General features: G+C 72.6%; 210 protein-coding genes, 2 tRNA genes, 1 CRISPR repeat array and 1 riboswitch (2 of these 214 cut by a window edge). Of the genes, 102 read left to right on the top strand and 110 right to left on the bottom strand.

Going from position 1 to position 220,653, the window contains the following annotated elements; translation table 11 throughout:
* The 5 genes in view from ACIBG7_RS09000 to ACIBG7_RS08980 are tightly spaced (at most 26 nt apart) and all read left to right on the top strand, a layout consistent with a single transcriptional unit that may run on beyond the window.
* Positions 1-563, top strand: the 3' portion of a protein-coding gene (locus ACIBG7_RS09000) for a carbohydrate ABC transporter permease (protein ID WP_357931799.1). Its footprint begins 280 nt before the window's first position; the window shows 563 of its 843 coding nt (coding positions 281-843); the start codon falls outside the window, past its left edge; its stop codon occupies positions 561-563.
* A complete protein-coding gene (locus ACIBG7_RS08995) occupies positions 563-1,573 on the top strand; it encodes an NAD-dependent epimerase/dehydratase family protein (RefSeq protein ID WP_397335712.1) in 1,011 nt (336 codons plus the stop codon). Before ACIBG7_RS09000 ends, ACIBG7_RS08995 begins: the two co-directional genes overlap by 1 nt.
* Positions 1,573-2,634 carry a dihydrodipicolinate synthase family protein gene (locus ACIBG7_RS08990; RefSeq protein ID WP_397335711.1) on the top strand — a complete coding sequence of 354 codons (1,062 nt, stop codon included), beginning with the start codon at positions 1,573-1,575 and terminating at the stop codon, positions 2,632-2,634. The genes ACIBG7_RS08995 and ACIBG7_RS08990 overlap by 1 nt, the downstream gene beginning before the upstream one ends.
* 1 nt (position 2,635) lies before the next feature.
* The gene (locus ACIBG7_RS08985; protein WP_397335710.1) at positions 2,636-3,595 is read left to right on the top strand and encodes a hydroxyacid dehydrogenase; all 960 of its coding nucleotides are present in this window, start codon (positions 2,636-2,638) and stop codon (positions 3,593-3,595) included.
* A gap of 26 nt (positions 3,596-3,621) precedes the next feature.
* Positions 3,622-4,482 (top strand): GNAT family N-acetyltransferase, encoded by an 861-nt coding sequence (locus tag ACIBG7_RS08980; protein WP_397335709.1) that lies wholly within the window; start codon positions 3,622-3,624, stop codon positions 4,480-4,482.
* Positions 4,483-4,512: 30 nt separating this feature from the next.
* Here the strand turns inward: ACIBG7_RS08980 and ACIBG7_RS08975 are convergent, their stop codons facing one another.
* Together ACIBG7_RS08975 and ACIBG7_RS08970 are read right to left on the bottom strand one after the other, a co-directional pair.
* Positions 4,513-8,853, bottom strand: coding sequence for a GH92 family glycosyl hydrolase (locus tag ACIBG7_RS08975; protein WP_397335708.1), 4,341 nt, complete (start codon positions 8,851-8,853; stop codon positions 4,513-4,515).
* 125 nt (positions 8,854-8,978) lie between these two features.
* Positions 8,979-9,545 carry an RDD family protein gene (locus tag ACIBG7_RS08970; protein ID WP_397335707.1) on the bottom strand — a complete coding sequence of 189 codons (567 nt, stop codon included), beginning with the start codon at positions 9,543-9,545 and terminating at the stop codon, positions 8,979-8,981.
* An 89-nt stretch (positions 9,546-9,634) separates the two neighbouring features.
* Between ACIBG7_RS08970 and ACIBG7_RS08965 the strand changes: the two genes are divergently transcribed.
* From ACIBG7_RS08965 to ACIBG7_RS08955, 3 genes are all read left to right on the top strand, one after another.
* Positions 9,635-10,003 (top strand): hypothetical protein, encoded by a 369-nt coding sequence (locus tag ACIBG7_RS08965; RefSeq protein WP_397335706.1) that lies wholly within the window; start codon positions 9,635-9,637, stop codon positions 10,001-10,003.
* Positions 10,004-10,088: 85 nt separating this feature from the next.
* Positions 10,089-11,513, top strand: a complete 1,425-nt coding sequence (gene glnA / locus ACIBG7_RS08960; RefSeq protein ID WP_357931822.1) for a type I glutamate--ammonia ligase — start codon at positions 10,089-10,091, stop codon at positions 11,511-11,513.
* Positions 11,514-11,601: 88 nt separating this feature from the next.
* Positions 11,602-11,751, top strand: coding sequence for a GPGG-motif small membrane protein (locus tag ACIBG7_RS08955; protein WP_357931825.1), 150 nt, complete (start codon positions 11,602-11,604; stop codon positions 11,749-11,751).
* 28 nt (positions 11,752-11,779) lie between these two features.
* Here ACIBG7_RS08955 and ACIBG7_RS08950 read toward each other — a convergent pair whose 3' ends face one another.
* Positions 11,780-12,193 carry an ATP-binding protein gene (locus ACIBG7_RS08950; protein ID WP_357931828.1) on the bottom strand — a complete coding sequence of 138 codons (414 nt, stop codon included), beginning with the start codon at positions 12,191-12,193 and terminating at the stop codon, positions 11,780-11,782.
* Between the two features lie 226 nt (positions 12,194-12,419).
* On the opposite strand from ACIBG7_RS08950, the gene ACIBG7_RS08945 reads away from it, so the two are divergent.
* On the top strand, positions 12,420-13,778 hold the full coding sequence (locus ACIBG7_RS08945) for a glycoside hydrolase family 16 protein (RefSeq protein ID WP_397335705.1): 1,359 nt from the start codon (positions 12,420-12,422) through the stop codon (positions 13,776-13,778).
* Here ACIBG7_RS08945 and ACIBG7_RS08940 read toward each other — a convergent pair.
* The 11 genes from ACIBG7_RS08940 to ACIBG7_RS08890 form a co-directional block, all read right to left on the bottom strand.
* Positions 13,759-14,679, bottom strand: coding sequence for an ABC transporter substrate-binding protein (locus tag ACIBG7_RS08940; protein ID WP_397335704.1), 921 nt, complete (start codon positions 14,677-14,679; stop codon positions 13,759-13,761). The genes ACIBG7_RS08945 and ACIBG7_RS08940 overlap by 20 nt on opposite strands.
* A complete protein-coding gene (locus ACIBG7_RS08935; protein WP_357931836.1) occupies positions 14,676-15,791 on the bottom strand; it encodes an LLM class flavin-dependent oxidoreductase in 1,116 nt (371 codons plus the stop codon). Before ACIBG7_RS08935 ends, ACIBG7_RS08940 begins: the two co-directional genes overlap by 4 nt.
* Positions 15,781-16,674 carry an LLM class flavin-dependent oxidoreductase gene (locus tag ACIBG7_RS08930; RefSeq protein ID WP_397335703.1) on the bottom strand — a complete coding sequence of 298 codons (894 nt, stop codon included), beginning with the start codon at positions 16,672-16,674 and terminating at the stop codon, positions 15,781-15,783. The genes ACIBG7_RS08935 and ACIBG7_RS08930 overlap by 11 nt, the downstream gene beginning before the upstream one ends.
* Positions 16,674-17,648 (bottom strand): ABC transporter substrate-binding protein, encoded by a 975-nt coding sequence (locus tag ACIBG7_RS08925; RefSeq protein WP_397335702.1) that lies wholly within the window; start codon positions 17,646-17,648, stop codon positions 16,674-16,676. The genes ACIBG7_RS08930 and ACIBG7_RS08925 overlap by 1 nt, the downstream gene beginning before the upstream one ends.
* The gene (locus ACIBG7_RS08920; RefSeq protein ID WP_357931842.1) at positions 17,645-18,337 is read right to left on the bottom strand and encodes an ABC transporter ATP-binding protein; all 693 of its coding nucleotides are present in this window, start codon (positions 18,335-18,337) and stop codon (positions 17,645-17,647) included. Before ACIBG7_RS08920 ends, ACIBG7_RS08925 begins: the two co-directional genes overlap by 4 nt.
* Positions 18,334-19,164 carry an ABC transporter permease gene (locus ACIBG7_RS08915; RefSeq protein WP_397335701.1) on the bottom strand — a complete coding sequence of 277 codons (831 nt, stop codon included), beginning with the start codon at positions 19,162-19,164 and terminating at the stop codon, positions 18,334-18,336. Before ACIBG7_RS08915 ends, ACIBG7_RS08920 begins: the two co-directional genes overlap by 4 nt.
* Positions 19,161-20,144 (bottom strand): NrtA/SsuA/CpmA family ABC transporter substrate-binding protein, encoded by a 984-nt coding sequence (locus tag ACIBG7_RS08910; RefSeq protein WP_397335700.1) that lies wholly within the window; start codon positions 20,142-20,144, stop codon positions 19,161-19,163. Before ACIBG7_RS08910 ends, ACIBG7_RS08915 begins: the two co-directional genes overlap by 4 nt.
* 72 nt (positions 20,145-20,216) lie before the next feature.
* Complete coding sequence (locus tag ACIBG7_RS08905; RefSeq protein WP_357931850.1) at positions 20,217-21,254, bottom strand: hypothetical protein; 1,038 nt, start codon at positions 21,252-21,254, stop codon at positions 20,217-20,219.
* A gap of 94 nt (positions 21,255-21,348) precedes the next feature.
* A complete protein-coding gene (locus ACIBG7_RS08900; RefSeq protein WP_397335699.1) occupies positions 21,349-24,318 on the bottom strand; it encodes a bifunctional [glutamine synthetase] adenylyltransferase/[glutamine synthetase]-adenylyl-L-tyrosine phosphorylase in 2,970 nt (989 codons plus the stop codon).
* A gap of 43 nt (positions 24,319-24,361) precedes the next feature.
* Entirely contained in the window at positions 24,362-24,916 is a 555-nt protein-coding gene (locus ACIBG7_RS08895) for a TetR/AcrR family transcriptional regulator (protein ID WP_397335697.1), read from the bottom strand.
* Positions 24,917-24,958: 42 nt separating this feature from the next.
* Positions 24,959-28,432, bottom strand: a complete 3,474-nt coding sequence (locus ACIBG7_RS08890; RefSeq protein WP_397335696.1) for a SpoIIE family protein phosphatase — start codon at positions 28,430-28,432, stop codon at positions 24,959-24,961.
* Positions 28,433-28,512: 80 nt separating this feature from the next.
* On the opposite strand from ACIBG7_RS08890, the gene ACIBG7_RS08885 reads away from it, so the two are divergent.
* Positions 28,513-28,857 carry an STAS domain-containing protein gene (locus ACIBG7_RS08885; RefSeq protein WP_357931859.1) on the top strand — a complete coding sequence of 115 codons (345 nt, stop codon included), beginning with the start codon at positions 28,513-28,515 and terminating at the stop codon, positions 28,855-28,857.
* A gap of 126 nt (positions 28,858-28,983) precedes the next feature.
* Here the strand turns inward: ACIBG7_RS08885 and ACIBG7_RS08880 are convergent, their stop codons facing one another.
* Complete coding sequence (locus ACIBG7_RS08880) at positions 28,984-29,661, bottom strand: ATP-binding protein (protein ID WP_357931862.1); 678 nt, start codon at positions 29,659-29,661, stop codon at positions 28,984-28,986.
* Between ACIBG7_RS08880 and ACIBG7_RS08875 the strand changes: the two genes are divergently transcribed.
* Complete coding sequence (locus ACIBG7_RS08875; protein ID WP_357931864.1) at positions 29,566-30,054, top strand: HXXEE domain-containing protein; 489 nt, start codon at positions 29,566-29,568, stop codon at positions 30,052-30,054. The genes ACIBG7_RS08880 and ACIBG7_RS08875 overlap by 96 nt on opposite strands.
* Positions 30,055-30,072: 18 nt before the next feature.
* Here the strand turns inward: ACIBG7_RS08875 and ACIBG7_RS08870 are convergent, their stop codons facing one another.
* Entirely contained in the window at positions 30,073-30,750 is a 678-nt protein-coding gene (locus tag ACIBG7_RS08870; RefSeq protein ID WP_397335695.1) for a type 1 glutamine amidotransferase, read from the bottom strand.
* 21 nt (positions 30,751-30,771) lie between these two features.
* Between ACIBG7_RS08870 and ACIBG7_RS08865 the strand changes: the two genes are divergently transcribed.
* Positions 30,772-31,617, top strand: coding sequence for an alpha/beta hydrolase (locus tag ACIBG7_RS08865; RefSeq protein WP_397335694.1), 846 nt, complete (start codon positions 30,772-30,774; stop codon positions 31,615-31,617).
* Positions 31,618-31,666: 49 nt separating this feature from the next.
* Here the strand turns inward: ACIBG7_RS08865 and ACIBG7_RS08860 are convergent, their stop codons facing one another.
* Positions 31,667-32,380: a PaaI family thioesterase gene (locus ACIBG7_RS08860; RefSeq protein WP_397335693.1), complete on the bottom strand. Its 714-nt coding sequence runs from the start codon at positions 32,378-32,380 to the stop codon at positions 31,667-31,669.
* Positions 32,381-32,611: 231 nt separating this feature from the next.
* A complete protein-coding gene (locus ACIBG7_RS08855) occupies positions 32,612-35,077 on the bottom strand; it encodes a collagenase (protein ID WP_397335692.1) in 2,466 nt (821 codons plus the stop codon).
* 106 nt (positions 35,078-35,183) lie between these two features.
* Here ACIBG7_RS08855 and ACIBG7_RS08850 point away from each other — a divergent pair, with 106 nt between their 5' ends.
* The gene (locus ACIBG7_RS08850) at positions 35,184-36,167 is read left to right on the top strand and encodes a GNAT family N-acetyltransferase (protein ID WP_397335691.1); all 984 of its coding nucleotides are present in this window, start codon (positions 35,184-35,186) and stop codon (positions 36,165-36,167) included.
* On the opposite strand, the gene ACIBG7_RS08845 is transcribed toward ACIBG7_RS08850, so the two are convergent.
* Together ACIBG7_RS08845 and ACIBG7_RS08840 are read right to left on the bottom strand one after the other, a co-directional pair.
* Positions 36,085-36,687 carry a dihydrofolate reductase family protein gene (locus ACIBG7_RS08845; RefSeq protein WP_397335690.1) on the bottom strand — a complete coding sequence of 201 codons (603 nt, stop codon included), beginning with the start codon at positions 36,685-36,687 and terminating at the stop codon, positions 36,085-36,087. The two genes, ACIBG7_RS08850 and ACIBG7_RS08845, sit on opposite strands and share 83 nt — an antisense overlap.
* A gap of 29 nt (positions 36,688-36,716) precedes the next feature.
* Positions 36,717-37,082 carry a DUF4267 domain-containing protein gene (locus tag ACIBG7_RS08840; RefSeq protein WP_357931882.1) on the bottom strand — a complete coding sequence of 122 codons (366 nt, stop codon included), beginning with the start codon at positions 37,080-37,082 and terminating at the stop codon, positions 36,717-36,719.
* 89 nt (positions 37,083-37,171) lie between these two features.
* Between ACIBG7_RS08840 and ACIBG7_RS08835 the strand changes: the two genes are divergently transcribed.
* The gene (locus tag ACIBG7_RS08835) at positions 37,172-37,774 is read left to right on the top strand and encodes a TetR/AcrR family transcriptional regulator (RefSeq protein WP_357931885.1); all 603 of its coding nucleotides are present in this window, start codon (positions 37,172-37,174) and stop codon (positions 37,772-37,774) included.
* Between the two features lie 114 nt (positions 37,775-37,888).
* Here ACIBG7_RS08835 and ACIBG7_RS08830 read toward each other — a convergent pair whose 3' ends face one another.
* Positions 37,889-39,250 carry a glutamine synthetase family protein gene (locus tag ACIBG7_RS08830; RefSeq protein WP_357931887.1) on the bottom strand — a complete coding sequence of 454 codons (1,362 nt, stop codon included), beginning with the start codon at positions 39,248-39,250 and terminating at the stop codon, positions 37,889-37,891.
* Between the two features lie 135 nt (positions 39,251-39,385).
* On the opposite strand from ACIBG7_RS08830, the gene ACIBG7_RS08825 reads away from it, so the two are divergent.
* Both ACIBG7_RS08825 and ACIBG7_RS08820 read left to right on the top strand, forming a co-directional pair.
* Positions 39,386-39,931, top strand: coding sequence for an EF-hand domain-containing protein (locus ACIBG7_RS08825; RefSeq protein ID WP_357931889.1), 546 nt, complete (start codon positions 39,386-39,388; stop codon positions 39,929-39,931).
* An 8-nt stretch (positions 39,932-39,939) separates the two neighbouring features.
* A complete protein-coding gene (locus ACIBG7_RS08820; RefSeq protein WP_357931892.1) occupies positions 39,940-40,890 on the top strand; it encodes a terpene synthase family protein in 951 nt (316 codons plus the stop codon).
* Here ACIBG7_RS08820 and ACIBG7_RS08815 read toward each other — a convergent pair.
* On the bottom strand, positions 40,887-41,360 hold the full coding sequence (locus ACIBG7_RS08815) for a hypothetical protein (protein ID WP_357931894.1): 474 nt from the start codon (positions 41,358-41,360) through the stop codon (positions 40,887-40,889). The two genes, ACIBG7_RS08820 and ACIBG7_RS08815, sit on opposite strands and share 4 nt — an antisense overlap.
* 69 nt (positions 41,361-41,429) lie before the next feature.
* Positions 41,430-42,377 (bottom strand): DUF5937 family protein, encoded by a 948-nt coding sequence (locus ACIBG7_RS08810; RefSeq protein WP_397335689.1) that lies wholly within the window; start codon positions 42,375-42,377, stop codon positions 41,430-41,432.
* 60 nt (positions 42,378-42,437) lie between these two features.
* On the opposite strand from ACIBG7_RS08810, the gene ACIBG7_RS08805 reads away from it, so the two are divergent.
* The 5 genes from ACIBG7_RS08805 to ACIBG7_RS08785 are packed head-to-tail and all read left to right on the top strand — an operon-like array spanning position 42,438 to position 50,789.
* Positions 42,438-43,631 (top strand): MFS transporter, encoded by a 1,194-nt coding sequence (locus tag ACIBG7_RS08805; protein ID WP_357931900.1) that lies wholly within the window; start codon positions 42,438-42,440, stop codon positions 43,629-43,631.
* 39 nt (positions 43,632-43,670) lie between these two features.
* A complete protein-coding gene (locus ACIBG7_RS08800) occupies positions 43,671-45,536 on the top strand; it encodes a histidine kinase (protein ID WP_397335688.1) in 1,866 nt (621 codons plus the stop codon).
* Between the two features lie 28 nt (positions 45,537-45,564).
* Positions 45,565-47,016 (top strand): BTAD domain-containing putative transcriptional regulator, encoded by a 1,452-nt coding sequence (locus tag ACIBG7_RS08795; protein ID WP_357931906.1) that lies wholly within the window; start codon positions 45,565-45,567, stop codon positions 47,014-47,016.
* Between the two features lie 13 nt (positions 47,017-47,029).
* Positions 47,030-48,997 (top strand): histidine kinase, encoded by a 1,968-nt coding sequence (locus ACIBG7_RS08790; protein WP_357931909.1) that lies wholly within the window; start codon positions 47,030-47,032, stop codon positions 48,995-48,997.
* 22 nt (positions 48,998-49,019) lie between these two features.
* Positions 49,020-50,789: an NAD+ synthase gene (locus ACIBG7_RS08785; RefSeq protein ID WP_357931911.1), complete on the top strand. Its 1,770-nt coding sequence runs from the start codon at positions 49,020-49,022 to the stop codon at positions 50,787-50,789.
* A 28-nt stretch (positions 50,790-50,817) separates the two neighbouring features.
* Here the strand turns inward: ACIBG7_RS08785 and ACIBG7_RS08780 are convergent, their stop codons facing one another.
* The 7 genes from ACIBG7_RS08780 to ACIBG7_RS08750 all read right to left on the bottom strand — a co-directional run bounded on the left by ACIBG7_RS08780 (position 50,818) and on the right by ACIBG7_RS08750 (position 58,202).
* Positions 50,818-51,417, bottom strand: coding sequence for a DinB family protein (locus ACIBG7_RS08780; RefSeq protein WP_397335687.1), 600 nt, complete (start codon positions 51,415-51,417; stop codon positions 50,818-50,820).
* A 69-nt stretch (positions 51,418-51,486) separates the two neighbouring features.
* Positions 51,487-52,035, bottom strand: coding sequence for a TetR/AcrR family transcriptional regulator (locus ACIBG7_RS08775; RefSeq protein ID WP_357931917.1), 549 nt, complete (start codon positions 52,033-52,035; stop codon positions 51,487-51,489).
* Positions 52,032-53,273: a hypothetical protein gene (locus ACIBG7_RS08770; RefSeq protein WP_357931919.1), complete on the bottom strand. Its 1,242-nt coding sequence runs from the start codon at positions 53,271-53,273 to the stop codon at positions 52,032-52,034. Before ACIBG7_RS08770 ends, ACIBG7_RS08775 begins: the two co-directional genes overlap by 4 nt.
* A gap of 88 nt (positions 53,274-53,361) precedes the next feature.
* Entirely contained in the window at positions 53,362-53,793 is a 432-nt protein-coding gene (locus ACIBG7_RS08765; protein WP_397335686.1) for a hypothetical protein, read from the bottom strand.
* 38 nt (positions 53,794-53,831) lie between these two features.
* Entirely contained in the window at positions 53,832-55,847 is a 2,016-nt protein-coding gene (locus ACIBG7_RS08760; RefSeq protein ID WP_397335685.1) for a hypothetical protein, read from the bottom strand.
* A 176-nt stretch (positions 55,848-56,023) separates the two neighbouring features.
* A complete protein-coding gene (locus ACIBG7_RS08755; protein ID WP_357931927.1) occupies positions 56,024-56,629 on the bottom strand; it encodes a TetR/AcrR family transcriptional regulator in 606 nt (201 codons plus the stop codon).
* A gap of 7 nt (positions 56,630-56,636) precedes the next feature.
* A complete protein-coding gene (locus tag ACIBG7_RS08750) occupies positions 56,637-58,202 on the bottom strand; it encodes an MFS transporter (RefSeq protein ID WP_357931929.1) in 1,566 nt (521 codons plus the stop codon).
* Positions 58,203-58,400: 198 nt separating this feature from the next.
* Between ACIBG7_RS08750 and ACIBG7_RS08745 the strand changes: the two genes are divergently transcribed.
* The 3 genes from ACIBG7_RS08745 to ACIBG7_RS08735 are packed head-to-tail and all read left to right on the top strand — an operon-like array spanning position 58,401 to position 60,449.
* Positions 58,401-58,916 (top strand): pyridoxamine 5'-phosphate oxidase family protein, encoded by a 516-nt coding sequence (locus ACIBG7_RS08745; RefSeq protein WP_397335684.1) that lies wholly within the window; start codon positions 58,401-58,403, stop codon positions 58,914-58,916.
* A gap of 56 nt (positions 58,917-58,972) precedes the next feature.
* Entirely contained in the window at positions 58,973-59,608 is a 636-nt protein-coding gene (locus ACIBG7_RS08740) for a PadR family transcriptional regulator (protein ID WP_397335683.1), read from the top strand.
* Positions 59,592-60,449, top strand: a complete 858-nt coding sequence (locus tag ACIBG7_RS08735; protein ID WP_397335682.1) for an alpha/beta fold hydrolase — start codon at positions 59,592-59,594, stop codon at positions 60,447-60,449. Before ACIBG7_RS08740 ends, ACIBG7_RS08735 begins: the two co-directional genes overlap by 17 nt.
* Positions 60,450-60,597: 148 nt before the next feature.
* Here the strand turns inward: ACIBG7_RS08735 and ACIBG7_RS08730 are convergent, their stop codons facing one another.
* A complete protein-coding gene (locus tag ACIBG7_RS08730; protein WP_397335681.1) occupies positions 60,598-61,857 on the bottom strand; it encodes an MFS transporter in 1,260 nt (419 codons plus the stop codon).
* Positions 61,858-62,021: 164 nt separating this feature from the next.
* On the opposite strand from ACIBG7_RS08730, the gene panB reads away from it, so the two are divergent.
* The gene (gene panB, locus ACIBG7_RS08725) at positions 62,022-62,861 is read left to right on the top strand and encodes a 3-methyl-2-oxobutanoate hydroxymethyltransferase (protein WP_357931943.1); all 840 of its coding nucleotides are present in this window, start codon (positions 62,022-62,024) and stop codon (positions 62,859-62,861) included.
* Positions 62,862-62,874: 13 nt separating this feature from the next.
* Here panB and ACIBG7_RS08720 read toward each other — a convergent pair whose 3' ends face one another.
* A complete protein-coding gene (locus ACIBG7_RS08720; protein WP_397335680.1) occupies positions 62,875-63,792 on the bottom strand; it encodes a threonine/serine dehydratase in 918 nt (305 codons plus the stop codon).
* A gap of 12 nt (positions 63,793-63,804) precedes the next feature.
* Positions 63,805-64,968: a trans-sulfuration enzyme family protein gene (locus tag ACIBG7_RS08715; protein WP_397335679.1), complete on the bottom strand. Its 1,164-nt coding sequence runs from the start codon at positions 64,966-64,968 to the stop codon at positions 63,805-63,807.
* Positions 64,969-65,027: 59 nt separating this feature from the next.
* On the opposite strand from ACIBG7_RS08715, the gene ACIBG7_RS08710 reads away from it, so the two are divergent.
* The 8 genes from ACIBG7_RS08710 to ACIBG7_RS08675 all read left to right on the top strand — a co-directional run bounded on the left by ACIBG7_RS08710 (position 65,028) and on the right by ACIBG7_RS08675 (position 71,146).
* A complete protein-coding gene (locus ACIBG7_RS08710) occupies positions 65,028-66,473 on the top strand; it encodes a PLP-dependent aminotransferase family protein (RefSeq protein WP_357931951.1) in 1,446 nt (481 codons plus the stop codon).
* A gap of 56 nt (positions 66,474-66,529) precedes the next feature.
* Positions 66,530-67,180, top strand: coding sequence for an alpha/beta hydrolase (locus ACIBG7_RS08705; protein WP_397335678.1), 651 nt, complete (start codon positions 66,530-66,532; stop codon positions 67,178-67,180).
* A gap of 44 nt (positions 67,181-67,224) precedes the next feature.
* Positions 67,225-68,109 (top strand): ABC transporter ATP-binding protein, encoded by an 885-nt coding sequence (locus ACIBG7_RS08700; protein WP_397335677.1) that lies wholly within the window; start codon positions 67,225-67,227, stop codon positions 68,107-68,109.
* Positions 68,102-68,836 carry an ABC transporter permease gene (locus ACIBG7_RS08695; RefSeq protein ID WP_397335676.1) on the top strand — a complete coding sequence of 245 codons (735 nt, stop codon included), beginning with the start codon at positions 68,102-68,104 and terminating at the stop codon, positions 68,834-68,836. Before ACIBG7_RS08700 ends, ACIBG7_RS08695 begins: the two co-directional genes overlap by 8 nt.
* A gap of 10 nt (positions 68,837-68,846) precedes the next feature.
* Complete coding sequence (locus tag ACIBG7_RS08690) at positions 68,847-69,968, top strand: sensor histidine kinase (RefSeq protein WP_357931961.1); 1,122 nt, start codon at positions 68,847-68,849, stop codon at positions 69,966-69,968.
* Positions 69,965-70,570, top strand: a complete 606-nt coding sequence (locus ACIBG7_RS08685; protein ID WP_357931963.1) for a response regulator transcription factor — start codon at positions 69,965-69,967, stop codon at positions 70,568-70,570. The genes ACIBG7_RS08690 and ACIBG7_RS08685 overlap by 4 nt, the downstream gene beginning before the upstream one ends.
* A gap of 28 nt (positions 70,571-70,598) precedes the next feature.
* Entirely contained in the window at positions 70,599-70,781 is a 183-nt protein-coding gene (locus ACIBG7_RS08680; RefSeq protein ID WP_357931965.1) for a hypothetical protein, read from the top strand.
* Between the two features lie 77 nt (positions 70,782-70,858).
* The gene (locus ACIBG7_RS08675; RefSeq protein WP_357931968.1) at positions 70,859-71,146 is read left to right on the top strand and encodes a helix-turn-helix transcriptional regulator; all 288 of its coding nucleotides are present in this window, start codon (positions 70,859-70,861) and stop codon (positions 71,144-71,146) included.
* Here the strand turns inward: ACIBG7_RS08675 and ACIBG7_RS08670 are convergent.
* Positions 71,128-71,778, bottom strand: coding sequence for a cyclase family protein (locus tag ACIBG7_RS08670; protein ID WP_397335675.1), 651 nt, complete (start codon positions 71,776-71,778; stop codon positions 71,128-71,130). The genes ACIBG7_RS08675 and ACIBG7_RS08670 overlap by 19 nt on opposite strands.
* Positions 71,775-72,026, bottom strand: coding sequence for a hypothetical protein (locus ACIBG7_RS08665; RefSeq protein WP_357931972.1), 252 nt, complete (start codon positions 72,024-72,026; stop codon positions 71,775-71,777). The genes ACIBG7_RS08670 and ACIBG7_RS08665 overlap by 4 nt, the downstream gene beginning before the upstream one ends.
* A gap of 72 nt (positions 72,027-72,098) precedes the next feature.
* Here ACIBG7_RS08665 and ACIBG7_RS08660 point away from each other — a divergent pair, with 72 nt between their 5' ends.
* Positions 72,099-73,058 carry a LysR family transcriptional regulator gene (locus tag ACIBG7_RS08660; RefSeq protein WP_357931974.1) on the top strand — a complete coding sequence of 320 codons (960 nt, stop codon included), beginning with the start codon at positions 72,099-72,101 and terminating at the stop codon, positions 73,056-73,058.
* 79 nt (positions 73,059-73,137) lie between these two features.
* Here the strand turns inward: ACIBG7_RS08660 and ACIBG7_RS08655 are convergent, their stop codons facing one another.
* Positions 73,138-73,716: a hypothetical protein gene (locus tag ACIBG7_RS08655; RefSeq protein ID WP_357931977.1), complete on the bottom strand. Its 579-nt coding sequence runs from the start codon at positions 73,714-73,716 to the stop codon at positions 73,138-73,140.
* 134 nt (positions 73,717-73,850) lie between these two features.
* Between ACIBG7_RS08655 and npdG the strand changes: the two genes are divergently transcribed.
* Positions 73,851-74,504: an NADPH-dependent F420 reductase gene (gene npdG / locus ACIBG7_RS08650; RefSeq protein WP_357931980.1), complete on the top strand. Its 654-nt coding sequence runs from the start codon at positions 73,851-73,853 to the stop codon at positions 74,502-74,504.
* Here the strand turns inward: npdG and ACIBG7_RS08645 are convergent.
* Entirely contained in the window at positions 74,491-74,631 is a 141-nt protein-coding gene (locus ACIBG7_RS08645) for a hypothetical protein (RefSeq protein WP_397335674.1), read from the bottom strand. The two genes, npdG and ACIBG7_RS08645, sit on opposite strands and share 14 nt — an antisense overlap.
* Before the next feature lie 361 nt (positions 74,632-74,992).
* Here ACIBG7_RS08645 and ACIBG7_RS08640 point away from each other — a divergent pair, with 361 nt between their 5' ends.
* Together ACIBG7_RS08640 and map are read left to right on the top strand one after the other, a co-directional pair.
* Entirely contained in the window at positions 74,993-76,237 is a 1,245-nt protein-coding gene (locus tag ACIBG7_RS08640) for an esterase-like activity of phytase family protein (protein WP_397335673.1), read from the top strand.
* Between the two features lie 10 nt (positions 76,238-76,247).
* Positions 76,248-77,096, top strand: a complete 849-nt coding sequence (map, locus tag ACIBG7_RS08635; protein WP_357931985.1) for a type I methionyl aminopeptidase — start codon at positions 76,248-76,250, stop codon at positions 77,094-77,096.
* A 20-nt stretch (positions 77,097-77,116) separates the two neighbouring features.
* Here map and ACIBG7_RS08630 read toward each other — a convergent pair whose 3' ends face one another.
* The 4 genes from ACIBG7_RS08630 to ACIBG7_RS08615 all read right to left on the bottom strand — a co-directional run bounded on the left by ACIBG7_RS08630 (position 77,117) and on the right by ACIBG7_RS08615 (position 81,672).
* Positions 77,117-77,500 (bottom strand): hypothetical protein, encoded by a 384-nt coding sequence (locus ACIBG7_RS08630; protein ID WP_357931988.1) that lies wholly within the window; start codon positions 77,498-77,500, stop codon positions 77,117-77,119.
* Positions 77,501-77,705: 205 nt separating this feature from the next.
* A complete protein-coding gene (locus tag ACIBG7_RS08625) occupies positions 77,706-79,712 on the bottom strand; it encodes a cytochrome c oxidase assembly protein (protein WP_397335672.1) in 2,007 nt (668 codons plus the stop codon).
* A complete protein-coding gene (locus ACIBG7_RS08620) occupies positions 79,709-80,344 on the bottom strand; it encodes a copper resistance CopC family protein (protein WP_357931993.1) in 636 nt (211 codons plus the stop codon). Before ACIBG7_RS08620 ends, ACIBG7_RS08625 begins: the two co-directional genes overlap by 4 nt.
* A gap of 44 nt (positions 80,345-80,388) precedes the next feature.
* On the bottom strand, positions 80,389-81,672 hold the full coding sequence (locus ACIBG7_RS08615; RefSeq protein WP_357931995.1) for a helix-turn-helix domain-containing protein: 1,284 nt from the start codon (positions 81,670-81,672) through the stop codon (positions 80,389-80,391).
* Between the two features lie 413 nt (positions 81,673-82,085).
* Here ACIBG7_RS08615 and ACIBG7_RS08610 point away from each other — a divergent pair, with 413 nt between their 5' ends.
* Complete coding sequence (locus tag ACIBG7_RS08610) at positions 82,086-84,890, top strand: BTAD domain-containing putative transcriptional regulator (RefSeq protein ID WP_397335671.1); 2,805 nt, start codon at positions 82,086-82,088, stop codon at positions 84,888-84,890.
* On the opposite strand, the gene ACIBG7_RS08605 is transcribed toward ACIBG7_RS08610, so the two are convergent.
* Positions 84,866-86,257 (bottom strand): PucR family transcriptional regulator, encoded by a 1,392-nt coding sequence (locus ACIBG7_RS08605; protein WP_397335670.1) that lies wholly within the window; start codon positions 86,255-86,257, stop codon positions 84,866-84,868. The genes ACIBG7_RS08610 and ACIBG7_RS08605 overlap by 25 nt on opposite strands.
* Before the next feature lie 95 nt (positions 86,258-86,352).
* Here ACIBG7_RS08605 and ACIBG7_RS08600 point away from each other — a divergent pair, with 95 nt between their 5' ends.
* From ACIBG7_RS08600 to ACIBG7_RS08590, 3 genes are all read left to right on the top strand, one after another.
* Complete coding sequence (locus tag ACIBG7_RS08600) at positions 86,353-88,506, top strand: molybdopterin cofactor-binding domain-containing protein (RefSeq protein ID WP_357932004.1); 2,154 nt, start codon at positions 86,353-86,355, stop codon at positions 88,504-88,506.
* A gap of 63 nt (positions 88,507-88,569) precedes the next feature.
* Positions 88,570-88,803, top strand: a complete 234-nt coding sequence (locus ACIBG7_RS08595) for an EF-hand domain-containing protein (RefSeq protein ID WP_357932007.1) — start codon at positions 88,570-88,572, stop codon at positions 88,801-88,803.
* Positions 88,804-89,424: 621 nt separating this feature from the next.
* Complete coding sequence (locus tag ACIBG7_RS08590) at positions 89,425-90,789, top strand: NCS2 family permease (RefSeq protein WP_357932010.1); 1,365 nt, start codon at positions 89,425-89,427, stop codon at positions 90,787-90,789.
* Here ACIBG7_RS08590 and ACIBG7_RS08585 read toward each other — a convergent pair.
* Complete coding sequence (locus tag ACIBG7_RS08585) at positions 90,745-91,647, bottom strand: SMI1/KNR4 family protein (RefSeq protein ID WP_397335669.1); 903 nt, start codon at positions 91,645-91,647, stop codon at positions 90,745-90,747. The genes ACIBG7_RS08590 and ACIBG7_RS08585 overlap by 45 nt on opposite strands.
* Positions 91,644-92,513, bottom strand: coding sequence for a SecDF P1 head subdomain-containing protein (locus ACIBG7_RS08580; protein ID WP_397335668.1), 870 nt, complete (start codon positions 92,511-92,513; stop codon positions 91,644-91,646). The genes ACIBG7_RS08585 and ACIBG7_RS08580 overlap by 4 nt, the downstream gene beginning before the upstream one ends.
* Positions 92,514-92,589: 76 nt before the next feature.
* On the opposite strand from ACIBG7_RS08580, the gene ald reads away from it, so the two are divergent.
* Positions 92,590-93,702, top strand: a complete 1,113-nt coding sequence (gene ald / locus ACIBG7_RS08575) for an alanine dehydrogenase (RefSeq protein WP_397335667.1) — start codon at positions 92,590-92,592, stop codon at positions 93,700-93,702.
* A gap of 4 nt (positions 93,703-93,706) precedes the next feature.
* Here the strand turns inward: ald and ACIBG7_RS08570 are convergent, their stop codons facing one another.
* Complete coding sequence (locus tag ACIBG7_RS08570; RefSeq protein WP_357932018.1) at positions 93,707-94,441, bottom strand: DUF3105 domain-containing protein; 735 nt, start codon at positions 94,439-94,441, stop codon at positions 93,707-93,709.
* A 101-nt stretch (positions 94,442-94,542) separates the two neighbouring features.
* On the opposite strand from ACIBG7_RS08570, the gene ACIBG7_RS08565 reads away from it, so the two are divergent.
* The gene (locus tag ACIBG7_RS08565) at positions 94,543-95,205 is read left to right on the top strand and encodes a DUF305 domain-containing protein (protein ID WP_397335666.1); all 663 of its coding nucleotides are present in this window, start codon (positions 94,543-94,545) and stop codon (positions 95,203-95,205) included.
* Between the two features lie 9 nt (positions 95,206-95,214).
* Here ACIBG7_RS08565 and ACIBG7_RS08560 read toward each other — a convergent pair whose 3' ends face one another.
* From ACIBG7_RS08560 to ACIBG7_RS08545, 4 genes are read right to left on the bottom strand one after another with little or no spacing between them, the layout of a single operon-like run.
* Positions 95,215-95,790 (bottom strand): O-methyltransferase, encoded by a 576-nt coding sequence (locus tag ACIBG7_RS08560; protein ID WP_397335665.1) that lies wholly within the window; start codon positions 95,788-95,790, stop codon positions 95,215-95,217.
* Positions 95,787-96,839, bottom strand: coding sequence for a low specificity L-threonine aldolase (locus ACIBG7_RS08555; protein WP_357932023.1), 1,053 nt, complete (start codon positions 96,837-96,839; stop codon positions 95,787-95,789). The genes ACIBG7_RS08560 and ACIBG7_RS08555 overlap by 4 nt, the downstream gene beginning before the upstream one ends.
* Positions 96,836-97,465, bottom strand: a complete 630-nt coding sequence (locus ACIBG7_RS08550; protein WP_397335664.1) for an SDR family NAD(P)-dependent oxidoreductase — start codon at positions 97,463-97,465, stop codon at positions 96,836-96,838. Before ACIBG7_RS08550 ends, ACIBG7_RS08555 begins: the two co-directional genes overlap by 4 nt.
* Positions 97,462-99,507: a DUF6421 family protein gene (locus ACIBG7_RS08545; RefSeq protein ID WP_397335663.1), complete on the bottom strand. Its 2,046-nt coding sequence runs from the start codon at positions 99,505-99,507 to the stop codon at positions 97,462-97,464. Before ACIBG7_RS08545 ends, ACIBG7_RS08550 begins: the two co-directional genes overlap by 4 nt.
* Positions 99,508-99,681: 174 nt before the next feature.
* On the opposite strand from ACIBG7_RS08545, the gene ACIBG7_RS08540 reads away from it, so the two are divergent.
* Positions 99,682-100,377, top strand: coding sequence for a hypothetical protein (locus tag ACIBG7_RS08540; protein WP_397335662.1), 696 nt, complete (start codon positions 99,682-99,684; stop codon positions 100,375-100,377).
* On the opposite strand, the gene ACIBG7_RS08535 is transcribed toward ACIBG7_RS08540, so the two are convergent.
* From ACIBG7_RS08535 to ACIBG7_RS08525, 3 genes are all read right to left on the bottom strand, one after another.
* Positions 100,326-100,979, bottom strand: a complete 654-nt coding sequence (locus tag ACIBG7_RS08535) for a response regulator transcription factor (protein ID WP_357932033.1) — start codon at positions 100,977-100,979, stop codon at positions 100,326-100,328. The genes ACIBG7_RS08540 and ACIBG7_RS08535 overlap by 52 nt on opposite strands.
* Before the next feature lie 116 nt (positions 100,980-101,095).
* Positions 101,096-102,592 carry a serine/threonine-protein kinase gene (locus ACIBG7_RS08530; protein ID WP_357932036.1) on the bottom strand — a complete coding sequence of 499 codons (1,497 nt, stop codon included), beginning with the start codon at positions 102,590-102,592 and terminating at the stop codon, positions 101,096-101,098.
* Positions 102,592-104,097, bottom strand: a complete 1,506-nt coding sequence (locus tag ACIBG7_RS08525) for a zinc ribbon domain-containing protein (protein ID WP_357932039.1) — start codon at positions 104,095-104,097, stop codon at positions 102,592-102,594. Before ACIBG7_RS08525 ends, ACIBG7_RS08530 begins: the two co-directional genes overlap by 1 nt.
* 94 nt (positions 104,098-104,191) lie before the next feature.
* Between ACIBG7_RS08525 and ACIBG7_RS08520 the strand changes: the two genes are divergently transcribed.
* Together ACIBG7_RS08520 and ACIBG7_RS08515 are read left to right on the top strand one after the other, a co-directional pair.
* Positions 104,192-106,174, top strand: coding sequence for a hydantoinase/oxoprolinase family protein (locus ACIBG7_RS08520; RefSeq protein ID WP_397335661.1), 1,983 nt, complete (start codon positions 104,192-104,194; stop codon positions 106,172-106,174).
* Complete coding sequence (locus ACIBG7_RS08515) at positions 106,171-107,757, top strand: hydantoinase B/oxoprolinase family protein (protein ID WP_397335659.1); 1,587 nt, start codon at positions 106,171-106,173, stop codon at positions 107,755-107,757. The genes ACIBG7_RS08520 and ACIBG7_RS08515 overlap by 4 nt, the downstream gene beginning before the upstream one ends.
* Positions 107,758-107,768: 11 nt before the next feature.
* Here the strand turns inward: ACIBG7_RS08515 and ACIBG7_RS08510 are convergent, their stop codons facing one another.
* From ACIBG7_RS08510 to ACIBG7_RS08485, 6 genes are all read right to left on the bottom strand, one after another.
* On the bottom strand, positions 107,769-108,566 hold the full coding sequence (locus ACIBG7_RS08510) for a hypothetical protein (protein ID WP_357932048.1): 798 nt from the start codon (positions 108,564-108,566) through the stop codon (positions 107,769-107,771).
* A 110-nt stretch (positions 108,567-108,676) separates the two neighbouring features.
* Entirely contained in the window at positions 108,677-109,324 is a 648-nt protein-coding gene (locus tag ACIBG7_RS08505; protein ID WP_357932051.1) for an adenosylcobinamide amidohydrolase, read from the bottom strand.
* A complete protein-coding gene (locus tag ACIBG7_RS08500; RefSeq protein ID WP_357932054.1) occupies positions 109,321-110,094 on the bottom strand; it encodes an ABC transporter ATP-binding protein in 774 nt (257 codons plus the stop codon). The genes ACIBG7_RS08505 and ACIBG7_RS08500 overlap by 4 nt, the downstream gene beginning before the upstream one ends.
* Positions 110,094-111,116, bottom strand: coding sequence for an iron ABC transporter permease (locus tag ACIBG7_RS08495; RefSeq protein ID WP_357932058.1), 1,023 nt, complete (start codon positions 111,114-111,116; stop codon positions 110,094-110,096). The genes ACIBG7_RS08500 and ACIBG7_RS08495 overlap by 1 nt, the downstream gene beginning before the upstream one ends.
* Positions 111,117-111,120: 4 nt before the next feature.
* The gene (locus ACIBG7_RS08490; protein ID WP_397335658.1) at positions 111,121-111,927 is read right to left on the bottom strand and encodes an ABC transporter substrate-binding protein; all 807 of its coding nucleotides are present in this window, start codon (positions 111,925-111,927) and stop codon (positions 111,121-111,123) included.
* A 242-nt stretch (positions 111,928-112,169) separates the two neighbouring features.
* A riboswitch (cobalamin riboswitch) is annotated at positions 112,170-112,290 on the bottom strand.
* Positions 112,291-112,292: 2 nt separating this feature from the next.
* The gene (locus tag ACIBG7_RS08485) at positions 112,293-113,147 is read right to left on the bottom strand and encodes a Gfo/Idh/MocA family oxidoreductase (RefSeq protein ID WP_357932063.1); all 855 of its coding nucleotides are present in this window, start codon (positions 113,145-113,147) and stop codon (positions 112,293-112,295) included.
* A 55-nt stretch (positions 113,148-113,202) separates the two neighbouring features.
* Here ACIBG7_RS08485 and ACIBG7_RS08480 point away from each other — a divergent pair, with 55 nt between their 5' ends.
* Entirely contained in the window at positions 113,203-113,865 is a 663-nt protein-coding gene (locus ACIBG7_RS08480; protein WP_397335657.1) for a hypothetical protein, read from the top strand.
* Positions 113,866-113,878: 13 nt separating this feature from the next.
* On the opposite strand, the gene ACIBG7_RS08475 is transcribed toward ACIBG7_RS08480, so the two are convergent.
* From ACIBG7_RS08475 to ACIBG7_RS08465, 3 genes are read right to left on the bottom strand one after another with little or no spacing between them, the layout of a single operon-like run.
* Entirely contained in the window at positions 113,879-115,063 is a 1,185-nt protein-coding gene (locus ACIBG7_RS08475) for a cytochrome P450 (RefSeq protein ID WP_397335656.1), read from the bottom strand.
* Complete coding sequence (locus tag ACIBG7_RS08470) at positions 115,009-115,998, bottom strand: phosphotriesterase (protein WP_397335655.1); 990 nt, start codon at positions 115,996-115,998, stop codon at positions 115,009-115,011. The genes ACIBG7_RS08475 and ACIBG7_RS08470 overlap by 55 nt, the downstream gene beginning before the upstream one ends.
* On the bottom strand, positions 115,983-116,738 hold the full coding sequence (locus ACIBG7_RS08465; protein WP_397335654.1) for a phytanoyl-CoA dioxygenase family protein: 756 nt from the start codon (positions 116,736-116,738) through the stop codon (positions 115,983-115,985). Before ACIBG7_RS08465 ends, ACIBG7_RS08470 begins: the two co-directional genes overlap by 16 nt.
* 44 nt (positions 116,739-116,782) lie before the next feature.
* Here ACIBG7_RS08465 and ACIBG7_RS08460 point away from each other — a divergent pair, with 44 nt between their 5' ends.
* Both ACIBG7_RS08460 and ACIBG7_RS08455 read left to right on the top strand, forming a co-directional pair.
* Entirely contained in the window at positions 116,783-117,682 is a 900-nt protein-coding gene (locus tag ACIBG7_RS08460) for a TIGR03621 family F420-dependent LLM class oxidoreductase (protein WP_397335653.1), read from the top strand.
* Between the two features lie 11 nt (positions 117,683-117,693).
* Positions 117,694-118,269, top strand: a complete 576-nt coding sequence (locus tag ACIBG7_RS08455; RefSeq protein WP_397335652.1) for a histidine phosphatase family protein — start codon at positions 117,694-117,696, stop codon at positions 118,267-118,269.
* Between the two features lie 24 nt (positions 118,270-118,293).
* Here ACIBG7_RS08455 and ACIBG7_RS08450 read toward each other — a convergent pair whose 3' ends face one another.
* The 4 genes from ACIBG7_RS08450 to ACIBG7_RS08435 form a co-directional block, all read right to left on the bottom strand.
* Complete coding sequence (locus tag ACIBG7_RS08450; protein ID WP_357932083.1) at positions 118,294-119,040, bottom strand: hypothetical protein; 747 nt, start codon at positions 119,038-119,040, stop codon at positions 118,294-118,296.
* Between the two features lie 33 nt (positions 119,041-119,073).
* Positions 119,074-119,319 (bottom strand): hypothetical protein, encoded by a 246-nt coding sequence (locus tag ACIBG7_RS08445; protein WP_357932086.1) that lies wholly within the window; start codon positions 119,317-119,319, stop codon positions 119,074-119,076.
* A gap of 111 nt (positions 119,320-119,430) precedes the next feature.
* Positions 119,431-119,667, bottom strand: a complete 237-nt coding sequence (locus tag ACIBG7_RS08440) for a DUF397 domain-containing protein (RefSeq protein ID WP_357932089.1) — start codon at positions 119,665-119,667, stop codon at positions 119,431-119,433.
* Positions 119,668-120,528, bottom strand: coding sequence for a helix-turn-helix transcriptional regulator (locus tag ACIBG7_RS08435; protein WP_357932157.1), 861 nt, complete (start codon positions 120,526-120,528; stop codon positions 119,668-119,670).
* Between the two features lie 156 nt (positions 120,529-120,684).
* On the opposite strand from ACIBG7_RS08435, the gene ACIBG7_RS08430 reads away from it, so the two are divergent.
* From ACIBG7_RS08430 to ACIBG7_RS08410, 5 genes are all read left to right on the top strand, one after another.
* Positions 120,685-121,182, top strand: a complete 498-nt coding sequence (locus ACIBG7_RS08430) for an ATP-binding protein (RefSeq protein WP_357932092.1) — start codon at positions 120,685-120,687, stop codon at positions 121,180-121,182.
* Between the two features lie 77 nt (positions 121,183-121,259).
* The gene (locus ACIBG7_RS08425; protein WP_357932094.1) at positions 121,260-123,659 is read left to right on the top strand and encodes a helicase-associated domain-containing protein; all 2,400 of its coding nucleotides are present in this window, start codon (positions 121,260-121,262) and stop codon (positions 123,657-123,659) included.
* 279 nt (positions 123,660-123,938) lie between these two features.
* On the top strand, positions 123,939-126,131 hold the full coding sequence (locus tag ACIBG7_RS08420; protein WP_397335651.1) for an alpha-L-fucosidase: 2,193 nt from the start codon (positions 123,939-123,941) through the stop codon (positions 126,129-126,131).
* 26 nt (positions 126,132-126,157) lie between these two features.
* On the top strand, positions 126,158-127,153 hold the full coding sequence (locus ACIBG7_RS08415) for a sporulation protein (protein ID WP_397335650.1): 996 nt from the start codon (positions 126,158-126,160) through the stop codon (positions 127,151-127,153).
* A 78-nt stretch (positions 127,154-127,231) separates the two neighbouring features.
* A complete protein-coding gene (locus ACIBG7_RS08410) occupies positions 127,232-128,071 on the top strand; it encodes an alpha/beta fold hydrolase (RefSeq protein ID WP_397335649.1) in 840 nt (279 codons plus the stop codon).
* A 1-nt stretch (position 128,072) separates the two neighbouring features.
* On the opposite strand, the gene ACIBG7_RS08405 is transcribed toward ACIBG7_RS08410, so the two are convergent.
* The 5 genes from ACIBG7_RS08405 to ACIBG7_RS08385 all read right to left on the bottom strand — a co-directional run bounded on the left by ACIBG7_RS08405 (position 128,073) and on the right by ACIBG7_RS08385 (position 132,624).
* Complete coding sequence (locus tag ACIBG7_RS08405) at positions 128,073-128,879, bottom strand: ABC transporter ATP-binding protein (protein WP_397335648.1); 807 nt, start codon at positions 128,877-128,879, stop codon at positions 128,073-128,075.
* Positions 128,858-129,871 (bottom strand): FecCD family ABC transporter permease, encoded by a 1,014-nt coding sequence (locus ACIBG7_RS08400; protein WP_397335646.1) that lies wholly within the window; start codon positions 129,869-129,871, stop codon positions 128,858-128,860. The genes ACIBG7_RS08405 and ACIBG7_RS08400 overlap by 22 nt, the downstream gene beginning before the upstream one ends.
* Entirely contained in the window at positions 129,868-130,869 is a 1,002-nt protein-coding gene (locus tag ACIBG7_RS08395; protein WP_397335645.1) for a FecCD family ABC transporter permease, read from the bottom strand. The genes ACIBG7_RS08400 and ACIBG7_RS08395 overlap by 4 nt, the downstream gene beginning before the upstream one ends.
* A gap of 11 nt (positions 130,870-130,880) precedes the next feature.
* Entirely contained in the window at positions 130,881-131,939 is a 1,059-nt protein-coding gene (locus ACIBG7_RS08390) for an iron-siderophore ABC transporter substrate-binding protein (protein WP_397335644.1), read from the bottom strand.
* A gap of 88 nt (positions 131,940-132,027) precedes the next feature.
* Positions 132,028-132,624 (bottom strand): helix-turn-helix domain-containing protein, encoded by a 597-nt coding sequence (locus ACIBG7_RS08385; RefSeq protein ID WP_357932117.1) that lies wholly within the window; start codon positions 132,622-132,624, stop codon positions 132,028-132,030.
* Between the two features lie 37 nt (positions 132,625-132,661).
* Between ACIBG7_RS08385 and ACIBG7_RS08380 the strand changes: the two genes are divergently transcribed.
* Positions 132,662-133,000, top strand: a complete 339-nt coding sequence (locus ACIBG7_RS08380; RefSeq protein ID WP_397335643.1) for a rhodanese-like domain-containing protein — start codon at positions 132,662-132,664, stop codon at positions 132,998-133,000.
* Here the strand turns inward: ACIBG7_RS08380 and ACIBG7_RS08375 are convergent.
* Positions 132,997-134,250, bottom strand: a complete 1,254-nt coding sequence (locus tag ACIBG7_RS08375) for an ArgE/DapE family deacylase (RefSeq protein ID WP_397335642.1) — start codon at positions 134,248-134,250, stop codon at positions 132,997-132,999. The two genes, ACIBG7_RS08380 and ACIBG7_RS08375, sit on opposite strands and share 4 nt — an antisense overlap.
* Positions 134,251-134,302: 52 nt before the next feature.
* Here ACIBG7_RS08375 and ACIBG7_RS08370 point away from each other — a divergent pair, with 52 nt between their 5' ends.
* On the top strand, positions 134,303-135,241 hold the full coding sequence (locus ACIBG7_RS08370; RefSeq protein WP_397335641.1) for an endonuclease/exonuclease/phosphatase family protein: 939 nt from the start codon (positions 134,303-134,305) through the stop codon (positions 135,239-135,241).
* Here the strand turns inward: ACIBG7_RS08370 and ACIBG7_RS08365 are convergent.
* From ACIBG7_RS08365 to ACIBG7_RS08355, 3 genes are read right to left on the bottom strand one after another with little or no spacing between them, the layout of a single operon-like run.
* Positions 135,207-135,791 (bottom strand): DUF1349 domain-containing protein, encoded by a 585-nt coding sequence (locus tag ACIBG7_RS08365; protein WP_397335640.1) that lies wholly within the window; start codon positions 135,789-135,791, stop codon positions 135,207-135,209. The two genes, ACIBG7_RS08370 and ACIBG7_RS08365, sit on opposite strands and share 35 nt — an antisense overlap.
* A 4-nt stretch (positions 135,792-135,795) precedes the next feature.
* Entirely contained in the window at positions 135,796-136,476 is a 681-nt protein-coding gene (locus ACIBG7_RS08360) for a spherulation-specific family 4 protein (RefSeq protein ID WP_397335639.1), read from the bottom strand.
* Positions 136,469-137,311, bottom strand: coding sequence for an NAD-dependent epimerase/dehydratase family protein (locus ACIBG7_RS08355; RefSeq protein WP_397335637.1), 843 nt, complete (start codon positions 137,309-137,311; stop codon positions 136,469-136,471). Before ACIBG7_RS08355 ends, ACIBG7_RS08360 begins: the two co-directional genes overlap by 8 nt.
* Before the next feature lie 84 nt (positions 137,312-137,395).
* On the opposite strand from ACIBG7_RS08355, the gene ACIBG7_RS08350 reads away from it, so the two are divergent.
* Positions 137,396-137,716: a GroES family chaperonin gene (locus tag ACIBG7_RS08350; protein ID WP_397335636.1), complete on the top strand. Its 321-nt coding sequence runs from the start codon at positions 137,396-137,398 to the stop codon at positions 137,714-137,716.
* Here ACIBG7_RS08350 and ACIBG7_RS08345 read toward each other — a convergent pair.
* Positions 137,707-138,141 (bottom strand): TIGR02611 family protein, encoded by a 435-nt coding sequence (locus ACIBG7_RS08345; RefSeq protein WP_357932138.1) that lies wholly within the window; start codon positions 138,139-138,141, stop codon positions 137,707-137,709. The two genes, ACIBG7_RS08350 and ACIBG7_RS08345, sit on opposite strands and share 10 nt — an antisense overlap.
* 115 nt (positions 138,142-138,256) lie before the next feature.
* Between ACIBG7_RS08345 and ACIBG7_RS08340 the strand changes: the two genes are divergently transcribed.
* Genes ACIBG7_RS08340 through ACIBG7_RS08330 form a run of 3 tightly spaced genes read left to right on the top strand, consistent with a single transcriptional unit; the run spans position 138,257 to position 140,808 of the window.
* The gene (locus ACIBG7_RS08340; protein ID WP_357932141.1) at positions 138,257-139,162 is read left to right on the top strand and encodes an aryldialkylphosphatase; all 906 of its coding nucleotides are present in this window, start codon (positions 138,257-138,259) and stop codon (positions 139,160-139,162) included.
* Positions 139,163-139,207: 45 nt separating this feature from the next.
* Positions 139,208-140,140, top strand: coding sequence for a sensor histidine kinase (locus ACIBG7_RS08335; RefSeq protein WP_397335635.1), 933 nt, complete (start codon positions 139,208-139,210; stop codon positions 140,138-140,140).
* On the top strand, positions 140,137-140,808 hold the full coding sequence (locus ACIBG7_RS08330) for a response regulator (protein WP_397335634.1): 672 nt from the start codon (positions 140,137-140,139) through the stop codon (positions 140,806-140,808). The genes ACIBG7_RS08335 and ACIBG7_RS08330 overlap by 4 nt, the downstream gene beginning before the upstream one ends.
* A 7-nt stretch (positions 140,809-140,815) precedes the next feature.
* Here ACIBG7_RS08330 and secY read toward each other — a convergent pair whose 3' ends face one another.
* Positions 140,816-142,090 carry a preprotein translocase subunit SecY gene (gene secY, locus ACIBG7_RS08325; protein WP_357932149.1) on the bottom strand — a complete coding sequence of 425 codons (1,275 nt, stop codon included), beginning with the start codon at positions 142,088-142,090 and terminating at the stop codon, positions 140,816-140,818.
* A 79-nt stretch (positions 142,091-142,169) separates the two neighbouring features.
* On the opposite strand from secY, the gene ACIBG7_RS08320 reads away from it, so the two are divergent.
* Both ACIBG7_RS08320 and ACIBG7_RS08315 read left to right on the top strand, forming a co-directional pair.
* Positions 142,170-142,751, top strand: coding sequence for an AAA family ATPase (locus ACIBG7_RS08320; RefSeq protein WP_397335633.1), 582 nt, complete (start codon positions 142,170-142,172; stop codon positions 142,749-142,751).
* A gap of 25 nt (positions 142,752-142,776) precedes the next feature.
* On the top strand, positions 142,777-143,406 hold the full coding sequence (locus ACIBG7_RS08315) for a formylglycine-generating enzyme family protein (protein WP_397335946.1): 630 nt from the start codon (positions 142,777-142,779) through the stop codon (positions 143,404-143,406).
* A 21-nt stretch (positions 143,407-143,427) separates the two neighbouring features.
* Here ACIBG7_RS08315 and ACIBG7_RS08310 read toward each other — a convergent pair whose 3' ends face one another.
* Entirely contained in the window at positions 143,428-144,210 is a 783-nt protein-coding gene (locus ACIBG7_RS08310) for a class II aldolase/adducin family protein (RefSeq protein ID WP_397335632.1), read from the bottom strand.
* Positions 144,211-144,318: 108 nt separating this feature from the next.
* Here ACIBG7_RS08310 and ACIBG7_RS08305 point away from each other — a divergent pair, with 108 nt between their 5' ends.
* The 6 genes from ACIBG7_RS08305 to ACIBG7_RS08280 all read left to right on the top strand — a co-directional run bounded on the left by ACIBG7_RS08305 (position 144,319) and on the right by ACIBG7_RS08280 (position 149,461).
* Positions 144,319-144,939 carry a helix-turn-helix domain-containing protein gene (locus ACIBG7_RS08305; protein WP_357927042.1) on the top strand — a complete coding sequence of 207 codons (621 nt, stop codon included), beginning with the start codon at positions 144,319-144,321 and terminating at the stop codon, positions 144,937-144,939.
* Positions 144,936-145,136 carry a ferredoxin gene (locus ACIBG7_RS08300; protein ID WP_357927044.1) on the top strand — a complete coding sequence of 67 codons (201 nt, stop codon included), beginning with the start codon at positions 144,936-144,938 and terminating at the stop codon, positions 145,134-145,136. The genes ACIBG7_RS08305 and ACIBG7_RS08300 overlap by 4 nt, the downstream gene beginning before the upstream one ends.
* 1 nt (position 145,137) lies before the next feature.
* The gene (locus tag ACIBG7_RS08295; RefSeq protein WP_397335631.1) at positions 145,138-146,424 is read left to right on the top strand and encodes a cytochrome P450; all 1,287 of its coding nucleotides are present in this window, start codon (positions 145,138-145,140) and stop codon (positions 146,422-146,424) included.
* 143 nt (positions 146,425-146,567) lie between these two features.
* Positions 146,568-147,617 (top strand): serine hydrolase domain-containing protein, encoded by a 1,050-nt coding sequence (locus ACIBG7_RS08290; protein WP_397335630.1) that lies wholly within the window; start codon positions 146,568-146,570, stop codon positions 147,615-147,617.
* A 42-nt stretch (positions 147,618-147,659) separates the two neighbouring features.
* A complete protein-coding gene (locus tag ACIBG7_RS08285) occupies positions 147,660-149,288 on the top strand; it encodes a sodium:solute symporter family protein (RefSeq protein WP_397335629.1) in 1,629 nt (542 codons plus the stop codon).
* The gene (locus ACIBG7_RS08280; protein ID WP_397335628.1) at positions 149,288-149,461 is read left to right on the top strand and encodes a hypothetical protein; all 174 of its coding nucleotides are present in this window, start codon (positions 149,288-149,290) and stop codon (positions 149,459-149,461) included. Before ACIBG7_RS08285 ends, ACIBG7_RS08280 begins: the two co-directional genes overlap by 1 nt.
* Here the strand turns inward: ACIBG7_RS08280 and ACIBG7_RS08275 are convergent.
* Positions 149,458-149,691, bottom strand: coding sequence for a hypothetical protein (locus ACIBG7_RS08275; protein ID WP_397335627.1), 234 nt, complete (start codon positions 149,689-149,691; stop codon positions 149,458-149,460). The genes ACIBG7_RS08280 and ACIBG7_RS08275 overlap by 4 nt on opposite strands.
* The gene (locus tag ACIBG7_RS08270; protein WP_357927060.1) at positions 149,688-149,912 is read right to left on the bottom strand and encodes a DUF6158 family protein; all 225 of its coding nucleotides are present in this window, start codon (positions 149,910-149,912) and stop codon (positions 149,688-149,690) included. Before ACIBG7_RS08270 ends, ACIBG7_RS08275 begins: the two co-directional genes overlap by 4 nt.
* Positions 149,913-149,984: 72 nt before the next feature.
* Between ACIBG7_RS08270 and ACIBG7_RS08265 the strand changes: the two genes are divergently transcribed.
* From ACIBG7_RS08265 to ACIBG7_RS08240, 6 genes are all read left to right on the top strand, one after another.
* The gene (locus tag ACIBG7_RS08265) at positions 149,985-150,917 is read left to right on the top strand and encodes a LysR family transcriptional regulator (RefSeq protein WP_397335626.1); all 933 of its coding nucleotides are present in this window, start codon (positions 149,985-149,987) and stop codon (positions 150,915-150,917) included.
* Between the two features lie 60 nt (positions 150,918-150,977).
* The gene (locus ACIBG7_RS08260) at positions 150,978-152,423 is read left to right on the top strand and encodes a S1 family peptidase (RefSeq protein ID WP_357927065.1); all 1,446 of its coding nucleotides are present in this window, start codon (positions 150,978-150,980) and stop codon (positions 152,421-152,423) included.
* A gap of 130 nt (positions 152,424-152,553) precedes the next feature.
* Entirely contained in the window at positions 152,554-153,552 is a 999-nt protein-coding gene (locus tag ACIBG7_RS08255; protein ID WP_397335625.1) for an endonuclease domain-containing protein, read from the top strand.
* 4 nt (positions 153,553-153,556) lie between these two features.
* Positions 153,557-154,225: a hypothetical protein gene (locus tag ACIBG7_RS08250; RefSeq protein WP_397335624.1), complete on the top strand. Its 669-nt coding sequence runs from the start codon at positions 153,557-153,559 to the stop codon at positions 154,223-154,225.
* Complete coding sequence (locus ACIBG7_RS08245) at positions 154,225-157,389, top strand: ATP-binding protein (protein WP_397335623.1); 3,165 nt, start codon at positions 154,225-154,227, stop codon at positions 157,387-157,389. Before ACIBG7_RS08250 ends, ACIBG7_RS08245 begins: the two co-directional genes overlap by 1 nt.
* 105 nt (positions 157,390-157,494) lie before the next feature.
* A tRNA-Ile gene (locus ACIBG7_RS08240) sits at positions 157,495-157,571 on the top strand.
* Positions 157,572-158,242: 671 nt separating this feature from the next.
* Here ACIBG7_RS08240 and ACIBG7_RS08235 read toward each other — a convergent pair.
* The gene (locus ACIBG7_RS08235) at positions 158,243-159,139 is read right to left on the bottom strand and encodes an NAD(P)H-binding protein (protein WP_397335622.1); all 897 of its coding nucleotides are present in this window, start codon (positions 159,137-159,139) and stop codon (positions 158,243-158,245) included.
* A gap of 796 nt (positions 159,140-159,935) precedes the next feature.
* Here ACIBG7_RS08235 and ACIBG7_RS08230 point away from each other — a divergent pair.
* From ACIBG7_RS08230 to ACIBG7_RS08220, 3 genes are all read left to right on the top strand, one after another.
* Positions 159,936-161,528 (top strand): serine/threonine-protein kinase, encoded by a 1,593-nt coding sequence (locus ACIBG7_RS08230; protein ID WP_397335621.1) that lies wholly within the window; start codon positions 159,936-159,938, stop codon positions 161,526-161,528.
* 61 nt (positions 161,529-161,589) lie between these two features.
* A complete protein-coding gene (locus ACIBG7_RS08225) occupies positions 161,590-162,165 on the top strand; it encodes a hypothetical protein (RefSeq protein WP_397335620.1) in 576 nt (191 codons plus the stop codon).
* Positions 162,166-162,491: 326 nt separating this feature from the next.
* Entirely contained in the window at positions 162,492-163,655 is a 1,164-nt protein-coding gene (locus ACIBG7_RS08220) for a hypothetical protein (protein WP_397335619.1), read from the top strand.
* Between the two features lie 43 nt (positions 163,656-163,698).
* Here the strand turns inward: ACIBG7_RS08220 and ACIBG7_RS08215 are convergent, their stop codons facing one another.
* The gene (locus tag ACIBG7_RS08215; protein WP_397335618.1) at positions 163,699-164,268 is read right to left on the bottom strand and encodes a hypothetical protein; all 570 of its coding nucleotides are present in this window, start codon (positions 164,266-164,268) and stop codon (positions 163,699-163,701) included.
* Complete coding sequence (locus ACIBG7_RS08210) at positions 164,268-164,780, bottom strand: hypothetical protein (RefSeq protein WP_397335617.1); 513 nt, start codon at positions 164,778-164,780, stop codon at positions 164,268-164,270. Before ACIBG7_RS08210 ends, ACIBG7_RS08215 begins: the two co-directional genes overlap by 1 nt.
* A 135-nt stretch (positions 164,781-164,915) precedes the next feature.
* On the opposite strand from ACIBG7_RS08210, the gene ACIBG7_RS08205 reads away from it, so the two are divergent.
* On the top strand, positions 164,916-166,748 hold the full coding sequence (locus tag ACIBG7_RS08205) for an AMP-dependent synthetase/ligase (protein WP_397335616.1): 1,833 nt from the start codon (positions 164,916-164,918) through the stop codon (positions 166,746-166,748).
* 389 nt (positions 166,749-167,137) lie between these two features.
* Here the strand turns inward: ACIBG7_RS08205 and ACIBG7_RS08200 are convergent, their stop codons facing one another.
* Both ACIBG7_RS08200 and ACIBG7_RS08195 read right to left on the bottom strand, forming a co-directional pair.
* The gene (locus ACIBG7_RS08200; protein ID WP_397335615.1) at positions 167,138-167,275 is read right to left on the bottom strand and encodes a hypothetical protein; all 138 of its coding nucleotides are present in this window, start codon (positions 167,273-167,275) and stop codon (positions 167,138-167,140) included.
* A 123-nt stretch (positions 167,276-167,398) separates the two neighbouring features.
* Positions 167,399-167,995, bottom strand: coding sequence for an ATP-dependent Clp protease proteolytic subunit (locus ACIBG7_RS08195; protein ID WP_357927101.1), 597 nt, complete (start codon positions 167,993-167,995; stop codon positions 167,399-167,401).
* A 142-nt stretch (positions 167,996-168,137) separates the two neighbouring features.
* Between ACIBG7_RS08195 and ACIBG7_RS08190 the strand changes: the two genes are divergently transcribed.
* Both ACIBG7_RS08190 and ACIBG7_RS08185 read left to right on the top strand, forming a co-directional pair.
* Entirely contained in the window at positions 168,138-168,512 is a 375-nt protein-coding gene (locus ACIBG7_RS08190; protein ID WP_357927104.1) for a hypothetical protein, read from the top strand.
* A 79-nt stretch (positions 168,513-168,591) separates the two neighbouring features.
* The gene (locus ACIBG7_RS08185) at positions 168,592-169,260 is read left to right on the top strand and encodes a DUF6766 family protein (RefSeq protein ID WP_357927107.1); all 669 of its coding nucleotides are present in this window, start codon (positions 168,592-168,594) and stop codon (positions 169,258-169,260) included.
* Here the strand turns inward: ACIBG7_RS08185 and ACIBG7_RS08180 are convergent.
* Positions 169,185-170,012, bottom strand: a complete 828-nt coding sequence (locus ACIBG7_RS08180) for a 1-aminocyclopropane-1-carboxylate deaminase/D-cysteine desulfhydrase (protein WP_397335613.1) — start codon at positions 170,010-170,012, stop codon at positions 169,185-169,187. The genes ACIBG7_RS08185 and ACIBG7_RS08180 overlap by 76 nt on opposite strands.
* Before the next feature lie 34 nt (positions 170,013-170,046).
* Between ACIBG7_RS08180 and galK the strand changes: the two genes are divergently transcribed.
* Complete coding sequence (galK, locus tag ACIBG7_RS08175; RefSeq protein ID WP_357927113.1) at positions 170,047-171,162, top strand: galactokinase; 1,116 nt, start codon at positions 170,047-170,049, stop codon at positions 171,160-171,162.
* On the opposite strand, the gene ACIBG7_RS08170 is transcribed toward galK, so the two are convergent.
* The 4 genes from ACIBG7_RS08170 to ACIBG7_RS08155 form a co-directional block, all read right to left on the bottom strand.
* The gene (locus ACIBG7_RS08170; RefSeq protein WP_397335612.1) at positions 171,159-171,932 is read right to left on the bottom strand and encodes an enoyl-CoA hydratase-related protein; all 774 of its coding nucleotides are present in this window, start codon (positions 171,930-171,932) and stop codon (positions 171,159-171,161) included. The two genes, galK and ACIBG7_RS08170, sit on opposite strands and share 4 nt — an antisense overlap.
* Positions 171,933-171,948: 16 nt before the next feature.
* Complete coding sequence (locus ACIBG7_RS08165; RefSeq protein WP_397335611.1) at positions 171,949-173,070, bottom strand: nitric oxide synthase oxygenase; 1,122 nt, start codon at positions 173,068-173,070, stop codon at positions 171,949-171,951.
* A 200-nt stretch (positions 173,071-173,270) separates the two neighbouring features.
* Positions 173,271-174,323 (bottom strand): hypothetical protein, encoded by a 1,053-nt coding sequence (locus tag ACIBG7_RS08160; protein WP_397335610.1) that lies wholly within the window; start codon positions 174,321-174,323, stop codon positions 173,271-173,273.
* A gap of 101 nt (positions 174,324-174,424) precedes the next feature.
* Positions 174,425-174,497: transfer RNA gene (locus tag ACIBG7_RS08155), tRNA-Asn, on the bottom strand.
* Positions 174,498-174,621: 124 nt separating this feature from the next.
* On the opposite strand from ACIBG7_RS08155, the gene ACIBG7_RS08150 reads away from it, so the two are divergent.
* Positions 174,622-174,936 carry a YtxH domain-containing protein gene (locus ACIBG7_RS08150; protein WP_357927124.1) on the top strand — a complete coding sequence of 105 codons (315 nt, stop codon included), beginning with the start codon at positions 174,622-174,624 and terminating at the stop codon, positions 174,934-174,936.
* A gap of 51 nt (positions 174,937-174,987) precedes the next feature.
* On the opposite strand, the gene ACIBG7_RS08145 is transcribed toward ACIBG7_RS08150, so the two are convergent.
* A complete protein-coding gene (locus ACIBG7_RS08145) occupies positions 174,988-175,452 on the bottom strand; it encodes a hypothetical protein (RefSeq protein WP_357927126.1) in 465 nt (154 codons plus the stop codon).
* Positions 175,449-176,726: an amylo-alpha-1,6-glucosidase gene (locus tag ACIBG7_RS08140; RefSeq protein WP_397335609.1), complete on the bottom strand. Its 1,278-nt coding sequence runs from the start codon at positions 176,724-176,726 to the stop codon at positions 175,449-175,451. The genes ACIBG7_RS08145 and ACIBG7_RS08140 overlap by 4 nt, the downstream gene beginning before the upstream one ends.
* Positions 176,727-176,889: 163 nt before the next feature.
* Here ACIBG7_RS08140 and ACIBG7_RS08135 point away from each other — a divergent pair, with 163 nt between their 5' ends.
* Positions 176,890-178,062, top strand: coding sequence for a hypothetical protein (locus ACIBG7_RS08135; protein ID WP_397335608.1), 1,173 nt, complete (start codon positions 176,890-176,892; stop codon positions 178,060-178,062).
* Here the strand turns inward: ACIBG7_RS08135 and ACIBG7_RS08130 are convergent.
* The gene (locus ACIBG7_RS08130; RefSeq protein WP_397335607.1) at positions 178,052-178,291 is read right to left on the bottom strand and encodes a hypothetical protein; all 240 of its coding nucleotides are present in this window, start codon (positions 178,289-178,291) and stop codon (positions 178,052-178,054) included. The genes ACIBG7_RS08135 and ACIBG7_RS08130 overlap by 11 nt on opposite strands.
* Between ACIBG7_RS08130 and ACIBG7_RS08125 the strand changes: the two genes are divergently transcribed.
* From ACIBG7_RS08125 to ACIBG7_RS08100, 6 genes are read left to right on the top strand one after another with little or no spacing between them, the layout of a single operon-like run.
* The gene (locus tag ACIBG7_RS08125; RefSeq protein ID WP_397335606.1) at positions 178,260-180,119 is read left to right on the top strand and encodes a tetratricopeptide repeat protein; all 1,860 of its coding nucleotides are present in this window, start codon (positions 178,260-178,262) and stop codon (positions 180,117-180,119) included. The genes ACIBG7_RS08130 and ACIBG7_RS08125 overlap by 32 nt on opposite strands.
* Positions 180,116-180,958 carry a protein phosphatase 2C domain-containing protein gene (locus tag ACIBG7_RS08120; RefSeq protein ID WP_397335605.1) on the top strand — a complete coding sequence of 281 codons (843 nt, stop codon included), beginning with the start codon at positions 180,116-180,118 and terminating at the stop codon, positions 180,956-180,958. Before ACIBG7_RS08125 ends, ACIBG7_RS08120 begins: the two co-directional genes overlap by 4 nt.
* Complete coding sequence (locus ACIBG7_RS08115; RefSeq protein WP_357927143.1) at positions 180,955-182,223, top strand: VWA domain-containing protein; 1,269 nt, start codon at positions 180,955-180,957, stop codon at positions 182,221-182,223. Before ACIBG7_RS08120 ends, ACIBG7_RS08115 begins: the two co-directional genes overlap by 4 nt.
* Positions 182,223-182,831, top strand: a complete 609-nt coding sequence (locus ACIBG7_RS08110) for an FHA domain-containing protein (RefSeq protein ID WP_397335604.1) — start codon at positions 182,223-182,225, stop codon at positions 182,829-182,831. Before ACIBG7_RS08115 ends, ACIBG7_RS08110 begins: the two co-directional genes overlap by 1 nt.
* A complete protein-coding gene (locus tag ACIBG7_RS08105) occupies positions 182,828-184,195 on the top strand; it encodes a hypothetical protein (RefSeq protein WP_357927147.1) in 1,368 nt (455 codons plus the stop codon). The genes ACIBG7_RS08110 and ACIBG7_RS08105 overlap by 4 nt, the downstream gene beginning before the upstream one ends.
* Positions 184,192-184,992 carry a transporter substrate-binding domain-containing protein gene (locus ACIBG7_RS08100; protein ID WP_397335603.1) on the top strand — a complete coding sequence of 267 codons (801 nt, stop codon included), beginning with the start codon at positions 184,192-184,194 and terminating at the stop codon, positions 184,990-184,992. The genes ACIBG7_RS08105 and ACIBG7_RS08100 overlap by 4 nt, the downstream gene beginning before the upstream one ends.
* Positions 184,993-185,014: 22 nt before the next feature.
* On the opposite strand, the gene ACIBG7_RS08095 is transcribed toward ACIBG7_RS08100, so the two are convergent.
* From ACIBG7_RS08095 to ACIBG7_RS08065, 7 genes are all read right to left on the bottom strand, one after another.
* Positions 185,015-186,025 carry an extracellular solute-binding protein gene (locus ACIBG7_RS08095; RefSeq protein ID WP_397335602.1) on the bottom strand — a complete coding sequence of 337 codons (1,011 nt, stop codon included), beginning with the start codon at positions 186,023-186,025 and terminating at the stop codon, positions 185,015-185,017.
* A 76-nt stretch (positions 186,026-186,101) separates the two neighbouring features.
* Positions 186,102-186,797, bottom strand: a complete 696-nt coding sequence (locus ACIBG7_RS08090; protein WP_397335601.1) for a response regulator transcription factor — start codon at positions 186,795-186,797, stop codon at positions 186,102-186,104.
* The gene (locus ACIBG7_RS08085; protein ID WP_397335600.1) at positions 186,794-187,651 is read right to left on the bottom strand and encodes a sensor histidine kinase; all 858 of its coding nucleotides are present in this window, start codon (positions 187,649-187,651) and stop codon (positions 186,794-186,796) included. The genes ACIBG7_RS08090 and ACIBG7_RS08085 overlap by 4 nt, the downstream gene beginning before the upstream one ends.
* A gap of 105 nt (positions 187,652-187,756) precedes the next feature.
* On the bottom strand, positions 187,757-188,860 hold the full coding sequence (gene rpoD, locus ACIBG7_RS08080) for an RNA polymerase sigma factor RpoD (protein WP_397335599.1): 1,104 nt from the start codon (positions 188,858-188,860) through the stop codon (positions 187,757-187,759).
* Positions 188,861-189,226: 366 nt separating this feature from the next.
* On the bottom strand, positions 189,227-191,605 hold the full coding sequence (locus ACIBG7_RS08075) for an ATP-binding cassette domain-containing protein (RefSeq protein ID WP_397335598.1): 2,379 nt from the start codon (positions 191,603-191,605) through the stop codon (positions 189,227-189,229).
* A 246-nt stretch (positions 191,606-191,851) separates the two neighbouring features.
* Positions 191,852-193,693, bottom strand: a complete 1,842-nt coding sequence (dnaG, locus tag ACIBG7_RS08070; protein WP_357927166.1) for a DNA primase — start codon at positions 193,691-193,693, stop codon at positions 191,852-191,854.
* Between the two features lie 69 nt (positions 193,694-193,762).
* Positions 193,763-195,169 carry a hypothetical protein gene (locus tag ACIBG7_RS08065; RefSeq protein WP_397335597.1) on the bottom strand — a complete coding sequence of 469 codons (1,407 nt, stop codon included), beginning with the start codon at positions 195,167-195,169 and terminating at the stop codon, positions 193,763-193,765.
* An 82-nt stretch (positions 195,170-195,251) separates the two neighbouring features.
* Here ACIBG7_RS08065 and ACIBG7_RS08060 point away from each other — a divergent pair, with 82 nt between their 5' ends.
* From ACIBG7_RS08060 to ACIBG7_RS08050, 3 genes are all read left to right on the top strand, one after another.
* Entirely contained in the window at positions 195,252-195,827 is a 576-nt protein-coding gene (locus ACIBG7_RS08060) for a TetR/AcrR family transcriptional regulator (RefSeq protein ID WP_397335596.1), read from the top strand.
* Positions 195,828-196,126: 299 nt separating this feature from the next.
* Positions 196,127-197,098: an alpha/beta fold hydrolase gene (locus tag ACIBG7_RS08055; RefSeq protein WP_397335595.1), complete on the top strand. Its 972-nt coding sequence runs from the start codon at positions 196,127-196,129 to the stop codon at positions 197,096-197,098.
* Between the two features lie 889 nt (positions 197,099-197,987).
* A CRISPR array of direct repeats spans positions 197,988-199,357; the repeat unit is 29 nt; unit sequence GGGACCATCCCCGCGTGCGCGGGGAGCAC.
* Positions 199,358-199,723: 366 nt separating this feature from the next.
* The gene (locus ACIBG7_RS08050; RefSeq protein WP_397335945.1) at positions 199,724-200,623 is read left to right on the top strand and encodes a M23 family metallopeptidase; all 900 of its coding nucleotides are present in this window, start codon (positions 199,724-199,726) and stop codon (positions 200,621-200,623) included.
* A gap of 16 nt (positions 200,624-200,639) precedes the next feature.
* Here the strand turns inward: ACIBG7_RS08050 and ACIBG7_RS08045 are convergent, their stop codons facing one another.
* The 3 genes from ACIBG7_RS08045 to ppdK are packed head-to-tail and all read right to left on the bottom strand — an operon-like array spanning position 200,640 to position 205,690.
* Entirely contained in the window at positions 200,640-201,776 is a 1,137-nt protein-coding gene (locus ACIBG7_RS08045; RefSeq protein ID WP_397335594.1) for an NAD(P)/FAD-dependent oxidoreductase, read from the bottom strand.
* Positions 201,777-201,790: 14 nt separating this feature from the next.
* The gene (locus ACIBG7_RS08040) at positions 201,791-203,011 is read right to left on the bottom strand and encodes a deoxyguanosinetriphosphate triphosphohydrolase (RefSeq protein WP_357927181.1); all 1,221 of its coding nucleotides are present in this window, start codon (positions 203,009-203,011) and stop codon (positions 201,791-201,793) included.
* 39 nt (positions 203,012-203,050) lie between these two features.
* Positions 203,051-205,690: a pyruvate, phosphate dikinase gene (ppdK, locus tag ACIBG7_RS08035; protein WP_397335593.1), complete on the bottom strand. Its 2,640-nt coding sequence runs from the start codon at positions 205,688-205,690 to the stop codon at positions 203,051-203,053.
* A 233-nt stretch (positions 205,691-205,923) separates the two neighbouring features.
* Between ppdK and ACIBG7_RS08030 the strand changes: the two genes are divergently transcribed.
* Both ACIBG7_RS08030 and ACIBG7_RS08025 read left to right on the top strand, forming a co-directional pair.
* Positions 205,924-207,231, top strand: a complete 1,308-nt coding sequence (locus ACIBG7_RS08030; protein ID WP_397335592.1) for a cytochrome bc complex cytochrome b subunit — start codon at positions 205,924-205,926, stop codon at positions 207,229-207,231.
* On the top strand, positions 207,228-207,818 hold the full coding sequence (locus ACIBG7_RS08025) for a hypothetical protein (RefSeq protein ID WP_397335591.1): 591 nt from the start codon (positions 207,228-207,230) through the stop codon (positions 207,816-207,818). Before ACIBG7_RS08030 ends, ACIBG7_RS08025 begins: the two co-directional genes overlap by 4 nt.
* Here ACIBG7_RS08025 and ACIBG7_RS08020 read toward each other — a convergent pair.
* The 5 genes from ACIBG7_RS08020 to ACIBG7_RS08000 form a co-directional block, all read right to left on the bottom strand.
* Entirely contained in the window at positions 207,812-208,456 is a 645-nt protein-coding gene (locus ACIBG7_RS08020; protein ID WP_397335590.1) for a LysE family translocator, read from the bottom strand. The two genes, ACIBG7_RS08025 and ACIBG7_RS08020, sit on opposite strands and share 7 nt — an antisense overlap.
* Positions 208,457-208,490: 34 nt before the next feature.
* On the bottom strand, positions 208,491-209,045 hold the full coding sequence (locus ACIBG7_RS08015) for an LGFP repeat-containing protein (RefSeq protein WP_397335589.1): 555 nt from the start codon (positions 209,043-209,045) through the stop codon (positions 208,491-208,493).
* Positions 209,046-209,149: 104 nt separating this feature from the next.
* Positions 209,150-210,535 carry a glycine--tRNA ligase gene (locus tag ACIBG7_RS08010; RefSeq protein WP_397335588.1) on the bottom strand — a complete coding sequence of 462 codons (1,386 nt, stop codon included), beginning with the start codon at positions 210,533-210,535 and terminating at the stop codon, positions 209,150-209,152.
* An 88-nt stretch (positions 210,536-210,623) separates the two neighbouring features.
* On the bottom strand, positions 210,624-210,914 hold the full coding sequence (locus ACIBG7_RS08005; protein WP_357927200.1) for an antibiotic biosynthesis monooxygenase family protein: 291 nt from the start codon (positions 210,912-210,914) through the stop codon (positions 210,624-210,626).
* Between the two features lie 12 nt (positions 210,915-210,926).
* Positions 210,927-212,174 (bottom strand): BtrH N-terminal domain-containing protein, encoded by a 1,248-nt coding sequence (locus tag ACIBG7_RS08000; protein ID WP_397335587.1) that lies wholly within the window; start codon positions 212,172-212,174, stop codon positions 210,927-210,929.
* Between the two features lie 288 nt (positions 212,175-212,462).
* Between ACIBG7_RS08000 and ACIBG7_RS07995 the strand changes: the two genes are divergently transcribed.
* The 7 genes from ACIBG7_RS07995 to ACIBG7_RS07965 all read left to right on the top strand — a co-directional run bounded on the left by ACIBG7_RS07995 (position 212,463) and on the right by ACIBG7_RS07965 (position 217,580).
* Positions 212,463-212,837, top strand: a complete 375-nt coding sequence (locus ACIBG7_RS07995; RefSeq protein WP_357927205.1) for a DUF6703 family protein — start codon at positions 212,463-212,465, stop codon at positions 212,835-212,837.
* A gap of 83 nt (positions 212,838-212,920) precedes the next feature.
* Positions 212,921-213,895 carry a metal ABC transporter substrate-binding protein gene (locus ACIBG7_RS07990; protein WP_397335586.1) on the top strand — a complete coding sequence of 325 codons (975 nt, stop codon included), beginning with the start codon at positions 212,921-212,923 and terminating at the stop codon, positions 213,893-213,895.
* On the top strand, positions 213,886-214,671 hold the full coding sequence (locus ACIBG7_RS07985) for a metal ABC transporter ATP-binding protein (protein ID WP_357927209.1): 786 nt from the start codon (positions 213,886-213,888) through the stop codon (positions 214,669-214,671). The genes ACIBG7_RS07990 and ACIBG7_RS07985 overlap by 10 nt, the downstream gene beginning before the upstream one ends.
* 40 nt (positions 214,672-214,711) lie before the next feature.
* Entirely contained in the window at positions 214,712-215,536 is an 825-nt protein-coding gene (locus tag ACIBG7_RS07980; RefSeq protein ID WP_357927212.1) for a metal ABC transporter permease, read from the top strand.
* A complete protein-coding gene (locus ACIBG7_RS07975) occupies positions 215,533-215,919 on the top strand; it encodes a transcriptional repressor (protein WP_357927214.1) in 387 nt (128 codons plus the stop codon). The genes ACIBG7_RS07980 and ACIBG7_RS07975 overlap by 4 nt, the downstream gene beginning before the upstream one ends.
* Before the next feature lie 136 nt (positions 215,920-216,055).
* On the top strand, positions 216,056-216,604 hold the full coding sequence (locus tag ACIBG7_RS07970; protein WP_357927216.1) for a CGNR zinc finger domain-containing protein: 549 nt from the start codon (positions 216,056-216,058) through the stop codon (positions 216,602-216,604).
* A 40-nt stretch (positions 216,605-216,644) separates the two neighbouring features.
* Positions 216,645-217,580, top strand: a complete 936-nt coding sequence (locus ACIBG7_RS07965; RefSeq protein ID WP_397335585.1) for a hypothetical protein — start codon at positions 216,645-216,647, stop codon at positions 217,578-217,580.
* Between the two features lie 9 nt (positions 217,581-217,589).
* Here the strand turns inward: ACIBG7_RS07965 and ACIBG7_RS07960 are convergent, their stop codons facing one another.
* Genes ACIBG7_RS07960 through recO form a run of 3 tightly spaced genes read right to left on the bottom strand, consistent with a single transcriptional unit; the run spans position 217,590 to position 220,050 of the window.
* Positions 217,590-218,537, bottom strand: coding sequence for a S41 family peptidase (locus ACIBG7_RS07960; RefSeq protein ID WP_357927222.1), 948 nt, complete (start codon positions 218,535-218,537; stop codon positions 217,590-217,592).
* Positions 218,534-219,316 (bottom strand): isoprenyl transferase, encoded by a 783-nt coding sequence (locus ACIBG7_RS07955; protein WP_357927225.1) that lies wholly within the window; start codon positions 219,314-219,316, stop codon positions 218,534-218,536. Before ACIBG7_RS07955 ends, ACIBG7_RS07960 begins: the two co-directional genes overlap by 4 nt.
* Positions 219,313-220,050 carry a DNA repair protein RecO gene (recO, locus tag ACIBG7_RS07950; RefSeq protein WP_357927228.1) on the bottom strand — a complete coding sequence of 246 codons (738 nt, stop codon included), beginning with the start codon at positions 220,048-220,050 and terminating at the stop codon, positions 219,313-219,315. The genes ACIBG7_RS07955 and recO overlap by 4 nt, the downstream gene beginning before the upstream one ends.
* A 114-nt stretch (positions 220,051-220,164) precedes the next feature.
* Between recO and ACIBG7_RS07945 the strand changes: the two genes are divergently transcribed.
* Positions 220,165-220,653 carry the start of a CDP-alcohol phosphatidyltransferase family protein gene (locus ACIBG7_RS07945; protein WP_357927232.1) on the top strand. It continues 1,026 nt past the right edge of the window, so 489 of the gene's 1,515 nt are visible here — the first part of the coding sequence; its start codon is at positions 220,165-220,167; its stop codon lies off the right edge, out of view.

Genomic DNA, 220,653 nt, shown 5'->3' with positions numbered 1-220,653 from the left:
TGGCCTCGCTGGCCGGCTACGCCTTCGCCAAGAAGCGCTTCCCCGGCCGCGAGCCGATCTTCTGGTCGTTCCTGGCCATGGTGATGGTCCCCTACCACGTCACGCTGATCCCGACCTTCGTGCTCATCGCCGAGCTGGGCGGCGTCGACACCTACTGGGGCCTGATCCTGCCGACGCTGGCCAACGCCCAGGCGGTCTTCCTGATGCGGCAGTTCATCATGGGCCTGCCGGACGAGCTGTTCGAGGCCGCGCGGCTGGACGGCGCCTCGGAGTGGCGCATCTTCACCCGCATCGTGCTGCCGCTGTGCAAGCCGATCCTGGCCACGCTGGGCGTCTTCGTCTTCCTGTGGCACTGGAACGACCTGCTGTGGCCGCTCATCGTCGGCGGCAGCGCCGACATGCGCACCCTCACCGTCGGCATCGCCTCGCTGCACCAGGAGAACGTGCCGCTCAGCGTGGTGCTGGCCGGGGCGACCGTGGCCTTCGTGCCGATCTTCGCCGCCTACCTGGTCGGCCAGCGCTACTTCACCGAAGGAGTCACCATGTCAGGAATCAAGGGCTGATGTTCGCTTCTGTCGAGGAACTGGAAGAACGCCTGACCCGGCCGTCGGAGGCGCTGGTCGCCTCGCTCGCGACCGGCTCCGGCGACCTGGCCGTGCTGGGCGCGGGCGGCAAGATGGGGCCGACGCTGTGCCGGCTCGCGCGGCGCGGCCTGGACGCCGCCGGGCGCGGCGGGGACCGCGTGCTGGCCGTCTCCCGCTGGTCCGACGCCACCGCCGCCGCCGAGCTGGCCGCGCACGGCGTGGAGATCGTGCCGGCCGACCTGCTCAACGGCGACCTGCGCGAGCTGCCGGAGGCCGCCGACGTGGTCTTCATGGTGGGGGCCAAGTTCGGGACGTCGGCTTCGCCGTACCTGGCGTGGATCGTGAACGCGGCGCTGCCCGCGCGGGTGGCCGAGCGGTACGGCACGGCCCGGATCGCCGCCTTCTCCACCGGCAACGTCTACCCGCTCTCGCGCACCGGCTCGGTGGAGAGCGACCCCGTCGGGCCGGTCGGCGAGTACGCGATGAGCTGCCTCGGCCGCGAGCGCGTCTTCGAGCACGCCGCCGCGCAGGGCGCCCGGGTGTCGATCCTGCGCCTGAACTACGCGGTGGACCTGCGGTACGGCGTGCTGACCGACATCGGGCGGAGCGTGCTGGACGGAGCGCCGGTGGACGTGACGACCGGGCAGGTCAACGTGGTGTGGCAGGGGTATGCCAACGAGGTGGCGTTGCGCTCGCTGGCCGACGCCACCGCGGGGACGCCGTTCGTGCTCAACCTGACCGGCCCGGAGACCGCCTCGGTGCGCCGGCTGGCCGCGGCCTTCGGCGAGCGCTTCGGCGTCGAGGCGGCCTGCGTCGGCGCCGAGGCCGAGACCGCGCTGCTCAACGACGCCACCGAGTGCCACCGGCGCTACGGCTACCCGGACGTGCCGCTCGGCACGCTGCTCGACTGGCAGGCGGCCTGGCTGGCCGCCGGGCTGCCCACCTCGGGCAAGCCGACCAAGTTCGCGGTCAGGGACGGGAGGTTCTGATGCTGGACGTGCTCAGGGCCGGGACGGTCATCCCGGCGCACCCGCTGGCGCTCACCGCCGAGCGGGCCTTCGACGAGCGGCGGCAGGCGGCGCTGACCCGCTACTACCTGGCCGCGGGGGCGGGCGGACTGGCCGTGGGGGTGCACACCACGCAGTTCGAGATCCGCCAGGCCGGGCTGCTGGAGCCGGTGCTCCGGCTCGCCGCCGACGTCGCCCGCGAAACCCGGCCCACCGGCGAGGCCCGGAGCACCGAGGCCGGGCGCGAGGCGCGGCCCGCCGAAGCCGGCGGCGAGGGCCGGTCCGCTGCCGGGCCGGTGCTGATCGCGGGGGCCTGCGGGCCGGTGGCGCAGGCGGTCGCGGAGGCCGAGCTGGCCGCGTCGCTGGGCTACCACGCGGTGCTGCTGTCCCCCGTGGTGCCCGGCGCGTCGGAGGCCGACCTGCTGGCCCGCGCCGCCGCGGTGGGCGAGGTGCTGCCGGTGGTCGGCTTCTACCTGCAGACCGCGATCGGCGGCCCCGAACTGTCCCGCGCGTTCTGGCGGGACCTCGCCGCCCAGCCCTCGACGGTGGCGATCAAGGTGGCCGCCTTCGACCGCTACCGCTCCCTCGACGTGGCCCACGGCGTCGCCGCCTCCGGCCGCGCCGGCCAGGTCGCCCTGTACACCGGCAACGACGACCACATCATCGCCGACCTGCTCGCCGACCTCCCGGGCGGGCTGCGCTTCGCCGGCGGGCTGCTCGGCCAGTGGGCGGTCTGGACCAAGGCGGCCGTGGACCTGGTCGCCGACCTGGAGCGGAACCCCGCGCTGTGGGCCCGCCGGGCGAGCGCCCTGACCGACGCCAACTCGGCCGTCTTCGACACCGCCCACGCCTTCCGCGGCTGCATCGCCGGGGTGCACGAGGTGCTGCGCCGCCAGGGGCTGCTGGCCGGGACCTGGTGCCTCGACCCGGCGGAGGGCCTGTCGCCCGGCCAGGCCGAGGAGCTGACCAGGGTCGCCGCGGCCTACCCGTGGCTGACCGACGACGCGTTCGTGGCCGAGCACCTCGACGAGTGGCTGCGCTGACATGGCCGCCGCGAAAGTGCTGGTCAGCGTCTCCCCCGAGCTGCGGGCGCAGTTCTTCCCCGACCCGGGGGCGCTGCGGGCGCTCGGCGAGGTGACCCTGCTCGACACCCACGCCGGGCTCGCCGAGGCTCTGCCCGGCGCCGAGGTGCTGGTCACCTCGTGGGGCATGCCGCCGCTGGAGGCCGGGCTGCTGGATCTCGCGCCCGGCCTGCGGCTGGTCGCGCACACCGGGGCGACGGTCAAGCCGTTCGTGACCGAGGAGCTGTGGGCGCGCGGCATCCGGGTGACCCAGGCCGGAGCCGGGATGGCCCGCTCGGTGGCGGAGGTGGCGCTCGCCTTCACCCTCGCGCTGCTGCACCAGGTGCACCGCTTCGACCACGCGCTGCGCGGCGGCATGCCCTGGGCCAGGGCCGAGGACGTGCCCGCGCGGCACGAGATCCTCGGCTGCCCGATCGGCGTCATCGGCGCCTCCCGTACCGGCCGCGCCTACCTCGACCTGGTCACCGCGCTCGGCGCGCGGGTCAAGGTGGCCGACCCGTACCACCCCGGAGCCGTCGAGCTCGACGAACTGCTGGCCACCAGCCGCATCGTCGCCGTGCACGCCCCCGCGCTGCCCGAGACGCGGCACCTGCTCGGCCGCCGCGAGCTGGCCCTCATGCCGGACGGCGCCGGGCTGGTCAACACCGCCCGCTCCTGGCTCGTGGACGAGGCGGCGCTGCTGGCGGAGGTGGCTTCGGGGCGCCTGGACGCGGCGCTCGACGTCTTCGACGAGGAGCCGCTGCCGGTCGGGCACCCGTTCCGCGCGCTGCCGAACGTGTTGCTCACCCCGCACCACGCGGCCGGCACGGTCGAGTGCCGTCGCCGGCAGGGGGACGTGGTCACCGCCGAGATCGCCCGGTTCCTGGCCGGGCATGGCCTGGAGCACGAGGTCACCCGCGACCTGCTGGCCAGGATGGGATGACCGGTTCGCGGCCCTTCGATACGGGCGTGCGCCGTGCCACGCCCGCCGACCGGGGCTCGCTGTACGCGCTGTGGGCGGCGTGCTTCCCCGGCTCGGCGCACGTCCGGCCGCTGTACGAGAGCGACCCCGGACGCTACGAGCGCACCTTCGTCGCCGGGGCGCCGGGCGCGGTGGTGGCGAGCGTCTACTACCTGCCGCGAGCCGTGCGCGACGGGCTCGGCGGGGTCCTGCGGGTCGGCGGCGTGGCCAACGTCGCCACCCTGCCGGAAGCCCGCGGGCAGGGGCTGGCCCGGCGGTTGCTGGAGGCGGCCTGCGCGGCGATGACCGCCGACGGGTGCGCCTGGTCGTTGTTGTTCACCGGGACGCCCGAGGTCTACGCCGGCTGGGAGTCGTTCTCGTTGCCCCTGGTCAGCGGGCCGCTCGCCCCGCCGGTGGCCGGTGCGCCGCCGCTGCGGCGGGCGCACGCCGCCGACCGGCCCGAGCTGGCGGCGCTGTACGAGCGGCACAACGCCGGGCGGCCGCTGACCACCGTGCGCGACCAGGCGCACTGGGCGGTGCGGGTCCCGGTCTGGTACGGCGAGCCGGTCGAGGTGCTGGTGCACTCCGGCGGCTACGCGGCGGTGCGGTGGAGCGGGGACGGGCTGGAGGTGCTGGAGGTCGCCGGGGAGACGGCCTCGGTGTTCGCCTCGCTCACCGCCCTGGCCGCGCGGCGCGGGGTCACCCGGGTGCGGGCCCGCGTCTCGTGGGCGGAGTCCGGCCTGCCGTTCCTGCTGGGTGAGGTGCGGCGGGAGAGCGACCGCACCGGGATGGCCCGGCCGCTCCTGGCCGACCCGGCTCCCGTGGTGCGGGCGCCGGGTGCGACACACTGGCCGGCGGACTACTTCTGAGGCGCGGTCACGCCGGCCTGCCGGGACGGGTCAGGCCGGGCGGCACTGGCCGGTGCTCGGGCCGCCGACGGTGTTGGGCAGGCCGTTGTCGGACGGCTTGGGATCGTTGCCGGTGCAGGTCATCGGGCCGCCCACGGTGCTGGCGGCCACGACGGTCGGGCCCCGGTTGCCGGTGAGCGTCACCGGGCCGCGCGAGCGCGACCCTTCGACGGTGAGCTCGCCGGTGGTGCCGGTGGCCGTGATCGGGCCGCCGACGCCGGTGTCCAGCAGCACGACCTGCGCGGCCCCGGTGGCGGTCAGCGGGCCGCCGATGGTCGCGCCCGTCGCCAGCAGCGAGGCGCCCTGCCGTACGGTGACCGGACCGGAGACGGTGGCCCCGGCGGCCAGGCAGGTGACGCCGTCCCCGACGGTCAGCGGCCCGCGATGGGTGCCGGTGACGGTCGTGGTGCACGCCGGGTCGGGCGCGGCCAGCAACTCCAGCTCGGCCAGATTGCCCGAGGCCGCGGTGAGCCGGTAGTGGGCGTAGCGGCCGGGCTGGGCGATGCGGAACGGCCGGGTCTGCCGCCGCCAGTCGAACACCTCGCCCTGGCGCTCGTCGATGACGGTCCAGGTGGTGCCGTCCAGCGAGCCCTCCAGCTTCCACGCCGGCGGATCGGTGGCCTGGGCGCCGGAGGTCAGGGTGTAGTGGGTGACCCGCTGTCGCGCCCCGGCGACCGCGAGCCGGACCGGGCCGCTGAAGACCGCCTCGGTGGCGGAGGTGTCGTCGCTCAGCGCCGCCGGGCCGCCGGTGACCTTGACGTCGGCCAGCGGAGCGGGCAGCCCGGTGCTGATCGACTTCGGGGCGTCCTCGGGGCGGGTGCCCCACGCCGACGGCTCCGTGCCCATGGTGAAGTCGAGCACCGCGCCCTCGGCCAGCACCGAGTGCGGGATCGAGGTCGAGGTCCACGCCTTGCCGTTGACCTTGAGCGACTGGACGTAGACGGTGGCGTCGGTGTTGCCGGGGGCGTTGACGACGAGCTTCTTGCCGTTGGGCAGGTTCACCGTCGCCTTGGTGAACAGCGGCGAGCCGATGGCCCACTCGGCGCTGCCGACCTGGAGCGGGTAGACGCCGAGCGCCGAGAGCAGGTACCACGCCGACATCTCGCCGTTGTCCTCGTCGCCGGGGTAGCCCTGGCCGATCTCGCTGCCCAGGTAGAGCCGGCGGAGCACCTCGCGCACCAGCGCCTGCGTCTTGTACGGCCGGCCGGCATAGGTGTACATGTACGGGATGTGGTGCGAGGGCTGGTTGGAGTGCCCGTACTGCCCCATCCGCACGTCACGCGCCTCGCGCATCTCGTGGATGACGCCGTTGTAGGAGCCGCCGAAGGTGGCCGTCTCCGGGGTGGCGAAGAACTGGTCGAGCTTGGCGGCCAGCTTGTCCCGCCCGCCGTACAGCGCGGCCAGGCCGGCGCCGTCCTGCGGGGCGTGGAAGGCCATGTTCCAGCCGTTGGTCTCGGCGTAGTCGAAGCCCCACACGCGCGGGTCGTACTGCTCCGGCGCCAGCCGGAAGTTCCCCGCGCCGTCGCGGCCCTGGAAGAAGCCGACCCGCGAGTCGAAGAGCTTGACGTAGTTGAGCGCGCGGTTGCGGAAGTACTCCGCCTCGGCCTGGTAGCGCGCCTGCTCGGCCCCGGTCGCCGTCTTGGCCAGCTCGGTGGCCATGTTGGCGATGCCGAAGTCGTTGAGGTAGCCGTCGAGCGCCCAGCTCAGGCCCTCTTTGGCCAGCTCGCTGGTGGAGGTGTAGCCGAGGAAGGGCGCGGTGCGCATGCCCTTGCGGCCGTAGTTGGCCAGGTCGGGCACCACGGTGGCGTTGCGCACCGCCGCCTGGTAGGCGGCCTTGGCGTCAAAGCCGCGCACGCCCTTGACGTAGGCGTCGGCGAAGGCGACGTCGGAGCTGGTGCCGGGCATCAGGTCGGCGTAGCCGGGCGAGGACCAGCGGGCGATCCAGCCGCCGTCTCGGTATTGCTGCACGAAGCCGTCGACCAGTTCGCCGGCGTTGGGCGCGAGGAGCGAGTAGGCGGGCCACGCCGTACGGAAGGTGTCCCAGAAGCCGTTGTTGACGTAGATCTTGCCGTCGACGATCTTCGACCCGGCCCTGGTCGGGGTGTCCTGGCCGGTCTTCGGGGAGACCGGGCTGGCGTAGCGGAAGCCCTCGGGGGTCTTCTCGAAGCCGGAGTTCGGGTAGAGGAAGAGCCGGTAGAGGTTGGAGTACAGGGTGGTGAGCTGGTCCTCGCTGGCGCCCTCGACCTGGATGATGCCGAGCTTGTCCTCCCACGCCCGCTGGGCCTTCGCCTTGACCTCGTCGAACGGGCCGGCCTCCTGCTCCAGGTTGAGCTTGGCCTGGTCGAGCGTGATGAACGAGGTGGCCAGGCGCAGCTCGACCGTGCGGGCGGCGAAGGCGGCGTAGCCGGTGACGTTGTCGCGGCCCGCGCCGGTCAGCTTGCCGCCGGCGGTGGGGGTCTGGTCGAAGACGCCGTAGACGAACATCCGGCCGTCGCCGGCGTTGTAGCCGCTGGGCGAGTCGGTCCAGCCGGTGACCACGTTGCCGGAGACGGTGAGGCCGCCGTCGTTGTTGATGTTGTCGAAGATGACGCTGCCGGAGTCGGCGGGGAAGGTGAAGCGGAAGACCGCCGCGTGGTCGGTCGGCGTCATCTCGGTCTTGATGCCGTTGGCGAAGGTCACGCTGTAGTAGTGCGCCTTGGCCACCTCGTCGGCGTGCGAGAAGCGCAGCGCCCTGGCCTCGCGCACCGCGCTGGGCCTGGCCAGCGGGGAGGGCATGAGCTGGAAGGACTGCCGGTCGCCCATCCACGGGCTGGGCATGTGGCTGGCGGCGAAGGCCTGGATGGTCGGCACGTTGTCCGGGTTGCCGTTGCGGTGGTACTCGTACACCCAGCTCCGCGAGCCGGAGCCGGTCATCGGGGTCCAGAAGTTGAAGCCGTGCGGGACCGCGGTGGCCGGGAAGTTGTTGCCGCGCGAGAAGCCGTTGCTGGAGTGCGTGCCCCGGGTGGTGAGCACGTAGTCGGCCGGGCTGGTGCGCGTCTCCTGGCGGGCCGGGCCGAGGGTGATGTCGTCCACGTAGCCGCTGAAGGACAGCGGCCCGGCGGGGATGTCCACGGCGAGCAGGATGCGCTTGATCCGCTTGCCCAGGGCGAGCTTGCCGAGCGGGACGCGCTTGAGGTTCCACTGGTCGACCGAGAGCGTCTTGGAGACGCCCTGACCGCGCGCGCTCGCCTCGGCGCCGTGCTGGTCCTTCGCCTTCAGGTCGCTGAGGTAGGTGCCGTCGTCGAAGGCGAGGTCGAGGGCGGCGTAGGTGCTGGGGTAGGCCAGGTCGCCGTTGGCGAACTCGGGCGCGATCACGTAGGACAGCTCGGTGTCGGCCTTGACCTCGACGTCGGTCTCGAACACCTTGTTGTGCGCGTGGCCGCCCTGGGCCGACAGGGTGCTGCCGGAGTAGCGCAGCGACTTCAGCCCGGTGAAGCCGGCCTTGAACTTCGCCGTCCACGAAGCGCCCGGGCCGAAGTCGACCAGGGTGCTCATCGGGGTGGGCGGCTGGGAGTTCGGGTCGCCGTCGGACAGTTGCAGCTCGGCGAGCTGAATCAGGCCGCCGGAGCCGTTGGCGGTGATGTTGAGCCGGTAGTGGCTGAAGGCCTGCGGCCTGGCGACGTCGAACAGGCGGGTCTCGAAGCGGGCGCTCCAGCTCTGCCCGGTGCGGGTGTCCACCGGGGTCCAGGTCCGGCCGTCGGCCGAGCCCTCCAGCGCCCAGGCGCGCGGGTCGCGCTCGGGGGCGTCGTTGGCGGAGGCCATCGCGTACTTCTTGACGGCGATCGGCTTGGCGAGCTTGACCGCGACCCAGCCGGTCGGCTGGAAGACCAGCCACTTGGTGTTGGTGTCGCCGTCGAACAGGTTCTGCCGCACCTCGCCCGAGCCGGCGTTCTCGCCGCTGGCGGTGATCTCGGTGATCTGGTCGACGATGGTGCCCGGGATGCCGATCCGGCCGGTCACGCCCTCGGCGGGCTTGCCTTCCTCGGCCGTGCTCGTCCAGGTGGGCTGCGGGTCGGCGGCCTCGACCGAGGTGTGGAAGAGCGCGCCGGGCGGGGCCTGGCTCGCCGCGGCGGCGCTGCGGCTCTGGGCGGGCGTCTCGCCGCCCTGGCCGGCGCCGGGTCCGTGGGAGGGCCGGGCGGAGGGCTGGTCGCTGGGGACGGTCTGCGAGGTGGCGGGGCCGGAGCCAGGCGGGTCGCCGGGTGACGGGTCGGCCAGGGCCAGGCCGGGTAAGGCCAGGACGATCGCCGTGGCGGTGGCCGCCGCGACGAGGCCCAGCCGGTGGGGGCTGCGCATGGGGCTGCTCCTGGGGGGCTGACAACGTTGTCAGCGCGATCTTCAGCCGGAAAAGACAACGTTGTCAACAGGGCACGCGAGAAAGGGCCGCCACCAGCGCGGTGACGGCCCTCCTCCGGCGGGAGCTACATACGCACGACCATCGTGTTGGACACCCGGTCGTGCAGGCCGCGCTGGTCGCGGTCGAAGATCGCCGCCGGGACGACCAGGCAGAGCAGGATCGTGCGGACCAGCACCGGGAACCACCTCGGCCGGCCGCCGTCCATCGCGGCCACCCGGATGCCCATCAGGCGGTGGCCGAACGTCTGGCCGAGCAGGCCGGTGAGCAGCAGGTACTGGGCGGCGAACACCAGGGCGGGCACCCAGGGCGAGCGGCCCGGGTTCACCCCGAGGACGAACTGCGCGATCGCCCAGGTGCAGATCAGCCAGTCGATGACCAGGGCGCCGATGCGCCTGCCGTACCGGGCGATCGACTCGGGACCCTCCTCGGGCAGGCCCAGCCGCTCGCCCGGGTAGCCCAGGTCGATCCCGGCCGAGCGCACGCCGCCGATCCAGGTCTGCGTCCACCTCGGCTCGGGCCGCGCGGCCTCCCGCGCCTCCGCGTCCGGCTTGCGCGCGCCCTCGGCCGCCTTCGTGCTCGTACGGCCGGCCGCCCCGGCCTTCGCGGGCCGCCGGGATCGCTGCTTGCTCATGCCCTCCACGGTATCCGCCGTGGTGCGCGGTCGGGATCGTGACCCAACCGCGCTTCACCCGGTCCTGCCCCACCCGCATCATTGACTGCATGTCTGACGGGGATGACATCGACGCGCGTTTCGACGAGCTGGTCGCACAGTTCGACGAACGCGATGTCAAGCGCCTGCGGCGGGAGGCCGGCCGGGGGGCCAGGAGCGCCCGCCCGCGCGGCAGGAGCGGCGCGCCGAGGCGCTCGCGGGGCGCGGTACGCGAGTACGACCGGGTGGCGGCCGGCCGCAGCCCGCACTCGCGGCGCAAGGTCTGGCTGGCGGTGTGGCTGGTGATCGCCCTGATCGCGGCGGCCGGAACCGTCGTGACCGTCGATCCCGACCTGCTCACGCCCAAGGCCGCGCCGACACGCACGCCCGGGCCGGCCGCGACGGTCACCGCAGCGCCACCCTCGCCTGGCGGAGCGTAACAACCTCGAAACAATCGGGACACTGTCCGGAAACCACGCGGTCCTAGCGTCGGGCTGATAACCGGGTCCCTGGGAGGTTTCGAGAGTGTTCAACTCCGCCGACGACGTCCTGAACTACATCGGGGCCGAGGAGGTGCAGTTCGTCGATGTCAGGTTCACCGACCTGCCCGGGACGACGCACCACTTCACCTTCCCGGTGGAAAACTTCACCGCCAGCGTCTTCACCGACGGGCTGATGTTCGACGGCTCGTCCATCCGTGGCTTCCAGGCCATCCACGAGTCGGACATGCTGCTCCTGCCCGACCCGACGACCGCCGTGCTCGACCCGTTCCGGCAGCACAAGACGCTCAACATCAACTTCTTCGTGCACGACCCGCTGACCGGCGAGGCCTACAGCCGCGACCCGCGCAACGTGGCGCGCAAGGCGGAGGAGTACCTCAAGGGCACCGGGATCGCCGACACCGCCTACTTCGGTCCCGAGGCGGAGTTCTACATCTTCGACGACGTGCGCTTCGAGACCCGGCAGAACGCGGGTTACTACTACATCGACTCCATCGAGGGCGCCTGGAACACCGGCAAGGCCTCCGAGGGCGGCAACCTGGGCTACAAGCCGCGCTACAAGGGCGGCTACTTCCCGGTGCCGCCGATGGACCACTTCACCGACCTGCGTAGCGAGATGGTCCGCAACCTCATCGAGTGCGGCATCGACGTGGAGATGCAGCACCACGAGGTCGGCACCGCGGGCCAGGCGGAGATCGACTTCCGGTTCGGCACGCTGCTCAAGACCGCCGACCAGCTCATGCTCTACAAGTATGTGATCAAGAGCACCGCGCTGGAGTACGGCCACACGGTCACCTTCATGCCGAAGCCGATCTTCGGTGACAACGGCTCGGGCATGCACTGCCACCAGTCGCTCTGGAAGGACGGCGCGCCGCTCTTCTACGACGAGGTGGGCTACGCCGGGCTGTCGGACACCGCGCGGTACTACATCGGCGGCCTGCTCAAGCACGCCCCGTCGCTGCTGGCGTTCACCAACCCGACGGTCAACTCCTACCACCGGCTGGTGCCCGGGTACGAGGCGCCGGTCAACCTGGTCTACTCGCAGCGCAACCGCTCGGCCTGCGTCCGCATCCCGATCACCGGGTCGAACCCGAAGGCCAAGCGCATCGAGTTCCGGGTGCCGGACCCGTCGTGCAACCCGTACTTCGCCTTCGCGGCGATGCTGATGGCCGGCATCGACGGCATCCGCAACAAGATCGAGCCGCCGGAGCCCGTGGACAAGGACCTCTACGAGCTGCCGCCGGAGGAGGCCCGCAGCATTCCGCAGGTGCCGGGTTCGCTGCCCGAGGTGCTGGCCGCGCTGGAGGCCGACCACGACTACCTGCTGGAGGGCGGAGTGTTCACCCCCGACCTGATCGAGACGTGGATCGACTACAAGCGCACCAACGAGGTGGACCCGATCCGGCTGCGGCCGCACCCGCACGAGTTCGAGCTCTATTACGATGTCTGACCGCTGACGTGCGAAGGCCCGGGACGCTACGGCGCTCCCGGGCTTCTCGTTCGGCGTTTGCCCGGCCTGGGCCAGGGAAATGTCCGGTATGGCTACTCTCTTGTGGATCATCGCCGTCGTTCTCGTCATCGCCGGCGTCTACGTGCTCATCGCCCGCCGCGACATCCTGTGGGGTGTCGTGCTCATCGTCGTCGGCCTGCTCGTCGGGCCGGGCGGCGTCAGCATCTTCAACCCGTAACCCGTGACCGGTTCCACCGGCCCGGCCGTCAGGGGAGCGCGAAGGTCATCCTGATCGTGGTCCCCTCGGCCGACCGGCGGATGTCCAGGTCCGTCGCCGCGCGCCGGGCCAGCCACAGTCCACGGCCACCTGGGGCGTCGTCCGGCGGCGCCTCGTGGCCTTCCGCGTAGCCCCCCGCCCCTGGATCCTTCCACCGGCCCGAGTCACGCACCTCCACGACGAGGTGCCCGTCGGCCCGCCACATGAGCAGGTGGGCGGGCATACTGCCGTGCGTGACCGCGTTGGTCGTCACCTCGTTGACCGCGATGACCAGGTCGACGAGGGAATCGCGGGCCAGACCGTGCCGGCGCGCCACGCGGGTGACCACGTCGCGCAGCCCCGGCAGATCGTCCAGGGTCACAGGGGCCGCCACCAGGTCGGGCGCGAGCGTCGCGTGCTCCATCACTGTCGCGTCCCTCCTTCTGCTCGCTTCCGGTTTGCGGGCCCACCCGTCCTCTCCCCAGGCTGACCCGCCTCATTCCTCACCCAGGCATCGACCCGTCCTGACCGAGGCCGGTTGAGGGAGCGCTCTCCATACCGATTGACGCGTGGTCAAAGCTGTGTCAGCTTGTCGAGAGAGCGCTCTCAGACGTTGCGTATTCGCGGTGCCACCCCCCGAAGGAGCAGCAATGCCTCGCAGCCGCCTCGCGGTGCTCTGTGCCGCCTTAGCCACCCTCACCGTCCTGTTCACCCCCGTCGCGCCGGTCGCGCACGCCGCCGTGCCGCCGCCGCCCGCCGGCTGGTCGCTGGTGTGGGCCGACGACTTCACCGGCCCGGCGGGCGCCCTGCCCGACGCGGGCAACTGGATCATCGACACCGGCCACAGCTACCCCGGCGGCCCGGCCAACTGGGGTACCGGGGAGATCCAGAACTACACCGCCGACCCGGCCAACGTCAGCCTCGACGGCTCCGGCAACCTGCGCATCACCCCGATCGGCGGCGGCCGGTCCTGGACCAGCGCCCGCATCGAGACCCGGCGGGCCGACTTCAAGCCCGCCGACGGCCGCATCCTGCGCATCGAGGGCCGGATCCAGATGCCGAACGTCACCGGCGACGCCGCCCTCGGCTACTGGCCGGCCTTCTGGGCGCTCGGCTCGCCCTTCCGCGGCAACTACTGGAACTGGCCGGGCATCGGCGAGTTCGACGTGATGGAGAACGTCAACGGGCTCAACTCCGTCTGGGGCGTGCTGCACTGCGGCGTCGCGCCGGGCGGGCCGTGCAACGAGTTCTCCGGGCTCGGCGCCAGCCGTACCTGCCCGGGGGCCTCGTGCCAGTCGGCCTTCCACACCTACCGGTTCGAGTGGGACCGCAGCGTGACCCCCAACCAGTTGCGCTGGTCGGTGGACGGCCAGCAGTTCCACAGCGTCAGCCAGGCCCAGATGGACGCCACCACCTGGGCCAACATGACCGGGCACGCCGGCTACTTCCTGCTGCTGAACGTGGCGATGGGCGGGGCCTTCCCCGACGGCGTCGCCGGGTTCGCCACGCCCACCGCGGCGACCGTCTCGGGACGGCCGATGGTCGTCGACTACGTGGGCGTCTGGCAGAGCGGCGGCCCCACCCAGCCGGGCGGGGTGGACGCGCGCTCGACCATCCAGGCGGAGAGCCGGCAGGCGCAGTCGGGCACCTTCAACGAGCCCACCACCGACACCGGCGGCGGCCAGAACGTCGGCGGCATCGGCAACGGCGACTGGCTGCGCTTCGACGGGGTGAACTTCGGCTCGGTGCCGGCCGCCCAGTTCAGGGCGCGGGTCGCCTCGGGCGCGGCGGCCGGGGTCAGCGGCCTGGTGCAGGTACGGCTGGGCAGCCCGACCGCCCCGCCGATCGGTGACTTCGCCCTGGCCAGCACCGGCGGCTGGCAGAGCTGGCGGACCGTCCCGGCCAACATCACGCCGGTGGCCGGGACGCACACGGTCTACCTCACCTTCTCCTCCGGCCAGCCGGCCGACTTCGTCAACGTCAACTGGTTCACCTTCTCGACGAACTGACCGGCTGCCTGACCAGCTCGGCCAGCTCGGGCAGCACCGCGTCGGCGACCACGACCGGCCGGTCGATCAGACCGGCCGCGTGGAACAGGTCGGCGGCGCGCTGCTGCTCGGCGACGAACTCCTCGCTCACCGGCTCCAGGCCGAAGGGCCGGTGACGCAGGGCGTGCTCCCAGGCCGCCACGTCACCGCCGTCGTCGGCGGCGAACAGCTCGGCGGCCTCGCGGTAGTTCTCCTTGATCCAGGCGTCCGACTCCTGGAGGGCGTGGACGATCGCGGCGAGCTCGGCGGGGTGCTCGGTGGCGAAGTCGCGGCGGGTGAACCAGAGCGAGCGGTGGCTGAACAGCCCGTCGGTCTCGACCAGCGTGCGGGTGCGGGCCTCGATCGCGCCCAGCGCCGGGTAGGAGCCCACCCAGGCGTCGACCTCGCCGTCGAGCAGGAGCCGGGCGGCGTCCACCCCGGCGTCCACCGGCTCGATGTCGCCCCACGACAGCCCGGCGTCGTCCAGGGCGAACAGCAGCAGCGTGGTCTGCCAGCTCCCGTGGCCGAGCGCGACCTTGCGGCCGCGCAGGTCGGCGACCGAGGTGACCGGCGAGTCGGCCCGCGTCACCAGCCGCCCGTTCTCGTGCCTGGGCCCCGAGACGGCCACGTAGACGATGTCGTGGCCCTTGCCCTGCGCGGTGACCGGCGGCGTCGAGCCGGTGCCGATGAAGTCGTAGCCGCCGTCGAACAGGTGGTCGCCGTGCACCGACGGCAGCCCCTCGCGCGGCGAGGGCCGCTCGCCCGGCGGCAGCTCGCGCAGGTCCACCCACTGCACGGACGGCAGGGACCGCTCCAGGATGCCGCGGTGGCGCAGCACCCACAGCGAGTTGTTGTGCGGGAAGAATCCGACCTTGACGCTCATCTGGTGCTCCTCTGCAACAGGGGCAGGACGTGCTCGCCCACCCGGTAGGCCTCCTCCAGGTGCGGCACACCCGCGAGGATGAAGGACCCGACCCCGAGCTCGATCAGCTCGTCGAGCCGGGCGGCGACCTGCTGGTAGCTGCCGACCAGGCCGAAGGCCGGCCCGCCGCGCAGCAGATGGAAGCCGCCCCAGACGTTGGGCTCGACCTCCAGGTCGCGGTGGCCGGTGACCCGGCCGGTGACGAAGGAGCGGCTGCGCTCCCAGCCGATGGAGTCGCCGGTGGCGTCCTGGAGCACGGCCGGATCGATGTTGTCCCAGCCGCGCCGGATCTCCGCCCAGGCCTCCTCCTCGCTCTCGCGCGCCACCACGTCGATGCGCACGGCGAAGCGCGGGTCGCGGTCGCTGTGCTCGCGCACCTGGCCGAACTTCTCGGCCAGCGGCCCGAACGGCTCCAGCCAGGACAGGTAGTAGTCGGCGTGCCGCCCGGCCGCCTCGATCGCGGCCTTGGACGAGCCGGAGAAGTAGATCTCCGGGAAGGGCTGGGCGGCCAGCTCGTCCGGCAGGTGCGCGCCGTCCACCTGGTAGAAGCGGCCCTTGTGCCGGTACGGCTCGCCGCTCCAGACCCCGCGCAGCACGTCGAGGAACTCCGAGGTGCGCGCGTAGCGGTCGTCGTGGTCGACCTTGTCGCCCCACCAGAGCTGCTGCGGCCCGCCTCCGCCGGAGATGATGTTGTAGACCAGCCGGCCCCCGGTCGCCTGCTGCAACGTCGCCGACATGCGGGCGGCCTGCACCGGATGGAGGAAGCCCGGCTGGTAGGCGACCATGAAGCGGTAGGTGGAGGTCTCGGCGGCCAGGCTCGCCGTCGCCGCCCACGGGTCGTCGGTGAACGGGAAGCTCGGCAGCAGCCCGCCGACGAAGCCGGCGCTCTCGGAGGCACGGGCCACGTCGCCCATGTGCTCCAGGTGGCTGTAGCCGTCCGGCCGGCCCCCGCGCAGGCCGGGGGCCAGGCTGCCGGGACCGAGCGGCGCCCAGCCGCCCCGGCTGGCCACCCGCCGCCGCAGCGACGGCTGGTCGCCGTGGGTCCCGATCCGCCAGTAGACGTCAACGGACACCGGCGTCCTCCTTCGCCAGCAGCGGCAGCAGGTGCTCGCCGATCCGGTAGGTCTCCTCCAGCGCGGGCGCGGCCTCCAGGTGGAAGACGGTGACGCCGCGCCGGGCGAACTCGCGCAGGGCGGCGGCCACGCCCTCGTAGCCGCCGGTCAGGTCCCCGTCCAGGCCCGCGGCCTCGGCCGCGTCCTCGCGGGCGGCGATCCGCAGCCGCACGCCGTACCGCAGGCCGGGCAGGCGCTCGGTGGCGGCCTCGATGTCGTCCCAGGGGTCGAACAGGTGCACGTCGCCGTGCTCGGCCGACAGGTCCAGCTCCTCCGGCGAGGTGCCGGACAGCACCACCCTGGGCAGCGGGTGTCCGGCCAGCGGCGGCTCGCCGAAGCCGCCGTCCAGCACCTCGAAGTGGCGGCCGCGGAAGCTGAAGCCGCCGCCGCTCCACACCCCCTTGGCGATGGTCAGGAACTCGGCGGCACGGCGGAAGCGCTCGGGGCCGTCCACGAAGTCCCCGTGCGCGCGGGCGAGCACGGGGTCGAGGTCGGCCAGCTTCCAGTCGAGCCGGTCGGCCGAGAAGCGGGCCAGCGACAACGAGAGCTTGGCCGCGTAGACCGGGGTGGCCACGGCCGGGTGGAACTCGGCGGTGACCCGCAGGTAGCGGGTACGGCGCAGCACCGCCCCCGCCAGCACGAAGCTCTCCGCCCCGCCCGGGTCGAAGGGGAGCACCGCCCCGCTCAGCCCGGCCAGCTCGGCGGCCCGGGCGACCTGCGCGACGTGGTCGTGGGGGCCGGCGGCCCGGCGCGGGTCGGTCAGGGCGGCGGCGAAGCGCCGTCCCCGCCGCGAGCGCGTGGGCAGGATGATGTGGAACTCCAGCTCCGGCGGCTGGGGGGCCATCACGCCACCGCCCGTTCGGCCAGGATCTCGCGGGCCCGCTCCAGCGGCTCGTGCGCGGCCCAGGCGGCCACGTCCACGTCGGCGGCCAGGAAGCCGTGCTCCAGCAGGAAGTCCTTCTGCAGCCCGAGCAGGTCCAGCCGCTCGGGTGACAGGTCGGGGCGCAGCCGGGTGTGGAAGCCGTCGCGGTAGGCCGCGCGCACCCCGGCCGCCCCGGACCGGGTCTCCCCCGCCAGGATCCGGCGGACCCCGGCCAGGTCGCCCGCCGCCCAGTCGGCGGCGCGCAACGTCTGCACCAGGAAGCGCACAACCAGGTCGGGCCGCTCGGCCAGCAGGTCCTCGTGCACGGTGATCGGCCGCGGGGTGCCGTTGTTGACCCGGGTGGCCGGATCGGGGTGGGCGTCGAGGTCGACGGCGACCACGGCTCCGGCCGCGACCGCCTGCTCGGCGGCCCGCGCGCCCTTGACGTAGACCGCGTCCACCGCCCCCGCGGTCAGCTCGGCGAGGCCGGGCCACGACCACTCGCCCGGCGGCTGCTCGACCTCCACGAACTCCACCGCGTCGAGGGTGAGGCCGCCCTGGCCGAGCGCGCCCTTGGCGCCGTGCAGGGCCATCGCGCGGGGGAAGCTCTCGGCCCTGGTGGCGGCCCAGCGGGACAGGGCGAAGCGCGCTCCCCTGAGCCCGGCCGCGCCGGCGATCCCCGAATCGGGGCGGACCAGGACGGACTGCGCCTCCTCGATCCAGGTGAGGCCGATCAGCCGGGTGCGCGCCCCTTCGGAGCGGGCGGCCAGCGCCGGCACGTTGCCGCCCTCGCGGAACAGGCCGGGCAGGTCGTGGTCGAAGTGGTGCCGGGCGATCTCGGGCGGGGCGTCCTGCAGGACGCCCACCTCCCCGAGTTCGTCGGCCAGCCAGCCGAGCCGGTGGGCCAGGCCGCTGGCCGTGGGGACGGGGCAGCGGGTGTACCAGAGGGTGGTCATGACACTCCCAGGGTCGACAGGAACAGGCGGCGGGCGGCGAGGAAGGCGGGGTCGTCGCGATCTCGCGGGTGGGGCAGGTCGATCGGGCGTTCGACGGCGAAGCGGCCCTCGCGCAGCACCGCGACGCGGTCGGCCAGCCGTACGGCCTCCTCCACGTCGTGGGTGACCAGCACGACGGCCGGGCGGTGGCGCGCGCACAGCTCGGCGACCAGTTCCTGCATCTGCAGGCGGGTCAGCGCGTCCAGCGCGGCGAAGGGCTCGTCGAGCAGGAGCAGTTCGGGCTCGCGGACCAGGGCTCTGGCCAGCGCGACCCGCTGGGCCTCACCGCCGGACAGGGTGGCGGGCCAGGCTCTGCCGTACCCCTCCAGGCCGACCTCGGCCAGCGCCCGCGCGCCGCGGGCGGCGGCCGAGCGCGGCAGCCCGAGCACGACGTTGGGCAGCGTCCGGCGGGCCTGCACCAGCCGCGGCTCCTGGTAGACGGTGGTACGGCGGGGCGGCGCGAGCACGCTGCCGGCGTCCGGCCGTTCGAGGCCGGCCAGGATGCGCAGCAACGTGGTCTTGCCGGTGCCGCTCGGCCCGAGCAGGGCGAAGAACTCGCCGCGCCGGATCTCCAGGTCGATGCCGTCGAGGACGGTCTTGGGCCCGAAGCTCTTGCGCAGCCCGCTGATGAGGACGGCGGTCTCGCTCATCGCGCCGCCAGGTGCTCGCGCCAGGGCATGGCCAGCCGTTCGAGTCCGCGGATGCCCAGGTCGATGAGGAGCCCGAGCACCGCGTAGAGCAGCACGCACAGCAGCATGTAGTCGTTGCGGTAGTACTGCTGGGACAGGGTGACGAGGTAGCCGATGCCCTCGGTGGCGCCGATCTGCTCGGCGGCGATGAGGCCGGTGAGCGAGATGCTGAGGCAGACGCGCAACGCCATCAGGATGTTGGGCAGCGCGCTCGGGATGATCACGCCGAAGGTGAGCCGCGCTCCGCTCAGGCCGAAGCCACGGGCGGCCTCGACCACCTTGCGGTCCACGCCGCGCACCCCGAGGTAGGTGTAGGCGTACATCGGGCCGACGGCGGCGACCGCGATGAGCACGACCTTGAAGGTCTCCTGCACCCCGAACCAGGAGATGAACAGCGGGACCAGCGCCAGGAAGGGCACCGCGCGCTTCATCTGCAGCGTCGGGTCGACCAGGTCCTCGCCCAGCGCCGACAGCCCGGAGACGACGCCGAGCAGCAGGCCGGTCCCGGCGCCGAGCGCCACGCCCAGCCCGGCGCGGCCGGCCGAGGCCAGCAGGTAGTCGCCGAGCTGGCCGGTGGCCAGGAGTTCGCCGAGCGCGCCGGCGACCGCGGGCGGCCCGGCGAGGATGCCGGGGTCGAGCGCGCCGGTGGCCGAGCCGATCCACCAGGCGGCCAGCAGCAGGAGCGGGACGCCGGCCCGCACGGTCAGGGTCAGGGCCGGGTGCCTGCGGCGGGTGCCGAGGTGGCGCGGGGTCTCCAGCGCGAGCGCGCGTTCGGCCAGGACGGTCATGGCCGCGCCTGGTGGATGACCGCGCCGGCGTCGAGCGTCGCGGGGAGCACGCCGTACTTGGCGAACAGGGCCGCCACGTCCTTGACGAAGCCGGCGTCGGCGGGGAGCGCCGGGCGGGGCAGGCCGGCGAAGCGGGCCTTGGCCAGCTCGACCTCCAGGCGGGCTCCGCTGACGGCGGTGGGTCCCTGCTGGAGGAAGACGTTCTGGAAGCGCTCGGGGCTGGTGCGGGCCTCGCTGGTGAGCTCGCGGACCACGTCGAGGTAGACCTTGACCGCCTCCGGGTGCTCGTCGAGGAGTTCGGTGCGGGCGGCGTGGATGCTGAGGTCCTGGTCGGGCAGGGCGGTGCTGTCGACCAGCACGCGGGCGCCCTTGGCGACCACCTCGGGGTAGGCGCGGACGATCGCCCACCAGGCGTCCACCTTGCCGGTGGCGAAGGCGGCGGCGGCCTGGTCGGGGTTGAGGTAGACCCGCTTGACCTGGTCGACCGGGACGCCCTCCTTCTCCAGGGCGAGCAGCAGGAGGTACTCGCCCCGGCCGCCCTTGTTGACCGCCACCTGCCGGCCCGCCAGGTCCTTGACCGTCTTCACCGGGCTGTCCGGGTGCACGACGAGGCCGTCGGTCTTGGGCGCGGCCGGGTCGGTCACCCGGTCGGTCACGGAGAAGATCTTGAGGTCCTTGGCGCCGGACAGGTAGCCGAGGACCGGGGAGATGGCGCCCTGCAGCACGTTGACCGAGCCGGAGCGGACCGCGTCGATGGTGGCGGTGAAGGAGGCGTAGCTGCCGCCCCACTCCACGCGGGCTCCCACCTGGGCCAGGCGCTTCTCCAGGATGCCGTGCTTCTTGGCGTAGGCCAGGGGGCCGGCGTTGCCGGGGTCCTGGAGCTTCAGGACCGCTCCCTCGGCGGCTCCGGCCGAGGAACAGGCGGTGGCGGTCAGGGCGGCGGCGAGCAGGAGGAGCAGGAGGCGATGGGGAATCCGCATATTCCCCATAATTCAGGTAGGTATTTAGGAAGTCAAGCCGTGGGCGAGCCCGGTCTGTGCTCGTTCCAAGGGTCAGCCTCGTTTGAAGCCGGTGATCCGCCGCAGGATGTCCCACCAGAACGGCGCCCCGAACAGCAGCGCCAGGTAGGTGAGCAGGAAGCCCGGCCAGTGGCTCGGCGTGGTGATCCGGTCCCACCACCCGCCGCCGTTCCAGTGCACGCTCGGATCGCCGTCGGCCGGTACGGTCACCTTCACGATCGCGTTGCCGAGCGCCTTGATCAGCGCGGGCGAGCTGAGCGTCTCGGTGATGCAGTCGGCCAGTTCGACCGACTCGCCCGGCTGGCTGCACTTGGCCTTGAGCTGCTCGATCGCCTCCGGGCCCCCGGCGGTCGCGGCGGCGACGGCCGCGCGGTAGGCGTTGTCGCGCAGCACCGACTTGGCGAACTCCACCCCGTCGAGGCTGAACAGCAGCGTGATGACCAGGCCGAGGGCGGAGACCACCCACCTGACGTAGCGCCGGTACAACATCGACAGGCGTTGCATCTCGGAGTCGAACCAGGTCTCCACGCCCTTGCGGAAGCGGTCGAGGTCGCGCTGGGCGCCCTCCCACAGGCCCTTGAGGTGGCTGTGCAGCGGGCTCTTGAGCTCCTGCAGCTTGCCGAGCAGCCCCTCGACGCCGTCGGGCTCGGCGGCGGCCATCTCCATCACCGCCACCGCGAAGCGCTCCGGCGGGATGTTGGCGATGCTGGTGCGGCCGGTCTTGGGGTGGTCGATCTCCCGGACCCGCTCGTACAGGCGCTTGGTCATGTCGTCCTGGGCGGGCGCCTCCTCGGCCTGCTCGGCGGGCGCGGGACGGGCGTCGCTGGGGGCGGGCTGGTCGCTGAAGACGGGGCGGGGGTCGTGGGTGAAGGGCAGGGCGGCGAAGACGTCGCGCACCTTGGCCGGCAACCAGGAGCGGCCCTGCGCGTCGCTGCCGTCCATCGTGTCGCGCAGGTAGGCCCACAGGAACTTGCTGCGGATGGACAGGAGCCGGACGAAGCCCTCGTTGAGGCCGCTGACCAGGAGCGACATCAGGAGGAACAGCATGACCAGGCCGACTGCCAGGTCCACGTAAAGAGACAGCAAAGCGATCACCCCGCGCCTTGATACACCCGAGGGGATCTCCGCGCAACGAACCGCGCCGAACGAGCCGGCCGTGCGGGGGTCAGTCGCCGTAGAAGGCGCGTTCGGTCACCTGGCGGGCGCGGCGGGTGATGCGGCGGTAGTCGTCGAGGAAGTCCTCCGAGCCGTCCGGCGGGTAGCCCAGGGTGCGGGCCAGGCGGCGGCGTTCGCGGGTGTCGGCGGGGACGAGGTCGCCGGGCCGCCCCTTCACCAGCATGATCGCGTCCCGGATCCGCGAGGCGAACCGCCAGGCCTCGGCCAGCACGTCGGCGTCGGCCGCCTCCAGCAGTCCCTCGGCCACCGCCGCCCGCAACGCCTCGACGGTCCGGGTGGTGCGCAGCGCCGGGCGGTCCCCGGCGTGCCTGAGCTGCAGGAGCTGGGCCACCCACTCCACGTCCGACAGCCCGCCGCGCCCGAGCTTGGTGTGCAGGGCCGGGTCCGCGCCGCGCGGCAGCCGCTCGGCCTCCATCCGGGCCTTGAGCCGCCGGATCTCCCGCACCGCCTCCTCGCCGATCCCGCCGGCCGGGTAGCGCAGCTCGTCGGCCAGCGCCAGGAAGCGCTCGCCGAGTTCCCGGTCCCCGGCCGCGAACCGGGCCCGCAGCAGCGCCTGCGCCTCCCACGGCGACGACCACCGCGCGTAGTAGGCGCGGTAGGAGGCCAGGCTCCGCACCAGCGGGCCCTGCCGCCCCTCTGGCCGCAGGTCGGGGTCGATCAGCAGCGGCGGGTCGGGCGCGGGCAGGGCGAGCAGCCGCCGCACCTCGTTGGCCACCGCGAAGGCCGTCTCGGTGGCGTCGCCGTCGCCGTGCACGAACATCACGTCCGCGTCGCTGGCGTAGGAGCACTCCAGGCCGCCGAGCCGGCCCATCGCGATCACCGCCAGCCGTACCGGCGGTTGCCGTTCGAGGCCGACCTTGGCCTGTGCGGCCTGGAGCGCGGCGTGGAGCGTCACGTCGTTGAGCGCCGACAGGCTCTCCCCCACGCCTTCGATGTCGATCGTGCCGGACAGGTCGGCGACCGCCGTACGGAACAGTTCGCGGCGGCGCAGCGAGCGGACGGCGGCGACGGCGGCCTCGGCCTCCTCGTGCCGGGCCAGCGCGGCCTGCGCCTCGGCGAGCAGCGCCTCCGCCGGGCGGGGCGCGACGTCGGCGCCGAGCAGCTCGACCGCCTCGGGGGCGTGCAGCAGCAGGCCGGTGGCGTAGCGGCTGGTGCCCAGCAGCCGGGCCATCCGCCCGGCGACGGCGGTCTCGTCGCGCAGCAGTCGCAGGTACCACGGGGTGGTGCCCAGCTTGTCGCTGACCTGCCGGAACCCGAGCAGCCCTGCGTCGGGGTCGGGGGTGTCGGCGAACCAGCCGAGCAGCACCGGCAGGAGCGTGCGCTGGATCGCCGCGCGCCGCGAGACGCCTGTGGTCAGCGCGGCGATGTGGCGCAGCGCGCCCTCGGGGTCCTCGTAGCCCAGCGCGCGCAGCCGTGCGACGGCGGCGGTCGGCGAGAGCCGGTCCTCCGACTCCGGCAGCCGCGCGACCGCCTGCAGCAGCGGCCGGTAGAACAACTTCTCGTGCAGCCGCCGCGCCTGGCTCGCGTGCTGCCGCCAGCGGGCGAGGAAGGCCGCCGCCGGGTCGGGCTGCAGGCCCAGTGCCCGGCCGAGCCGCCGCAGGTCCGCCTCCGCCTCCGGCACCAGGTGCGTACGGCGGAGCCGATGCAGTTGCAGCAGGTGCTCCACCCGGCGCAGGAAGGTGTACGCCTCGGCCAGCGCCCTGGCGTCCTCGCGCCCGACGTACCCGCCCCGCGACAGCGCCGCCAGCGCGGCCAGCGTGGAGCGCCGGCGCAGCAGCGGGTCGAGCCGGCCGTGCACGAGCTGCAGGAGCTGCACGGCGAACTCGATGTCGCGCAGCCCGCCCGGCCCGAGCTTCAGATGGCGTTCGCCCTCCTTGGCCACGTGCTGCTCGACCCGGCGGCGCATCGCCTGGACGTCCTCGACGAAGTTGTCGCGGGTGGCGGCCGTCCAGACCAGCTCGTCGGCCATCTCGGCGTAGGCCGCGCCCAGCTCGGCGTCACCGGCCACCGGCCGGGCCTTGAGCAGCGCCTGGAACTCCCACGTCTTGGCCCAGCGGCGGTAGTAGGCCTGGTGGCTGGCGAGGGTGCGGACCAGCGGCCCGGCCTTGCCCTCCGGGCGCAGCCCGGCGTCGACCTCCCACAGGGCGCCCTCTGCGGTCACCGTGGAGCAGGCGCGCATGAGGGCCTGGGCCAGCCGGGTCGCCGCGCGGGTGTCGTCCTCGGCGGCGGAGACGAAGATCACGTCCACGTCGCTGATGTAGTTGAGCTCGCGGGCGCCGCACTTGCCCAGGCCGATGACGGCCAGCCGTACCTCGTGCTCGCCGGTCTCGGCGCGGGCGACGGCCAGCGCGGCCTCCAGGGCGGCGGCGGCCAGGTCGGACAGCGCGCCGGTGACCTCCGGCAGGCTCAGCTCGCCGGTCAGGTCGCGTCCGGCCAGGGCCAGGAGCCGGCCGCGGTAGCCGACCCGGAGCGCGTTGAGCGGCTCGGGTGCGCTCGCCACCGGGCGGAGGTGGGCGGGGTCCGCGCCCACGGCTTCCAGCAGGGCGGCGCGCGGGTCGGTGGCCGGTGGGCGCTCCAGCAGGGCCAGGTCGGCGGGGTGCCGGGCCAGGTGGTCGCCCAGCGCGGCGCTCACCCCCAGGACGCTCACCAGGCGCGGGGTCGGCTCGGCCCCGGGCAGCCGGGTGAGCGCCGTCAACGCCAGATCGGGATCGGCGGCGCCGGCCAGCAGGCTCTCGTAGGCCCGGGCGGCGTCCGGCGGGCTCTCCGGCGACCGGGCAGTGTCCGTCGGGCTTCCCTGCGGCACAACGGTGTCCGGCGGGTTTGCCTGCGGCACAACGGTCTCCGGCGGGTTTGCCTGCGGCCGGGTGGCGGTCAGTTCGGTGAGGAGGCGTTCTGCCCGGGCCACGTCGGTGAAGCCCAGCTTGGCCAGCCTGGCTGCGGTCGACTCGATCCGGGGCACCCGGCCATTGTGGCAGGCGCGGGCCCGCCGGTCCCGGACCCGCTCACGGGCGCGGGCACGAGCCGGACAGCACCACCTCGACCGCCCGCTCGGCGAAGCCCGGCTCGGGGACCTGCCGCCGGAGCAGCACCCGGGTCCACACCGCACCGCTGAGCAGGTCGATGACGAGCAGGCGGTCGAGGTCGGCGGCGACCTCCCCGCGCTCGACCGCCCGGTCGAAGATGGCCTGCTCGCGGGCGAAGCGGTCGGCGAAGAAGGTGGCGAACAGCGGCCCGAGCTCGTCGTCCCGTCCGCCGCCGGCGATGGCCGCCACCACGGTCTGCACGCCGGGGTCTGACAGCAGCTCGATGACCCGCTCGACCAGCGCGACCAGGTCGCCGCGCAGGGAGCCGGTGTCGGGCGTGTCCAGCGCGAGGACCTCGCCGTCGGTCAGCGCGGCGCTGAGCAGGGCGGCCTTGGACGGCCACCAGCGGTAGATCGTGGTCTTGTTGACGCCGGCCTCGCGGGCGACGCCTTCGACGGTGAGCCCCTCGTAGCCGTGCTCGCCCAGGAGCCGCAGGGTCGCGGCGAAGATCGCTTCGGCGGAGCGTGGCGGCATGGCGGGCCCTCGGCGGATAGACGCGACGTTGCGTCGCGCAGTCTAGCCGTCCGTCCGGCGGTGCATCGCGAGCAGGGCGATGTCGTCACCCGACCCGGTGCCCGACGCTGTGCCGGAACCGGTGCCGGAACCGGTGCCGGCCGCAGGGAGGTCGTCGCGCGGGTCCGTGCCGGTCATCGAGCGCATGGCCAGCGCGCACAGTCCCTCCGGGTCGCCGCCGTGGCCGCTCAGCGTCCGGCACAGCTCGGCCATGCGCTCGGCCAGCGGCTGGGTCCTGGTCTCGACCAGCCCGTCGGTGTACAGCAGCAGGGTCGCGCCGGGCGGCACCGCGAAGGTCTGGCCGCGGTAGGGGAAGCCGGGATCGACGCCCAGCGCGAGCCCGTGGTGGACCGGCAGCAACCGGGCCGGGCCGTCGCGCGGCACGAGCAGCGGCGGCAGGTGCCCGGCGTTGGCGAGCTGGAGCGCGTGCGTGTCCGGGTCGTAGATCGCGTAGCAGAGGGTGGTGAACTGCCGCTGGCCACCGGCGTGCAGGAACTGGTTGACCCGCTCCAGCAGCGGCGCGGCCGGGAGCCCTTCGAGGCTGTAGGCCTGGATCGCGGTGCGGAGCTGGCCCATCAGCGCCGCCGCGCGCACGCCCCGGCCCATCACGTCGCCGATGGTCAGCGCGATCCGGCCGTCGGGCAGTTCGAGGGCGTCGTACCAGTCGCCGCCGGCCTGCTGGCCCGCGCTGCCCGGGCGGTAGCGGGCGGCCAGCCGTACGGGCGCCATCTCGGGCAGGGCCTGCGGCAGGAGGGAGCGCTGGAGGTGGACGGCGATGCGGTGCTGGCGGTCGTACTGGGCGGCGTTGTCGAGCGCGAGCGCGGCCCGGCCGACCAGCTCGTCCAGGAACGGCCGCCGGGCCGGGTGCGTGGCGGCGGGCGTCGGCCCGGCCAGGACGGCCAGCCCGATCACCCGCCCGCGGTGCCGAAGCTCCACGACCTCGTCCGGGCCGAGCTCACCCGGCGGTCGGTGGAGCGCCTCGGCCGGCAGCGGGTCGGCCGCGCGGGTGGCCTGCAGCACCGGGGCGAGGTGGCCCTCGTTCTCCTCGGCCTCGGTGTGCAGCCAGACCGCGCACCCGGCGGCGAAGGCGGGCACGATCTCCGCGCACAGCACCCGGCTGATCTCGGCCGGGTCGAGGCTGGCGTTGAGCCGGCGGCTCACCTCGGCCAGCGCGGTCAGATGCTCGGCCGCCTCGCGCTGCTGGCGGGCGGTGCTCAGGTGGGTGCGGACGCGGGCGATCAGCTCGGCGGTGGTGAACGGCTTGATCAGGTAGTCGTCGGCGCCCGCGTGCAGGCCCTCGATGGCCGACTCCTGGCCTGCCCTCGCGGAGATCATGATCACCGGGAGGTGCCGGGTGCGCTCGTCCGCCCGGAGCGCCTCCAGCAGGCCGAACCCGTCGACGCCGGGCATCATCACGTCGGTCAGCACCAGCTCGGGCGGGTCGGCCTCGACCGCCGCCAGCGCCGCGCGCCCGTCGGCCACCGCCCGCACCCGCCAGTGCGGGGCCAGCACCCGCTGCAGGTAGGCCCGCATGTCGGCGTTGTCATCCACGACGAGCACCTCCGGCCCGCCCGCCGCGGCCTGCTCGCCCCCGGCCGCCCAGCCCAGCGCCTCCCGCAGATGCGCCCCAGCCGTCCGCGGATCCCTCTCCGCGCGATCCGGCAGGCCGTCCGTCTCCCCGCTCCGGCCCGGCAAGCCGCCCGCCTCGGGCTCCGCCGTACCGTGCGCCAGGCCGCCCACCTCCGCCTCCTCCGTCCGGTACGGCAGGCGCACGGTGAACGTGGAGCCCCGCCCCGGCTCGCTGGCCACCTCGACCGTCCCGCCATGCAGATGGACCAGCTCCCGGACGAGCGACAGCCCGATCCCGCTGCCTTCCTCGCTCCGCCCCCCGCTCCCCGGCACCCGGTGGAAGCGGTCGAACAACCGCGGCAGCTCCTCGGCGGGGATGCCCACCCCGGTGTCGGCCACCTCCAGCCGCACCTCCTCCCCCACCGCCTCCAGCCGCACCCGGATCTCCCCGTCCAGGGTGAACTTGAAGGCGTTCGACAGCAGGTTGAGGATGATCTTCTCCCACATGTCCGGATCGACCGGCACCGGCCGCGGCAGGGGCGGGCAGTCGGTGACCAGCCGGAGCCCGCCCCGCTCGACCGCCACCTCGAACAGGCTGGCCAGCTCGGCGGTGAGCGCGGCCAGGTCGAGCGGCTCCAGGCGCGGCGTCATCCGCCCGGCCTCGGCCCTGGAGAAGTCGAGCAGGGTGTTGACCAGCTTGAGCAGCCGCAACGCGTTGCTGTGGATCAGCTCGGCCCGCTCCCGCCCGCCCTCGCTCAGCGCCTCGCGTTCGGCCAGCAGGTCCTCGACCGGGCCGAGCAGGAGGGTGAGCGGGGTGCGGAACTCGTGGCTGATGTTGGAGAAGAACATGGTCTTGGCCCGGTCGAGGGCGGCCAGTTGCTCGGCGCGGTGCCGCTCGGCCTCGAAGGCCACGGCGTCGGCGACGGCGGCCGAGACGTGGTCGGCGATCAGGGCGGCGAAGCCGCGGGCGCTGTCGTCGGCCGGGCGGGCGCTGTTGATCCCGGCCACCAGGAGCCCGGCGGGCTGCTCGCTGCCGGGCCGGGCGACCGGCAGCACCCAGGCTCGGGCGGGCGGCTCGAAGCCCTCCCGGGCGTGCCCGGCAAGTTCGGGGGCGCCGGGCTGGGCCACCTCGATGATGCCGGTGCGGGCTCGGCCGAGCGACCACACGTCCGCCTCGGCTGCGGCGCCTGCGGCGAGGTCCACCTCGCGGGGGCTCAGCCGGCCGCCCGGCGGGAGGCCTGCCGTACCGGCGAGCCGGGCGCGGTCGCCGTCGAGCAGGTAGAGGAGCGCGAACGGCACGTCGGCGGGGTGGCCGGAGAGCACGCCGGCGGCGCGGGCGCAGGCCTCGGCGGCGGTCGTGGCGCTGCGGGCGCGTTCGCCCAGCTCGCGGATCAGGGCCAGGCGGCGTTCGGTGACCACCCGTTCGGTGGTCTCGGTGACCGCGCAGAAGACGCCGCCGATGCCGCCCGACTCGGCGCGGATCGGGCTGTAGGAGAAGGTGAAGTAGCACTCCTCGGCGAAGCCCGAGCGTTGCAGGATCAGCAGCAGGTCGGTGGAGTAGGTGGCCTTGCCCTGGTAGAGGACCTGCTCCAGCATCGGGCCGATGACCGTCCAGGCCTCATGCCAGCACTCGCGGGCGGCCTGGCCCAGCGAGGCCGGGTGCTTGGCGCCCAGGACGGGCAGGTAGGCGTCGTTGTAGACCTGGGCCAGGTGCGGACCCCAGAAGATGATCATCGGGAACTCGGAGGCCAGGCAGATGCTGAGCGAACTGCGCAGGCTCTGCGGCCAGTCCTCGGCGGGGCCGAACGGGGTGGCGGACCAGTCGAGCTCGCGCATCAGCGCGCCCATCTTGCCGCCGGCGGCGAAGACCGCCTCCAGGCCGGACGTCTGCGCCGCGTGCGGATCCATGCCGGCCCTCCACCGTCAACGGGACTTGTCCCTGACCGGCGGAGCCGCTAAACAGGTCAGGTGCACGCGGGACGGCCGGGATGACGAACCTACAACTTTCCACCCTCACCCGGGGGGAGATCGTGATCATCTGCGTCGGCGGTGAGCTCGACGCGGTCACCAAGGCGCCGCTCGATCGCAGCCTGCGCGGGCGTTTCCAGCGGCCGGGCGAGCGGGTGGTGCTCGACCTGTCGGACGTCACGTTCATGGACTCGGGGTCGCTGGGGCTGATCACCGACCATCATCAGCGGGCCGCGGCGGCCGGGTGTGAGCTGGTGCTCGCGGGGGCTTCGCCGACCCGGATGCAGGTGTTGTGGCTGACCGGGCTGGCCGACTGGCTGCCGCTCTACCCCGACGCCGACGCGGCCTGCGCGGCACTCGGCTGAGCCGTCCCCTGGGCAGCCGTCCCCTCGGTTGAGCCCCCATCCCTCCGTGGCCGCCCCCTCTGCACCCGTCCCCTCGGTGGAGGTCAGGAGAGGCGGTGGGGTGGGAGATCGGGCCGGGTGGGCTGGTCAGGCGGGGCGGCGCATGCGGAGGCGGACGCTGGAGTGGCCCTCGCCGCCCTCGATGGCGACCTCGTCGCAGAGCGAGCCCATCAGCCACAGCCCCCAGCCGCCGGTCGCGCCCTCGCCGGGGCGTTCGCGCGGCACTTCGCGGCCGGTCAGCCGGCCGGCGTTGTCACTGATCTCCACGGTCAGGAAGTCGGCGTCCTGGCTGACCCGCACGCGGCCCTGGCCGCCGGCGTGTTCGAGGACGTTGGCCATGGCCTCGCTGACCGCCAGCACCAGGTCGATCTGACGGTGCTGCGGCAGGCCGGCGGCAATGGCGCACCCACGGACCCGGTCCCGTAATTCGCCCAGGTCGTTATGGATGGCCCAGCTCCGTGACTCTCCCGGATACACCCGCCGCCGCTCCTCGCCGATGGCTCGCCCCCGGGGCGGCCCACAACCGGACACCCCGCCGGAATGCCCGCCAGGATATCTCGTCCCACGCGCGCCGCCCGACCCCCGGGCCAAACACAACGGTGCGTTGCACTTTGCGGAGATATGGGAGTAGGTTCCAACGCAACGTTGTGTTGCACTTTTGGAGGGGTCATGACAGCGGCGCTCACGTGGGGTCTGCTCGGGGCGTGGATGGTGCACGACGCGGAGGAACTGGCGACGATGGCGGGCTGGCTGGAGCGCCACCATCCCGAGCTGGCGGAGCGGTATCCGTGGCTGAACCTGTCGCAGGAGCGGGTGAACACCGCGATCGGGCTCATGGGCGTGGTGGTGGCCGCCGCGGCGGCGGACGGGGCCAGGACGGGTGGGCGGAGCGCGTTCTTCCAGGCGGCGGTGGCCGGGTTCGGGCTGCACGGGCTGACGCACCTGGCTCAGGCGGCGGTCGCCCGCGGGTACACGCCGGGGGTGGTGACCGCGCCCCTGGTGGTGCTGCCGTACTCGGCCTGGGCCTGGCGGCGGCTCAAGCGCGACGGCCTCCTCCGCCCTGGACGGCCGGCAGCCGGGGCGGCCTGGGGCGTCGCCGCCCTGGCCGGGGTGCACGCGCTCGCCCATCTGCTCACCGGCAAGCCCACCCCGTCATAGGGGAAGAGCGGCGGTGGGTTAGCCGACGGTGGCGCGGGTCTTGACGAGGGCGGCGAAGCGTTCGGCGACGGGGCGCCAGGCGGCGATCAGGCCGGGCTCGGCGGCGGCTACCGCCTCGTCGAGTCCCTGGACGCCGGAGGCGGCCGTCCAGGAGGCGAAGATCGCGGGCGTCGCCTCGGGGTGGAACTGGACCGCCCAGGCACTGTCCCCCAGCCGGTAACACTGGTTGGGGTACTGGGTGCCGGTCAGCAACGGCACGGCCCCCTCGGGCAGCCGCGTCATCGCGTCCCGGTGGTACTGGATGGCGACAGCCGTACCGATCCCGTGGAAGAGCACGTCGTGCTCGGCCGCCGGCAGCGCGGTGACCGCGCACGCGCCGACCTCCAGCCCAGCCGCCCCCCGCTCGACCGTTCCGCCACAGGCCAGGGTGAGCAACTGCGCCCCCAGGCAGATGCCCAGCGTCGGCACGCGGTGCTCAACGCTGGCGCGGAGCAGGTCGCGGGTGGCCGGCAGCCAGGGGTGGTCGTCGTCCTCCCAGGCCGCGGCCTCGCCGCCGAGCACGATCAGCCCGTCGGCCGCCCGCTCGGGCACGGGCTCACCCAGGTACGGCCGGACGACGTCGCAGGGCAGGCCGAGCCAGTCGGCCAGGTAGCCGAGGCCCGCGCCGGCCTCGTGCTCGATGACGGTCATTCGCATAGTGGCTCATAGGGTAAGCCCATGGACATCGACTCCGTAAAGGGGCTGCGGATCGCCCGCTTCGGCCAGGGCGAGAAGAAGATCGTCGCCGTGCACGGCATCACCGCCTCGCTGATGGCCTGGGGCGCGGTCGCCGGGAACCTGCCCGCCGGCTGGTCGCTGATCGCGATGGACCTGCGCGGCCGCGGGCACAGCCGCGACCTGCCGGGGCCCTACGGGCTGGAGCGGCACGCCGAGGACGTCCTGGAGATCGTCGAGCACGTGGGCGGGGCCGAGGTGCTGACCGGCCACTCGATGGGCGGCTACGTGGCGGTGCTGGCCGCGGCGCGGCGGCCGTTCGAGCGAGTGGTGCTGGTCGACGGCGGGCTGCCGTTCCCGCCACTGCCGCCGGGCACCGACGTGGACGCGGCGATGGCGGCCACGCTCGGCCCGGCGATCCAGCGCCTGGAGCAGACCTTCGACTCCCCCGAGTCCTATGTCGCCTTCTTCCAGGCCCATCCGGCCTTCGCCGGGGCCTGGAACGCCGACGCCGAGGAGTACGTCCGGTACGACCTGGTCGGCGAGCCCGGCGCGTTGCGCTCGCGGGCGGTGCCGGAGGCGGTGCGGCAGGACGGGCGGGCGCTGCGGCTCGACGGCGACCGGCACGGGGCCGCGCTGGCGTCGATCACCTCGCCGCTGACCTTGTTGCGCGCGCCGCGCGGACTGCTCGACCAGCCGGTCGGGATGCTCCCGGACGAGCTGGCCGCGTTCTGGACGGCGAAGGTGCCGGGGCTGCGGGACGAGGTGGTCGCCGACTGCAACCACTACACGATCCTGCTCGACCCCCGCTGCGCCGCCCTGGTGGCCGAGCGGCTGACCGGGAGCTGACGCCCGTGTTCCGGTACGGCTCGCGCGAGCCGTACCGGATCGAGACCGGCTACTTCGGAGCGATCCAAGTGGCCTTGGCGGCGGCGACGAGCGTGCCGTCCACCTCGTAGACGGCGCTCTCGCCGAAGAGCTTGCGGCCCTCGCGGCCGGTGGCGCGGCCGACGACGGAGTAGGTGCCGCCCGGGTAGACGCGGCGGTGGAGCTGCAGGGTGAGGCGGCCGAGCAGGGCGGACTCGCCGGGGCCGAAGTGCGCCCAGCCGGTGATGCAGTCGAGCACGGCGCCGATGATGGTGGCGGGGACGCCGTCCTCCTCGACCACGGTGTGCGGGACGCGCCAGCCGGCGGCGACCAGCTCGCCGCCGTCGAGGGTGCCGGGGAAGATGCGCAGGCCGTCGCCGGGCTCGCGCAGGCCGCAGACGAAGCACTCGGGGAAGGCGTGGCCCTGGTGTCCGGTGAAGCGGGCCTCGGCGCGGGCGGCCTCGGCGAAGGGCACGAAGGCGGGGGCCTCGAGGTCCTGGGCGACGGGGATGGCCTCGACCAGGAGGCGCTCGCCGTCGGCGAGCTGGACGGCGTGGCCGAGGTGCTCCAGGCGCAGCTCGGTCTCCAGCGGGGTGGGCGCGTGCAGCGTGACCTCGACCGTGGAGTGTTCACCGAGCAGCGTTTCCGCCACGGCGCCGGAGATCCAGCCGCCGTTGGCGATCCCGGCGGGACCGCGGAAGCGCTCGGGAACGGTCAGTACGGTCTGCAGGGCAGCCGTCGTCATGCCACACCCTCCAATATCGCCCCAATGGGCGTTACGTCCGGAAATATGGTTCTAAACAGACCGATTTTACCGGACATCAAGTTTCACCAGCGCATCAGGGGGTGCAGGCACTCGTAACGCTCCTGTTGCGACTGAGCTTCCCTGGGACGCGAGTGATCCGCGCCACATCCCCGGCGCACACACGGAAACCGCCGGCCGGGAGTCGTCCCGGCCGGCGGCTTCGCAGGGGTTTTAGTAGCTGGTGGACACCGTGACGCCGGAGAAGGCGGCGGTGCCGTACAGGCTGATGTAGTTGTAGCCGGACGGCGGGTTGGTGACGGTGAGGGTGTGCGCGTTGCCCGCGCCGGTGGCGCGCTGGTGGTAGGAGCCGGTGGTGGCCCAGGAGGAGCCGTTGTAGTACAGGTCGGCGTTGCCCGAGCCGCCCGTGGTGGTGATGGTCAGGCGGGTCGTGCCGGCCGGGACCAGCAGGTAGAAGTAGGCGTAGCCGCCCTGGCCGGCGGAGATGCCGGTGCGCTGGCAGTTCTTGCCGAGGGCCCGGGTGTCGGAGCCGGAGCAGGTCGGCAGGCTCGGGTTGGTGACGGTGACGTTCTTCGACGCGGTCGCGGTGGCGCCCTTGTCGTCGGTGACGGTCAGCTTGACGGTGTAGGTGCCGGCCGTGCCGTACGTCTTGACCGGGTTGGCCGAGGTGGCGGTGGTGCCGTCACCGAAGTCCCAGCTCCGCGAGGCGATGGTGCCGTCGGAGTCGGTCGAGGTGTCGGCGAGGTTCACGGTCAGGCCGGTGGCCGTGGCGGTGAAGGAGGCCGACGGCGGCTGGTTGGTGGTGCCGCCGCCCCCGCAGGCCCCGGCGGCGCAGGCGGTCAGCCAGGCGTCGAAGTCGGCGTTGTGGTTGAGCGACTTGAGGTGGGTGCGGGCCGCGGCCCAGTTGCCGGTGCGGTAGTGGCCGAGCACGATGTCCAGGTCGGCGCGGCGCTTCTCCACCATGTACCGGGTGGCGAGGTAGCCCCAGCGGTAGATGCGCTGGCTGTCGCCGTTCTCGTAGGTGGTGTCGAACAACTCGCTCAGCGTGTAGGTGTGCTTGGCCGCCTCGGCGATCGCCGCGTCGTAGGTGACGCCGCGGTAGCCGTAGGAGATGAGCTCGGCGAAGCCCTCGATCCACCAGATGGTCGGGGTGGAGACGCCGTCGGTGAAGTCGCCGTGCATGTTGAAGCGGCCGTCGAGGTAGTGCGTGTACTCGTGGTTGAGGTTCCAGATCTGGAAGTCCGGGCGCAGCCACTCGGCCTCGTAGGCGATGAAGCGCGGCTGGTTGCCCGCGGCGCTCGGGTCGCCCTCCAGGTACATGCCGCCGTTGTTGGTGTCGATGCCGAAGATGGCGCCGGCGTAGGTCTGGTAGTCGGTGCTGGAGTCGAAGGCGTTGACCTCCAGCGCGGTGTTGTTGTCCCCGGCCACCGGGCCGTTGTCGCGGGCGACGTTGTGGAAGTAGGCGTCCTGGTTGGCGAGGCTGGCGCAGGTGCTCTGGAGCTGCGCGGCGGTCATCTCCTGGGCGCGGATGCGCAGGCTCGGCGAGCAGGTGTGGTTGATCGGCAGCGCCACGGCGAGCAGGCGCGCGGACAGGTCGCAGGTGCTGTAGTAGGTGCAGTTGCCGGCGTCGTAGTAGTTGACCATCTCGGCCACGCCCACCCACAGCGGCGCGGTGGGGCCGGTGATCTGGCTGCGCTGGAGCAGGTCGCGCAACATCGGCCGGACGGTCGCCCGCAGCGCGGTGTGCTGGGCGAAGCGAGCCAGCTCGCGGCCGGCGTTCGAGGTCAGGTAGCCGTCGTCGGTGCCGAGCAGGTCGAGGTGGCCGGTGGCGAAGTCGCGCAGCGTGGTCAGCAGGCTGGTGTCGGCCTGGACCGCGGTCACGAACTCGGGCACCTGGTGGCCGCGGAAGAGCACGGTGTAGACGTTGTTGACGGCGTTGGTCATGTACCAGCCGTAGCTGGAGGTATAGCCGGTCAGCAGGCGCTTGACGACGTAGAGGTAGCGGGCGTTCTCCTGCGCGCTGTCGATCAGCGTGACCGCCTCGCCCAGGATGGCGCCGTTGGCCTCGCTGACCGTGCTGGAGCGGCTGTTGCCGTAGAAGGCGTCCAGGCCGCCGCGGATCGCGGTGCGCAGGCTGGTGCCGTACTGGCCGACGTCGCCGGAGTTGTACCACTGCACGTAGTAGCCCGCGCGCAGGTACATGACGAGCTGCAGGGTGCTGGTGCTGTTGTCGCCGGGATAGGCCGTGGCGTTGTCGCGCAGCGCGTTGGCGACGGTCACCATCTGCGCCTCGCGGAAGGCGTCGCGGGCGGGCGTGCCGGTGAGCGAGAACAGGGTGCCGATGCAGTCGACGTCGGCGGCCTTGATCTTGGCGACCAGGGCGGCGCCGGTGTTGCCGGTGAAGTCGGTGGTCTCGCAGGGGGCGGCCGCGGCGGCCTGCGAGCGCTGGACCTGGGCGGGGGCCTTCTGCTCGACCGGGGCGATCGGGGGGCGCTCGTCGGGCTTGAGCGGCGTGCGGTTCGCCTCTCCGTGCTCGACGGCGCTGCTCTGCGCCGGCCGGGGCGGCGGCGTGGCGGCGGCTGGGCTGGACTGGTTCTGCGGGGTGGCCGCCGTCGCCGGTACGGCCAGGCCGCCCACGGTGAGGGCGGCGGCGAGCGCGAGGGGTAACGCGATGCGCATCGAGACTCCTGGGGGGTCGGAGCACCTCTGGAATGTGATATGTAAAATTGCATACAAGTTCACCCTCCGGCAAGACCCAATTGCCCCTTTAGCTAGTGTCTGTCGCATGGTGCCTTGGGTACGGCTGGCGCTGGACGTGGCCGCTTTCGACGACTCGCCCTTCCGTGATCACCTGGAACGGGCCCGGGCCGCCGGCGTCACCTTCACCACCTACGCCGACCTCGCCGACGCCCGCGCGCTCTACGAGCTCAACCGGACCTGCTCCGCGGACATCCCGGGGCGGGGCGCGTTCCACTCCTTCGACGAGTACGTCGCGCAGCGGATCGACGTCCCGTCCTTCGACCCGCGCGGCGTCGTCCTGGCCCTGGACCCCGCCGGGCGCTGGATCGGCATGGCCGCGACCTCCGTGCACCCCGGGGGCGCCTTCAGCGAGATGACCGGGGTCGTGCGCGAGTGGCGGGGCCGGGGGCTGTCGCTGGCGCTCAAGCTGCTCGCCGTCCGCTTCGTGCGGGATGCCGGGCTGCCCGTGCTGCGGACCGTCCACCATCCCGCCAACGCCGCCGCCATCGGCATGAACCGCCGGCTCGGCTTCGTCGACGACCCCGGGCCGCGGGTCCGCTCCGCCGTACCCTCCGACGCCCCGGACCTCACCGCCCTCATGCACGCCTCCGCCGCCTACCGCGGCGAGTACGCGGCGATTCTGGACGGCTACGAGGTCACCCCGGACTACCTGGAGCGGCATCCCGCCTTCGTCGCCGTCGACGTGTTCGGCCGGGTGCTGGGCTTCGCCTCGCTGCTCACCGACCCGCCCGAGTTGGACCTGCTGTTCGTCTCCGACGCCGCGCAGGGTGGCGGCGTCGGCCGCCTGCTCGTCGAGCGGACGCTGGAGCGGGCCCGCGAGCTGGGCCTCGCCTCGGTCCGGGTGGTCTCCCACCCGCCGGCCGAGGCGTTCTACCTGCGGCTGGGGGCCGAGCGCACCGGCACCGTCCCGCCCCGGCCGCCCCGGGTCACCTGGGAACGTCCGGACCTGCGCTTCGTCCTGGCGCCTGGCGAATCACTCGGTGCCGCAGGTAGACCACTTTCGAGCTGAACGACCGCGTCTCGACCAGTTCGAGATCCACCCGCCGCCCCTGCCGGGGAAAGAACGGGATGCCGCCCCCGACCAGCACGGGGTACACCATGGCGCGGTACTCGTCGATCAGATCCGCCTCGGCCGCCTCCGCGGCCAGCCCCGCGCCGCCGATCGCGATCTCGCCCTCCCCGGGCTCGGCCCGCAGCCGCTCGATCTCCTCCTTGAGACCACCCGAGCGCAGCCGCGCGTTGCCCTGCACCGCCTCCAGGGTGGTGGAGAACACCACCTTGGGCAGCGCCTTCCAGAGCGCCGCCCATTCGCGCTCGTCCTCGCTCAGGGAGTCCTCCTGCTCGGCGGTCTCCCAGTACACCATCGTCTCGTACAGCCGCCGCCCCAGCAGGTGGACGCCGACGTGGCGGATGTCCTCGAGCCAGAACCGGAAGACGTCCGGCTGGGGCGCCGTCCAGTCGAAGGTGCCGTCCGGGCCGACGATGTAACCGTCGAGGGAAACGCCCATCGAATAGGTCACGCTGCGCATCGCCCCACCCTACGACCGGCGTGGGCGGTTCAGAGGGCGAACAGCAGGGCGGCGGTGATCAGCATGACGACGGCGGTGGCGAAGTGGATGCCGAACGCGGCCGCCTTGGTGCCGCCGTTGCGCAGCACGATCACGGTGTCGCCGAGCGGCAGCAGGGTGGCGATCAGCATGAACCAGGCCTCGGCCTGCGGCCCCACGAAGGCCAGCAGGGCCAGGCCGATCAGTCCGTAGGTGCCGTCGCGCATGCCCTTGATCGTCAGGTAGGCGCGGTCGGTGGTCGCGGGCACGCCGTAACCCTCGGCGGCGGCGTACGGCACGAGCAGGAAGCGGGCGCCGATCAGGAGGCACATCAGGTTGAGGGCGATGGCGAGGCCGTAGGCGACGACGGTAAGCATCAGGGGGCTCCAAAAACTAGCGGTGCTAGGAACAAGTGTGACGCTATCAGAGCATTGGCATTTGCGCTAGCAGTGCTAGATTGAGGAGCATGTCCATCCAGACGCGCAAAGAACGTGAACGGGCCGAGCGGGAGAAGCTCATCATCACCGCGGCCCGCGACCTCGCCGAGGCCGAGGGCTGGGAGGCGGTGACCACCCGCCGGCTCGCCGACCAGGTCGAGTACAGCCAGCCGGTGCTCTACAGCCACTTCAAGGGCAAGGACGCCATCGTGACGGCCGTCGCCCTGGAGGGCATCACCGAGATGGCCGCCGACCTCCGGGCCGCCCGCCTCTCCGCCCCCGGCCCGGACGCCGTCCTGCCCGCCATCTGCGCCGCGTACGTGGCCTTCGCCGAACAGCGGCCGGCCCTGTACGACGCCATGTTCCGGCAGCGCGTCGACCTGCCCTTCGCCACGCCCGAGGCCCCGCCCGCCCTCCAGGAAGCCTTCGGCGAGTTCCTCGAGGCCGTCCGCCCGCACGCCCACGGGACCGACCTCGGCCTGCTCGCCGAGACCCTCTGGGCCGCCCTGCACGGCCTGGCCACCCTGATGCGCGGCGGCCGCATCCCCCGCGAGTTCCACGACCAGCGCCTGGCCATCCTGGTCGCCCGCTTCACCGGGGAGGCCTCCGACGGAACGGCTCGCCCCGCCTGATCAGCCGTGCCTATCCACCTCGTGGCCGCTGCCATAGAGCCGCCGCACACACGGGGGCGAGGGGGTGTGGGGGAGCTGGGCTCCCCCACAGGCACAGCCCGAAGGGCCAAGCGGTCAAAGGACGGGAAGGTACCGGTCGAGCTCGAACTCGGTGACCTGCCGCCGGTAGTCGTTCCACTCCGACCGCTTGTTCCGCAGGAAGAAGTCGAACACGTGCTCCCCCAGCGTCTCCGCCACGAGCTCGCTCTGCTCCATGATCCCGATGGCCTCGTCCAGCGACTGCGGCAGCGGCCGGATCCCCAGGGCTCGGCGCTCGGAGCTGGTCAGCGCCCAGACGTTGTCCTCGGCGGCGGGAGGCATCTCGTACCCCTCCTCGATGCCCTTGAGCCCCGCGGCCAGGATGATGGCGTAGGCGAGGTAGGGGTTGCACGCCGAGTCCAGGGAGCGGAACTCGATCCGGGTGGAGCCGCCCTTGTGCGGCTTGTACATGGGCACCCGCACCAGGGCGGAGCGGTTGTTGTGCCCCCAGCAGATGTAGGAGGGCGCCTCGCCGCCCATGCCGGCGATGGCCTCGGCCCCGCCCCACAGGCGCTTGTAGGAGTTGACCCACTGGTTGGTGATCGCGGTGATCTCGGCGGCGTGCTTGAGCAGCCCGGCGATGAAGGAGCGGCCGATCTTGGAGAGCTGGTACTCGGCGCCCGGCTCGTGGAAGGCGTTGCGGTCGCCCTCGAAGAGCGACATGTGGGTGTGCATGCCGGAGCCGGGGTGCTGGGTGAAGGGCTTGGGCATGAACGAGGCCCAGATGCCCTGCTCCAGCGCGACCTCCTTCATGACCAGGCGGAAGGTCATGATGTTGTCGGCGGTGGTGAGGGCGTCCGCGTAGCGCAGGTCGATCTCCTGCTGGCCGGGCGCGCCCTCGTGGTGGCTGAACTCGACGGAGATGCCCATCGACTCCAGCATCATGATCGCCTGGCGGCGGAAGTCGTGGCCGGCGCTGTGCGGGGTGTGGTCGAAGTAGCCGCCGGCGTCGATCGGCTCGGGGCGGTCGCCCGGGGCGGGCCGGTTCTTCAGCAGGAAGAACTCGATCTCCGGGTGGGTGTAGAAGGTGAAGCCCATGTCGGCGGCCTTGGCCAGCGCGCGCTTGAGCACCCAGCGCGGGTCGGCGTGCGAGGGCGAGCCGTCGGGCATCAGGATGTCGCAGAAGATGCGGGCCGCGCCGGGGGTCTCGCTGCGCCAGGGCAGGATCTGGAAGGTCGCCGGGTCGGGCTTGGCCAGCATGTCGGATTCGTAGACGCGGGCGAAGCCCTCGATCGCCGAGCCGTCGAAGCCGATGCCCTCGGCGAAGGCGCCCTCCAGTTCGGCGGGGGCGATGGCGACCGACTTCAGGAAGCCCAGGACGTCGGTGAACCACAGGCGGATGAACCTGATGTCACGCTCCTCGAGCGTGCGCAACACGAACTCCTGCTGACGGTCCACTTGCGCTCCTACAGTGTGCGGCTACCCCTACAGGATGCCCTGCCCGTGTTTCGCACACGTTACGAGGTGCGCCTCGCTGACAAACCGCCCCGCCGTTGCCTAGTGTGATCACGCAGAGTCTCGGGGGAGGCGAACATGCCTATTGACCTGCGTGATCACAAACTGGATCGCGCCTTCGGGCATCTCGACGTCGACGGTGGCGGCGAGATCGAGCGGGAGGACCTGCTGGGGCTCGGCGCGAGGTTGCTCGTGGGCTTCGGGGAGTCCCCGACCTCGCTGACCGGACGCCGCCTGGTGGACGGGTTCGACGGGATCTGGGCCGCGCTGGCGGCGGCGCTCGACCGCGACGGCGACGGGCGGCTGACCGCGGCGGAGTTCAAGGCGGGCATGACGGTCGCGTTCATCGAGGGGGGCGGGTTCGACCCGGTCTTCCTGCCCGCGGCCGAGGCGGTGGCGGATCTGTGCGACCAGAACCGCGACGGCCAGATCGGCGTGCACGAGTTCAGGATGCTGCTGTCGGCGTTCGGCACGCCGTACGACGACGTGGCTGAGGCCTTCGACCGGCTCGACCGTGACCACGACGGCACCCTGACGGTGTCGGAGCTGGTCACGGCGGTCAGGGAGTACTACACCGGCGACGATCCCCACGCCGCGGGCAACTGGCTGTTCGGTCCGCTCTAGGAGTCGTTGTGAGGTCCGTCCTGAAATCGCTGTCCAGCCTCATCCCACGGTCGCGCGTTCCCGCCCGGACCAGTGCCGAGCTGCTGCTGCCGCTGACCGAGCGGGTGCCGGCGATGGCCGCGCCCTGCCGCATGCACCCGTCGGTCTACGCGGTGGAGGCGGCGCTCATCGACTGGGCCCGGCGCACCGGCCTGCGGGCCGACGCGGGGGCCGGCTACCACCGGCTGGCGGCGCGGGCGTTCGCCGAGTTCGACGCGGCCGCGGCGGCGCTGTTCGCGCAGTGGCTGACCTGGCTGTTCCACCTCGACGACGAGCTGGACGAGGGGCCGTGCCCGCTGGAGGTCTTCCCCGGCCTGCTCAACGGTACGGCGGGGCATCCCCTGGAGGCGGCCTTCGCCGACCTGTGGCGGGTGACCAGCGCGCGGATGAGCGACCACTGGCGGTCGAGGTTCGCCGGGCACCTGAAGACCCAGTACGACGCCTGCCGTACCGAGGCGGAGAACCGGCTCACCGGGCGCACGCCGACGTTGCGCGAGTACCCGGCGCTGCGCCGGGGCACGGTCGGCCCCTACGTCTACGACCTGATCGAGCCGTGCCTGCGGGTGGAGGTCCCGGCGTGGCTGCACGGCGGGCCGCCGTGGCAGGAGCTGGTCGCGGCCTGCTCCGACGTCGTCGCCTGGTGCAACGACGTGGCCAGCCTGCCGAAGGAGCACGGGGATCCGCACAACCTGGTGGTGCTGGCGACGCACGAGTACGGGCTGGACGAGCACGCGGCGGTCGCCTGGGTGCTGGACCGCATCGCCGAGCGGTGCGCGGACATGCACGCGGCGACCATGGCGCTGCCGCTGGGCGACGTGGATCCGAAGACCGCGCGGGACGTGAGCAAGGTGGCGTGCGCGTTGCTGGCCGCGCCGCGGGCGCACCTCGACTGGCTGCTGGAGTCCAGCCGCTACGCCTAGAGCGGCAGCGGCGTGAGCCCGGCCGCGCTCAGCCTTCCGGCCACGTCGCCGGGGCGGCCGGCCGGGTAGACGACGAGAGCGCAGGGGTGGCCAGGCCGGCCGTCGAGCAGGTCGCCGAGCAGGGCGGCCGGGTCGGGGCGCACCAAGACGGCCAGCTCCAGGCGCAGGGTGTACGGCTCCGCCGTACCGAAGCGTGGTGAGGGGATGCGCGGTTCGGCCGCGGCCATGAAGGCTTCGAGGTCGAGGGCGTGGAAGCGTTCGGCGGGGTCGGGCCGGACGTCGAGTTCGACGGCGGCCAGCAGGTCGGCCCCGAGCGCGCCGGCGCGCAGGGCGGTCACCCGCACCGCGGCGATCTCGGCGGCCCGGCCGAGGACGCGCCGGGCGAGGGCGGGCGCGGCCGGGACGAGCGCCTGGGCGAGCATGGCTGGATCGCCCAGCCGCGCGAGCGCGCGGTCGCGGAAGCCGGCCATGCCCCGAGCATCGGCAGCGCCGTGAGCTGGGACAATGGGTAGCAGTACGTAGGGCACCCGGTGATCGGGCTAGGCGCAGGCCAGCGAGTCGCCGACGGAGGTGCGGCGGTACAGGACGCGCTTGCCGTCCCGCAGCCCGACGGTGAGCCCGCTGCCGGTGAGCACGCCGAGGTGCTGGCTGACCGCGCCGGGGGTGAGCGCGATGCGGCGCGCGAGGGCGGAGGTGGTGGCGGGCTCGGCCAGCGCGAGCAGGATCTGCGCGCGTGTACGGCCGATGAGCGCGGCCAGGGCGTCGGGGGCGGGCGGCGGCCCCTGCTCCCACAGCGTGCCGACGCCCTGGACCGGATAGACCAGCATCGACTGGTAGGGCGCGGTCATGACCGCCACCGACGGCCAGTAGAACGCGCTCGGCAGCAGCACCAGGCCGTCGCCGTGCAGCCCTTCGGTGGTGCACCAGGGGCGGTCGATCAGCAGCCGGTCGCCGGTCCAGACGACGGCCGGGTCGAGCGAGGAGAAGAGCGCGTGCGCCCCGCCCTGGGCCAGCAGCCGGGAACGGCGCAGCACGTCGCGTTCGAGCAGGCCGTACACCCGGGGCCAGTACTCGGCGAAGCAGGCCTCCCAGTAGGCCTCCAGCGCGTCGGCCACCCGCCGGACCCCGGCCGCGGGGTCGGCCTTGAACCGGTCGAGCGGCCCGGACAGCAGCCCGGCCTCGTGCCGCGCCCGCTCGGGGTCGGCCCTGCGGACCCGGTCGAGCTCGGCGGCGAAGTCGGGCAGCGGGGTGTCCGGCGGCGGGGTGAGGAAGTCGGCGAGGTAGCCGTCGGCGGGCACCAGGGCGAGCAGCTCGGCCAGGTCGAGCCCGGCCAGCCGGGGCCGCACCGCCTTGATCCACGGCAGGTGGAGCGCCTGCCGGGCCGGGTCCTGGAGGGTGCGCAGGCTGGCGACCAGCTCCCACATCGGGGAGAAGGCGAAGCGGATGCGAGCCATGTCCTCCGGCTTGAGACGCCATTCGATGCCCATGCATTTAGTCTGCACTAAATCGATGGCTCTCTCGACCCGTCCCCGGCCACCATGCTTCGCATGAGCGCGACGACTTTCATGCAGGCCAAGGTCGGTGGCCTGCCCCGCCCCTTCTGGGCCCTGTGGGGCGGCACCCTGGTGAACCGCCTGGGCACGGTGGTGGCTCCCTTCATCGGCGTCTACCTGACGCAGAGCCGCGGCCTGTCGGTCACCGACGCGGGCCTGGTGCTGGGGGTCTACGGAGCCGGGACGGTCGCCTCGCAACTGGTGGCCGGCGCGCTGACCGACCGGATCGGCCGGCGGGCGACGCTCTCGGGCGGCATGCTGGCCACCGCGGCCACGCTGCTCGCGCTCGGCTACAGCACCACCATGCCGACGCTGCTGGCCTCGATGTTCCTGCTCGGGCTGGTGATCGACGTCTACCGGCCGGCCTCCAGCGCGCTGGTGGCCGACCTGATCTCGCCGCAGGACCGGCCACGGGCCTACGGGCTGCTGTTCTGGGCGATCAACCTCGGCTACGCGGTGGGCATGACGGCCGGCGGGCGGCTGGCCGAGATGGGCTTCACGCTGCTGTTCTGGATCGACGCGGTGTCCAGCGTGATCTTCGCGGTGCTGGTGTGGCGGGCCGTACCGGAGACCAGGCCCGAGCGGGTCAGGTCCGGCGGCTTCGGCGAGGTGCTGCGCGACCGGCTGATGGTCGTCTTCACGCTGCTCACGGTGGCGCACGCGCTGGTCTACCTGCAGACGGTGACCATGCTCCCGGTGGCGATGGTCGAGGCCGGGCTCACCAAGAGCGAGTTCGGCCTGGCGATGGCGCTCAACGGGGTGCTGATCGTCATCGTCCAGCCGCTGGTGTCCGACCTGCTCACCCGCTACGACCTGGCCCGCGCCGAGGCGCTCGGGCTGGCGGTGATGGGCGTGGGCTTCGGGCTGACCGCCTTCGCCACCAGCACGCTCGGGCTGGCCGGCACGATCGCCGTCTGGACCTTCGGCGAGATCATCACCGCCGGCGTCGGCGGCACGATCGTCGCCACGCTGGCCCCCGCGCACCTGCGCGGGCGCTACAACGGGCTGTACGGCCTGTCCTGGGCGGTGGCCATGGTGCTGGCGCCCACCCTGGGCGGCGTGCTGCTCGGCGTGAGCAGCCAGGCGTTGTGGTTCACCGTCGCCGGGATCGGCCTGCTGGCGGCGGCGGGGACGCTGGCGATCGGCCCGGCGATCCGGCGGCGGGCGGCCGCGTTGACCGAGCATTGATCCGTCGTTGGCAGATGTCAGCTATGTTCCCCTTCAACCATGGGGAACACGCGGCTGAGCTGGCAGGCGAGCGTGGCGATCGCGATCGCCGCGCTCGCCGTCATGCTGGAGGTCGCCGACATCTGGATCACCGCGCAGCTCCCGCCGGTCCCGGGCAACCCGCTGCCCTTCCAGCCCGAGGACATGGCCGGCACGACCTTCCCGGTCTTCGGCGCGATCCTGGTGCACAGCCGGCCCCGGCTGCCGATCGGCTGGCTGCTGTGCGCGGGCGGGCTGGCCTCGGCGGTCAACATCGTCTGCGGCAACCTCGACAAGCTCTACGGGCCGCACCCGCTGCGCTGGCCGCTGGCGCTGCTGGCCTGGCAGGTCTACGCGCTCGCGGTGGGCGTGCTGCTGCCGCTGCTCTACCCGACCGGCCGGCTGCCGAGCCGGCCCTGGCTCGCGGTAATCGTTGTCAGTGCCCTGCTCGCCGTCGCCGACTGGATCTCCTGGATCTGGTACGCCCCGGCGTTGCCGCAGCTCGGTGAGGTCTACCTGGCCGTGATGGCCGCCGCCGTCTCCTCGCTGGCGTTACGGCTGCGCGGCGCCGGGCCGGTCGAGCGGCGGCAGATCCTCTGGCTCCTGCTCGCCCTGCCCTTCGCGCTCGTGCCCTACCTCGCCGGCTGGCCGGCCTGGTGGCTCGCCTCGCTCACCCTGCCGCTGCTGCCGGCCGCGATGTGGGTGGCCATCCAGCGGCACCGCCTGTTCGGCATCGACACCCTGATCAGCCGGGCGCTGGTCGGCACCGGGCTCGCGGTGGTGATCGCCGGGGCCTACCTGGCCGCCGGCGCCGCCTCCAGCCTCTTCCTGGCCGACGTGGACCAGCTCGCCGGCCTCGCCGCCGCGCTCGGCGCGGGCGTCTTCCTGCAGCCGATCCGCCGCCTCATGCAACGCGGCGTCGACCGGCTGCTGTACGGCAGCACCGGCGACCCGGCCACGCTGGCCGAGGAGAGCAAGCGCCGCCTGCAGCAGGCCGATCCGGCGCAGGGCCTGCTCTCGGTGCTCGAGGTGCTGCGCGAGGGCCTGGCGGTCACCGGCGCGGCGGTGGACGTGGACGGCGTCCGCACGGTCTCCGGCGAGGTCCCGCACACCGCCCGCGCGGTCGCGCTCACCTGGCACGGCGAGCCGGTGGGCACGCTGCTGCTCGGGCCGCCCGGCAAGCGCCGTTTCCCGGCGGCGCACGACGAGCGGGTGCTGGCCACGCTGGTCCCCTTCATCGCCGACGCCACGCATGCCGTACGGCTGACCGCGGACCTGCAGCGCTCGCGTGAGCGCATCCTGTCCGCGCGCGAGGAGGAACGCCGCCGGCTGCGCCGCGACCTGCACGACGGCCTGGGTCAATCGCTCAGCGGCATGGCCATGTCGCTCAACGCCGCCCGGATCACCATGCGCCACTCCCCCGACCAGGCCGAACGGCTACTGGCGCGGCTGCGCGAGGGCATGGACGAGGTGAGCGGCGACATCCGCCGCCTCGTCTACGGCCTGCGCCCGCCCGCACTCGACGAGCTGGGCCTGGCCGGGGCGATCGCCGACCTGCTGGACGAGCCGCCGCCCGGCCTCGCCGAGCAGGCCGAGCTGGGCGAGCTGCCCGCGGCCGTCGAGGTGGCCGCCTACCGGATCGCCCAGGAGGCCATCACCAACGCGCGCAAGCACTCGGGCGCGACGCGTATCGTGGCCACGCTGGAGCGGGAGGGCGGAATGTTGCGGATCACCGTTCAGGACGACGGCTGCGGCCTGCCACGACACCTTCGCGCCGGCATCGGGCTCGGCTCGATGCGCGAGCGCGCGGCCGAACTCGGCGGCGCCTGCACGGTCCGCCCGGCAGAGGGAGGCGGCACGCTTGTCAGCGCCGTGCTACCAGTATGAAAGTGGCGGATCTACGCTTACTGATGCCATGTTGACCTTTCACACGCTCGGACCGTTCCAGGTCTGCATCGACGCGGAACCGCTTGACCTGGGCGGACTCCGCCAGATGGCGGTTCTGGCCCGCCTTCTGGTCGCCCGGGGCCGAGCTGTGCCCGTCACCACGCTCATCGACGAGCTCTGGCCGGGCACCCCGCCCGCCCAGGCCCTGTCGACCATCCAGGGGTACGTCTCCCGGCTGCGCCGCTCGCTGGAGCCGGCCCGTGCCCCCCGAGAGGAGGCCTCGGTCCTGGTGACCGCGCCGCCTGGTTACGGCCTGCGCGCCACGACCGAGCAGGTCGACTCCTGGCGGTTCGAGACCGTCGTGCTCCAGGCCGGGGGCGATCCCGGCCAGGTGTGGGACGAGATCGACGCCGCCCTCCACCTGTGGCGCGGGCCCGCGCTGGCCGAGTTCGCCGACCTGCCGTGGGCCATCACGGAGGCCGGCCGGCTGGAGGAGCTGCGCCTGGTCGCGGTCGAGCGCCGCGCCGACGCCGGGATCCTGCTCGGCAAGGCGACCGCGCTCGTGCCCGACCTGGAGGCGCACGCGTTCGCGCACCCGCTGCGCGAGGAGGCCTGGCGGCTGCTGGCGCTGGCCCTCTACCGCACCGGCCGCCAGGGCGACGCCCTGGCCGCGCTCCGCCGTGCCCGCGCGGCCTGGCGGGACGAGCTGGGCCTCGACCTGTCGGCCGCACTCCAGCGGCTGGAGAGCGACATGCTCGCCCAGCGCCTCGACCCCGAACCGGCCCCCACCGCGCCGGTCGCGGTGAGCACGCCCGGGCCTGCCACCCGGAGCCTGCGGGTGCTGGTCACCGACGACCAGGCGCTAGTGCGCACCGGCATGCGGGTCGTGCTGGACTCCGAGCCGGGCCTGGAGTTCGCCGGCGAGGCCAGCGACGGCGAGCAGGCCATCGCCGCGGTCGCCGAGCTGCGGCCGGACCTGGTGCTGCTCGACATCCAGATGCCGCGGCTCGACGGGCTGACCGCCGCACGGCGCATCCTGGCGCAGCCGGATCCGCCGAAGGTGATCATGATGACCACGTTCGGCACCGACGACAACCTCTACGCCGCGCTGCGGGCCGGGGTCAGCGGGTTCATCCTGAAGACCTCGCCGCCCGAGCAGCTCATCGCCGCCCTGCGGGCCGCCGCGGCGGGCGACGCGCTGATCGACCCCGCGGTCACCACCCGGCTCATCGCCTCCTTCGCCGGGCGGTCCGACCCGGCCGCTCCCCCGGCGCTGGCCGGCGTGACCGACGACCAGCTCGACCTGCTGCGGCTCATCGCGCGGGGGCTGACCAACAAGCAGATCGCGCTCACCCTCCACCTGGACGAGCCCGCGGTGGGCGCGGCCATCTCGGGGCTGCTGGAGCGGCTCGGCCTGATCGACCGGGCGCAGCTCGTCGTGCTCGCCTACGAGTCGGGGCTGGTGAGACCGGCGCGATGACGGGTGCCCTCTGATGGTGCGGACGCCGGTCGCGGCCGGGCTGGCGGTGCTGTCCGCCGTGCTGGCCGTCGGCGGGCTGGTGCTGGGCCTCAGCCTGCCCGAGCCGTGGCAGCCGGCCCGCGCGCAGCAGGGCGTCGTGGTGCTGCCGGACTTCGCCGCCGCCCTCGTCCTGCCGGCCATCGGCGCCTTCATCGTCAGCCGCCAGCCCCGCCACGGGCTGGCGTGGCTGGCCATCGCCGGCGGGCTGGCCTGCGGCCTGCGCGGGGCGGGCGCCTCGGCCATGGCCTTCGCCGCCTCGATGGGCGAGCTGACCGCCGCCGGCTGCCTGCGCTGGGTCTCGCACACCGGCTGGGCCGCGGGCGGCATGCTGCTGGCCGTCATCTTCCCGCTCTACCTGCCCGACGGCCGGCTGCCGTCCAGGCGCTGGCGGCCCGTCGTGGTGATCGCCACCGTGCTGGTGACGCTGGAGATCGTGCGCGGCATCGTCCGCCCGGACCCGCCGCTGGCGGGCTACCCGTGGCCGGTGGTCATCCCCAACCCGCTCGGCTGGGACGCGCTGGCCGGCCTCGGCCCGGCGCTCAACCGCACCTACTACGTGTCCGTCCAGATCCTGCTGCTGGTCAGCCTCCTCGGCATGGCCCTGCGCGCCCGGCGCGGCAACGCCGTGGTGCGGCGGCAGATCGCCTGGCCGCTCACCGGCTTCGCGCTCTACGTGGCCGGCATGCTCGCCGGGCCCGACTTCTCCGTGCCCGCGGTGCTAGGCGTCTTCCTCACCGCGCTCGGCATCTGCTTCTCGGTGCTGCGCTACCGATTGTTCGACCTCGACGTCATCGTCAGCCGCGCGCTGGTCGGCGCGGGCATCGCCGCCGTGGTCGGCACCGTCTACCTCGCCGTCTCCGGCGCGGTCGGCCTGGCCGTCTCCGGCTACGACCGGCAGGCCGGGCTGGCCGCCGCCCTCGTCGCCGGGGCCTTCTTCCATCCGCTGCGCACGCGGCTGCGCCGCCTGGTCGACCAGCACATGTACGGCAGGCACGGCGACCCACGGCACCTGGCCGAGCGCCTGTCGGCCGAGGCGGGCAGCACCGACCCGGCCCGGGCGCTGACCACGATGGCCGAGATCACCATGGACGGCCTCGGCGTCGCCGGCCTCGCCGTCGAGGTGCGCGACACCCGCCGGACCGAGCTGGGCCGGCTCGGGCCCCGACCTCGTGAACTGCCGCTCGTCTGGCACAACGACCTGGCCGGCACCCTCCTGCTGGGGCCGCCCGGCGAACGCCGCTTCTCCCGCGAGCACACCGACCGGCTGATCGCGGCGGCGCTGCCGTACCTCGCGGACGTGGCGCACGCGATCGGCGTCTCGGAGGACCTGCAGCGTACCCGGGAGCAGATCATGGCCGCCCGCGAGGAGGAACGGCGGCGGCTGCGGCGAGACCTCGACCACGGGCTCGGCCAGGCGCTGGCCGGGATGGCCCAGTCGCTGAACCAGGTGCGCACCAGCCTGCACAGCGCGCCCTCCTCCGCCGAGCAGCTCCTCGGCGACCTGCGCGAGGGCATGGACGGGGTGGCCCAGGAGGTGCGGGAGCTGGTGTACGGGCTGCGTCCGCCCACGCTGGAGAGCCTCGGGCTGGAGGGCGCGGTCCGCGCGCTGGCCGGGAGCGAGGCCCGGGTGAGCGTGCGCGGCTCGCTCACCGGGCTGCCGGTCGCGCTGGAGGGCGCGGCCTACCGGATCGTCCGCGAGGCTCTCGCCGACCTGCGCCGCCACGCCCGGGGGCACGACGTGCGGATCCTGCTCGACGCGGGCGCCGAGGCGCTCGTCGTCCGGGTGGAGGACGACGGGCCGTGGGCGGCCGGGTCGCTGGGGAGCGGCCTGGAGGCGATGCGGGAGCGTGCTGCCGAGGTGGGCGGGACGTGTGTCGCGCTTCCCCGTCCGGGCGGCGGGACCAGGGTCGAAGCGGCCCTCCCCTGGTTATCGTCAATGTGACGATAGGTGTTAGGCTTGATCCATGGGACAGCTCCGCATCGCCCTGGCACAGACCAACCCGGTCGTCGGCGACTTCGCCGCGAACACGGCCAAACTGCTCGACTACACGCGTGAGGCCGCCGCGCGCGGCGCGCACCTGGCCGTCTTCACGGAGATGTTCCTCACCGGATACCCCGTCGAGGACCTGGTGCTGCGCACCTCCTTCGTGGAGGCCTCCATCGCCGCCCTCGACTCGGCCGCCGCCGCGCTGGCCGAGGCCGGGCTCGGCGGGCTGCCCGTCCTGGTCGGCTACGTCGACCGCGCCGGGCTCGCGCCCCGGGTCGGCCAGCCCAAGGGGGCGCCGCTCGACGCCGCCGCGCTCCTCTACGAGGGACGGGTCGTCACCCGGACGGCGAAGCACCACCTGCCCAACTACGGGGTCTTCGACGAGTACCGCTACTTCGTGCGCGGGGACCGGCTGCCGATCTTCCGGCTGCACGGGGTGGACGTGGCGGTCGCGGTGTGCGAGGACCTCTGGCAGGAGGGCGGGCCGGTCGCCGTCGTGGGGCAGGCGGGGGCGGGGCTGCTGGTGGTGCCGAACGCCTCGCCGTACGAGCGGGAGAAGGACGACGCGCGCCTGGAGCTGGTGGCCCGGCGCGCCCGCGAGGCCGGGTGCGCCCTGGCCTACGTCAACCAGGTCGGCGGCCAGGACGAGCTGGTCTTCGACGGCGACTCGCTGGTCGTCTCCGCCGAAGGCGAGGTGCTCGCCCGGGGCGCGCAGTTCCAGGAGGACCTGCTCGTCGTCGACCTCGACCTGCCGCTGGCCACCGCGCCCTTCGGGCAGGCCGCCCACGACGCCGGGGACGGCACGACGATCACCGTCGACCGGTTCGAGCTGTCGGCCGAGCCGGTGGCGCCCTACCCGGCCGAGCCGCCGGTCATCGCGCCCCGGCTGGACGACGTGGGCGAGGTCTACGCCGCCCTGGTGCTCGGCGTGCGCGACTACGTCGCCAAGAACGGCTTCGAATCGGTCATCCTGGGGCTGTCCGGTGGCATCGACTCGGCGCTCACCGCGACCATCGCCGCCGACGCCATCGGCCCCTCCCGCGTGGACGTCGTCCTCATGCCCTCGCGCTACTCCTCCGACCACTCCATCGGCGACGCCGAGGAGCTCGTGCGGCGGCAGGGGCTCAACTCGCGGGTCGTGCCGATCGCCGAGATCGTCACCGCCTTCGAGAAGGAGATCGACATCTCCGGCCTGGCGGCGGAGAACCTCCAGGCGCGGGTGCGCGGCATGCTCCTGATGAGCCTGTCCAACCAGCACGGCCACCTGGTGCTGACCACCGGCAACAAGAGCGAGCTGGCCACCGGCTACTCGACCCTCTACGGCGACTCGGCCGGCGGTTACGCGCCGATCAAGGACGTGCCGAAGACGATGGTCTGGGCGTTGTCCCGCTGGCGGAACGAGCACTCCTACCCGTGGTTCCTCCTCGACGCGGCGACGCCGATCCCGGAGAACTCCATCACCAAGGAACCCAGCGCCGAGCTGCGGCCCGACCAGCGCGACACCGACTCCCTGCCGCCCTACGAGGTGCTGGACCGGCTCCTGGACGACTACGTGGAGAAGGACATGGGCTCGGCCGAGCTCGTCGCAGCCGGGCACGACGCCGCGCTGGTCGCGCGGGTGATCCGCCTGGTGGACCTCGCCGAGTACAAGCGGCGGCAGTATCCGCCGGGCCCGAAGATCACGCCCAAGAACTTCGGCCGGGACCGCCGCCTGCCCATCACCAACCGCTGGCGCGAGACGCTCTGACCCGGCCGCGAGGAGTCTGCGCCGCGCCTCAGGCCGGGGGCAGGCCGGCCGCCGTTCTGGCCGCCTGCTCCAGCCTGGCGTGGTAGGCCTGCCACCAGGCCTGGTCGCCCTCGACCAGGTTGTCGTTGCCCTGGACGAGTCCGGCCGACCCGTCGAGGGTCTCGCGCAGGATGTCGGCCTGGCCGGCGTGCCGGTTGAGCTCCGCGACCAGGTGCACCAGGATCTGGTGGAGGCTGACCTCGCGGCGCGCCTCCCCCCACCAGGGCACCGTCCCGCGCGAGTCGAGCTCCAGCGCCTCGACGGTCGCCGCCGCGTGCTCGCGCACCCGCCGGTAGAGGTCGAGGATCTCCTCCCGCGACTCCTCCTCCGTGGCCCACATGTCCGCGTTGGGCTCGGCGTCCCCGAGCATCCACGGCCGGGTGTCGGGGAACGGCCGGTCGAACACCAGCCCCAGGTAGCCGGCTTCCACCGAGGCCACGTGTTTCACCAGGCCCAGCAGGTTCGTGCCGGTCGGGGTCAGCGGGCGGCGGACGTCGTACTCCGGCAGCCCGTCGAGCTTCCAGAGCAGCGCGTCACGGACGCTGTCGAGGTAGCGGAGGAGGGTGGCCTTGGGGTCGGGGAGGGTCATGCGCAGCCTTTCGTCAGGTGCGGGAAGTCTACGAAGGCCCACCGACAGTTCCCTCCGCCCGCCCGGGGGTCAGGCCAGGCGGCGGGCGAGGTAGGAGCGCAACATCTCCTTGGTCTCCTCGACCATCTCCGGGTCGGCGTGATGGGTGCGCAGCAGGGCGTCGGCGGTCTCGACGGCCAGGAGCAGCGCGCGGCGGGCCCGGGGCGCCGGGGTGACGCCGAGCAGCGCGGCGAGCGCGTCGGCGACCTCCGCGTTGGCCCCGAAGTCGAGCACCGCGAAGCCGGGCACGGTGGCCTTCATGTCGAGGTACTCGTCCACGACGAGGTCCACGACCTGCGCCCAGGACAGGCCCGGCGGCTCCCGGCCGGCGAGGCGGGCGGCGAGGCGGGCGGCGATCCGGCCGAGGAAGGAGTCGAGGTTGCGCCGGGCCAGGGCGTCGGCCAGAGCGCGTTTGTCCTGGAAGAAGCGGTAGATGGAGCCGATCGGCAACCCGGTGCGGGCGGCGACGGCCCGGGTGCTGAGCGCGTCGTACCCGCCCTCGTCCAGCAGGGCGGCGGCCACATCGAGCATCTGGTTGACACGCTCGACGCTGCGCTGCTGGAGCGGGGCGCGCCTCATGCGGCGAACAGCAGGGTCAGGCCGCCCAGGGTGTAGCTGAGCATGAGCACGAACAGCGGGATCTGACCGGCGACCGCGCGCTCGGGGCGCAGGAGGCGGACCGAGCGGTCGTGCGCGGCCACGACTCCCAGGACGTGCCCGACGATGATCGCGGAGACCTGGACCGTGGCGATGACCGCCGGAGACACGATCTCCTGGTCCACGGTGGCGCCGTCCAGGCCGAGGGCGAGGATGGCGGCCCGTTGCCCCTCGATGACCAGCAGCGAGAAGTAGTGCGCGACGAGGTAGCCGATGGCGACCGGGACCAGCGAGTGCGCGAAGCGGGCGGGCAGGTCGCGGGCGCCGCCGATGGCCGCGGCCAGCCGCAGGCAGGCGGCGTAGAGCAGCGCGACCAGGACGATCGCGGTGAGGAGGCCCAGGGTGCCGGTGCCGACGCGGCCGAGCGGGGCCGACTGCAGCGTCTGCACCCAGACCGGAGCGGTGGAGAAGCCGTCGTAGCCGGTGCTGCCGAGCAGCACGCAGACGGTGGCGACCAGGCCGGGGGCCGGGGCGAGGGCGTCGAGTCCGTTGAAGGGGCTGCGCAGCACCCATCGGCCGTCGCCGCGCCGGCCCAGCGGGGACAGGTGGCCGATGAGCGTGGAGTAGACCTCGAACGGGTCGCCGCGCTCCAGCCAGGCATGGCCGTGGCGCAGGGTGCCGGCCAGTTGGGCCAGGCCGTACCCCACCAGGAAGACCAGCAGGGTCGGCGGCGCGGCGGGCTCCGGCGCGACCAGTTCCATCCAGGTGAAGGCGAACAGGCCCGCGGCGGCGGGCCAGTAGCCGAGCCGGGCGGGCAGGGGGCGGCGGGCGGTGTCCGGGAGCAGGCGGAAGGGGTTGAGCGTCCGCCAGACCGGGCCGAGGAGCATCGAAGCGGGCACCAGGCCGACCCAGAACACCACGTAGATCAGGTACGGCGCGGCATTGTCCTCGGCCGGACCGGCGATCAGCCAGGCCGCGGTGTAGAGCAGTGCGGCGAGGGTGAGCAGGCGCAGGCCGCGCACCAGCCACGGCAGCGGCCGCACCGGCAGCACACGGCCCGCCAGCTCGCCGCGGAAGCGCGAGTCGGCCCACAGCAGGCCGAGCGCGAGGAAGGAGATCACCAGCGCGGCGAAGGCCCCGGCGTAGGCGTAGAACAGCGGGATCGGCAGGTCGCTGCGGCTGCCGACCCCGTGCGCCAGCACCCCGTCGACGACGCTCACCCGAGCCTCGCCCAGCTCGCGTGCCGGCCAACCGGAGCTCCCCGGCTCATGTGACGGCCACCTGCGTCAGGACCAGGCCGCTCCCGGCTCACTTGACGGCCACCTGGGTCAGGACCAGGCCGCTTCCGTGGGTCTCCACCTCGAAGACCCCCGTCATGTCCGCGGTGAAGCGCAACGTGACCGGCACGCCGGGAGTGACGGCGGCCTCGACGTCGTAGCCGTGCACGTGCACGGTGTCGGCCACGTCGCTGGTGACGGTGAGGCTGACCGAACCGCCCTTGGCCACCTCCAGCCACCCGGGCGGCGGCGACACCCGGCCGCCCTTGATCACGATGTCCGCGTGCCGCTCCCCGGGAGGCACGCCGGCCGCGCCGGTGACCACCTCGTGGCTGGTCCCGGGCCGGTGGTGCGTCTCGGCGAGCGTCCCGCACCCGGCCACCAGCACCGCACCCATCAGCACCGCGCCCTTAAGCACCGCGCCCTTAAGCACCGCGCCCTTAAGCACCGCGCCTATCAGCACCGGGACCCCCGCCGGAACCAGCCCCCGCGCCGCCGGCCTCAAGCGGCCACCTCCCGGACCGGCTCGGCCGGCTCGGCGGTACGGCGAGGCCGCGGCGCGAGAACCACGACCGCCCACAACACCCAGACCCCGGTCAGCAACCCCCGGATCCACCCCGGTCCCAGCGGCAGGAACGGCAGGAGGTGCACGCCACGGTCGAAGGCGTCGGCGAAGCACAGCACCCCGAGCACGACGGTGAACCAGCCGAACACCGGCCGCGCCCGGCGCGACTCCCAGCCGAGCCCGGTCAGCCACATCCCCATCCCCACCAGCGCGACCGCGGTCAGCCAGACCGATCCGGCCGCCGCCGCCCACACGTCGAGCGCCAGCCCGGCCAGCCCGGCGGCCGTGGCCACGCCGAGGAAGAGCCCGTCCACGCCGCGGCGGAGCCGTACCCAGAACAACACCGCGAGCAGCCCCAGCACCACGGAGCCGCCGAGCGCGAGCTGCGCCTCGACCTTGCCGAGCGCCCGGGCGCCGAACCAGTCGCACCCGGCCGGGAGCCGGACGTCCTGGGCGCTGAAGTCGGCGCAGAGATAGAGCTTGAGCACCTTGATCGGCTCGGCGACCAGCCGAGTGGCGCCGCCGGACAGCTCGGGCGCCTTGGCGGCGCAGACCGGGAGCACGGCCGGGTCGGAGCGGCCGGTGTCGCCCTGCCAGCAGTTGCCGGTGCCCTGCCCGTCCCACCAGACGTCCAGGCCGTTGCCCTCGAAGCGGTTGGCCTCGTAGCGGTTGAAGTTGGAGGTGTCGGCCTGTTTGGCCAGCGCCTCCTCGCCGCGGATGAAGGCGGGCACGCCGAAGAGCTGGAAGGCGGCCCGGTCGTGGCCGGTGATCTGGTTGCCGCGGAAGACGTTGTAGTTGCCGCCGGCGACCAGGATGCCGGTGCCGGGCGGGACGCCGACCTGCGGGCAGACCACGCCGTTCTCGTAGCCGCGCTCGGCCGGGGGCTTCTTGCAGGTGCCGTCGCGCAGGTAGCGGTAGTAGTCCTCGTTGTTGTCGTAGATCTTGTTGTTCTCGAACTTGGCGTGGTTCTGCGGCAGGCCGGGGTGGTCGGGCCAGAGCGAGTCCATCGTGGCGCCGACCATGTTGTTGTAGAACTCGTTGTCGTGCACCCACATGCTGTCGCCGGCGGTGCCGGAGTAGCCGAGCGCGTTGTGGTGCGACTTGCAGCGGGTGATCTCGATGGCGTAGCGCGGGACCTCGTGGCCCCGGCCGTCGTTGAGGTTGGAGGCGCTGCCGGGGTAGAGGCCGCCGTCGCCGTTGCCGTAGGCCTCGCAGTCGGTGTAGAGGCCGTGGTCGCTGGCGAAGGTGAGGAAGCCGTACTCGTCGGTCCAGCGGCCGAGCACCCGGTCGATGACGAAGCCGTCGGTCTCCAGGATGTAGACGCCGTTGAAGGTGGTGCGCTGGGCGGTGAAGTTGCGGAAGTAGATGCCGTCGGCCCGGTCCGCGCGGATCGCGTTGAGCTTGCGGTACTCCGCGTCGATGACGACGTCCTTGGGGTCGGCGCCCGTGCCCTCGATCTGCAGGTCCTTCTTGCCGAGGATGGCGACGAGGTTCTGGTTGTGCGGGCACTGCTGCTGTTGCTCGAAGCTGAGGATCTGGTAGCCCCAGCTTGACCAGCGGGCGGGGAGCGCGGCGCAGGCTCCGGTGGGGGCGGCCTGACCGGGTTCTTCACGGTAGAGGCCGGGGAGGATCGCGATGGTCATGCCCGGGCGGTCGACCTTGTCGACGGCTTCCTGGAGGTGCCGGGATCCGGATTGCTGACATTTCTCGAAAAGGCCGATATTTCGGGCTTTGAGGTCGGCGGGGAAGGCGGCGATGCGGCGGTCGAAGTCGGATTTGTCGCTCTTGCAGACGAGGAGGTCGGGTTCGGCGTCCGCCCGGTAGGCCGGGACCTTCCCCGATCCGTCGGGGATGGTGACCTTGCGTTCCTCGTGGGCGAAGGCGGCACCGGCGGGTAACAGCAGGCCTAAGGTGAGCGCGAGGAGGGTCAGTAACCTGCGCGAGGGGGGCATGGCGGCGAGATTAGAGCATTGTTCACCTTCTGCCTAGGCCCAGCGCTCGGGCCTGCCCGAGCCTTGAGCCCGGGCCTGCCCAGGCCCAGCGCGCGGAGCCTGTTCGGGCCCTGTGTCCGGGAATGCGAAAGGCCCGCCGCAGGGTGCGACGGGCCGCTTGCCGTACATGACCTGAGTCAGGGAGCGAGGCCCCGCAGGGCCAGGTCGACCACGCGCTCGGCCAGGTCGTCCGGCAGGACCTCGCCGTGCGCCGCCCACTTGCTGTGGATCACCATGGCCCCGGTGAGCGCGGTCATCGCGAGCTGCACGTCGAGGTCGGCCCGCAGCTCGCCGGTCCGCTTGCCCCGCTCCAGCACCTCGCGGACCGCCCGCTGCCGCGGCTCGATGGCGATCCGCCGGAAGCGCTCGAACAGGTGCGGGTAGCGGTCGGACTCGCCCATCGCGATGTTCATGACGCACCGCGTCCGGGTCGAGCCCGCCTCGCTGCGCATCGTCTCCAGCATCGTGACGAGGTCCTCGCGGACCGAGACCCCGGCCAGCTCGGGGACGGGCGCCTTGAGCGCGGCGAGCGCGTCGACGACCAGGTCCTCCTTGTTGGACCACCGCCGGTAGATGGTGGTCTTGCCCACACCGGCCCGGGCCGCGATCGCCTCGATCGACAGCTCGGAGACGCCGACCCCCTCGCCGATCAGGTCGAGGGTGGCCTCGATGATGGCCTTCTCGGCCTTCTCGCTGCGCGGACGGCCCGCGGGCCGGGCCGCCGTGGTCTCAGTCCTGTTCATCGCGGCCTCACACTACCGCTGGTTCCTTGCTTTCCCGCAGATCCGGTACGGCAGGCGCCTTCCCGGGCATCCAGCGCGCGACCACGACCACGCCCACCAGGGTGATCGCCGCGGAGACCAGGGTGGTGACGTGCATGCCGTGGATGAAGGCGTCGAACGCGGGATCGATCAGCGCCTTGCCCTGCGGGCCCGCCGAGGCGACGACGCCCATGGTGCCGGTCAGGCCCTCACCGGCGGCGTGCCGTGCCGCCTCGGGCAGCCCGGCCAGCGCGGGCTCGATCTCGCCGCGGTAGATCGCCGACAGGACCGAGCCGAGCACGGCCACGCCGAGCGCGCCGGCGACCTGGCGGACGGTGTTGCTCATGGCCGAGCCGACGCCCGCCTTCTCGCGGGGCAGCGCCTCCATGATCGCGGTGGTCGCGGGCGGCATGATGTTGGCCATCGCCGCGCCCTGGATGAAGAAGACGACCTCCATCAGCAGCACGGGCGTGTCCCGGTCGAACAGCGCGTAGGTCAGCAGCGCGCCGGTCACGACCAGCAGGCTGACGGTCGAGGTGAGCTTGGCGCCGAAGCGCTCGTTCACCCGCTGGCTGAGCGGGGCGAAGATGAGCTGCGCGGCGGCGAACGGGATCATCAGCGCGCCCGCCTGGATCGGGCTGAACCCCTTGACGATCTGGATGTAGAACGTCAGGAAGAACATCCCGCCCATCATCGCGAAGAAGACGATGCCCATCATGCCGATGGCGGTGGAGAAGCGGACGTTGCCGAAGTTGCTCACGTCGAACATCGGGTTGGCGACGCGCCGCTCCCACCAGATGAACACGCCCAGGATCACCACGCCGCCCAGCAGCGGCAGGAGCACCTGGACCTCGGCGAGGGTGGCCAGCTCGCCGGCGCGGATGATGCCGTAGGTCAGCGCGACCAGACCCAGGATGGACAGCACCACGCCCACGAGGTCGAGCCGGGCCGGCTTGGGGTCGCGCGACTCGGGCACCAGGGTGGCGATGAGCACCATGCTGATCAGCACGATCGGCACGTTGATCAGGAAGACCGAGCCCCACCAGAAGTGCTCGATCAGGAAACCGCCGGTGATCGGGCCGATGGCGACCGCGAGGCCGACGCCGCCGGCCCAGATGCCGATGGCCTTGCCGCGCTCCTTGGCCGGGAAGACGTTCGAGATGATCGCCAGCGTGGCCGGCATGATCGCCGCACCACCGATGCCCATCGCGGCCCGCGCCAGGATCAGTTGCATCGGGTCCTGGGAGTAGGCGCTGGCCAGCGAGGCCAGGCCGAACAGCAACATGCCGATGAACAACATCCGCTTGCGGCCGGTCCGGTCACCGATCACCCCGAAGGTGAACAGCAGGCCGGCGAAGACCAGCGTGTAGGAGTTGATCGCCCATTCCAGCTCGGCCTGGGTGGCGCCCAGGCCTTCGACAGGATCGGAGATCGTTTTCATCGCGACGTTCAGGATGGTGTTGTCCAGGACGACGGCCAGGAGGCTGAAGACCAGGACGCCAAGGATGGTCCAGCGCTTTGGATGCCCGGCTTCGGCATCTCGGAGATCGGACATGACGGCCCCTTATTTCGATACGATTGAGTTTCGCAACGCCACCGTATCGCGAGCCATTCCGATACGCAACGGTTTCGTTTCGTAAACTCCGCTCTGACTTCCGGTCAGCCGGCTCCGGTCAGATCGGTTCCGGGCAGATCGCTTCCGGTCAGATCGGTTCCGGGGCAGATTGTCGGGGGCGCTGGCTAGCCTGACCCGATGCGCGAAACCACCCACGAACTCGCCGAGCTCCAGACCCTGCTCGACGCCTCCCTCACCGGCTCCACCGCCCACCTTCGCTCGATCATCAACGGGGAGCGCGCCCTCTCCGCCGAGCAGCTCACCCGGGTGCTCACCGGCATGTGCACCCTCGCCCTGTCGACCGTGACCGCGAAGGGCGAGCCGCGCATCAGCGGCGTGGACGGGCACTTCCTGCACGGCAAGTGGATCTTCGGTACGGCCCGCAGCGCCGCCAAGGCCCGCCACCTCGCCGCCCGCCCCGCCGCCAGCGTCGCCCACCTGCGGGGCGAGGACCTCGGCGTCTTCACCCACGGCACCGTCGAGACCCTCAACCCGCAGGACGGCCCGCCGGCCGCCGACTGGCCCGACGTGCTGGCCTACCTCAAGGACTTCTACGGCGGCGACGCCTTCGACTGGGACCAGGACATCGTCTACTACCGGCTCCAGCCGCACTGGATGACCGCCTATGCCCCGGATGTGGCGAAGCTTCTGTAAACGGCGCACTGTCCGGCCTATACTCGCAGCGGAGTATTCCGCTGCGAGGAGATCTCATGCCCGTCCGCCGCAAGGTCGGCAACCTGCTCGGCCTGGCCGTGCTGACCGTCCTCGTCGACCGGCCGATGCACCCCTACGAGATGGCCACCGTGATCCGGGCCCGGGGCAAGGACCAGGACATGGAGATCAAGTGGGGCTCCCTGTACCGGGTGGTGCAGAACCTGGAGCGGCACGGCTTCGTCGAGGCGGCGGGCAGCGAGCGGGCCGGGGCCCGTCCCGAGCGCACCGTCTACCGCCTCACCCCCGCGGGACGGGCCGAGCTGGAGGACTGGGCCCGGGACCTGGTCGCCGTCCCCGAGCCGGAGCATCCCCGTTTCGAGGCTGGGCTGTCGGTGCTCGCCATCCTCGACCCGGACGAGGCCGCCGGCCTGCTGCGGGCCCGGGCCGCCCTGGTCGAGCGGCGGCTCGCCGCCCAGCGGGCCGAACTCGCGCACGACCGGGGAGAGACGCCGCGGCTGTTCCTGCTGGAGCGGGAGTACGACCTCGCCGTCGGGCAGGCCGAGCTCGACTGGACCCGCGCGCTCCTGGCCGAACTCCTCGACGGCACCTTCCCCGACCTGCCCCTGTGGCGCTCCCTCCACCCGCCACCCAGCCCCCCTCATCCAGGAGGACGCGATGGTCGTCACCGGTGAAACCGCCCTCTCCCCCGACGGCACCCCGATCGCTTTCACCCGCATGGGCAAAGGCCCCGGGCTCGTGCTCGTCCACGGCGGGATGGAGCACGCCGCCAGCCACCTCCAGCTCGCCGAGGCGTTGTCCGGCCGGTTCACCGTCACCCTCTACGACCGGCGCGGCCGGGGCACGAGCGGCCCGTACGGCGGGGCGTACACGATGGCCAAGGAGGTGGCCGACCTGGGCGCGCTCCTGGCGGCGACCGAGACGGAGCAGGTGTTCGGCGTCAGCTCCGGAGCGTTGATCGCGCTGGAGGCGGCCCTGGCTCTGCCCGCCGTACGCCGGGTGGTGGCCTACGAGCCGCCGCTGCTCGTCGAGGAGCCCTTCGAGCCCGCGTACATGGACCGATATGAGCGGCTGCTCGCCGCCGGGGACCTGGCCGGGGCGATGGTGACCGGGATGCGGGGCGCCGAGATGGGGCCGCCCCTGCTGAACCGGCTGCCCGGCTGGCTGCTCAGGCCCATGGTGCGGCTGGCCATCCGCCAGGAGGACCGCCGGGCCGGGGCGTACGCCTTCACCATGCGGCAGGCTGCTCCCACCCTGGCGCGGGACTTCCAGCTCGTCCGGGAGGTGGCCGGGCGGGTGGACCGGTATGGGGACGTGGAGGCGGACGTCCTCCTGCTCGGTGGCGACCGTAGCCCGCGCTACCTCAAGGCGGCCTTGGACGCTCTGGAGGCCGTCCTTCCCCGGGTGCGCCGGGTCGTCTTCCCGGGGCTCGGCCATGGCGGCTCCGGCAACACCGACCGCGGCGGCGCCCCCCGCACGGTCGCCGCCACCATGACCTCTTTCCTGCACGCCTAGCTCCCGCCGGCTCACGGTCTCGGTGGCCCACCCCGGGCCCCCTACCTCCCGGCCCGCCCCAGCTCCTCGGGGTCGGTGGGCTGGAACTGGGGGTCCTCCAGGGTTGCCTGGCTCCGGTTCCCGGAGTCCCCCAAGCCGACGGCCGGGGTCAGGTGGTGAGGTTGGCCACCGGCGGCTGGTCGGGTTCCGTCGTTGACGGCTCGGTGGGCTGGTCGGGGGTGGCGAGGGCGTCCTGGGGGCGGCGGCGCCAGAAGGGGAGGGCCAGGGCCACCATGCCGACGCCGACCAGGCCGGCCACCAGGAAGGCCCAAGGAGGTCCGACGCCGTCGATGATGGCGCCGGCGATGGGGGCGGAGGCGGCCCCGCCGATGAGCAGCGCGGTGCCGTGGAAGCCCATGGCCTCACCACGCGCCCCGGCGGGCACCCAGCGGCTGAGGACGTCGACGGTGGAGGACAGGGAGGGCGCGCAGAGAAGGCCGGCGGGCAGCAGGGCGAGGACGAGCAGGCGCCAGTCGCCGGCGAGCAGACCGACGGGCACGGTGAGCAGGCCCATCCCCGCGATGAGCACGAGCGGCGAGAAGCCGCGCGGCAACATGCCGTAGACGAACCCGCCGACCAGCGAGTAGACGCACCAGATGCCGATCGCGAGCCCCACCCAGGCCTCGGCGCCGGCCGTGTTCATCGTGGCGACCAGCGACAGCTCGGTGGCGGTGAGCACGAAGGTGGCCGCCATCGTGGTGCCGAGCAGCGCGAAGAAGCCCGGCGTGAACCAGGTCCTGCGGCTGACCTTGGCCTGCGGCTGGCGCAGTTCCTCGGCCGAGCGGACCGGCGGGTCGAGCAGGAGCAGCCCCACGCCCGCGCCGGTGAGGCCGACGGCGATGAGGGCGAAGGTCCAGGTGCTGCCCAGCGCGATGATGCCGGCGACGGACAGGGCGGGGCCGGTCATGTAGGACAGCTCGACGAACATGGAGTCGATGGAGAAGGCCACCCGCCGCTGCTCGACCGGGACCATCGCGGCCAGGCTCTGCCGTACGGCGCTGAAGACGGGTAGCGCCAGCAGCCCGGCCACAGCGGCGGCGACGGCCAGCAGCCAGTACGGCATCGCCCACGCCGTGCTCCAGAACAGGGCCTGCGCGATGGTGGTCACCAGCAGCACGGGGCGCAGGCCGTACCGGTCGACGAAGCGGCCGGACAGCGGGGAGCCGACGGCCATGCCGATGGTGCTGACCGCGGTCACCAGACCGGCGAGCGCGTAGCCCAAACCCATGCGGCCCATGCCCTGCTCGGCCACGTGCAGCGTGAGCGCCATGCCCGTCGCGGTCGAGGGGATGCGGGCGAGCAGCCCCACGAGCAGCAGGGTGCGGACGCCCGGCAGCCGAAGCAGACGCCGGTAAGGTTCGATAGCCATCTTGATTACTTACCTCCGCCTCTATTGTGGCGTGAGGCACCGACAGTTTCGCCACCGGATTACCTGTTCACCGCCGGGTGTTGAATCCTGTGCAGCGCATGCAATCATCAGAAACGTCCGGGTACGCCACAGGGGCGCCTCGAGACTCATCTGGAGGGATCGCTATGTCCTCTACCAGCCAGCCGACCACTCTCTATGGCGGCCAGGCGGGACGCAGGGTCACCGTACGCGACCTGGCCGCGGCCAAGGACCGCGGCGAGAAGTGGCCGATGGTGACCGCCTACGACGCGATGACGGCGCGGGTCTTCGACGAGGCCGGCATCCCGGTCATGCTCGTCGGCGACTCGGCGGCGATGGTCGTCTACGGCTACGACTCGACCCTGCCGGTCACCGTGGAGGACCTCCTCCCGCTGACCGCGGCGGTGGTGCGTGGCTCCAGCCGGGCGATGGTCGTCGCCGACCTGCCGTTCGGCTCCTACCAGTCCTCTCCCCAGCAGGCGCTCGAGACCGCGGCCCGGTTCATGAAGGAGTCGGGCGCCCACGCGGTCAAGCTCGAAGGCGGCCGGCGCGTGCTTCCCCAGGTGGAGGCGCTGGTCAGCGCGGGCATCCCGGTGATGGCGCACCTCGGGCTCACCCCGCAGTCGGTCAACGTCTTCGGCGGCTACCGCGTCCAGGGGCGCGGCCAGGCCGGTGACGAGCTCATGGCCGACGCCAAGGACCTGCAGCAGGCGGGCGCCTTCGCGGTCGTGCTGGAGTGCGTGCCGTCGGAGCTGGCGGAGAAGGTCACCACGTCGCTGGCGATCCCGACGATCGGCATCGGCGCCGGCCCGTCCACCGACGCGCAGGTGCTGGTGTGGCAGGACCTGATGGGCCTGACCCCGCACCCGGCCAAGTTCGTCAAGCAGTACTTCAACCTGCACGAGGCCATGGACCAGGCGGTGCGCTCCTTCGCCGACGAGGTCGTCGCCGGCGCCTTCCCCGCCCCGGAGCACAGCTACCGCTGACCCCGCCGGACGGTCAGGAGAGGGTGGCGGGGTCGGTGTTCGAGCCGCACACCACGACCGCCACCCGCTCCCCCGGCTCCGGCGTGTACGCGCCGGACAGCAACGCCGCGTAGGCGGTCGCGCCCGAGTGCTCGGCCGCGATCCGCTGCTCGGCCCAGAGGGTACGGCGGGCCGCCACGATGGCGTCGTCCGGCACCAGCACGCTCCGCGCTCCGGCCCGCACCAGCAGGTCGAAGGCGAGCCCGCCCAGCCGTGAGGCGCCCAGCGCGTCCGCCGCGACCCCGCTGACCGGCACCCGCACCGGTTCTCCCGCGGCGAGGGCGGCGTGGAAGGTGGGGATCAGCTCCGGCTCGACCGCCACGACCCGCGGCCCGCCGGCGCCCATGCCGAGGGCGATGCCGCCCGCGAAGCCGCCGCCGCCCACCGCGACCAGCACGGTGTCCACCGCCCCGAGCTGCTCGACGAGTTCGAGTCCCGTGGTCCCCTGCCCCGCGATCACCTCCGGCTGGTCGTAGGCGTGCACGGACAGCGCCCCGGTCTCGGCGGCCCGCTTGGCCGCGGCCTCGGCGGCCTCGGCGTAGACCGCCCCGGTCTGGGTGATCTCCGCCCCGAGCGCCCGCAGCCCGGCGACCTTCACCGGGCTGGTCACCTCGGGCACGAAGATCTCCGCCCGCACCCCGAGCACCCGGGCCGCGTAGGCCACCGCGAGGCCGTGGTTGCCGCCGCTGGCCGCGATCACGCCGGCCGGCGGCAGCTCGCCCGCCGAGATCATCCGGTTGAAGGCCCCGCGCACCTTGAACGAGCCCGACCGCTGCAGCAGCTCCAGCTTGAGGGCGAGGGTGGGCGACAGGTCGAGGACCGGCGTGCGCAGCACGTAGGGGGCGATGCGGGCGGCGGCCGCCCGGACGTCGTCGAGGGTGGGGGTGTTCACGTCATCCATTGTTCAGGACAGCGCCTGCTCGATGTCCGCCCACAGGTCGTCGGGGTGCTCGATGCCGACGGCGAGCCGTACCGTCCCCTCGGTGACGCCGGTGCGGGCCAGCTCGGCGGCGTTGAGGGCCCGGTGCGAGGTGCTCGCCGGGTGCAGGACGAGGGTCTCGACCCCGCCGAGCGAGGGCGCCAGGAGCGCCAGCCGGATGGAGGCCATGAAGGAGTCGGCGGCGGCCCGTCCGCCGGCGATGTCGAAGGCCAGCACGCCGCCGAAGTCGGCCAGCACCTTGCGGGCGACCTCGTGGGAGCGGTGGTTCTCCAGCCCGGCCCAGTGCACGGCGCTGACCGCCGGGTGCGCGGCCAGGCGGGTGGCCAGGTGCCGGGCGTTGGCGCAGTGGCGTTCCATGCGCAGCGCGAGCGTCTGCATGCCGCGCAGGCTGAGCCAGGCGGCGAACGGGTCGGGGGTGGCGCCGAGTTCGATGGCGAAGTGCCAGACCTTGCCGTGCAGTTCCTCGTCGGCGAAGACCGCGATGCCGCCGACGACGTCGGCGTGGCCGGAGAGGTACTTGGTCACCGAGTGCAGCACGATGTCCGCGCCGAGCTCCAGCGGCCGGCACAGCAGCGGCGTGGCGAAGGTGTTGTCGACGACGGAGATCAGGCCGAGGTCGCGGGCGGCCGAGCACATCGCGGGCAGGTCGGCGACCTGGCCGACCGGGTTGGCGATGGTCTCCAGGTAGACCAGCTTGGTGGCCGGGGTGACCGCGGCGCGCAGGGCGGCCGGGTCGTCCTCGGGCACGTAGCTGACGGTGATGCCGAAGCGCGAGACCAGGTCGTTGATCATCGCGGCGGTCCCGCCGTACAGCGCCTCCTGGGCGATGAGGTGGTCGCCGGGCTGGAGCAGGCCGAGCAGCACGCAGTTGATCGCGCCCATGCCTGAGCCGGTGGCGATGGCCGCGGCGCCGCCTTCGAGGCCGGCGACCGCCTCCTCCAGGGCGCGGACGGTGGGGTTGGAGTAGCGCCCGTAGACGTAGGCGCCGCCCGGCCGGCCCATCTCCTCGGCGAAGGCGGCCGGGTCGTCGAAGACGAAGCCGGAGGTCTGGTAGATCGGCATCGAGATGGGGACGCTGCCGGTGACGGAGGGCTTGGGCAGGTGCACGGTCCGAGTCTCAGGTCGCATATCACCAGGATTGTCGGTTTCCGCGTGCGAGATGAGAGCCAATGCGGCAAAATTGGTCCATGAATGGGGCCAATCTTGACGACCTGGTCGAGCTGCTCGGCCGGTGGGGGTCCGGGCGCGGGCCGCTCTACCTGCTGCTCACCACCCGGCTGCGGGCCCTGATCGACGACGGCATGCTCGCGCCCGGCGTGCTGCTGCCGCCTGACCGGGTGCTGGCCGCCCGGCTGGCGGTCGGCCGCGGCACCGTGGTGGCCGCCTACGACCTGCTCCAGCAGGAGGGCCGGGTGATCCGCCGGCAGGGCAGCGGCACCCGGGTCGCCGAGCCGGCCGGCCCGCCGGCGAGCGAGCGGCCGCCGGGCGACGTGGTGCCCAACCCGCTGCTCATGCACATCCTCAACCCGCCGGACGGGGTGCAGTTGCTGACCTGCGCCGCGCCGGACGAGCCGCCGCCGCAGCTCGCCGAGGCCTACCACGCCGCCGCCCGGCGGCTGTCCGGGCTGCGGCACGACCTCGGCTACCAGCCCGCCGGGCACCCGCTGCTGCGCGAGGCGGTCGCCGCCCGCTACCGAGCCCGCGGCCTGCCCACCACGGCCGAGGAGATCATCGTCACCACCGGCGCCCAGCAGGCGCTCACCCTGCTCACCGGGCTGCTGGTCAGCCCCGGCGACACTGTGCTCACCGAGTCGCCGACCTACCCGGGGGCCCTGGAGGTCTTCCGCCACGCCTCGGCCGTGATCCGCCCGGTCGCGACCGACCCGGTCTCCGGCTCCCTGGGCGCCGCCCTGCGCGAGCGGGCCGCCCTGCTCTACGTCGTGCCCACCGCCTCCAACCCGGCCGGCGGCGTGATGGACAACACCACCCGCCGCCACGTCGCCGACCTGGCCGCGCGGCACGGCGTGCCGGTGATCGACGACGAGGTCTGCGCCGAGCTGTGCTTCTCCGGCGAGGTGCCGCCGCCCCTGGCGCTGCACTCCCGGCAGGCGATCACCATCGCCTCGCTCAGCAAGGTCGTCTGGGGCGGCCTGCGCGTCGGCTGGGTGCGGGCGCCCGCTCCCCTGATCTCCCGCCTGGCGCGGCTGCGCGCCATCCACGACCTCGGCGGCGACACCGCCGGTCAGCTCGCCGCCGCCTGGCTGCTCGACCACCACGAGGAGGTACGGCAGGCCCGCATCGCCACCCTGCGCGCCCGGCACGACCACCTGACCGCCGAGCTGCGCACCAGGCTGCCCGGCTGGGAGTTCGAGCCCGCGCTCGGCGGCCAGACGCTGTGGGTGCGGCTGCCCAGGGGCGACGCCGACTCCTTCGCCCAGCTCGCGCTCCGGCACGGGGTGGCGGTCGCGCCGGGCCGCGCCTTCGACCCGCTGGGCGGGTTCGGCGACCGGCTGCGGCTGCACTTCCTGTTCGAGCCCGCCGAGCTCACCCGCGCGGTCGAGGCGCTGGCCGCGGCCTGGGACGCCTACGACGGCAGCCGCACCCGGGTGAGCGGCCACGCGCTCATCGTCTGACCCCGCGCGTCCCGGATCCGGGCCTGAAACCGGGGCCGCCGGGGAAGGACATCGGCATGGCCCCCACCTACGTGCTGCTGCACAGCCCCCTGCTCGGCCCCGCCTCCTGGGCGCCGGTCGCCGAACGCCTGCCGAGCGCCGTGGTGCCCGACCTGCGCGGCCTGGCGGCGCCGCCGTATTGGCGGGAGGCGGTGGAGACGGTCGCCGCGCAGGTCCCGGACGGGCCGCTGGTCCTGGTGCCGCACAGCAACGCCGGGGTGTTCACGCCCCTGCTGTGCCGGGCGCTGGAGGTCAGCCGGTGCGTCTTCGTCGACGCCCTGCTGCCGCCCGCCCACGGCGAGGCCTCGGCGGCGCAGGGCGAGCACCTGTCGTTCCTGCGCAAGCTGGCCGACGTCGACGGGCTGCTGCCGCGCTGGAGCGAGTGGTGGGTCGGCTCCGACGTGGCCGCGCTCTTCCCCGACCGCGAGACCTGCGAGCGGGTGCTCGCCGAGCAGCCGCGGCTGCCGCTGGCCTACTTCGAGGAGAACGTCCCGGTCGAGGCGGGCTGGGACGCCCTGCCGTGCGCCTATCTGTGGTACTGCGAGCCGTACGCGGAGGACGCCAAGCGGGCGGCGGCTCGCGGCTGGGCGGTGGAGCGGCTGCCCGGCAACCACCTGCACCACCTGAGTGAACCGGACGCGGTGGCGGAGAAGTTGCTGAAGATGTGAATTCCTCACTGCCGCCGGAGCGCTGAGCGGCCGACCATCGAGGCATGACAGCGATCACGGTTCGGGACTTGCGCAAGTCCTACGGCGGCTTCGAGGCGGTACGGGGCGTCTCCTTCGACGTCGCCGCCGGGGAGATCTTCGCGCTCCTCGGCCGCAACGGCGCGGGCAAGACCACGACGGTCGAGCTGCTGGCCGGTTTCCAGCGCCCCGACGGCGGCCAGGTGCGCATCCTGGGCCACGACCCGGTGAAGGACCGCCGCCGGGTACGGCAGGCGTGCGGCATCCTCCTGCAGGAGGCCGGGTTCTTCCCCGACCTGACGGCGGCCCAGACCGTCGAGGCGTGGCGCGCCTTCACCCCGGCGGCCCGGCCCGCGGGCGAGGCGCTGGAGCTGGCCGGGCTGGGCGAGAAGGCCGGCACGAAGGTCCGGCAGTTGTCGGGAGGCGAGAAGCGCCGCCTCGACCTGGCGCTCGCCCTGCTGGGCCGGCCCGAGGTGCTCTTCCTCGACGAGCCGACCACCGGCATGGACCCGGCGGCCCGGCAGGCCACCTGGCAGGTCGTGCGCGACCTGGCCGCGGCCGGCACGGCCGTGCTGCTGACCACGCACTACCTGGAGGAGGCCCAGCAGCTCGCGCGCAGCCTGGCCATCCTCGACCGGGGCGAGCTGGTGACCTCGGGCGGCATGGCCGAGACGCTGGCCGGCGGCTCGGGGCGGGTCAGCTTCGAGGCGCCGCCGGGCGTCGGGCCCGAGGACCTGCCGCTGCCGGTGACGCTGGAGGGGGGCCGGATGCTCTGCCGTACGCAGGACCCGGACCTGGCGGCGCAGGAACTGGTGGGCTGGGCCGCGGCGCGCGGCCTGCGGCTGCGCGGGCTCGAGGTCCGCACGGCGTCGCTGGAGGAGCTCTTCCTGGAGGTGGGCGGAGATGCGTGAGACCGTCGCGGTGGCCCGGTTCGGGGCCAGGCTGCTCTGGCGCGACAAGGTGGCGCTGTCCACCTCGGTGGCGCTCTCGCTGGGGCTGGGGATCTTCCTGCCGCTGATGATGCACAAGCTGGGCGTCTCCGGCGGGCTCCGGGTGCACCTGGGCCTGCTGGCGATGATCGCCACGATCAGCGCCTTCCAGCAGACGGTGATCACCCTCACCGCGCGGCGCGACCAGCTCATCCTCAAGCGGATGCGGGCCACCGGGCTCGGCGACGGGGCGATCCTCGCCGGGGAGATCGTGAACGTGGCCGCCCAGGCGCTGGCGGTGATGCTCGCCATCACGGCGACGTTGCTGCTGGCCGGGGTGATCGAGCCGCCCGCGCAGCCGGTGCTCGTGGTGCTGATCCTGGCGCTCGGCGCGCTGGCCCTGGCGGTGCTCGGCGCGGCCTACACCCTCGCGGTGCCGCGCGCGGAGCTGGCGGCCGTGCTGGCGATGCCGTTCTTCCTGCTCGGCGGGGTGGGCGCGGGCGGCTTCGGGCCGTTGACCGAGTTGCTGCCCGGCTGGATCACCCAGGTGCTGCACTGGCTGCCCAACGTGGCCTTCGCCGACCTGCTGGAGCAGGCGCACACCGGGGCAGGCGGCTACCTGCCGCCCCTGGCCAGGCTGGCCGTCTTCGTCGCGGTGGCGGTGCTGGTCATCCGCCTGCGGTTCCGGTGGGAACCACGGCGGACATAATGGACATCTGATGACCCTCTCCGCTCGCAGGCTGGCGATCACCGTGATCGCCGGCCTTTCCCTTCTGTACGTCGCCTGGGCCGCGGTCCTGTACCTCGGCCGCGGCATCCCCTGGCTCACCGCGACGGTCTGCGCCGCCCTGCTCGGCGTCTACCTGCCGCACGTGCTCAACATGCGCGCCGCGCTGGCCGGCCGGCGCCCGCCCCTGCATCCGCTGCCGCTGCTGGTCCAGGTGGCGGCCACCTACGTGCCGGACCTGATGCTGCCCGACGGCTGGTCCGGCGTCACCGCCCCGCTGCTCGGCGGCGCGGTGCTCGCGCTGCTGCCGCTGCGCTGGGCGGGCCCGGTCCTGCTGGCGATGAGCGGCTACCTGTTCCTGCAGCTCCTGCGCTCGGTCGGGCACCTGGCCATGCCCACCGACGTCCTCGTCGTCACCTTCGCCACCCAGGCGTTGCAGATGGCGCTCACCAGCACGGTCATCTACGCCCTGATCCGGCTGGTCCGGGTCACCACCGAACTGGAGCAGGCCCGCGCCGACCTGGCCGAGGCGGCCGTGCTCAAGGAGCGGCTGCGCATCTCCCGCGACCTGCACGACGGCCTGGGCCGCAGCCTGACCGCGATCGCGCTCAAGGGCGACCTGGCCGCCCGGCTGCTGGATCGCGACCCGGCCGCGGCCCGCACCGAGGTGGGCGAGCTGGTCAGCGTCGCGCGGGAGGCGGCCCAGGACGTCCGGCAGGTCGTGCGCGGCTACCGCGAGCTGTCGCTGGCAGGCGAGGTGCACCGGGGCCAGGCCCTGCTGGAGGCCTCGGGGATCGCCTGCCTGGTCAACCTGGCCGAGGTACGGCTGCCGCAGCCCGCCGAGGCGGCCCTGGCCTGGGGCGTGCGCGAGGCGGTCACCAACGTGCTGCGGCACAGCCGGGCGACGACCTGCTCGATCAGCACCGCGCTCGACGCCGGGCGGGCCCGGCTGGAAGTGGTCAACGACGGGGTGGCGGGCTCCGCCGTACCGGACGGGCACGGTCGCGGGCACGGGCTGACCGGGATGCGGGAACGGGCCGAGCAGGCAGGCGGGCGGCTGGAGGCCCGCGCCGACGGGGAGGCCTTCCGGCTGACGATGGAGGTGCCGGTGTGATCCGCGTGCTGCTGGCCGAGGACATGCACATGATCAGGGCCGCGCTCACCGCGCTGCTGCGGCTGGAGCGCGACATCGAGGTGGTCGCCGAGGTGACCAGGGGCGACGAGATCGTGCCCGCCGCGCTGGAGGTCCGGCCCGACGTCGCGGTGCTCGACATCGACCTGCCGGTGCTCGACGGCATCACCGCGGCGGCCACGCTGCGCGAGCGCCTGCCCGGCTGCCGGATCCTGATCCTGACCGCGATGGGCCAGCCGGGGCAGGTGCGCCGCGCGCTGGCCGGCGGCATCGAGGCCTTCCTGGTGAAGGACGCGCCCGGCGACCGGCTGGCCGACGCCATCCGCCGCACCGCGCAGGGGCTGCGCGTGCTCGACCCGGAGCTGGTCGCCGCCGCGATGGAGTACGGCGAGAGCCCGCTCACCCAGCGGGAGGCCACCGTGCTCAGGGAGGCGGCGCACGGCTCGTCGGCCGAGGAGATCGCCCAGCGGCTGCACCTGTCCACCGGCACCGTGCGCAACTACCTGACCGGCGCGATCACCAAGACCGGCGCCCGGAACAAGATCGACGCCATCCGCATCGCCGAGGACGCGGGCTGGTTGTGATCGCCGGGCGCGGGGCAGAATCAGCTCCATGAGCGAAGCAGAGGACGGCGGACCCTGGTGGTTCTGCCTGACCCACCAGCGGGTCGAGCCGGACCGGGGCTGCCCGAACAAGGACCGCATGGGCCCCTACGACTCGCGCGAGGAGGCGGCCGGAGCCCTGCGCCGCGCCAGGGAGCGCAACGAGTCCTGGGACAAGGCAGACGAAGACTGAGTAACGGGGTACTCATGCCGACGACGCCGCCCGCGCCGCAGACTCTGAGAGGTTCCGCCTCTCGGAAAGGTCCGGCCATGTCGCGGTTGACAGAGCTGTTGCAGTCCCTCCCCGACGGCCTGGTGGTCACGGCCGTGTCCCCGCACGCGATCCTGATCACCGAGGCGGGCCCCGACGACGCCCTCACCAAACGCGAGAGCGCCGTGCTCGGCCTGGTCGCCCGCGGGCTCACCAACGGGCAGATCGCCAGGAGGCTGGAGATCAGCCCGCGCACCGTCGAGAAGCACGTGGAGAACGCCCGCGGCAAGCTCGGCGCGGCCAACCGCACCGAGGCCGCGCTCCTGGCCTACGGGATGACCGCGTAGGCCCGCACCGGGAAGGTGCCCATGCCGGCGATCATGGGCGGGGCGGCGTGGAAGCGGAACCCCTCGGCGGGCAGCGCGCCGAGCCCGGTCAGGTGCTCCACCACCGGGATCTCCTTCCCCAGCAACAGCGTGTGGGCGGGCCGCTCGCCGCGCGGCGGGGTGTCGTCGATGTTGAGCGAGTCGATCCCGACCAGCGCGGCCCCCTGCTCGGCCAGCCAGGCCGCCGCCTCCGGCGCCAGGTAGGGATGGCCGGAGAAGTACCGGTCGGTGGCGAAGTGCCGGTCCCAGCCGGTGTGCAGCAGCACCGCCCGGCCCCGCACGTCCAGGCCGGCGAACCGGTCCAGGCCGACCTCGCGGCCCTCGCCCGCCCGCACGACCAGGCCGGGCAGGTCGGCCAGCTTCTGGATCGGCACCCCGGACAGGTCCGCGCCCCCGGCGTAGCGGTGGAAGGGCGTGTCGAGGTAGGTGCCGGTGTTGGCGGCCAGGGTGATCGTCCCGATGTGGAAGGTCGTGCCCGGCGCGTAGACGTCCTTCGACGCCTCCCGGCTCAGGTGCTCGCCCAGCACCGGCGCGGGCACGCCCGGGTAGGTGATCATGCCTTCGACGATGCGGTGGCTCAGTTCGACGATCACTGCGCCACCTTCGGCCGGGCCAGCTTCACCAGGGCGGCCACGCCGATCCCGGTCCACACCACGTTGAGGATCGCCGACGGCCAGGCGCCCTGATAGGCCGAGTTCAGCATCAGCGTGAGCGCGCCGACCAGGTTCACGAGCTGGTACGGCAGGCCGTCCCCGGTCATCCGCCCGGCGGAGACCATCGCGTACCCGAAGACCAGGAGGGCGGCGCCGAGCCAGCCGATCACTGTCAGGAGGATGTCCATCCCCGAATTCTGGGGAGCGGCGCAGGTAAAGGACAAATAAAGGTCTCTAAAGCACAGCGTAAGCTGGGCTGCATGGACATCGACCCCCGGCGGCTGCGGGTGCTCCACGAGGTGGCGCGCCGCGGCGGGGTCACCCGGGCGGCCGAGGCCCTGCACCTGACCCCCTCGGCCGTCTCCCAGCAGCTCGCCCAGCTCGAACGCGAGGTCGGCCTGGCGCTGATCGACCGCTCCCAGCGCACCGTCTCGCTCACCCCCGCCGGCCGCGTGCTGGCCGGGTACGCCGAGCGGGTCGAGGAGGAGCTCACCGAGGCGCGGCGCGAGCTGACCCGGTTCACCGAGCGGCTGTCCGGGCCGGTGACCATCGCCGCCTTCCCCACGGTGATCCGGCACATGCTCGTGCCCGCCATGCGGGAGCTGGCCGTACGGCACCCGCGCATCACCCCGGTCATCCACGAGGTGTACGGCGCGCCCGCCCTGCAGGAGTTGCGGCTCGGCGCGGTGGACGTGCTCATCACCGAGCAGGACATGAGCCTGCCCGCGCTCTCCCAGCCGTCGCTGACCACGCGCACGCTCTACATCGACGAGTACCGCATCGTGGTCCCGCCGCACTGGACCGCCTCCTACCGCACCGTCGCCGAGCTGGCCGAGGTGCCGTGGGTGGCCGGCGAGCCGTCCCAGGCCTGCGGCCAGGCGCTCGAACGGCTGGCCGCCCGGCACGCCTTCGAGCCGCGCCGGGTGCACGTCATCACCGAGTTCGGGCCGACGCTGGCGCTGGTCGCGGCGGGGCACGGGGTGGCGATCGTGCCCACGCTGGCCCTGCTGGACGTGCGCGAGGGCGAGGTGCGGGTGAGCGAGATCACCGACGTCGGCGCGCGGCGGCTCGACGTGGTCACCCGGGTCAGCCGGACGCGCTCCGGCGAGCCCGACCCGGTGCAGGCCGTGGTGATCGGCGCCATCGAGGAGGCCACCCAGTCCATCGGCGCCGGCCTGGCCGACCGCCTGCCCACCTCGACGGAACCCGCCCTCGACTGAGCCGGAGGGCCGGGGGGTGGGCGCACCGGGGTGCCCGAAGCCTGGCGCTGGTTCGCCGAGGTTGTTGGTGCGGGGCGTGTCAGTCGGTGAGCTGGGGGCCGCTGACCTTGTCCAGCAGGCGGGCCAGCCGATCACGCAGGCTCTGGCGCCGCCGTACCTCACCTGCCGCCGAGCTGACCAGATGCTGCGCCCCGTCGAAACTCACCGGACCCTGAAGCGGCACCGCGATCGCGTCATGCGCCAGCCCCGCCAGCTCGGCGTCCCCGTTCTCCAGCGCCAGGATGGTCGCCCCGGTCCGCCGCGCGTCGTCCACCCGCTCCAGCAACGGCACCGGCGCGGCGCTCTCGGCCACCACCAGCAACGTCTCCCCCCGCCGCGCCGCCTCCAGCCGGTCGAGCCCCACCCGCAGATGCGGCGGCGCGTCCACCGGAGGCCGCCAGCGCACCAGCGTCGGAGCGAGCTGAGGCAGTTCCGCCAGCCGCGCCTCGTCCCCGAGATGCGCGGTCAGATGCCAGGGCTCCTCCTCGGGCGTGCCCACCAGCAGCAGCCCGCCGGGCGAGCGGGTGGCCCGCAGGGCCAGGCCGAACTCCCTGGTGCGCTCGATCCACCCCGAGCCCTCCAGCAGCTCGCGCAGGAAGGCCACCGACCCAGAGTCCATCCGACCATGGTGCCCGACACCACGCCGCGGCGCGGGCGATTCCGGACTGATCGCCGGACGCCGGACCCACCCGCTGGATCCGCCAGCCGGAACCGGGCCGCGGCCGCTCCGGCGGCACCTGGCATGATCTCGGTATGACTGACGTGAGCGGACTTTCCATCGGCATCCTGGGCGGCACCGGCGACCAGGGCAAGGGCCTGGCGCGCCGGTTCGCCCTGGCGGGCCACCAGGTCATCATCGGATCCAGGAACGCCGGCCGGGCCGAGGAGGCCGCGGCGGAGATCGGGCACGGCGCCACCGGCGCGGAGAACGCCGCCGTCGCCGCCGAGGCGGACCTGATCATCGTCGCGGTGCCGTGGGACGGGCACAAGGCACTGCTGGAGTCCCTGCGCGAGCCCCTCGCCGGGAAGATCGTCATCGACTGCGTGAACCCGCTGGGCTTCGACAAGCAGGGCGCCTACGCGCTGCCGGTCGAGGAGGGCAGCGCCGCCCAGCAGGCCGCCGCCGTCCTCCCGGACAGCCGGGTCGTGGGGGCCTTCCACCACGTCTCGGCCGTGCTGCTGCTCGACCCGGCGGTGGAGAAGGTGGACCTCGACGTGCTCGTGCTCGGGGACGACCGGGAGGCTACCGACCTGGTGCGGGAGCTGGCTGCGGTCATTCCCGGGGTGCGGGGGGTTTATGGGGGGCGGTTGCGGAACGCTCACCAGGTTGAGGCGTTCACGGCCAACCTCATCTCGATCAATCGGCGGTACAAGGCTCATGCTGGGCTTCGGATCACTGATGTGTGAGCTGGTCGGCGGCGCCGTACAGGATCACCGCCCGCCGCACGGGGTTCTCGCCGCATAGATGCCCGGGACCGGCGGCCGCCTCCCAGCGCGCCGCCACCCCGCCCCCCATCCCCGTCCCTCCCGCCACGCCGGCTCCCAGCCCCGCCCGCCCCTCTGGCCTGCCCATTCGTCCCGCCCTCTCCCGCCCCGCTCCGGCCGCCTCCTCCACCCCCTCCCCCGTCTTCGGCCCACTCCTGACCGGCCCTCAGAGCCCGGCCCGCACCTCTGACCGGCCCTCTCCAAGCCCAGCCCAGACCAGCCCTCTAGCTCCCCCTTCCGCTCAGCCCCTCCCCCTTCCTCCCAGCACCCCTCCTCCCGAGCACCCCGTCCCCCGCGGCGAGTGTTCATCGGCGGGTGGCCCCCGTTCATCCTGCGGCCACCCCGCAGACCACCGCCGCCGCTACCTTTCGTGCCATATGTCCCCTTTGGTGCACGAGAGGTCCCTGAACGTGTCTCGCCTCCTGGCCTCGGCCGCCGCGCTCGCCGCGGGTGCCGCGCTGGCCGCAACCGTCCTCACCCCCGCCGCCGCCACGGCCGCCCCGCCGGTCAAGGCGCCGAAGGTGGTCTCCGACGTCGAGCTCCCCGCCCCGGCGCTGGCCGACTTCCAGCCGGTCGCCGACGACCGCGGCGTCAAGCTGGGCGGGCTGGGCAGCGGCCTGTTCCCGGCCAACCGCAAGGGTGACTTCTGGATGGTCACCGACCGCGGCCCGAACGGCGAGCTGGGCGACAAGCGCACCTTCCCGGTGCCGGACTTCGCGCCCGCCATCGTCCGGGTCGAGGTGCGCAAGGGCAAGGCGGAGATCACCCGCGCCCTGACGCTCAAGAAAAGCGACGGCACCCCCATCACCGGCCTGTCCAACCAGGAGGGCCAGGAGAAGCCGTACTCGTGGGACGGCTCGGAGGTGCTGCCCTTCGACCCGAACGGCCTGGACGCCGAGGACATCGTCCGCGACCGCGACGGCACCTTCTGGCTGGTCGACGAGTACGCCCCGTCGCTGGTCAAGGTGGGTGGCGACGGCCGCATCCTGGCGCGGTACGTCCCGCAGGGCCTCGGACTGAAGGGCGCCGGCTACCCGGTGCACGAGACGCTGCCCGCGATCCTCGCCAAGCGCCAGGACAACCGCGGCTTCGAGGGCCTGGCCATCCGCGGCGGCAAGCTCTTCCTCGCCGTGCAGAGCCCGCTGGCCAACCCGGACAAGAAGGCCGGCAAGGCCAGCCGGATCGGCCGCCTGCTGGTCGTCGACCTGAAGACCGGCAAGCCGACCGCCGAGTACGCCTACCGGTTCGAGGAGGGCAAGGCCTTCGGCGCCGAGCAGAAGGACCTGAAGATCTCCGGCCTGGTCGCGCTCAGCGACACCCGCCTGCTGGTCGAGGAGCGCACCGACGAGGTCGCCCGCCTGTACACCGTGGACCTGCGCAAGGCCACCGACCTGCTCGGCGGGCAGTACGACAAGACCCTGGAGTCCGGCGCCAGCGGCGCGGTCCCGGTGAGCAAGGAGCTCGCGGTGGACCTGGAGGCCATCCCCGGCGTCCCGGACAAGATCGAGGGCATCGCGCTGCTCGACCCCCGCACGCTGGTCATCGCCAACGACAACGACTTCGGCGTGGGCGAGTTCGGCGAGGACGGCCGGCTCAAGGACTCCGGCGTCAAGGGACGGATCCTGACGATCCGCCTGCCCAAGCCGCTCCACTAGACTCGGCTCCATGACGACTGTGCTCCAGCCAGGGCGGATCTCGCCCCTGCGAAAGGTTCCGGCCCACATCGCGAGGCCGGAGTACGTCGGCAAGGCCCGCCCCAAGGTCGGCGAGGACGACGTCAAGACGCCCGAGATCATCGAGCGCATGCGGGTGGCCGGCCGGATCGCCGCACAGGCGCTCGACGAGGTCGGCCGCAACGTCCGGCCGGGCATCACGACCGACGAGCTCGACCGGATCGGCCACGAGTTCCTCCTCGACCACGGGGCCTACCCCAGCACGCTCGGCTACCGCGGCTACCCCAAGTCGCTGTGCACCTCGATCAACGAGGTGATCTGCCACGGCATCCCGGACGACACCGTCCTCAACGAGGGCGACATCGTCAACGTGGACATCACCGCCTTCATCGGCGGCGTGCACGGCGACACCGACGCGACCTACCTGGTCGGCGAGGTGGACGAGGAGTCGCGGCTGCTGGTCGAGCGCACCCGCGAGGCGATGATGCGCGCCATCAAGGCGGTCGCCCCCGGCCGGCAGCTCAACGTGGTCGGCCGGGTCATCGAGGCCTACGCCAAGCGCTTCGGCTACGGCGTGGTGCGCGACTTCACCGGGCACGGCATCGGCACCACCTTCCACTCCGGGCTGATGGTGCCGCACTACGAGGACCCGAAGCTGCAGGTCGAGCTGAAGCCGGGCATGACCTTCACCATCGAGCCGATGCTGACGCTCGGCACGATCGACTACGAGATCTGGCCCGACGGCTGGACGGCCGTCACCCGCGACCGCAAGCGGACCGCCCAGTTCGAGCACACCATCCTGGTGACCGACTCCGGCAGCGAGATCCTCACCCTCGCCTGACCGGAGACGGGACCGCAGGCCTAACCCGCGACCGCCGTCATGGTGGTGCCCTCGCCGGGCACGTGGTTGACGGTCACCTTGCCGCCGAGCTCCGCGAAGATCGCGCGGAGCCGGGTCTCCTCCCAGGGCGTGCCCCCGCCGTCGTCGCTGACGGTCATCCGAAGGCCGCGCCGCGACCGGGTGACCGCCACCGACACCGTGCGGGCGCCGCTGAAGCGTTCCACGTTGGCCAGCGCCTCCCGCAGCGCCGCCTCGGCCCCCTTGGCCAGCGGCGCGGACACCCCTCCGTCGGGAAGCGCCCAGATCTCCACCGCGACCCCCGTGCGGGCGGACCACTCGCGGAGCACGTCCGTGAGCGTCTCCGCCAGATCGCGGCCCCCGAGCATGCGCGTCTCTTCCACCATTCACTCGCCTTCCAGAGCACCGACAACACCGGTCCCCGTCCGGCGCGTGACGATCCCGGAGCCGCTAGGCGCGAGCCGTCGTCATCCTGATGCCCGATCTCCCCCACCATCAAGGCTACCCGCGGGTCGGGAAAGCTGGAGGAAGTAGTACGCAGAACCTAGCCCCGGGGCTACTGGACTGCCAGCCACCTTGCAGGAACGGGTGTCATTCGCCCCGGTCCGCCTTGTTCAGCTTGGCGAGGTAGGCGTTGTAGGAGTCGAGCTCGGTGTCGCCCTTCTCCGCCCGGCGATCGGAGCGGCGGGCCTTGCGCTCCTCGTCGTGGTACCACTGGTAGGCCAGCGCGATCAGCACGATCAGCGTCGGGATCTCGCCGAAGCCCCAGGCGATGGCGCCGCCGTCGCTCTGGTCCTCCAGCAGCGGCGCCCCCCACAACCGGCCGAGCTGGTCGTACCAGTCCTGGGCGATGACCGTCCCGTACATCATCAGCGCGATGCCGAAGAAGGCGTGGAAGGGCATGGTGACGAAGAGCGTCAGCAACCTCCCCACGTACGGCAGGCGATACGGCGACGGATCGACCCCGATGATCACCCAGAAGAACAGCGACCCGCTCAGCAGGAAGTGCGTGGTCATCACGATGTGCCCCAGGTGCTCCTGCATGGCCTCCTGGAACAGCGGCGTGAAGTAGAGCGCGTAGGTCGAGGCCACGAAGATCGCGGTGGCGATGGCCGGGTGCCCGATGACCTTGATGAACCGGCTGTGCAGGATCGTGGTCAGCCACTCGCGCGGCCCCCGGTCGCCGCGCCGGGCGGCGGGCTTGAGCGCGCGCAGCGCCAGCGTGATCGGGGCGCCGAGGACGAGGAAGATCGGCACGACCATGGTGAGCGTCATGTGCTCGACCATGTGGGCGCTGAACATCACCATCGCGTAGCGGGCCAGGCCGCTCTGCGTGGCGACGACCAGCACCGCGATGCCGACGAACCAGGCCGCGGTGCGGCCCCACGGCCACTTGTCGCCGCGCCGGGCCAGCCGGAGGACGGCTGCGCCGTACAGGCCGGCCAGGACGGCGGCGATGGTCGCGGTGAACAGGTCGAAGCGCCACAGGGTGGCCAGGTTGGCCAGCGAGATCTCCGGCGGCATGGTGTAGCCGAGCAGCTCGTAGGCGCGGTCGGCGGGCTGGACCACCGGCGGCGGCGGGGTGCGCGACAGCGCCACGGCCAGGCCGACGGTGGCCGCCATGACCAGCACCTCGCCCACGGCCAGCCGCAGGAACGCGCCGGGCGTGCCGGCGGCCAGGCCGGCGAGGGTGCGCTGGCGGTGCCACCAGCCGGCGTAGCCGAGCAGGACGAACGCGACGGTCTTGGCGACCAGCAGCACGCCGTAGGAGGAGGTCCAGAGCGCCTCGACCGACTCCAGCCGGGCCAGCACGCTGAACAGGCCGGACAGGCCGACCACGACGTAGCACCACAGCGCCATCCGGGAGAACCGGTCGGCGGCGAGCTCCAGCTTGGGGCCCCGGCGCAGCGCGTGCGCGACCACGACGGTCAGGCCGCCCACCCAGAGCGCGACGCCGATCACGTGCAGCGCCAGGCCGGAGATGGCCATGTCGTGGTTGGGCGAGCTGGCGGAGTGGCCGGTCAGCGCGGGCGGCAGCAGCGTGGCCACGGCCAGCACCAGCAGCCCGCCCGCCGCGCCGACGGTGATCGCCCCGCGCGCGAACAGCGCGAGGGCCAGCGCGAACAGCACCACGAGGGTGAGCGCGATGCCCTGGCTGGTCTGGCTGGCGAAGCTCGGCAGGTAGTCGGCCGCCACCACGTCCAGCGGCTCGGGGAAGTTGTCGGCGGCGGTGAACAGCATCAGCGCCGCCGCCGCGCCCGCCCACACCACGGCCGACCACGAGGCCGCCTTGACGTAGCCGGTCGCGGCCGGGCCCAGCATGCCCTTGTCGCTCACGAAGAAGGTGGCCGCCGCGACCAGCAGGCCGACGGTCAGCATCCCGCCGAGGTCCATCGTCAGCTTCGACAGCGGCAGCGCCCAGCGCACGAACGCGCCGGCGTTGGGCAGGCCCGCGATGATCCGCGGGAAGGCGGCGCCGCCCGCCACCATCGCCAGGGCCAGCCCGGCGACCGCCGCCGCCGCGGCGGCGAATCCGAACCGCGCGACCCGGCCGCCGGTGAGGGCCGGGGTCGCGGACCCGCTCGCCGCCGTCGTCATGGCTTGGGGCCCGCCTTCTTCGCGCTGATCAGGAATCCGATGCCGATGCCGACCACCGCGCCGACCACGATGATCAGCCAGATCGGGAAGCCGCCGCCCTCTTCCTGAGGCTGCTCGGCGGCGGCCGGCGAGGCGGCCTCAGGCGAGGCGGCGGGCGAGTCCGTCTCGGGCAGCTTGGTGGCGCTCCAGGTCGCGGCGCCCGCGGACTCCGTGGGCGCCGGGGTCGCCTGGGTCGCGGGGGCGCTGGTCTCGGGGGCCTCGGCTCCCTCGACCTTGAACGGGATCTCGCCCTCGATCGGGTGCCCGTCGGAGGAGATGACGCGGTAGGCCATCGTGTACGCGCCGTCCGGCAGCGTCTTGACCGCCTGCGTCACCACCTTCCCCTCGACCTCCGCGTCGCCGTCCTCGAACTGCTTGCCGCCGGAGTCGCGCACGATGACGTACGGCATGCGCACCGACGCGCTGAACTCGAGCCTGACCTGCTCCAAGGCCTTGACCGTGGAGCCCTTCTTCGGGTCGCTGCCCTTGAGCACGTCGTGCGCCAGGGCGGGGCCGGCCGTACCGGCGACCAGGACGGCGGCGAACAGGGCGGCGAGGAGCGCGGTGAGGGCCGCGAGTGGGGATCTCTTCATGGCATCACCAAGGCTACCCACGCCACCGCCCGGTCCGGACGCCGCTACAGCCCCGCGGCGGCCAGGGCCCGCTGGTAGGCGTCCACGGAGTTGTCGGAGTCGCCGAGCAGCTCGTAGGACTCGGCCACCGCGTACCACGAGGCAAGCCCGTAGGTGCCGCCGCTGAGCTCGTCGATGCGCTCGCGGGCGGCGCGCAGCTCGGCGCCGGCCTGCTCGCCCTCGCTGCGCAGGGTGAGGATGCGGCTGCGCAGCAGGTGCATCTCCACCACCGAGCGCGAGGCCATCTCGGGCAGGTGGCGCTCGACGTCGGTGACGAACTGCAGCGCCCGGTCGAGGTCGCCGCCGATGATCTCGGCGCGGGCCTGCTCCAGGCGGGCGTTGGTCTGCTCGAAGGAGCTCGCCGAGGTCTCGGCCATCGTCTGCGCCGCGCGGGCCAGCAGCTCGCGGGCCCGGCCGATCTCGCCGGGACGGACGCCGAGGTAGAGGTGGGCCAGCGTGACCTGCATGCGCGCGGTGTTGCGCGCGGCGCCGTTCTCCTCCTGCACCGCGATCGCCCGCTCGGCGAAGGTCAGGGCGTCCTCGCCGTGCTGGGTCCAGAGGGCGGCGTAGGCGGCGTTCCAGTTGGCGGCGACGATGGCGCGCGGGGTGCCCAGCGCGTCGGCGGCGTCGAGCAGCTCGGCGGCGAACTGGCGCGAGCGCAGCAGGTCGCCGCGCTCCAGGTAGGCGGCCAGCAGGGTGGCGCCCAGCTCGACCAGGCCGTCGGTCCAGGCCGGGCGGCTGGCGGAGGTGAGCATGCCCTCGGCGACCTCGACCGCCTCGGACAGCCGGCCGCCGACGCGGTAGACCCGCGACAGCGCGATGGCGACCTCGATGCGCCGCTCGGCGGGCAGGTCGTCCTCGCGCAGCCGGCGCAGCACCGCCACCGCCTGCTCAAGGTCGCCGCAGGCCTCGTGTGCGCGCGCAAGTCCGAATTCCACCGCTTGACGTAGTGTGGCGAGCCCTGTCAGGTTGTTGTCCGCCATCAGTTCAAGGAACCTGGTGCGGGCCTCCCGTGCCTCTCCGTTCTCGAGCGCGAGCTGCGCGTACCCGAGAGCGAGCTCCAGATCCTCCATCTGCTCGGCGGTCACGCCGTTGAGCAGGTAGGACAGCGAGCAGTCCAGTTTCTGGGCGAGAAGTTCCAGGACTGCGGGCGTGGGAGTCCGCTTACCGCTTTCGATCAGGGAGATGTAGCTGTCCGACAACTCCGGGTGCGCGAGTTGCGCCTGCGAGAGCCCCCGCTGGCGGCGGACCGTCTTGATACGCAGCCCGACCAAGTCCGTTGTGGTCATAGCCACCACTCCCTGAGAAGATATGTCCGAGCACACTCACCTGGCGAGGGAGATCCCCCATGCGCACGCGCCTTGCCCTGTCCGTACTCGTTGCCACTATCGCGGCCTTTGTAGCTATCGGGGCCAATAGTACGACCGCTACCGCCGCTACGTCCCCCCGAGTTTCCTTCCAAGGGGACCTCTGCTGCTGAGGACCCTGGCGCATTCCGCACCGCACGCGGAATGCGCCAGGCACTCACCTGGCGGTGATCGGCCGTTGCGACCGGCCGCCCGCCTCCTCCGGCCCTGGCATCGCCGGAGCGGCCCTCACGCTAACCGTCGCTTCTACATTCCATCTACACGGGCCTTTACGTGATCCCCGATTTGGTTAGGCTGCTTTACTGACCCCATCCTCGTCGGCCGGGAAGACCGTGTTGACTGACAGCGTGTTCGTGCGCCTGCTGGGTCCCGTCGCCGCATCGCGCGGATCCGAGGAGATCCCGCTGGGCCCCCCGCGGCAACAGGCCGTGCTGGCGATGCTGGCCTGCGGAGCCGGGCAGCCCTTCTCGCTCGACCAGCTCGTGGACGGCCTGTGGGGCGAACGCCCGCCGCGAAGCGCCCGGCAGAGCATCTACACCTACGTCGCCGGACTGCGCCGCGCGCTCGACCCGCGCCGGGGCCGGCGCGCCCCCTCGGGCCTGCTGCACGGCGTCGCGAACGGCTACCTGCTCGATCTCGGGCCCGACGGGGTCGACTGCCTCCTGCTCGCCCGCCGCCTCGACGAGGCCCGCACCTCCCCGTCCGCGCACGCCCTCGACCTGGTGGAACAGGCGCTGGAGCTGTGGCGCGGGCCGGCCCTGATCGGCGTGCCGGGCCCCTTCGCCGAGAGCGAGCGGCTGCGGCTGGACGACCTGCGGCTGCGCGCGGAGGAGGAGCGCGGCCGGCTCCTGCTGACGCTCGGCCGTCCCCGCGAGGCGGTGGCCGGGCTCACGGCGCTGACCAGGTCGCACCCGCTGCACGAGCCGGCCCGCGAACTGCTCATGATCGCCCTGGATCGCGCCGGGCGCGGGCCCGAGGCCGTGGAGGTCTTCGAGGAGGGCACCCGGGTGCTGCGTGAGGAGCTGGACACCGCGCCCGGCGACCGGCTGGTCCGCTGCCGCGAGCTGGTCTCGCTGGGCCGGCTCGCCCCCTCCGTCCCGCGCCAGCTCCCGCGCGACCTGACCGGCTTCGTGGGCCGGGAGGCGGTCAGCACGCTGGTCCGGGCCCGGCTCGCCCCGGCCGACGGCTCCGGGCCGACGCCGGTGGTGGCGATCTCCGGCGCGCCCGGCGCGGGCAAGTCCGCCCTCGCGCTGCACGTGGCCCACCGGGTGCGAGACCGCTTCCCTGACGGGCAGCTCTACGTCAACCTGCACGGTGCGACGCCGGGGGTGAGCCCGCTGGCGCCGCTCGACGTCCTCGGGCGCTTCCTGCGCGCGCTGGGCGTGCCAGGGGCGCAGGTCCCGCCGAGCCTGGACGAGGCCTCCGCCCTGTGGCGCAGCACGCTGGACCAGCGGCGGCTGCTCGTGGTCCTCGACAACGCCGCCGGTGCGGCCCAGCTCCGGCCGCTGCTGTCGCTGCCGGCCGGCTGCGCCGTCCTGGTGACGAGCCGGGAGTCGCTCTCGCATCTGGACGACTGCGCGCAGACGACGCTGGAGCGGATGGGCGACACCGAGGCCTTCACCATGCTCTCCCGGCTGATCGGGCCCGAGCGGTGCGCCGCCGAGCGCGAGGAGGCCGAGCGCATCGCCCGGCTGTGCGACTGGCTGCCGCTCGCGCTGCGCATCGCCAGCGCCCGGCTCGCCGACCAGCCCGGCTGGAGCCTGGCCGCCTTCGCCGCCCGTCTGGACGACGAGCAGCGCCGGCTCCAGGAGCTGGAGACGGGCGACCTCGCGGTCCGGGCCAGCTTCACCACGAGCTGGCGGGTCCTGCGCGACAGCGGCAGCCGGCTCGACCGGCAGGCCGCGCGGGCGCTGGCGCTGTTAGGCCACCTGCACGTCCCCGACGTCACCGTGGAGGCCGCCGCCGCGCTGCTCGGTTCCGGCACGGCCCAGGCCGAGGCCGCCCTGGAGCGGCTGGCGGCCGGCCACCTCCTCGACCGCGGCGGGCCCGGCCGCTACCACATGCACGATCTCGTGCGGCTCTTCTCGGCGGGGCTGACGCCGGCCAAGCACCGCGCGGTCCTGCTGCGCGCCCTGGGCCACTACGCGGCGACCGCGCGGGTGGCCGCCCGCCTCACCGACCCGCACCGGGTGCAGCCGGTCGGGCCGCCGGTCCGTGCCCGGCCGATGTTCCTGGCCGACGCCGAGCAGGCCCGCGACTGGCTGGGCACCGAGCAGGCCAACCTCGTCGCCGCCGCGAGCCAGGCGCTGGCCGAGCCGGACGACGACGTCGCCAGGCTCGGGGTGGCGGTCACCTTCGCCCTCTACTGGTTCCAGCACGTGAGCTGCCAGGCCCACGACCAGCTCAGGCTGAACGAGCGGGTGCTGGCGGTCAGCGAGCGGCTCGGCGACGACCGCATGGCGCTGGAGGCCCACAACCACGTCGCCGCCGCCCAGAACATGATGGGCCGCGTCACCGAGGCGCTGGCCCACCACACCACCCATCTGGGCCTGGCCCGGCGGATCGGCGACCGCTTCTGCGAGCAGCGCGCGCACGCCAACATGGCGGCCACCCTGCACACCGCCGAGCGGTACGAGGAGTCCCTGCACCACGCCGAGTGCCAGCTCCGGATCGCCACCGAGATCGGCTCCGAGGTCGGGCAGCGCTACGCGCTGATGATGGCGGCCTCCTCGCTGCTCGGCCTGGGCCGGCCGGCCGCCGCCCGCAGCCGGTTGGAGCGGGCGTGGCGGATGGCGCTGGAGTCGGGCGACCGCTGGCATCTCGGAGTGGTGCTGTGCAAGCTGGCGGCGGTCTGCCTGGAGCAGGGCGAGCTGGCCGCCGCCCTGCGGCACTACAGCGAGGCCAAGGTGGTGATCGTCTCCGGTGCGCGGATCACCGAGATCGAGTGCGCGCTCGGCCTGTCACGGACCCACCGGCTGCTCGGCGACCTGAAGACCGCGCACCGGCACTGGGCGGAGGCCGAGCGGCTGGCCGGCAGCAGGGCCGGTAGCTGGGACAAGCCCCTGCACGAGGAGAGCCTGCTGCTCCAGCAGGCGCGCGACGCGAGCGCGTGGTCTCACCTGGCGCGCAACGCCAGGTAGAAGTCCACCCGGTCGGCCATCGCCGACAGGTCTCGCCCGGTCAGCTCCTCCACCCGCCTGATCCGGTAGCGCACCGTGTTGACGTGGACGTGCATGCGCTCGCCGCACAGGTGCCACGATCCGGCGCAGTCGAGGAAGACCTCCAGCGTGCGCAGGAGCTCCGACTGGTGGCGGCGGTCGTAGTCGAGCAGCGGGCCCAGCAGCCGGCGGGTGAAGGAGGCGCGCACGTCGGCCGGGGCGGTGGCGATGAGCAGGGCGTGGGTGTAGATCTCGGCGCTGGTGACCACGCCGCCGGAGCGCGACTCGGCCAGGTGCCGGGCGTGGCCGGCCTCCTCCAGGCCGCCGCGCAGGGCGTCGGCTCCGGTGAGGGTGCCGCTGAGGCCCAGGGCGAGGGCGGGGTCGCCGAGCACCTCGACGCCGCGGCGGAGCCGTACGGACAGGTCGCCGGGGTGGGCGACGAGGCAGACGGCCGCGCCGGCGAAGGGCGCGGCCACGGCGGTGCGGCCGACGAGCTGCTCCAGGATCTCGGGCTCCGTGCCGGCGCTGACCACGGCGTAGGGGTCGCCGGGGCCGATGCCGCAGGTCTGCAGGCGCGGGCCCAGGTCGGTGCGGGCGGCCAGCAGCTCGGCCAGCAGGCGCCGCTCGACGCGCCGGCCCTCGTCCAGGCGGCGGCGTTCCAGGGCGACGCAGGCGGCCAGTTCGTAGCCGACGTCGGCGCGCTCGGTCAGGTCGCCGTCCACGACCAGCGCCCACCCCGCGGCGCGGGGCATCCGCCCCACGCCGAAGACGGTCCTGCCCTCCACCAGGTACGGCAGGCGGGGCGCGGTGAGGTAGGCGCGCGCCAGCCGTACCGGATCCTCGGCCGTGCCCACGATGAGCTCGCCGGTCGCGGAGACGACCGCGCCGGTGACGCCGAGCTCGGCCGCGGTGAGCGCGAACAGCTCGGGCAGGTCGGCCCCCTCGGCGACGGCGGCGACGATGCGGCGGTGCCGGCCGAGCGCCTCGCGCACGTCACCGGCGAGCCGCCCGACGGTGACGTCGACGATCTCGCGGAAGGAGACCTCGGCCGGGATCTCGATCAGCGGCAGCCCGGCGGCCTCGCAGGCCCGCACCAGGTCCTCGGGGATGCGGCCGAGCCACGCCTGGCCGGCGCCGAGCGCGGCCACCCGCGAGCGGACGAGCGCGGCGACGAAGGCGGCCGAGTCCTCCTCGCCGTGCCACCACATCAGGCCGCTGAGCACCAGCTCGCCGCCGGACAGGTAGCGGCCCGGATCGGGCAGGTCGGTGACGTAGACCGCGCTGAACTCCCGCTCGGCGTCGCCGGTGAGCAGCCGGACGCCGAGGCGCTCCAGGTCTCTGATCCGCACTTGGAGGAATATACAAGCCAAGCCTTACCGCGATCTGCCGTGATTTCACGCGCGGGGCATAGGACCGCTCCGCACGCCGGTGCTGTACTCGGAGGATGAGTCACACCGCGATCTCCCAGGGCGTCGGCGCGAGCACGCTGCGGCCCGACGCCACGCTCAAGGTGACCGGCGAGTTCGCCTACGCCTCCGATCTGTGGCTGGAGGGCATGGTCTGGGGGGTGACGCTGCGCAGCCCGCACCCGTCGGCGTGGATCCGCTCAATCGACATCGGGCCGGCGCTGGCGGTGCCGGGCGTGCTGGCGGTGCTGACGCACGAGGACGTGCCCGGTGAGAAGTTCTACGGCCTGGAGCACAAGGACCAGCCGGTGCTCGCCATCGACCAGGTGCGCTACCAGGGCGAGGCGGTCGCGCTGGTGGCCGCCGAGCACCCGGAGACCGCGCGGCGGGCGGCGGCGGCGATCGTGGTGGACTACGAGGTGCGCGAACCGGTCACCGATCCGCGCCTGGCCACCGAGGTGCTGCGCCGCCAGCCGGTGACGGTCGGATCCGTCTTCGAGGCCGAGGTCGTGGTGCGCGGCGAGTACGAGGTCGGCATGCAGGACCAGGCCCCGCTCGGGCCCGAGTCGGGGCTGGCCGTACCGGCCGAGGACGGCGGCGTCGACCTCTACATCGCCACCCAGTGGCTGCACGTCGACCGCGACCAGCTCGCGCCCTGCCTGGGCCTGCCGCCGGAGAAGGTACGGCTGACGCTGGCCGGGGTGGGCGGCGCGTTCGGCGCCCGCGAGGACCTGTCGATGCAGGTCCACGCCTGCCTGCTGGCGCTGCGGCTGAACCGGCCGGTCAAGATGTCCTACAGCCGCGAGGAGTCCTTTTTCGGCCACGTCCACCGCCACCCCGCCTGGATGCGTTACGAGCACGGCGCCACGCGCGACGGCCGGCTCGTCTACGTGCGCGGCGAGATCCTCCTGGACGGCGGCGCCTACTGCTCCTCCTCCCCCGCCGTCGTCGGCAACGCCGCCTCGCTCGGCGTCGGCCCCTACGAGGTGCCGAACGTGGACCTGGTCGCGACCGGCGTCTACACCAACAACCCGCCCTGCGGCGCGATGCGCGGCTTCGGCGCGGTGCAGGCGTGCTTCGCCTATGAGTCGCAGATGGACAAGCTCGCCGAGGCCTGCGGCCTGTCGCCGCTGGAGGTGCGCCGGATCAACGCCGTCTCCCAGGGCTCGCGGCTGGCGACCGGCCAGCTCGTCGACTCCCCCGCGCCGCTGGCCGAGATGCTGGTACGGCTGGCCGAACTGCCCGAGCCCGCGCCGCTGGAACCCTCCGACCTGCGCTCCCTGCCCGGCGGCGTCTCCCAGACCACCCACGGCGAGTCGGTACGGCGGGGCATCGGGTACGGCGTGGGCATCAAGAACATCTGCTTCTCCGAAGGCTTCGACGACTACTCCACCGCGCGGGTGCGGGTCGAGCTGGTCGACGGGGAGCCGCACGCCACCGTGCACACCGCCGCCGCCGAGGTCGGCCAGGGCCTGGTCACCGTCCAGGCGCAGATCGCCCGGACCGAGCTCGGCGTGGAAAGGGTCACTGTGGCCACGGCCGACACCACGGTCGGCTCCGCCGGCTCCTCCTCGGCCTCGCGGCAGTCCTACGTCACCGGCGGCGCGGTGCGCGAGGCGTGCCTGGCCGTCCGCGAACGCTTCAAGGGGCTGCCGGTACGGGAGGCGCTGGAGCGGTTCGGGCCGGTCGAGGAGACCCGCGAGTACCGGCACCGGCCCACCGTCGCGCTCGACCCGGTCACCGGGCAGGGCGACTCGCACACCCAGCTCGCGCTCTGCGTGCACCGGGCGGTCGTGGACGTCGACGTGGAACTCGGGCTGGTGAAGGTGGTCGCGCTCGACGCCGTTCAGGACGTCGGCAAGGCGCTCAACCCCTTGGCGCTCGAAGGGCAGATCCACGGGGGGTCGGCGCAGGGGCTGGGGCTGGCGTTGATGGAGGAGATCCAGGTCAAGGACGGGATCGTGCGGAACCCGTCGTTCACCGACTACCTGATCCCCACCGTGCTCGACATGCCGCCCATGACCGTACAGATCCTGGAATTTCCGGATCCGCATGCCCCCTACGGGCTTCGCGGCGCCGGTGAGCCGCCCACCCTCTCCTCCACCCCGGCCATCGTCGCCGCCGTCCGCGCCGCCACCGGCAAACCCCTCGCCCGCGTGCCCGTCCGGCCCGAGGACATCGTCTTCGGCTGACCTCCGACGCGCGGCCCGGCTTGGAGTCGGTAGATTGGCCGCCAACTAACGGGAGGTATTGCGATGTCTGACGTGCGTGACGCGGCCCGCGCCGAGTTCGAGCGGTTCGACGTGGACGGCAACGGGCGGATCTCGGCCGCCGAGATCCGCCAGGTGAACGAGGCCCTCGGCGCCGACGGGCTGTCCGACGGCGAGATCGAGGCGGCCATCGCCGCGGCCGACGCCGACGGGGACGGGCTCATCGGGCTGGACGAGTTCGTGGCCTTGGTGGGCGGCGGCAAACACGAGAAGCACTGACCCTTACGGCCGGCCGGTCACGGGGGCGTAAGCGGGGGCCCCACGGCCCCCGCCCAACCGGCCCCCCCATCATGGTCCGGCCCGGCCCGAACCACCCTGGCCCGGGCCGGCCCCCGCCCTTGGCCTCCCCCACCGTCCCAGCCCCACCCCCCGGCACCGCCCAACACCCCAGCCCCACCCCTCGGCACCGCCCAACACCCCGGCTTTGCCCATCGGTAACAGCCCAGCACCCCCGCCTCGCCGCGCCCCTGAAGCGGGTCGGCCCCCTACCGCCGGTCCGCCTCCTCGTGCTGGCTGCCGGCCCAGCCCCCAAGGGTGTGGGCCTGCGCCCTCGGTTCCGCCGCGTCTTCTCCGAGGGTCGCCGCACCGGCTGCTTCGCCGTACAGGATCATCTCCCGCCGCACCCTCATCCCGCCGCATCGATTCGCGGGGGCGGAGGGCAGGCGGGGGTCGGGCACGTGGCGGGCGGCGTGTAGCGGGCGGGCGTGTGGCGGGCGGGCGTGTGGCGGGCGGCCATGTGGCAGGCGGGCGTGTGGTGGGGAGCCCGGAACCGGAGGGATTTTGCTCCACCCCCCGCGGGTAAGGACACCGGCATCCCCCGTGATCGTGAAGGGGGCTGTCATGGACCGGTTCTTCGAGCTGTCCGCGCGCGGGACCACGCCCGGGCGTGAAGTGCGCGGCGGGATCACCACGTTCATGGCGATGGCCTACATCATCCTCCTGAACCCGATCATCCTCGGCGGAGCCACCGACGTCACCGGCGCCAAGCTCTCGATCGCCCAGCTCACCACCTCAACCGCCCTGGCCGCCGCGCTGTGCACGCTGCTGATGGCGTTCGTGGGCAACGCGCCCTTCGGGCTGGCAGCCGGGCTGGGGCTGAACGCGGTGGTGGCCTACCAGGCGGCGCCGTACATGACGTGGGCCCAGGCGATGGGCCTGGTGGTCCTGGAGGGCCTGGTCATCATCCTGCTGGCCGTCTCCGGCCTGCGCACCCTGATCATGAACTCCATCCCGCTGGCCCTGAAGCACGCGATCGGCGTCGGCATCGGCCTGTTCATCGCGCTGATCGGCCTGGTCGACGCCGGGTTCGTCGCCAAGGGCGCGGGCACGCCGGTCCAGCTCGGCGCCACCGGGCACCTGACCGGCTGGCCGGTGGCGGTGTTCTGCTTCGGCCTGCTGCTGATGATCGTGCTGTACGTCCGCCGCACCCCCGGCGCGATCCTGATCAGCATCGTGCTCACCACGGTGGTCGCGGTGGTGGTCAACTCGGTCGGCGTCATCGACCCGAAGAGCTGGGGCGTGGTGGTGCCGCGAATGCCCGAGTCCCTGGTCGCGTTGCCCGACTTCGGGCTGGTCGGACAGTTCGACGTGTTCGGCGGTTTCGCCCGGGCCGGGGTGCTCACCGCCTCCGTCGTGCTGTTCACGCTGGTGTTGTCCGGGTTCTTCGACGCGATGGGCACCATCATCGGCGTCAGCGACGAGGCCGGGCTGGTGGACGAACGGGGGCGGGTGCCGCGGCTGGGCCGCATCCTGACCGTGGACGGCATCGCCGGCGTGGTCGGCGGCACGATGAGCGCCTCGGCCAACACCGTCTTCGTCGAGTCGGCCGCCGGCGTCGGCGAGGGCGCCCGTACCGGCCTGGCCAGCGTCGCGACCGGCGCGCTGCTGGGGCTGACCCTGCTGTTCACCCCGCTGGCCGCCGTCGTCCCGGCCGCCGCGGCGGCCCCGGCGCTGGTGCTGGTCGGGGCGCTGATGATGACGCAGAGCCGGAGCGTCCCGTGGGACGACCTCGACCTGGCCATCCCGGCCTTCCTGACCATCGCCCTGATGCCGTTCACCTACAGCATCACCAACGGCGTCGGCGCCGGCGTCATCGCCTACACCGTCATCAAGGCCGCCCGCGGCCGCTTCCACGAGATCCCCTGGCTGCTGTGGATCGTCTCAGCGATCTTCGTGCTCTACTTCGCCGTCGGCCAGTTCGGCTGACCCGCCGGGCAGTTCGTCCAGCCAGCGGGCCAGCGTCAGGTCCTGCTCGACGAGGCCCGCGCCCAGGGGGTCCCAGAGCCAGATCGGCCCGGCGGGATCGCGGCGGTCCACCAGGGACCAGGTCGAGTCACCCCAGTCGCGCAGCCACAGCAGATGGGCCGGGACGTAGGCGTCCGGCCCCGAGCTGAACAGCCGGTGCCGCTCGACGACCTCCGCCAGCCCGGCCAGCTCGACACCGGCGCCTCGTTCGAGGTAGCGGCGACGCAGCAGCGGCGGCAGCGGAGCGCCGATGACCCGCTCCGCCTCGGCGAGATCGTCCGAGGACACAGGCCCGCCGCCGGTCACCAGGCTCGACGTTGCGCCGGGCTGGAAGCGGTTGGCGATCGCGGTCAGGCCGGAGGTCTCGAAGGCCCGCTCCAGGCGGCCGTCGAAGGCCGCGCCGAGCCACTGCGCGAGCGTCATGTGCTGCGTTGTCAGCCAGGGCCGCTCACCGCCGGCGTCCCAGATCCACAAAGGCCCGGCCGGGTCGCGGCAGTCCAGGACGGTCCAGATGCCGCACCCCCAGTCGAACCACCACACCAGTCCGGGGGCGGCGCCGAAGGCCCGGCGGGCGTCGAGGAGGTCGGCGAACTCGGGGTGGTGCGCGTAGTCGCTGCCCGCCACCCCGAGCACCCCGTCACGAGGGCCGAAGCCGCCGTTGGCCACCTCCAGGTAGAGCCGCCGGAGCAGGGGCGGCAGCGGGGCGCCGATGGCCTCCTCGGCGTCGGCCACCGCCTCGGCCGAGGCGGGTGGCAGCAGGTCCGGCCGCAGCCGGGCGGACGCCACGAGGTCGTCGTCGGCCGGGACCGGAGGGGTCACAGGTCGCCGGAGTTGCAGGCGACGCCGTTCCTGTCCTTGTCGACGTAGTAGTCGTACTCGGGGCGGCCCTTGTGGTACGGCCCGCCGTACCCGTTCTCGAAGGCTTCGGCGCAGGTGGCGAACTTGGGGTCGACGCCGCCGTCGCCGGCGCGCGGGGAGGCGGTGGCCGGGGCGGTCTGGGGGGTCGGGGTGGTGGGCGGTGGCGTCGCCGGGGTGCCGGGGGGCGGGGTGAAGGTGCCGGGGGGCGAAGCGGGTTCAGGGGCGGTGGTGGGGGCGGTCTCGGGGCCGCGGAGGCGGGCGGCGAGTTCCTCGGCGGCCTCCTGGGTGAAGCCGGAGATCATCAGGCTGTCCCCGGTCATCTCCTGGGTGACGGCGGGGGCGGCGACGACGGTGAGGTTGTGGACGACGGCGAGCTGACGCTGGTCGGTGTAGAGCTCGTTGACCAGGTCGGCCATGCGCGGCAGGAAGGCGGGCGCGAAGGCGATGCGGACGGCGTAGCCGCTCTTGAGCTTGAGCGCCTCGATCTCCTGGACGGCGGTGACGGTGACGCCCTCCTCCAGGATGTAGCAGGTCATCTTGGCGTCGAGGAAGCCCTTCTCCCCCGGGCAGGCCGGCTTGGCCTCCTTGACCGGGGCGAAGTGGATGCTGAGCGCGAGTTGCTTCGGCGGCCGTCCGCCGAGGAGGGGGCTGTCGGGGTTCTTGGTCATCAGCACCGCGACCGTGCCGAGCACGCCGGCCGTCAGGACGACGAGCACCAGGGAGGTGAGCAGCACGATGGTGGTCAGCCTGCTCGCCCTGGCCGCCTCCGCCTCCGGTGCGGGCGGGGGCGGGGTCTCGGCGGGCGGCTGCTTGTCCGTCGACGACACGGGGCGAGCCTATCGAGGAGGAGCGGCGGCCGGGTAATCGCAGATTCCTCCCGCTTTGTGGGGGAAGTGGGTTGGTATGAAGGTCGGAGTTCCACGCGAGGTCAAAAACCACGAGTACCGGGTCGCCCTCACCCCAGCCGGCGCCCACGAGCTCATCCGGCAAGGCCACCAGGTCTACGTCGAACACGACGCGGGCGCGGGCTCGGCGATCCCGGACGAGTACTTCACGGCCGCGGGAGCGGTCATCCTGGGCAGCGCCGACGAGGTGTGGGCCGAGGGCGACCTGATCCTGAAGGTCAAGGAGCCGGTGGCCGAGGAGTACCACCGGCTGCGCAAGTCCCAGATCCTCTTCACCTACCTGCACCTGGCCGCCTCGGCCGAGTGCACGCGGGCGCTGCTGGAGGCGGGCACGACCGCGATCGCCTACGAGACGGTGCAGACTCCGGACGGCCGGCTGCCGCTGCTGGCGCCGATGTCCGAGGTGGCCGGACGGCTGGCGCCGCAGGTGGGCGCCTACCACCTGATGCGGCCGGAAGGCGGCCGGGGCGTGCTGATGGGCGGCGTCTCGGGCGTGCGCGCGGCGCACGTGGTGGTCATCGGGGCGGGCGTCTCGGGCATGAACGCCGCGGCGATCGCGCTCGGCATGCAGGCCGAGGTGGTCCTGCTGGACCGCAACATCGACAAGCTGCGCCAGGCGGACGTCATCTACCAGGGCCACTGCCAGACGATCGCCTCCAACGCCCTGGAGATCGAGAAGGCGGTGCTGGAGGCCGACCTGGTCATCGGGGCGGTGCTGGTGCCGGGCGCGAAGGCGCCGACGCTGATCAGCAACGAGCTGGTCAGCGCGATGAAGACCGGGTCGGTGTTGGTGGACATCTCCATCGACCAGGGCGGCTGCTTCGAGGACTCGCGGCCCACGACGCACGCCGAGCCGACGTACCCGGTGCACAACTCGCTGTTCTACTGCGTGGCGAACATGCCGGGCGCGGTGCCGCACACCTCGACCTACGCGCTGACCAACATGACGCTGCCCTACGCGCTGGCCCTGGCCGAGCGCGGGCTGAGCGCGCTGCGCGAGGACCCGGCGCTCGCGCTGGGCCTCAGCACGCACGAAGGGCACCTGGTCAGCGAGCCCGTGGCGCAGGCGCACGGGCTGGACTGGGTGCCCTTCGAGGAACTGCTGACGTGACCGGCTAGCTCTTGGTCGCCGAGGGGACGGCCGACGGCGTGGCCGAGGGAGCGCCCGAGGGGGCGGTCGACGGCACGGTCGCCGGGTCGGCCTTGGGCTCCGGCGGCAGCGGCTGCTCTGCGGTGGTGGTGATGGCGTTCTCCCCACCGCAGGTGGCGCCGGGCTCAGGGGTGTCCGGGCCGTTCTGGTACTTCTTGATGAAGGCCCGCAGGCGCGGCTCCTCCAGCGTCTGGAACTTCAGCTGGTGGCCCCACGAGCTGGCGACGATCGGCGCGGGCAGGCCCTCGTACGGGCTGACCAGCATGTACTCGCTGTTGCCCGTGCTGCCGGCGATCTCCTTGATCTTGTCCACCTGGTCCTTGGGCAGGTCGGGGCGGTAGGTGATCCAGACCGCGCCGTGCTCCAGCGAGTGCACCGCGTGCTCGTTGTGGATCGGCTTGTCGTAGACGTCGCACTGCTGCCAGTAGTTGTTGTGCTCACCGCCCATGGGCGGGGTCTGCGGGTACTTGACGGTGTTCCAGACGTGGTTGCCGCCCTCGAACTTGGCCGAGATGGCGCCGTCCAGCGAGGTCTCGCGGCCCTGCTTGACCAGGTAGAAGCCGACCAGCCCGACGAGGAGCAGGATGACGGCACCGCCGGCGCCCCACATGATCAGTGCGGCGCGTCGTTCCTTGCGCTGCTGCTGGGCACGGGCCTTCGCCAGCTGCTCGCGCCTGGCGACGGCCTTCTCCTTCGTCATCGTTCCTCCATCGGGATGGCAATCAGGGGTCACCTTATGCCCTACGGGCGTATATGGAGAATAAGCTGCCTTTATCTGCTGGTCGGTACGCTGGACGTGCCATGCAAAAGCCCAGAATGATCATCGCCGGCGCCCTCACCCTGCTCCTGGTGGCGGCCGCCTTCCTCTTCCTGCGGGACGGCACGCCGTCCGACGCCTCGGCCGAGGCCGGGTTCGCCCGTGACATGGGGACCCATCACGGCCAGGCGGTCGAGATGTCGTTCCTCGTCTACAACCGCACCCAGGACGCCGACGTGCGCAACCTGGCCTTCGACATCATCAACACCCAGGCCACCCAGCGGGGCCGGTTCACCGGCTGGCTGGAGCAGTGGGGGCTGCCTGAGGTCGGCGAGCGGCCGTCGATGGCGTGGATGGCCGGGCACGCCGGGCACGGCGCCGCACCGTCGGCGGGAGCACAGTCGGCAGGAGCACCGTCGCCAGGAGCATCGGAAGCGGGAATGCCGGGGATGGCCTCCAAGGAGGAGCTGGCCAAGCTCAAGAGCCTGACCGGCAAGGAGGCCGAGGTCCTGTTCCTGCAGCTCATGATCCGCCACCACGAGGGCGGGGTGCAGATGGCCGAGGCGCTCATCGAGCGCTCCGACCGGGACGAGGTGGTGCGCATGGCGCAGAAGATCGTCGGCGGGCAGAGCGGGGAGATCAAGCTGATGACCGACCTGCTCCGGCACCGGGGCGGCCGGCCGTACCCCTCGATCCTCACCCGCTGAGGCGGGGCGTCAGCGGCGGCGGGTGGCCAGGATGAGGCCCGGGGCGTGCGGGAGCTCGGCCGCGACGAGGCCGGGGTCGCCGAGCAGGCGCTCGCGGACCGCCCGCTGCCGCGCGCGGAAGTCCTCGGGCCAGGTCGAGCCCGGGTACTCGGTCATGTCGTCCACGATCAGCGTCCCGCCGGGCGCCAGGGCGGCCACCGACAGGTCGAGCCCGTGCTGCTTGCCCGCCGCCGCGTCGGCGAACAGCAGGTCGCAGCGGCCTCGCACGGCCTGAAGCAGTTCGAGGGCGTCGCCCTGCTGGAGGTCCACGAAGTCGGGCCACGGCAGCCGGGCGGCCGCGGCGGCGCGCTCGGGGTCGTTCTCGATGGTGGTCACCGTGACGTCGGTGCGCGGCAGCAGGCCGGAGACCAGCCAGGCCGCGCCCGCGCCGGTCCCGGTGCCGATCTCGATCACCCGGCCGCCGGCGCGGACGCCCGCGGCCAGCGTGGCCAGCAGGCGTCCGGTGCCGGGGTCGCAGGAGTGGGGGAAGGCCGCCGCGTCCGCCGCGGCGAGCGCGGCCCGCACCAGCCCCGGAAGGGCGGTCACGCGGAGGCCATCTCCTCGCGCAGGGCCGCGGCGAAGGCGTCGATGTCGGCCTCGGTGGTGTCCCAGGCGCACATCCAGCGCACCTCGCCGCTGACCTCGTCCCAGGTGTAGAAGTGGAAGCGCTTCTGCAGCCGCTCGGTGACCTCCTTGGGGAGGATCGCGAAGACGCCGTTGGCCTCGACCGCGCGCGGGATCCGCACGCCGGGGATGTCGCGCACGGCCGTGACCAGCCGCTGCGCCATCGCGTTGGCGTGGCGGGCGTTGCGCAGCCACAGGTCGCCGGACAGGAGCGCCTCGAACTGCACAGAAAGGAAGCGCATCTTCGAGGCGAGCTGCATCAGCGACTTGCGGATGTACTCGATGCCCTTGGCCGCCTCCGGGTTGAGCACGACGACCGCCTCGCCGTACAGCAGCCCGATCTTGGCCCCGCCGAAGGAGAGCACGTCCACCCCGGCGTCGGTGCTCAGCGCGCTGAGCGGGACGTCGAGCGCGGCGGCGGCGTTGCACAGCCGCGAGCCGTCGAGGTGGACGAGCATGCCCAGCGAGTGGGCGTGCTCGGTGATCGCGCGGATCTCCTCGGGCGTGTAGACGGTGCCCTGCTCGGTGGTGTTGGAGATGGACACCACGCGCGGCTGGGCGCGGTGCACGTCGCCGAAGCCCCAGGCCTGCAGGTCGATCAGGTCGGGGGTGAGCTTGCCGTCCGGGGTGGGGACCGTGCGGAGCTTGATGCCGCCGGCCACCTCGGGGGCGCCGCCCTCGTCGGTGTTGATGTGCGCGCTCTCCGCGCAGACGACCGCCTCCCAGGGGGCGGTCATCGCGCGGAGCGAGACGACGTTGGCGGCCGTGCCGTTGAAGACCGGCCAGACGGTGGCCCTGGGGCCGAAGTGCCGCCGGAAGACCTCCTGGAGCGCCTCGGTGTAGACGTCGTCGCCGTAGGGGCTCTGGTGGCCGCCGTTGGCCTCGACGATCGCCTGGAGGATCTCGGGGTGCACGCCGGCGTAGTTGTCGCTGGCGAGTCCCTTGCTGGAGGGGTCGTGCCTGGGTGTCACTGGGTGAGGTCCAATCGCGTGCCGTTGATCTGCTCGGCGGGCCGCTCGTACAGGGCGGCGGCCGCCTCGGCGAGGGTATCGACGTGCGTGAAGCCGGCGAACTTGGCCTCCGGCTTGGCGGCGATCATCGCGTCGTTGAGCAGGGCCTTGACCACCAGGACGGTCGCCGCCGAGCCGGTGTCGCGCAGGCCGTCGGCCAGGGACATGACCCACGCCTCCGAGGCGGCCTTGGCCGCGGCGTAGGCCGCGCCGCCCGCGGTCGGGCGCTCCGCGGCCTTGGCCGAGACGATGGCGAAGCGGCCGTTGCCGCTCTTGCGCAGCAGCGGCTCGAAGGCCAGCGAGACGTGCTGGAGGGTGCGGACCAGCAGGTCGTGCAGCAGGTCCCAGTCGGCCAGGTCGGTCTCGGCGAAGGTCTTGCCGCCGCGCCAGCCGCCGACCAGGTGGAAGACGCCGTCCACCCGGCCGTGCTCGGCCTCGACCGAGCGGGCCAGTTCCTGTACGGCGGCGCGGTCCAGGAGGTCGACGTCGTCCTTGTCGACCGCGATCACGGTGTGGCCGTGCTTGGCGAAGTGCGCGGAAAGGGCCTGGCCGGTCGGCCCGCCGCCCCCGGTGATGAGGATGATCATCCCTTGATCCCCTTCGTGGACTCGACGACGTCGGTGAGCTTACGCCGCAGGGCCTCGTAGAACATGCTCAGGGGGAACTCGTCGGACAGCACCGCGTCCACCATGGCCTTGTTCTCCTCGGGCAGCTCGCGCCGCTTCCAGTTCGAGGAGGGGTGCGGCTCGACGTAGGCCGAGACCAGGTCGTAGGCGGCCAGCCAGTGCGCGGCCTTGGAGCGGTCGATGCCGTCGCGGTAGAGCTTCTCCACCTCGCCGCGCAGGTCCGCGACGCCGTCGGCGACGCGCGCCCAGTCGACCAGGAGCCGGTTGTCGGTCCACCGGACGATGTCGTTGCGGTGCAGGTAGGCGAAGAGCAACTGGCCGCCGAGCCCGTCGTAGTTGCGCACCCGGTCCCCGGTGATCGGGAAGCGGAAGAGCCGGTCGAACAGGATCGCGATCTGCACGTAGCGCGCCTGCGGCACGCCCTCGGCCTCCAGCTTGACCGCCTCGCCGAAGGCGGTCAGGTCGCAGCGCAGCTCCTCCAGGGAGTACATCCAGTACGGCATGCGCTGCTTGATCATGAAGGGGTCGAAGGGCAGGTCGCCGTGGCTGTGGGTGCGGTCGTGGATGAGGTCCCACATGACGAAGGTGTCCTGGGCGAGCCGCTGGGAGGCCAGCAGCCGCTCGGCGTCCGGCGGCAGGTCGAGCTTGAGCGTCCGGGCCGCGGCCTCGGAGACGCGGCGGAAGCGGGCCGCCTCACGGTCGGCGAAGATACCGCCCCAGGAGAACTTCTCCGGCTTCTCGCGCACCGCGACGGTCTCGGGGAACAGCACCGCGGAGTGGGTGTCGTAGCCGGCGGTGAAGTCCTCGAAGGCGATCGGCACGAACATCGGGTTGTCGTAGCCGGAGGACTCCAGCTTGGCCAGCCACTCGGGCCAGATCGTGCGCAGCCAGACCGCTTCGAGGTTGCGGGCGGGGTTGCCGTTCTGGGTGTACATCGGGAAGACCACGAGGTGCTCCAGGCCGTCCACCCGCTGGGTGTCGGGGTGGAACAGGTCGAGCGAGTCGAGGAAGTCGGGCACGCCGAGGTCCCACTTGGCCAGGTCGGCCCGGACCTGGGTGAGGTAGGCGGCGTCGTGCGGGAAGAAGGGCGCCAGCTCGCCGATCTTGGCGGAGATCGCGGCGATCAGGGCGCGCGCCTCGTCCTGGCGCTCGGGGACGGAGCCGTCCTTGACCTGGAGCGGGCGCAGCTCCTCGACCAGGGCCTTGAGCTCGCCGAAGAGGGCGGCCTTGCGCTCGTCGCGGGCGGCGGCCGAGCCGGCGTCGGCGGGCACGCGGGCGGCCCAGGTGACGACGTTGCCCCACAGGGTCAGGTGGTCGTAGTCGGCGATGGAGTCGTCGCCGAACAGGTCGGAGTCGGCGAAGACGACCACGCGGCCGTTGCCGTGGATGAGGGCGACGGCCAGCGGGGCTCCGGCGGGCACGGCCTCGGCGGAGCTGGCGAAGAGCACGGTGGCGTCCTCGGGGGCGGTCAGCGCCCCGGCACGGTAGAAGCAGGCCTGCTCGACGCCGGCCAGCAGGCCGCCGCGGCCCGGCACGCCCAGCACCCAGGTGGCCACGTCGCGGTGCGCGTGGCGCACGTCCCGCACGGTGGTGTGGGTCACGCCGACGCCGAAGCGGCCGAGCAGGGCGGCCAGGTTGTTGCCGTACTTGTCCTGCTCCTCCTCGGCCAGCACGACCAGGCCGCCGCCGCCGCGGACGAACTCCTCGATCGCCGCCAGCTCGGCCTCGCCGTACACCGGGCTGCCCTGGCCGGTGGTGCGCTCCCAGCGCTCCTCGGCGGGGTGGGCGATCACCAGGACGTCGGCGCCGGCCAGCACCTCGGCGGTGAGCTCGCCGCTCTCGTGCGCGCTCACCGTGTGCCCGAGGTGGCGCAGCCGCTCGGCCGCGCGGGCATAGCTGCTGTCGTCGGGATGGCCGGGGTTGCGGGTCACGGCCAGTTCGCGGCGGATGGTCCACGCCTGGCTGTGGGCCTCGTCGACCAGCACACGGGGGAACGCGCTCATAGAAAATCTCCTGCCGAAGACGCTATCTGACGAAAAATATACACATAGTCGGCGGAAACTCCACCAGAGTGTCCACCTGGCGGACGACGAGGAGTAGGCCCCCGGAGGGACGACCGCGCCCTGGACGCGCGATTAACGTCCCGTTCGACAACCCCTCTGACGTCAGGAACCACCGTGCTCACCGACCATGTGCGATTCCGCCGGATCACCTCCGGCCTCCTGCTGATCGCCGGCCCGCTCCTGCAGGGCCTGGCGGTCGTCGTCGACCCCGGCACCTGGGGCGACGACCGCGAAGCCGTCAGCTTCGGCGACAACCCCGCGCTGGCCCAGCTCCAGTCGGCCTTCTACCACTGGAGCTGGATCCTGACCGCGCTGGCCGCGCTCGGCCTGATGCACCTGATCCGGCGCAGCCACCCGCGCTCCGGCGCGATCATCGGCTCGATCACGGTGCTCGGCTACATCAGCGCCTCGGCGCTGCTCATGACCGACCCGGTCGAGTGGTGGCTCGGGCAGCACCACACGCCGGAGCAGGCCCAGAAGATCCTGGACGAGATGATGAACCTGCCCGGCATGCTCGTCGCCTTCCAGATCCCGGGACTGGTCGCCATGTTCGGCGCGCTGCCGCTGCTGCTGGCCCTGGTCTGGCGCTCCGGCTTCGTCGGCTGGTGGGTGCCCCTGGTCACCGCGGCCGGGTACGTCGGCAGCATGTTCGTGCCCTACGGCCCGGCGATGGTGCCCATGTGGTGGCTGCCGGTCGTCGCCGTGGGCTACGTCGGGATGAAGATCCTCCGCATGTCGGACGAGGACTGGGCGGGCTTCTACGCCCCCGGCCGGACCACCCCGGCCTCGTACGCGAAGACGACCGCCTGAGCGCGGTCGCGCAGCCGCAGCTTCATGAGCACCCGGGCGACGTGGGTCTTGACGGTGGCGTCGCCCACGAACAGCTCCCTGGCGATCTCGGCGTTGGTCAGGCCCCTGGCCAGCAGGCGCAGGACCTCCAGCTCGCGCGGGGTGAGCTCGTCGAGCTGCGGCGGCGGCGCCGGGTCGTAGCGCCCGGCGAAGGAGGCGATGACGCGGCCGGTGACCGCCGGGTCGAGCAGCGCCTCGCCGGTGTGCACGACCCGGATGGACTCGATGAGCTGCTCGGGCGGCGAGACCTTCAGCAGGAAGCCGCTGATGCCCGCCCGGAGGGCGGCGTAGAGATTCTCGTCGGTGTCGAAGGTGGTCAGGATGATGACCCTGGGGGCGAGGGAGGCCTCCAGGATCTGCTTGGCCGCCGCGATCCCGTCGAGGCGCGGCATGGTGATGTCCATGAGGACGATGTCCGGACTTGTCCGGCGGACGACCGAGACGGCCTCGAGCCCGTCGGAGGCCTCTCCGACGACCTCCATGTCCGGCTCGTTGTCCACGACCATGCGAAGGCCCACCCGGACCATCGCCTGGTCGTCGGCGATGACGACGCGAATACCCACAGCGGGAGGGTAATCCCCCGAGGTCAATCGGCGACAGCCCGGCCAAGCCGTCCGCAAGTGAGCCGCAAGTACCGCCGCCCGCCGTACAAGATCGACGCCGGGCGGGCGGCGTCCGGTCAGGTCAGCCTGGCACTGCCCCGCATGCGCTCCTCGGTCGCCGGCCGGCACGCGGTCGGCGCGCAGTAGTAGAGCAGCAGCAGCCGCTTGCCCGCGCGCTCGACGACGTACCCGGTGAAGGCCAGCCGGGCCGCCCGGCCCTGCCGGTCCACCATGACGCCCTCGAACTTGCGCGCCGGGGTCGTGCCCAGGGCGTCGTCCACCGGCTTGCCGGTGATCTCCACCTCGCCCGGCAGCATCGTGTCCAGGGTGGCCTTGAGCTGCGCCGCGTCGGCCTTGGTGTCGATGGTGTCGGCGAGCTGCGCGTAGAAGCCCGCCGCCGCCTCGGGATCGGCGGAGATGACCGGCCCGACCTCCGACCAGTCGGCGGTCGCGCCCGCGACGAAGAGCCGCTCGAACTCCGTCACCCGCGGCGAGACCACCGCGAACAGGTCGGAGTGCGTCTTGGCCGTCCACTCGGCCGGGTACTCGAAGGTCACCGGCGCGGCCGGCGAGCCCGGGTAGACCGTCCACTCCGGCTCGTCCGCCCCGCCCAGCACCAGCAGCGCGACCAGCGTGATCGCCGCCACGGCCGCCACCAGCGAGGCGAGGATGAGCGGCAGCCGCCCGCCGCCCGGCTTCCGGCCGATCGCCGGCACCGGCCGGGTGGGCGGCGCCTGCCCGCTGATCGCGTCGCGCAACGCGGCCACGAACTCGCCGCAGGAGTCGAAGCGCTGCTCGGGCGACTTGGCCAGCGCCCGCATCATGACCGCGTCCACCGCGGGCGGCAGCTCGGGCCTGAGCTGCGACAGCGGCGCGGGCGACTCGGCCAGGTGCGCCCACAGCAGCGCGATGTCGTTGTCGCGCTCGAACGGCAGGCGCCCGGTCAGCGCCTCGTAGACCACGCACGCCAGCGCGTACTGGTCGCACCGCCCGTCGATGACCTCCTTGTTGATCTGCTCCGGCGCCATGTACCGGGGCGTGCCGATGAACTGGTCGGTCTGCGTCAGCCCCGAGATCGAGGTGCGGTGCTTGGTGATGCCGAAGTCGGTCAGGTAGACGTGGTCACCGGCGACAAGGATGTTGGCCGGCTTGACGTCGCGGTGGATCAGGTCGTGGTTGTGCGCGGTGTCGAGCGCGGCGGCGACCTGGGCGAAGAGCTGGTTGGCCTGGCCGAGTGGCAGCGGCCCGCGGTCGATGATCAGGCGGCGCAGGTCGAGGCCCTCGACGTAGCGCATGGCGATGTACAGCACGCCGCCCGGATCGGCGCTGGCCTCGTAGATCGGGATGATGTTCGGGTGCTCGATGCTGGCGACGGTGCGCGACTCCAGGATGAAGCGCTGGCGGAAGCGGTCGTCCACGCTGAGCACCGGGTTGAGGATCTTCAGCGCCACCCGGCGGGACAGCCGGGGGTCGAGCGCCAGGTAGACGACGGCCATGCCGCCCTTGCCGATGATGTCCTCGATGTAGTAGCCAGCCACCTCCTGGCCGATGAGGGAACGCTCGTTCAAGTGCATCACGTCTCGCTGGGATGTCCGCAGAAGCCGCAGAACCGGTGGCCCCGGCCCAGTTTCATGCCGCAGGCCGTACAGAACTTGACCTCCTGCGCGGTCAGCACCGGCTGCGGCTGGGAGTGGGATTGGGAGTGCTGCTGCAGGGCGTCCTGGATCTGCGAGCGGCGGACCACGACCGTCTGGTGGGCGCCCTCGTCGACGGGCGTCCTGGCGGCCGCCACCGGTGGCGGCACCGGCCCGGGCGGCGGGGCCGCCGGTTCGGGTGCGGCGGCGCGGCGGCGGCGCCACAGCAGGAAGATCCCGGCCAGCGCCGCCACCAGCAGCACGGCCGCGGCGGCGATGAACGGCCACAGCGGCAGCGCGGACTTGACCGGCTTCTTGGCCGCCTGCCGGGCGGTGCCCTGGTCCTCGGCGGTGCCCCGCTTGGCCAGCGAGGTCTTCAGGTGCTCGGCGGCGACCGTGTGGCCCGGGTAGAGGTCGAGCACCCGCTGGAAGCCGGGCGTGGCCTCGGTGTAGTACTTCGTGTGGAAGCGGGTCAGGGCGTGCTCGAAGGCGGCGTCGACCGCGCCGCGCCGCGGCGGGATGCCGGCCTTGTTCAGGGCCGCGGTGATCTCGCGCACGCCGATCATCCTGGCGTCCTTGCCCCCGCCGATCAGGAGGCCGATCACGTGCCCGTCCTTGTCGCCGATCACCGGCGCGCCGAGCATGCCCTTGTCGACCAGGGCGCCCAGCTTCACCGGCTCGTCGACCTTCTTGTACGGGTCGGAGAAGGGCCGGCCGCCCTCGCCGGCGCCGCCCTTGCCCAGGTGGGCGATCTCGGTGGTGAGCTTGAGGGTGGGCGAGGGCCGGCCGAGGAAGCCGGCGATCGAGGTGGGCGAGCCCTCCTGGTCGGGCACCTTCTGCGCCAGCGGGGCGGTGGGCAGGCCCACGCTGCCGTCGGCGCGGCCGGAGGGCACCAGCACCGCCGGGCTGTCCGGCTTGTCGCCGGTCGAGGCGACCTCGGCGGCGAAGCCCTTGGCGTCCGGGGGGTTGATGTTGGGGAAGACGGTGACCGTGGTGGTCACCTTGGCGATGCAGGTGGCGGTGCTGCGCTTGGGCGGGTAGCAGGCCTGCAGGTGCCGGTTGAGCAGCGGGTCCTTGAGCTCGTGCTTGGCGAAGTCGCCCGGCACCTTGACCTTGTGGTGCTCGGCGAAGATCTTGTTGGCGGCGTAGATCGCAGCGTCCTGTTCGGACTTGACCACCCGGGTGAGGGTGACCACCGCGCCTTCCGGGTTGACCACGATGCCGGTGCCGCTGCCGAGCGGCACCTCGTAGCTGCGCTCGATGTGCACGAGGTCGCCGATGTGGTCTAAGAGGGTGATGTCGACGCGCTGACTCGCCTCGACTCGTACGACCGACGGGGTCACCAGATCGGTGATGCCGCTGGGATGCTCGTGCGCCAGGGCGGGCAGTGCGCACACGAGGAGCGCAGCGGCCGCGCCCGCGGCGAGAGCGGTGACTCGGGCCATCTCTGTCTCCCCTGCAGAGCCTAGGACCAGGGTCCCAACCGATGGGCGGAAGTCAAGGGCGACAAGCGCTTGGTACGTGATTTACCGTACTGCCGTGACCTTCGGTTCGGCCGGCCTCGCCATCGACGTCGGCGGCACGTTCACCGACGTGGTCCTGCGTGACGAGACGGGCTCGTCGTCGGTCGCGAAGGTCCTGACCACCCCCGACGATCCCATCGCCGCGATCGTCTCCGGCGTTACTCGCCTCGTCGCCGAACCGGCCCGGATCGGCCGCGTCGTGCACGCCACGACCCTGGCCACCAACGCCGTCCTGGAGGGCGGCGGCGCCCGCGTCGCCTTCGTCACCACGCGCGGCTTCCGATCGATGATCCCGCTGGGCCGCTACGCCCGGGTCGAGGAGGACCGCTACGACCTGCGCTTCACTCCCCCGGTGCTCGACGCCGAGTGCTTCGAGGTCACCGAGCGCACCGGCAGCCGCGGCGAGGTGCTCCTGCCCCTCGACCCCGAGTCGGTACGGCAGGCCGCCCGGGAGATCACCGCGCGCGGCCTCACCTCGGCGGCGGTCTGCCTGCTGCACTCCTACGCCAACCCCGCCCACGAGGAGCGCGTCGCGGCCATCCTGCGCGAGTCGGTCCCGCACGTGGTGACCTCGGCCGAGGTCTGGCCCGAGATCCGCGAGTACGAGCGCGCTACCACCACCCTCGTCTCGGCCCGGGTCGGCCCGCTCATGGCCGCCTACCTCACCCGCCTGGGCGAGGCCCTGCGCGCGCTCGGCATCACCGCGCCGGTCTACGTCATGGACTCCGGCGGCGGGGTCGTCTCCGCGCCGCTGGCCGCCCGGCGGGCCGTGGTCACCATCGAGTCCGGCCCGGCCGCCGGCGCGCTCATGGCCGCCCGGTACGGCGAGGCCGTCTCGTTCGACATGGGCGGCACCACCGCCAAGGCCTGCGTCATCCGCGCCGGCCGGCCCGCGATCACCCGCGAGTTCCACGTCGGCGGCAAGGGCAGCTTCGGCGGCCGGCGGGCCGGGACCGGCATCCCGATCCGCACGCCCGCCATCGACCTGGCCGAGGTCGGGGCGGGCGGCGGCAGCATCGCCTGGCTGGACCCGGCCGGGTCGTTGCGCGTCGGCCCCGTCTCGGCGGGCTCCTCGCCCGGACCGGCCTGCTACGGGCTGGGCGGCCTGGAGCCCACGGTCACCGACGCCGACCTCGTGCTCGGCTACCTCGGGGCGGCCTCGCTGCCGCTGGATCCGCTCCTGGCGGCCAAGGCGCTCGACCGGCTGGCCGCCCCGCTGGGCGTCGGCCGCGCCGCCGCCGCGCACGCCGTGCACGAGATCGTCAACGCCGCCATGGCCTCGGCCGTGCACGTGGTCACCGTGCAGCGGGGCATCGACCCGAGGGGGTTCGCGCTGGTCGCCTTCGGCGGGGCCGGGCCGGTGCACGCCTGCCGGATCGCCCAGCGGTTCGGCATCAGGCACGTGATCGTGCCGCCGCTGTGCGGCGTGGCCTCCGCCGCCGGGCTGCTCGCCGGGCCGCTGGCCACCTCCCGGGTCCGCACCCGGCTCGGCGCGGCCGACCCCGAAGCGATCTTCGCCGAGCTCGCCCGTTCGGCCGCCGACGATCTCGAGGTCGGCCTGGACGATCCGGGCGTGAGCGTCTCGCGGGCCGTGGACGTGCGCTTCCACGGCCAGTCACACGATCTCACGGTGGACTGGAGCGAGTCGCGCGCCGAGCTGGCCGCCCGCTTCCGCGCGCGCTACCGCGAGGTCTACGGCATCGACCAGGAGGGCGAGATCGAGGTGGTCTCCTACCGTGTCCGGCTCGCCCGCGACTTCCCCGCCGCCCCGGTCGTGGCGGCCGAGCCCCAGCCGCCGCCCGCCGCGCGGCGCCGGGACGCCTACTTCCCCGAGCTCGGCGGGTACGTGGCCACCCCGGTGCTGACCCGCGCCGAAGCCGACGGCGTGCGCGGCCCCGCGATCGTCGAGGACCCCGGCTCCACCCTCGTCATCCCTCCCGGCTGGCAGGCCCGCCTGGCCGCCGACTCCAGCCTCCGCCTGCACCGGCGGCCCGCGTGACCGCCCCCGACCCGCTGACCGCCGAAGTACTGCGGCACGCCTTGGTGGTGGCGGCGGAGGAGGCGAGCATCGTGGTGGTGCGCTCGGCCTACTCCACCTTCATCGTCGAGGGCTCCGACGCCTCGGCCGCAGTCCTGGACGCCCAGGGCCGCCTGGTGGCCCAGTCGGTGGCCACCACGCTGATGAACAGCATGGCCCTGCGCACCGCGCTGCCCGAGCTGCTGCGCGACATCCCCGCCGAGCGGATGCGCGAGGGCGAGGTCTACGCCATGAACGACGCCTACCGGGGCGGCGTGCACACCAACGACCTGCTGGTCTTCCGCCCGGTCTGGGCCTCGGGCCGCCCGTGCTACTTCGCCGCCACGATGATCCACGTCTCCGACCTGGGCGGCCTGTCGGCGGGCGGGATGGCGCCGCTGGCCACCGACATCTTCCTGGAGGGCCTCCAGCTCCCCCCGGTACGGCTGGCCACCCGCGACGGCCTGGACCCGGCGATCGAGGCGGTCCTGCGCGCCAACAGCCGCACCCCCGACAAGGTGATCGGCGACGTCCGCGCCCTGGTCGCCGGCACCGCGGTGGCCGCGGCCCGGCTCGACCGGCTGCTGGCCGAGTACGGCGAGGCGGGCCTGGCCGCGGGCGTCGAGGCCTACCTCGACCACGCCGAGTCCCGCACCCGGGCCGCCGTCGCCGAGCTGCCGGAAGGCCGCTTCGAGGCGGCTTATCCGATCGACGACGACGGCTTCGACCTGGACCGCTCGCACACCGTCCGGGTCGCGGTGGAGATCTCCGGCGGCGCGGTGCGGCTCGACTTCGCCGGCACCGGCCCCCAGGTCCCCGCCGCGATCAACGCCTCGGCCTCGCAGTCGCTGGCCGCGGCCGTCTTCGCGGTGCGCTGCTTCCTCGACCCCACGATCCCGATGAACGAGGGCTGCCTGCGGGCGCTGGACATCCGGCTGCCGGAGGGCTCGCTGCTGAACGCCCGGCCGCCGCACCCGTGCGGGGGGCGGTTCGTGCCGATCTACGCGGCGATGGAGGCGGTCTTCCAGGCGCTGTCCACCGCGCTCCCGGAGCGGGCCATCGCACCCAGCGGGATCCTGCAGCCGTTCTCCGTCGCGGCGGTCGGCCCGCCGTACTGGATCCACCTGTCCTACGACTTCGGCGGGGTGGGCGCGCGGCGCGGCCTGGACGGGCCGGACGCGACCGGGGTGCACTTCGGTGTCGGCCGCAACTCGGTGCCGCAGGTGGAGCCGGTGGAGAGCCGGTGCCCGCTGGTGGTGGAGTCGGTCGAGACCATCGACGGCTCCGGCGGCGCCGGGCGCGACCGCGGCGGGCGGGGCACCAGGACGGTCTTCCGCTTCCTGGCCGACTGCCACGTCAGCACCCGCGGCGACCGGCTCCGGCTGCCCCCGCCGGGCCGCGAGGGCGGGCTGCCGGGCCGGGCCGGCGGCTTCTTCAAGCGGCACCTGGACGGGCGGCTGGAACGCCTGCCGTCCAAGGCGGGCAACGTGCGCTTCGCCGCCGGCGAGGCCTTCGTGGTGGAGACCAGCGGCGGCGGCGGGCTGGGGCCGCCGGCCGCCGGGTGAGGCACGCGGTCCTACTGCGGGAAGCGGTTCTCGCAGTTCAGGAAGGGCTCTTCCTTGCCCGAGTCGAACGCGACCCGGTCCGGCCCGTCGCCGCAGTCGAGGACCAGGTCGCGCAGCCCGTCGGCGGCGCGCAGCAGGTCGTCGCCGCCGAAGCCGCGCAGGGTGTCGGCGCCGCCGTTGCCGGTGAGCTGGTTGGGCAGCGCGTTGCCGCTCAGGGTGTCGCCGAAGCGGCTGCCGATGAGGTGCTCGACCTCGGCGTTGTCGGTGTCGGCCGCGCGGCCGTCGACGGCGGGGCGGCCGTCGTTGGCGGCGTTGTCGAGGGTGGCCACCACGCGGTCGGTGGCCTGCTCGAAGCTGACGGTGTCACCGCCGTTGCCGCCGACGTACCGGATCGAGCTGGCGGCGCCGGCGGCGCGGCCGGCGTGGAAGGTGTCGAAGCCCTCGCCGCCGCTGACCGTGCCGGTCAGGCCGATCAGGCTGGTGAACTGGTCGCTGGCACTGCCGAGGTCGGCGACGACGCGGGTGACGCCGGCGCTGCACCGCACCACGGTGGCGTCGGCGCCGGGCTGGCAGCCGGGGCCCGGGGTGATGGCCACCGAGTCGTCCACCACGGTGGCGCCCGAGGCGTCACGGGAGACGGTCACGGCGTTGACCAGGGCGGTCCCGGTGTACACGAGTTCCAGGCGGCCGTTGCTCTGCTGGACGCGGGCCTGGGAGGTGTCCATCGCGGCCTGGCCGGGCGTGGCCAGCGTGCCGAGCGCGGCGAGCGAGGCGGCGGTGAGAACGGCCAGCCGGAGGTGCTTCTTCATGGGTCTCTCCTTCGGAAACGGCGCGCGGGACGGCCTCTCCGCCCCCGCGACGTCTCCCAGGATTGCCCTGTAAACGTTTTCCGTCTGCGCACAAATGCGCACAGCGCCGATCAGGCGAACCGGGACGCGACCGCCTCCCACTCGGTGGCGCCCTGCCGTACCGCGCGGTGGACGGCGCGGGCCAGCCGCGCGCCCCACACCGAGCGCGGCCCGCCGAAGAGCTCCTCCTCCCCCGCCGAGGGCACCACGACGCAGACCGCGTCGGACGCGGTGCCGGTGCCGGCGAAACCGGTCTCGGCCAGCGCCTGCGACTTGGCCTCGGTGACCGTCATGACCGCGTTGACCAGCGCCGCGTCGGTCATCGCCACCGGCAGCACGGCGACGATGTTGATCGTCCCGACCCGCATCGGACGCAGCTCGGGATCGGCCGCGCCGGGCGGGGCGGCGGCCCAGGTCGGCACGCGCAGCCCGACCGTGGCCACGGCGGTGACGCCCTCGTCCTCGGCCTCGACGAAGGCCGGGACGTGCGCGGCGGTCATCATGCCGACGCCGGGCCCCTCGGCCGGGCCGAGCGAGCGCAGGTGCTCGACCGGGTCCATGCGCGAGTAGCCCGCGATCACCTGGGCGTTCAGCACCCAGGAGACCGGGCCGATGCCGCCGCCCAGCATGGCCGAGGAGATCGCCCGGTGGCCCGGCCCGAACTCCCACAGCAGCGCGCCCAGCCGCGCGCCCTCCTCCTCGCGGTAGCTCAGCCTCATGGCCCGCCTCTCACCAGATGCACGACGGGCCGCCCGTCGGGGCCCGGCTCGATCTTCACATGCGCGCCGAAGTGCCGGCTGACCAAGGCCTCGGTCAGCACCTGGGCCGGGCGGCCCGTGGCCGCCGCGCGCCCGTCGGCGACCAGCAGGAGGGAGTCGGCGTACTGCGCGGCCAGGCTGAGGTCGTGCAGCGTGGTGAGCACGGTCAGCCCGTCGGCCCGGCGCAGCCGGTCGACCAGCTCCAGCACCTGCTGCTGGTGCCCGAGGTCGAGCGCGGTCGTCGGCTCGTCCAGGAGCAGCACCGGCGCCTGCTGCGCCAGCGCCCGGGCCAGCACCGCGCGCTGCCGCTCGCCGCCGGACAGCCGCTCGAGCTGGCGTCCGGCCAGGCCGGTGAGGTCGAGCCGCTCCAGCACCGAGGCGGTCACCTCCCGGTCGTGCCGGCTCTCCCGCCCCAGGTAGGGGATGTACGGCGTGCGCCCCAGCAGCGCGTAGTCGAACACCGTCATGTCCGGCGGCAGCGAGGGCGACTGCGGCGCGTAGGCCACGAGCCGGGCCAGCGCCCGCGGCTTGAGCGGCCCCGCCCCCGCACCGGCGAGCGTGACGCTGCCCTCGTGCTTGATCAGGCCCATCAGGGCGCGCAGCAGCGTGGACTTGCCCGCGCCGTTGGGCCCGATGACCGCGAGCCACTCGCCGCGCTCGACGCGGAGCTGGACGTCGTGCAGGACGCGCCGCTCCCCGAGCGTCACCGACAGCCCGTCGACGGAGATCATCACACCGTGACCTTCCTGGTCATGCGGAGAACCGCGACGAAGAACGGCGCGCCGACGAACATGGTCACGACCCCGATGGGCAGCTCGGCCGGGGCCAGCACGGTGCGGGCGACCAGGTCGGCGACCACCAGGAAGGCGGCCCCGGCCAGCAGCGAGAGCGGCAGCACCACGCGGTAGCTGCCGCCGAACAGCCGCCGCACCACGTGCGGCACGACGATGCCGACGAAGCCGATCAGCCCGCTCACCGCGACCGCGGCGGCGGTGGCCAGCGAGGCCGCGAGCAGCACCATCAGGCGCACCCGGGCGGCGTTCAGCCCCAGGCTGGTCGCCTCCTCCTCGCCCACCGAGAGCACGTCGAGGGTGCGGCCGTGCAGGAGCAGCACCACCGCCGAGAGCGCGGCGTAGGGCAGCACCAGCGTGAGCTGGTCCCAGCCGCCCCCGACGTCGCCGAGGATCCAGGAGTAGATGCGCTGCAACTGCTCGACCTTGAGCTGCTGGAGGAAGGTCTGGATCGCGGTCAGGAAGGAGGTGACCGCCACCCCGGCCAGGACCAGGGTGGCGGTGCCGCCGGCGCGGCCCGCGGTGTTGCCCAGCGCGTAGGCGAGCAGCACCCCGCCCAGCGCGCCGAGGAAGGCGGCCAGCGGGATGCCGAACGACGGGTCCGGCACCATCACGATGACCAGCGTCACCGTCAGTCCCGCGCCGGCCGCCGCGCCCAGCAGGTACGGGTCGGCCAGCGGGTTGCGGAAGACGCCCTGGTAGCCGGCGCCCGCGATGGCCAGCAGCCCGCCCACCACGGCCGCGATCAGCACCCTGGGCAACCGCAGCTCGTACAGCAGCCCCTGCTCGACCGGGCTGAGCCCGGAGTCGAGGTCCACGAGGGGCAGCCAGTCGAGCGCCTGGACGACGACCTGCCCGGGCGAGATGTCCGCCGCGCCGCCCAGCAGCCCGGCGACCATGGTCGCCAGGAGCAGGACGGACGTCGCCGCGACCGGGACGAACCGGGCTCTCGTCGCCTTCATCGGCTCAGGCGGCCTTGCCCACCGCGGCGGAGATGGCCTTGGCCAGGTCCACGACGCGCGGGCCCCAGCGGGAGGCGATGTCGTCGTCGAGCTGGATCACCTGGTCGTTCTTGATCGCCGACAGGTTCTTCCAGCCCGGCCGCTTGGCCAGGGTGTCCTTGCTCTGCTGGCAGCACTTGACGTCGGCGAGGAAGATCAGCGCCGGGTCGGCCTGGGCCACGAACTCGGCCGAGAGCTTCGGGTAGCCGCCGGCCGCGTCGGGCGCCTTGTCGGCGATGTTCTCCAGCCCGAACAGGCTGTAGACCTGGCCGATGAAGGTGGTGGAGGTGGCGGCGTAGGGCGTCTGGTCGAGCTCGTGGTAGTAGCTGAGCTTCTTGTCCTTGGGCGCCTCGGCGGCCAGGCGCTCCAGCTCGGTCTTCATCGTGGTGACGGTCTGCTGGGCCTTGTCCGGGTTGCCGGTCGCGGCGCCGAGGTCGGCGATCTCGTCGTAGGCCTCCTCCAGCTTGGTGGCGGCCGGCTCCAGCAGGACCGGGATGCTGAGCTTGGTCAGCTCGGCGACGACCTTGTCGGTGTCGTTGGCGACGACGACCAGGTCGGGCTTGTGCGCGACGATCGCCTCGACGTTCGGCTTGAAGCCGGACAGCTCGGTCTTCGGCGCCTCGGCGGGGAAGTTCGACTGGTCGTCGACCGCGACGACCTGCGGGCCCGCGCCGATGGCGAAGAGGGTCTCGGTCGCGGTGGGCGAGAGCGAGACGATGCGCTCGGGGCGCTTGGCGATGGTGACCTGGCCGTTGCCGGCCTCGACGGTCACCGGGAAGGCGGCCTCGGCCTGCGGGGAGGCGGAGCCGGATGCCGCCGGTGCGGAAGCGGAGGGTGCGGAGGCGGGGGTACTGGACGCCGGTGCGCCCGTGCTCTGACCGCAACCGGCCAGAGCGAGAACACCCAGCATCGCACCCGCGAAAGCCTTTCCTACGGGCCTCACGAGTAGTCCTTTCACTGCTGGAACCGAGAGACCCGCGTCGATGTCGACGGATCACCCTTTTCCACGAGGGTTGATGACGTCAGCGCGGAGGCAGGCGACCTGGCTATGACAGTTGCGGGACAGCGCCGGATTCCCACCGGACTTCGCTGCAACTCTGCGCGTCGGACAAACGCTATCAATTCTCCGGAATGCTCTTACGTCAAGAGCTGCTTCTCGGCGTCGTCGATGATCCGCTGCAGGTGGAGGCCGTGCTGGGCGTCGAGGGGGTGGCCGCCGCCCCGCCGTACGGTCTCGGCGAACTCGGCGGCGATCACGTCGAGCGGGTCGTCGCCGTCGTAGCCGCCGAACTCGGCGCTGCCCTCGGCGCCGAAGACGGCGTAGCGGGAGGTCCAGGTGCCGGCGGCCATGGTGAGGGACATCTCGCTGAGCGCGCCGCCCTCGTGCTCCAGCAGCAGGCCGGTCCAGCCCAGCGTGTTGCCGCGGGCGCGCACGCCGGTGATCGTGCCCAGGGCGGCGTCCATGAGGTCGAGCGAGTGCGGGGCGACGTCGAGCAGGACGCCGCGCTGCAGCCGCCACGGGGTGGCGTAGGCGCCGCCGTGCCGCAGCAGGCCGCCGACGACCAGGGCGTTGCCGCCGAAGGGGCGCACGGCGCCGGCCTGCTTGAGGAACTCGCGCGTGGGCGCGGCGTAGCGCAGCGTCAGCATCATCTGCGAGGGCACACCGGTCTCACCGATCACCTCGGCCAGCCGTACCGCGTTGTCCAGAGTGTCGGCGAGCGGCTTCTCCAGCAGCAGCGCCTTGCCCGCGCGGGCGGCGCGGACGGCCAGCTCCGCCTGGACGCCGGGCGGCACGCAGAAGGCCACCGCCTCGCAGTGCTCGAACAGCTCGTCGAGCCGCTCGAAGACGGGCGCGCCGAGCCGGGCGGCCGCCTCTGGCCGCCGGGCCCAGACGCCGGCCAGCCTGGTGTGCGGCCCCGCCTTCAGCATCGGCGCGTGCGCGTCCTCGGCCCAGGGCCCCGCCCCGATCAGTCCCACCGAAATCGGTTCCACAGAATGAGTATGGCCTACTCATGCAGGCCGGCTCCGGGCGGCCGACGCTCGTACCATGACTGGTCTCGCCACCACTCCCCGCTCGGGCGCCGACACCTTCGCCCGGTACGCGATGATCGCCTGCGCCTTCGTCTCGCCGCTCACCATCCTGGCCGGGCTGCTGCTGAGCCCCATCCAGGCCACCGCGGAAGGGCAGGCCTACGTGCAGGCCCTGGTCGACCACGCCGGCAGCTACCCAACCGCCGCCTGGCTGGCCGCGCTCGGCGCGCTGACCATCATCCCGGCGCTGCTGGCCGTCTCCAAGGTCGCCCGCGCCGGCCGGCCGGTGCTCGGCCTGGTCGGCACGATCCTGGCCTTCAGCCTCGCCGTCCCGATCTCCACCGACAGCGACGACCTCATCTACGCCGCGCACAAGGCGGGCCTCGACGTGCCCACGATCACCAGGATCGAGCAGGTCTACGTCGACGGGTTGCCCACCTCGCCGCTCGGCCTGCTCTGGTTCGCCGCGATGCTCGGGCTGCTCCTGCTCGGCCTGGCGGCCCTGCTCGGCCGCACCGCGCCGGCCTGGGCGGCGATCGCGCTGGTGGTCGCGCCGGTGCTGGTGCCGCTGCCCTGGATCCTGGGCCTGTCCACGCTGCTGGCCGCGGTGCCGTGGGCGATCATGGTCGTCGGGATGGGCGGCGTGGCCCTGAGCCTGCTCAAGCAGCCGGTCCGCTGAGGCCGGGGGCGGCTCAGGTCCTGGTCCAGGCGACCGGGAGCGAGGTCAGCCCGCGTCCCACCAGCGACCTGCGGTAGCTGGGGGCTCCCCCGGTCAGCCGCAGGTACGGCAGGCGCCGCCCCAGCACCTCCAGGGCGGTGCGAAGCTGCAACCGGCCCAGCGCGGCCCCCACGCAGAAGTGGATGCCGTAGCCGAAGACCAGGTGGGCGTCGGCGTTGGGCCGGTCCGGCACGAAACGTTCCGGGTCGGGGAAGACGCTCTCGTCGTGCCCGGCCGAGTCGCTCGACAACAGCACCAGCGCGCCGCGCGGGATGGTGACCCCGTGCAGCTCGACGTCGGCGGCGGCGTAGCGGAAGGAGCCGAGCGAGGCCCCGTCGATGCGCATGCACTCCTCGACCGCCCCCGCCAGCAGCTCGTCCGGCACCGGCCACAGCCCCTCGCGCAGCAGCCGGTGGACGCTGTTGCCGAGCTGGTTGGGCACGGTGTCGTTGCCGCCGAGCAGGATGGTGGAGATCAGCTCCACCACCTCGCGGTGGGCCAGCCCGCTGCGGGTCATCAGGGTCACGAAGTCCTCGCGCGGCTCGTCGCGGCGCCGCGCCACCAGCCGGTCCACGTAGTCCAGGTAGGTCAGGAAGCTCCCGGCCAGCTCCAGTTGCCGCTCCGGCGGCTGGGGCGACAGGAAGAGCTGGAACCAGTCCTTCACCCTGGCCTGGACGAACGCCTCGTCGGCCGCGGGGACGCCGATGAAGCCGGCGGTCAGCCGGACCGACGGCTCGTGACCCAGGTCGGTGACGAAGTCGGCCTCGCCGCGCGGCTCGACGCGGTCCAGGAGCTCCTCGTTGAGCCGGCGGAACTCCCGCTCCAGCGCCGCCACCGCGCGCGGGGTGAAGGCGCGCGAGACCGAGCGGCGCAGCCGGGTGTGGTCGGGCGGGTCCACGTTGGCCACGAAGCTGGACAGGAACGAGCCGTGCTCACCCAGCTTGGCCCGGGTCTCCTCGGTCAGGCTGCGGGAGATGGTCAGCGAGCCGCGCGAGGAGAACCGGCGGGGGTCGCCGTAGGCCGCCCGCACGTCGGCGTAGCGCGTCAGCACGTACGCGCCCAGGTGCTCGCTGCGGAAGACCGGCTGCTCGCGGCGCAGCCGGCTCAGGAAGGCGTACGGCGAGGCGACGTGCCAGGCGGCGGTGACGTCGAAGTCCATCCGAGGATCCTTCGCGGGTTGGCGACGAGCATCTGGTCGATCTGCTCCGCGGTGACGCCCCGCCGGCGCAGCTCGGGCAGCACGTCGCGGGTGAGGTGCAGCAGGTGGTAGTTCGGGTGGCGCCGCCGTACCACCTCGGCGTCGAAGCGGTCGTTGAAGCAGTAGGAGTCGTGGCCCAGCACCAGCCGGCCGGCGTGGCCGCGCTCGCACAGCGCGGCGACGGTGGCCACGCGCTGCTCGAAGGGCGTGATCGCGTCCAGGCCGAAGCGGTCCATGCCCAGGTAGGAGCCCGCGGCCAGCAGTTCCTCCAGGTAGGCCAGGTCGGTGGAGTCACCGGCGTGGCCGATGATCACGCGGCTCAGGTCCACGCCGCAGGCGGCCAGCAGCCGTTGCTGCTCCAGGCCGCCGGGCTCGTGGCTGTGCGTGCTGATCGGCGCGCCGGTCGCCAGGTGGGCCTCGGCCACCGCGCGGAAGACGCGCTCGCAGCCGGGCGTCATGCCGGGGCGGTCGGTGGCGCACTTGAGGATCGCCGCCTTCACGCCGGTGCGGCCGATGCCCTCGGTGAGGTCGCGGACGAAGAACCCGGCGAGCCGGTCGGGCCCGCCGAACAGCGAGCCGGGGCCGCGGTTGCCGAAGTACGGCGGCAGCGCGTCGTAGGTGTACAGGCCGGTGGCGGCGACGATGTTGACCGTGGTGAGCGCGGCCACCTCCTGCACCGCCGGGACGTAGCGGCCCAGGCCGACCACGGTCAGGTCGACGATGGTGTCGATGCCCTCGGCCCGGAGCGCCTCCAGCTTGGCCGCCGCCTGCTCGACGTCGCGCTGCTCGGGGATGTCCGGCCAGTTCCAGAGGATCTCCGGGCTCAGGCCGAAGACGTGCTCGTGCATGAGCGTGGCGCCGAGGTCGGCGACGGGACCCCTCACGGTCTCAGGCACGGGAACCTCTCGTGCTCGAACGGCTCGTTGACCGTCAGGCCGAGCCCGTCGGTCTGCGCGTACGGCGCGCCGGTGTAGAGGGTCGCGGCGTCGAAGTAGGTGGCGGTGAACGACAGCCGGGCCCGGCCCAGCCGGTTGGCGGGCGCCCCGTGCACGGTGAGCGAGTGGTGCACGGTGGCGTCCCCGGCGGCCAGGTCGAGGGGCGGCGACAGGTCGTGCTCGCGCAGCCAGGGATGCACGCTGAGCTGGTCGTCGCCCGCGCGCAGGAAGCTGCGGCCGAGCAGCCCGCGGGTGTGCGAGCCGGTGAAGAAGCGCAGCGAGCCCATCTCGGCGGGCACGTCCACCAGCGCCAGCCACAGCGTGAGCATGGCCGAGCGGTCCATCGGCATCCACGGGAAGTCCTGGTGGAAGGCGGTCTCGCCGTGCTCGCCCGGCTCCTTGACCAGCAGGTTGCTGACCTGGACCCGGACCGCGGCCACCCCGTGCAGCAGCTCGACCGCGCTCGGGCCGAAGGCGGTCATCACCGCGCCGAAGCGCTCGTCCTCGGCGGCCACGTCGCGGGACTGGCCGAAGGCCTCGTCCACCCGGCCCGCGTGGCGGGTGGTACGGCTCGCGAGCCGGGCCCTGGCGCGTTCGGCCAGGTCGGCGACGGTGGCGGGATCCACCAGGCCGGGCAGGTGCGCCCAGCCGTCGCGGTCGAAGGCGGCGGCCTCGGCCTCGGTGACCCGGCGCATCTCCATGCGCCCCAGTGTTGCTCGTAGCAAGCGCTTGGTAAAGTCCGCTCATGCGGCGGTTCAGATTCGCGGCGGTGCTGCGCGGGGCCGAGTCGGCCCGGGCCTGGCGCGAGGCGGCGCGGCGGCTGGAGGACACCGGCTTCGACGTCCTGCTCGTTCCCGACCACCTGGTCGGGCCGCGCTTCGCGCCGCTGGCCGCGCTCACCGCCGCCGCGTGCGCGACCACCCGGCTCAAGGTCGGCACGCTCGTGCTGGCCAACGACTTCCGGCACCCGGCGGTGCTGGCCAAGGAGGCCGCCACGCTCGACCTGCTGTCCGGCGGGCGGCTGGAGGTGGGGCTGGGCACCGGGTGGATGGCCGGCGAGTACGGCGCGGCGGGCCTGCCGTACGATCCGCCGGGGGTGCGGCTGGCGCGGCTGGCGGAGGCGATCACCGTGCTCAAAGGGCTCTGGACGCCCGGGCCCTTCACCCACCACGGCGAGCACTACCGCGTCGACGGCCTGGAGCAGTGGCCCCTGCCCGGCCGGCAGCCCCGGCTCCTGCTCGGCGGCGGCGGGCCGCGCCTGCTCGACCTGGCCGCCCGCGAGGCCGACACCGTCCACCTGACCATGCGCATCCGCGCCGACGGCAGCGGCCCCGACCCCGGCGACGGCGGCGAGGCCGCCTTCCTCGCCAAGCTGGCCCGGCTCCGCGCCGCGCCCCGCTACCCGGGCCTCGAACTGGGCACCAGCATCCTGCGTGCCGGCGAACCGCGCCCCGAGGAGCCGTGGAGCGCCGCCCGCTCGGCCGCCCTCGAAGGCACCCCGCAGGTGCTCCCCGGCACCTCGGCCGACATCCGCGACCGCCTCCGGCACTGGCGCGACACCCACGACCTGTCCTACTTCGCCGTCCACCACGAACGCGACCTGCCCGCGCTGACCCCGGTCGTGGAAGAACTCGCCGGGACGTAGATGATGGCGGTATGGATGAGATGGTGCTGCTCAGGCATGGCGAGACCGAGTGGAGCAAGAACGGGCGGCACACCGGCCGGACCGACCTGCCGCTGACCCCGCACGGCGAGGACCAGGCGCGGGCCCTGTCCCCCGTGGTGAAGGCGCGCACCTTCGGGCTTGTGCTGGTCAGCCCCGCCGCCCGCGCGCGGCGTACCGCCGACCTGGCCGGATTGACCGACTACGAGATCGACCCCGACCTGTGGGAGTGGGACTACGGCGGCTACGAGGGCATCACCACGCCCCGGATCCGCGAGGACCGGCCGGACTGGTACCTGTGGCGTGACGGCGTGATCCCCGGCACGACGCCCGGCGAGAGCGCCGCCGACGTCGGCGCCCGCGCCGACCGCGTCATCGCCCGTGCCCTCCGTGAACCCGGGACCGTCGCCCTGGTCGCCCACGGGCACTTCCTGCGCGTGCTCGCCGCCCGGTGGCTCGGCCTTCCGCCGGAGGACGGGCGCTTCTTCCGCCTGGACACCGGCACCTACTCCCGCACGGGCTTCGAGCACGCCAAGCCCGTCCTCCTCACCTGGAACGCCCCCGTCTGACCACGGCCCGGACGAGAGCGGAGGTCAGGGGGCAGGGGCTAGGCGGCAGCCGGGGTAGGGGACCAGGAGGGTTTCCCGCCAAGGCCCGTCAAGGAAGTGGCGTGCCCGCCGCCCCCATTCCAGCAGCCGCGGGTCGCCCTCCACCTCGTCGTCCAGCCCGAGGGCGGCGTCGCGGGCGCGCTGGGTGGCGAGGTGGTCGTCCAGGGAGACGGCCCATAGGGTGACCACCTCGCTGTCGGCGAAGAGGACCTCGTACAGCCCCACCAGGGTGTGCCCGTGCTCGCGCAGCACCGGCTCGCGTTCGGTCCGGACGGCCTCCAGGTAGTCGAGGGCGCTGCCGGGCCGTACCCGGGCGCGCTCGTAGAGGTAGAGCGGCGCGACCGCCTCCCCCAGCACGGGTGTGCCGGGGACGGAGCCCAGGGGCCGGGAGACGGCGGAGAAGCGCAGGTCGTCGATGTCGGACAGGAAGAGCTTGTCGTCGACCCGGTCGTAGATCTCCATCATCTGCCGCCAGCCGCCCTCCCAGCCGCCGTGGCACTCCCACAGGGTGATCACCTTGAACTGGCGGTGCCCGGTGATGCCGACGGCGTAGAAGGCCCCGGCGAGGTCGATGTCGCGGGAGCGGATCGACATGCCGCTGGTCAGGGCGTGGGTGGCGCGTTCGCGGTCCTCGCGCTTGTAACGCGTCAGCCAGTCCAGGTAGTCGAGGGGCCGGCGGGCGTTCATGGGCCGGAAGTCGACTTCTTCGATCAGGTAGATGCCGCGGCGCACGGGGCCTCCTCGCCAGGTAATACCAAGCGATTGCTAGGCTACCATCGGCTGCGGCCCCCGTCCGGTGAGCCAGTCCAGGACCTGCCGGTGGCCGGAGGCGGCCTCCTCGAACCGGCCCCAGTGCCAGTAGCGCGGCTGGTCCCGCAGGCCGGTGACCCAGGTCCGGTAAGCGATTCCAGCGGGGTCGGCGGCGATGCCGTACGTGCGGACGACGACCTTGCCGCCCGGGGCGATCAGCACGTCGTCGGCGATCGGGTAGAGAGTCATCTGGTCGAGCATGGGATCGATGGTGCCCGGCGTCCGATCTTGACCGGTTACGCCTCCGGCGCATCCGCGTTAACGGATCCGCCGGAGGTTAACTCCGCATTTCCGCGCCGGCCGCGGACAGAGTCACACCAGGAGGCTGTCGAACTCGCCGTCCTTGACCCCGAGCACCAGGGCCCGGATCTCGTCGCGGGTATAGATCAGCGCGGGGCCCTCGGGGAAGCGCGAGTTGCGGACCGCGATCCCGCCGTCGGGGAGCTCGGCGAGCTCCACGCAGTTGCCCTGCGAGTTGCTGTAGCGGCTCTTCCGCCAGTCGACCTGCTGCAGGTCGGTGGCGGGCATGCCGTTGTAGGTGTGCTTCATCTACATCTTTCTGAGATGGCGGTCGATGAGCTCGACGGTGCCGCCCGGCGTGGTGCTCTCCACGCACAGTTGATCCATGGCGGTGAGGTAGGGGTCGATCTCCTCACGCTTGTCCAGGTACAGGGCACCCCAGAGCTGTTCGACGTAGACGACGTCCGACAGGTCGGACTCGGGGAAGCGCAAGATGCTGAAGGCGCCGCCCTCGGCCGCGTGCGAGCCGAACTTGAACGGCATCACCTGGATGGTGATGTGCGGAAGGGTCGCGACGTGCAGAAGGTGCTGGAGCTGCTCGGCCATGACCTGCCTCCCGCCGATGATCCGCTTCAGGGCGGCCTCGTCGATCACCGCCCACAGGCGCGGGCCGTCCTTCTGGGTGAAGCGCTGCTGGCGCTGCATGCGCGCGTGCACGAGCTTCTCGATCTGGTCGGGAGTCTTGTCCGGGTTGCCGAGCTGGTAGACCGCCCGGGCGTAGTTGGCGGTCTGGAGCAGGCCGGGGACGAACTGCACCTCGTAGGTGCGGATCAGCGCCGCGGCCTCCTCCAGCCCCACGTAGGTGGTGAACCACTGCGGCAGGACGTCGGAGTACTTGTGCCACCAGCCCGGGGTGTTGGCCTCGCGCACCATCTCCAGCAGCGCGCGGCGTTCGGCGCCGTCGACGACGCCGTACAGGGTGAGCAGGTCTTCGACGTCACGCGTCTTGAAGCCGACACGTCCGAGCTCCATGCGGCTGATCTTCGACGCCGACGCTCTGATGTGGAATCCGGCTTCGTCCCGCTCCAGCCCGACACTCTCGCGCAGTCGGCGCAGGCTGGCTCCGAGCATGATGCGCCGAACGGTCGAACCGGTTCCCGGCGGATCCATGGACACGTGCTGCTCCTTAGTCGGTCCTGAGTCAATAGTCTGCCAGGAAGGGTTCCTTTCCCCCGCAGTTCCCTTTTTCCTGCGGCAACCGTAGCGAATGCACCGGGCTTCTGCACGTGCATCCGATCTTGCACATGCACGACATTCTGCATCAGAATGATCGTCGTGCAGTCCACGAGCTCCACCTGGACCACCTTCGACTGGTGGCCGCCGGTCGGCTGGTGGCCCGAAGCCGCCCGTGACCTCCTGGAACACCCTCCGGGGCCGGTCGCGAGCGCCACCTTCGCCCTCCCGCCGCACGCCTCCTCGGTCCACAGCGCCCGCAGCTTCACCTCCGGCGTGCTCGCCGGCTGGGGGCTGGAGGGCGTCATCGAGACCATGGAGCTCGTCGTCTCCGAGCTGGCCACCAACGCCTTACGGCACGGCCTGTCGCTCGGGTCGGCTCCGCCTGCCGTACAGATGTCACTGGTACGGCGGGGCGCCCTGGTGACCTGCGCCTTCACCGACCCGGGGCCGAAGGTCCCGGTCCTGAGGTACGGCGGGCCGCTCGATGTGGGCGGTCTGGGCCTGCACATCGTGGACTCGGTCAGCCTCCGCTGGGGCTGGTCGGCGCTCTCACCAAAAGGGAAGATCGTCTGGGCAGTCCTCTCCTGACGGGCGTTGATCTGCACTACCGTGGATGGTCATGGCTCACGGCGAGTCCCGCGCGCGACCCCTGAGAGTGCTGACCGATGGATGATCACCTGCTCGGCTGGCTGCGAACACTCGACGAAGACAGGCTTGCCCGCGTTCTCACGAACCGTCAGGACGCCATCGCGGCCCCCTGGCCCCGGCGGCTGGAGTCCCTGGCCCAGCGGCTGGGCAACGGCTTCGCCGTCATGGAGGCCATGCGCAACCTCCCCCTGCCGTGCCTCGAACTCGCCCAGACCTGCCTGGTGCTCGACAACCCCACGGTCGACCGGCTGGCCGCCTTCCTCGACGCGACGCCCGCCGAGGTCACCCGCTGGCTCGACCGCCTCTACGACAACGCGCTGGCCTGGCCCGACCGTGACGGCCGGGTGCACCTGGCCGAGGCGGTCGCCCGCTGGTGGACCGCGCCGCTGGGCCTCGGCGAGCCGCTCGACCACTACCTGAACTCCTGGACGATCTCCAACGACACCCTGCGCCTGCTCTCGCGCAACCTCGGCCTGCCCCCGCACGGCAACCGGCGGCGCACCATCGCCCAGGTCGCCGAGGTCCTCGGCGACGAGCACCGGCTGGCCGCGCTGCTCACCAACGCCCCGCCCGGCACGCGGCGGCTGCTGGAGGAGTTCGCCTGGGACGGCCCCATCCGCGACGTGGACGGCAACCGCTTCGTCGCCCCCGGCGCCCCCGAACGCTGGGCCTCCGACCACGGCCTGCTCTACCGGCCCAACTGGCACGTCGCCGAGATGCCGCGCGAGGTCGCGCTGAGCGTGCGGGGCGGCGACTACCACCCGCCCTTCACGCCCGACGCCCCCGAGGTCGCCACCCTGCCGGTCGATCCCGAAGAGGTCGACCACCTCATGACCCTGGCCGCCCCGCACCTGGTGGAACGGTGCGCCGCGCTGCTCGACAACGCCGCCAAGACGCCGCTGCCGCTGCTCAAGACCGGCGGCGTCGGCGTGCGCGAGGTACGCCGGCTGGCCAAGGAGACCGGCTGCGACGAGGACGAGACCCGGCTCCTGCTGGAGGTCTGCGCCGTCGCCCGGCTACTGGCCTGGGACGAGAAGTCCGGCGGCATGGTGCCGACCGACCGCTTCGACCGCTGGCGGCTCGACGAGAGCGCCGCCCGGCTGCGCGTGCTGCTGTCGGCCTGGTGGCGGATGGAGCGCTCCTCGCTGCGCAAGATCGACGGCAAGTACCCCACCGCCCTCGGCGACGACCAGGCCGGCCCCTCGGTCGCCCGGGTACGGCGAGCCGTCGTGCAGGTCCTGGCGCACCTGCCGGCCGGCACCGCCTTCGCCGACCGCGGCGGCCTGGTGCGGGCCGTGCACTGGCACGCCCCCCTCCTCGACCAGGCGCTCCTCGCCGAATGCGCGCCGGCCGTGCTCGACGAGGCCCGGCTGCTCGGCGTCCTGGCCAACAACGCCCTCACCGACCTCGGCCGCGCCCTGGCCGGGCTGGCCGGCAAGGCCGGCGACGAGAACGCCGACTCCGTGCCCGCCGTCGAGCACGACCCCGCGCTCATGGAGGCCTCCACCCGGGCCCTGGCCAGCGTACGGCGGAGCGCCCTGTTCGGCCCCGACCTCACCGCGGTCGTGACCGGGCCGCCCTCGGCCGAACTCGCCGCCCTCCTCGACCGGGTCGCCGAACGCGAAGCCCGGGGCGCCGCCTCGGTGTGGCGCTTCACCCCCGAGAGCGTGCGCAGCGCCCTCGACCAGGGCCACGACGCCGACGAACTGCTCGAAGAACTCGCCGGCGTCGGCACCGTGCCGCAAGCCCTCGACTACCTCGTCCGCGACGTCGCCCGCCGGCACGGCGAGGTCACCGTCACCACCGTCGGCTGCATCGTCCAGGCATCCGACCCGGCGCTGCTCGCCGAGATCGCCGCCCACCGCCGGCTCACCCGGCTCGGCCTGCGGCTGCTCGCCCCCACCGTGCTCGTCAGCTCCGCGCCCGCCGAACGCACCCTCAACGCCCTGCGCGACAACGGCTACGCCCCCGTGCCCGTCGCCGACACCGGCGAGATCACCATCCGGCGGACCTTGCTCACCGAACCCGCCGAGCGGCAGCAGAACGGCAAGCTGATCCTCCTGCCCGGCGGTCAGGTCGCCGAGGTGGCTCCGCCGTACATCATCGCCGAGCCCACCCCCGACCCGCACGAGCACGCCAAACGCCTCGTCGCCACCCAGACCGACGGCGAGCAGCACGGCCGCACCTGGGCGGTCATCGGGCGGATGGCCACCCGGCTGCCCACCGCCCAGCAGTCGCTCCTCGGCTTCGTCGTGGACCGGGGGGTGCGGGCCGGCATCCGCCTCACCGACGGCCTCACCGCGACCGTCAGCCACGGCGAACTCCGCGGCGCCACCCTGGACGCCTGGTGCGAGGAGGCGGGGGACTACCTGGAGTTCCCCCTCGCCGACATCGTCGAGGTCCGCGGCGCCTTCTGACATTCGGGCCTCGCCCTTCGGGCTCGGGCCGTTCTTCGTGGGGGCGGAGCCCCCCCCACACCCCCACTCCACCGGGATGAAGCACTTCACCACGAGGCCCCCATAAGGCCGGGAGCGCAGCCGAGGGCGACCAGGAGCTTCCCGTGTGCGGCCCCAGACGATCCGCGGATGACCTACAGAAACCTCCGATGAGTCCCCGCACATTCGCCGATCTCCCTTGTGAGCAAACGAAAGATCGGGTTATGTTTCATCCGATCTCTCCCCCCACATAGGAGTGCCATGCTCCGCCTGAAGCGCATCCTCGCCCTCTCCACCCTCCTCGTCATCGGATGTATCCCGGCCCAAGCCGAAGCCCAGACCATCCCCGACCCCTACGAGCCAACCGTAGAGTCGTTGAACAGCCATCCGACCCCTAAGTGGTTCAACGACGACAAGTTCGGCATCTTCCTGCACTGGGGCGCCTACTCCGTCCCCGCCTGGGGTCCAAGGGGCAGCTACGCGGAGTGGTACTGGTACTACATGAACTCCCCCGGCAACGCGACCAACGCCTACCACCGGGCGACCTACGGGGAGGACGCCGACTACGACCGGTTCGCCCAGCAGTGGAAGGCGGAGAAGTTCGACCCGGCCGACTGGGTGAAGCTGTTCAACGACGCCGGGGCCAAGTACTTCGTGCTCACCTCCAAGCACCACGAGGGCGTCGCCCTGTGGGACAGCAAGGTGAGCGAGCGGGACACGGTGGCGATGGGGCCGAAGCGCGACCTGGCCAAGGAGCTGTTCACCGCGGCCCGCAAGGACGGGAAGTTGCGCGCGGGCTTCTACTACTCGCTGATGGAGTGGTACAACCCGCAGTTCACCGGGCAGCCCGCGCGCAACCCCTACACGGGCCAGCCGGTGCCGTACACGGGCGGGCAGCAGGGTGGCGACTACGTCAAGGACTACATGCTCCCGCAGATGCGCGAGCTGATCGACGGCTACGACCCGGACATCCTGTGGTGCGACGGCCAGTGGGACCGCTCGGCCGCGCAGTGGCAGACCGCCGGGGTGATCGCGGACTACTACAACAAGGCCGCCAAGGCGGGCAAGGAAGTGGCCGTCGCCAACCGCTGCAAGATCGAGAGCGGCGCGCTGGAGAGCCCCGAGCTCGACTTCCAGACGCCGGAGTACTCCGTCAAGCCGGACATCGACCCGGTCAAGTGGGAGTCCAGCCGCGGCATCGCGCACTCCTACGGCTTCAACCAGAACGAGCCGGTCGAGGACTACCTGACCTCCGACCAGCTCGTGGACTCCTTCGTCGACATCGTCAGCAAGAACGGCAACCTGCTGCTCAACGTGGGCCCGAAGGCCGACGGCACCATCCCCGAGCTGCAGCGGCAGCGGCTGCTCGACATGGGCGCGTGGCTGAAGGTCAACGGCGAGGCGATGTACGGCACGACGTACTGGACGCGCGCCGAGGAGAAGGGCGGCCCCGACGACCTCAGGTACACGGTCAAGGACGGCGCCCTGTACGCGACCGCGCTGAAGTGGCCAGGCGAGCAGCTCACCCTGGGCGCGGACGTGCCGGTCGGCCCGGGGACGCGGATCACGCTGCTCGGCTCCGACGGCGGCGCGCTGCCGTGGACCCGGGACGGGCAGGGCCGCGTGGTGGTCACGACCCCGGCCGAGACCGGGCAGTGGGCCTACTCCTTCAAGATCGAGACGCCGGGTGTGGCGGCCCTCCCCCGCTTCGCCGACGACGTGCCGCAGCACGTGCAGGCCGGGCAGAGCGTCACCGGCAAGGTGACCGTCACCAACACCGGCTCGCGGCCGATGCGCGCGGCGACGCTGTCCGTGGCCGCGCCCGAGGGCTGGACCGTCACCCCGGCCACCAGCCGGCTCGGCCACGTGGAGCCGGGCGCGAGCGTGGAGGTGCCGGTCAGCGTGAGCGTGCCCGAGGGCGCGCAGCCGGCCGACCTGAGCCTCCAGGCGACGCTCAAGACCGGGCGGCTGCGCGTGCCGTACTCCATCCCCGTCTCGGTGGTCCTGCCGGACCTGGCACAGGGCAAGCCGGCGACGCAGCAGAGCACCGGCTACGACGCGCCGGCCTCGCGGGCGGTGGACGGCAACACCGATGGCGCCTTCTGGGCCGGCTCGGTCAGCCACACCGCCGAGCCGGCCAGGCAGGCGTGGTGGCAGGTCGATCTGGGCGCGGCGGCGTCCCTGGACAGCGTCGAGATCTGGAACCGCACCGACTGCTGCGCCGACCGGCTGCGTGACTACTGGGTGATCGCCTCCGAGCAGCCGATCACCGCCGACGGCCTGGAGGAGGCCCGCTCCGCGCCCGGCGTGACCGCGGTGCACGTGCGGGAGCAGGCCGGCCGGCCGAGCACGGTCAAGCTGCCCGCGGGCACGACCGGACGGTACGTCCGGATCCAGCTCGCCTCGGAGACGCACCCGCTCACCCTGGCCGAGGTGCGTGTCAGAGGGCGTTGACCGCACGCAGGAACCCGGCACCCGGCATGATCGTTCACCTGGACGCAGATCCGCACATCCGACAGGAGAACAAGCTCGTGGTCTTCAAACGCATGCTGGGTGCCTTCGGCGTCGGCGCGCCCTCGGTGGACACCGTCCTGGCCACGCCGAGCATCCAGCCGGGCGGCTCGCTGTCCGGTGAGGTACGGCTGGCCGGCGGCGACTTCGACGCCGAGATCGAGCACGTCACCCTCCACCTCGTCGCCCGGATCGAGGTGGAGCACGGCGAGGCCGAGTCCGGCGCGCTGTCGGAGTTCGGGAGCGTGCGCGTCTCCGGCCCGTTCACGCTGGCCAAGGGCGAGCAGAAGGTGATCGGCTTCGAGCTGCCGACCTCCTGGGAGACGCCGGTCACCCGGATCGGCGGCCGGCCGCTGACCGGGATGGCGGTCGGCGTCCGGACCGAGCTGGCCATCGCCAAGGCGGTGGACAAGGGTGACCTGGACGTCTTCGCCGTCGAGCCGCTGCCCTCGCAGCGGGCCATCCTGGAGGCGCTGCTCGACCTCGGCTTCCGCGTCAAGTCCGCCGACCTGGAGGCGGGGAGCCTGTACGGGGTGCGCCAGGAGCTGCCGTTCTACCAGGAGATCGAGTTCCACCCGCCGGCGCAGGCGCCGGTCGGCGAGATCGAGATCACCTTCGTGGCCACCCCGCACACCCTCGACGTGGTCATCGAGGCGGACAAGGCGGGCGGGCACTACACCGACGACGCCATCGGCCGCTTCGCCCTCACCCACGAGGAGGCGCTGCGCACCGACTGGCCGCTGCGGCTGCGCGAGTGGCTGACCGGCCTCAGCTCGTACGGCACGCCGCACTACCGGCCGCACGGCCTGTCCGGCCACCACGAGGGCGGCGGCTTCGGCGGCGTGGCCGTCGGCGTCGCGGCGGGCGTGGCCGGCGGCCTGATCGTCGGCGAGGTCGTGGAGGAGGTCGTGGAAGAGGCCGCCGAGGAGGTCTTCGACGGCGGCGACGAGGGCGGCGACTGGTGACCCGGCCGTAGACCGGGCGGCCGGCCGCGGGAACATTCGTCCAAGACGGGCGGCCGGCCACCCGGTCATGCTCCCAGCATGACCGAGCACACAACCGAGCACACAACCGAGCACACAACTGGGCGCACCATCGAGCACTCGCACGGCATGCACGTGGTCCACGACGGGCCACGACAGGCGCCGCCGTTGCTGCTCATCCACGGTTCGGGCGCCTCGAGCGGGTTCTGGCAGCCGATGGTCCCGGCGCTGGCGGCCCGCCATCACGTCATCCGGGTCGACCTGCCGGGCTGCGGCCAGTCCCCGCCCGCCTCGTCGTACGAGGTGCCCGCGCAGGCGGCCCAGGTGGCGGCGCTGCTGGACGAGCTCGGCCTGCGGCACGTCACCGTGGCCGGGCACTCCAGCGGCGGCTACGTCGCCACCGCGCTGGCCGAACGCCGCCGCGACCTCGTCGGCTCGCTGGCCCTGATCAGCAGCGGCCCGAGCCCGGACGCGCTTCTCCGGCAGCCGCTCATCCTCCGGATCATGCTGGCCCCTCCGCTGGGCCCGCTGGTGTGGTCGAGGCGCTCGGATGCGCTGATCCGCAAGGGGATCAGCGCGACCGCCGCGCTCCCGGTGAACCTCCCGGACGACGTGGTGGCCGACGTCCGCGGCATCTCCTACCCCGTGATGCGGACCGTGCTGCGCCGCAACACCGAGTACCTCGCCGAGCGCGGCGTGCCCGAGCGGCTGGCCGGCCTCGGCCTGCCGGTGCTGGTGATCTTCGGCGCCGCCGACCCCCGCTGGGAGCCGTCCTCCGCGCGCCGGTACGAGGCGGTGCCCGGCGCCCGGGTCGAGCTGCTGCCCGGCGTCGGGCACCTGCCCATGCTGGAAGCGCCCGAGGCGACCGGCGACCTGCTGCTGAGCTTCGCGGCGCGCTGAGCTACGCGACCGGAGTCGCCCGCGAGTGCGGCACCACCATGGGCGTCGCGGTCCGGGGATCGGGCAGCACGTCGCAGCCGAGCTGGAACACCTCCTGGACCAGCTCGGAGGTGACCACCTCGGCGGGCGGCCCCTGCGCGACGACCTGCCCCCGGTGCATGACGATCAGGTGGGTGGCGAAGCGCGCCGCCTGGTTGAGGTCGTGCAGCACGGCCACGATGGTGCGGCCCTCGGCGTGCAGCTCGCGGCACAGCTCCAGCAGGTCGTACTGGTGGGCGATGTCCAGGAAGGTGGTCGGCTCGTCGAGCAGGAGCAGCTCGGTCTGCTGGGCCAGCACCATCGCGATCCACGCGCGCTGGCGCTGTCCGCCGGACAACTGGCCGGCCTGGGCGTGCGCGAGGTCTCCGAGGCCGGTGCGGTCCAGGGCGAAGGCCACCGCGCTCTCGTCGCCGGGCGACCACTGGCGCAGCAGCGTGTGGTGCGGGTAGCGGCCCCGCCGTACCAGGGCGCCGACGGTGATGCCCTCGGGGGCGAGCGGGTTCTGCGGCAGCAGCGCGACGTGCCGCGCGGCCTCCCGGCCCCGGTAGGACCACAGGTCCTTGCCGTTGAGCAGGACCTGGCCGGAGGCGGGCTTGTGCACCCGGCCCAGCGCCTTGAGCAGGGTCGACTTGCCGCACCCGTTCGGCCCGATGATCATCGTGAACTCGCCGGCGGGGAGGTCGAGGGTCAGGTCCCGCACGACGGGGGCTCCGCCGTACGAGATGGTGAGATCGCGGGCTGCCAGGCTCACAGGGTTCCCTTTCGCCATTCACGGATCAGCAGGTAGCCGAGGTAGAGGCCGCCGAGGGCCAGGGTGTAGATGCCGACCGGCAGCGCGGTGGGCAGCGGGAGCTGCTGCGCGGCGAGGTCGGCCAGGACCAGCAGGAGCGCGCCGGTCAGCGCGGAGAGCGTCAGGTGCGGGCCGGGCAGCCGGGTCAGCCGCCGGGCGATCTGCGGGGCGGTGAGCGAGATGAAGGAGATCGGCCCGGCCACCGTGACCGCGCCCGCGCTGAGCACGATGGCCAGCACGACGGCGGCGGTCCTGGCGCTCTTGGGCTCGGCGCCGAGGCCGGCGGCCAGCTCGTCGCCGAACTCCGAGACGTTCAGCCGCTGCGAGACGAGCATGGCGAACGGGACGACCGCCGCCAGCACCACCCAGATGGTCAGCGCCTGCTCCCAGGAGCGGGTGTTGAGGCTGCCGTTGACGTAGGCGGTGAGCACGGTGGCCTTGTCGCGCTCGACCGCGTAGACCACGTACTGGATGATCGCGACGCCGATGGCGTGCACGCCGATGCCGGCGACGATGAGCCGGCCGGGGTGGCGGAAGCCGGAGCCGGTGGCGAGGTACACCACGAGCATGGCCAGCGCCGCCCCGGCCAGCGCGCCGAGCGGGGTGGGCACGACGCCGGGCAGGAGCAGCGCGACGAAGGCGGCGCCCGCTCCGGCTCCGGCGCTGAGGCCGATGACGTCGGGGCTGCCGAGCGGGTTGCGGGTGACGGTCTGGAAGAGCGCCCCGGCCAGGCCGAGCGCGACGCCGACGCCGAGGGCGACGACCAGGCGGGGTCCGCGCAGCCGTTCGAGGACGAAGGCCTGCTTGCCGTCGGCCGCGCCCTGGGTGAGCGCGGTGTACAGGTCCTCGACGCTCAGCCCGAGCCGGCCCAGGGTGAAGGTGGCCACGCTCGCGGCCAGCAGGCAGGCCAGCAACGCGGCGAAGGTCACGACGGCGGCCCGCGCGATCGGGATGCGGACGATCCGGCTCACGAGGTGCCCCGCATCCGGCGTACGGCCAGCAGCAGCGCGGGCGCGCCGATGAACGCGGTGATCACGCCGACCATGAGTTCCTGGGGCTGGAGCACGATGCGGCCGGCCACGTCGGCCAGGAGCAGCAGGGCGGGCCCGACGACGGCGGAGAAGGCGATCTGCGCCCGCATGTCCACCCCGGACATGGCCCGCGCGATGTGCGGGACGGCGAGCCCGACGAAGGCGATCGGCCCGACGGCGGCGGTGGCCGCGGTGCTGAGCAGGATCGCGGCCAGCAGGCCGCCGGCGCGCATCAGGGCGGGGCTGGCGCCGAGCGCGGCGGCGGACTGGTCGCCCAGCGCGAGGGTGTTGAGGCCGGGGGCGAGCAGGACGGCGAGCACCAGCCCGGCCACGGCCAGCGGGAGCACCGACCACAGGACCGGGAAGTCGCGCCCGCCCAGCGCGCCGACCACCCAGTAGCGGTAGCTGTCGAAGACGCGCGGCAGGCTGAGCGTGACCGCCTGGACGTAGGCCGAGAGCACGGCGGTGACCACCGCGCCGGCCAGCACGAGCCGGGCCACGCCGCCGCCCCCGCCGGCCGAGCCGATGACGTGCACGACCAGGCCGGCCAGCAGCGCGCCGGGCAGCGCCCACCAGACCGCGCCGCCCTGGCCGGCCGCGCCGAGGAAGGCGATCGAGGTGACGACCGCGGCCGAGGCTCCGGCGGTGATGCCGAGCAGGCCGGGGTCGGCCAGCGGGTTGCGGGTGACGCCCTGCATGAGCGTGCCCGCGACGGCCAGGCAGAGCCCGGCGAGGATGCCCAGCGCGGTGCGCGGGTAGCGGCTCTCGACCACCGTCACCAGGTTCGGGTCGGCGGTGCCGGACAGGACGGCCACCACGTCGCCGAGCGAGGTGGGATGGCTGCCGAAGGCGATGCTGGCCAGCACGGCCAGCGCCAGGGCCAGCACGGCCCCGGCGAAAAGCAGCACCCGCCGGCCGGTGGCCGGCGGGGCTTTCACGGTGGTGAGGGTCACTTCTCGGCGGTGGCGACGGCCTTGTCGATCAGCGGCAGGTACTTGTCGATCACCCACGGCACGGTCAGCGGGGTGATGATCGAGGAGGCGGTGACGAAGGGCGCGTCGTGGCTGTAGACGACGCCGCCGCGCTTGATCGCGGGGATCTCGGCATAGAGCTTCTGCGCCTCGATCTCCTTGCGGGTCTTCTCGTCGGTGTAGAAGGTGAAGATCACGTCGCTGTCCTTCAGCTTCTGCGCGTTCTCCAGCCCGATGATCGCCGAGTCGGTGCCCTCGGTCTCCTTGAAGGTCTCCACGACCGGGTCGGGGGTCAGGCCGAGCATGCTCACCATGGCCGCGCGCTGCTCGGTGGGCTTGAAGACGCCGAGCGTGCCGGGGCCGGTGGTGTAGATGTAGGAGAAGGTCTTGCCCTGGTACTGCGGGCGGGTCGCGGCGGCGTCGGCGAGCTGCTTCTTGACCTGCTCGACGAGCTTGGGGCCTTCCTCGGCCTTGCCGAGCGCCTTGGCGACGATCTGGATCTGCTCGTCCCAGTTCGTGCTCCAGGGCAGGTCGGGGTAGCCGACCGTGGGCGCGATGTCCTTGAGGACGGCGTACTGCTCCTTGGTCACGCCGGACCACGGGGCCAGGATGACGTCGGGGTCGAGCTCGACGATCTTCTCCACGTCGATGTTCTCGCCGCCGTCGAACTGCACCGGCAGGGTGGCGCCGGCCTTGGTCACCGCCTCGTGGATCCACGGCAGGTAACCGGTCTTCGGGTCGCTGCCCCAGGCGTAGCTCTCGATGCCGACCGGGACGACGCCGAGCGCGATCGCGGTCTCCGCCGAGCCCTGGCCGAGGGTCACCACGCGCTTGGGCTCCGCGGGGATCACGGCCTGGCCCAGGGCGCTGTCGATGGTGACCGGGAAGGCCGCGGCGGGCGCGGCGCTGGAGGCGGCCGGCGCGGGGGCCGAGGCGCTCGGCTGGGCCGAGGGGGTGGCGGAGGAGCAACCGGCCAGGGCGAGCGCCGAGGTGACGGCCGCCGCCAGGGCGAGCTTGCGGGGGAAGCTGAGCGACATGCGTGATCCTTGTCCTTGTGGCACGGCGGAGCGCGCCCACAGGGGGTAACCGAACTTAGGTAAGACTAACCTACCTAGCCCCGATCCTTCACATTCGCCCCACCATGTCGCTTATCGCCGCACGCGCCCGCCCCTCCCCGCACTCCTCGACCAGCGCGCCGGCCTCCTCCGCCGACAGCGCGGCGAGCAGCACGCCGGCCAGCGCGCCGGCGTCCCGTTCCGGCGCCGCCTCGGCCAGCAGCATCGCCACGTGCTGCCGCCAGAAGCGGTAGGCGCCGATGCGCTGGCGGGCGCCGGGGCTCGCCGTCTCCGACATGCGCACCAGGTCGAGGTGGGCGAGCAGGTAGTCGAGATAGGCCGAGACGAAGGCGGCCAGCCGCTCGCGGGCGGGCGCGCCGGGGCCCAGCGGCGGCGGGCCGGACAGGATCGCGGTCTGCAGCTCGCGCTCCCGGGCGTCGAGCAGCGCCACGGCCAGCCCGGACTTGTCGCCGAAGCGGCGGAACAGGGTGCCCTTGCCGACGCCCGCCTCGGCGGCGACCGCGTCCATCGAGACCGCCGCCACGCCCTTCTCGCGAAAGAGCTTGGCCGCGGCCTTCAGCACCTTCTCCCGGTTGCGCGCGGCGTCGGCCCGCTCCTTCGGCCTTGACGAAGCGGACTGCGGTCCGCTAATTTCTGAGGCATCCACAAAAACGGACTGTAGTCCACTTCGTTCGGAGGCCGCAATGTCCACACCCCTGATCAGCCGCACCGAGCTGCGCGCCGCCATCGAGGCCGGCACGGTGACCGTGGTCGACGCGCTCGGCGGCGACTACTACGCCCAGCAGCACCTGCCCGGCGCCGTGGCCCTCGTCGAGAGCGAGGTCACCGCGCGCGCGGCCGAGCTCCTGCCCGACCGCGACGCGGCGATCGTCACCTACTGCTCCAACCCGGCCTGCCCCAACAGCGAGGCGGTCGCCCGCAAGCTGCTCGCGCTCGGCTACACCGACGTGCGCAAGTACCGCGAGGGCATCCAGGACTGGGTCGAGGCCGGGCTGCCGGTCGAGAGCGGGGTCGCCGTCTAGCGGATGCCGCAGCGCCGTACCACCAGGAGGGCGAGCGCGCGGGTCACCTCGCGCAGCTCGCTCAGCTCCACCTGCTCGCGCGGCGCGTGCGCGAAGCGCACGTCGCCGGGCCCGTAGTGCAGGGTGGGGATGCCGCCGCCGTTGTACAGCCGCAGATCGCTCCCGTACGGCGCGGCGGACTCGGCCGGGACGCTCCCCCGCACCTCGGCCACGACCGCGTTCACCTGGTCCAGCAGCTCGTGCCCCGCGGGCAGTCGGCCGCTGGCGAACTGGCCGCCCGGCCAGGTGACGACCGGCGGGTTGTCCCGCAGCCACGAGCCGGCCGCCTCGGCGAGGGCCTGCTCGAAGGCGGCGCGCGCCTCGGCCGGGTCCTCGCCCAGCCGCACCCCCAGCCGCCCCTCGGCCACCAGCAGGTCCGGCACGCTGCTGGACCAGTCGCCGGCCCGCACGGTGCCGACCTCGATCGGGTACGGCAGCGCGTTCCCGGCGAACACCGCGGGCAGGTCGCGGTTCCGCTCGCCCTCCAGCCGCCGGATCGCCTGGAACAGCGGCCAGAACACCTCGATCGCGCTGACCCCCTCCTGCCGCGAGGCGCCGTGCGCGGCCCGGCCCGGCACCTCGATGCGGAAGGTCAGCGCCCCGGCGTTGGCGGTGATGACGGTGCCGCTGGTCGGCTCGGTGATCACCGCCGCCTCGCCGGTGTGCCCGCGGGCCAGCGTCGCGAAGGCGCCGAGCCCGCCGTCCTCCTCGCTGATCACGCAGTGCAGCGCCAGCGGCCGGGCGAGCCGGATCCCCGAGCGCCGCAACGCCCGCACCACCGCCAGGTTGGCCACCAGCCCGGCCTTCATGTCGCACGCGCCGCGCCCATGCAGCGTGTCGCCGGTGATCCGCGGCGCGAACGGGTCGCTGCCCTTCCACTTGGTCAGGTCGCCGGTGGGCACCACGTCCACGTGCCCCTGCAGGATCAGGGCAGGCGTGCCCTCGCCCTCGGTCACGCCGACCAGACCGTAGCCCTCGCTCCTGGGCGCCTCGATGCCGGGGAAGTCCGGCCGGGCGCACAACCGCTCCAGGTCGAGCTTCCAGAGGTCCACGTCGAGATCGGCCTCGCCGAACAGCCCGGCGTAGTGGTGCAGCAGCTCCGACTCGGCGTCGGTCCCGGTCACGCTGGGCACCCGGATGGCGTCGGCCAGCAGGTTCACCGTCTCGGCGTCGTCGATCGCGTCGAGGATTCTGGTTTCGGCAACGTGCATGCCGCCATCCTGGGGGACGAACCGGTCCGCGCGCGAGTGGAGATACCACGACATGAGATGGATCTTCTGGCCGGTCGCGGCCCTCCTGGCGGTCTGGGCACTCCTGCGCACCTCGGGAGTGGAGGGGCCGTGGGCGTGGGTGGCCCTCGTGGCCTTCACGCCGTACGTCGCGCTCGGCTCGGCGCTCACCCTCCTGGCGGCGACGCTGGCGCGTGACCGGGTGGCGACCGGCGTGCTGCTGGTCACCACGCTCGTGCTCGCCGGCGCCGTGACGCCCCGCTACCTCCCGGACGGCGAGCACGCCACCGGGCGGCCGCTGCGGGTGTTGTCGGCCAACCTCATGCTCGGCGTGGCCGACCCCGAGGCCGTCCTGGCGCTGGTGCGGCGGCTGCGGCCGGACGTCTTCGCCGTGCAGGAGCTCACCGCCGAGTCCCGGGAGCGGCTGGCGCCGCTGCGCGAGCTGCTCCCGCACGCGGTCGAGCGCGCCACGCCGGGGGCGGTCGGCTCGGCGATCTACTCCCGCCACCCGCTGAGCGAGCTGCCGATGCTGGAGTTCGGCGCGTTCCGGCAGAGCCGGGCGCTGGTCCGGCCGGCCGGTGGGCCGGAGTTCGAGCTGGTCTCGGTGCATCCGTGCGCGCCCAAGCCGGAGACCCGGCTGCCCTGCTGGCGCGACGGGCTGCGGGCGCTGCCCCGGGGCGGCCCGCGGCTGACCGTGCTGGCCGGGGACTTCAACGCCACCCTCGACCACGGGCACCTGCGCGAGCTGCTGGACAGCGGCTACCGCGACGCCGCCGAGGTCACCGGGCACGGGCTCACCGCGACCTGGCCGATGCTGGCCTACGGTCCGGTGCCCGGGGTGACCATCGACCACGTGCTGGCCGACCGGCGGATCGGCGTCACCGCCTTCGAGGCGGTCACCGTGCCGGGCACCGACCACCGCGCGGTGTTCGCCGCCCTCACCCTGCCGGCCGTTGGATCTGGCCCTCGGTGAGGCGGACGTCGGTGAAACGCACCGGGAAGCCCTTGCCGGCCGGAGCCGCCGCCATCACCCCGGCGAGCGCGGGCTGCTCCGGCGGGAAGTAGGCCAGGCGCACCATCTCCTCCGGCTCGGCGCCGTCGAGGCCGTAGCGGACGAAGACCGCGTCGCCCTCGCGGCGCAGGTCGAGCGTGACCGGCCCGGCGGCGCCCGGCAGCGGCAGCACCGACCAGTCGGAGACCTCGCGGGTGACGACCGTGCTCAGGTGCAGGCCGCCGTCCACGTACTCCACGCCCGCCTTGATCCAGGTGCGCTCGTCGATGCGCAGCACCACCCCGGCCTGGTCGTACTGCTCGCCGTACTCGCCGGCGAAGGTGGCGGTGAGCCGCAGGTCGCCGGGCAGGACCCGGCCGAACAGGTGGGCGGTGTCGTAGACGTAGCCGTAGTGCGTCCGGCGCCACAGGTCGGTGCCGGGATCGCAGAAGACCCGCAGGCCCCCGTCGGCCACCCATTCGCGGGGCGGGTTGATCCACTGCCAGCCGGTCGTGCCGAAGGCCATGATCATGGCGTCATCCTGCCACGAGCGGCCTGCCGTGGTAAGCCGGAAGATCACCCCACGGCTGCGGCCCGGAGCGGTCGGTGGCGTAGGCCAGACCGGCGAAGCGCACGGCCCGGCGCATCGTCGGTTCGAGCTGGCGGGAGGGCACGTCGTGGACGAGGTGGCAGAAGCGGCCACGGGCCAGCGAGCGGGCCCAGGCCGGCTCGCGCATCGCCTTGTAGGCCGACAGCGGCCCGTCGAAGGTGACCAGCACGTCCGCCAGGTCGGCGTAACGCGGGTCGGGGTAGACGCCCGGGTTGAGGACGATCGTGCCCCGCACGCCGTCGACGATCTCGCGGTAGTGGCCCAGCCGGTCCTCGCCCGCCGCGGTCTGGTCGAGGAAGACGCCGCGCACGCCGTACCACGCCCGGTAGCGCCGCAGGTCCGCGCGGACCTCGGCCACCGGGCGGAGCCCGAAGTCGGTGTCGACGTAACCCAGCACCTCGGTGCCGGCCGCCAGCAGCCGCGCCACCAGCGGCGGGAAGGCGGGGTCCTTGGCCTCGCCGGGCCCGTCGCCGAGGTTGAGCACCACCATGCGCGGCGGGTGCGCCAGCAGCCGCCGCCAGGCGTCGCCGCCCTGGCCGGGGTGGAAGTAGGCGAGCACGCAGGCCGGCACCGGCGCCGCGAGCAGCCGGCTCGCCGGCTCACTCATCGCCGGCCTCCTCGGGCTCGCGCGGGGCGTCCTGCTGTCCGGCGGCCTCGCCGGTGAACTCCCAGGCGTGCTGCAGGGCCTGGCGCAGGCTGATCTCCGGGCGCCAGCCGAGCGCCTGACCGGCGGCCGTCGCGTCCGCGCACAACCACGGCACCGCCTCCGGCGCGGTCTCCCCCGGCGTCACCCGCCGCCCGGGGTCGGCCAGCTCGACCAGCGTGGACACCAGATCCCGTACGGCTGTCGCCTCCCCGCCGCCGAGGTTGAGCACCGGCGGCAGGCTCTCGTCGCTCAGCGCCGCCAGGGCCACCGCCCGGGCCACGTCCCGCACGTCCACGAAGTCGCGGTAGAGCTCCAGCCCGCCGACCACGAGGTCGCCGCCCGCCCGCAGGTCGCGCACCAGCTTGCCGACCATCGTCGCGCCCGGCCCGACGACGTTGAACGGCCGCAGCACCGTCGCCTCGGCCTCGGAGGCGCGGATCAGCTCGGTGGCGGTCAGCTTGGTCAGCGCGTAGGGGGTGACCGGCAGGCACGGCGTCTCCTCGGTCACCGGCGGCCCCATGGGCACCCGGCCGTACTCGGTCGCGCTGCCGACGTGCAGCAGCCGCGTGCCCGGCTCGATCATCGCCAGCAGCCGGGAGACCAGCACGACGTTGGCGGCCACCAGCTCGCCCGGCGTGCCGCGGGTGGCCCCGGCGCAGTTGATCACGACCTTGGGCGCGAGCGGGCGCGGGTCCTCCCCCCTCGGCAGGACGACGACGTCCTGCGGGGTCAGTTCCCGCAGCGCGGCCTCGACGTGACGGCCGATGAATCCAGATCCCCCGAGCAGCACAATCACCGGACGGTTATAACCGACCAGGGAGATCATGCACCGGCGAAGACACTTACCTGCGCAAATGTCCGGGGGCCTACACTACGTGGTGTGCCAGACCCGAAATTCGAGATCCAGATGCTGCACGACCGGGTGATGATCCGGCTGGAGCAGGAGGCCGAGGAGCGCCGGAGCGGAGCGGGCATCGTCATCCCCGCCACCGTCAAGACGCCCAACCGCCTGGCCTGGGGCGAGGTCTGCGGCGTCGGCGCCAACGTCCGCACCGTCAAGGTGGGCGACAAGGTGCTGCTCAACGCGGAGGACCAGATGGAGGTCGAGCTGCACGCCACGACCTACCTCGTGCTGCGCGAGCGCGACCTGCACGCCGTGGCCACCCAGGAGACCGACCACGGCACGGGGCTCTACCTCTGAAGCAGGTCGTGACCGACCTGGACGAGGTCGATGCCGATGCTCTTCATGCCCAGATAGATGATCGCGGCCATGGTGGCCAGGGTCACCAGCAGCACGATGATGCGGACCGTCCAGCCCTGCCGCTTGTACCACTCCGTCCAGGCGTGCAGCACCCGCTTGCCGAACTCCAGCAGCCGGTGCGCCCAGTGGAACTCGGTGGCCAGCACCGCCAGTCCCGCGAAGACGACCAGCCAGCCGGGGCCGGGGAAGGGCACCATGATCAGCCCGCCCACCACCATCACGGCGCCGATGGTGCCGATGACGATCTTGAGGGTCAGGGCGCCGGTGCGGGTCGAGCGGACCCGCTCCAGCCACGTGTGTATGGGTGAACGCCGCGCAGCCTCGTCTTTGAGCTGGTCGGCGTCTCCGGTCTCCTTAACGGCCACGACTCCAGGATACGAGCCACGACTTGCAACCCGGTTGATGCACACTCGTCCCGACTAACCGTTTCCTCGGTAAAGCTTTCCGCTCAGGTAGTAAGTTTTCACGATTTTTCGGTTAATGTCTGGCATGCCCGAGGTCATGCTCCGCGCCGTCACCGGCCCGATCCGCGTCTCCACCCTGCACGGGACCGTGCTCCCCCACGAGCGCCTGCGCACCGATCTGCGCTGGGCCGTGGGCATCGACTCCGACCCGCACCGCTGGCTGGACGAGGAGCAGGCGGTCACCGCCGAGCTGCGCGACCTGCGCCAGTCCGACCAGCTCGGCCTGGTCGTCGAGCTGAGCTGCATCGGCACGGGCCGCGACGCCGCCTCCCTGGTCCGCATCTCCTCCGGCAGCCGCGTGCCGGTCATCGCGGCCACCGGCCTGTTCGCCGAGCCGTTCGTCCAGGCCGGCGACGCCGACGTCGAGGAGCTCACCTCGCGGCTGATGTTCGAGATCACCTCCGGGCTGGACGGCACCGGCGTCTTCCCCGGCGTCATCGGCGCCGTCGGCTGCTGGGGCGCGACCCCGACCGCGGTCGAGGAGCGGTGCCTGGTCGCCGCCGCCCGCGCCTCGCTCTCCTCCCACCTGCCCATCGCCACCCACGGCCAGGACGGGCTGGGCCTGCTGGAGATCCTCATCGGCGAGGGCGTGCCCGGCTCGCGGATCAGCGTCTCCTACACCGGTGACGACGTCGCCGTCGCGCGCAAGCTGGCCGAGGCCGGGGCGTACGTGGCCCTGACCTCCATCGGCGGCGCCGACCCGCTGCCGCTGGCGCTCGGCCTGCTCGCCGACGGGCTGGGCGACCGCATCCTGCTCAGCTCCGGCGTCAGCCGGGTCGCGCAGATCCAGCGTTACGCCGGGCCGGGGTACGCGCACCTGTACCACCTGCTGCTGCCGCGCCTGCGCGAGGCGGGCGTGGCCGAGGAGCAGATCACCGCGATCACCCGCGACAACCCGCTGCGCTGGCTGTCCGGCTCCTGACCCGGGCCGCGGCCGCCCGCCCGGGTGGCTAGGATCGGGGACACCATGGGGGGATTGCGCGAGGCCCGTCCGGGCCGCCTGCGGAGGTCGCTGGCGGCCGTCTCCCGCGTGGGCGACCTGCCCGCGGTCGCCATGCTCGCCTGGGCGGGCTGGCTCGCCGTCCCGTGGCCCTTCGCCGCCGCGGCGGCCCGCACCGCCACCGAGAGCCTCCAGCCGCCGGCCCCGCCCGCCGCGACCGTCACCAGCGCCGCCCGCACCGACCTGCCCTCCGGCCCTCCGGTGGAGTCCGCCGGCTTCGCGGCGGGGCCTCCTGGTTCTTCCGGGGAGCCAGCCGGCTTCACAGCGGGGCCTCCTGGTTCTTCCGGGGAGCCCGCCGGATCCGCGGTGTCTTCCGCCGATCCGCTGGCGGCCGAGCGGGCCCGGCTGGCCGCGCAGGTGCACGACGTGGCCGGGCACGGGTTCGCCGCCATCTCCCTCCAGGCCGGGATCGCCCTGCGCCTGCTGGAGCAGGACCCCGCCCAGGCCAGAGCCTCCCTGGAGGCCATCAGGGCGACCAGCGCCGAGGCCCTCACCCGGCTGCGCGGCGCCCTGGACGAGCTCGACCGCGCCCCCGTGGAGCCCGGCGACCTGCCCCGGCTCCTCGACGGCGTGCGCGCGGCCGGGCTGGAGGTGGCCGTCGAGCAGTCCGCCCCCGCCATCCCCGCCCACCTGCGCGAGCCGGTCTTCGGCGTGGTGCGCGAGTCCCTGACCAACGTCCTGCGGCACGCCGGCTCCGAAACCGCGCTGGTACGGCTCGCCGCCGACCCGTGCGAGTTCGTCGTCGAGGTGGCCGACCGGGGCCGCGGCTGGGACGGCGGCGGCGAAGGCCGCGGCCTGGCCGGGATGCGGGCCCAGGTGACCGCCGCCGGCGGCGACTTCAGCGCCGGCCCACGCGACGGCGGCGGCTTCCGGGTCCTCGCCCGGTTCCCGGCCACGTGAGCGCCCCCGACCCCGCCGGCATCACCGTCGCGGTCGCCGACGACCAGGCCGTGGTCCGGATGGGCCTGCGGGCGCTGATCGACAGCGAGCCCGGCCTGAGCTTCGCCGGCGAGGCCCCCGACGGCCGGGCGGCGCTGGCGCTGCTCGCCCGCGTCCGGCCCGACGTGCTGCTGCTCGACATCCAGATGCCCGGCCTCGACGGCCTGGAGACCCTCCGGGCCATCGCCGCCGATCCCGCCCTGCGCGCGACCCGGGTGGTGATGGTCACCACCTTCGCCCTCGACCAGTACGTCTTCGCCGCCCTGCAGGCCGGGGCGAGCGGCTTCGTGCTCAAGGACAGCCCGCCCGAGGAACTGATCAACGCGATCCGCGTCGTCGCCGCCGGCGAGGCGCTGCTCTCCCCGGCGATCACCCGCAAGGTCATCGCCCGCTTCGGCGGCCGGGGCGAGGCCGCGCCGGTCGAGGGGATCGAGACGCTGACGCCGCGCGAGCGGGAGCTGGTGGCGTGGGTGGCCGGCGGCCTGTCGAACGAGGAGATCGCCAGGGAGCTGGTGATCAGCCCCGACACGGTCCGCACGCACGTGAGCCGGGCCATGGTCAAGCTCCGCGCCCGCGACCGGGCCCAGCTCGTCGTCTTCGCCATCCGCGCCGGCCTCGCCCAGCCGTAGCCCGGGGTCAGAGCGCGCCGTTGCGCAGCAGGCCCTCGTAGTCGCGCTGCTGCACCTGCGCCTCGACCTGCTTGACCGTCTCCAGCCCCACGCCCACCATGATCAGCACCGTCGCGCCGCCGAACGGGAAGTTCTGCTGGGTCGCCGGATCGCGCAGCACCGCGAAGGCGATCAGCGGGATCAGCGACAACGCCGCCAGGTAGGCCGCCCCCGGCGCGGTCAGCCGCGACAGCACGAAGCCCAGGTAGGCCGCGGTCGGCCGGCCAGGACGCAGGCCGGGCACGAAGCCGCCCTGCCGCCGGATCGCGTCGGCCACCTCGACCGGGTTGAAGGTCAGCGAGACGTAGAAGTAGGCGAAGGACACGATCAGCGCGGTGTACACCAGCATGTAGACCGGGTGGTCGCCGCGCATGAGGTAGACCGCCACCCAGTCGCCGAGCACGGGCTGGAGCAGCACCGGCAGGTACAGCAACGACGAGGTGAAGATCACCGGGACGATGCCCGCCTGGTTGACCTTGAGCGGGATGTAGGTGCTGCTCCCGCCGTAGACGCGCCGCCCGACCATGCGCCGCGCGTACTGCACCGGCACCCGCCGCTGCGCCTGCTCGACGAAGACCACCGCGGCGACGAGGAAGACGCCGCTGGCCAGCATGACCGCCAGCGCGAACGGGCTCATCACGAAGATGCTCGACAGGTAGGACGGGAAGACCGCGACCACCTGGGTGAAGATCAGCAGGGACATGCCGTTGCCGATGCCCCGGTCGGTGATCAGCTCGCCGAGCCACATGACCACGCAGGCCCCGGCGACCATGGTGAGCACCAGCACCACCAGCGCGAACGGGCTGGTCGTGTGCAGCAGCGGGGTCGCGCAGTTGCCGATGAGCTGCCCGGTGGCCGCCATGGTGACGACCGTGGCGGCGTTCAGCACGGCCAGCCCGACGGTCAGGTAGCGGGTGTACTGGGTGAGCTTGCGGGTCTCGCCCGCCTTGCGCAGCGCGTCGAGTCGCGGGATCAGGGTGCCGAGGAGCTGCATCAGGATGCTGGCGGTGATGTACGGCATGACCCCGAGCGCGAACACCGACAACCGGAGCATCGCGCCGCCGCTGAAGAGCTGGAGCATGTCGTAGACGCCGCCCTTGGCTCCGGCGGCGCACTGCCGTACCGCGACCACGTCCACCCCGGGGGCGGGCAGGACCTGCCCGAACCGGAACAACACGATCACCCCGAGGGTGAAGAGGATCTTCTTCCGCAGATCGGGCAGGCGCAGGGCGGTCAGCAGCATGCCGCGAGTCTGGCCGCGGCACGCGCGCGGGTCGTCCGCTCAGGCGCGGCACCGCCGTACGCGAAATAGCGTAGGCCGCATGGTTCCAGCATGGGTGATCAGCGGCCCGCCCGGCGCGGGCAAGTCCACCGTCGCCGCCGAGCTGCTCACGCGGCTCGACCCCGTGCCCGCGCTGCTCGACAAGGACGTCGTCTACGGCGGCTTCGTGGCGGCGGTGCTGGAGGCGTACGGCAGGCCGTTCGGCGAGCGCGAGGGGCCGTGGTACGACGAGCACGTCAAGCGGCACGAGTACGGCGGGCTGACCCGGCTGGCGCGCGAGATCCGCTCGCGGGGCTGCCCGGTGATGCTGGACGGCCCGTTCACCTCGCAGATCCACGACGCCGAGCTGTGGCGCGAGTGGGTGGAGCAGCTCGGCGGCCCGCCCGTGCACCTGGTGTGGGTCCGCTCGGACGCGGCGACCCTGCGCGAGCGGCTGCGCAGCCGCGGCCGGGCCGAGGACGCCGCCAAGCTGGCCGATTTCGACGCCTGGACCAGGGCGATCCGGGTCGACGAGCCGCCGGTGGTCCCGCACCTGGAGGTGGACCGGCGGCTGGGGGCTAAGCTCGCAGCCGATGACGAGCACCGAGCCGAGCCCTGGGACGAACCATGGGACCAGCCCTGAAACCAGCCTTGGGACGAGCGCTGAGCTGATCGCCCTGCCGCCCGGCCGGGTGACGCTGTCCGACCGCCGCACCAGCCGGAGCTGGACCGTCGAGGTCGACGCCTTCCACCTCGGCGCGACGCCCGTCACCCAGGAGCGGTACGCCGAGGTCACCGGCCTGCGCCCGAGCGCGGCCACGGGCGATCGGCTGCCGGTCGAGAACGTCTCCTGGCTGGACGCGGTCCGTTTCTGCAACGCGCTGTCGGCGGCCGAGGGCCGCACCCCCGTCTACCGGGTCGAGGGCCACAGCGCCGAGCGGCTGCCCGGCGACGGCTACCGGCTGCCCACCGAGGCCGAGTGGGAGTACGCCTGCCGCGCCGGCACCACCGCGGCGCGCTACGGCGAGCTCGACGAGATCGCCTGGCACCGCGGCAACTCCGGCGGCCGGGTGCACGAGGTCGCCGGGAAGCGGCCCAACGCCTGGGGGCTGTCCGACACCCTGGGCAACGTCTGGGAGTGGTGCTGGGACGTCTACGACGCCGAGGTCTACGGCGGCTACCGGGTGCTGCGCGGCGGCGGCTGGTTCGACGAGCACTGGAGCTGCCGCGCCTCGGTGCGGCGGCGCAGCCACCCCACCCTGGTCATCGACGACGTCGGCTTCCGCGTCGCCCGCTGAGGCCGCTGAGGCCGCGGCCGGTCAGTCGAACAGGTCCGGCTCCGAGCGGACGATCTGGTCGTACAGCGGCTGGAAGTTGATCCAGCCGACCAGGTCGTTGCCGATCTGGCCGTGGGTGAGCTTGGCCTGGTCGTGGTCGATGGCCACGGTCGGCCCGGCCGCCTTGGCCAGGAGCTGGGCCTGGCAGGAGCGCTCCATCGTGATGAACCACCACGCGGCCGCGTCCACCGAGTCGCCCACGGTGAGCAGGCCGTGGTTGCGCAGGATGACCGCCTTGTGCGAGCCCAGCGCGCGGGCGATCCGCCGGCCCTCCTCGGTCTCGACGACGACGCCGGTGTAGTCGTCGAACAGGCCGTGGTCCTCGTAGAAGGCGCAGGCGTCCTGGGTGAGCGGTTCGAGCAGCGTGCCGAGGGAGGACAGCGCCTTGCCGTACACCGAGTGCGAGTGGGCGGCGGCCACCGCGTCGGGCCTGGCCTGGTGCACCATCGCGTGGATCGCGAAGGCCGCCTGGTTGACGTGGTACCGGCCGTGCACGACCTGCCCCTCGTGGTTGACCAGGATCAGGTCGCTGACCTTGATGTGCTTGAAGCTCATGCCGAACGGGTTCACCCAGAAGTGGTCGAGGTGCTCGGGGTCGCGGGCGGTGATGTGCCCGGCCACTCCCTCCTCGAAGCCGAACCTGCCGAACAGCCGCAACGCGGCCACCAGCCGCTCCTGGCGATGACGGCGCGTCTCCTCGACGGTGTCGAAGGTCTGCGGCAGGCGGAAGGTGAGCTGGTCGGCGGGGACGGGGTCGAGGTTCACGAGGCCTCCGGCGCGGAGTGGGCGGTTGCCGGTCACGGTACCCGAATCTTCTTCTGGCTTGAAGCGAGGCTCTTGACGAAATCAAATGAACGACTTTTTAATTCGGACATGGGCCGCATAGCCGGAGTGACCGCCGCGGAGACCCGCGAACGGCTGCTGCACGCCGCCGCCGATGCCTTCGCGACGCGGGGCTACGACGGCACGCGGGTGGCGGACATCGCGGCCGCGGCCGGGGTCAGCAACGGCGCGCTCTACGCCCACTTCGGCTCCAAGGCCGACCTGCTGGTGGCGGCGCTGCGGGCGCACGGGCCGCGGATGCTGGCCTGCCTGCTGGCCGCCGAGCCCGACCGGCCGATCACCGACCTGCTGCTGGAGGTCGGGCGCGGGCTGCCGCGGCGGCGCGAGCCGCTGGGCTACCTCATCGTCGAGGCGCTGGTGGCGGCCCGGCGGGACGAGGAGGTCGCCGGGCCGATGCGCGACTACGTGGGCGAGCGGGCCGGGTTCCTGTCCGGCCTGGTGGAGCTGGCCCAGCACAGCGACGAGATCGACGGGGGTCTGTCCCCCGCGGCTCTGGCGCACTTCTGCCTCGTGCTGACGATGGGCAGTGCGCTGCTTCCGTCCGACCTCCACCAGGTGGACGAGGAGGCCTGGTCGGCGTTGCTCGGCCGGGTCGTCGCCGCCCTCGCGCCACCCCGCGCCGACATCCCACAGAGCGGAGCCCAGCCGTGAGAGTGCAGATCAGCCCTGACCGCTGCCAGGGACACGGTCGTTGCTACGACCTGGTCCCCGGCCTGTTCACCGAGGACGAGGAGGGATACGGGCAGGTCGCCGGCGACGGCGCGGTCTCCGCCGAGCACGAACGCGAGGCCAGGCTGGCCTCCCAGAACTGCCCGGAACGCGCCATCGACCTGCTGCGGGAGGTGTGAGGTGACGACCGACGAGCGGTTCGTCCGCAGCCCGCGCGAGGGGATCGATCCGGAGACCCCGCTCGGTGTCCGCAACGAGATCGTCGTCGGGCCGGTCACCGACTGGGCCACCGACTTCTCGCACACCGAGCCGGAGTGGGCCGCCGACCCCTACCCGATCCAGGACGAGCTGCGCGAACGCTGCCCGATCGCGCACACGGAACGGTTCGGCGGCGGCTGGCTGCCCACCCGCTACGAGGACGTCGCGGCCATCGCCTACGACACCGAGCGCTTCTCCTCCCGCGCGGTCGTCATGGCCAACTTCCGGCCGCCCAAGGAGACCGCCCCGGTCGGCGGGGTGCCGCCGATCTCCTCCGACCCGCCCTTCCACCACGACGCGCGCAAGCTGCTGCTGCCCGCCTTCACCAAGACCGCGGTCAGCCGGCGCGAGGCCGCCACCCGGGCGCTCTGCCACGAGCTGATCGACGCGCTGGCCGGGCAGGACGTGGTCGAGGCCGCGCACGACTACGCCCAGCACATCCCGATGCGGGTCATCGCCGACATGCTCGGCTTCCCGCCCGAGGACGGGCGCAAGTTCCGCGGCTTCATCGAGGGTGCGCTGGAGGGCGTCAACCTGCCGCCGGAACAGCGCATGGCCAACATGGACGCGCTCTTCGACTACCTGCTCGACCAGATCCACGACCACCTGGAACGGCCGCGCGACGACCTGACGACCTACCTGATCAACGCCGAGCTCTACGGCCAGAAGCTCACCTCCGGGCACGTGGCGGGCACCATCGCGCTGCTGCTCATCGCCGGCATCGACACCACGTGGAGCGCCATCGGCGCCTCGCTGTGGCACCTGGCCAAGACGCCCGCCGACCGGCGGCGGCTGGTCTCCGAGCCGGAGCTGCTGCCGACCGCGATGGAGGAGTTCCTGCGCGCCTACGCGCCGGTCACCATGGCCCGGCTGGTCAAGGAGGACACCAGCTTCAACGGCGTGGAGATGCGCGCCGAGGACTGGATCCTGCTCTCCTTCCCGGCGGCCAACCGCGACCCGGCGCACTTCGACCGGGCCGGTGAGGTGGTCATCGACCGGGAGGTCAACCGGCACGTCGCCTTCGGCCTCGGCATCCACCGCTGCGTCGGCTCGCACCTGGCGCGGATGGAGCTGCGGGTGGCGCTGGAGGTGTGGCTGGAGCGGTTCCCTGAGTTCTCGCTGGCCGATCCGGAGGCCGTCACCTGGGCCACCGGCCAGGTCCGCGGCCCCCGCACCCTGCCCCTCCGCGTCACCCCCGCCGCTCGCTGAGGGTCGGGCGCCTCAGGGTCACCCCCGCTGTTCGTTGAGGGGCGGGCTCCTCCGCGAGGAGGAGCCCGCCCCTTCGACCGGCCGGACCGGGACCGTTCCCCGGCACGACCCCGCCGCCGGATCCCGCCCGTAGCGTCGATCCCATGATCCGCCCCGCCCTCGCCCTGTGCGCCACCCTGACCACCACCACCGTCTCCCCCACCCCCACCCTCGCCGCCGACCTGGACCACATCCGCCGCGCCGGCGCCCTCGCCGTGATCGCCGAGGTACGGCAAGGCGACCGGATCCAGCGAGCGGCCACCGGCCGGACCAAGCTCGGCTCGCCCGCCACCCCGACCGGCCGCGAGCACTTCCGCGCCGGCAGCATCGTCAAGTCGTTCGTCGCCACCGTGATCCTGCAGCTGGTCGGCGAGGGCCGGCTCGCCCTCGACGACACGGTCGCCACCGTCCTGGAGCTGGGCGAGGACCGCGTCGAGCTGGCGTCGCGGGTGACCGTACGGCATCTGCTGACCCACAGCAGCGGCGTGCCCGAGTACCTGCCGGACGGCGAGATCCCGGGCGGCACGCTCGCCTCCCGCTTCCGCACCTGGGACCCGCGCGAGCTGGTCGCCCTGTCCCGCCGCCACGAGCGGCCCTTCGAGCCGGGGGCGGCCCAGGCCTACTCGAACACGAACTACGTCCTGCTCGGCATGATGATCGAGCGGGTGACCGGCCGCGACTTCGGCGAGGAGATCCGGCGGCGCATCGTGATCCCGCTCGGGCTGAAGGACACCGAGGTGCCGGGCGCCCGCACCACCATCAGAGGCCCCCACCTGCACGGCTACCTCGACGGTTCGGTTGACGTGAGCAGGTTCAACCTGACCGTGGCCGCGGCGTCGGGCAACCTGAACTCCACCACCGCCGACCTCAACCGCTTCTACCGCGCCCTGCTGACCGGCCGGCTGCTCCCGCCTGCGCTGCTCCGGCTGATGACCACCGGCCAGGAGTACGGCATGGGACTCGGGCTCAAGCAGACGCCCTGCGGCCTGGTCGTGGGCCACACCGGCACCGCGTTCGGCTACCAGACCATGTCCTTCCACCTGGCCGACGGCAGCCGGCAGGCGTCGATCTCCTACACCCCGCGCACCGGGCGCGAGCTGGCCGCGACCAACGAGGTGCTGTGGCGGCGGCTCTGCCCCAGCGTGAAGCCCTGATTTCACGGGATTTCTCAGCATTTTCCGGGGTAGCGACGGCGGATGCGGCTCGACGTCAACCTCCTGGACTACGCGCTCATCGCGATCTACTTCGCGACCGTCCTGGGCATCGGGTTCGCGGCACGCAAGGCGATCACCACGAGGGACGACTTCTTCCTGGCCGGACGCGGCCTGCCGGCCTGGGTGACCGGCCTGGCGTTCGTCTCGGCCAACCTCGGCGCGATCGAGATCCTCGGCATGGCCGCGAACGGCGCGCAGTACGGCGCCATGACCGTCCACTACTACTGGGTGGGCGCCATCCCCGCCATGGTCTTCCTCGGCATCGTGATGATGCCCTTCTACTACCGCTCGCGGGTGCGCAGCGTGCCGGAGTTCCTGCGGCGGCGCTTCAACCCCTCCACGCAGTTGCTCAACGCGCTCACCTTCGCCACCGCGCAGATCCTGATCGCCGGGGTCAACCTGTACGCGCTGGCCCTGGTGATGGAGGCGCTGCTGGGCTGGCCGCTGCCGGTCTCGGTGGTGGTCTCGGCGCTGATCGTGCTGGCCTACATCACCCTGGGCGGGCTGTCCGGCGCGATCTACAACGAGGTGCTGCAGTTCTTCGTGATCCTCGCCGGGCTGATCCCGCTGACCGTGCTCGGGCTGATCAAGGTGGGCGGCCTCGGCGGCCTGGCCGACCGGGTACGGCAGAGCGCGCTCGGCGAGGGCGGCCTGCACACCTGGTCGCACACGGCCGGCGACAACCCGATGGCCGCGCACTGGATCGGCATCGTCTTCGGCCTGGGGTTCGTGCTGAGCTTCGGCTACTGGACGACCAACTTCGCCGAGGTGCAGCGGGCGCTGTCGGCGCGCAACACCAACGCCGCCCGGCTGACCCCGATCGTGGCGGCCTACCCGAAGATCTTCATCCCGCTGATCACCGTCATCCCCGGCCTGATCGCCCTGGTGCTCTTCAGCGACCTGGGCGGCAAGCACGACTACAACGACGCCATCCCGCTGCTCATGGCCGACCTGCTGCCCAACGGCGTGCTCGGCGTGGCGGTCACCGGCCTGCTGGCCTCGTTCATGGCGGGCATGGCGGCCAACATCTCGGGGTTCAACACGGTCTTCACCAACGACCTGTGGGGCGCGCACATCGCCAAGGACCGCGACGACGCCTACTACGTGCGGGTGGGCCGGATCGCGACGGTCGCGGGCGTGCTGCTCGGCGTCGGGACCGCCTTCATCGCGGCGGGCTACTCCAACATCATGGAGTACCTGCAGGCGTTGTTCTCCTTCTTCAACGCCCCGCTGTTCGCCACCTTCCTGCTGGGCCTGTTCTGGAAGCGCATGACGCCGTGGGCGGGATTCTGGGGGCTGCTGGCCGGCACGCTGGCCGCCTTCGCCTCCTACATCCTCTACAAGACCGGCGTCCTGGACTTCGGCACCGAGCTGAACGCCAGCTTCTGGGGCGCGGGCACCGCGTTCGTGGTCGACCTGCTGGTGTCGGCCGTGGTCACGCTGGTCACCACGCCCAAGCCCGCCGAAGAGCTGCGCGGCCTGGTCTACGGGCTGACCGTGGACCTGGAGGACGACACGCTCTCCGGCGACGAGCGCTGGTACCGCTCCCCGCTGATCCTCGGGATCGGCGCCCTGATCCTGGCGGCCGCGATGTACGGAGTGATCATTTGATGGACATCAGACAGGTCATCGGCGGGCTGTTCCTGCTCTACGGCGTCATCCTCGTCGTGACCGGCGCGGTCGGCGGCGAGGCGGTCAACCTGTGGACGGGGCTGGCCATGGGCGTGTTCGGCGCGGCCTTCCTGCTGTGGGTACGGCTCCGCCGTACCGGGGACAAGCCCTAGTAGTCGACCCCGAAGGTGTGCTCGCCCAGCCGGTAGCCGTCGCCGCTGGGCACGAGCGCGCCGAGCGCCACCAGCTTGGCCAGGCTTCGCCGTACTCCCGGGTCGGTGAAGCCGGTCAGCCGGGTGACGGTGTCCGGGTCGGTGGACTCGCCGGCGGTCGCCCGGGCGGCCACGGCCTCGTAGACGTGCAGATCGGCGTCGGACATCGCCTGGACGTCGTGGTCCTTCATCGCTTCCTCGCCCCTTCGCGCAGCCGCTCCGGATCGACCTCGCGTTCGGGGTGGCGGCGCAGGTATTCGCTCTCCAGCTCGGCCGTGCGCGAGGTGTGCCGCGCCAGCGCCTCGTCGGAGCCGTGCAGGAACGCGTCGGTGCGCGTGGTGTGCAGGTGACGCAGCTCCCGGCGCAGGTCTTCCTCGGTCAGGTCGCGCGGGTCGATTCCCATCTCTGTCATGAATCAGCCTCTACCCAGGAATCCCCGACACTTGCTCGTCATATTTCCTGACAAATGTGTCACACTCCGCATATGGACCTCGAGCTCCGGCACCTCAGGATCGTCCGGGCGGTCGCGGACGCGGGAAGTGTCAGTAAGGCGGCGACCCGGCTGGGGCTGGCACAGCCGGCGTTGACCGCGCAGCTCAAGCGCATCGAACGCCTCCTCGGCGGCCCCCTGTTCGAGCGCGACCGCACCGGCGCGCGCCCCACCCCCCTCGGCGAGCTGGTCCTCGACCGCGCCCGAGTACTCCTGCCCGCGGCCAAGGAACTGCAGGAGGAGGCGGTGCGCTTCGCCAACGGCCCGACCACGCGCTTCCGCATCGGCGCCACCAGCGGGGCGATCCTCGGCGGCCTGGTCGAACGGCTGACCGCGCACGGCCCCGTCCGCACCTGCACCTCGTGGTCGGCGCGCGAGCTGGCCACCATGACCGAACTCGGACGCCTGGACTACGCCCTGGTCGGCGTGTGCGGCGACAGCGGCCCGCCGGGCGACTCGATCAGCTGGACCACGATCGGCGTCGACCCGGTCTTCGTGCTGCTCGGCCTGGGCCACCGATTATCCGGGGAGAAGGAGCTCGACCTGGCCGAACTGGCCGAGGAGAGCTGGGCGGTCAACCCGGGCGACGGCTGCTTCGGCGACTGCTTCGCCACCGCGTGCACCCGCGCGGGCTTCACGCCGGGCACGATCTACGAGACCGACGTGGCCACCTGCGTGCACCTGGCCCGCATCGGCCGCGCCGCGATCCTGTGCCAGGCCACCCACCAGCCGGCCACCGGTCTGGTGATGATCCCGCTGCGCGGGGCGCCGCTGCGCTGGCGGCACGTGCTCGGCTGGCACCCGGCCACCCCCGGGGCCTCCTGGGTGCTGGCCCAGGCCAGGCAGGCGCACGCCGAAGCGGTACGGCAGAGCCCCGTCTACGACGCGTGGCTGGCCCATAACCCCGCGATAGGGGCGAAATGGTAGCTCCTCGACTGCTGGACCCGCCGTTACGTTGACGGCACCCCCAGCCAGCAAGGAGAGACCATGCGACGCATCATCGCGCTGCTCTCGCTCGGCGCGCTCGCCATCCCCCTGAGCGCGGTCCCCGCCCACGCGGCCCCGTCCGCGGCCGATCCCCCGCCCGGAATGGTGGACGCGATCGAACGCGACCTCGGCATCACCGAGGCCCAGGCGATCAAGCGCCTGGCCAACGAGGCCCGCGGCAACGCCCTGGCGCCCTCGCTCGGCAAGCGGCTCGGCGCCGACTACGCCGGGGCCTGGTACGAGGGCGCCGAGAGCACCCTCGTCGTGGCCACCGTCAACGCCGCCCACACCAGGACGATCCGCCGGGCCGGCGCGGAGGCGCGGGTCGTCACCCGCTCCCTCGCCCAGCTCGACGCCCTCAAGGCCGCCCTCGACCAGGCGCCCCGCCCCGCCTCGACCATCCACGGCTGGGGCGTCTCCCCGCAGGACAACGCGGTCGTCCTGCACGCCTCCGACCCCGCCGCCGCGCAGGCCTGGGCCGGCGGGCGCGACGGCATCAAGATCGTCGCCTCGGCGGAGCAGCCCAAGCCGTACGCCGACATCCGCGGCGGCGACGCCTACTACATCCCCGCGGCGGGCTACCGCTGCTCGGTCGGCTTCGCGGCCCGCCGTACCAGCGACAACGCCCTCGGCTTCGCCACCGCCGGCCACTGCGGCGACGTCGGCCAGGCCACCAACGGCGTCAACCAGCAGGCCCAGGGCACCTTCCGCGTCTCGTCCTTCCCCGGCGACGACTACGCCTGGGTCGAGACCAACTCGAGCTGGACCGCGCCCGGCGTGGTCAACGGCTACAGCGCCGGCATCCTGCCGGTGCGCGGCTCGGCCGTCACCCAGCCGCAGGGCGCGGTCTGCCGCTCCGGCTCCACCACGCAGTGGCACTGCGGCACGGTCACCTCGCTCAATCAGACCGTCAACTACCCCGAGGGCACCGTCTCCGGCCTGACCCGCACCACGGTCTGCGCCGAAGGCGGCGACTCCGGCGGCGCGTTCATCAGCGGCGACCAGGCGCAGGGCATGACCTCCGGCGGCTCGGGCAACTGCAGCTCCGGCGGCACCACCTACTTCCAGCCGCTCGGCGAACTGCTCAACCGGGGCTACAGCCTGGTCCTGTACGGCGGAGGCCCGCCGCCCACCGGCTGCCAGAACTCCCCCGACCGCTACACCGGCTCGCTCACCTCCGGGCAGAGCGTCTACCAGCCCAACGGCTCCTACTACCACGCCGCGGCCTCCGGCACCCACGCCGGCTGCCTCGACGGGCCCGACGGCGCCGACTTCGACCTCTACCTGCAGAAGTGGAACGGCTCGTCCTGGGCGGTCGTCGCGCGCGGCGACAGCGCCAACCCCGACGAGACGATCAGCTACAACGGCACCTCCGGCTACTACCGGTACCGCGTGCACTCCTACAGCGGCTCCGGCTCCTACACCCTGGGCATCACGCGCCCCTGACCCGCTAGATCCTCCGGGCCCCGTCGCCATCGGCGGGGCCCGTTTGCGGGTGATTCCGGGGCGAAGGTGGTGATCGTTGGTGTATAACCACGCTGACGCTGACCACCGGTGAGGGCAGGGGAACGACGACGTGACACTGTCGTGGGCGGAACTGCCCGTCGGCCGCGCCGTGCGGCTGACCGGCGGGGACGCCGACGTCCTGGCGCTCGCGGTGAACCCGCTGCCCGACCGCTCCCCCGCCATCGCCGTCCTGGCCGCGCCCGGTCCCGACCTCATCGACACCGCGCTGGCCGAGATCGAGCGGGCCTGCCTGGCGCTGTTCCCGGCATGGTTACCGGGCGCCGAGGGGTTACGCGGCTCGGGCGGGGCTGGGCCGGCCGCGGCGCGCTCGCTCGCCCTGGAGCTGTCCCGGCGGACCAGCCACTTCGGGCCCTGGCTCGGCGACCTGGCCGAACGTGCCCTCACCGGCGGGCCAGGCCGCCGCTTCCCGGTCGAGACGCGGGCCGCCGGGCTGGCCAAGGTGCTCGCCGCCAGCTACGGGCGCAAGGCCGCCGCCCTGCTGGTGCGGGTGCCGCCGGGGCTCAGCCCGTCCGATGAGCACCGGCTGGTGTCGGGCGCCTCGTGGCTGGCGCAGCGGGGGCGGTTCGGGGTCTGGCTCACCGGCGCTGAGCTGCGGGAGGCGGTCGAGCGCGCACCCGTTGGAACGTTGGAACCCGCGACCGGAACCGGGCCTCCGGACTCGGGAGTCCCCGGTCTGTTCCCCGCGCTCACCTACCCCGCGGTCGCCGGTCGGCCGCACCCGGGCAGCGCCGCCGAGCGCGCCCTCGAAGCGGCCCTGGCCACCCGCCCCTGGGCGGAGGGCCGCGAGTGGAACCGCCGCTACCACCCAGCCCCGCTGCGCGAGCCGATCCACCCCGACCTGCTGTGGCCCGCCGAGCGGTGCATCGTCGAGATCGACGGCCCCGACCACCGGGGCGCCGCCAAGTTCGCCCGCGACCGCCGCCGCGACGTCCTGCTCCAGCTCGACGGCTTCGCCGTCCTCCGCTTCACCAACCACGACGTGCTCACCGACGTGGCCACCGTTCTCGCCCAGATCGCGACACTCCTCCACACCCGCAGAAGAGGCTGACCCCATGACGCTCACCCTCCCCCAGCTCGGCGCCCTGCTGATGCTCATGGCCGAGACCGGCGAGGCCGACAACACCCTGCTCAAGGAGCGGTACGGCGCCGCCATCGACGGCAAGGTCAGGACCGCGCTCAACGAGGCCAAGCTCGTCGAGAGCGAGAAGGACGGGCGGGTCTTCCGCCACGTCCTGACCGACTCCGGCTGGGCCCGCGCCGGCGAGGAACTGCGGGCGGGCATCCCGCTGCGGACCGGCGGGGCGGTGATCGCGCGGGTCATGCTCGCCTGGCTCACCACCTCCCTGCGCCGCGGCGACCGCAGCCTGGCCGAGATCTTCGCCCCCGACCTCCTCACCCCGGCCCCCGCGCCCGGCGTTGCGGAGCCCCCGCTGCCGGAGGCCCCGGCCGCGGCTTCAGAAGGCTCGACTCCCGAGGATCGCGTCCGCCAGGCCTACGCCGCCCTCGCCCCCGCCCCCGGCGACTGGGTCCGCCTGGCCGACCTCCGCCCGCTGCTCAGCGACCTGCCCCGCGAGGCCGTCGACACCGCCCTGACCGCCATCAACCGCTCCGACGGCGCGCTCATCCCCGAAGGCAACCAGAAGTCCCTCACCCCCGCCGACGAGGCCGCCGCGCTCACCCTCGGCAACCAGGCCAAGCACCTGCTGGCGATCGGCGTCTGATGCACGACCTCGACGCGCTCGCCGCACTCCGGCTCCATCCGGTCGAGGTGGCCGACGACGTCTGGCGGCCCTCCCCCTTCCACGTCGACGACCTCTACCCGAACATCGAACGCGTCCTGCGCGCCGCCCTCACCGAGACCCGCACCGACGGCAACCCGGTCGGCCTGGCCGTACGCGGCATCCGGGGCACCGGCAAGACCCACCTGCTCGGCTGGCTGCGCGAGCAGGTCATGCGCGACGGCGGCTACTTCTTCCTGTTCAGCCTCCTGGACGCCAAGGGCTTCTGGGAGAGCGCGGTCGTCTCCATGCTCGACGGCCTGGCCCGGCCCGGGCCCGAGGGGCAGACCCAGCTCCGCGTCCTGCTGTCCCGGCTGGCCCACGAGGTGAACCTGCCGCGGATGAAGCGCCGCGAGGCCGCCGGCCGCTCGCCCCTGACCCGCGAGACCCTGGACCTGTTCGTGGAGGAGGTACGGCGACGCCACCCGAAGGCCGGGCGCGAGTGCCGCGACGTCCTCCGGGCGCTGGTGCTGCTGGCCGGGCCCGACCTCGGGCTGCAGGACATCGGCGAGGCCTACCTCACCTGCGTCCCCGAGGGCCACCCGGGCGAGCGCGCCCACTGGGGCCTCGGGCCCGCGGTCCCCTCCCCTCAGGAGATCGTCCGGCACCTGTCGCTCGTGCTCTCCCTCACCGGGCACAGCGTCATCGCCGTGGACCAGGTCGACACCCTGATCGCCCAGTCCGGCCTGAACACCGCCGGCGAGGAGACCATCTCCTGGAACGACAAGCTCGTCGTCGAGCGGGTCGGGGGCGGGCTCATGACGTTGCGCGAGTCCACCTTCCGCACCCTCACCGTGCTGAGCTGCCTGCCCGCCTCCTGGGCGATGATCAAGAAGGTCGCCACCGACTCGGTCCAGGACCGCTTCCGCGAGGTGCCGCTCCTGCACACCACCCTCCACCGCGACCTGGCCCAGAACCTGGTCGAGCGCCGCTTCACCGGCCGCTTCGCGGAGATCGGGTTCGCTCCGCCGTACCCCACCTGGCCGGTCTTGCCGGCCTTCTTCGACCGGGTCACCGACTTCACCCCGCGCGAGCTGCTGCTGGAGATCGACCGGCACGTGCAGGCGTGCCTGGCCGAAGGCGTCGTGCGCGAACTCGACGGCTCCGGCCCCGTCCCGGTCACGCCCGTCGCCCCCGCGCCCGGCGACCACGACGAGCTCGACGCCCGCTTCGCCGCGTTGCTGGCCCGCGGCGACCTGGGACTCCGTCTCGACGCCGACTCCGAGGACGAGGTCATCCCGCCGCTGCTCGACGCCGGCCTGTCCGCCTGGATCATGGAGCAGGGCGAGGCCGGACGCCGCTACTCCCGCGACGCCGCCCCCAGCTCCCGCCCGCCCCTGCACGCCCGGCTGCGCGAGGTCCTGGACGACGCCACCGGCGACGAGATCCACTGGGCCTTCCGTGCCATCGGCGCCAAGCACCACAACGCCGTCCTGGCCCGGCTGCGTGCCGCCTCCGTCGCCGCCGCCCTCGACGCCGCCACCCCCAAGCGGCGGCTGTTCGTCCTGCGCAACTCCGCCTGGCCCAGCGGTCCGATCACCCGGCTCACCGTCGAGGCCTTCGAGGAGGCAGGCGGCCGGGTCCTGCCCCTCGCCTCGGACGACCTCCACCTCCTGGCCGCCCTTCGCGACCTCCTCGCCGCCAACCCGCCTGGCCTGCCCACCTGGCTAGCCACCCGCCGCCCCACCCAGGGCCTCAAACTCCTCACCACCACCCTCACCCCTCCCCCGGCCCCAACCCCCACTGTCTTTGGAAGCCACCCCACCCCAGCCCCCACCCTCCCTCTTGTCCACCCCACCCCGGCCCCCACCGTCCTTCTCGGCCACCCCAGCCAGAACGGCCAGTCGGCTGGCCCCGCGACCCCAGCCGGTACGGCGGGCCACCCCCAAATCCCTCTGGGCCACGACACCACCAACGAAACCCCCCTCCACCTCGACCTAGAAGCCCTCCGCAAACACGTCGCCGTCTTCGCCGGCTCCGGCTCAGGCAAAACGGTCCTGATCCGCCGCCTGATCGAGGAATGCGCCCTCAAGGGCGTCTCCGCCATAGTCCTCGACCCCAACAACGACCTGGCCCGGCTGGGCGACCCCTGGCCGGACCCCCACCCCGAGCCCACCCGAGCCGAGGCCTACCTCGCCAATACCGAGGTGGTGATCTGGACCCCCCGCCGAGACAGCGGCCGCCCCCTGGCCTTCCACCCCCTCCCCGACTTCACCGCCGTAGCCGACGACCCGGACGAATACGACCAGGCCGTCGAATCCGCCCTGGCCGCCCTGATCCCGCACGCCCGCCTCACCGCCCGCACCGTCAAGGCCCACCGAGGCCAGGCCGTCCTCCGCGAGGCCCTCGACTGGTACGGCAAGCGCAGCCGTACCGCCCGCCCAGACCTCAAGGGCCTGATCGCCCTGCTCGGCGACCTCCCCGACGGCGTCAGCCGCCTGGACAACGCCCAGCGCATAGCCGCCGACCTCGGCGAGAGCCTCAAGGCCGCGATGGTGATCGACCCCCTGTTCGGCGGTGCCGGTGAACCCGCCGACCCGGGCGTCCTGCTCACCCCGACCCCTGGCCGCCGAGCCCGCGTCTCGGTGATCAGCTTCGTCGGCCTCCAGGCGGACGACCAGCGCCAGAGCTTCGTCAACCAGCTCCAGATGGCGCTCTTCGCCTGGATCAAGAAGCACCCGGCCGGCGACCGCCCCCTCGGCGGCCTGTTCGTCATGGACGAGGCCCAGACCTTCGCCCCCTCCGGCGCCCTGACCCCCTGCACCCAGAGCACCCTCGCCCTGGCCTCGCAGGCCCGTAAGTACGGCCTGGGCCTGGTCTTCGCCACCCAGGCTCCGCGCGGTCTGCACAACCGCATCCCCGGCAACTGCGCCACCCAGTTCTTCGGCCTGCTCAACGCCCCGGCCCAGATCGCCGCCGCCCGCGAACTCGCCGCCGCCAAGGGCAGCGCGGTGGAGGACATCGCGCGCCTCCGCACCGGCCAGTTCTACGCCTCGGCCGAGGGCGACCCCTTCGTCAAGATCCAGACCCCCCTCTGCCTGTCCCACCACCCCCGCGCCCCACTCTCGACCGAGGAGGTCCTGCTACGAGCCCGAAGCACGACGTGACCCCTCACGACTGGACACCCGATCCCACCCCCTGACGTCGCGCCCAGACGAGGCACGACTTCGCCGTCTCGTTTGCTCTCAAGTTGTGGGAGACTCCATGATTGCGGGGCGGTAGCTCAGCCGGTTAGAGCATCGGACTCATAATCCGTGGGTCGTGGGTTCAAGTCCCACCCGCCCTACCACTATTCACCTCGGATCATGCTGCTGAGCAGGGGTTTCACCTCACGGCGAGCTGAGCTCCGCCTGCAGCCGCATGCCACCCCTTCCGGAATATCCGGGGAATGGATCTTGGGGCGCTTCCCGGGTGAAGTGGCAATTCGGATGCGTTGTTTGCAGATTCCGCGACAACGACCAAGAGCCTCGAGGTGTCCCGGGGTCCTTGTGGGCGCGGCTCTGTCACGCAACGTCAAGGCGGCGGCGCAGCGGGCCGCCGTACAGCGGTCCGTCGCTTGCCCGTCGACTGCCAGGCCCGCCGCACCAAGCGACCTCGCCGACCCCGGCGCCACGCCGCCGGGCGGATACAGCCCTACGATCGGCCCGTCCGAGCTGGCTTCCGTTGTTGCTCAGGGTTCCTTCCTCACCCCCAGCACGTGGGCGAGCCATAGAGAACATGGTGAGGCGCCGGCGAGCACCGCGCCAGATTGTCCTTGGGCTTGGCGGCGAAGCCGAAGCGGCGGTGCACGCCACGCTCGACAGCAGCGAGCGTACGGGCATACGCCGCTCGTTCCTCACTCTCAGCCCTGCCCGGCGGGCCGCGAACCGCAGGGCGCCGCGTCCCAGCGCGCACGTCCTGACGGACCTTCAGCCGTTCCTCGAGACGCCGATACGCCGGTCGCCTTGGTCACCAGGGTGGTCATGCCGCCACCTCCATGAAGTCCACCGCGTGGTCGCGCGCCCACTGGGCGAACGTGCGCGGCGGGCGACCGGTGATCTCCTCGTACGTGCGAGTAGGCGGCAGCACACCTGGCCCGTCGACCGCCGCGGCGCGCAGTTCGATCATCCAGTCGGCCATATCCAGCGGGTAGCCGTCCGCGAGCCACTGCGCTCGGGCCTGCTCCGGGGTCAGTTCCTCGAATCGGATCTCCGCGCCGATGGCGGCGCCGATCGCCGTGGCCTGCTCGACCAAGGTGACCCGAGCCGGGCCGGTGATCGTGTAGGCCGCGCCGAGATGGGCATCGGTCAGCAAGGCGGCGACGGCCACTTCGGCCACGTCCGCCTCGTGCACCACGGGATAGCCGGAGCGGCCGTACGGTTCCCGTACCGTTCGCTCGACGCGGATCCGCGCCGCCCAGCCCAGTGCGTTGGCGGCGAGCAGCCCCGGACGCACGTGTGTCCACTCCTGGCCCGTGGCCTCCACCATCAGCTCCAGCCCGCGATGAGCTTCCCGCTCCTCCTCCAGGTGGCGGTCCAGCGCGCTCGTTCCGTCGGACGGGGCGAACCCCGCTGCCGCGGCCGAGTGCACCACGAACCTGCGTACGCCCGCCGCGGCTGCTTCCTCGACGAACCCGAGCGCAGCGGATTCCGGCACGTAATACGCGAAGGGGAACAGGTAGACGCGATCGACTCCGTCCAGCGCACCCGACCAGGTGTCTGGCCGGGTGAAGTCTCCACGCACCAGCTCGACGCCGTCGGGCAGGCGGGCCGCTCCCGGGTCGCGGGTCATGGCGCGCACCCGCTGACCCGCGCCCACCAGCCCACCCACCACGCGACGGCCGATGTTGCCGGTTGCGCCCGTCACTAGAATCGTCACGTTGCTCCCCTGGTTCTCGGGATGTGCAGTGGGATCGCCGCCGCGTCCGTCGCCTCGTTTCACGGCCGCAGCTCTGAACTCCGGGATGGTAGGGCGGTTTCAAAGAGCTCGCATATGGATCGTTCCAGGCCGCCATGTCTCTGCTCAGCGCCTGGGCCATGCATATGCCCCGCGCCGACAAACCACGTAAGCGGAGTACGGCAGGCCGGGGGGAGGATGCCAGACCAGCAGTTCCCTGCCTTTTGGAAGCGCTTGAGATAGGCGTGCGGCGCTCGCAAGATATCGGCATCAGCGATGGCCATAAGGTGTTCCGTATATCGCGCAGGTCTGCGGGATATCTTGCTCAAGCGGGAAGGAAAGTTGCGTCTGTCATCGCCAGGCGAAGCACGCTCTCCACTCCAAGAAAGGCTTTCTCCTCCCGTCAACCTTGTCTTGAAGAGCCTGGCGGATTGACGAGCAGCGGTGATGCCAGTCCAGGCGGCGGCCCCGGTTCCAGTGCAGCATGGTCCCAACGTGGGGCGATTCTGCGTACGGATGCGGCGCAGTATCGGCGAGCGCACCACCCGGCTACCCACTGCCCGCGAGGCGCGCCGGCGCGGTTCAGTGCGTGGTCCATTCGCCGCTGAAGGCCACAACGCGAAGAGCAATCGTCAAGACCTGTGGATCAAGTTCTCCGACCATTGCTCTCACCCACTGCGATGATCATGCGCCGCCCGGCAGAAGGCCGCATGTAGGGTCGGATCTCGTGCAAGCCCTCATACCGGGAGAGCCCGGACAACTTGGCGAGTATCGGTTGATGGGTGTGCTGGGCCGGGGTGGCCAGGGCACTGTCTATCTCGGGCAGGGGCCTACGGGGCAGCAGGTGGCGGTCAAGGCCCTCCACGTGGAGGCGCTGGCGGACGACAACGCGCGCCAGCGGTTTCTGCAGGAGGCCGAATCGGCCCGACGGGTGGCTCCGTTCTGTACGGCGCGGGTGCTGGATGTCGGGATCGCGAATGAGCGGCCGTACATCGTCAGTGAGCACATTCCGGGGCCTTCGCTGGATGAGCTGGTCCGGAAGGAGGGGCCGCGGTCGGGGAGCGGGTTGGAGCGGCTGGCCGTGACGACGTTGACCGCCTTGGCGGCGATTCATCGGGCCGGGATCGTGCATCGCGACTTCAAGCCGAGCAATGTGATCCTGGGTCCCGAGGGGCCGGTCGTGATCGATTTCGGGATCGCCCGGGCGTTGGACCGTAGTGCCACACACAGCATCATGGGGACTCCCGCGTTCATGGCACCTGAGCAGTTCGAGGGGAGTCCGCCCACTTCGGCGCTGGACATGTTCAGTTGGGCCACGACGATGATCTACGCGGCCAGTGGGCAGCAGGCGTTTCGCGGGGATACTTTCCCGGCGGTCATGCATGCGATCATGACTCGCGAGCCGGATCTGTCCGCTGTGCCCGATGAACTGCGGCCGATGCTCGCTGCCTGCCTCGCCAAGAACCCGGCGTCCCGGCCCAGTGCCGCTGGCCTGCTGCGGCGGATCACCGGGGAGGAGCTTCCGGCTGCCTTGGCCGAACAGCCCACCCTGCTGTCAGGACCACCGTCCGCGACCCTGCTGCTGCCCGACTCCGACCAGCACACCGTTCGCCCGGCCGTGGCCGCGCCCGAGGTCAGGGCCCCTTGGGGTCCCTCCGGCCAGTCCGGGGGGCAGCAGCCAGGTGGGGGTTCCGGTGGGCAGCAGGCGGGCTGGGGTCAGCCGATGCCTGCCCAGCCGCCCGGTTGGGGGGCACCGCCTGTGCACCCGCACGCTCGCCCGGCCAAGCCGAAGACGGGAGTGCCGCAGGCGACCACCGCGCTGGTCCTGACCATCCTGTCCGGTTTCTTCATCCTGATCCTGACGGTCATCATCCTCGTGTGGGGCAGGAGGGAACTGCGGGAGATCATGCTGGCGGTGTGGGTCGTCAGCGACATCACCCTGGTGGCAGCGTTGGTCGCCCTCGCCGTCTCCCTCCGGCGAACCAGCCTCGCCGCCGCCGTCACCCTCGTGCCGACAGCTCTCGTGAGCGTGATGGTGTCGATCGCCATGGTGACGGGATTCGACCAGCAGGCGGTGATCGCCGTTTCCGCGGTCCAGGGGCTGCTGGTCGTGGTCACGGCGTTGCTGGCCTGGCGAGCGGGCTGGGTCCCCGCGGTGCTGGGCACCTTGATCGGGCTGGTCTCCACGGCGACGTACGTGCTGTGGTTCGCGATAGAAAACCGCGGTGTGAGCTGGAGCGACATCACCGCGTGGGACGCCATCAGCGCACTGGGGTACGCCCTGTGGCACGTCGCCCTCGCAGTGAGCTTGCTCGTGCGTGCCGTACGGGCTGGGGCTGTGACTGGAAGCGATCACCGGGTTGGCGTGTAGGGCCGTTCGGATGACGGTGATCACAGCCGTCAGCAATCGTGGGCCGCGTTAGGGTGACGGCATGCTGAAGAGCGTCGGGCTCGGGATCGTGGTCTTGGCTGTCGCGGGGTGCGGTTCGGGAGGCGCGCTCAGCCAGGCCTTGATCGATCAGGCCCGGGCAGCCGGTGTCGCGCCTGACCTGATCTATGTGGTGGATGTGCCGGGCTACGACCTCGTCGAGCAGTCCGTCGGCGGGGTCAACGAGGAGGGTTTCGGGGCCTTCTACGTCTCTCCCGAGGGTGAGCAGCTCCAGTTGCGCGTTGATCGCGGCACTTTCAGTGACGCGCTCTGTCCGGACAAGCCGGTCACCGATGCCGATCCCGTCGGCTCGCCGGTCCAGTGCGCGCGTGATGAGGCCGGGTGGTACCGGCAGGCCGCTGGGCGGCACGAGTACGTCGCTGTCCGCGGTGATGCGGTCCTCGTGCTGGCCGGGAAGCTCGCGGACGTCGATCGGGACACCTTGAAGACGGCTGTGGGCAGCGCCCGCCGTGCGGTCGCGACGGGGTCGCCGGGACCGCGTCGAAGCCCCGTCGAACGAGGCGACCTGCCCACGGTCGGCGACGGTGCTCCCATCCAGCCGACCGGACCGGGCGGATGAGCTGCTCGTGGTGATCGTGCCGCGCATCTCGGCTCTGAGCAGGCGGCTCTCCGACGTCAGGTGCCCTCCCGCATGATGGGCAGAAGGAGAAATGCTCTCGCCGCGTTGGGCGCTCTGCTGGATAGGTCTCTGGTACAGATCGCGGAGGCTTCCGCTGACGCCAGGACGTTCGACCGGGAGACCATCCGGGCTACCGCGGATGTCTGGGACAACAACACGCTCCCGCTGTTCCGCGCTGCGATGACGCGCACTGCCCGGGCCGGGAGCGGCAGGCCCGTGCGGCCCTGCGATGGATGGCTGATCTCGGGTCCGCACGACGGGACTGGATGGTCGAGCAAGCCGCCCGCAGCGGGTACGCCATCGAGCCGATGCTCGGTCCCGCCGAAGCGGAGGCGACGACGTGGCGCGACCGTCGGGGCAGGGTGCAGCCCTCCCAGACGTCCCTCACGCCTGAAACGGCAGAGGAGATCGGCTTCACCTATGATCTCTCGACTGCTGCCGTGCGCGCCCTGTCGGTGGAATGGGTCGATTCCCGGTTGAAAGGCGCCCTCACCGTGGGCGTGTCTCGACGCTACCTGCCGGACGCCGATCGCCCACTCGCAGAGTTGCACATGTGGCTGGACGAGCTCGACGAGATCGACTTCGACGCGCGCGACGCCTACGGAATGACCCTCCACGTCGACTCCGGCGCCGTAGTGATCGGCATCGGCGACCGTGGGACGATGCGCTCCGCTAGCGCCAGGGTCCGGCCCGACGATTCCAGCTGGCACCTGTCCGCGGCGGGCCGAGCTGTCGATGCTCGGACGCCGAGGGTCAGCCCGGCGGTGCGGGTGCCTGCTCCGCCGCGGCACCCTGAGCTTTCTGGTGCGGCCTTACTCGCCGCTCTCCTCGTGCATCGCGTCATGGTGGGGATCCGGATGGTCCGGTACCCGGAGCACGCGGGCGAGATCCCGGTGCACGCCTTGGCCCGGGCCTTCAGTGGTGCGGGGGCGGACGTCGTGGCGGCAGCCGCTCATCGGCTGGCGGCGCGGCGTGAAGTGGCCTTCCGGCGGCTGATCGACACGTGGCTGAGCCGCGGCGGTCCGGCTCTGCGGCCGCGATTGGTCAACGCCTTGCACGACATCGGCGGTGACAGCCACCTCACGGAGGAGGCCCGAGCGCTCATACCGGCGGCGCCGCCGTACTCACGGCTGTCACCCCAGCAGGACCACGACCTTCCGGCTGAGGCGAGGCTGCGGCTGGCCCGGTACCGGGCCGGCTACGTGGAGCGTGGGTTCGAGCGGGCCGGTTCGGCGGTCGTCCAGATGGCTCGGCCGTCCGCTCCGGACGAACCGTGGCGGCTGTCCGGCCTGCAGATCCGCGAGCCGAGCGTGTTCCGGCTGCGGACCAGTGCCCTCCACGGTCCCGGTGAGCCCCGGGTGACCGTCTCCGGAGAGAGAACGAGGTCGGTGGTTCTGGCTCGTGGAGGGTTCGAGGCGTCGGCCGGCTGACCGTGGAAGGGAGGACGGTCCGGCGCAGGAGTCCCGGTTCGGCTCAGATCGGCAGGCGGTACAGCAGCCGGGGCGCGGAAAGGGCCTCCTCGGTGAGGGCACGGCCGGTCAGCCGGGCGGCCACGGTGAGCCAGTTGTCCAGGCACTGCCGCTCGCCGCCACCCGCCAGCACGTCGAAGACGCCTGGGTGGCCGGGCGGCAGGAGCCCCTCGGCGTACTCGTGCAAACGCCAGCCAGGGTCGTGGACGCGGGCGGGCGGCTGCCGGAACTCGGTGACCCCGTCGGAGTGGACGAGGTCGTGCACGCCGGGGCCGGGACCGTCCCACACCACGTGGACGTACTTGCGCCCGGCCGCCAGCAGCGGGGCGGTGCGCAACGGCGGGCCGGCGATGGTGACGGCGTGGCTCCAGCCGGGAGCGTGCGCGCCGAGCCAGATCAGCTCGGTCAACGCGTACGGGTCGAGGTGCCGCATCGCCTCGGCCAGCTCGCACGACATGCCGTCCTCCGGGTCGGCGCGCAGGAGGCGGGCGATCTCCGCCGGGTCGTCCCCTTCGATCCAGGTGGCGGCGAAGAACCAGCCCAAGCCCCGCTCACGGAGCAGTTCAGCGCTCATCACCAGCCTCCGCCGGTCAGCCGGCCCAGGGTGCGCGGCTCGGCGAGCCAGCCCCGGTCGATGAAGCGCCCCGTGATCCGCCCGACCGCGACCAGGCAGTCGTCCAGGCACTCCTCGTCGCCCATGTCGTCCGGAAGAGCGAGGTCGGCGAAGCGCTCGTCGTCCCACTCCAGGCCGGGCACGCTGTAGAACTCGCCGATCTCGTACAGGTAGGTGAACGGGTACACCTGCCGGCCCGGCAGCGCGGCGTCGAACTCGAAGCCGGCCACCAGCATCGCGAACGTCCAGCCCGGCGAATGCGGGCCCACCCAGTGGACGACGGGCGCGTGGACCGGCCGGCGCCAGCGCATGGCGGTGGCCAGGTCGCACTCGATCCGCTCCTCGGGGTCCATGCCCAGCCCGGCGGTGATCGCATCGAGGTCGTCTCCCTCGATCCAGGCCGCCTGGAAACCGCCGCGCACTCCGGCCCCGGTCAGCAGAGCCCACTGGCTCTCTTCCGGTGTCAACCGCATGGCCCCTCCTCCGCAATCCAAGATCAGGTCGCAGCATAGGGCCAGGCACCGACAGAAGTGACCCTTGTCACAGGCGAGTGCGCATGGTCAGATACACCCACCCCCAATAAGTGGATACTGACAGGAGAAGCCCGCATGGCCGAAGTTCTCCAGGAGCGTTCCGCCATCGACGCGCAGATCGCCGGCCACACCATCTGCGCCCAGCTCAAGGCCATCACCGAAGCCCACCCCGACGCCCCGGCGTACTCGACGCCGGAGGGCGAGGGGTGGCGGACGATCACGTACGGCGAGGCCAGGCGGCAGGTGCTCGACCTGGCCCAGGCGTTCGTCGACCTGGGCGTACGGCCGGGCGACAGCATGGCGCTGATGATGGTGAACCGCACCGAGCACGTGCTGACCGACCTGGGAGCGCTCCACGCGGGCGCGGTCCCGATCACCGTGTACGGCACGCTCGCCCCGGAGCAGGTCACCTACATCGCGGCCGACTGCCGGGCCAGGGTGGCCGTGGTGGGCGGGGCGGCGGAGCTGGCCCGGTGGCAGCACGCGCTGGCCGAGCTGCCGCACCTGGAGAAGGTGGTGGTGCTCGACGAGACGGCCTGCCCGGCGGGCGACGAGCGCTTCATGACGTGGGCGGAACTGCTGCGGCGCGGCACGGAGGGCTACGACGAGGCGGCCGTGGCGGCGCGGTACGAGACGATCGGCGCGGAGGACGTGCTGACCGTGCTCTACACCTCGGGCACGACGGGCAACCCGAAGGGCGTCCCGCTGACGCATCGCAACGTCTGCTACGAGGTCGAGGTGATCGACCGCATCGGCCAGCTCGCGCCGCTGAGCGCGCAGATCTCCTACCTGACCTATGCGCACATCGCCGAGCGGGTGCTGAGCCTGTACCTGCCGCTGTTCAAGGCCTCGCACGTGCACTTCTGCCCGGATCCGACGCAGCTCGCGCCGGCGCTTCGGCAGGTGCGGCCGGTGACGTTCTTCGGCGTCCCGCGCGTGTGGGAGAAGCTGATGGCCGGGCTGCAGGCCGCTCTCGCCGCGCAGCCGGAGGAGAAGCAGGCCCAGCTCAAGGCGGCGATGGCCGCGTCTCTGGCGTACTACGAGGCCGGGCAGGGCGGGGCGACGCCGCCCGAGGAGCTGAAGGCGGCCTTCGAGCGGGTGGATCCGGCGCTGGCCGCGATCCGGGCGCTGATCGGCTTCGACCGGGCGACCTGGGTCGGCTCCGGCGCGGCCCCGCTGGCGCTGGAGGTGCAGCAGTTCTTCGCCGGGCTCGGGATGAACATCCTGGAGGTCTACGGCATGACCGAGACCACCGGCGCGTTCACCGCCAACGGGCCCGCCGCCTACCGCTTCGGCTCGGTCGGCCCCGCCGTACCGGGGATCGAGGTGAAGATCGCCGAGGACGGCGAGATCCTGATGCGCGGCCCGATCGCCACCTCCGGCTACCGCAACCTGCCCGAGGAGGAGCTGTACGACGAGGACGGCTGGCTGCGCACCGGCGACGTCGGCGAGGTGGACGAGGACGGCTACTACCGCATCGTCGACCGCAAGAAGGAGCTGTTCATCACCGCCGGCGGCGAGAACGTCGCGCCGTCGCTGATCGAGAACCACCTCAAGCAGCACCCGCTGATCGCCCAGGCCCTGGCCTACGGAGATCGCCGGCCGTACCCGGTGGCGTTGATCACGCTGGACCCGGAGATCGCGCCGAAGTGGGCGGCGGCGCGCGGCCTGGAGTTCGCCGGCCTGGCCGACTTCGCCGACCGGCCCGAGGTGCTCGCCGAGATCGAGGCGGCGGTGGAGCGGGCCAACAGCCACCTGGCGCGGGTCCAGCAGGTCAAGCACTGGCGGCTGCTGCCGGTGGAGTGGACGACCGAGACCGAGGAGCTCACCCCGAAGTTCTCGCTCAAGCGCCGGGTCATCCACGCCAAGTACTCCGACGTGATCGACAGCCTCTACGACGAGGCCTGAGCACCGGCCGCGCGGAGCAGCTCGGCGACCTCCGCGTGCCCGTGCGCCACCGCCAGCTCGTACGGCAGGCGCCCGCCGAAGACCGGGTGGGCGCCCACGGCGCCGGGCGGCGTGCCGTACGCCAGCAGGAGGGCGGCCCCGCAGCGCGGCGGTGGCCAGCTCGTCGGCGAGGAGCTGGGCGGGGGTGGTGTGCCCGAACCGGGCGATCCACGGCCCGCCGTCGCCCCGCCCCAGCCCGAACTCCAGCAGCAGCTCCAGGTGCGCGGTGTCGTCGGAGCCGGTGGCGGCCATGGTGTAGACGTTTGCCTCGGCCTGGTCCAGCAGCTCGGTGGCTCGGTCCTGCTGGGCCGGCACCTTGTGCGGAGGCGCGCGTACGGGCTGGACACTCCTCAGCTCATCTCGCCGCCGGGCGGCTGCCCGAGCAGGACCTCCAGCGAGACGCCCCGGTCGAGGGCGAGCTTCGCCTGCCGGAAGGCGGCGCACCGCGCTTCCACGTCGTGGTCGTCGGCCAGGCTCCAGTCGTGCATGATCGCCATCGTTCCCGGCGGGCCGCGCGGTCCGCCGGGCACTTTACCGGCCCACTAACGAAACCAGCCCGCCAACGAAACCGACCGGCCAACGAAGTCAGTCCGCCAACGAAACCAGCAGATCTACAGGGGCCCGACCAGGCCGTAGGCCATCGCCTCGTCGGCGTCGAGGTGGCGGTTGCGGCGCGCGTCCTCGCGTACCTCCTCCACCGGGCGCCGGGTCAGCTCGGCCAGCCGCCGGTAGACGGTGTCGAGCACCCGCCGATGCTGCTCCTGCTGCGCGAGGATCTGCTCGGCGTGCCCCTCGGCGGTGAAGCGCGGCTCACCGAGCCGGAAGAGCGCGTTCGGCGAGGCCCGGCGGCTGGCGGCGCCGGCGAGCACCACCAGCGCCGGCCCGCCGAGCTGCCCGGTCACCATGACGTGCACCTCGGCGCGCAGCGACTCGATCGTGTCCAGCAGGGTGAGCGCCGCGCCGGGCTCGGCGTCGGGGACGCTGAGGTGCAGCTTGATCGGCTGGTCGCCGGCGCCGTCGAGGGTGAGCAGCGCGGCGCACCACTGGGTGAGCCGCTCGGTGGTGAGCTCGCCGTGCGCCAGGACGAGGCGCTGCTCGAAGAGCCGTTCGGCGACCGGGTCACGGGTCAGGTGCACGTTGTAGGGCTGGGGCGGCGGCGGGGCCGGGAAGGGGTCGGGTCTGAGCGGTGGCGTCCATTCCAGGGTCACGTCTCGAACCTCCTCTCCCCGGACGGTAACCCCGTTCGAGGCGGGACACGACAAGGCTCCGCTCTCAGCGCAACGACTCGGCTGGGCGCGCCAGATACGGGGGTCAATTCATGGTGGAGATGATTCTGGGTAGAGCCCAGCCATGAGGGGATTGTTCATACTGGCCGCCGTGGTGCTGGTCAGCGGGTGCGCGCCGGACGCCTCGGCGCCGATCGGCACGGCCGAGCGCTTCTACCGGGCGCTGACCTCCGGCCAGCCGGACGCCGCCTGCCTGCTGCTGGCGCCGCGCACCGCGGCGAAGCTGCCGGACGAGGGCGAGAGTTGCGGCCAGGCCCTGGCGAAGCTCGGGCTCGAAGGCGGCCAGGTGGAGCGGGCCGCGGTGTGGGGCGAGGAGGCGCAGGTCTCGCTGGCGGAGGACACGCTCTTCCTGCACCGGTACGCCGACGGCTGGCGGATCAAGGCGGCCGGCTGTGAGCCGCGCCCCGAGCTGCCCTTCGACTGCGAGGTGGAGGACTGATGCGCCTGGTCTTCGCGGCGACGCTCGCCATCATCGTCATCGGGCTGATCTGGTTCTTCGCCATGGGGGTGCTGCAACGATGAAGATCCGGCAGAACGCGTTGTCCCTGGTCTTCCTGCTGCTCTTCCTGGCCGCGCTGGTCGGGCAGGCCTTCGCCGGCACCGCCGACTACAACGAGCGGCAGCTCGTCGACGGCGGCTCGACGCTCTCGGTGCTGGCCTACGTGGCCTCCTCCGACTTCGCGGTGGACGTGGCCGAGAACTGGCAGTCGGAGTACCTGCAGTTCTTCCTGTTCGTCATCGTCACGGTGTGGCTGATCCAGCGCGGCTCGACCGAGTCGAAGGAGCCGGGCAAGGAGGGCGCCGAGTCGGACAAGGACCAGAAGATCGGCGAGCACGCCGAACCCGACTCGCCCGCCTGGGCCAAGGTCGGCGGCTTCCGGCGCTGGCTGTTCAGCAACTCGCTCGGGCTGACGATGGGGATCATCTTCCTGCTGTCGTGGCTGAGCCAGTCGATCGCCGGGGTGGCCGCCGGGAACGCGCAACGGCTGTCGGAGCTGCGCGATCCGATCTCGTGGGGGGAGTACGTGCTGGCACCGGAGTTCTGGAACCGGACGCTGCAGAACTGGCAGTCGGAGTTCCTGGCGGTCGCCTCGATGGTGGTGCTCTCGATCTACCTGCGCCAGCGGGGCTCACCCGAGTCGAAGCCGGTGGGCGAGTCGCACGAGGCGACCGGCAACTCCGGCTGAGCGGTGACCACGGCCAGGATGCGGGTGCCGGGCTCGAAGCGGCCCTTCCGGATCAGGTCGTGCACGCCGTACAGCATCTTGGCGACGTAGATCCGCTCGACGTGGTGCTCGGCGGCGAAGGCGTCGAGCTCGGGGGTGGTCCTGGCGTAGCCGCCGAAGTGGTAGCCGAGCTCGATCGACCAGTTGGCGGTGGCTTCGCCGTACGCCTGGCGTTGCAGGCGGGCGACCTCCTCGCGCAGGAAGCCGCCGCCCTTGAGCACCGAGAAGCCGATCGCGCGGCGGCCGGGCGGGAGCCCGGCCGCGATCCCGGCCAGGGTGCCGCCGGTGCCGACCGGGCAGCAGATCACGTCGTAGTCGTCGCCGAGCTCGGCCGGCAGTTCGGCGCAGCCGCGCACGGCGGCGGCGTTGCTGCCGCCCTCCGGCAGCACGAAGACCTCGCCGAACTCGGCGCGCAGCCGGTCGAGCACCTCGGGGGTGTGCTTGCGCCGGTAGGCGGCGCGGTCGAGGTAGGTCAGTCGCATGCCGCACGCGCGGGCGTAGGCGAGCACCGGGTTGAGCGGCAGGTGCTCCTCGCCGCGGATGACCCCGATCGTCTCGACGCCGTGCTCCCTACCGGCTCCGGCCAGAGCTCGGATCAGGTTCGAATAGGCTCCGCCGAAGGCCAGGATCCTGGGGTGGCCGAGGTTGTGCTTGAGCTTGCGCGGTTTGTTGTCGTCGTGCACCAGCACGAGCCGGACGTTGCCGAGCTCCATGGGCGCTAGAGTACCGGCGGAGGTATGTTGAAAAATGCGGGTTATTGAAGCTTTTCGTGGGGCTTTCGGCGCCGACCCTCAGACGGTCTGGCGCGCACCCGGCCGGGTCAACCTGATCGGCGAGCACACCGACTACAACGACGGCTTCGTCCTCCCCTTCGCGGTGCCGTGGGGGGTCACCGCCGCGGTCAGCCCGCGCGAGGACGGCGTCATCCGCCTGCTGTCCCTCCAGAGCCCCGGCGCGCCGATCACCCTCTCCTCCCACGACCAGGCCCAGGGCTGGACCCGCTACGTCGTCGGCATCCCCGCCATGCTCGGCGAGCGCGTGCGCGGCGCCGACATCGCCGTCGACGGCGACCTGCCGCAGGGCGCGGGGCTCAGCTCCAGCGCGGCCCTGGAGGTCTCCGTCGCCTCCGCCTTCAACGAGCTGTACGGCTTGCGCCTGACCCCCATGGAGATCGCGCTGCTGGGCCAGAAGGCGGAGAACGACTTCGTCGGCATGCCCTGCGGCATCATGGACCAGGCCGCCTCCGCGCTGTCGCAGGAGGGCAAGGCGCTCTTCCTCGACTGCCGCTCGCTCGGCTCCCGCGCCGTCCCGCTCGACCTGGCCGCGCACGGCCTGCGCCTGCTCATCATCGACACCAAGGTCCACCACGAGCTGGCCGACGGCCAGTACGCCAAGCGCCGCGCCGACTGCGAGTCGGCCGCGCGCAAGCTCGGCGTCGAGGCCCTGCGTGACGTGACCGACCTGGCCGGCGCGCTCGCCCAGCTCCAGGGCGACGAGCGCAAGCGGGTCCAGCACGTGGTCACCGAGAACCACCGCGTCGAGGCGCTCATCGGGCTGCTGCGCGCCGGGGCGATCACCGAGATCGGCGCGTTGCTCAACGCCTCGCACCTGTCACTCCGCGACCAGTTCGAGGTCTCCTGCCCCGAGCTCGACGTGGCCGTCGAGGCCGCGCTGCGCGGCGGGGCGCGGGGCGCGCGGATGACCGGCGGGGGCTTCGGCGGCTCGGCGATCGCGCTGGTGGCCGAGGAGCGGGTCGAGGCGGTCCGGGAGTCGGTGCTGGCCGCCTACGCCGAGCGCGGCTGGACCGAGCCCGGCTTCCTCACCGCCGTCCCCTCGGCCGGCGCGCACAGGATCGACGTCTAGAGCGACGGGAAGGCGGGCGGCCTGCGCTCCAGGAAGCTCGCCACGCCCTCGGCGAAGTCGGGCCGGCCGAACGAGGCGAGCATCTCGTGGGTGGCGTTGCGGGCCGACTGCTCCAGCGTGAGCTCCCAGTCGCCCCACACCTGCCGCTTGATCACCGCCATCGAGGCCGGGGAGCTGTGCGCGGCCAGGTCCGCGGCGTAGTCCTGCGCCGCGGCCAGCAGTTCCCCGCCCGGCAGCACCCGGTTGACCAGCCCCAGCTCGTAGGCCTCCGTGCCGGTGAAGGTGCGCCCGGACAGCAGCAGGTCCATCGCCCGCTGCTGCCCGGCCAGCCTGGGCAGCACCCAGGCCAGGCCGTACTCCGCGATCAGCCCGCGCCGGGCGAAGGCGGTGGTCCACTTGGCCTCGGCGGCGGTGAAGACCACGTCGCACATCAGCGCGTGCACCATCCCCAGCCCCGCGCAGGCCCCGTTGACCGCGGCCACGATCGGCTTGCCGACGCTCGCCGGGAAGGTGTTGGGCCGCGGGTCCGGCTCTCCCGGGTAGGAGCCGTCGCGCAGCTCGCCCAGCGTCTGGAAGTCGGCGCCGGCGCAGAAGCCTTTGCCCGCGCCGGTGACGACGATCGCCCGGACCGCCGGGTCCTTCTCCGCCTCGGCCAGCAGGTCGAAGTAGCGCCGGCCGAGCTGGTCGGTCCAGGCGTTGAGCCGGTCGGGCCGGTTGAAGGTGAGCGTGAGCACGCCCCGGTCGAGGGCGGAGAGCACGAGGTCATCCATAGAACAATGTTCTACCTCATTCGCCGTGGTGAACAAAGGCCGGGGACAACACGCTCTCGTCGTAGTAGCGATGGAAGACCGGCGTGGCCGAACCGGACATCGGCGGCACGATCCACGACCAGTCCGCCGGGCAGACCCTCCCGGCCCGGCTCTCCTTCTCCAGGTGCTTCATGAACCGGCGCGACTCGGTGTGGTGGTCGGTCATCGTCACCCCGGCCAGCTCGAAGGAGTGCAGCACCGCGACGTTCAGCTCGACCAGCGCGTGGTCGCGCCAGAGCGTGCGCTCGTTGCGCACGTCCAGCCCCAGCCGCCGGGCGATCACCGGGAGCAGGTCGTAGCGGTCCTCGTCGGCCAGGTTGCGCGCGCCGATCTCGGTGCCCATGTACCAGCCGTTGAACGGCGCGCACGGGTAGCAGATCCCGCCGATCTCCAGGCACATGTTGGCGATCGCCGGCACGGCGTGCCAGCGCAGCCCCAGCTCGGCGAACCAGCCGTAGTCCGGGTGCGCCAGCGGCACCTCCAGCACCGCGTCACCCGGCAGGTTGCACAGCAGCGGCTTGCCCCGGCCCGGATGGATCACCACCGGCAGCACGTCGAACCGCCCGCCCCGGCCGCGCCAGCCCAGCTTCAGCGCCAGCTCGGTCAGCTCCACGTTGCGCGGGTCGCCCACGATCGTGCCGTCGTCGGCGCGGTAGCCGGCGTAGCGGATCAACTGCTCGTTCACGATGCGCGGCGCGTCCCGTCCCGGCCGGTCCGGGGCGAAGACGGTGATCGTCGGCCGGATCTTCCCGCCCACGGCCGCCTCGCGCAGGTGCGTCACGCACTCCAGCGCGATGCCCTCCGCCGTGGTCACGGCGCGCCGGTCCCGCACCCGCAGCGAGCGCCAGTACAGCCGCCCGATGCAGCGGTTGCTGTTGCGCCAGGCCACCCGGGCGCCGAAGGCCAGCTCCTCGGGCGTGTGGGTGTAGCTGCCCGTCCTGGCCACCTCCCGCGCCACCTGGCGCATCCTCGCCTGCGGGTCGCCTCCGTTCTCGCGGCAGAACAGCGCTATGAACCGCTCGGCCTCCCCCAGATCCACGGTCTTCTCTCGTACGGCATGGCCCTCGACGGGCCGGATGGCCCTGATCCAAGCAAGCACGCAACAACCAGCTCAATCGCGTTCACGGATCGCGCAGCCGGTTCCGGGCCGGCGCACGATCCTCTGGGTGGCGCCCTCCCCTGCCACCCGGGACCGTTGTGTCCGCAGCAGCCACATCTTTATCCGCACTGAGGCCTGTTGTCCCGGTAAATCCAAAAATCTGTGATCTTATCGACACTGAGGGTGATATCGCGGGCGGGTCAGCGGGCGAGCCAGGCGTCGAGCGCGGGCAGCAGGGGCGGCTTCACCTTGAGCGGCCCCTTCCGGCCGGACGCGACCGCCTGGCACGGCGCCCTCACCACGCGGGACTCGGCCACCTGGCCGGTCCGGTCGGCGACCCAGACCACGTCCATGGCCTCGATCGCCGGCTCCCCGTTCAGCCCGCAGCCCGTCGTGCTCACATCCAGTTGCCCGCCGCCCGGCGGGCTGGTCGTCCAGACAATCGCCGCCTCGTTGAGCAAGGTTCGCACCTCGTCCAGACCGGTTGGGGCGGCCTGCCGCACCAGCCGGAGCCGGCCACCCCTTGCCTCGTACCGGCAGGCCAGCGCCGCGGTCAGCTCGGTGGGCAGATAGGCACCTTTCCACCCCCGGTTGACGGCGATCCCGTCCATCGGGTCGCTCAACAGGTCCTGCCGGCGCGGCAGGCTTCCCGCACACGCCAGGCCCGGTTTCGGCGGCCGGGAGGCGGCCACCTGCGCCCGGTAGAGCTCCAGAAACGCCTCGACCGGCTTCTCGGTGAGGTAGCGCCGCATCCCTCCGCGCCGAGCCGTGCCGCAGTTGAAGTCCACGTGCACCGCGGCCCCGTACCCGTCCCGGTAACGCACCAGGAGCCACTGCTCGTGGCTGAACCCGATCAGCGTGCACATCTCGCCGATGGACACCCTCGTCGTATCCTCCCCCTTGGCGATCAACTGCCGCCGCACGAGTCCCACGTACTCCCTGCGGCGCGGCAGCCGGTTGAGCAACGCGACCATCCGCTCGACGCCGACCGTTAGCGTGCGGTCCCGCCGCGACAGGGACCGGGACCAGTTCTTCACCGGCATCTCGCAATAGGTCACCGACACCGCCCCCACCGACGGCACGAGCGGACCCGGATGATCGGCGCGGGACAGAACCGCCTCGGGCCGCTCGGCAGGACAGTCGGCCACACTCGCCACCGGCGGCCCCGGCGCCTCCACCACCGCCGACGGCCCGGTCAGCCCGGCCAGAAGTGCCAAACCGGCCACAACCCCCACGATCCGCACCGCACGCATGCCGGCCAATCTACGGCCCGGCGACCCCCCTGTGATCGAGATCACAACACCCGCCCGGGCACACGAAAAAGGCCCCCTCGATGAGGGGGCCTTCCGGCTTGCTCCCGCGATAGGACTCGAACCTATAACCTGCCGGTTAACAGCCGGCTGCTCTGCCGATTGAGCTACACGGGATCGTGCTTTGCGCTGCTCGCCGGGTGTTTGGGGCCCTTCTTGCGGCGCAGGAATAGATTAGCGCACATCTGGAGTGCGTGCTGCATCGTCCTCGGGGTAGGCCCGGAAGAAGCGGAGGTGGACCATGAGATATCGGATGGTGTTCGCCGTTGGACTGGCCGTCGGCTACGTCCTCGGCAGCCGGGCCGGGCGGGAACGGTACGAGCAGATCAAGCGGACCGCGCAGCGCGTGGCCGACAGCCCGACGGTGCAGGAGGCCGCGGGGCTCGTGGGAGCCCAGGTCTCGAAGGCCACAGGGCTGGCCAAGGACACGTTGCAGCACCGGGTGCCGTTCCTCAACCGGGGAGATCATCACGACACCGGGCTGGGCTGGCCGGACGAGCCCGGCGGGGAGAAGAAACACGGCGACAAACTGGATCGCAGCGGCATGCCGTACTGACCGAGGGCCCCCGATTGACCGATCGCGGGGCCTTCGCCGTTTCTCCAGCGGTCAGACGCCCATGCTCCGCCGTACGGTCTCCAGGGCCTGTTCGGCGTGGGCGCGCAGGCCGGGGTCGTCGGGGTCGAGGCCCTCGTCGAAGAGGAAGCTCCAGCCCAGCACCTCGCCGCCGGGCTTGCGGCGGGCGATGAGGCGCACGCCGCCCCGGCCGGGCAGGGACACGTGCTTGTTGACCACGATCGTCGAGTTCACCCGCTCGCGCAGCGTCTCGGGCAGCCGCCCGGGGGTCTCGACCGGCACCTCGTGGACCGTCCCGTCGGTCAGGGAGAGCCGCAGGCCGCTCTCGTCCCAGGAGGCCTTGCCCACCGTCTCGTACGGCACGCGCACCCCCTCGGGCAGCAGCAACGCCCGCTCGGTGGCGACCACGGGCGCGGCGTAGGCCAGCACCCGCTCCCCCGGCTCCAACGCCAGCCCCTTGCGCACTTCAGCCGGCATCCGGCCGGTCAAGAACCTCATCCGTCCACGGTATCCGCGAGCAGGTCGAGGGTGAGCGCCGCACTCCACGAGAAGTCCCGGCAGCCCCGCCCGCTGCCGTCGAACGGGTCGAAACACTCGCGGAAACCGGCCTGCCGGACCAGCCGCAGGGTGCCGGTGGTCAGGAGCTGGGCGAGTTGCTGCAGGCCGTGCACGCCGGCGGCGTGCCGCAGCAGCCAGTTGGTGTTCACCCAGGACGGCCCGCGCCAGTAGCGGGTGCGGTCGAACTGGCCGGCCCTGATCTCGCAGCTCGGCACCGGGTAGCCGGTCGCGCCCATGAACCGGGCCGACTCCAGCACCTCGATCATCGCGCCGACCCGTTCGGCCGGCAGGTGCGGGTCGAGCAGCGGCCCGAACGATCCCACCGTGCACACCGGGACCAGCCGGTCGCCGCGCAGGTCGCGGGCGTGGAAGCAGCCGTCCCACAGCCGCTCGGCAAGGGCGGCCCTGATCCGGTCGGCCTGGTCGGCGTGCGGGGCCGGGTCGGCTCCGGCCAGGGGCGCGAGTTCGGCCAGCGCGACGCTGGCGGCCAGCCAGATGCCGTTGAACATCGGGTCCTCGACCGCGAACGGGTGTTCGTCGCGCAGGTAGCCGGCCCCGTAGCCGGCGTTGCGGTAGCGCAGGGCGAGCCAGACGTACCGGTCGTGGGCGCTGTCGGGGTGGCGTTCCTCCAGGTCGATGTTGCGGTAGCCGTACCTGATCTCGGGCAGGGCGGCCAGCGGCTCGTCCCAGGCGGGGCTGTCGTCCATGCCCGACTCCCAGGGGTGCACGATCGCCGCCAGCCCGGACCCGCCCAGGTCCCGCGCGGTGGCCAGGTAGCGGTGCTGGGCGGCCAGCGCCGGGAAGACCCGCCGCACGAACGCCTCGTCCCCGGTGTGCCGCCACAGCCACCACACCGCCAGCGCGTGCAGCGGCGGCGCGGTCAGCCCGCTGGTCAGTACGGCATGCGGAGCCTCGGCCTGGTCCTGCGACCGCCAGACCGACGGCCCCGGGAAGTACACCTCGGGCGTGTGGAAGACGATGTGCGGCAGCATCCCGTTGGCCCACTGGCCGCGCAGCAGGCTCATCAGCTCCGCCTTGGCCCGTTCGGGCCGGTGCCGGGCCAGGCCGATCGCCACGAACGCCGAGTCCCAGCTCCACTGGTGCGGGTACAGGCCGGGGGCGGGCACCGTCGCCGTGCCCGTCCAGTTCGACTCCAGCACCGACAGCGCCTCGCGTTCGAGCGCGACGTCGTCGACTGCCGGCCGGCCTTCCATCAACCCACTATGCGCGCATCGGAACGGACCGGAAAGAGTCCGGCGGTGTCGCTTGCGGTCACGCGGGCACCGGATCCGGCAGAAGTTCACGAGGAACTGCCTAGACAATCCACCCGTTGAGCCGATAAATCACCTCGTAGGGGGCTACGGGGCGGGAGGCGCCATGGGAACGCCGATCAGCAAGGAATGGGTCGATCACGCCTTACGCGCGCGGGTGGCCGAACGCGACCGCATATCCGAAAGCCTGCTCACGCTGGAGTCCCACACCACCTACCAGCTCCTGGACGGCTCCCAGCTCCGCGGCGCCACCAAGGACCGCTGGGCCGAGGCGGAGGCCGCCGCCGCGACCATGTGGGCGCTGAACGACGCCTACCGCAGCACCCTTCGCAAGGCCGAGGAGGTCAGGGCCCGCCGCGCCCGCCCCGGCGCGCAGGAGATGGCCGAGCTGAACCTGCTGCTCACCGAGTCGTCGATCATCGTCCCCTCCCCCGCGCCCAAGGCCCGGCCGCTCACCCTGCTCCCCGCGCCCGACGAGACCGTCTCCATGGACGAGGTGGTCGAGCGCATGGAGCTCGCCTTCCGCCAGGTCATGGAGGTGGTCGAGGCGGTCGACCAGGCGTGGTCGGCCGCGCTGCCCCGCCTCGACGAGGCCGCCGCCGCGCTGCGCGAGATCGCCGACCTGGCCGCCGACCTGGGCGAGGAACCGGCCCTGGGCGCGCTGGAGGGCGAGGTGGACGGGATGCGGCAGCAGGTGCTGCTCGACCCGCTCGGCCCCGGCCTGCCGTCCGCCGCCCTCGACCGGGCGCTGGCCGCGCTCGCCGCCCGCCGCACGACCCTGCGCGCCGCCGCCACGCTCAAGGCCGAGTACGGCAGGCGCAAGGAACTGCTGACCATCGAGATAGCCAAGGCCGCCGACGCCGAACGCCAGGCCCGGCTGGCCCACACCCAGGTGAGCGCCAAGATCGCGCTGCCCCCCTCGGCGCGTCCCCCGGCCCGCTCCGCCGAGCTGAGCGCGGAGCTGGAGGCGATCGACGCCTCCGCCGGCGGCTGGAGCGCCCGGGCCGCCCGCCTGGGCGCGCTGGAGAAGGCCGCGGCCGAGGCCGGCCAGCGTGCCGCCCGGACCGCCGGGGCGCTCCTCGGCCTGGTCAACCGGCGCGACGAGCTGCGCGGCAGGCTCACTGCAACCCAGGCGAAAGCCGTACGGAAGAGACTCGCCGAAGATCCCGTGGCAAGCCGGTTGTACGAGGAGGCGCGCACCTTGTTGTGGAGCGCGCCCTGCGATCTGACCGGGGCGGCACGGGCGGTCGAGCGCTACAGCGAGGAGGTCAACCGGTGAGCCAGTGCGCCAGGCCAGGCTGTTCCGGGACGATCCAGGACGGCTTCTGCGACCGCTGCGGGGAGGCTCCGGAGGTGGCGGCCGTCGCCGCGCCGCCGCCCCCACCGGTGAGCACGCCGGTGAGCACGCCGGTGAGCCCCCCGTCCGGGTCGGTGAGCCGGTCGACCGGCTCGTCGTCCGCCCGTTCGCGTGGATTCTTGGGTGAGGGCCTGGCCGATCTGCCGGCCATCCCGGTGCGCAACCCGCAGGACGTGATCCTCGCCGACCCGGCGGTCTCGGAGGACAAGCGCTACTGCTCGGCCTGCGGCAAGCCGGTCGGCCGGGGCATCCAGGGGCAACCGGGCCGGGTGCGGGGCTTCTGCCCCAACTGCCGCCACCCCTACGACTTCGCGCCGAAGCTGGGCAAGGGCGACCTGGTGGCCGGGCAGTACCGGGTGGAGGGGGCGCTGGCCCACGGCGGGCTGGGCTGGATCTACCTGGCCTCCGACCAGAACCTGGACGGCAAGTGGATGGTCCTGAAGGGCCTGCTGAACGCCGGTGACGCCGAGGCGATGGCGGCGGCCGAGGCCGAGCGGCGCTTCCTGATCAGCGTCGACCACCCGAACATCGTCAAGATCTTCAACTTCTGCCGGCACGACTCGGCCGGGTACATCGTCATGGAGTACGTGGGCGGCCCCTCGCTCGCCGAGCTCCGCAAGGACGGCCTGCTGCCGCTGAGCGAGTCCATCCGCTACGGGCTGGAGATCCTCAAGGCCTTCGGCTACCTGCACGACCAGGGCCTGGTCTACTGCGACCTGAAGCCGCACAACGCCATCCGGGCCGGCCGCCGGCTCAAGCTGATCGACCTGGGCGCGGTCCAGCGGGTCGGCTCGCCGCCCGGCACCTCCTGGCACACCGCGGGCTACAGCGCGCCGGAGATCGAGACCAAGCCGGCCAGCGTGGCCTCCGACCTCTACACCGTGGCCCGCACGCTGGCCGTGCTGAGCGTGCGGAACTTCAGCCCGACCACGCAGGGCAAGGTCAACCCGCTGCCGGCCGACTGCGGACACGACTCCTTCGGCCGGGTGCTGCGCCGCGCCACCGACGCCGACCCGCGGCGCCGCTTCCAGTCCAGCGCGGAGTTCGCCGAGCAGCTCACCGGCGTGCTGCGCGAGCTCAGCGCCGAAGAGGACGGCGTGCCGTACCCGGGGCAGTCCCGGCTGTTCGGCCCGGAACGGGCCGCGCAGGGCAGCGTGAGCGAGCGGCCGGGACCGGCGAGCCTGCCGGTACCGGTGCCGGATCCGGAGGACCCGGCCGCGTCCGGGCTGAGCGGCCTGATCGCGCGCAGCCCCGCCGAGCTGGTCACCCGCCTGGAGGCGCTGCCCAGGACGCCGGAGTCGATCCTGGCCCGGGCGCGCGTCCTGGCGGAGAACGGCCTGGCCGGCGCGGCGGCGGCGATCGACGAGGCGGACGCCGCGCTGCCCCGCGACTGGCGGGTCGACTGGGTGCGGGGGCAGCTCGCGCTGGCCGAGTCCCGCTTCCAGGACGCGGCCGTGGAGTTCGAGAAGGTGCTGGACTGGCTGCCCGGCGAGCTGCCGCCGAAGCTGGCGCTCGGCCTGGCGCTGGAGGGCGCGGGCCAGGACCCCGAACGGTGGTACCGCACCGTCTGGCGCACCGACCACTCCTACGTGGGCGCCGCCTTCGGCCTGGCCCGCGCCCGGCTGAAGGCCGGTGACCGCGACGGGGCCGTGGCGTTGCTGGACGAGGTGCCGGAGAGCTCCAGCCAGCACGCCAACGCCCAGCTCGCCGCGGTCGAGTGCCTGGCCCGCGACCTGAGCGACCCCGGCGACGTGCCCAAGGCGCTGGAGCGGCTGGAGGACCTGCGCCTGGACGCCCGCCGCCACGACGAGCTGACCGCCCGCGTCCTGGAGGCGGCCCTGGCCCGCGCCGACTCCGACGAGCACCGCCGCGAGCTGGCGGCGATCTACCGCCGGCTCGCCAAGGCCGCCGCCACCCGCCAGGAACGCCACGCCCTGGTCGACCGCGCCAACGCCGTCCGCCCCCGGACGTGGGTATGACCTGCTCCGGCTGCGGCCACGCGGTCTCCCCCGGCGACAACTTCTGCGAGAACTGCGGCCTGAACCTCCACACCCCCGCCTGTACGGCCTGCGGCGCCGCCGCCACCGACGACTCCGGCTTCTGCCCCGACTGCGGCACCCGCCTGCCGCAGGGCCGCGACCACCTGGAGACCGAGCTGGAGCCGGGCGGCGCGGCCGGCGTCACCGACCTGGGCCTGCGCCGTCGCCGCAACGAGGACGCCATGGCCCTCGGCGCGGCCGGCGGCCTGACCGTCGCCGTCGTCTGCGACGGCGTGGCCACCTCGCCCCGCGCCGACGAGGCCGCCCAGGCCGCCGCCGACCTGGCGGTGGAGCGCCTGCTGGCCGACCTCGGCGGCGGCGCGGACGCCAAGGAGGCGACGGTCCGCGCCTGCGCCGCCGCGGCCTCGGCGGTGGCCGCCATGGGCACCGTCGAGGACGCCCCGGCCTGCACCTACGTCTCGGCGGTCGTCGCACCCGGCGAGATCACCGTGGGCTGGCTGGGCGACAGCCGCGCCTACTGGCTGCCCGAGGGCGGCCCGGGCCGGCTGCTGACCACCGACGACGTCGCCTCGCACGGCGTGATCTCCTCCTGGCTCGGCGCGGACGCCGAACCGGAGGACGCGCACGTCCTCAGCTTCTCCCCCGACCTGCCCGGTCTCCTGCTGGCCTGCACCGACGGCCTCTGGGAGTACCTGACGGGGGACTTCCCCGCCGCCGGCACCCCGCTGGAGCGCGCCCGCCTGCTGCTGCGGCACGCGCTCGACTCCGGGGGCCGCGACAACGTGACCATCGTCCTTATCCCGGGAGGCCCGGTATGAGCTTCACCTTGCACGTGGATCAGAACCAGTACCTCGCCGTGGGCGCCACCCAGGTGCACGCGGTGCTGACCGTCGGCTCGGCCGGCGGCCCCGTCGTCGAGACCCGGCCCGCGGAGGCGGCCGAGGTCATCATCATCGACACCTCGGGCTCGATGTCCGGCAGCAAGATCCGCGAGGCGCGGCAGGCCGCGGCGGTCGCCGTGCAGTCGCTCCGCGACGGCGTGCACTTCGGCGTCATCTCCGGCACCGACAACGCGCGGCTGATCTACCCCAGCGGCCGCAACCTGGTACGGGCCTCGCGCGCCACCCGCGACGCGGCCGTCAAGGAGATCAACCGGATGACCGCCGGCGGCGGCACCGAGATCGGCCGCTGGCTGGAGCTGGCCGGTTCGCTGCTGGACGGCCACCCCGAGGCGATCCGGCACGCCATCCTGATGACCGACGGGCAGAACAACGAGAGCGCGAGCCGCTTCGAGAGCGTGCTGCGCGCCTGCCAGGGCCGCTTCACCTGCGACAGCCTCGGCGTCGGCGAGGACTGGGTCCGGACCGAGCTCGCCAAGGTCGCCACCGCGCTGCTCGGCACCTACGACTACGTCAAGCAGGGCGCCGCGCTGGCCGACTACTTCCGCGACCTCACGCAGACCGCGATGAGCAAGACGCTGGCCGAGCTGACCCTGCACGTCAAGACGCCCAACGACGCCAAGGTGCTGTTCGTCAAGCAGGTCGCGCCGACCATCCTCGACCTGACCGGCCAGCGGGTCCAGGTGGACGCGCTGACCACCGACTTCCCGACCGGCTCGTGGGGCGCCGAGGAGCGCGTCTACCACATCTGCGTTGAGATGCCCGCGCGCCAGCCCGGCCCGCCGGTGCGCGCGGCGTGGGTCCGGCTCGTCCGGCCCGACACCCTGGAGATCTTCGCCTCCGGCAACGTGCTGGCCACCTGGACCGACGACCTGGCCCAGTCGACCCGGATCAACCGCAAGGTCGCCCACTACACCGGCCAGGCCGAGCTGCACTCGCTGATCCAGGAGGGGCTGCAGGCCCGCGACTCCGGCGACCAGGACACCGCCACCGCGCGGCTGGCCAAGGCCAAGAAGCTGGCCGACGAGACCGGCCGCGACGACACCGCCCGGCTGCTGGCCCAGATGGTCGAGGTCGACTCCTCCGGCACCGCGCGGCTTCGCGCCGGCGTCGGCAAGGACGTCGAGCTGGAGCTCGACACCGGCTCGGTCCGGACCAGCCGGCTCAAGACGGGTGAGGCGTGATGGCCGTCTGCCCGCTGGGCCACCCCTCCACCGACGACGCCTTCTGCGACGAGTGCGGCACCCAGATCGGCGGCGCGGCCCCGGCCGCCGAGCCGACCGGGCTCACCGGCTGCCCGGTCTGCCAGGCGCCGCTGCCCGGCCGCTACTGCGAGGTCTGCGGGCACGACTCCACCGCGCCGGTCGTCGAGGCCCCGCCGCTGCCCGCCTCCTCCTGGGAGGCGGTCGTCGGCGCCGACCGCGCCTACTTCGAGCGGGTCATCGGCGTGGGCGGGCCCGACTCCGGCAAGATCGTCTTCCCGCCCTACTGCCCCGAGCGCTCCTACCCGCTCAGCGGCGAGCAGGTGCGCATCGGCCGGGCCAGCCGCTCGCGCGGCGTCACCCCCGAGATCGATCTGGGGCAGGCGCCGCCCGACCCAGGCGTCTCCCACCTGCACGCCGTCCTGATGGCGCAGCCGGACGGGAGCTGGACCCTGGTCGATCCCGGCTCGGCCAACGGCACCGAGGTCAACGGGCAGCCGGTGGAGCCGAACGTGCCGGTGCCGCTCGGCGACGGCGACCGCATCCACCTGGGCGCCTGGACGGTCATCACGCTCCGGGGTGCGCCGTGACCGTCACCCAGGCCACCCCTCGCGTGCGCTCCCGGCGGGTCTCCGTGCCCCGCCGGGTCCGCACGCTGGCCACCCTGTCCCTGCTGTCGCTGGCGCTCCTGCTCGGCGTCACCGCCGCCGGCGCGGCCGGCACCGGCGAGGGCCTGCGCACCATCGGCCACGACGCCGGCCCGCAGGTGCTGGCCACCACCGGCCTCTACCGGCACATGTCCTCGATGGACGCGCTCGTGGCCGAGTCGCTCCTGCTCGGGGCGGAGTACGGCGAGCAGCGCCAGGCCGACCACACCGCCTACGACACCCAGCGCCAGCAGGTGACGCGGACCCTGCTCAAGGCCTACGAGCTGGCCCTGGACAACCCCGCCGAGCAGCGCACCGTCCAGTCGCTGATCGAGGGCCTGGGCCGCTACGAGCGCTTGGCGGCGCGGGCCAGGCTGCTGGACGCGCAGTCCGGGCACAAGGCGGGCGAGACCCCCGAGGCGGTCGTCGCGGTCTACCGCCAGGCGACCGACCTCATGCACCGCGAACTCCTGCCGCAGGCCTACAACCTGACCCTGGAGACCGGCACCATCGTGCGCCGCGCGCACGCCGCCGAGCAGTCGGCTGCGGCCCTCGCCAAGGCCGCGGTGGTGCTCACCGGGCTGCTGGCGCTCGGCCTGCTGGTCGCGCTCCAGCTCTACCTGACGCGCAGCTTCCGCCGCGTCTTCGCGCCCGCGCTGGTGCTGGCCACCCTGCTGGCCGGCGTCGGCACGGTGCTGGGCGTCACGCTGCTCAGCCGCCAGGACAGCGCGCTCGACGAGGCCAAGCGGCGCGGCTTCGACCAGGTCCTGACCCTGACCAGGGCACGGGCGATCAGCAACAGCATGTACGGCGACCAGAGCCGCTACCTGCTGGACGCCGGCCGCCGCGACACCTACGAGCACACCTTCCTGGACAAGGCCCAGGCGGTCGCCTACCTCAAGCTCGACAAGACCAGCCTGCCCGCCTACCAGGCCGCGCTCGACCCGCCCGACCCGAAGGACCAGAAGGGGCCCCGCTTCCTCGGCATGCTCGCCCCGGTGGTCGGCCAGGACGGCGAGCGCGTCTTCCAGGCCTACCAGGCCTTCCAGAAGAGCGACGCCGAGCTGCGCAAGCAGCCGCCCGCGCAGGCGATCCAGCTCTGGAACAGCACGCTCAAGGAGGACTACCAGCGCTACGACCAGCTCCTCGAAGAGCTGACCAAGCGCTACGAGTCCGTGTTCGGGCGGGCGATCGGCTCCGGGGACGCGGCCCTGGCCGGGTTGTGGCGCTTCGTCCCGGCCGGACTGGCGCTCAGCGCCCTGCTCATCCTGGCCGGGATCTGGCCGCGACTGAAGGAGTACCGGTGAAGCGCCTGCTGTGCGCCCTGCTGCTGGCGGCGGCGAGCGTCTCGTGCGGCTCCGGCACGCCCGCGTCGATCATGGACAAGGACGTGCTCGTCGTCGGGGTACGGCCCGACCTGCCGCAGATCGGGCTGGAGACCGGCAACGGCCGCTTCGAGGGCTTCGACGTGGACGTGGCGCGCTACCTGGCCAAGGAGCTCGGCAAGGAGGTGCGCTTCGTCAAGGCGCTGGCCGCCGACCGGGAGCCGCTGCTCACCTCGGGGCGGGCCGATCTGGTGCTGGCCACCTTCACCATCTCGCAGGAGCGCAAGACGAAGATCGGGTTCGCCGGGCCGTACCACGTGTCCTACCAGGACATCCTGGTGCGGCCGGAGGAGAGCGCGATCCGGGAGGTGCGCGACCTCGACGGGCGCAAGATCTGCGCGGTGAAGGGCGCCAACGCGGCCGAGCGGGTGGTGGACGAGCGCGGGGTCAAGGCCACGCTGGTGCCCTCCGACGACTACGCCGGCTGCGTGACGATGCTCAAGGACGGCCGGGTGGACGCGATCACCACCAACGACATCATCCTGGCCGGGCTCGCGCTGCACGACGGGTCGGGGCTCAAGCTGCTCAACGCCCGCTTCAACGAGCAGCGCACCGGCGTGGGCATGCGGCTGGGCGACGTGGACGGCTGCGAGGAGCTCAACCGGGCGATCACCAAGATGTACCAGGACGGCAGCGCCCGGATGTACCTCGACAAGTGGTTCGGCAAGGCCGGCCTCGACCTGTCGGCCGTCGCGGTGCCGCAGTTCGAGGGCTGCTAGCGCCCCCCTTGGCCGGGGGGCGCTAGCGCTCCGGAGGCGGCGCGATCTCGGCGCCGAAGCGCCGGGTCAGCTCCGACTTCGCCGCCCCCGCGCGGGTGAAGTCGTAGCCGATCAGCCGCACCTGCGCCAGATCGGCCGCCTTGGAGTCAGGAGCCACCTCGGTGCTGGCCGGCAGCGCGTAGAAGCCGGCCAGCGGGCCGAGCCGCTGGGAGTCGCCGCTGAGCGCCCAGTCCACGAAGCGGCGGGCGGCCTCGGGGTGCCGGGTCCCGGCCAGCACCGCCACCCCGCCGACCTCGTAGCCGCTGCCCTCGGCGGGGAAGCTGACCTGGAGGTCGCGGAAGCCCTGCTCCTGCAGGTCCACGCAGTCGTGGGAGAAGGTCACGCCCACCGCCACCTCGCCGCGGGCGGCCTGCTCGGCCGCGGCGGCGCCGGAGCGGTTGTAGCGCAGCACGTTCGGGTGCAGCCGGCGCAGGTAGTCCAGGCCCGCCTCCGCCGAGCCGCCGAGCTCGACCTGGGTCCACAGCGCGGTGTAGGCGGTGCCCGAGGTCGCCGGGTGCGCGATGCCGACGCTGCCGGCCAGGCGCGGGTCGAGCAGTTCCTGCCACGACAGCAGCGGGCCGAGCCCCTTGGCGGTCAGCTTTCTGACGTTGTTGCAGAAGGCCAGCACCCCGCCGTACACGCCGGTCCAGGCCCCGGACGGGTCGCCCCAGCCCTGGCGGGCGTGGGCGGCCATCGGCGAGCGGTACGGCTCCAGCAACCCCTCCCGGGCCGCGGCGGCGTAGGCGTCGGCCGGGCCGCCGTGCCAGACGTCGTACTCGGGCGCGGAGCGGGTGCGGCGGATGCGGTCCAGGGCGTCGCCGCTCGACAGCCGGGCGAAGTCGGCGTCGATCCCGGTCTGCTCGGCGAAGCGCGAGGCCATCATCACGCACCACTGCTCGTCCGCGCCGCAGATGATGGTGATCTTGTCCTGGGTGGTGTTCCCGCAGGCGGCGGGGACCAGGGCGAGGGCGGCGGCGGCCAGGAGCCTCAGCATGCCCTCACCGTAGGCGGGCCCGCGGGCCCGGGGGTGAACACCCGGTGAGCTCAGGTAACGCCGCCGTCACCGTCGCTCAGTTGCCCGCGTTCTCGTCACCGTCCAGGGGCATCACGTAGCCGACGCCGCGCACGGTCTTGATCGCGACGGCGTCCTGCCCGGCCTCGGCCAGCCGCGACCGCAGCCGGAAGATCGCCGACTTGACCACGTCCCGCCCGCCGCGCAAGGCCGTCGTGCCCCACACCGCGCGCAGCAGGTCCTGCCACGACACCGGGGTCCCCCGCCGCCCGGCCAGATGGGCCAGCAGCTTGAACTCGGTGAACGGCAGCTCCAGGCGGCGGCCCCCCACGATGGCGACGTGCTCCACCAGGTCGAGGGTGAGCGGCCCGGCCTCGATCGTCTTGGCCCCGCCACCGCCCCGCCGTACCAGCGCCTGGGCCCGCAGAGCCACCTCGCGCGGATGGAAAGGCTTGACCACGTAGTCGTCGGCCCCGCACTCCAGCCCGGCCACCACCTGGTCGGGCCCGGCCAGCGCGGTGAGCATCATGATCGGCACCTCGTGCCGGGCGCGGATGGCGCGGCACAGGGTCAGCCCGTCCATCGAGGGCATCAGCACGTCCAGGACGACCAGGTCCACCTGGCGGGTGCGCAGCAGGTTGAGCGCGGTCGCGCCGTCGTGCGCCTGGTGCACGGTGAAGCCCTGCGTCTCCAGGGCGAAGGCGACGATCATCGTCATCTGCGGCTCGTCGTCCACGACCAGGGCCACGCTCACGCGGTCCGTCCCTTCGGCAGGGTCACCAGGATGGTCGTGCCCTTCCTGGCCTGGGTGTCGATCAGGATCGAACCGCCGTGCAGCTCGACGATGGACTTGGTGATCACCAGCCCGAGCCCGGTGCCGTCGCCCAGCGGCGAGCTGGTCACGAACGGGCGGAACAGCTCGCGGCGACGCTCGCGCGTCATGCCCGCGCCGTCGTCGGTGACGTACAGGGCGATGCCGGTGTCGATCGCCGCCACCCGCACCGCGATGCTGCCGCCGACGGTGGTGAAGCGGCCGGCGTTCGACAACAGGTTGGTGACCGCCTGGACCAGCAGTCTCGGGTCCGCCTCCACCTCGGGCGCGACCTGCGGGGTGTCCAGCGTGATGCGCTGCCCGCGCCGCGCGCACAGCGGGCGCATCGCGACCACCACCTCGCGGGTGAGCTGGGCCACGTCCACCTTCTCGAAGGCCGGGCTGAACAGGCCCGACTCGATGCGGGCGTGGATCAGCAGGCTCTCGCACAGGTGGATCACCTGGGCGCACTGCTGGTCGATGGTGTGCAGGAACTTCGTCTGCGTCGCGGTCAGCGGGCCAGGGCTGCCTTCGAGCAGCAGGTCGGCCGCGCCCTTGATCATGCTCAGCGGGGTGCGGAGTTCGTGGCTCAGCGCGCTCACCTGCTCCGCCCGGCGTTCGACCAGGCCGGCCAGCCGCTCCGCCTCGGCCCGCTGCTCGCGCCCGGCCCGCCGCGCGGCCACGGCCGTCACGGCCACCCCCGCCACCACGCCGCCCACCGCCGCCGCCACGACCGGCTGCCCGAGCAGCACGGCGACGACGACCAGGGCCGAACCGCCGATCAGAACGGCAGCCATAGGGGGATTGCGCACCCCTGCCCACCTTCCCGGCAGCCCCCGCCGGCCTCTGGAAAGGCAAGGCCCGCCGTCCCGGCGCGGGAGCGCGGGACGGCGGGCACGGGTTCAGTCCAGATAGTCGCGCAACATCTGCGCGCGGGTCGGGTGCCGGAGCTTGGCCAGCGTCTTGGACTCGATCTGCCGGATCCGCTCCCGGGTCACCCCGAACTCGCGGCCGACCTCCTCCAGGGTACGGGGGTGGCCGTCGGCCAGTCCGAAGCGCAACTGGATGATCCGCTGCTCGCGGTCGGACAACGTCGCCAGGATGTCGTCGAGCTGATCCTGCAACATGATGAAGGCCGCGGCCTCCATGGGCACCACAGCGTCCGCGTCCTCGATGAAGTCGCCTAGGTCGGAATCCTCCTCACCGATGGGCGACTGCAGCGAGACCGGCTCCTGCGCGATGCGCTGGATCTCCACCACGCGATCGACCGGGAGGTCCATCTCCTTGGCGATCTCCTCCGGCGTCGGCTCGCGGCCGAAGTCCTGGTGCAACTGGCGCTGCACCCGGACCAGCTTGTTGATCGTCTCCACCATGTGCACGGGGATCCGGATGGTCCTCGCCTGATCCGCTATCGCGCGCGTGATCGCCTGGCGGATCCACCACGTGGCATACGTGGAGAACTTGTAGCCCTTGGTGTAGTCGAACTTCTCGACCGCGCGGATGAGGCCGAGATTGCCTTCCTGGATGAGATCGAGGAAGAGCATGCCGCGTCCGACATACCGTTTGGCGATCGACACCACGAGCCGCAGGTTCGCCTCGATCAGCCGCTGCTTGGCCCTGGTGCCCTCCCAGACGAGCTCCCTGAACTCCGGGAAGGCCAGCCTGGAGACACCGTTGCCCAGCTTGTCCTCGGCGAACAGGCCGGCTTCGATCGACTTGGCGAGTTCCACCTCCTCTTCGGCGGTGAGCAGCGGCACGCGGCCGATCTCCCGCAGGTAGATGCGGACCAGATCACTGGTCGGCGCCCGCTTGCCTACGTCCTCCTCATCGGCGCGGACGACTTCTTCGTCGCCCTGAGGCTCCAGCACCTCCACGCCGTTCTCGGCGAGCATCCGCACCACGCGTTCGAGCGTGTCGGAGGGAAGCTCGGATCGGTCGAGCGCGGCTGCGACGTCATCGACGGTTACGCTCCCGCGCTCCCTTCCTTTCGCGACGAGGTCCGCCACCTGATCTACGGATGGCGGTCCACTTGGCAGCACCGATGCACCCACGGGAGACAGTCTGCAGTATTCGTTAGTGAAAATGGCAGACCCATTTTTGGCACAGAAGGTAAGGCGTGCATCATTACCAAATCGAGATCCGGCCCAGGTTTGGCCGAAGTTTGATCAGGAAAGTAAACGTAATTACGTGATCCTGCTGGTCGCACCCGAGGTCAGGGTGCCCTTACCGTCTGCCCGGCCGGGAATTGTCCACCCGATCTACGGGAAATACCAGCGTTAGCGTGCCCGGCGGCTTTCCCGCAGAGTAAGAACCCGCGTCACGGCATGCCGTAACGCGGGCCCGGTTTCCGCAGTTCTTGATCTAGCGCAGGATCAGGCGCCTACGTAGTCGGCGAGGTGCTCGCCGGTGAGCGTGGAGCGCGCGGCGACCAGATCGGCCGGCGTGCCCTCGAAGACGATCTTCCCGCCGTCGTGGCCGGCGCCGGGGCCGAGGTCGATGATCCAGTCGGCGTGCGCCATGACCGCCTGGTGGTGCTCGATCACGATGACCGACTTGCCGGACTCGACGAGCCGGTCCAGCAGGCCCAGGAGGTTCTCCACGTCCGCCAGGTGCAGGCCGGTGGTCGGCTCGTCCAGGACGTAGACGCCGCCCTTCTCCGCCATGTGCGTGGCCAGCTTGAGCCGCTGCCGCTCGCCGCCGGACAGCGTGGTGAGCGGCTGGCCGATGGTGAGGTAGCCCAGGCCGACGTCGACGAGCCGCTCCAGGATGGCGTGCGCCGCCGGGACCCTCGACTCGCCCTCGGCGAAGAACCGCTCGGCCTCGGTCACCGGCATGGCCAGCACCTCGGCGATGTCGCGCCCGCCGAGGCGGTACTCCAGCACCGCGGCCTGGAAGCGCTTGCCCTCGCAGTCCTCGCAGGTCGTGCTGGAGCCGGCCATGATGCCCAGGTCGACGTAGATGACGCCGGCGCCGTTGCAGGTGGGGCAGGCGCCCTCGGAGTTGGCGCTGAACAGCGCCGGCTTCACGCCGTTGGCCTTGGCGAAGGCCTTGCGGATCGGCTCCAGCAGCCCGGTGTAGGTCGCCGGGTTGCTGCGCCGCGAGCCGCGGACCGGGGCCTGGTCGATCGAGACGACGCCGGCCGAGGCCGGGATGGAGCCGTGGATGAGCGAGCTCTTGCCCGAGCCGGCGACGCCGGTGACGACGCAGAGCACGCCCAGCGGGACGTCGACGTCGACGTCCTGGAGGTTGTGCCGGGTGGCGCCGCGGATCTCCAGCTTGCCCTTGGGGGTTCGCACGGAGTCCTTGAGCTTGGCGCGGTCGTCGAGGTGGCGGCCGGTGATGGTGCCGCTGGCGCGCAGGCCCTCGATGGTGCCCTCGAAGCAGACGGTGCCGCCTGCCGTACCGGCTCCGGGGCCGATGTCGACGATGTGGTCGGCGATGGCGATGGCCTCCGGCTTGTGCTCGACCACGAGCACGGTGTTGCCCTTGTCGCGCAGCCGGAGCAGCAGGTCGTTCATCCGCCGGATGTCGTGCGGGTGCAGGCCGATGGTCGGCTCGTCGAAGACGTAGGTGACGTCGGTGAGCGCGGAGCCGAGGTGGCGGATCATCTTGGTGCGCTGCGCCTCGCCGCCGGACAGCGTGCCCGCGGGCCGGTCGAGCGACAGGTAGCCGAGGCCGATCTCGACGAACGACTCCAGGCTGTGCAGCAGCTTGCCGAGCAGCGGCGCCATGGTCGGCTCGTCGAGCCCGCGGACCCATTCGGCCAGGTCGCGGATCTCCATCGCGCAGGCGTCGGCGATGTTGACGCCCTTGATCTTCGACGAGCGCGCCGCCTCGTTGAGCCGGGTGCCGCCGCAGTCGGGGCAGGCGGTGAAGGTGACCACGCGCTCCACGAACGCCCGGATGTGCGGCTGCATCGCGTCGACGTCCTTCGACAGGAAGGACTTCTGGATCTGCGGGATCAGGCCCGAGTAGGTCAGGTTGATGCCCTCGACCTTGATCTTGGTCGGCTCCTTGTAGAGCAGGTCGTGCAGTTCCTTCTTGGTGAACTTGCTGATGGGCTTGTCCGGGTCGAAGAAGCCGCTGCCCCGGAAGATCCGGCCGTACCAGCCGTCCATGCTGTAGCCGGGGATGGACAGCGCGCCCTCGTTGAGCGACTTGCCGGCGTCGTAGAGCTGCGTGAGGTCGAAGTCGGTGACCGAGCCGCGGCCCTCGCACCGCGGGCACATGCCGCCGTGGTAGACCGCGTCGCGCACGACCTTCCGCTCGCCCTGGCCCTTGTCGACCGTGATCGCGCCGCTGGCCACCGCCTGCGCCACGTTGAAGGAGAAGGCGGTGGGCGGGCCGATCTTCGGCGTGCCGAGCCGGCTGAACAGGATGCGCAGCATGGCGTTGGCGTCGGTGGCGGTGCCGACGGTCGAGCGCGGGTCGGCGCCCATGCGCTGCTGGTCGACGATGATCGCCGTGGTCAGCCCGTCGAGCACGTCCACGTCGGGGCGGGCCAGCGTCGGCATGAATCCCTGCACGAACGCGCTGTAGGTCTCGTTGATCAGCCGCTGCGACTCCGCGGCGATCGTGCTGAACACCAGCGAGCTCTTGCCCGAGCCGGAGACCCCGGTGAAGACCGTCAGGCGGCGCTTCGGGATCTCGATGCTGACGTCCTTGAGGTTGTTGACGCGGGCGCCGTGCACGCGGATCAGGTCGTGGCTGTCCGCGGGGTGCATCTCGGGCGACGTGCTGCCCTTGGTCATCGTCTCTCCATCCGTCTGTGCAGCCTGCCTGCGCGGCCTCCGGGGCCTTGCCTGGGACATCTAACCAGTTCAGAGCATTTTTTGCGCTTCGTCGGGCTTGTCGGAGCAGGGGTACGGCAGGCGGACCTGCCGGGCCTTTCCGGGATCGGCGGCGGGCCTTCCGGTTCCGGCGCCCCGTGCGGGCTCAGCTTCCCGCGGCACGGGCTCGGCTTCCGCGGCGCAGGCCCAGCTATCCGCGGCGCGCTCTCAGCTTCCCGCGGCGCGGTCTCGCAGGACGCGGCGTTGTTGTTCGAGCGCCACCAGCTCGCCGAAGAGCCGGTTGTACTCCGCCTGCTCCTCCACCGGGTTGAGGCGCTGCATCCGCGACTTGGCCTGCGCGATGGCCCGGTCGACCGCCACCGCCTCGATGGCGGCGAGCATGGCCGAGGCGTACCGCTCCTCCACGTGCGAGTCGGCCTGGATCGGATCGACCGCGAACCGGGTGATCAGACCGCGTGCCGCCTCGTCCGGCGCCTGCTCCAGCAGCGCGTCCACCCAGGTCCGGCCACCGTGCCCGGCCGCCCCCATCCCGCCCGCGGCGATGATGACCCGGTGCACGGCCACGTGGTCGGGCGCGGTGAAGGCCTGCACGTCGAGCGCGTCGAACCGCGGCCCGAGCAGCGCCGGCCGCTGCACGGCCAGCTTGAGCAGTTCCCCCTCCACCCGCACGTGCGGATCGACGGGAGCCGGCCGCGGCGCCCGCTTCGGCCGCCCGGCCTGCGACTGCGCGGTGTCGGCGATGCGCTGCATCACGAAGCGCTCGTCCATGAAGCCGAGCCACCGGTCGAGGTCGATCGCGTACCGCTTGCGCAGCCCGACGTCCTTGATCCCGGCGACGATCGGCGCCGCCGCGTCGAGCGCGGCGATCTTGCCTTCGTTGCTGCGCAGGTCGTACCGGGCGATCGTGCTGCGGATGGCGAACTGGAACAGCGGCTCGCGCGAGGCGATCAGGTCGCGCACCGCCGCGTCGCCCTGCTTGATCCGCAGGTCGCACGGGTCGAGCCCGTCCGGCTGCACCGCGACGTAGGTCTGCGTCACGAACTTCTGCTCGTCGGCGAACGCCCGCAGCGCGGCCTTCTGCCCCGCCTCGTCGCCGTCGAAGGTGAAGATCACCTCGCCGCGGAACTCGGCCTGGTCGAGCAGGAAACGCCGCAGCACTTTGATGTGCTCCTCGCCGAAGGAGGTGCCGCAGGTGGCCACCGCGGTCGGCACGCCGGACAGATGGCAGGCCATCACGTCGGTGTACCCCTCGACGATCACCGCCTGCAGCCGCTTGGAGATCTCGCGCTTGGCCAGGTCGAGGCCGTAGAGCACCTGCGACTTCTTGTAGATCGGCGATTCGGGGGTGTTGAGGTACTTCGGCCCGTCGTCGTTGTCGAGCAGCTTGCGCGCCCCGAACCCGATCACGTCGCCGGTCGCCTCGCGGATCGGCCACACCAGCCGGCCGCGGAAGCGGTCGATCGGCCCGCGCCGGCCCTCCTTGGCCAGCCCGCCCTTGACGATCTCCTCGGTGGTGAACCCCTTGCCGAGCAGGTGCCGGGTCAGCGCCTCCCACTCGTTGGGCGCGTAGCCCACGCCGAAGCGCTCGGCGTCGGCCCGCTCGAAGCCGCGCTCGGACAGGAACTTCCGGCCCGGCGCCGCGTCGGCCTTCAGCAGCCGCTCGGCGTAGAACTCGGCCGCCACCCGGTGCGCCTCGACCAGCCTGGCCCGCTCGCCGTGGTCGCGCTTGGGGACATACCCGCCCTGTTCGTACTGGAGCTGGATGCCCGCCCGCTGCGCCAGCCGCTCGACCGACTCGGCGAACGACAGGTGCTCGATCTCCTCGACGAACTTGATCACGTCGCCGCCGGCCTGGCAGCCGAAGCAGAAGTACATCCCCCGTTCGGGGGTGACGTTGAAGGACGGGCTCTTCTCGTCGTGGAACGGGCACAGGCCCTTGAGGTTGCCGCCCCCGGCATTGCGGAGCTGCACGTAGTCACCGACGACGGAGTCGATCGGCGACCTTTCACGAACTAGTGCGATGTCGACGTCACGGATCCGGCCTGCCACGCGGCGAGTCTATTGCGCCCCACCGACAAATAACGCCGATGACCCCACTCGCGGTGGGCTGCCGCGGCCTCAAGACTCCGCCCGCCGTTCGTAGAGGGTCAGTCGCACGTCGCCGAACGCCCTCACCGGCCCCGGCTCGAACCCCGCCCGCAGGCCCACCAGCCGCTCGTCGTCCCGGTAGCGGGCCCCGATCCACGGCGAGACCAGCCAGACCCGCCGCGCACCCGCCAAGGCCGCCCGAACCTGCGCACCGCTGCGCGGAACCGCCGAACCCGGCTCCCGCGTGACATCCACCAGATTCCGGTACAGCTCGCCGTACACCGCGGTGAACAGCCGGTACCGGTGCGGAACGAACAGCACCCGGTCCCCAGGCCGCCGCTCGGCGGCCAGCGTGGCGCTCAGCGCCCGCAGGTCGTCCGGCCGCGCCCCCGGCTCCCGCTGCGCCACCTGGGCCTCTGCAGCGAGCACGGCAAGCGCGGTCACGCCCCCGGCCGCCGCCACCGGCGACCACCGCCGAGCCAGTACGGCCAGCCCGATCCCCGCCGCCAGCGCGATCCCGGGAACGACATAGAGCACGTACCGGGCGTGATAGACCGGCTGCACCTGCGAGACCGCCACCGCCGCCGCGAACGGCACTATCGCCCACACCCCCACCACCGGCGTACGGCGAGCCGCCCAGATCCCGGCCGCGACCAGCGCCCCGAGCACCACCGCCCCCGCGACCCCGCCCGCCACCTCGACCGGGAACGCCCCGATCTCCGCCAGTCCGGGCCGCTTGAGCCACCACACCTGCGTCTCGCGCTGCCCCGCCGCGATCACCACCAGCGGCGTCAGCACGACCGCGGCACTCGCGCACGCGCTCACCCAGGCCACCACCTCCCGCCGGCTCCGCTCCGGGCTGGTGCGGGCGGCGGCCACCACGGCGACCCCGTGCGCGAGCAGGAGCAGCAGCGCGTACAGGTGCAACGCTCCCAGCAGGCACACGCTCACGAAATACCCCGCGAAAGCCCGCCGGGGCCGCCGCCCCTCGATCAACTCCACCAGGAACCACGTCGCCGCCACCGCCACCAGCGAGACCAGCGCGTAGCTCCGCGCCTCCTGCCCGTACCGCGAGGCGATCGGCAGCACCACGTAGACCATCCCGGCCATCAGCCCGGCCACCGGCCCCGCCAGCCGCCGCCCCAGGACCGCCACGCCGTACGCCGCCCCCACGAACGCCAGCCACGAGGGCGCCCGCAGCCACCACTCGACGGGTCCCGCCTCGATCGCCGCGAACGGGCGCAGGACCAGGTAGTAGAGCGCGTGCACCGCGTCCAGGTCACCCAGGAAGGCGAACAGGTCGCCGAACGACATCCTCGCCACCATCGCGCTGACCGACTCGTCGCGCCAGAGCGACGGCGTGGTGATCCCCCACGCGCCGACGAGCGCCGCCGCGGCCACCACGGGCAGGTCCCAGGACAGGCTCAGCTTCCTCACCCGCCCCAACCTAACCACCCATCCGCCCCATTTGCGTCTCCTAGGAGTCCTAGGATAGAACTAGGAGCCCTAGGAGGACATCATGCCGAGAGCCGGACTGACCGTGGACCGCGTCACCACCGCCGCCGCCGACCTGGCCGACGAGCTAGGACTCGACCAGGTGACCATGGCGCGCGTCGCCCGCCGCCTGGGGGTGAAGGACGCCAGCCTCTACACCCACGTCCGCAACCTCGAAGACCTGCGCGGCCGGATCGCCCTGCTCGCCGCCGACGAGAAGACCACGCGCATCGCCGAGGCCACCGCCGGACGGGCCGGCAAGGACGCCCTCGTCGCCTACGCCAACGCCTGGCGTGACTTCGCCCACCAGCACCCCGGCCGCTACCTGGCCACCCAGACACCGATCCGGATCGACCCCGCCCTCGCCGCCGCCGCCTCCGGCCCGCGCCGCGCCGTCGAGCTCACCTACACCATGTTGCGCGCCTACGGCCTCGACGAGCCCGACCTCACCGACGCCGTCCGCCTGCTCCGCAGTACCTTCCACGGCTTCGTCGCCCTGGAGGCCGCCGGCGGCTTCGCCCACCACCGCACCCCGGACCACACCTGGCCCCGCACCTTGGACGCCCTCCACACCCTCCTCCTCAACTGGCCCCCACCCTGACCCCCTTCTCCACCCCGGCCCGCGCCCTCCCGCCCCACCAAACGGACTGCCCTCTCAGCCCCTGACCCCCTTCCCACCCCCGGCCCGCGCCCTCCCGCCCCACCAAACGGACTGGCCGTCTCAGCCCCTGACCCCTACCCAGGGAAAGAACCGCCGACTGCGCTCCGCGAACCCCTGACCAGCCCTACGCCGAGAGCCCACCCGGCCTCCCCTGGGCCCACCTGTACCGAACGCCCAACCCGCGGCCGCCCTACGCCGAGTTCCGCCGAACTCGCCCTCACAACCGGAGGAACACCCTCATGACCACCCCGCCCACCACCGGAACCCTCCGCGTACCCGGCGCAACCCTCCACTACGAGACCCGAGGCCAGGGCCCAGCCCTCCTCCTGATCCCCGGCGGCACCGGCGCCGCATCCGCCTTCGACGGCGTCGCCGACCTCCTGGCCGCCGACCACACCGTCATCGCCTACGACCCCCGCGGCTTCTCCCGCAGCCCTCTGGACGCCCCCGCCACCGACCAGCAGGTCGCCGTCCACGCCGACGACGCCTACCGCCTCCTGGAGCACCTGTCCCCCACCAGCCCCGCGAAGGTGTTCGGCTCCAGCTCAGGCGCGATCGTCGCCCTCCACCTGCTGACCACCCACCCCGACCGCGTCACCCAGGTGATCGCCCACGAGCCCCCACTCGTCGAACTCCTCCCGGACGCCCCCGTCCACCGCGCCTTCCTCCAGAACCTCCGCGACACCTACGACACCCAGGGCCTCCAGCCCGCCATGACCGTCTTCGCCACCGGTCTGTCCCGCCCCGCCCCAGGATCCACCGCCACCCCGACCCGCCCCACCCCCAAAGCCACCGCGGCCCCGACCGACCCCACCCTTGAAACCACCGCGGCCCAGGCCCGCCTCACACCCGAACCCACCGCGGCCCAGGCCCGCCCCACACCCGCCACCCGGGAAGCTCAGCAGCCCCCCACCCTCTCCCCCGAAGCCGCCGCCCGGATCGAACGCACCATGTCCAACATGCCGTTCTTCCTCCGCCGCATCGTCCCCACCTTCATGTCCTACACCCCCGACCTGGACCGCCTGGCCGCCCTATCCGACCGCCTGACCCTGGCTGCAGGCGAGGACTCCCCCGGCGAACTCACCTACCGCCCGGCCGCCTGGCTCGCCGCCCACCTGGGCACCGACCTCCTGCACTTCCCCGGCGGCCACGTAGGCCTGACCACCCACCCCACCGAGTTCGCCACCCTCCTCCACAAAACCCTGACCTGAGAACCCCACAGGGCCATCACCCAACCCCGAGATGCCCGATGTCCCCCAGCCCCACAACCGCCCGGCAGTGATAGAAGTCGTCCTCCCGCAACGTGGTGATACTCCCCTCCGGCACCCGAAACCGGGCATACCCGACCGCCCCAACCGGCATCTTGATCCACGAAGTCACCACGCCGAATACGATCCCCACGGACAGCACCCGCTTCCGCCCTTCCCCGTTGGGTGCCGAACCTCCCACAGCGACCGTCTCCCCTGTCCACCGATGCCCGTCCCACTGCCGCATGTACGGCTGGCCCCGGGTTCAGGTAGTAGCCGGGAGCAGGGCCACAAGGCTGAGGCGTGCGCGGTACGTCCACTGACCGTCCTGCCCTTCAGCGCCACAGTGTCCAAACCCGGGTGATCCAGAACCTGCGGCATGCCAGCAGCCCTCGGAAGCGAGCAGCCAACAGAACCCCTTGGCTGTACGGCAGGGCCACCGTCCGGATCCTGTTGCTCACCGTCGGCCCCCAGCCCCACCGCAGGGCTGGCCCCCACGAAGCACCAACCCCTGCTGTACTTTCCCGACGGCCACATCAGCCCGACCACTCACCCCGCCCTATTCGCCGCCCTGCTCGGCACGCCTCCGGCGGCAACCACCCTCCCTGCACAAGCGCCTCGCCTGCTGTCCACGCACAGGATCACCACAATTGAGGTAGCTGCCTACGAGTAGGCCCCATCCTCGCGCGGTCGGGGAGTACCGCTGCGCCTCGTTGAGTTCGGACGACTGCATGGGACATCCCTACGGAACAGGGAGCACGCGGCGGCCGACGCGCAGCCGCCGCTGACCGCAAACCATCCTCCACACGGGCGGGGAGCACTGCTATCGCCGGCTCCAGGCCTGGCGAAATCCCGGGATCATCCCGCGCGGGCGGGGAGCACGGTCCAGCGCGAGGCGTACGCCCGGACCGCCCGGGACCATCCCCGCGCGGGCGGGGAGCACTAGGGGCGATCACGCTCGCGAACCGCTCGATCGGGACCATCCCCGCGCGGGCGGGAAGCACGTGGTGCTGCTCATCGGCGCTGATCACCCGTAGGGACTATCCCCGCGCGCGGGGAGCACCGAATTGCGACGCACCAGAAGCCTGTGCCGCGCGGGACCATCCCCGCGTGCGCGGGGAGCACACAGCCAGGGCGATGATGCTGGGGCCGTGCTTGGGACCATCCCCGCGTGCGCGGGGAGCACTGCAACCGGTTCGAGGCGTCCCGGGGCGGAGTGGGACCATCCCCGCGTGCGCGGGGAGCACGTCCGACGCCGAGGGAGCATGGGAAGCCCCTTGGGACCATCCCCGCGTGCGCGGGGAGCACCCCTCCGTAGATCGTTCCAGCCCCCGAGCGTGAGGACCATCCCCGCGTGCGCGGGGAGCACCCAGTCCAGCGGGACGATACCGCGGGCGCGCAGGGACCATCCCCGCGTGCGCGGGGAGCACTGGTTGAGCCTGCCCTTGGTGTCGTTGATCAGGGGACCATCCCCGCGTGCGCGGGGAGCACCCGGCGCCCGCGTCGATCGCGGTCGTGACCTGGGGACCATCCCCGCGTGCGCGGGGAGCACGTGATGTCCACCCCGTCCACGTCTGTGTGGTGGGGACCATCCCCGCGTGCGCCGGGAGCACGAACTGCACGCCACCGTCGTAGCCGCCGGCCCGGGACCATCCCCGCGTGCGCGGGGAGCACGACTCCAGCGGGCAGACCGGCGGCAACCTCGTGGGACCATCCCCGCGTGCGCGGGGAGCACACTCTCTTCGCGCCTCATGGCGCAAACTGCCAGGGACCATCCCCGCGTGCGCGGGGAGCACAGATCGACGCTGTGCGCCAGTACGCGGCGTCGAGGACCATCCCCGCGTGCGCGGGGAGCACGCCGCGCTCGGCAACAAGAGCGCGCTGGCGCAGGGACCATCCCCGCGTGCGCGGGGAGCACCAGCCGTCGCAACTCGCCACGAGCTGGGAGCCGGGACCATCCCCGCGTGCGCGGGGAGCACTGGAGCACCATGTCGGGGATCGTGCTGGTGCCGGGACCATCCCCGCGTGCGCGGGGAGCACAGGCTTGCCGTGAGAGCGCCGGCGACGTCCACGGGACCATCCCCGCGTGCGCGGGGAGCACCAGTAGCGCTCGTTCGGGTCATCTGGGCCGCCGGGACCATCCCCGCGTGCGCGGGGAGCACCCGGATGAGCATCATGCCGAAGAAGCAGACCACGGACCATCCCCGCGTGCGCGGGGAGCACTCTTCGCCACGTGCAGCTTTATCTCACCGACAGCCCGTTTCTGAGCACTTTCAAAGAACCCGGCAAACCGGACCTGAGATCGACAAGCCCCCAACCCTTCACCCCCAACCCAGCCACCACCACAACCCTCCCCAACCCTCCCATCCTCGTCGGCGCCGCAGGCGCCTTAAAAGAGAAGCGCCTGCGCGAAGCGCAGTCCGCCAGGGGTCGCGCGGAGCGCGACCGGAAGAGCAGCCCGAGCGAAGCGAGGCCCATGCCTTCGAGGTCCCGGACCGGTAAGGAAAGGGCCAAACACCCCATCCCCAACCAAGGAGTCGGCTAAAAAGGTAAAAGTTGTCGTTGGATACGGTGACACAGGTGGAGATCATGCGATCGGGGCATTCAACCAAGCTGGCCGCGCTCACCGGCGCGCTGCTGCTGACCTGCGCGACGGCGTGCGCGCAGGGGACGGGCGTGGCCGGGGTGAGCACGAAGGCGCCGGTCGCGACGGCGACGGGGGCGACGCCCGAGGTGACGGGCACGACGCCGGGTGCGACGCCGACCCCGGAGCATCAGGCGGGACGGCCGGCGACGGACGAGCCGGTGCAGGTGCCGCCGCCGAAATTGTCCAAGCACAAGTACGTCTTCCCGGTGAAGGGCTGCTCGACGACCTATCAGCGCAAGCTGCTGGTGTTGCCGAAGACGACGATCTGGGCCGCCAAGGGGTGCGCGTTCGTGTCCCCGGTGGACGGCGTGGTGGACGAGGTCAACCTGCAGAACAGGTGGCGCCCGTCGGTGGACGCGGGGGCGACGCGCGAGGGCCGGTTCGTCACGGTGATCGGCGAGGACGGCGTGCGGTACCTGGGCGGGCATCTCGACGACATCGGCGACGACATCAAGCCGGGCACGAAGGTCAAGGCGGGCCAGCAGCTCGGGACGGTAGGCAACACGGGCAACGCCCGCGACACCGCCCCGAACCTGTACTTCGCGATCTCGTGGAAGACCGGCCCCGCCTACTGGTGGGTCCGGCGCGGCATGGTCAAGCCGTGGGACTACCTGGACGCCTGGCAGAGCGGCAACTCCACGCTGTCCCCCCGCGCGGAGACGTTCAAGCTGCGCGGCAAGGTGGGCGAGACGCCGAGCTGCACGGTCCAGTGCGCCGGCAAGCCGCCGAAGAAGAAGACGCCGAAGCAGGACCAGGACCAGGGCGATTCGGGCGGCGGCCAGAACGACGACCAGCAGGAGCAGCCGCCGCCGCACACGGTGCCGACGACGGCCAGCGGCTGACGGAACCGGGCGGGTCTCAGCTCCGGCTGAGGTCCGCCCGGATGCGGTTCTGGAGCTCCTCGACGCCGTCCCAGATGTTCACGTTCATCCCCGCGACCATCCGCCCGTCGCGCGACCAGCGCACGACGAACTCGCGCTCCGGCACGGACCCCTCGAACACGACCTCGTCGTAGCCGGTGGTGTCGCCGGTGAACTCCATGCCCAGGGTGTACTGGTCGGTGAAGAAGTACGGCAGGCGGTCGTAGACGACCTCGCGCCCCAGCATCGCCCGGGCCGCCGCGGGGACGCCATTCAGCGCGTTGGCCCAGTGCTCGACCCGCAGCCTCCGCCCGTACAGCGGATGGTACGGCTCGGCCACGTCCCCGGCCGCGTAGACGTCGGGGTGGGAGGTGCGCAGCGAGGCGTCGCACACGATGCCGCACGCCACCTCCAGCCCGGCGGTCCGGGCGAGCTCGACGTTCGGCGCCGCGCCGATGCCCACGACGACGAGGTCCGCCTCGACGGTCTCCCCGCTCGCCAGCCGTACCCCGTGGTCGGAGACGGAGGCGACGCCGACGCCCAGCCGCAGCACGACGCCCTGCTCGCGGTGGAGCGCGGCGAAGACCGCGCCCACCTCGGCCCCGAGCACGCGGGCCAGCGGCAGCGGTTCGGGCTCGACGACGGTGACCTCGCAGCCGGCCAGCCGGGCGGCCGCCGCGACCTCCAGCCCGATCCAGCCGCCGCCGACGATCACGACGCGCCCGCCGCGGGCGAGGCCGTCCCGCAGGGTCTCGCTGTCCTCGACGCTGCGCAGGGTCAGCCCGGGCCCGGGCAGCCGGCGCGGCGTCGCGCCGGTGGCCAGGAGAAGCTTGTCGTACGGCTGCCGCGTCCCGTCCGACAGTTCGACGACGTGCTCGTCGAGGGCGAGCCGGGTGGCGCTCACCCCGAGCCGCAGGTCCACGTCGTGCTTGCCGTACCAGCCGGGCGGGTGGACGAAGATCTTCTCCCGCTCGCTCTTGCCCTGCAGGTAGTCCTTGGACAGCGGCGGCCGCTCGTAGGGCCGTTCGCGTTCGGCGCCGATCAGGACGAGCTCCCCGTCGAAGCCCTCCTCGCGCAGGGTCTGCGCCGCTTTGGCGCCCGCGAGCCCGGATCCGACGATCACGTGGGTGGTCATGGCCCAGTATCGGCCTAGGACAACCTCCGGTGCCAGGCGACCGCGGACGTGTCGGTGAGGGAGGCGATCTGGTCGATGACCACGCGGGTGCGGGCGGCGTCGTCGGGCGCCTGCTCGAAGGCGGGGCGCAGGGCCGGTTCGAGGGTGCGCGGGGCGCCGAGGGTGATGAGCGCGGCGAGTTCGGCGATGAGGTCGCGCTGGCGGGCCTGGGTGGCGGTGCGGTCGTCGCGCAGCATGACGTAGTGCGCGGTGACGCCCTTGAGCAGGGCGCATTCCAGGCGCGCGGCGCGCGGCACGATCAGGTCGGCGTGGTGGCGCGAGCCGTACGCCTCGCGGGTGGCGGCCTGGGCGGCGCGGCAGAAGCGTCCGATGAGCCCGCTGGTGAGGGCTTTGAGCCCGGCGAGGTCGGCGAGGGTGCCGCCGAAGCCGCGCGGCCAGAGCGGCTCGGCGAGCAGCCGGGCGAAGGTGTGCTCCAGTTCCTCCACCGGCGCGTCGGGCGCGTAGAGGCGGCGGGTGACCTCGCAGACCTCGGCGCGTCCGGCGGTGGAGCGGAGCAGGGCGAAGGTGGCGTGTCCGGAGTGGAGGGCGTCCTCCAGGTCGTGGACGGAGTAGGCGACGTCGTCGGCCCAGTCCATGATCTGGGCCTCGAAGCTGACCCGGCCGGGCGGGGCGTGGTCGCGGATCCACTCGAAGACCGGCAGGTCGTCGTCGTAGACGCCGAACTTGGCGCCGGGTTCGGTGCGGGTCCAGGGGTATTTGATCGAGGCGTCGAGCGCGGCGCGGGTGAGGTTGAGCCCGGCGCTGCGCCCGTCCTCGGTCAGGACCTTGGCCTCCAGGCGGGTGAGCAGGCGCAGGCTCTGCGCGTTGCCCTCGAACCCGCCGCATCCGGCGGCGAGGGCGTCGAGCGCGGTCTCGCCGTTGTGCCCGAAGGGCGGGTGCCCGAGGTCGTGGGCCAGGCAGGCGACCTCGACCAGGTCGGGGTCGACGCCGAGCACGTCGCCCATTTCGCGCCCGATCTGCGCGCACTCCAGGGAGTGCGTCAGCCGGGTGCGCGGCACGTGCTGGCCGTCGCCGGTGGCGTCGATGGGCCCCACGACCTGCGTCTTCGCCGCCAGCCTGCGGAGCGCCGCGCTGTGCAGGACCCGCGCCCGGTCACGCCCGAACGCGCTGCGCTCGGGCGGGCCGGGCGGTTCCGGCACCCATCTCGCCTGGTCATGATCGGTGTAGAGGGCCATAAGTGACGAGATGATATCCGCGGGACGGGCCCGCCACACTCATCGGGTGTCGCCGGATCCCGCGGATTCGAGGGCGGCCCGCCCGGCCTCCAGGCGGGCGACCGGGATGCGGAAGGGCGAGCAGGAGACGTAGTCGAGCCCCACCTCGTGGCAGAAGTGGACGGAGTCGGGGTCGCCGCCGTGCTCGCCGCAGATGCCGAGCTTGAGGTCGGGCCGCGCCTTGCGGCCTTCTTCCGCGGCGATGCGGACCAGGCGGCCGACGCCGTCGCGGTCGAGGGTCTCGAACGGGGAGACGCCGAAGATGCCGAGTTCGAGGTAGCGAGAGAAGAACGAGGCCTCGACGTCGTCGCGGGAGAAGCCCCAGGTCATCTGGGTCAGGTCGTTGGTGCCGAAGGAGAAGAACTCCGCGGCCTCGGCGATCTGGCCGGCGGTCAGGGCGGCGCGCGGCACCTCGATCATGGTGCCGATGAGCGCCTCGACGCCCGCTTCGGCCAGGATCGCGGCGGCTTCCTCGCGGACCGCCTCCAGCTCCTGCACCGCGCCGACCAGCGGGATCATGATCTCCGCCTGGGCGCCCTCGACCTGACGGGCGGCCTCGGCGATGGCCCGGACCTGCATGGCGAACAGGCCGGGGATGACCAGGCCGAGCCGTACCCCGCGCAGGCCGAGCATCGGGTTCTGCTCGTGCAGGCGGCGGACGGCCTCCAGCAGCTTGTGGTCCTTGTCGGTGGCCTCGCCCTTGGCGACCTTGACCGACAGCTCGACGAGGTCGGGCAGGAACTCGTGCAGGGGCGGGTCGATGAGCCGGATCGTCACCGGCAGTCCCGCCATAGACTGAAAAATCCCGATGAAGTCGGTGCGCTGGAGCGGTTCCAGCGCGTCCAGCGCGGCCTTGCGCTCCTCGGGCGAGGCGGCCAGGACGAGGTCCTCGACGAGCTGCCGCCGCTCCCCCAGGAACATGTGCTCGGTACGGCAGAGCCCGATCCCCTGCGCCCCGAAGCGGCGCGCCCGCGCGGCGTCCTCCTCGGTGTCGGCGTTGGCCCGCACCCCGAGCCGGCGTACCGAGTCGGCGTGCGCCATGATCCGGTGCACCGCCTGGACCAGCTCGTCGGACTCGTCGGCGGCCCCCTCGAAGTACTCGACCACGACCGAGTCCTGGACCGGCACCTCGCCGAGGAAGACCTCGCCGGTGCTGCCGTCGATCGAGATCACGTCGCCCTCGGTGACCTCGACCCCGCCGGGCGCGGTGAAGCGCTTGCCGGAGATCGAGACCTCCAGCTCCTCGGCGCCGCAGACGCAGGTCTTGCCCATGCCGCGGGCGACGACGGCGGCGTGCGAGGTCTTGCCGCCGCGGCTGGTGAGGATGCCGCGGGCGGCGATCATGCCGGCCAGGTCGTCCGGGGTGGTCTCGCGGCGGACCAGGATGACGTCCTCGCCCGCGGCGGCCAGCTCGGCGGCGCGCTCGGAGGAGAAGACGGCCTTGCCGACCGCCGCGCCCGGCGAGGCGTTCATGCCCTTGGTGAGCAGCGTGCGCTCGGCGTCGGTGGAGAAGCGCGGGAACATCAGCTTGGCGAGCTGGTCGCCGGTGACCCGCAGCAGCGCCTCGTCCAGGTCGATCAGGCCCTGGTCGACGAGCTGGGTGGCGATGCGGAAGGCCGCGGCGGCGGTGCGCTTGCCGACGCGGGTCTGCAGCATCCAGAGCTTGCCGCGCTCGACGGTGAACTCGATGTCGCACAGGTCGCGGTAGTGGTTCTCCAGCGTGGCCATGATGGCCATGAGCTCGTCGTAGGCGCCCTTGTTGAGCTGCTCCAGGTCCTGGAGCGGGATGGTGTTGCGGATGCCCGCCACGACGTCCTCGCCCTGTGCGTTGGACAGGTAGTCGCCGTAGACGCCCTGGCGGCCGGAGGCGGGGTCGCGGGTGAAGGCGACGCCGGTGCCGGAGTCGTCGCCGCAGTTGCCGAAGACCATCGAGCAGACGTTGACCGCGGTGCCGAGGTCGGCCGGGATGCGCTCCTGGCGGCGGTAGAGCACGGCGCGCTCGGAGTTCCAGGAGTCGAAGACGGCCATGATGGCCAGGCGCATCTGCTCGCGCGGGTCGGCGGGGAAGTCGTGGCCGGTCTCCTCGCGGACGATCTCCTTGTAGGTGCCGACCAGCTCGCGCAGCTCGGCGGTGCTCAGCTCGGTGTCCTGGCGCTTGCCCTTGAGCTCGTCGAGGGCGTGCTCGAAGCGGTCGCCGTCGATGCCGAGCACGGTCTTGCCGAACATCTGGATGAGGCGGCGGTAGGAGTCCCAGGCGAAGCGCTCGTTGCCGCCGGACTGCTTGGCCAGGCCGTGCACGGACTCGTCGTTGAGCCCGATGTTCAGCACGGTGTCCATCATCCCTGGCATCGAGAACTTGGCCCCCGAGCGCACGCTGACCAGCAGCGGGTCGTCGGCCTGACCCAGCCGCTTGCCCATGGTGGTCTCCAGCGCGGCCAGGTGCGTGCCGATCTCCTCGTCGAGCCCGCCGGGGACCTCGCCCTCGGCGAGGTAGTGACGGCAGGCCTCGGTGGTGATGGTGAAGCCCGGAGGGACGGGCAGACCGAGGTTCGTCATCTCGGCAAGGTTGGCGCCCTTTCCGCCGAGGAGGTCCTTGAGGTCCTTGTTGCCCTCGGTGAAGTCGTAAACGTACTTGGCCACGAGCGCTCCTTCTGGGATTTCCACGACTCTGCCCGGACTCTACCTATGGAAAAGACGAAGAAACTGCACCCCCCTGTTAACTTCCCGTTTTCCCAGCTCAACACCTCCCATGAGGTCTAATCCACTGTAAATCCCGCTTGGCGGTAATTGGTTTATACCAATTGGTGTAAACCAATTCTTGAGAAACCGGGGCCGCCGGTGCAGAATCAGGAAGACCCCTCACGGGAGGCGCAATGGTCACCCCCACGAAGCCACCCACCCGGCGAGAGCGCCTGGCCGCCGGTTCCACGCGGGCCGCCGCGGGCACGGCGGGCTACCTCGACGACCGCCTCGGCCTGGGCCGGTGGCTGCGCCCCAACCTGCGCAAGCTCTTCCCCAGCCACTGGTCGTTCCTGCTGGGCGAGTTCGCCCTCTACGCCTTCGTCTTCCTGGTGCTGACCGGCACGTTCCTGACGTTCTTCTACCAGGCCACCCCCGAGGCCGCCTTCGCCTCCGTCACCGAGCTCAGCCTGGAGGTGCGCGGCGGGCTGCTGATGCGCCAGCTCCACCACTGGTCGGCGACGGTCTTCGTGCTCTCGATCGTGCTGCACCTGCTGCGGGTCTTCTTCACCGGCGCCTTCCGCAAGCCGCGCGAGCTCACCTGGATGCTCGGCGTGACGCTCTTCGCGCTGGTGCTGTTCGAGTCCTTCCTGGGCTTCTCGCTCCCGGCCGACCAGGTCGGCTTCACCGGGCTGCGCCAGGCCGACGGCCTGCTGCTGTCGATCCCGCTGATCGGCACCTACCTGTCCGCCTTCGCCTTCGGCGGCGGCTTCCCCGGCGACGCGATCGGCCGGCTGTTCGTCGCGCACGTGCTGCTGGTGCCCGGCATCCTGCTGGCGATCGTGCCGCTGCACGCGCTGGTGCTGACCTGGCGGCAGAAGCACACCGAGCGGCGGGCGCGCGACTCCGACGAACGCCGCGTGTCCGGCGGGCCGTTCTTCCCCTACTTCGCGCTCAAGCAGGGCATCACCTCGCTCGGCACCTTCGCGGTGATCAGCGCGCTGGCCACCTTCGTGCTGGTCAACCCGGTCTGGCAGGCGGGGCCGTACCAGCCGGGCGCGGTCCCGCCGATGGCCCAGCCGTTCTGGTACTCAGGCGTCCTCGACGGCCTGCTGCGCCTGATGCCGGCCTGGGATCTCGGCCCGGTCAACCTCGGCCTGCTCGTGCCGCTGCTGGTGCTGGGCGGCTTCTTCACGTTGCTGCTGCTCTATCCCTACCTCGAACGGCGGCTGACGGGAGACCGGCGCGTGCACCACCTCAACGACCGTCCCTCGCAGGCGCCCGTGCGCACCGCAGTCGGCGTCGCGGTGGTGACCTTCTTCACCGTCGTCTGGGCCGCGACCTGGTTCTCGGCCCCGGCCAAGGGCTACAGCCCGCTGCTGACCGTCTCGCCGGAGACCCTGACCATCGTGACGTACGGCTTACGCGTCGCGGTCTTCGTCCTTCCGGCCCTGGCCTTCGCGATCACTCTCGCCATCTGCCGCAGGAGGGGTAGGGCATGACCTGGACACCACCGGAGGACCACGGCCAGTTCCGCTGGGGGTACGACACCCCGCCGGGCCCGCCGCCCCACGCCCGCTCGCGGGCCCTGCCCGTCGCGGCCTCGCTCGTGCTCGCCCTCGCGGTGAGCGGCATGGGCGCCGTGGGGTTACGCGTGGCCGGGATGGACACCGGCGAGCCGCCTCCAGAGACCGGCTACCTCGTCGAGGCCCCGGTCCCCGATCCGGTACGGCTCGCCGACCTGGAGACCGGGATGTGCGTCAACGGCGTGTTCGAGACCGCTCAGGCCAAGTACCTGTTCGCGGTGCCGTGCCAGGACTTCCACGACGGCGAGGTGCTGGCCGTCTTCTCCGCCCCCGACGGCCGCTGGCCGGGCAAGCTGGTCCTGAAGAAGCTGGCCGACACCGAGTGCGCCGAGCGGACCGGCGTGCGGATCAAGGCCGGCACCGACTCCGGCGACCCGCTGCGCCAGCTCACCCTCATCCCGAGCCTGCAGGGCTGGCGCGACGACCAGAAGATCGCCTGCCTGGCCGTACATCGGGACGAGGGGCAGCCGCAGCTCCTGTCGCCGGTGCGGGGCGGCTACTGATCGCCGAGCGCCAGCTTGATCCCGAAGGCGGCGACGACGGTGCCGGTGAGCCGGTCGAGCACGCGCCGGGCGCGCGGCCTGGCGAGCTGCGCGCGGAGCGCCCGCGCCAGCACGACCAGCACGCTCGACCAGACCAGGCCGAGGAGCACGTGCGTCCCGGCCAGCGCCACGCCCATCAGCAGGGGTTGCGCGCCGGCCGGGATGAAGTTCGGCAGGACGGCGACGTAGAACGCGCCGACCTTCGGGTTGAGCAGGTTGGTGAGCGCGCCCTGCCGGAAGCCTGCGGCGAGCGAGTCGGCGCCGGCGACCACGACCTCGCCCGCGTCGGCCGCCTCTGCCGTACGCCTGCGGAGCGTGTCGACGATCATGCGGGCGCCCATCCACACCAGGTAGGCGGCGCCCGCCCAGCGCAGCACGTCGTAGGCGAGCTGCGAGGCGGTGAGCAGGGCGGTCACCCCGGCTGCGGTGAGGATGCCCCACACCATCGTGCCGGCCTGGATGCCGAGGACCACGCCGACGGCCTTGCGGCGGTGACCCAGGGCGGAGGTGCGGAGGATGAGCGCGGTGTCGAGACCGGGCGTGAGGGTGAGCAGCCCCACCATCACCGCGAACGTCGCCAAAGCGGTGGTAATCGTCACGTCCCGCCACTCTAGCCGCTCGCCCCGAGCGCGGTCAGTTCGAGGTCGCGCTCACCCAGAGGGTCCACCCCTGGCGGCACGGGTTGAGCCGCAGGTCGTCGCAGCCCATGACGGTGAAGCTGACCTTCACCCCGGCCGCCGCCGGATAGACCACGAACTTGCCGTGCGAACTCGGCTGGTTGTCCACGTTGCCGGTGCGGTTGAGGCTGCCGTCGCTGGTCCGGACGGAGATCTTCCAGTAGTCGTAGGTGAACGGCGTGCTCGGACCCCAGCGGAAGACGACCGCGCGCCGCCCGTTCACCTTGGCCGCGTAGGCGGCGACGATCATCCGGCCGCCCTGGTCGGGGGACCAGGCGATCTGGCCGTCCTCGAAATTCTGCCGGCGGCCGTTGCGGTTGGGGATGCTGTACTCGACCCCGGTCGGGCAGTCGATGATGCTGTCCTCCCCGCCCAGCGAGCGCCAGTAGTCGCCGATCAGCCCGTACGGCTGGATCGAGCAGGCCGAGGTCGCGGCGGAGGCGGCGGGAGCGGTGATCATTCCGGCGACCGACGCGACGGCCGCCATGCCCATGGCGAGTGCTCTTCTCATGCCCACCACGCTCGCCCGCGCGCGCCGTCGTGACATGAGTAGGGGGTGCTCAAAAAACGCCGACGGCCCCCGCCGGGACGACGGGGGCCGTACCAAAAGCGCGATCAGTCGTTGAGGTTCTGCCGGAGGTAGGCGTCGACCTGGTCGAGCGCGATGCGCTGCTGCGCCATCGAGTCACGCTCGCGGATGGTCACCGCGTGGTCCTCCAGGGTGTCGAAGTCGACGGTGATGCAGAACGGCGTGCCGATCTCGTCCTGGCGGCGGTAGCGGCGGCCGATCGCGCCGGCGTCGTCGAACTCGACGTTCCAGCGGCGGCGGAACTGCGCGGCCAGGTCGCGGGCCTTGGGCGACAGGTCGGCGTTGCGGCTGAGCGGCAGCACCGCGACCTTGACCGGCGCGAGCCGGTGGTCGAGGCGCAGCACCGTGCGCTTCTCCAGCACGCCCTTGGCGTTGGGCGCCTCGTCCTCGGTGTAGGCGTCGAGCAGGAAGGTCAGCGTCGCGCGGTCGACACCGGCCGCGGGCTCGATGACGTAGGGCACGTAGCGCTCGCCCGAGTCCTGCTCGAAGAAGGACAGGTCGGTGCCGGAGGCCTTGCCGTGCGCGGTCAGGTCGAAGTCGGTGCGGTTGGCGATGCCCTCGAGCTCACCCCACTCGCTGCCGGTGAAGTTGAAGCGGTACTCGATGTCGACGGTGCGCTTCGAGTAGTGCGACAGCTTGTCCTTCGGGTGCTCGTACAGGCGCAGGTTGTCCTTGTTGATGCCCAGGTCGGAGTACCAGCGGAAGCGCTCGTCGATCCAGTACTGGTGCCACTCCTCGTCGCTGCCGGGCTTGACGAAGAACTCCATCTCCATCTGCTCGAACTCGCGGGTGCGGAAGATGAAGTTGCCCGGCGTGATCTCGTTGCGGAACGACTTGCCGATCTGGCCGATGCCGAACGGGATCTTCTTGCGCGCCGACTGCTGCACGTTGAGGTAGTTGATGAAGATGCCCTGCGCGGTCTCGGGCCGCAGGTAGGCCAGGCCCGACTCGTCCTCGATCGGGCCGAGGTAGGTCTTGAGCAGGCCGCTGAACTGCCGGGGCGCGGTGAAGCCGCCCTTGTTGCCGCAGTTGGGGCAGGTGATGTCGGCCAGGCCCTGCTCCGGCGCGCGGCCGTGCTTCTCCTCGTAGGCCTCGACGAGGTGGTCGGCGCGGAAGCGCTTGTGGCACGACTGGCACTCGGTCAGCGGGTCGGTGAAGGTCTCGACGTGGCCGCTGGCCTGCCACACCTCACGCGCCAGGATGACGCAGGAGTCGAGGCCGACCACGTCGTCGCGGCCCTGCACCATCGAGCGCCACCACTCGCGCTTGACGTTGTTCTTCAGCTCGACTCCGAGAGGACCGTAGTCCCACGACGCCCGCAGGCCTCCGTAGATCTCGCTCGACGGGTAGACGAGCCCGCGGCGCTTGGCGAGGCTGACGATGGTGTCCAGGATGTCGGTCCGGCGTGCCATGGTGATGAGTCTCTTTCCGGCTGGAGGTCGGCGAGGTGGATCGGATGAACCTCAAGCTTAGGGGACGTCATGGCGGCCCCGTGCGGGACTAAACGTCTTGTCCGGTTACGTAGACGTCCTCGTAGGCGCTGGGCTCGTTGAGCATCAGGATCATCAGCGGATACATCGCCATCCTGGCGGCCGAGAGGGCGCGGCGGTAGAAGCCCGCGCCCTCCCACTCGCTCACCAGGGCCCAGAGGTTGGGCTCGTCCACCGAGCGCGCCAGCCGCCCGCGGAGGTGGCCCGGCTGGGCGGCCAGCGTGTCGAGGATGTTCTGGGCCTGCTTGACGAAGTCCTGGGACTGCGCTTCGGGAACGGTGTAGCGAATGACGGCGAGCACCCGTCCAGAATGTCAGACGATCTCCCCCAGGCGGGCGATCGCGCCGGACTCGGCCGCGTGGATCGCCGCCAGCCTGGCGCCCAGCTCGGCCAGGTCCACCCCGGCGGGCTCGCGGTCGGCCGCCGCGCGCAGCTCCCACAGCTCCGCGGCCTCGGCCTCGCCCGCCTCGCCTTCCGAGGCCACCGACTCGCGGACCGCCGCGGTCAGCTCGCGGATGCGGCCGAACCGCTCGGCGGGCAGGGCCGCCTCGGCCAGGTCGTGCCAGAGGCCGTGCACCCGCCGGAACTCGGCCGCCGCCTCGCCCAGCCGGGGTTCGCCGAGGAGCGGCGCGGCCAGATCCAGGCCGTCGGCGAACAGGTCGCGCAGGTTGCCGCCGTCCAGGCCGACCGGCTCCACGCCCTCCCACACCGACAGCAGCGCCCCGGCCAGGCCCCGGCCGTTCTCGAAGACCCGCGGCCAGCCCTTGGCCGCGCGGGCGTCGGTGAGGGTGCGGCTCCACTTGCGCCAGGCGGGCAGCGCGAAGGAGTCGGAGCCGCCGGAGAGCTGGGTCACGCAGGCGCGCAGTCCCTCGCGTACGGCAGGCGCCAGCCGGGCCCCGCCGTCCGGCGCCTGCCCCAGCACGAACAGGCAGTTGCGGTAGGACGGGACCCGGCCCCGGGCCGCGGCCAGGCGGTCCGCCGGCACCAGCACGGGCGCGGTGCCGCGGTCGTCGAGCTTGACCATGCCACCCTTGGCCACGTCTCCGGCCGTGCCGTACGCGATGACGGGGTGGCCGCCGTGCCCGTCCAGGAACTCCGGCAGCCTCCAGTAGCCCGCGCCGTAGCGGTCGGGCAGCACGACGCACGGCCGGCCCGCGGCCAGCTCGGCGGCGAGCCGGGCCGCCGCGCCCTTCGCGCCTGAGGTCTCGTGGTGGTCGAAGGGCACGCCGAGCCGCTCCAGCGTGCCGGTCATCCAGCGGTCGTGGTACTGCCACAGGTGGCTGAAGCCGAGGGTGAGGTGGACCGCCTCGTGCCGCTTGAACTCCCACAGGATGTAGCCGGCCCCGATGCCGCCGCCGGCCAGGAAGACCAGCGGTTCGGGCAGGCCGGTGAGCGCGGAGACGACCGCGCTGCGGGGGTCGCGGCCGCCGTGGAAGACCCAGTCGCCGTCGCGTGGTGGTTCGGCGGGGCCCACCAGGTGGCGGCGCGCGGCGGTGTAGCTCTCGCCGGTCTTGGCCATGCGGGCGCGGATGCGCGCCTTGAGCTGCTTCTTGCCGGTCATGCCCGATCCTGTCAGCGGCGTCGCCAAGGGCGCGGTCCACGCCCGCGGGCCCCGGCCGCCGCACGGTGGTCAGGCCTGACGGACTGAGCTGCTCCCGAGGCGCTTGCGTCCCCTTTGCCCCCGTGCTGCCGCGGCCGGCGTGGACGGCCACCGTGGAGGTTCGGCGCGGGAATCGCCGTGCGCCCATCATAGCCACGCGCAGTCGCTCGCCCCAGAGGTCGGCAAAGCGCGGGCGGCGGTTGGCCGGAGGGCTCTTCAGGAACGGGGTGCGGCGCTAGGCTCGGGCTCGTGGCCTCACACAACGACCGCCGCGGGCGACCGCAGGCCCGTCCCAAGCGGCCCCTGCCGCAGGGCGAGCAGTTCTTCACGCCCGGCGCGACCGGCCTGCGCAAGCGGGTGGAGGAGCGCAGCGGCCCTCCGATGACCTTCCTGTTCGTCTACGTGCCCCGCTGGGTGGTCCCGGTGGTGATGGTCGGGCTGCTGCTGGCGGGCTTCGCCGTGCAGAGCTGGCTGGGCGGGCTGGCCGTACTGCCGGTGATCGTCTTCGTCGGCTGGCTGGCCTACCTGTCGTGGCCGTCGCTCAAACCCGGCGGGAAGCTGCTGCGGGTGGCGATGCTGACCTTCCTGGCGCTCCTGGTGGCGTCCAGGTTCGGAGCCTTCTGAAGCGACCGGCCCCCAGGGCTCCGGGTTCGGGGCGTCTGCACCGATTTTGACAACCGTTTTCATTTTGCCGCATACTGGTCGGCATGATGTCAGGAAAAATCCGTTCACGTGCCTCCGCTTTGCTCGCGGGAACGGCCCTGCTCGCCGCGGCCGCCTGCGGCGCGGGCAACGCCCAGACGAGCAAGGGCCAGGACGGCACGCAGGAAGTGGTCGCCGCCTTCTATCCCCTGCAGTGGGTGACCGAGCGGGTCGGCGGCACTGACATCCGGGTCACCGGCCTGACCGCCCCCGGCGTGGAGCCGCACGACCTCGAGCTCTCCCCGCAGCAGGTCGCCCAGCTCGGCGGCGCGTCGCTGTCGGTCTACATCAAGGGCGTGCAGCCCGCCGTGGACGAGGCCGTCGAGCAGCACGCCGCCGACCGCAGCTTCGACGCCGCGACCGCCGTCAAGACGCTGGCCGCCCAGGAACACGCCGAAGAGCACGCGGGCGAGCACGCCGAGGAGCACGCCGGCGAGCACTCCGAGGAGCCCGGCCACGACCACGAGGTCTCCTACGACCCGCACCTGTGGCTCGACCCCAGCCGCCTGGCCACCGTCGCCACCGCGCTCGGCGAGCGCCTGGCCAAGGCCGATCCCGCGCACGCCGAGGGCTACCGGCAGCGGGCCGCCACCACCGCGGGCGAGCTCACCGCCCTCGACGGCGAGCTGGCCAAGGGCCTGGCCACCTGCTCCTCCAAGACGCTGGTCACCAGCCACGAGGCCTTCGGCTACCTGGCCGACCGCTACCACCTCAAGCAGGTCGGCATCGTGCTCGACCCGGAGAGCGAGCCCTCTCCCACGCGCATCGCGGAGGTGGCGAAGCTCGCCAAGCAGGAGAAGGTGACTACCATTTTCACCGAGGCCCTCGTCAGCCCGAAGGTCGCCGAGGTCCTCGCCGGCGAGGTGGGGGCCAAGACCGCGGTGCTCGACCCCCTGGAGAGCCAGCCGTCCGGCGGTGATTACCTGTCGGCCATGCGCACCAACCTCCAGACCCTGCGCACCGCTCTGGGATGCTCTTGAACCAGCCAGTCTTCGCGATGACCGGCGGCCAGGTGACACTTGACCGCCGGCCCGTGCTTCGCGGCGTCGACCTGACCGTCTGCCCGGGCGAGGTGGTGGCCGTCCTCGGCGCCAACGGCTCCGGCAAGTCCACCCTGGTCCGGGCGCTGCTCGGCCTCATGCCGCTGTCCGGCGGCAGCACGCTGCTGTACGGCACGCCGCCCGCGCGCTTCCGCGACTGGCAGCGCGTGGGCTACGTGCCGCAGCGGCTGCAGGTGGGCGGCGGCGTGCCCGCGACCGTGCGGGAGGTGGTCGCCTCCGGGCGCATCGCCCGCCAGCGCCGCTTCCGCTTCACCGACGCCGCCGACCGGGCCGCGGTCGAGCGCGCCCTGGAGGCGGTGGGCCTGAGCGACCGCGCCGGCGACCGCGCCCAGGAGTTGTCCGGCGGCCAGCAGCAGCGGGTGCTCATCGCCCGCGCGCTGGCCGGCGACCCCGACACCTACGTGATGGACGAGCCGACGGCCGGCGTCGACGCGGAGAGCCAGCGCCTGCTGGCCGACACGCTGGCCGCCCTGGTCGAGGGCGGCAAGACCATCGTGCTCGTCGCGCACGAGCTCGGCCCGCTGGAGCCGCTGATCACCCGGGGCGTCGTGGTGCGCGACGGCGTGATCGCGCACGACGGCCGCCCGCCCGCGCCGGAGGGCGACTGCGCCCGGCCCGGCCACGAGCACCTCCACCCGCACTCCGGCCGCCCCGAGGAGTCGGGCCCGCTGGAGAGCTGGCAGGTCAAGCCGTGAACCCGACCTCCGTCCAGCCCCGCGCCCTGGTGGTGAACCCGTGATCGAGCTGCTCCAGCTCCCCTTCTTCCAGCAGGCGCTGATCGCCGCGCTGCTGGTGGGCCTGTGCGCCCCGGCGGTGGGCACCTTCATCGTCCAGCGCCGCCTGGCCCTGCTCGGCGACGGCATCGGCCACGTGGCGCTGACCGGCGTGGCGCTCGGCTTCCTGACCGGCACCGCGCCCGTGCTGACCGCGATCATCGTCTCGGTCGCCGGCGCGGTCGCCATCGAGCTGGTGCGCGCCCGTGGCCGCACCACCGGCGACGTGGCCCTGGCCCTGCTGTTCTACGGCGGCATCGCCGGCGGCGTGCTGCTCATGGCGATCGCGCCCGGCGGCAGCAACGCCAAGCTCAACTCCTACCTGTTCGGCTCCATCGCCACCGTCGCCGCCGAGGACCTGTGGGTCATCGCCGGGCTGGCCGTCGCGGTGATCGGCGTGGTGGCGGTCTTCGGCCGGGAGCTGTTCGTGCTCTGCCAGGACGAGGAGGTGGCCAAGGCCAGCGGGCTGCCGGTGCGGCTGCTGTCCATGATCATCGCGATCACCGCCGCGCTGACCGTGGTCATCGCCATGCGCGTGGTCGGCCTGCTGCTGGTCAGCGCGCTGATGGTGATCCCGGTGGCGACCAGCCAGCAGTTCACCAACGGCTTCCGTGCCACGATGGGACTCGCGATGCTCTTCGGCGTGATCGCGGCCGTGGGCGGCCTGCTGAGCTCTACGCTCTCCCCGAAGGTGCCGCCGGGCGCGGCCATCGTCCTGCTGGCCCTGGCGGGCTTCGTGCTCGCGCTGGGAGTCGGTAGATTCGTACGCCGGAGGAGGGCCTCATGACCAGTCGGCGCGACGCCGTTCACGACACACTTCGCCGGAGCGACGGCTTCCGCAGCGCGCAGGACGTCTACGCGCAACTGCGGTCGGACGGCGCCAAGATCGGCCTGACCACCGTCTACCGGGCGCTGCAGGCGCTGGCCGACGGCGGCCTGATCGACGTGCTGCGCACCGACGACGGCGAGTCGGTCTACCGCGCCTGCGCGACCGACGCGCACCACCACCACCTGGTCTGCCGCCGCTGCGGCCGGACCGTCGAGGTGGCCGGGCCCGCGGTCGAGCGCTGGGCCGAGGCGGTCGGGGCCGAGCACGGCTTCTCCGAGGTCACGCACACCGTCGAGGTCTTCGGCACCTGCGCCGACTGCGCCACGGCCAAGGCCGGCTGAGCGCCGCCTCGCGCAGCGGCCCGGCTGAGGGCGGGCCGGGCGGGGCGCTACGGCGATGTGCACCCGGCGAGGGGCTCTGGGCGTCCGGATGGCGAGATAGTCTTCACGTCAAGACCGGGTGCAGTCAGGAGTCAATATGCCGTTTGGCCATGACATGGTGTATTCGCTCGCCACCGTCGTCGAGCTGATCAACACCTCCCCCGCCACGGGTGACGCGGAGGGGCTGGGCAGCCTCGACGAGCTGCGGGCCTTCGTCGACTCCCGGCAGGTGAGCGGGGTGGCCGAGCTGACCGGCGCCGACCTGGAGGAGCTCCGGCGGCTGCGCGAGGCGTTCCACGCCGTCTTCACCGCGCCCGACCAGGCGGCCGCCGTGCGGCTGCTCAACGGCATGCTGTCCAAGACCCGCATCACCCCGCGGCTGACCGAGCACGACGGGCACCCGCTGCACGTGCACTACTTCGCCCCCGACGCCACGCTGGCCGAGCACGTGGCCGCCGACTGCGGCGTGGCGCTGGCGCACCTGCTGGTCGAGGGCGAGTGGGAGCGGCTGCGCACCTGCGCGGCGCCCGACTGCGACCGGGTCTTCGTGGACGAGTCGCGCAACCGCTCGCGGGTCTACTGCGACAGCCGTACCTGCGGGAACCGGATGCACGTGGCGGCCTACCGGGCCCGCCGGCGCGCCTGAGGAACGATATTCCGCCCCGGTTCGTCCCACTCGCATGGAGATGACCTTCGAGGAGCTCGACGCCCGGCTGCGCGGCACCGGCGAGCTCGTCCGCCGGGCCCGGCACCTGCAGGGTCTCAGGGACGGCGCCCGCGCCCAGCTCGCCGAGGTACGGCAGGCCCTCGCCACGCTGGTCGGCCAGCTCGAGGACGAGGAGCGCGACGTGACCCGGCTGGAGGGCGGCTTCTTCGGCTTCGTCGCCGGCCTCACCGGCTCCCGGGAGGAGCGGCTGGCCCGTGAACGGGCCGAGGCCGAGGCGGTGCGCCAGCGGGTGGCCGGCAACCGCGCCCGCGTCGAGCAGCTCCAGGCCGACCTCGCGGCCCACGAGCGGGAGCTGGCGGAGCTGGCCCAGGCGGTCGAGGAGTACCCGCGCCTGCTGGCGGCGATGGAACGGGAACTGCTGGAGCGCGCCGACCCGCGCGCGACCGAGCTGGCCGAACTGGCCCGCCACCTCACCGACGTGGACGCGGCGATCTCCGAGCACGATCACGTGCGGATGTCCGGCGGCGAGGCGCTCGACGCGCTCGGCCAGGTGCTGGAGCGGCTGGGCGCGGCACAGCGGGCCTCGACGTGGGACGTGATGGGCGGCGGCTACATGGCCGACGCGCACGAGCGCCGGCGGCTCCAGGAGGCCGACCGGCTGGCCTGGCAGGCGCAGCGCAAGCTCGACGTCCTGGCCCGCGAGCTGGCCGACGTGGGCCTCGCCGTACAGCCGAGACTGGCCGAGGTGGACACGCGGTGGTTCGCCGACACCTTCTTCGACAACATCGTCACCGACGCGCTCAAGCACCACCGGATCATGGCGACGCGCGACGCGGTGACGGCCATGGAGCAGTGGGTGCGGGCGACCATGGACGCCGCCGCCGCCCGGCGCGCGGAGCTGGCCGCCAACCACCGCGACCTGAGCGCGCGCCGGGAGGCGCTGATCACCGGCTGAGGCCGCTGGTCACCCGTTGAGCGCCGTGCGGGCCTCCTCGGCCACGGTGCGGCGGCCGTCGGCCTCGCCCAGCGACAGGACGTGCTCCAAGGCCAGCCGGTAGGCGTGGTCGAAGGCCTGCTCCGCCGGCAGCGGCACGTCGGGCAGCACGCCGGTGCCCTCCCAGTTGGTGCCGGTGACCGGGTTGATCGCCCGGCCGCTGGGCACCGCCGAGCGCAGGTGCGCGGCGATGCGGTAGCGGGTGCCGGGGTGGGCGCCGCCGCGGGTGGTCTCCCCGATGATCGTCGCCCGGCCCCTGGACTGCAGGTTGTAGCTGAACTCCTCGGCGCCGGAGAAGGTGGTGGCGCTGGTCAGCACGTAGACCGGCTTGGCCTGGCCGTACCGGCCGCCCGGCACGTACGGCAGGGTCCAGAACTGCTCGGTGACGTCGCGGTCGCGCCAGTAGAGCGAGTTGAGGTGGGTGGGCTCGTCGAACAGGTAGCTGCACAGCAGCGCGACCAGGTCGGGCGAGCCGCCGCCGTTGCGCCGCAGGTCGACGATGAGCGCGTCGGTGGTGCCGAGCAGCGTCATCGCCGCGGCGGCCCGCTCCCCCGCCAGCTCGGCGGCGTAGAAGCTGGTCAGCTCCAGCACGCCGACGTTGCCCGCCAGCCGCTCCACCCGGGCGAAGCCGTAGGAGGTCAGCTCGGCCTGGCGGCGGTAGGAGACGAGGTCGAAGGCGTCGTGCTCGGGGACCTCCTCGACGCTGTGCAGCAGCCGCAGGTGCTTGTCGCCGTTGACCTTCTGCAGGTCCTCGGTGACCGCGGCGGCGAACTCCTCGTCACCCGCGAGATCGCGGTAGCGGCCCTCGGCGGCCCGGCCGCGCAGCACCGCGGTGATCTCCCTGGCCACGTCGGGGAAGACGTAGTACTGCTCCACCTGGGCGCACAGCAGGTCGATCTGCTCGTCGCGGCTCGTCATCGTGGTACCACCTCGTTGGGGACGGCTCCGCCGTACCGGCGGTCGCGCTTGGCGAATGTCTCGCAAGCCTCCCAGAGGTCACGCCGGTCGAAATCAGGCCACAGGCGGTTGAGAAACACCATTTCCGCATAGGCGGACTGCCACAGCAGGAAGTTGGAGAAGCGCTGCTCGCCGGAACTGCGGACGAACAGGTCCACTTCCGGGATGTCGGGCTCGTCGAGGTAGCGGGCGAAGAGCTTCTCGTCCACCTTGCCGGGCTTGACCCGGCCGGCGGCGATGTCGTGCGCGAGCTTGACCGCGGCGTCGACGATCTCGGCCCGGCCGCCGTAGTTGACGCAGAACTGCAGGGTCAGCTTGCGGTTGCGCGCGGTCATCTCCTGCGCGCTCTCCAGCTCGGAGATGACGCTCTTCCACAGCCGGCCCGGCTTGCCCGCCCAGCGCACCCGCACGCCCATGGCGTGGAGCTCGTCGCGGCGGCGGCGGATGACGTCGCGGTTGAAGCCCATCAGGAAGCGGACCTCGTCGGGCGAGCGCTTCCAGTTCTCCGTGGAGAAGGCGTAGGCGCTGAGGTACGGGATGCCGAGCTCCAGGGCTCCTTCGATGACGTCGAAGAGCGACGCCTCGCCCGCCTTGTGCCCCTCGGTGCGCGGCAGCCCGCGTTGCTTGGCCCAGCGGCCGTTGCCGTCCATGACGATCGCCACGTGCCGCGGCACCAGGTCGCGCGGGATGGGCGGCGGGGTCGCGCCGGAGGGGTGGGGGGACGGGGGACGCACGTTCACGCGATGGGCTCCCTTTCTACGTGTCGGAGAGAGCGTATGCCGTGTTCGAGGTGCCATTGCAGGTACGCGGCGACCAGGCCGCTGCACTCGCTGCGATGGCGCTTGTCGGAGGCGTCGGCGGCGGGCCAGTCGCCCTTCAGCAGCGCCGACATCAGCAGCAGCGTCTCCCCCGCCGGTACGGCGGCGCCGGCCGGCCGGCACTGCCCGCACACCGCGCCGCCGGCGACGATGGCGAAGGCGCGCACGCCGGGCGCCTGGCAGCGGGCGCACTGGACGAGTGCGGGCGCGTAGCCGGCGATGGCCAGGGAGCGCAGGAAGAAGGCGTCGAGCACCAGACGCGGCTCGTGACTGCCGTCGGCGAGGGTGCGCAGCCCGCCGACGAGAAGCAGGAACTGCTTGAGCGCCGGCTCCTTCTCGCCGATGGTGAGCCGGTCGGCGGTCTCCAGCATCGCGTGGCCGGCGGTGTAGCGCGGGTAGTCGTGGGCCAGCGCCTCGCCGTAGGGGCGCAGGGTCTCGGCCTGGGTGATGACGTCGAGCGTGCGGCCGGTGTGCAGCTGCAGGTCGACGTGGGTGAAGGGCTCCAGGCGCGCGCCGAAGCGCGAGGTCGTGCGCCGCACGCCCTTCGCCACGCCCCGGATCTTGCCGGTGCGTTTGGTGAGGATTGTGATGATGCGATCGGCTTCGCCGAGTTTGGTGGTGCGAAGCACAACGCCTTCGTCACGATACAGACTCACCTGGGGAGTCTATGCAATCCTCCGGCCCCAAACCTCGGCTGCACGGGCTTTACTCAAGGCTCACTAGACTTTGACGTCTGCCCGTCCTCCACCACCCCCCGTCGAGAGGGAGATATGACCAAGGTTGTGTTGCTGGGCTCCTCGCCCGGCCACGACACCGCTCCGACCGGCCTGCGCCTGGCCGCGCTGCCCGGCAGCCCCACCGTCGGCGACCGCCTGCGCAGCCAGCTCCTCTCCCTGGATCCGCAGCTCGCCACCGTGGCCCATGCCGATGTCGCGACGATGTTGCGCGCCCTCGCCGACGCCGCGGACGCCGCCACGGGCGACAGCCTGCTGATCCTGCCGGACAACTCCGTCGTGCACGACGAGCTGATCTACCAGATCACCAAGGCCAAGCGCGGCGCGCTGGCCCTCGTCGCCAAGGAGCCCCGGCCGGAGAGCAACGGCGAGGAGCCCGAAGAGGTTATCCCTGTCGACGAGTCCGAGCCCGAGATCGGAAGCCGCTCGCTGGAGGGCCTCATGGTCCGCGCCCGCGCCGGCAAGTCGCGGATCGTCTCGGTCGGCACCGCCCACCACGCGGTGACCCGTCCCAACACGGTGCTG

The organism is Nonomuraea sp. NPDC050328 (assembly GCF_044459405.1).
Classification (GTDB): domain Bacteria; phylum Actinomycetota; class Actinomycetes; order Streptosporangiales; family Streptosporangiaceae; genus Nonomuraea.
This window is presented reverse-complemented; position numbering and strand designations above follow the sequence as displayed.

What these genes read in the sequence shown, in the direction of transcription:
- ACIBG7_RS08245 (WP_397335623.1), top strand. Translation starts at nt 154,225, where the DNA reads ATGCACGACCTCGACGCGCTCGCCGCACTCCGGCTCCATCCGGTCGAG.
- ACIBG7_RS08415 (WP_397335650.1), top strand. Translation starts at nt 126,158, where the DNA reads ATGATCGTTCACCTGGACGCAGATCCGCACATCCGACAGGAGAACAAG.
- ACIBG7_RS08270 (WP_357927060.1), bottom strand. Translation starts at nt 149,912, where the DNA reads ATGACAGAGATGGGAATCGACCCGCGCGACCTGACCGAGGAAGACCTG.
- ald (WP_397335667.1), top strand. Translation starts at nt 92,590, where the DNA reads ATGAAGGTCGGAGTTCCACGCGAGGTCAAAAACCACGAGTACCGGGTC.
- ACIBG7_RS08785 (WP_357931911.1), top strand. Translation starts at nt 49,020, where the DNA reads ATGGGACAGCTCCGCATCGCCCTGGCACAGACCAACCCGGTCGTCGGC.
- ACIBG7_RS08375 (WP_397335642.1), bottom strand. Translation starts at nt 134,250, where the DNA reads ATGCACGTTGCCGAAACCAGAATCCTCGACGCGATCGACGACGCCGAG.
- ACIBG7_RS08275 (WP_397335627.1), bottom strand. Translation starts at nt 149,691, where the DNA reads ATGAAGGACCACGACGTCCAGGCGATGTCCGACGCCGATCTGCACGTC.
- ACIBG7_RS08795 (WP_357931906.1), top strand. Translation starts at nt 45,565, where the DNA reads ATGTTGACCTTTCACACGCTCGGACCGTTCCAGGTCTGCATCGACGCG.
- ACIBG7_RS08875 (WP_357931864.1), top strand. Translation starts at nt 29,566, where the DNA reads ATGACAGCGGCGCTCACGTGGGGTCTGCTCGGGGCGTGGATGGTGCAC.
- ACIBG7_RS08250 (WP_397335624.1), top strand. Translation starts at nt 153,557, where the DNA reads ATGACGCTCACCCTCCCCCAGCTCGGCGCCCTGCTGATGCTCATGGCC.
- ACIBG7_RS08565 (WP_397335666.1), top strand. Translation starts at nt 94,543, where the DNA reads ATGCAAAAGCCCAGAATGATCATCGCCGGCGCCCTCACCCTGCTCCTG.
- ACIBG7_RS08910 (WP_397335700.1), bottom strand. Translation starts at nt 20,144, where the DNA reads ATGCGGATTCCCCATCGCCTCCTGCTCCTCCTGCTCGCCGCCGCCCTG.
- ACIBG7_RS08360 (WP_397335639.1), bottom strand. Translation starts at nt 136,476, where the DNA reads ATGAGTGAGCCGGCGAGCCGGCTGCTCGCGGCGCCGGTGCCGGCCTGC.
- ACIBG7_RS07970 (WP_357927216.1), top strand. Translation starts at nt 216,056, where the DNA reads ATGCCGTTTGGCCATGACATGGTGTATTCGCTCGCCACCGTCGTCGAG.
- ACIBG7_RS08840 (WP_357931882.1), bottom strand. Translation starts at nt 37,082, where the DNA reads ATGCTTACCGTCGTCGCCTACGGCCTCGCCATCGCCCTCAACCTGATG.
- ACIBG7_RS08185 (WP_357927107.1), top strand. Translation starts at nt 168,592, where the DNA reads ATGAAGATCCGGCAGAACGCGTTGTCCCTGGTCTTCCTGCTGCTCTTC.
- ACIBG7_RS08055 (WP_397335595.1), top strand. Translation starts at nt 196,127, where the DNA reads ATGACCACCCCGCCCACCACCGGAACCCTCCGCGTACCCGGCGCAACC.
- ACIBG7_RS08130 (WP_397335607.1), bottom strand. Translation starts at nt 178,291, where the DNA reads ATGGCCGGCAGATCGGCCAGGCCCTCACCCAAGAATCCACGCGAACGG.
- ACIBG7_RS08140 (WP_397335609.1), bottom strand. Translation starts at nt 176,726, where the DNA reads ATGGAAGGCCGGCCGGCAGTCGACGACGTCGCGCTCGAACGCGAGGCG.
- ACIBG7_RS08045 (WP_397335594.1), bottom strand. Translation starts at nt 201,776, where the DNA reads ATGACCACCCACGTGATCGTCGGATCCGGGCTCGCGGGCGCCAAAGCG.
- panB (WP_357931943.1), top strand. Translation starts at nt 62,022, where the DNA reads ATGTCCTCTACCAGCCAGCCGACCACTCTCTATGGCGGCCAGGCGGGA.
- ACIBG7_RS08500 (WP_357932054.1), bottom strand. Translation starts at nt 110,094, where the DNA reads ATGATCTCCGTCGACGGGCTGTCGGTGACGCTCGGGGAGCGGCGCGTC.
- ACIBG7_RS08590 (WP_357932010.1), top strand. Translation starts at nt 89,425, where the DNA reads ATGGACCGGTTCTTCGAGCTGTCCGCGCGCGGGACCACGCCCGGGCGT.
- ACIBG7_RS08760 (WP_397335685.1), bottom strand. Translation starts at nt 55,847, where the DNA reads ATGCCCCCCTCGCGCAGGTTACTGACCCTCCTCGCGCTCACCTTAGGC.
- ACIBG7_RS08200 (WP_397335615.1), bottom strand. Translation starts at nt 167,275, where the DNA reads ATGCACGACTGGAGCCTGGCCGACGACCACGACGTGGAAGCGCGGTGC.
- ACIBG7_RS08290 (WP_397335630.1), top strand. Translation starts at nt 146,568, where the DNA reads ATGATCCGCCCCGCCCTCGCCCTGTGCGCCACCCTGACCACCACCACC.
- ACIBG7_RS08040 (WP_357927181.1), bottom strand. Translation starts at nt 203,011, where the DNA reads ATGGCCCTCTACACCGATCATGACCAGGCGAGATGGGTGCCGGAACCG.
- ACIBG7_RS08015 (WP_397335589.1), bottom strand. Translation starts at nt 209,045, where the DNA reads ATGAGAAGAGCACTCGCCATGGGCATGGCGGCCGTCGCGTCGGTCGCC.
- ACIBG7_RS07960 (WP_357927222.1), bottom strand. Translation starts at nt 218,537, where the DNA reads ATGACGAGCCGCGACGAGCAGATCGACCTGCTGTGCGCCCAGGTGGAG.
- ACIBG7_RS08110 (WP_397335604.1), top strand. Translation starts at nt 182,223, where the DNA reads ATGGCCGTCTGCCCGCTGGGCCACCCCTCCACCGACGACGCCTTCTGC.
- ACIBG7_RS08335 (WP_397335635.1), top strand. Translation starts at nt 139,208, where the DNA reads ATGGGGGGATTGCGCGAGGCCCGTCCGGGCCGCCTGCGGAGGTCGCTG.
- ACIBG7_RS08810 (WP_397335689.1), bottom strand. Translation starts at nt 42,377, where the DNA reads ATGGGCATCGAATGGCGTCTCAAGCCGGAGGACATGGCTCGCATCCGC.
- ACIBG7_RS08010 (WP_397335588.1), bottom strand. Translation starts at nt 210,535, where the DNA reads ATGGCACGCCGGACCGACATCCTGGACACCATCGTCAGCCTCGCCAAG.
- ACIBG7_RS08420 (WP_397335651.1), top strand. Translation starts at nt 123,939, where the DNA reads ATGCTCCGCCTGAAGCGCATCCTCGCCCTCTCCACCCTCCTCGTCATC.
- ACIBG7_RS07965 (WP_397335585.1), top strand. Translation starts at nt 216,645, where the DNA reads ATGACCTTCGAGGAGCTCGACGCCCGGCTGCGCGGCACCGGCGAGCTC.
- ACIBG7_RS08305 (WP_357927042.1), top strand. Translation starts at nt 144,319, where the DNA reads ATGGGCCGCATAGCCGGAGTGACCGCCGCGGAGACCCGCGAACGGCTG.
- ACIBG7_RS08755 (WP_357931927.1), bottom strand. Translation starts at nt 56,629, where the DNA reads ATGAACAGGACTGAGACCACGGCGGCCCGGCCCGCGGGCCGTCCGCGC.
- ACIBG7_RS08425 (WP_357932094.1), top strand. Translation starts at nt 121,260, where the DNA reads ATGGATGATCACCTGCTCGGCTGGCTGCGAACACTCGACGAAGACAGG.
- ACIBG7_RS08745 (WP_397335684.1), top strand. Translation starts at nt 58,401, where the DNA reads ATGCGCGAAACCACCCACGAACTCGCCGAGCTCCAGACCCTGCTCGAC.
- ACIBG7_RS08790 (WP_357931909.1), top strand. Translation starts at nt 47,030, where the DNA reads ATGGTGCGGACGCCGGTCGCGGCCGGGCTGGCGGTGCTGTCCGCCGTG.
- ACIBG7_RS08370 (WP_397335641.1), top strand. Translation starts at nt 134,303, where the DNA reads ATGAGATGGATCTTCTGGCCGGTCGCGGCCCTCCTGGCGGTCTGGGCA.
- ACIBG7_RS08655 (WP_357931977.1), bottom strand. Translation starts at nt 73,716, where the DNA reads ATGGACTCTGGGTCGGTGGCCTTCCTGCGCGAGCTGCTGGAGGGCTCG.
- ACIBG7_RS08085 (WP_397335600.1), bottom strand. Translation starts at nt 187,651, where the DNA reads ATGGCTGCCGTTCTGATCGGCGGTTCGGCCCTGGTCGTCGTCGCCGTG.
- ACIBG7_RS08545 (WP_397335663.1), bottom strand. Translation starts at nt 99,507, where the DNA reads ATGAGCGCGTTCCCCCGTGTGCTGGTCGACGAGGCCCACAGCCAGGCG.
- ACIBG7_RS08440 (WP_357932089.1), bottom strand. Translation starts at nt 119,667, where the DNA reads ATGAAGCACACCTACAACGGCATGCCCGCCACCGACCTGCAGCAGGTC.
- ACIBG7_RS08690 (WP_357931961.1), top strand. Translation starts at nt 68,847, where the DNA reads ATGACCCTCTCCGCTCGCAGGCTGGCGATCACCGTGATCGCCGGCCTT.
- ACIBG7_RS08940 (WP_397335704.1), bottom strand. Translation starts at nt 14,679, where the DNA reads ATGAGCGTCAAGGTCGGATTCTTCCCGCACAACAACTCGCTGTGGGTG.
- ACIBG7_RS08210 (WP_397335617.1), bottom strand. Translation starts at nt 164,780, where the DNA reads ATGCGGTTGACACCGGAAGAGAGCCAGTGGGCTCTGCTGACCGGGGCC.
- ACIBG7_RS08925 (WP_397335702.1), bottom strand. Translation starts at nt 17,648, where the DNA reads ATGACCACCCTCTGGTACACCCGCTGCCCCGTCCCCACGGCCAGCGGC.
- ACIBG7_RS08965 (WP_397335706.1), top strand. Translation starts at nt 9,635, where the DNA reads ATGTCTGACGGGGATGACATCGACGCGCGTTTCGACGAGCTGGTCGCA.
- ACIBG7_RS08160 (WP_397335610.1), bottom strand. Translation starts at nt 174,323, where the DNA reads ATGCGTGCGGTGCGGATCGTGGGGGTTGTGGCCGGTTTGGCACTTCTG.
- ACIBG7_RS08280 (WP_397335628.1), top strand. Translation starts at nt 149,288, where the DNA reads ATGGACATCAGACAGGTCATCGGCGGGCTGTTCCTGCTCTACGGCGTC.
- ACIBG7_RS08510 (WP_357932048.1), bottom strand. Translation starts at nt 108,566, where the DNA reads ATGAAGAAGCACCTCCGGCTGGCCGTTCTCACCGCCGCCTCGCTCGCC.
- ACIBG7_RS08505 (WP_357932051.1), bottom strand. Translation starts at nt 109,324, where the DNA reads ATGAGGCTGAGCTACCGCGAGGAGGAGGGCGCGCGGCTGGGCGCGCTG.
- ACIBG7_RS08695 (WP_397335676.1), top strand. Translation starts at nt 68,102, where the DNA reads ATGCGTGAGACCGTCGCGGTGGCCCGGTTCGGGGCCAGGCTGCTCTGG.
- ACIBG7_RS08845 (WP_397335690.1), bottom strand. Translation starts at nt 36,687, where the DNA reads ATGCGCAGCGTGACCTATTCGATGGGCGTTTCCCTCGACGGTTACATC.
- ACIBG7_RS08225 (WP_397335620.1), top strand. Translation starts at nt 161,590, where the DNA reads ATGCTGAAGAGCGTCGGGCTCGGGATCGTGGTCTTGGCTGTCGCGGGG.
- ACIBG7_RS08600 (WP_357932004.1), top strand. Translation starts at nt 86,353, where the DNA reads ATGAGTCACACCGCGATCTCCCAGGGCGTCGGCGCGAGCACGCTGCGG.
- ACIBG7_RS08880 (WP_357931862.1), bottom strand. Translation starts at nt 29,661, where the DNA reads ATGGTGGCGCTCCAGCCAGCCCGCCATCGTCGCCAGTTCCTCCGCGTC.
- ACIBG7_RS08380 (WP_397335643.1), top strand. Translation starts at nt 132,662, where the DNA reads ATGTCCACACCCCTGATCAGCCGCACCGAGCTGCGCGCCGCCATCGAG.
- ACIBG7_RS08445 (WP_357932086.1), bottom strand. Translation starts at nt 119,319, where the DNA reads ATGCTCGACCAGATGACTCTCTACCCGATCGCCGACGACGTGCTGATC.
- ACIBG7_RS08030 (WP_397335592.1), top strand. Translation starts at nt 205,924, where the DNA reads ATGGTCACCCCCACGAAGCCACCCACCCGGCGAGAGCGCCTGGCCGCC.
- ACIBG7_RS08920 (WP_357931842.1), bottom strand. Translation starts at nt 18,337, where the DNA reads ATGAGCGAGACCGCCGTCCTCATCAGCGGGCTGCGCAAGAGCTTCGGG.
- ACIBG7_RS08890 (WP_397335696.1), bottom strand. Translation starts at nt 28,432, where the DNA reads ATGGATCCGCACGCGGCGCAGACGTCCGGCCTGGAGGCGGTCTTCGCC.
- ACIBG7_RS08930 (WP_397335703.1), bottom strand. Translation starts at nt 16,674, where the DNA reads ATGGCCCCCCAGCCGCCGGAGCTGGAGTTCCACATCATCCTGCCCACG.
- ACIBG7_RS08700 (WP_397335677.1), top strand. Translation starts at nt 67,225, where the DNA reads ATGACAGCGATCACGGTTCGGGACTTGCGCAAGTCCTACGGCGGCTTC.
- ACIBG7_RS08780 (WP_397335687.1), bottom strand. Translation starts at nt 51,417, where the DNA reads ATGACCCTCCCCGACCCCAAGGCCACCCTCCTCCGCTACCTCGACAGC.
- ACIBG7_RS08285 (WP_397335629.1), top strand. Translation starts at nt 147,660, where the DNA reads ATGCGGCTCGACGTCAACCTCCTGGACTACGCGCTCATCGCGATCTAC.
- ACIBG7_RS08475 (WP_397335656.1), bottom strand. Translation starts at nt 115,063, where the DNA reads ATGGACTTCGACGTCACCGCCGCCTGGCACGTCGCCTCGCCGTACGCC.
- ACIBG7_RS08970 (WP_397335707.1), bottom strand. Translation starts at nt 9,545, where the DNA reads ATGAGCAAGCAGCGATCCCGGCGGCCCGCGAAGGCCGGGGCGGCCGGC.
- ACIBG7_RS08215 (WP_397335618.1), bottom strand. Translation starts at nt 164,268, where the DNA reads ATGAGCGCTGAACTGCTCCGTGAGCGGGGCTTGGGCTGGTTCTTCGCC.
- ACIBG7_RS08465 (WP_397335654.1), bottom strand. Translation starts at nt 116,738, where the DNA reads ATGGAGATGCGCCGGGTCACCGAGGCCGAGGCCGCCGCCTTCGACCGC.
- ACIBG7_RS08705 (WP_397335678.1), top strand. Translation starts at nt 66,530, where the DNA reads ATGGCCCCCACCTACGTGCTGCTGCACAGCCCCCTGCTCGGCCCCGCC.
- ACIBG7_RS08265 (WP_397335626.1), top strand. Translation starts at nt 149,985, where the DNA reads ATGGACCTCGAGCTCCGGCACCTCAGGATCGTCCGGGCGGTCGCGGAC.
- ACIBG7_RS08825 (WP_357931889.1), top strand. Translation starts at nt 39,386, where the DNA reads ATGCCTATTGACCTGCGTGATCACAAACTGGATCGCGCCTTCGGGCAT.
- ACIBG7_RS08000 (WP_397335587.1), bottom strand. Translation starts at nt 212,174, where the DNA reads ATGACCGGCAAGAAGCAGCTCAAGGCGCGCATCCGCGCCCGCATGGCC.
- ACIBG7_RS08060 (WP_397335596.1), top strand. Translation starts at nt 195,252, where the DNA reads ATGCCGAGAGCCGGACTGACCGTGGACCGCGTCACCACCGCCGCCGCC.
- ACIBG7_RS08025 (WP_397335591.1), top strand. Translation starts at nt 207,228, where the DNA reads ATGACCTGGACACCACCGGAGGACCACGGCCAGTTCCGCTGGGGGTAC.
- ACIBG7_RS08730 (WP_397335681.1), bottom strand. Translation starts at nt 61,857, where the DNA reads ATGGCTATCGAACCTTACCGGCGTCTGCTTCGGCTGCCGGGCGTCCGC.
- ACIBG7_RS08860 (WP_397335693.1), bottom strand. Translation starts at nt 32,380, where the DNA reads ATGACGACGGCTGCCCTGCAGACCGTACTGACCGTTCCCGAGCGCTTC.
- ACIBG7_RS08120 (WP_397335605.1), top strand. Translation starts at nt 180,116, where the DNA reads ATGACCTGCTCCGGCTGCGGCCACGCGGTCTCCCCCGGCGACAACTTC.
- ACIBG7_RS08975 (WP_397335708.1), bottom strand. Translation starts at nt 8,853, where the DNA reads ATGCGCAGCCCCCACCGGCTGGGCCTCGTCGCGGCGGCCACCGCCACG.
- ACIBG7_RS08620 (WP_357931993.1), bottom strand. Translation starts at nt 80,344, where the DNA reads ATGAAGAGATCCCCACTCGCGGCCCTCACCGCGCTCCTCGCCGCCCTG.
- ACIBG7_RS08230 (WP_397335621.1), top strand. Translation starts at nt 159,936, where the DNA reads ATGGGTGTGCTGGGCCGGGGTGGCCAGGGCACTGTCTATCTCGGGCAG.
- ACIBG7_RS08550 (WP_397335664.1), bottom strand. Translation starts at nt 97,465, where the DNA reads ATGATCATCCTCATCACCGGGGGCGGCGGGCCGACCGGCCAGGCCCTT.
- npdG (WP_357931980.1), top strand. Translation starts at nt 73,851, where the DNA reads ATGACTGACGTGAGCGGACTTTCCATCGGCATCCTGGGCGGCACCGGC.
- ACIBG7_RS08410 (WP_397335649.1), top strand. Translation starts at nt 127,232, where the DNA reads ATGACCGAGCACACAACCGAGCACACAACCGAGCACACAACTGGGCGC.
- ACIBG7_RS08850 (WP_397335691.1), top strand. Translation starts at nt 35,184, where the DNA reads ATGGTGCCTTGGGTACGGCTGGCGCTGGACGTGGCCGCTTTCGACGAC.
- ACIBG7_RS08750 (WP_357931929.1), bottom strand. Translation starts at nt 58,202, where the DNA reads ATGTCCGATCTCCGAGATGCCGAAGCCGGGCATCCAAAGCGCTGGACC.
- ACIBG7_RS08220 (WP_397335619.1), top strand. Translation starts at nt 162,492, where the DNA reads ATGGTCGAGCAAGCCGCCCGCAGCGGGTACGCCATCGAGCCGATGCTC.
- ACIBG7_RS08800 (WP_397335688.1), top strand. Translation starts at nt 43,671, where the DNA reads ATGGGGAACACGCGGCTGAGCTGGCAGGCGAGCGTGGCGATCGCGATC.
- ACIBG7_RS08955 (WP_357931825.1), top strand. Translation starts at nt 11,602, where the DNA reads ATGGCTACTCTCTTGTGGATCATCGCCGTCGTTCTCGTCATCGCCGGC.
- ACIBG7_RS08460 (WP_397335653.1), top strand. Translation starts at nt 116,783, where the DNA reads ATGCGGCGGTTCAGATTCGCGGCGGTGCTGCGCGGGGCCGAGTCGGCC.
- ACIBG7_RS08865 (WP_397335694.1), top strand. Translation starts at nt 30,772, where the DNA reads ATGGACATCGACTCCGTAAAGGGGCTGCGGATCGCCCGCTTCGGCCAG.
- galK (WP_357927113.1), top strand. Translation starts at nt 170,047, where the DNA reads ATGCGGGTTATTGAAGCTTTTCGTGGGGCTTTCGGCGCCGACCCTCAG.
- ACIBG7_RS08190 (WP_357927104.1), top strand. Translation starts at nt 168,138, where the DNA reads ATGAGGGGATTGTTCATACTGGCCGCCGTGGTGCTGGTCAGCGGGTGC.
- ACIBG7_RS08595 (WP_357932007.1), top strand. Translation starts at nt 88,570, where the DNA reads ATGTCTGACGTGCGTGACGCGGCCCGCGCCGAGTTCGAGCGGTTCGAC.
- ACIBG7_RS08665 (WP_357931972.1), bottom strand. Translation starts at nt 72,026, where the DNA reads ATGGACATCCTCCTGACAGTGATCGGCTGGCTCGGCGCCGCCCTCCTG.
- ACIBG7_RS08945 (WP_397335705.1), top strand. Translation starts at nt 12,420, where the DNA reads ATGCCTCGCAGCCGCCTCGCGGTGCTCTGTGCCGCCTTAGCCACCCTC.
- ACIBG7_RS08170 (WP_397335612.1), bottom strand. Translation starts at nt 171,932, where the DNA reads ATGGATGACCTCGTGCTCTCCGCCCTCGACCGGGGCGTGCTCACGCTC.
- ACIBG7_RS08680 (WP_357931965.1), top strand. Translation starts at nt 70,599, where the DNA reads ATGAGCGAAGCAGAGGACGGCGGACCCTGGTGGTTCTGCCTGACCCAC.
- ACIBG7_RS08405 (WP_397335648.1), bottom strand. Translation starts at nt 128,879, where the DNA reads ATGGCGAAAGGGAACCCTGTGAGCCTGGCAGCCCGCGATCTCACCATC.
- ACIBG7_RS08145 (WP_357927126.1), bottom strand. Translation starts at nt 175,452, where the DNA reads ATGAGGTTCTTGACCGGCCGGATGCCGGCTGAAGTGCGCAAGGGGCTG.
- ACIBG7_RS08050 (WP_397335945.1), top strand. Translation starts at nt 199,724, where the DNA reads ATGCGATCGGGGCATTCAACCAAGCTGGCCGCGCTCACCGGCGCGCTG.
- ACIBG7_RS08625 (WP_397335672.1), bottom strand. Translation starts at nt 79,712, where the DNA reads ATGACGACGGCGGCGAGCGGGTCCGCGACCCCGGCCCTCACCGGCGGC.
- ACIBG7_RS08205 (WP_397335616.1), top strand. Translation starts at nt 164,916, where the DNA reads ATGGCCGAAGTTCTCCAGGAGCGTTCCGCCATCGACGCGCAGATCGCC.
- ACIBG7_RS08805 (WP_357931900.1), top strand. Translation starts at nt 42,438, where the DNA reads ATGAGCGCGACGACTTTCATGCAGGCCAAGGTCGGTGGCCTGCCCCGC.
- ACIBG7_RS08995 (WP_397335712.1), top strand. Translation starts at nt 563, where the DNA reads ATGTTCGCTTCTGTCGAGGAACTGGAAGAACGCCTGACCCGGCCGTCG.
- ACIBG7_RS08495 (WP_357932058.1), bottom strand. Translation starts at nt 111,116, where the DNA reads ATGAAGGCGACGAGAGCCCGGTTCGTCCCGGTCGCGGCGACGTCCGTC.
- ACIBG7_RS08260 (WP_357927065.1), top strand. Translation starts at nt 150,978, where the DNA reads ATGCGACGCATCATCGCGCTGCTCTCGCTCGGCGCGCTCGCCATCCCC.
- ACIBG7_RS08430 (WP_357932092.1), top strand. Translation starts at nt 120,685, where the DNA reads ATGATCGTCGTGCAGTCCACGAGCTCCACCTGGACCACCTTCGACTGG.
- ACIBG7_RS08775 (WP_357931917.1), bottom strand. Translation starts at nt 52,035, where the DNA reads ATGAGGCGCGCCCCGCTCCAGCAGCGCAGCGTCGAGCGTGTCAACCAG.
- ACIBG7_RS08630 (WP_357931988.1), bottom strand. Translation starts at nt 77,500, where the DNA reads ATGGTGGAAGAGACGCGCATGCTCGGGGGCCGCGATCTGGCGGAGACG.
- ACIBG7_RS08455 (WP_397335652.1), top strand. Translation starts at nt 117,694, where the DNA reads ATGGATGAGATGGTGCTGCTCAGGCATGGCGAGACCGAGTGGAGCAAG.
- ACIBG7_RS08715 (WP_397335679.1), bottom strand. Translation starts at nt 64,968, where the DNA reads ATGCGACCTGAGACTCGGACCGTGCACCTGCCCAAGCCCTCCGTCACC.
- ACIBG7_RS08915 (WP_397335701.1), bottom strand. Translation starts at nt 19,164, where the DNA reads ATGACCGTCCTGGCCGAACGCGCGCTCGCGCTGGAGACCCCGCGCCAC.
- ACIBG7_RS08095 (WP_397335602.1), bottom strand. Translation starts at nt 186,025, where the DNA reads ATGCTGAGGCTCCTGGCCGCCGCCGCCCTCGCCCTGGTCCCCGCCGCC.
- ACIBG7_RS08990 (WP_397335711.1), top strand. Translation starts at nt 1,573, where the DNA reads ATGCTGGACGTGCTCAGGGCCGGGACGGTCATCCCGGCGCACCCGCTG.
- ACIBG7_RS08115 (WP_357927143.1), top strand. Translation starts at nt 180,955, where the DNA reads ATGAGCTTCACCTTGCACGTGGATCAGAACCAGTACCTCGCCGTGGGC.
- ACIBG7_RS08735 (WP_397335682.1), top strand. Translation starts at nt 59,592, where the DNA reads ATGGTCGTCACCGGTGAAACCGCCCTCTCCCCCGACGGCACCCCGATC.
- ACIBG7_RS07990 (WP_397335586.1), top strand. Translation starts at nt 212,921, where the DNA reads ATGATGTCAGGAAAAATCCGTTCACGTGCCTCCGCTTTGCTCGCGGGA.
- map (WP_357931985.1), top strand. Translation starts at nt 76,248, where the DNA reads ATGACGACTGTGCTCCAGCCAGGGCGGATCTCGCCCCTGCGAAAGGTT.
- ACIBG7_RS08435 (WP_357932157.1), bottom strand. Translation starts at nt 120,528, where the DNA reads ATGGATCCGCCGGGAACCGGTTCGACCGTTCGGCGCATCATGCTCGGA.
- ACIBG7_RS08480 (WP_397335657.1), top strand. Translation starts at nt 113,203, where the DNA reads ATGACTGGTCTCGCCACCACTCCCCGCTCGGGCGCCGACACCTTCGCC.
- ACIBG7_RS08885 (WP_357931859.1), top strand. Translation starts at nt 28,513, where the DNA reads ATGACGAACCTACAACTTTCCACCCTCACCCGGGGGGAGATCGTGATC.
- ACIBG7_RS08950 (WP_357931828.1), bottom strand. Translation starts at nt 12,193, where the DNA reads ATGGAGCACGCGACGCTCGCGCCCGACCTGGTGGCGGCCCCTGTGACC.
- ACIBG7_RS08710 (WP_357931951.1), top strand. Translation starts at nt 65,028, where the DNA reads ATGAATGGGGCCAATCTTGACGACCTGGTCGAGCTGCTCGGCCGGTGG.
- ACIBG7_RS08985 (WP_397335710.1), top strand. Translation starts at nt 2,636, where the DNA reads ATGGCCGCCGCGAAAGTGCTGGTCAGCGTCTCCCCCGAGCTGCGGGCG.
- ACIBG7_RS08365 (WP_397335640.1), bottom strand. Translation starts at nt 135,791, where the DNA reads ATGATCATGGCCTTCGGCACGACCGGCTGGCAGTGGATCAACCCGCCC.
- ACIBG7_RS08615 (WP_357931995.1), bottom strand. Translation starts at nt 81,672, where the DNA reads ATGACCACAACGGACTTGGTCGGGCTGCGTATCAAGACGGTCCGCCGC.
- ACIBG7_RS08075 (WP_397335598.1), bottom strand. Translation starts at nt 191,605, where the DNA reads ATGACCAAGGGCAGCACGTCGCCCGAGATGCACCCCGCGGACAGCCAC.
- ACIBG7_RS08570 (WP_357932018.1), bottom strand. Translation starts at nt 94,441, where the DNA reads ATGACGAAGGAGAAGGCCGTCGCCAGGCGCGAGCAGCTGGCGAAGGCC.
- ACIBG7_RS08150 (WP_357927124.1), top strand. Translation starts at nt 174,622, where the DNA reads ATGAGATATCGGATGGTGTTCGCCGTTGGACTGGCCGTCGGCTACGTC.
- ACIBG7_RS08895 (WP_397335697.1), bottom strand. Translation starts at nt 24,916, where the DNA reads ATGCCGCCACGCTCCGCCGAAGCGATCTTCGCCGCGACCCTGCGGCTC.
- ACIBG7_RS08390 (WP_397335644.1), bottom strand. Translation starts at nt 131,939, where the DNA reads ATGTCGCTCAGCTTCCCCCGCAAGCTCGCCCTGGCGGCGGCCGTCACC.
- ACIBG7_RS08180 (WP_397335613.1), bottom strand. Translation starts at nt 170,012, where the DNA reads ATGGAGCTCGGCAACGTCCGGCTCGTGCTGGTGCACGACGACAACAAA.
- ACIBG7_RS08660 (WP_357931974.1), top strand. Translation starts at nt 72,099, where the DNA reads ATGGACATCGACCCCCGGCGGCTGCGGGTGCTCCACGAGGTGGCGCGC.
- ACIBG7_RS08740 (WP_397335683.1), top strand. Translation starts at nt 58,973, where the DNA reads ATGCCCGTCCGCCGCAAGGTCGGCAACCTGCTCGGCCTGGCCGTGCTG.
- ACIBG7_RS08675 (WP_357931968.1), top strand. Translation starts at nt 70,859, where the DNA reads ATGTCGCGGTTGACAGAGCTGTTGCAGTCCCTCCCCGACGGCCTGGTG.
- ACIBG7_RS08320 (WP_397335633.1), top strand. Translation starts at nt 142,170, where the DNA reads ATGGTTCCAGCATGGGTGATCAGCGGCCCGCCCGGCGCGGGCAAGTCC.
- ACIBG7_RS08530 (WP_357932036.1), bottom strand. Translation starts at nt 102,592, where the DNA reads ATGCACTTGAACGAGCGTTCCCTCATCGGCCAGGAGGTGGCTGGCTAC.
- secY (WP_357932149.1), bottom strand. Translation starts at nt 142,090, where the DNA reads ATGCTGCTGACCGCCCTGCGCCTGCCCGATCTGCGGAAGAAGATCCTC.
- ACIBG7_RS08525 (WP_357932039.1), bottom strand. Translation starts at nt 104,097, where the DNA reads ATGGCCCGAGTCACCGCTCTCGCCGCGGGCGCGGCCGCTGCGCTCCTC.
- ACIBG7_RS08855 (WP_397335692.1), bottom strand. Translation starts at nt 35,077, where the DNA reads ATGCGCATCGCGTTACCCCTCGCGCTCGCCGCCGCCCTCACCGTGGGC.
- ACIBG7_RS08870 (WP_397335695.1), bottom strand. Translation starts at nt 30,750, where the DNA reads ATGCGAATGACCGTCATCGAGCACGAGGCCGGCGCGGGCCTCGGCTAC.
- ACIBG7_RS08835 (WP_357931885.1), top strand. Translation starts at nt 37,172, where the DNA reads ATGTCCATCCAGACGCGCAAAGAACGTGAACGGGCCGAGCGGGAGAAG.
- ACIBG7_RS07975 (WP_357927214.1), top strand. Translation starts at nt 215,533, where the DNA reads ATGACCAGTCGGCGCGACGCCGTTCACGACACACTTCGCCGGAGCGAC.
- ACIBG7_RS08815 (WP_357931894.1), bottom strand. Translation starts at nt 41,360, where the DNA reads ATGGCCGGCTTCCGCGACCGCGCGCTCGCGCGGCTGGGCGATCCAGCC.
- ACIBG7_RS07985 (WP_357927209.1), top strand. Translation starts at nt 213,886, where the DNA reads ATGCTCTTGAACCAGCCAGTCTTCGCGATGACCGGCGGCCAGGTGACA.
- ACIBG7_RS08135 (WP_397335608.1), top strand. Translation starts at nt 176,890, where the DNA reads ATGGGAACGCCGATCAGCAAGGAATGGGTCGATCACGCCTTACGCGCG.
- ACIBG7_RS08340 (WP_357932141.1), top strand. Translation starts at nt 138,257, where the DNA reads ATGTCTGGCATGCCCGAGGTCATGCTCCGCGCCGTCACCGGCCCGATC.